This is a genomic window from Agromyces bauzanensis (assembly GCF_014645655.1).
GTDB classification, from domain to species: domain Bacteria; phylum Actinomycetota; class Actinomycetes; order Actinomycetales; family Microbacteriaceae; genus Agromyces; species Agromyces bauzanensis.
Map to the genome: position 1 here is coordinate 1 of NZ_BMMD01000003.1, position 222,699 is coordinate 222,699.

A 222,699-nucleotide genomic window follows, 5' to 3' on the forward strand; every position below is an offset into this window, starting at 1 on the left:
TCTGCCACCACCGAATCCACCGCGAGGGATGGGACATCCACGCAACCCGAACCGAAGTCTGGTTCACCCCACCACCGCACATCGATCCCGTACGAACACCCCGACTCGGCGGACGGGCGCGATTCGCGCTGCCCGCATCGCGGTCAGCGGCGTGAGGCCCACGATTGGGCGGGCCCCTGAACCCGGCAAGTCCGGGCAAGCCAGCGAGCCCGGCGAACCCGGCGAACCCGGACTTGCCGGGGTAGGCCCAGCGAGCCCGGCGTAGCCCGGGTTAGCCCGGTGTGCCCCGGCGAGCTCGGCGCCTGCTCACGGGATCGGTACGTCGAAGAGCTCGGGCAGCGCGGCGAACAGTAGATGTCACGACCCGCGCCCGCCCGCTTCGGAGCCGAGCGCGAGCCGCGACATCCGTCACCCCGGCCGCCCGGCCGCCCCTACGACCATGAAACTTCGTGCCGCCGCGTGACCTTTGCGCATTTCCAGACATCTCTACAGTGAGGAGGTGCGCGTGGACGAGAGCGGGAGGACCGACGCCGATCTGCTGCAACGGCTGGCCGTCGGCGATCAACGAGCGCTGTCGGTCGTGTTCGATCGGCATGCGCGGGCGGTGACGAGATATGCGTGGGCGATCGCGGCGAGCCGGATGGACGTCGAGGAGCTCGTGCAGGACACGTTCGTGACGATGTGGCGCAGGTCGTCCGAGATCACGATCGCCGAGGCATCCCTCCTGCCCTGGCTGCTGGTGACCTGCCGCAACCTCGGACGCAACGCCGCACGCAAGGCGGCACGGCACCAGGCCGACGAGCTCGACGAGACCTCGACGAACCGCGGCGACGCGCTGCGTGACTACCACGAGGCCGAGTCCGCATGAGACGACCTGCGCTGGGTGCTCGACGAGATCGAGCGTCTCGATCCGATCGATCGACGCATCTGCGAGTTGTGTCTGGTCGACGGCGCGCCCTACGCGGAGGCGGCGAAGCAGCTCGGCCTCAGTGTCGGCGCGGTGAAGCAACGCTTGTCCCGAAGCCGGGCCCGATTGAAGAAGGCGGTGACCCTCGATGAGATCTGAACCTCCCACAGGAGACGAACTGACACGCATGCTCGTGTCGATGAAGCGCAGCGTGCTCGAGCAGGTCGCGAACGAGCCGGCACCTGCCAAGCGCACCTCGCGCGCCGACCGGATCGTCGGCGGCGTGCTCGCGGCAGCTCTTGCCGCCGGCGTCGCCGCCGGAGCCGCGTTCGTCTTCGGTGTCGCGCCCCTCGGGCAGTACTCGATGGATCCCGCCTCGACGACGACGCCGCATCCGGTCACCACCCCGTCGCCGACTCCGATCCCGACGCCGACCCCGCCTCCGCCTCCGCCTCCGCCTCCGCCTCCGCCTCCGCCTCCGCCTCCGCCTCCGACCGAGGATCCGGTGGTGCCCGGCACGCCCGAATCGCGCTACGGACTCACGTGCGAGACGCTGGTCGACCCCGCGCTGGTGTCGGACCTCTTCACCACGGATGTCGCGCCGGCCGATCCGATCGTCACCGCATCTGGTGTGGGCATCGCGATCCCGCGGATCACCTCGATCCTCTCGGTCGGCGGCACCGTGTGCCAGTGGTCGAACGGCGAGGCGTACAACAGCCAGTATGGCCTCGCTCCGGAGTACACCGGCGTCACCATCGCGGTCGTGCCCCGGCCCTCCGCGGGATGGAGCAAGCGCGCCGTGCGCTACGGGATGCCGGGTGACTGGATCGGATGCGCCGAATCCGACATGTGCTCGAGCACCGGCGAGGTCGGCGACGCCTGGGTCGCCATCGAGGCGATCGGTGGGCCGAATGACGTGAACGTCTCCGCCTGGCAGCAGTTCCACGACGCGGTCATCGAAGCCGTGAGCGCGGCGAGCCCCGCCGCGGCCCCCACCGCCCCCGAGCAGGTGGGCACGCCGCAGGCGGAGGGGTGCGAGGACGTGCTTCCGCTCGACACCGTTCGGTCCATCACCGCCGCGCCCGGCGCTGAACCCCGGCGCGCCGGTGGCGGCGGCTGGAGCTCATGGGCAGAGGCCAGCCAGACCGCCGGCAACGTCGGATGCGCATGGACCGCCGGGGATTCCGACAACTACCTCGCGTGGGTGGACTGGGTGAACGACGGCCGCTGGGCATTCGAGCGGATGCGGCAGGCCGGCGCCGCATCACCGGTCGAGCTGGCCGGGCTGGATGCTGACGACGCAGCGGTCATCCGATGCAATGTGGACCCGTACGGCGACGACTGTGCGATCGACCTCGGGGTCGGCAACGACTGGTACAACGTCTCGGGCACCGACCGCGACACCGCGATCACGCTCGCCGAGGCGGTACTGGCGCAGCTCGCACGCCAGGGCTGATCACGATTCGGTCAACGAGACCCGGCGGCGCGCCGGCTCTGTCACCATCGAACTATGAGCGACCCGACGAGGGCGCCCGCAGGGTGGTACGAAGACGGGTCCGGCGCTCGGTGGTACTGGGACGGCGACGCCTGGACCCAGTACGAGGCGCCCGCGTCCGAGACGATCCCCTTGACGCCGGTCGATCCCGATTCGACGGCGACCGCGGTGCTGGTGACCGGGGACGAGCATCCGACGATTCCGTTCGTGTGGGGATCACGGGGGTCGGATGCCGCGGGCTACCGTTACGGCGGCGCGCCGAGGGCGTCGGGCTGGAACGAATCGTCTGCGGCCCACGCGCCGACGGCTCCGACGGCTCCGACCGTGCCGTACGCGGCATCCGCCCCGACCGCGCCGAAGAGGCCGTACGCGGCCGTCGGTGCGAACCCCTACGCGTCGCCTGGGAGTCACCCTGCACCCTCGACCACGGCGCTGCCGGGGCATCCGTTCACCGAGCCCTCGAACCCCGGGCCGAACGTGGTGGGCATCATCGCACTCTTGGTCGCGATCGCGGGGCTCGTGGTCGCGTTCATCCCCGCCATGAGCGGCTTCGCGTGGATCCTGGTGCCCGTCGCGTTCGTGCTCTCGCTCGTCGGCCTGTTCCTGCGCGGCGCGAAGTGGCCGGCGGTCATGGGGCTTGTGGTTTCGATCATCGCCGTGGTGGTCGGGATCGTGATGCTCGTCACGTCGCTCATCGGTTCGATCGGCACCATGGTCGACGAGATCGACGATGCGATTCCGGATGTCCCGGGGTTCCCGCTGCCGGGCGAGGATGCTCCGGGCGGCGACCCCGATGCGCAGCCCGAGGCGCCCGGGGCGCCCGAGGCCCCCGTCGCGGGCGACCTCGCCTTCGGCGAGACGACGACGTGGGGCGACGGCGTCGCGCTGACGGTGTCAGCACCCGAGCCGTACACCCCGAGCGACGTCGCGGTCGGCGCAACGCGGGCGAACCATGTCGTGTTCACGCTGACGATCACCAACAACTCAGCGGAGGACCTGCAGCCGCTCCCGCTGCCGTCGCTCTCGTCGGGCGATCAGGAGGTGAGCCAGATCTTCGACATCGGCAGCGATGTCCTCGGGGCCGGCGACGACGTCGGCTTTCCGCCGACCGCCGTGGTCGAGCCGGGTGGGTCGGTCAGCTGGAGGGCGGCCTGGTCGCTCGACGACCCGAGCGCCCTTACGCTGCAGGTGGCGCCCGGCTTCCTGTATCCGAGCGCGACCTTCACGAACGCGCCGTAGCGGACGGCGGGCACCGATCCTGTCGCGCTCACCGACGCCGGCGCTGGCGCACACGACAGAGTCGTGATTTCCGAACGCCAGCGGGCGCGCTTGTCAACACAACGCGCCCGCTGCCGATTGCAGGTCCGAGTTCGGGATCAACGGGTGTCGTCCGCTTGGGAGGAAGTGCCCTTCAGCTCGCGCATGACCTCGGCGCTGAACGGCCGCTCGAGCGTCCGGGGCACCGTGCCCTTCAGCTCGCGCATGACCTCGGCGCTGAACGGCCGCTCGGCCGCCGTTGGAGGCCGAGCGCTGCTCAGCTCGCGCCGTGCCTCTGATGTCCAGACCGTCACCGAGGCAGGCTCGGACAACCGCTGGCCATGGAACTCGCGGAGCGCCTCACTGCTCCATGCTCGAGCCTCTGACGGGAGACCGACCGACTGCTGCGAAGTGCGGGTCAGCTCATCCAACTCGACGACATGTCCGCGTGCTATTCCGAGCGCCGGAGCTTCGGACGTGCCGGCCGCTGCTCCCCCGCAGCCGGTCAGTAGGACAGCGAGCGATGCGGTAAGAGCCACCCTCGCCGCCATTCGTGTGTTCATGGTGCCATTCCCTTCGTTCACGGGGTGAGTTGCAGTGGTTTCCTCACCTCCGATCGATATCCAATTGGTAAATTGGTATTGCTTCAAGAGACCATTTAGATATAGTGGTCTTCATGGCGCCGTGGCGTGTCGGCAAGACGCATCTGCTCGAGCTGCTGGGCGGTTGGGAGCAGACCGATGGGACGGCCTATGCAGCACTCGCGGCCCGAATCCGGCTGCTGATCATCGACGGACGGATCACCCCGGGAGCCCGTCTTCCGTCGGAACGCGACCTCGCCGCGAGTCTCGCTCTCAGTCGCACGACGGTGAACGCGGCCTACACGATGCTTCGATCCGAGGGATATCTGCAGAGCAGGCAGGGATCCGGGAGCGTCGCCCAGATTCCGGGACGCCCGCCCGAGCTCCCGCTTCCTCGCCCGGGCGACATCATCGACCTCAGCCGGGCGACCTGTACGGCTGCGCCCGGTACGCACGCGGCGGCGGTGCGGGCGCTCGACCGTCTGCCACCCCGACTGACCACTGACGGTTACGAGCTGGCCGGGTTGCCTGAGCTCCGTGTCAAGCTGGCAGAGCGTTACTCCCGCCAAGGGTTGCCGACGAACCCCGAGGAGATCTTTGTCACGAGTGGGAGCCAGAGCGCCATCTCACTCGTCGCCCGCACGTTCGTCGCGCCGGGCGACCGGGTCGTCGTCGAGTCGCCGGGATACCCTCACGCATTCAGCGCACTCCGTGCGGCAGGCGCGCGGCTCTTGCCCTTCCGCATGGATGCGTCAGCCGGCTGGGATGTTGATGGCTTCGACCTCGCGGTACGTAGGTCGGTTCCGACGCTCGCCTTCCTCATGCCCGACTTCCATAATCCGACCAGTCGGAGCATGACCATCGACGAACGGCGGAGGGTGGTCGCGACTGCCGAGGCCCACGGCATGGTGGTGGTCTCCGATGAGGCGACGGCCGAGTTGGCCCTCGACGGTCAGGATGCGCTCCCGCCGATCGCCTCATTCGCGCATCGACCTGGCAGCGTGATCGTCATTGGCTCCGCGAGTAAGACGGTGTGGGGCGGCCTCCGGGTCGGTTGGGTTCGCACCAGCGTCGAGAACGTCGACCGTCTGATCGCGGCGCGGATGGCCAACGACCTCGGCGCCGCGGTCATCGACCAACTGGTCTACTCGGAAATGTTGACCGATTTCGAGCCGGTGCTCGAGTTCCGACGCGATGCCCTGCGTGCCTCTCGGGACGCGCTGCAGTCGGCGCTGAGTACTCTGCTCCCCTCCTGGACGATGAGCCCGACGCGTGGCGGCATCGCCTCATGGGTGAAACTCGACGAACCCGTGAGTTCGGCCATGACGATAGCAGCGCGAGCCCGTGGTCTGCTGATCGGGGCCGGCCCGTGGTTCGGCCTCGACGGAGAATTCGAGCAGTTCATCCGGGTGCCGATCACCGTCGGAACCGAGGCGATTGAACGTGCAGTCGAAATCCTCGCCGATGCCGAGGACGACGTTCATTTGGGGAGTCACGCCGGCACGTATCCGGTGGGCGCCCGGCGACTATAAGCGTCATCGCCGGATGCGGTAAGCCGCCGTCAGCGTCACGGGACTCCGAACCGGTATCGAGTTCGCCTCCCCGAGCATCGTCAACGACGGAGCGAGTCCTTGGTCGCATCGTGCTCACGACCGACCGGGCAGCGCGATTCTGCGACCTGCCCGGCGTCGAGTTCATCGAGTTGTGAGCAGCACCCGTCCGCGACATCCGCGGCCTGAGCCTGACGGTCCCTGAGCTTGTCGAAGGGCGGCCCCTGAGCTTGCCTACATATCAGTCGAAGATGCCGTCGAGGATGCTGCCGATGACGAGGCCGCCGAGGATGCCGCCCATGACGTCGGACCCGCCGCCGCGACGCCCGCCGCCCCAGCCCTGGCCGCCCCACTGCCCAGGATCCTGCGGTCGCGATGCGTTGATGTCGCGCTGTGCCAGCTGCAGGGCCTCGCCCGCGAGGTACGCGGCGCGGCGGGCCATCGCCATCGCCTGTTCTCGGTGGTCCTCGTCGATGACGGTGACGGCCGCCGCGGACATGCCGAGGTAGCGGTCGAGGTCGAGCCGGATGCGCTCGGACTCGGCCAACCGGGTGCGGGCGTCGGCGCCGATCCAGCCACGGTGGCCGGCGATGACGTCGCGGGCGACGGCGAGCTGTCGGTCGGCGTCGTCGATCGCGTGGCGCACGTGCTCCAGCGGCGGGATCGGGCGGGCCGCGCGCTCGCGGGCCGCCGCGATCGCGGCATCCAGCCCCGCGTTCGCCTCGCGCAACCGGTCCAATTGCGTGAACGGGTCGGTGTTGACGCCGGCCGGCGGGAGGACGGCGAGAGCCGCCTGCAGGTCCGCGATCGCGGCCGTGACGGCGGGCGAGTGGGGCTCCCTGAGCGCGACCGCGACGTCGTCGCGGGAGTCCTCGACGATCGCCGCCAGCGTGGACTCCGCCCGCAGCGCCTCGACCTCGAAGGTCTCCACCGCATCGAGGAGCTTCGACGCTCGGCGCACCGATTCGGTGGATGCCTCGAGCGCGAGGTTGGCCTGCTCGCGCTGCCCGGCCTCGCGCCGCCGCTCGGCCACGCCGGCGCTGTGCTCGGCGAATCCGAGCAGCTGCTCGGCCTCCGCGGGGTTGGACTCCACCTGGGCGAGCGCCTCTCGCGCATAGCGGGCGGCGAGCCGTTCGACGGTGTCGTGGGCGTGAGGAATGCGGACGCGGAGGCGCGCGGCATCCGCCCTGACGCCGGCGATGATCTCGGGAGCCCGCCGCGCTCGCGCGATCTTCTCGGCGAGCGCTGACGTGCGCTCGTCCAGCACGTCTTCCGCCCAATCGCACAGCTGCACGATGCGCCCGTTGCGGGAACGCAACTCTTCGGCGGTGTCCGGAATCTCATCGTGATTGAGCTGGTTCAACCGGAACGCCTCGCCCAGGTGCTGCCGAACCGTGGCGAGCGCCACGCTCAGCTCCGCGGTCGCGTCGGACCCCAGCTCGGCCTGAGCGAAGACGAGCTCGTCGGCGGTGACACGGATGCGCTCGTCGGCGGCGACCAGGGCCGTGCCGGCCCGCTTCGCCAGGTCGGCGTCCTGGGCTTGCAGTTCGTGATCGTCGCGCTTTCGCTTGCCCCAGAACCCGGCCATGCCTTCGATCCTATGGGTGCCGCTGGAAGGCCGCTGTGGAGTCGGCGGGACGCGGTTCCGACACTCGGCGGCCGTGGCCGCGCGTCGGCTCTCGACGACGTCGGCCGTCGGAGTCTCGGCCCGACAGGGGCGAAGCATCCCCCATCGATCACCTCGAAGACGATCGGGGCGGACCACACCGGCACGTCCGCCACCACGGCGGGCAGTGGCGACACCCGGCGACGGCGGACTGCTCGCTGCAGCGGCTCGGCAGGTCGCGCGAAGGCATCCGTCCTCAACAGCCCGCCGACGCGGTGAACGCCGCACAGATCCGCCGAGGGCTGCGGATCGAGGACTCCCCGCGGCAAGGATGTCCCCATGTCCTGGCGAACGAGCGCGACGCGCGCGCACCTCACCCTCCGCATCGATCTCGACGGCATCGATGATCCCATCTGGCGCTCGCTGATCCTCGATCCGACGCTCGGCCTGTCGGCCCTCGCCGAAGCGATCATGGTCGCCTTCGGCTGGACGGGCACCGGAACATGGCGCTTCGGCACTTCGCACACGCCCTGGTGGGGGCGAGACGCCGACGCGTGGGGTTGCGGTGCGCTCACGCCGGCACGCTCACGGCATGACCACCGGTACGGATACGACGACGAGTGGTTGGAGCCCGAGTCGGAGCCGGCCTGTCGTCGCGAGTGGACCATAGGCCAGGTCACCGACCGGTTCGACGGGCACCTCGAGTTCGAGTACCGGCAGCTCGGACTCGACGGCGAGCGCGGCGAGCGCGGCGAGACCGGCGAGACCGGCCCAATCTGGCGGCATCGCATCGCGGTAACCGGACGGGATGCCGCATCGTCGCGATCATCCGTGCCGCGGGCGGCCATCCTCGGCGGTGCCGGCACCGTACCGCGCGTCGGCACAGAGGGCGCGTATGGCGAGCTGGGCGATCCGGCGTGGCACGAGGCCATGGCCCAGGAGTTCGAGTTGGCCTTCGGCGCGTCGTCGAACGGCATCCCGGGCTCGACCGACCGCCGCTGGACAGCACTCGACGCCGCCACCACCGGTGCGAGCGACGCCGCTCGGCGCGCCCTGCGCATCGATCTCATCGAGCTTGGCGCCCTCGCACCCGCGCAGGCCGATCCCGCGCACATGGCGACGGCGACGGCGCCCATCCGCGAGCTCCTCCGCTCCGCCGCCTCACCCGAGGGGATCGACCTGGCATCGTGCGGGCCTCTGGGCGACGACCTCAGGGTCCTCCACCTCGCCCGCGTGCAGAAGGGCCGGCTGTACACCCTCGCAGTCGTCCGCAACCGACTGCTCGACGATCCCGCCGCCCTCTGGGCCGTTCTGGCCGAGCGCCTCATCAGCCCGGGTTACTCATCCTCCTACCATCGGCAGCCGGATGTCGCGGAGCTCGCGATCGATCTCGTGTGCGGCGATCGCGACGTGCGCGACGTGCGACGCTTCGCGTTCGATGAGGCTCGCCACCGCGGCGGTCGGGGCCGACTCGGCGACGCCGACGTGAACCGGGTCAAGCGGATGCTCTCGACCATGGGCCTCACCGACGACGACGGCCGCGGCATCCATCCGGCCGCCCGCGCGTTCGGCCTCGCGATGCTTCGGAGTTGACGCACTCGCGCGGCACGTGGGGCGTGACGCCCCCGGTCGCGCCGCGCCTCAGCCCCGAGCTCGATGTGGAAGTGGTTCACGAACGGACCGTGCCCGACGACGTTCGGATGCCCTCGCCCGCCCCGCCGACCGACCGGCTCGCGAGCACCCGCGCCGACTCGCGCACCGCAGCGTCGTTGCGCCGCCCGGCCCGCGACCCCGCGAGCTTCGCCGCGATGTGCTCGCCGATCGTCGTGGGCTCGTAGAGATCAGGATGCCGCGGATCGACACACGTCGGCAGCGTCGTGATGAGCGCGTCGACGTTGCCGTCGTGGAAGAACGCCGCCGACCGGCGTCGCTCGATCATGCCGTCGATGACGGGCGGCTTCACACGGTGCAGCGTCGACATCCAGCGCTCGTTCGTCCAGCGCGCGGTGACGTCGCCGAGATTGATCAGCAACGCGCCATCCGCCGGTTGCACGTCGTTCCACGAGCCGTCGCTGCCGAGCACCTGCAGGCCGCGCACCTGATCGGCCCACAGCACCGTGACGATGCCGTAGTCGGTGTGCTCGCCCATGCCGGTGAGGTCGCCGTCGAGCCGCACGTCGGTGCCCGGCGGAAGCGCGTAGTAGTTCATGCGCATCACGTCGAGCGAGTGGTCGGTGACGCGATCGAAGAATCCCGGCTCGAGGCCGAGCGCGTCGGCGAAGATGCGGGTCATCGTGCGGGCGACACGGCCGGCCTCGGCGAAGTAGGCGCTCACGTGCGCCTCGAAGCCGTCGATGTCGGGCCAGACGTTGTCGGCGTAGTCGGGCTGCGGCAGGTCGGCGACGTGCGGGTAGTCGTCCGCGCCCGCGCCCACGTTGAACGCCTCGAAGAAGTCGTTCATGCGGTTCGCCGGCTCGACCCCGAGCGACAGGCTCAGCGACTCCGACTTCGGCGGGGTGTACCCGCGGTTCACCGCAGGCGGCGTGCGGTATGCCTTCTTCGCGCGGAGGTCGAGCGCGAAGAACGCGTCCATCGCATCGGTCAGCCCTTGGATCACGGATGCCGCGATCCCGTGCCCGACGACCTGGATGAAACCGACCTCGCGACACGCCGCATCGACCTGCTGCGCCACGGCGGCACGTTCGACGGATGAACCGTCGCGCACGTACGCCGAGATGTCGACGAGCGGGACGTGGAACGAAATGGCGACTCCTTCCTTCACTCCGCGCGGGCCATCGAGCCCGGCAGATGACACGTGTGAATGCTTGTGTCGAGCATGCCGGGCGGGTGTTTCAGAAGCGTTCCGAGCGGATTTCGCGAGCACGCGCGAGTCCGCTCAGTACCCGCGATGCCGCCTCACGCCGAGCCGAGCGCCCGGCGCGCCAATCGGTACTTCTCGATGAGTCGCAACTGCACCTCGTAGTCGAGGCGGCGCAGGCGCCAGCGCGCGGTGTTGTCGTCGATGTCGGCGAGCTTCACGCGGCGCGCGATCGGGTTGACGCGAATCCGCGCGTAGTACTCGTCGGACGCGACATCCGGCGTGCGCGTGAGCAGCTGCACGACGTCGATGATCTCGGGGAGCACACCTGCCTCGAACAGCTCCTGCGCGGTGATCGGCGTGTCCTCCAGCACGTCGTGCAGCCACGCGGACGCGGCTTCGATGGGCTCAGTCGCCGGATCGAATCGCTCGGCGATGCGTCCCGGATGGTCGACGTACGGCGCACCGTTCCGGTCGAGCTGGCCGCGGTGCGCGATGAACGCGATCCCCCGGGCCAGCGCCACCTGCTCGATGGCGTCGCTCGCCGGCAGCGCCGCGGGCGGCGAGGCGGGCGTGGCATCCGGCTCGGTCGCGCCGGCGACGTCTGGGGTGGATGTCGCGCCGGCGGCGTCTGGGGCGGCTGTCGCGACGCGCGGCACTTCGAAGGTCGACCGCCTCGCCGCCAGCACGATCTCCTCGAATTCCTCGGTCACCCGGTCCACCTCCTCGGCCTCGGTCGGAGCCTCCGCCGATTCGCCTGCTCCGGCATCCGTCGCCATCTGGTTCTCCTCGGAATCCGTCTCATCATCGGTCTCGGGCTGGACGGGGGCGTCCTCGGCGGTGGCATGCGCCGGAACGGGATGCGCCGCGTCATCCGGGCCCGGCTCCGCCGCAGCGTCCGCCTCCGGGCGCGGCTCCGCCTCGACCTCCTGCGCCTCGGCCCCGGCTCCCGTCGCCTCGGCCGCCGCCTCCGCGATCGGATCCCGTCCCCGCACCGGGCGCACGAACCGCAGCTCCGCCTCCAGCTCACCCAGCTCGCGTTCGTCGAGCTCGAGCAACGACCGGGCCCCGCCTTCGCTTCGCCGCTCGAAGGCGCCCTCGTCGAGCTCCACCAACCTGACGCCATCGCGCGTCGTGAAGTAGCGCCGTCGAGCGCCATCCGTGACCGCCACGATGACGGCGTCGAACTCACCGCTCGGCTCCAGGCTGCTCAGGAAGTACTTGGGACGATCGGCGATCGGATTCCGCGGCCCCTCGACGGGCGGGATCTCGACCGGCTGGGCGTGGGCTCCGCCGTGCGTGCCCTCGTCACGGCCGTCCCCATCGTCGAGCTCATGGAGCTCGTCGATGCCTGCCACCTCGTCGGGCCAGGCCGCGGGCAGGACGAACCCGGACTCGGGCTCATCGTCGAATGGGGCGGTCAACCGAACTCCAGGAGGCTGCCGGTCCGTCGTGTCGGCGGACCGGGGTCGGACGGTCGTCGGATTCTGATTCGGATGCGGCGGGAGGGCCCCCACGCACCATCGATGGTACGGGGTGCACCCCGGCCGACAGGTCCGCCGCCGCGGCACGGCGGAACTTCGCGGGCCACCGGGCCGCGCCGCGCCGCCACCGCGCGCTGAGCGGGTACTGCTCGGGCCACGCCGCACCGCGCCGACTCAGTCCGGCCGCTCCCACGTCACCCCGGGAAACCGTCCGAAGTCGCTGTGGAACGTGACCACGCTCGCCCGGTGCGCCAGCGCGAGTGCCGCGAGGTGGGCGTCGTTCACGAGGTTGCCGCCGCGACCGGTGGCGTCCAGCAGCTCGCGCAGCCGCGCGGCATGCCGCGCGTCGGGTTCGGGAGCCACGACGGCCGCGGCTGCGAGCCATCCGTCGACCACATCGAGCGCCTGTCCGACCTGCAGTGGGTGCTCGTACACCGACGGATGCGTCACCAGCCGCACGAAGGCGAGCAGGCTCACCCACGGCATCAGCACCGTCTCGGGTCCGGCGATGGCGGCGTCGAGCCACGCCTTCGCCACCCGATGATGCTCCGCTCCGCGGTCGACCGCGTAGAGCAGCACGTTCGCGTCGACGAGCTTCATCGGGCGCCGCGCACCGGACGGAGCGGCCGAGCGCCGCGACTCACTTGCCCTGCTCCCGCTTGCGCAACAGCTGCTCGTCCTCGAGCTCGGCCGCCAGCGCCGTCGCACGGTCGAGCGGCAGCCGCGCGTGGCCGAGGTCGAACGTGGGCGTCTCGACCGGTGCCCCACGCTCGGCCGGGGCGAGGCCGGCGACGATCGCGAAGTTCACCGCGTCCTTGAACGACAGCCCGCGCTCGCGCATGACCCGGCGCACGAGTGCGTCGGCGTCGGGCGTCAGCGTGATGGTCGTGCGCACGGATGCATCCTAACATCACGAGCGCTGCATCACTGCATCAGGGTTGAGGCCCCGGGCGGTCGTCGGTTCGCCGCGAGGTCGGCGCGGAACCGACTCGACGATGTCGGCGGCATCCCGCAAGATGGTCTGGGGTCGTGGCCCCATCACCCTTCGAGACCGACCACACGAGGCATCCGTCATGTCCACCCTCAGCCAGGCGCTCACGCTCACGAGCCTGCTCGAGTCGGATGCCACGTGGCGCCTGCTGCGGGCCGACAACGCGCCCATCATCGTCGCGATCCTCCACACGCACCTGGGCGGTGAGGAGCGCCGACTTCCGAGCGAGGAGTTCTACGATCGCATCGAGCACGACCTCGAGGAGTTGCGCGCCCACGGCTTCGACCTGCCGCTCTCGGCGCAGGGGTACTGCGGCGAGTGGCGTCGGGCCGGCTTCCTCACCCGCCGACCCGACGAGGAGTCGCGGGGCGAGACGTTCGAGCTCTCGCCAGCCGCGCACGGCGCCCTCCGCATGCTCGACCAGTTGTCCGCCCCGCGACAGACCGTCACCGAGTCGCGGCTCGCGAGCATCGCCGGACAGCTCGCGCAGCTCGCCGTCGACTCCGATCCCGACACGGTGCGACGGCTCGAGCAGCTGTATGCGCAGCGCGATCGCCTCGACGCGCGCATCGAGGCCATCAACGCCGGCGAAGCCGACACGATCGACCCCGACCGTGCGATCGAGCGCGTGCGCGACATCCTCTCGCAGGCGGCCGACATCCCCACCGAGTTCGCCCGGGTCCGCGCCGAGTTCGAGGCGCTGAACGCCGACCTCCGGTCTCGCATCGTCGAGTCCGATGACTCGCAGCGCGCCGTGCTTGACGAGGTGTTCCGCGGCGTCGACCTCATCGCCGACTCCGACGCCGGCCGCAGCTTCGCGGCGTTCTCGACGCTCGTGCTCGACCCCGAGGTCGGCGAGGCGTTCGACGACGACATCCGCCACGTGCTCGACCGCGACTTCGCCGACGGGCTCTCCAGCGCGGATCGCCGATTCCTGCGTCGCTTCATCGGCACGCTGAAGGAGGGCAGCGGCGAGATCCACCAAGTGATCACGGCCTTCGCGCGAGGCCTCCGCCGGTACGTGCAGTCGCAGGACTACCAGCGCGACCGCGTGCTGCGCCGACACATCCGCGACGCGCTGGCGGCCGGCATCCCGGCCGCCGCCCGTACCAAGCCGTACCACCCGACCGAGCTCGACCTCGAGCTCTCCGCGGTCGCCCTGGGCAGCGGCGGCGCCATCCGGCTGCACGACCCGGCCGAGCTCGACGCCGCGCGCCCGATCCGCCGCCACCTCGCCGCCGTCGCAGACCTCGACCGGCTCCGCGCCCTCGCACGCGACACCGAGATCGACTTCGCGGAGCTCACCGCCAACGTCAACGCCGCACTGGACGACCGCGGGTCGTGCACCGTCGCCGAGGTGCTCGAACGCTTCCCCGCGACCCAAGGCGTCGCGAGCGTGGTGGGCCTCATCTCGCTCGCCGCCTCGCAGGGCGTGCGCACCGACGACGTCGAGATCGTACGATGGCCCGGACCCGACGGCGCCGGCCGCCTGGCCGAGGTTCCCGCGTATCGATTCTCCGGGAGGGTCGCATGAACGACGAGCTCGAGTCGCCGGATGCCGCGAGCCCCGCGCCGCCCGACCGAGTGCCCGCGTCGAGCGATGCGGATGCCGCATCCGCCGCCCTGTGGCCGGGCGACGCCGGCGAGCTCCGCGAACCGTCACGCCGAGCGCTGCTCGAACTGGTCAAGGGCCCGTACCTGTCTGGCACGAAGTCGCCGGCGCTCTGGTCGGCGCTGCTCGCCGATGAACCCTCGATCCGGTCGCGACTGCACGAACTCTTCCTCGACCTCGTTGTCGACCGCATCGGCGAGTTCGCGTTCGTGCGCAACGTCGACGCGGGCGAGCTGGCGACGCCGACCACCGTCCGCACCGAGTCGCTCACCTTCCTCGACACGGCGATGCTGCTCGTGCTCCGGCAGATGCTGCTCACCGCCGAGGGCGAGGGCCGGGTCATCGTCGGGCAGGACGAGGTGTTCGAGCAGCTGCACGTCTACCGCACGGCCGACCGCGACGAACACGACTTCGCGAAGCGCCTGAACGCCTCGTGGGGCAAGATGCAGAACAAGCTCCGGGTCATCCACAACGCCGGCGACGACCGCGTCGAGATCTCGCCGGTGCTGCGCCTCATCGTCGACGCCGAGCAGGTGAACGCGATCGCCGCCGAGTACCGGCGCATCGCCGGGCTCGCGCCTGGAGCCGAGACAGCAACGGTAGCGGATGCCACGAACGACGCCGACCGCGAGGAGATCGCATGACGCTGCTCGAGCTGCCGCAGTGGGCGGAGGGCCCCGACGAGACCGCCGAGTCCACCGACGCCGCGGCGGGACCGGTTGCCGTCATCCACCCCGGACAATGGCGCCTCGCGAGGATCGAGGTGCTGAACTGGGGCACGTTCGACGGACTGCACCGCATCGACGTGGCGCGCCTGGGTCACCTCGTCACCGGCGCATCTGGGTCGGGCAAGTCGTCGCTGCTCGACGCCGTCGCCACCGTGCTCACGCCCGACCGTTGGCTTCGCTTCAACGCGGCCGCGCAGGACGCGTCGGCACGCGGCGACGACCGCACCCTCGTCAGCTACGTGCGCGGCGCCTGGAGCAAGGAGGCCGACGAGACGCTCGACCGGGCGATCAGCACCTACCTTCGCCGGGGCGCGACGTGGAGCGGCATCCTGCTTCGCTTCGAGAACCAGCGCGACGTCCCGGTCACGCTCGCGCGGCTCTTCCACCTGAAGGGCACGAGCGTCGACCGCGCCGACCTGAAGGACGCCTGCGTCGTCGATCGCGGCGACCTCGAGATCACTGACTTCGAGGAGTTCGTGGCGCACGGCATCGAGGCGCGGCGCATCAAGGCCGCCTGGCCCGACGCGGTCGTCACGACGAGCGGTTCGCACGGCGCGTTCTACGCGCGGGCGCGACGCCTGCTCGGCATCGGCAGCGAGCACGCCCTGCACCTGCTCCACAAGACCCAGTCGGCGAAGAACCTCGGCAGCCTCGACCACCTGTTCCGCACGTTCATGCTCGACCGGCCGACGACCTTCGAGCGCGCCGACAACGCGGTCGAGCAGTTCGGCGAGCTGAACGAGGCGCACCGGCACGTCGTCGACCTGCGGCACCAGGCCGAGCACCTCCGCGGGGTCGCCGCATCGATCTCGGAGTACGATCGCGAGGCCCGCACGGTCACCGAGCTCGAGCGACTCACCGCCCTCATCGACGTGTTCCAGCGCAGGTTCGCGCTTCGCCTCGCCGAGGACGCCCGCGGCGAACTGGTCGCCGAGCACGCGCGTGCCGACGATGCGGCCCGGCGCGCCGAGGCCGAACGCGACGCCGCCGACGAAGCCAGGCGCGAGGCCGAGCGCCGCGAACTCCAGCTCGGGGGCTCCGACGCGCACCTGCTGCAGGCGCGCGTCGAAGACGCGGCGGCCGCTGCCGCCGCGACGGCGTCCCGGTGGGCCGGCTTCGCCGAGGAGCTCGCCTCGGTCGGCATCGACACTCCGCCGACGGATGCCACGGAGTTCGCCGAGTTGGGCGACACCGCGCGCCGCGCGCTCGCCGAAGCCGGCCCCGCCTCGGTGCACGAACGTCCCGAGCTCACCCCCTACTTCGAGGCGAAGCAGGAACTCCGCCGGATCGACGCCGAACTCGAAGCGCTCAAGCAGCGCAAGAGCAACCTGCCGGCGCCGCTCCTGCTCGCCCGGCGCGAGCTCGCGAACGCGCTCGGGCTCCCCGAGTCGGCGCTCCCCTTCGGCGGCGAGCTCATCGAGGTGCTGCCCGAGTTCGCGGGTTGGACCGGCGCGATCGAACGCGTGCTGCACCCGATCGCGACGGCGCTCCTCGTGCGCGACGAGCACCTGCCCGAGGTGCGCCGCCGGGTGGAGTCGCGGAATCTCGGCGCGCGCCTGGTGTTCGAGGCGGTGCCGCCCACCGCCGATCGGCCGCGTCCGACGCGCACGCCGAAGCCGCTGTTGCACCGCATCAGGGTCTCAGACGGACCGTTCGGCGACTGGCTGCGCTGGCGGCTGTCGAGCGAGTTCGACGTGTCCTGCGTCGACCACCCCGACGAGTTCGACTCGGTAGAACGGGGTGTGACGATCGGCGGCCAGCTCAAGCGTTCGGCGCGCCGATACGTCAAGGATGACCGCCACGCCGTCGACGACCGCCGGCACTGGGTGCTCGGCGCCGACAACTCCGCGAAGGTCGAGCTGCTGATCGCCCAGCGCCGCGACGCCGAGCGCCGGCACGGTGCGGCCGAGGCCCGGCTCGAGCACGCCCAGCGCGAGGCGAATGCCGCCGCCGCACGACGCGGGGTCTTCGAGCGCGTGCTGCGCCAGGCGTGGCCCGAACTCGATCGTGCGGCCGCCGACGCGCTCCTCGCCGAGCGGCGGCGGCAACTCGAGGCGTTCACCGCCCGCAGTGTGGAGCTGCAAGACGCCGTCGCCGCCGCCGACGCCGCGCGATCCGAGCTCCGTCGACGCGCCGGCGAAGCACAGTCGACCGGCGCTCGGCTGCAGATCGCCGCGGAACGGTTGCGCGAGGTCGAGTCGCAGATCGCCGAGCTCACCGACCTCGTCGCGGCATCCGCGCTCGATGATACGGATGCCGCGGACCTCGAGGCCCGCTACCGCTCCGTGCAGCGCAAGATCGACCGCGCGAATGTGGGCGATGTCGGACGGAAGGTGTCGAACGCTCTCCACCAGGAGGTGTCCGCGGCATCCAGCCGCCGGGCACGCGCGCAGGCCGCGTTCACCGAGGGCGCCGTCGCGTTCGCGACCCGGTGGCCCGCCGCCGCCGCCGACCTGACGACCTCGATCGACGACCGCGCCGGCTACCGGGCGGTGCTCGACGGCATCGAGTCCCGCGGGCTGCCCGAGCACGAGGAGAACTTCCTGCGGCTGCTGCGCGAGAAGTCCCGCGACCTGATCGGCTACCTGCTCGCCGACATCCGCGATGCTCCCAAGCAGATCGCCGAGCGCATCGTGCCCGTGAACGCCTCGCTCGGTCGTTCGCAGTTCGACGTCGACCGGTACCTGCGCATCGACGCGAAGACGAGGCGCACGCCCGAGGTCGACGCGTTCATCGCCGATCTCAAGGCCGTCGTCGACGGCAACTGGTCGGATGACGACGTGTCGAATGCCGAGCGACGATTCGCGGTGCTCGAGCGGATCATGCGCCGGCTCGGCTCGAGCGAGCACGCCGACCGGCTCTGGCGCCAACGATGCCTCGACACGCGCGAACACGTGACGTTCATGGCCAAGGAGGTCGACCGCGGCGGACGCGTCGTGAACGTGCACGACTCCAGCGCCGGTCTCTCGGGCGGCCAGCGCCAGAAGCTCGTCATCTTCTGCCTGGCGGCGGCGCTGCGCTACCAGCTCACCATCGACGAGGAGGCGTTGCCGACCTACGCCACCATCGTGCTCGACGAGGCGTTCGACAAGGCCGACAGCCGGTACACGCGCATGGCCATGGACGTGTTCACCGAGTTCGGGTTCCACATGATCCTCGCCACCCCCGAGAAGCTCCTCCAGACGATCGAGCCGTACGTCGGCGCGGTCACGTCGATCACCAACCCGTCGCGCAAGGACTCCCAGATCGCCAACCTCGTGTTCCACCGGGAGAACTGATCGATGGCGGCTTCCGCCGGACCGGTGCTCGTCGCCGAAGCCCGCGCTCGTGCGGCGCGTCGCGTCGAGCGCGATCAGCGCGGCTGGGCGGCGATCGGCGACGACGGCGCGACGCTCGACATCGCGCTGCACCCGCCGACCGAACGAGACGCCCTCGCCGATCAGGCCGCAGCCATCGCGTGGGTCGAGACCTGGCGCGACGTGCACGACGCGGCGTTCGACGGCATCACGATCACGTGGGCTGAGCGCGCCTGGGCGAGCCTCGGCCGGCAGCGCGTTCCCGTGCGCTGCACGGTCGTGGGCGCCGACGCGATCGCCGCGTTCGCGGGCCCGCGCGTCGCCCGCGAGTGGCGCCGCCTCCGCGACCGAGCGTCGCTCATCGTCGAACGATTCGCACCATCGCCGCCGCTCAGCCTCGCCCTCCGCGCCCACGGCGGCACGCTGCAACGCCTCGATGAGACGGACTTCGACATCCTGATCGGCGTGCTCGAGTGGCTCGTGCAACACCCGGCATCCGGCTACCGCGTGCGGCAGCTGCCCATCGAGGGTGTGCACTCCAAATGGCTGGGCGCCCATCGGAGCCTCATCGAATCGCTGCACGCGGCGATCACCGGCCGCGGATCGCTCGGCCTGTTGCCGCCGCCGGGGCTCATGCGCATGCGCGTGCTCGACCCGACGCTCCGGCCCGGAGGCCTGTGCGACATCACCGCGCCGATCGAGGAGCTCGCGCGGCTCCCCCTGCGGCCGCGTATCGTCTACGTCTTCGAGAACCTCGAATCCGTGGTGGCCATGCCCGAGATCGTCGGCGCCGTGGTGGTGCACGGCAGCGGGTACGCGGTGGGGCGGCTTCGCGAGATCCCGTGGCTACGCACCGCCGCGGTCGTCTACTGGGGCGACCTCGATGCCGACGGCTTCGCCATCCTCAACGCGCTGCGATCCCACGTCGACGGAGTCGTCAGCGTGCTCATGGACGAGGCGACCCTGCTCGCGTATCGGCGCCTCTGGGTCGCGGACCCGGGGAGCGCCGCGGGAATCTCGGCGACGCGCGAGCTCCCGCATCTCACGGCGAGCGAACGAGCGGCGCTCACGCGTATCGCCGCCGAGGGCGGCGTGCGGCTCGAACAGGAGCGCATCCCATGGCCGGCCGCGCTGGTGGCGCTGCTCGCGACTGTTCCAGCCTGATCAGCACAACGGACTCGCCTTCCGGCGAGGCATCCGGCCACAATCGAACACATGCGCATGACACCCCGCCGACTCGCGATCGGCATGAGCCTGTGGATCCCGAACCTGTTCAGCGGCATCCGAGTCAAGGAGTTCTCCGACGACTGGACGCGCGCGACCGTCGAGCTTCACGTCAACGTCTTCACCCGCAACTACGTGAAGACCGCGTTCGGCGGATCGATGTCGGCCATGACCGACCCCTACTTCTTCATGCTCGTGAGGCACCAGTTGGGGCGCGACCACGTGGTGTGGGACACCCGCGGCGAGATCGAGTTCCTCAAGCCCGGCCGCGGCATCCTCACGGCCCACTTCGAGGTGCCGTCTGCGAAGGTCGCCGAACTGCGCGAGCGCGCCCGCGGCGGCGCGAAGGTGCTCGAGTGGTTCGAGACCGAGATCACCGACCGCCGCGGCGACGTCGTCGCGCGGGTTCGGCGCGAAGTGTACGTGCGCGAGAAGAAGCACGTCACCGAGGCTGGGTCGACACGCGCGACGAGCTGAGCGGATGCCGCGTCGCCGCGAATCGACGCAGGTCGCGCCCTGTCGAGGCGGGCCGCGCCGTCACCAGATGGTGCCGGCTCCCAGGAAGATCGAGAAGAACGCCAGGCCACCGAGCACGAGGCCGACGACCGACATGGCGAGCCCGCGCGCTCGTGCTCGGTGTCTGGGGCTTCCTGACCACGTGGATCCCGCTGTTCATCGGGCTGGTCGTCGGCGGGATCCCCGGCATCCTCGCCATCGTGTTCGGCATCCTCGGCATCGTCCGGGCGAATGCGACCGGCGGCCGGCGGGCACGGCGGGGTGGTAGAGGGGTTCGACCGATAGGTCATGGAAGCCTCTCGGGGAGAGCGGTGCGCGAGGGATGGCGAGGGATGGCAGCGGCGGCACGTGACGGGAGGAGAAGCCAGGACGCGCACAGGCTATCGCTGTGGATGCCGCGGCCGCAGGTCCATCCGCTCGGCCACCACTGCCGCCGAACACGCGTTCGAGCTGGCCTGCTTCATGATCGCCGCCCGCACCGGTAGCGTTCTTGATCGCGGGAGGAGCAACGATGTGGACCGATGAAGACGGCGAGCTGCACGAGGGGCCTGTCGCCTGGCGCGAGACCGTCGTCGCCGATCACGTGCAGGCGATGTTCGAGCGGCTCGCGAAGGACTCCCGCGACCGGTACTCCGACTGGATGGACGAAGAACTGACGGTGCTCGCCTACGCGCGCGAGCTCGTCGCCGGCGGACTCTTCGAGGAGGCCGCGTACCGCCATCGCGCGGCACCGTCGGTCGAGCTGCAGCGCGTGTCGTGGGCGTCGACTCGACCGACGCCCACGAGATGACGATCACGAGGTCGCCGGCGGCGGCCAGTCGTGCATCGTGCGGTGGAAGTTGACCATCCTTCGATCGTCGCGGATCCGGTCGCTGCGATCGCGGTCACGCCGTAACACACTGGCGATCAGGGTGACGCACCGGCGGTGGGGCGCGTCCCGCGCGACATCCATCGCCCTTGTGGGATGACACAACCGACGCCGCGGGAGGGCGGATCACGTCGTGGAACCCGCACAGTTCCCCGCTGTCCGGGAGGTGCCCGGAGTTACGCTACGGACATGAGCGAATTCCGTCCGCCTGTTGCTGACCTCACCTACGCGCTGAAGCACGTCGTGGGCTACGACGATGTCGCCCAGCTTCCGGGCTTCGAGCATGCCGACTTCGACACGGTCGCCGAGATCCTCGACGAGGTCGGCACGTTCATGGCCGAACTGGTGGCGCCGACGAACCGCGCCGGCGACCTCGAGGGTGCGCGCCTCAACCCCGATGGAACCGTGACCACGCCCACGGGCTTCAAGGAGGCGTACGCCGCCTACGTCGACGCGGGCTGGGGCTCGGTTCCGCTGCCCGAAGAATACGGCGGCGGCGGGTTCCCGCGCTCGATCGGCCTCGCCATCCAGGAGCTCACCACGACCGCCAACATGGCGTTCGCGCTCGCTCCCCTGCTCACGCAGGGCGCGATCGAGGCGCTCCTCAACTACGGCAGCGACGAGCAGAAGCAGGCCTGGCTGCCGAAGATGGTGACCGGCGAGTGGGCCGGCACGATGAACCTCACCGAGCCGCACGCCGGCTCCGACGTGGGCGCGCTCACCACGAAGGCCGTGAAGCGCGCCGACGGCACCTACGGCATCACCGGCCAGAAGATCTTCATCACCTTCGGCGACCACGACCTGAGCGAGCAGATCGTGCACCTCGTGCTCGCCCGCACCCCCGATGCGCCGGCCGGCACGAAGGGCATCTCGTGCTTCATCGTGCCGAAGTACCTCGTGAACGAGGACGGCTCGCTCGGCGAGCGCAACGGCGTGCACACCGTCGGCGTCGAGCACAAGATGGGCATCCACGGGTCGCCCACGTGCGTGCTGTCGTACGAGGACGCCACCGGATACCTCATCGGCGACGAGAACATCGGCATGCGCATCATGTTCGTCATGATGAACAGCGCCCGGCTCTCGGTCGGGATGCAGGGCCTCGCAGTTTCCGAGCGTGCCTACCAGCAGTCGCTCGACTACGCGCGCGAGCGCATCCAGGGCCGCACGATCGGCGCGACCGAGGACTCGCCCATCATCGACTTCCCCGACGTGCGGCGCATGCTCATGACGCAGAAGTCGTACATCGCCGCGCTGCGCCGCATGATGCTGCTGAACGCGGCGCATGTCGACCGCTCGACTCATCACCCGGATGCCGCGACCCGCGCGCGCGCGGACGAGATCGTCGGCCTGCTCACTCCCATCTGCAAGGCCTTCGGCACCGACCTCGGCAACGAGCTCACGTCGCTCGCGCTGCAGATCCACGGCGGCATGGGCTTCATCGAGGAGACCGGTGCGGCGCAGCACTACCGCGACGTGCGCATCGCCGCAATCTACGAGGGCACCAACGGCATTCAGGCCGCCGACCTCGTGGGCCGCAAGCTGCCGGTGCGCGACGGGGCGTCGGCCCTCGAGTTCATCGCGTCGATGCGGGAACTCGACGGCGAGCTGGCTGCCGCCGGCGAGGAGTTCGCGTCGATCCGGGCGCAGCTGAGGGCGCAGCTCGACACGCTCGAGCAGACCACGGCATGGATGCTCCGCACGGGCGCTTCCGACCCGAACGCGGTGCTCGCGGGGTCGTCCCCGTACCTGCGCATCTGGGGCCTCGTGGTCGGCGGCTGGCTGATGGCGAAGTCGGCGCTCGCCGCGCGCGGACTCGAGGACGACGGCATCGCTGAGGCGCAGCTGCCGCTGGCCCGGTTCTACGCCGAGCAGCTGCTGCCGCAGGCCGCCGGACTGATCGGTGCCGCGACGGCCGGATCGCGAGACCTGTTCGCGCTCGACGCCGACGCGCTCGCCGACGCCGCGCGCCGCGAGGCCCGCGTCTGACGCCCGACCGCCCACTGTTTCCGTTCCCGCGCGAGGTGCCCGTTCCACCGGGCGCCTCGCGCGGGAACGGCGACAACGAATGAAGTGGCCCCGACACTCGTTCAGCGAACCACGTCGTAGACCTGCTTCATGACGCCATTCGAGTACGTCTCGTGCTCGACGAGCTGAAGCCTGCCGGCCTCGCGCCCATTGAAGATCGACATCGGTCGGGGAGATTCCTCGGGAGATTCCGCCCGCGGCCGACGCATCGGCGCACGGATGCCGCAATCGCCGGGTGAACCGTCCGGTGCAGCGGGCAGCCCGTGTCAGTCCCGCTTCGGCGGGCCTGTCGACTACCGGCGCTGCCCGATCGGCGCCTCATCGGGCGTCGGCGGCGCGATCGCCTCGACCGGCTCCCGCGACCTCCGTCGGGTGACGAGGTAGGAGCCCAGGAGCACCAGCACGAACCCGACGACGGTCCACACGGTGAGCCGCTCGCCGAGCACCACGACACCGGCGACCACGGCGACGGCGGGATTGACATAGGTGATCGTCGTCGCCTTCACGGGGCCGATCTCGCCGATGAGGCCCACCATGAACAGGAACGCGAGCGCGCTGCAGACCACTCCGAGCACGATGATCGACCAGATGACCGCCGCCGACGGCCACGCGGCGGGCCAGGCGCCGGTCAGCAGCACGAATGGCACGTAGATGACGGCGGTGGCCGCCAGCGACACGGCGACCACGCCGACACCCGGCAGGTCGGACATCCAGCGCGAGAGGATCGCCGGACCCAGCGCGTACCCGACGACCACGATCGCGACCTCGCCGACCGCCACGAGATCGGACCCCGCGACATCCAGGCCCACGAGCGCGGCGACGCCGAGCATGCCGGCGGCGATGCCGAGCCAGTTCACGCCCGTGAGCCGTTCGGGCCGACCCATCGCGAACGCGATGGCGACACCCGCAAGCGGCACGGTGGCCAGCAGCAGCCCCGCGGTCGAGCTGGGCAGGCGCTACTCCGCCGAGCTCAGGAAGTACCACGGGATGACGATCTCGACGATCGTGTAGGCGAGCATCGGCCGCCACCGGCGCACGACCTGCACCACCTCGCGCCGGAAGAACGCGAGGGGCAACAGCAGGATCGCCGCGAGTGCCGAGCGGCCGAGCACCACCATGGCGGGCTCCAGCTCGCTCACAGCGACTTTGATGAACAGATATGGGATGCCCCATGCGATGCCCAGTGCGATGAAGAGGAACAGTCCACGACGAGTCACCGACCCATTCTCGCGGGACCGGCCGACATCGGCACGGCACGGACCTGCCGACGCCCGGCGATTTCCTGCCGAAGGCGGACGCCGGCCCGCGTCATCCACCGGCTCGCGACATCCACCGCCTCGAGGGCGTCGAGGGTCGCCACGTCGGTCCAGTCGCCCGCGTGGATCACGACGTCGGCCTCGTCGACGGCGCGCCACACCGCATCGAGGAGCCGCATCGCCCGCGCGGGGATGTGCGTGTCGGAGATGAGGAGAAGACGCGTGCCCGTGGTCCATCGATGCTCCGGCAGAATCGGGGCATGATTCCGTTCGAGCACACCCGCGGCCTCGGCTGGGCGCGGTTCTTCGCGTGGACGTCGGTGGGCCTCGGCCTCACCGCTCTCGTCGTGTCGGTGACCGTGCCGCTCGCCCTGCAGCTGGGCCGCGTCGTGTGGGTCGTGCTCTTCGCGACGTTCGCCATCTGGGCGGCGTTCATGGCGGTGCCGCGCTATCGCGAGGCTCGCCGCCGGGGGTCGTGGCTGGTCGTCGTCGGTGCGGCGCTCGGCATCGCCACGTTCGGGCTCATGGTGTATGCGGCGGTCGCGTTCATCCTCGCGGGATACTACGACACGGTCATCCCGATGCTGCCGAACTGGGCCGCGGGCGGCGGCCCGGGCCCGGCCCCCGCCGTGGGCGTATTCGCCCGCTGAGCGGCATCCGCTCCCCGCTTTCTCCTCCCGCATGTTTCCATTCCCACGGAATGTCGCCGCTACAGCGGGCACGCTGCGCGGGAACGGGAACATGAGAGGCAGATGACGCGACGGGGTTCGCGAAGGCCGACGCGCGGGGTAGCATCCGTCACGGGGAGACGCTCGTGAACGATGAACTGGTGCTCGTCACCGGCGGCACGGGTTTCGTGGGGTCGCACTGCATCGTGCGGCTGCTCGACGCGGGCTACCAGGTGCGCACGACGCTGCGCTCGCTCGCCCGAGCCGACGACGTGCGAGCCCTCGTGCGCGCCGGCGGTGCCGACCCCGCGGGGCTCGAGTACGCCCAGGCGGACCTGCTGCACGACGACGGATGGCACGCGGCCGCCGCGGGCGCCATATACGTGTTGCACGTGGCCTCCCCGTTCCCGGTGCGCCAGCCGAAGGACGCGAGCGAACTCATCGCGCCAGCTCGCGACGGCTCGCTGCGGGTGCTGCGGGCGGCGCGCGACGCGCGCGTGCGACGCGTCGTGCTCACCTCGTCGTTCGCCGCGGTCGGTTACTCGAGCCGGCCCGATCGACCCTTCACCGAGGAGGACTGGACCGACCCCGACGACCCCGGCCTGTCGCCGTATGTGCGGTCGAAGGCGATCGCCGAGCGCGCCGCGTGGGACTTCGTCGATTATGAAGGGGGCGACCTCGAGCTCTCGGTGGTGAACCCGGTCGGCATCTTCGGGCCGGCCCTCGGCGCCGACCTCTCGAGCTCGGTCGCGCTGCTGCGCGCGCTGCTCACGGGACGGGTGCCGGCCGTGCCGCACGGCCAGACCTCGGGCGTCGACGTGCGCGACGTCGCCGACCTGCACGTGCGGGCGATGATGCATCCGGATGCCTCGGGCGAGCGCTTCCTCGCGGTGTCGGGCGAGCCGATCACCTACCCCGACCTCGCGAGGCTCCTGCGCGAGCGGCTCGGTGACGACGCGCGCCGTGTGCCGAGGATCGTGATACCCGACTGGGTCGTTCGCATCGGGGCGAACCTCGACGCCGACCTACGCGCCATGCTCCCCGAGCTGAACCGCTCCCGGCGCGCGTCGAGCGAGAAGGCGCAGAGCGTGCTCGGATGGCGGCCGCGACCGCGCGACGAGGCCATCATCGCGTCGGCCGAGAGCCTGCTCCGGCTCGGACTCGTGTAGCGTGACAGTACCCCTTAGGGGTATCATTGGATCTCATCGTCACGAAAGGACGGCCATGACCGGCTTCCAGCGCATCGACCTCGGACTCACCGACGCGAACGCAGCGTGCAGCTGTTGCGCGACCGGTGACGCGCACGCGTCGGCCGCCACCGAGGCTGCCGCCACCGGGGCTGCCGCCACCGGGGCTGCCGCCACCGAGGGCGCACTCAGTGCCGACTTCCTCGTCGAGGGCATGACGTGCTCGCACTGCGTGTCGAGCGTGACCGAGGAGCTCACCGCCGTCGACGGCGTGCAGCAGGTGGCCGTCGACCTGCGGCCGGGCGCGGCATCCGTCGTCACCGTGACGAGCTCGGGGCCGATCAGCGACGACGCCGTGCGCGCCGCGGTCGAGGAGGCCGGCTACACGCTGACCGCGCCGGGCGCGTGAGCACCGAAGCCCTGGGCGCCGGGATCGTGGGCACCGCAGCGCCGGTCGAGCTCGAGATCGAGGGCATGACATGCGCGTCGTGCGCCACGCGCATCGAGCGCAAGCTCAACAAGCTGCCGGGCGTCGAGGCATCCGTCAACTACGCCACCGAGAAGGCGCACGTGCGCGCGGCGTCGGCCGAGGCGCTCGACCCGGCCGAGCTCATCGCCGCGGTCGAGGCGGCCGGCTACCGGGCGGCGCTCCCCCCGCCGCCCACGCCGTCAGCGGGTCGCGATGCCGCGACCACGACCGCGCCCGAGCGCGACGAGGTGCGGGAGCTCCGTCGCCGCGTGCTCGTCTCGACGGCGCTCACCGTGCCGGTGCTCCTCATGTCGATGATCCCGGCGCTGCAGTTCACGAACTGGCAGTGGCTCGCGCTCACCCTCGCCGCCCCCGTCGCGGTGTGGGGCGCATATCCGTTCCACCGGGCTGCGGCGATCAACGCCCGGCACGGCGCCGCGACCATGGACACGCTCATCAGCGTGGGCGTCGCCGCCGCGTTCGGCTGGTCGCTCTACGCGCTCTTCTTCGGCATGGCGGGCATGCCCGGTATGACCATGACGCTCACCCTCTTCGGCTCCCCCGAGGCCGGTACGGGCGAGATCTACCTCGAGGTCGCTGCCGCGGTCACGGTCTTCGTGCTCGCGGGGCGGTACGCCGAGGCGCGCGCCAAGCAGGAGTCGGGCGCCGCGCTGCGCGCCCTCCTCGCGCTCGGAGCGAAGGATGCCGCGCTCCTCCGTGACGGCCGCGAGACGCGCGTGCCCGTCGACTCGCTGGTGCCCGGCGACCACGTGGTCGTGCGGCCGGGCGAGACGATTCCCTCCGACGGACTCGTCGTCGACGGGGCCTCCGCCGTGGATGCGAGCATGCTCACGGGAGAGTCGGTGCCCGTCGAGGTCGCCGCGGGCTCGCGCGTCGCGGGCGCGACCGTGAACGTCGGCGGACGGCTCATCGTGGAGATCACCCGCGTCGGCGCCGACACCGAGCTCGCGCGGCTGGGCCGGCTCGTCGAGGAGGCCCAGACCGGCAAGGCGCCCGTGCAGCGGCTCGCCGATCGCGTCTCGGCGGTCTTCGTGCCGATCGTGATCGGGCTGTCGATCGTCGCGTTCGCCGGATGGCTGTTGACGGGCGCGTCGCTCGAGGTCGCCTTCACCGCCGCGGTCGCGACGCTCATCATCGCGTGCCCGTGCGCGCTCGGCCTCGCGACGCCGACCGCCCTGCTCGTCGGCACGGGTCGCGGCTCGCAACTCGGCATCCTCATCCGCGGGCCGCAGGTGCTCGAGCAGACGCGTCGCATCGACACGGTCGTGCTCGACAAGACGGGCACGGTCACGACGGGCCGCATGCGCGTGGCGCTGGTCCATGCGGTCGACGGATGCCCCGAGCCCGAGCTGCTCCGCGTCGCCGCCGCCGCCGAGGATGGCTCGGAGCATCCCGTGGCCCGGGCGATCGTGGCCGCGGCCGTGACGGCGACGGCGACCGCGACCGCGTCTGCTGCGCCCGGCGATACGGTGCTTCCGGCCGCGGAGCAGTTCGCGGCGCACGCCGGGCTCGGCGTGCAGGCCGTCGTCGACGGGCGCCTGGTCGTCGCGGGCAAGCCCGAGTGGCTCGCGTCCGCGTGGTCGCTCGAGTTGCCGGGCGAGTTGCGCGCCGCACGCGACGATGCCGAGGCGCGCGGCATCACCACGGTCGTCGTGGCGTGGGATGGCGCCGTGCGCGGGCTCATCGGCGTCGCCGATACGGTGAAGCCCACGAGCGCCGAGGCCGTCGCGCGGCTGCGCCGGCTGGGCCTTCGGCCCGTGCTCCTCACTGGCGACCACGACGGCGCCGCACGCGCGGTCGCCGCGGCGGTCGGCATCGACGACGTGCGCTCGGGCGTCACGCCCGCGGGCAAGCTCGAGGCGATCCGTGAGCTGCAGGCGGGCGGGCACGTCGTCGCGATGGTCGGCGACGGCGTCAACGACTCGGCGGCCCTCGCGGCATCCGACCTCGGCATCGCCATGGGCGGCGGCACCGACGCGGCCATCGCGGCCAGCGACCTCACGGTCGTGTCGGGCGACCTGCTGCTCGTGCCCGACGCGATCCGCTTGGCGCGGCACACGCTCGGTACCATCAAGGTCAACCTGTTCTGGGCGTTCGCCTACAACGTGGCCGCGATCCCCGTCGCGATGCTCGGGCTGTTGAATCCGCTCGTCGCGGGAGCGGCCATGGCGTTCTCGTCGGTCTTCGTGGTGACGAACAGCCTGCGGCTGAGGGGCTTCCGACCCGAGCGGTGACGCACGGACCCACGCAAGGTCGTGCGGGTTCGGAGTCCGAGAGTGCACTCCCCGCCCATCGCAGGGCGGGGAGTGCGCTCTCGGCGTCGTCGTGCCGCACGCACCGGGGGCGCGCGCCGCGTCACTCGTAGCGCAGCGACTCCACCGGATCGGCCCGCGCGGCCCGCACGGCAGGGAGCGTGCCGGCGAGGAACGCCACGCCCATGACCACGATGATGATCGCGGCGATGGACACCGGGTCGAAGGCGATGAGGGTCAGCCCCGGCAGATCGGCGAGCAGCGCTCCCCCGAGCGCCGAGCTGATCGCACTTCCCGCGATCATGCCGAGGCCCGCGCCGATCGCGCTGCCGAGGAATCCGATGAACACGGCCTCCAGGCTGAACAGCCCGAACACCTTGCCACTGCCCATGCCCATCGCCTTCATGAGGCCGATCTCACGCGTACGCTCCTGCACCGACATGAGCAGCGTGTTCACGATGCCGAAGCTCGCGGCGAGCAGGGCGATGATCGCGAAGGCGTTGAGCACGAGCACGATGCCGTCGATGACGCTCTTGAAGGCCCCGAGCTGCTGGGCGACGGTGGTCGAGTCGTAGCCGGCGTCGGCGAGGTCGGCCTCGAGGGCGGCCACCTCGTCGGCGGACGACGCCGGATCGAACCAGACGGTCGCCTGGCTGTAGGCGTCGAGCTCGCTCGCATCGAGCCCCGTGGACTGGGCGGCGAAGAGCGCGTCGTTCAACGCGTCGTTCGGCACCGCGGAGCTGGTCGTGCCGAGGCTCGCCTCGGCGACGCCGACGACCGTGGCCTCGACCTCGTGCCGCGTGCGCTCCGCGTCGGTCACGGCGAGCGTGACCGGTTCGCCGATCGCGGCATCGGCATCGTCGAAGCCGAGCACGTCGAGATAGGAATCGGGGATGACGACCTGGAAATCGGATGCCTCGATGTCGGGCTGCTCGCCCGCGGCGAGCTGGAGGCGCATCCCGCTCACGAAGCCACCGACGCCGATCTCGTACTCGGTGCCGCCGTCATGGGCGATGGAGTCGACGTCGACGCGCTTCGCGGGCTGCACCCGCACCACGCCGTCGATCCCGGCGAGCTCGTCGAGCTCCGCCGATCCGATCGGCGCGACGACGTTCGTGGTGCCCGGAGGGCCGTTCTGCTCGCCGACGATCGCGTCGGGGTCGTACTCACGCGGGCCGTCGGAGGCATCCGTCGCGTTCTCGGCGACCTTGGTGACCGTCATGACGTCTTCGGCGCCCATGGCGGCGACCGTGTCGTCGATGTACCGGTTGATGCCCGTGCCGAGCCCGTTCGTGATGGTGAGGGTGAACGCGCCGACGAAGATCGCGAGGATCGTGAGGATGGTCCGCGTCTTGGAGCGGAACGTGTTGCCGACGGCCGAGCCGACGAGGTCGACGGGGTTCATGCGGCACGCTCCTCGGCTGTCGCCGCGCGCTCGGCGTCTGGTGCGCGCTCCACGATGTCGACGATGAGCCCGTCGCGGATGTGGACGCGGCGATCGCAACGGGACGCGAGCTCCTCGTCGTGGGTGACGATGATGAGGGTGATGCCGTGCTCGCGGTTCAGGTCGAAGAGGATGTCCTCGACGACCGCGCCCGTGGCGGTGTCGAGGTTGCCGGTGGGCTCGTCGGCGAAGATCACGCGCGGCCGGTTCACGAGCGCGCGGGCGATGACCGAGCGCTGCTTCTGCCCTCCCGAGAGGCTCACGGCCTTGTTCTTCGCCTTGTCGGCGAGCTCGAGCTGCTCGAGCACCGCGAGGGCGCGCCGCCTGCGCTCGGCCCGGCCGACCCCGGCGATCTTCAGCGGCAGCATGACGTTCTCGAGCACGGACGCGTTCGGCGTGAGGAAGAACTGCTGGAAGACGAACCCGAAGGTCTGGTTGCGGGCGCGGTTCAACGCCGCGCCGCTGAGCGATCGCGTGTCTTCGCCGGCGAGCTCGATCGTGCCGTCGGTGGGCTGGTCGAGCAGGGCCAGCACGTGCATGAGCGTCGACTTGCCCGAGCCGCTCTTTCCGATGATGGCGATGCTCTCGCCCTCGAGGACGTCGAGGCTCACCCCCTTCAGCGCGTCGAATCGGTTGGCGCCGCGGCCGTACGACTTGCGTACGTCTCGCGCCGAGAGGATCGGGGTGGTCATCGCGTGGTGTGCTCCTGTCATGGCGGGGTATCCTTCCAGCCTCGCGGGGAGCCACGCCCGGCACATCCATCCAACGGAGGCACCTCGGCTACTGCGGTCGAGGTACGCGGCAGTGCGGACGGGGCGACCCGACGCCCACCGACGGAGCACGAACGGGCCCACCGACGGACGCCCCGACAGGAGCGCCGACAGACGACGGATGCCGCGGGCCCCCGCCCGCGGCATCCGCTCACCGCCGTCTGGTCAGCTCGACGCGGTCGAACTGCTCGACGCGGTCGAACTGCTCGACGCGGGCGCCCCCGCCGTCACTTCCTTCTCGACGTTCGGCGCACTCTGCACCGCGACCTTCCGTGGCTTCGCCCGCTCGCTCACCGGGATCACGACGCTCAGCACGCCGTTGTCGTAGTGCGCGCTGATCGCGGCGGTGTCGAGGCCGTCGCCCAGGGTGAGCTGGCGCAGGAACGAGCCGCTCGGACGCTCGTGCGCGAGCCACTTCACCTCGGCGTCTGAGCGCAGCGTGCGCTCGGCGCGGATCGTGAGCAGCTGGCCATCGACGTCCACGTCGATCGAGCCGGGGTCCACGCCCGGCAGGTCGGCCGAGAGCACGTAGTGGTCGCCGTCGCGATGCAGGTCGATCGGCATCATGCGCGGCGACTGTCGGCTGTCGAGCACGCCCGCGGCGAAGCGGTCGAGGTCCCGGAACGGATCCCAGTACATGGCCATGGCTTCTCCTCCTTCATCTGCCGCCCTCGCGGCATGTGTCAAAGAGTTGAGTCCAATCGACTCAAGTACCCTCAGGTTAGCACTCCCGCATGGAGAGTGCCAAGTCCCTCGCCCCGGATTCCGCGGCCGAACCTTGCGTCCGCCTTCCGGGCCGCGTTGACTGGGGCGATGCGCGTCGTCATCGCCGGAGGCCACGGCCAGATCGCCCTCATCCTCGAGCGCCTGCTCGCCGACGCCGGGCACGACCCGATCGCCGTCATCCGCAATCCGGACCACCGCGCCGACGTCGACGCCACCGGCGCCGCCGCCGTCGTGCTCGATCTGGAGGCGGCATCCGTCGAGGAGGTCGCCCAGGTGCTGAAGAATGCGGATGCCGCGGTGTTCGCGGCGGGCGCGGGCCCCGGGAGCACGGCCGAACGCAAGTTCACGGTCGACCGCGACGCCGCGATCCTCCTCGCCGACGCCGCCGAGGCCGCCGGGGTGCCCCGCTTCGTGGTGATCTCGGCCATGAGCGCCGACCGGTTCGACCCGGTGTCCGACGACGTCTTCCAGCTCTACCTGCGAGCCAAGAGCGAGGCGGATGCCTCGGTGCGCTCGCGCGACCTCGACTGGACGATCGTCCGTCCCGGCGGACTCACGAGCGATGCCGGCACCGGCCTGGTGCGGGCGGGCTCCGCCCTCGAGCCCGGCAGGATCCCCCGAGCGGATGTCGCGGAGACGATCGCGACCCTGCTCGAGACCGGCGCGGCATCCCGCACCCAGTTCGACCTCGTCTCGGGCGACGACCCGATCGCGGACGCGCTCGCCGCGCTCGCCTGACGCGATGTCCGGCCGTCGCGCGAGGCCGGCGGGATCCCGCGGCACTCGGGGTCGCTCCCGTCGGTGAGAATCGAGGGATGACCACGAGCACGCCGCGGCACACGAGCCCCCTGCACCCGGCTTGGATCGTCGCCGCGGTCGCGTTCCTCGCCCTCGTCGAGCAGCAGGGCTGGCGCCAGGCGTCGCTCCTCGTCGCCGTCGGGGCGTTCGCGGTCGTGCCGCTCGTGGCCCTGTTCCTCCGCAATCGCCCGCAGACCTCGGCACGACGCCGTTCGGCGCCCCCGACGGCTGGGAGCAGCCCGCGCCCGTGCGCGGCAACGCCGCGCGCCTCGCGCTCGCGACCCTGGTGCGCGCGAGCGGGAAGCGCACGTTCTGGGCGCTCGTGGCCGGCTTCGCGATCTGCGGCGCCACGACGAACGGCCTCGTCGGCACCCACTTCATCCCCAGCGCGCACGACCACGGCATGCAGGAGACGACCGCTGCGGGCCTGCTCGCACTCGTCGGCATCTTCGACATCGTCGGCACCGTGGCATCCAGCTGGCTCACCGACCGGGTGAACCCGCGCATCCTGCTCGCGGTCTACTACGCCGGCCGCAGCATCGGGCTCGCCGGCCTGCCGTTCCTCCTCGACGCGACGGTACAGCCGCCGATCATCGTCTTCGTCGTCATCTACGGCCTCGACTGGGTGGCGACCGTGCCGCCGACCGTCGCGCTCTGCCGTGAGGTGTTCGGTGCCGACGGCCCCATCGTCTTCGGCTGGGTGTTCGCGTCGCACCAGGTGGGCGCCGCGTTGGCGGCCACCGCCGCGGGTCTCGTGCGCGACCAGACCGGCGAGTACACGATCGCCTGGTTCGGCGCGGCCGGCCTGTGCGTCGTGGCCGCCGTCGTCAGCGGCTCGGTCCGGCGGGGCAAGTCGGACGGGGGGCCGCCCGCGGCCGGGCCGCCTGCCGGCACGTCGGGCGACGCGCAGGCCGCGGAGGCCGCGGAGACCGCACGCGGCTAGCCTTGGCGCATGCGCTTCACGGCCACGTTCCGGGCGACCAGGCGGATGCCGCTGCTGCAGGTGCTGAAGTCAGCGGTCGCGACCGTCGCCGCGTGGCTCGTGGCGGGCTGGCTGGTGCAGGGCGAGCTGCCGGTGTTCGCCGCCATCGCGGCGCTGCTCGTGGTGCAGCCGAGCGTGAACCAGTCGTTCGGCAAGGCCGTCGAACGCTCGATCGGCGTAATCCTCGGCGTGATCGTGGCGAGCGGGCTCTCGCTGGCGTTCGGGCAGAGCACGTGGATCATCCTCGTCGCCATCGTGGTGGCGATGCTCGTGGCGTGGGCGCTGAAGATGACGCCCGCCACGTCGAACCAGGTCGCGATCAGCGCCATGCTCGTGCTCGCGCTCGGCGCGTCCTCCCCCGAGTACGCGCTCGACCGGGTGCTCGAGACGCTCATCGGCGCGGCGATCGGCATCATCGTGAACGCGCTCATCGTGCCGCCCGTGGCGGTGACCCCGGCCCGGGAGCAGCTCGCCCGGCTCGGCGGCGAGCTCGCGGCATCCGTCGACCGTCTCGCCGACGCGCTCGGTCGGTCGCGGTCGCGGGCCGACCTCGACGCGCTCATGATCGAGGCGCGGCTGATGCGCCCGATGCGGGATGGCGCGGACGCCGCGATCGTCGCGGGCGAGGAGTCGCTCACGCTCAACCCCCGCCGGTCGGCGCACCGCGACGAGCTCGTGCAGTTGCGCGAGCTCCTCACCCGATTGAGCCCCATCGTCACGCAGGTGATCGGGATGACGCGGGCGTTCGCCGACCACTACGACGAGACGTTGCACGACGAGGCCACCGTGCGGGCGATCGCCGAACAGCTTCGCCGCGTCGCGCACGACGTGCGGCTCGCCGCTCGCGTCGCCGAACCCGAGCACGAGCCGCGCACGTCGGAGACCCCGGCCCTCACGTCGGCGCTCGTCGTCTCGCCACCGAGGTCTGGGCACTGGATCCTCGTGGGGTCGCTGATGGAGGATCTGCGGCGCATCCGCGAGGAGCTCGGCGCGGAGTGACCGGCGCGGGGCATCCGTTCCCTAGGCTGGCACTGCGACGAGACCGGGATCCACGAGACGACGGCAGGAGCGGATGATGACGACGACGTCGGCGGCAGGACCCACGACGGGCAGCGACCTCGCCCGGCAGCTCACGGTGGCCGCGAGCGCCGTGGTGGCGGTGGTCGGCGCGTTCATCGGGTCGGGCGCTGCCGGCGGCACGCCGATCCAGGATGCCGCGGGCGGCGCGCTCGCCGCCGATGCGACGCTCATCGCGCCCGGGGGGAGCGCATTCGGCATCTGGTCGGTCATCTACGCCGGGTTGCTGGCCTACGCGGTGTGGCAGTTCCTGCCCGCGCAGCGCTCGGAGCTGCGGCACCGCCGGGTCGGCTACCCGATCGCCGCGTCGCTCGTGCTCAACGCGGCGTGGATCCTCAGCATCCAGTTCGACCTGCTGTGGCTCAGCGTCCCCGTCATCATCGTGCTGCTCCTCGTCCTCGTGTACGCCTTCGGCCAGTGCCTCGGACACCCGCCTCCCAAGGTCGTCGACGCGCTCGTGACCGACGGCACCGTGGGGCTGTACCTGGGCTGGGTGATCGTCGCGACGGCCGCGAACGTGACGGCGGCGCTCGTCGCGGCGGGGTTCGACGGGTGGGGGATCCCGCCCGAGACGTGGGCGGTCGGCGTCGTCTCCGTGGCGGGTCTCGTAGGCGTGGCGCTCGCCGTCTGGGATCGCGGCCGGGTCGCGCCGACGCTGTCGCTCTGCTGGGGACTCGCATGGATCGCGAGCGCGCGGCTGACGGATGCCCCGGGGTCGGCCGTCACGGGCGTCGCCGCGATCATCGCCGTGGTTGCCGTGGTCGTGGCGACGGTCACCGCACGCGTGGCGGCCGAGTTGCGGCTTCGGCGCCGACCAGCCTGACACTGAGATCGCGTGCCGCCGCGATGCTGTCGGCGTCGCCCGCTGTCTTCGCGGCCACCATCGCCCACGGCGCCGCAGACTCCACCGAACGCGCTGCAGCGACACCCGGCTCCCTCGAAGCCGCACGGCTGCTGGCCGCCGCGGCCGGCGACGTAGCCTCATTGCCGTAGCCCGCGTCGGCGAATCAGCCGAACGATGGAGGCAGGAGCACTACCCGCCGGTTATGCTGAGCCAACGATCCTGACGGATCCTCGAGGATCTGCGGGTCCGTGGAGGGTGAGCCCACAGCCTCCACGGACCCGCTCCGACACCGTCGCGCGCCGGGGGGCGTGACGGGAACCCGTCGCCGAGTTCTGGGCGGCGGATGCTGCGTGGGGGCGCAGCGAGCGGGGCCGGGCACCTTCGGGCGCCCGGCCCCGTCTTCGGGACGCGTCCCGCAGCCTGGGAGCGCCACCCCGAACCCTGCCGCTCCTAGACTGGGCCCGTGCTCACCGCCGTCATCCTGGTCGCGATCGTCCCGGCGTTCCTCATCCTCGGGCTCGGGATCGTGGCGCGTGCCGTCGCCGGCCAACGCGTGACCGGGCTCGTCGTGCAATACGCACCCGAGCGCGGATCCACGGTGCTGCGCGACGCGCTGCTCGCGAATGCCGACCGGCGGGCGGCATCCGCTGCGCTCATCGATCTCGCGGTGAAGCGCAAGATCCGGCTCCTCGCAGGCGGCAGATCGAAGCGCGAGCCCATCGTCGTCGAACTCGTGCACGGCGCGACGTTCAGCCCCGAGGAGCTCGACCTGCTCGATGCCCTCTTCGGGCCCGAGCACACGCACGGCCGGGTGCGGCGGTTCACGTCCGACCGGCGCGCGCTCGCGGGGCGGCTGCGCAGCGTGGTCGCCGACGCCGAGCACGCGCTCGCGCGCGACGGCCTCATCGACGAGCGCCGCACCACCTGGCCCGGCATGACGCTCACGGTGCTCGCCTACCTCGGCATCCTCGTCGAGGCCCTCCTCACCGTCCTGGCCCTCGTCAACGCCGACCGGCCAGCGCTCAGCGCCACGACCCTCGCCCTGGCCGCGACGGTCGCGACGATCATCGTCACGCCGTCGTCGTGGCGACGCTTCCTGCCCGCCGCCCGCCCGAGGCGCGAGCACCTCGACGGACTGCGCCAGTACCTCGCACTGGCCGAGGCCGACCGGATGCGCGTGCTCCAGTCGCCGAGCGGCGCCGACCTGCGCGAGCCGGATGCCTCTATCGGGCGCCAGGGCGCCGACCTCGCGTCGGAGCGGCTCGCCCGATTCCACCTGCACGAACGACTCCTGCCGTACGCGGTGCTCTTCCGGCTCGAACGCGAGTGGATGACACGGCTCCGACTCGAGCACGACGCACTCGACCGCAACAACCTCGACACGCTCGCCGACGCCATCGACGTCGCGGCCGACGTCGCGCTCGCCCTCAAGGCCGCGGGCAGTGCGGTCGAGCTCGTCGCAGCGGTCGGCGACCTGGTCGACGCGCGTGGCACCGTGCTCGAGGGCGTCGGCAACCTGTTCGAGGCGCTCAGCCCATGACCGACGAGCAGCGCATCACGATCGACGTCGACGGCACGCCCGTCTCGGGCGTCGCCACGAGGCCGACGGATGCCCCTGCCACGATCGTCGTCGCGCACGGCGCGGGCGCCGGCATGGAGCATCCGTTCATCTCGGGATTCACCCGCGCGATGGACGCGCTCGGGTTCGCGACGCTGCGCTTCAACTTCCCATACCGCGAGGCCGGGCGCCGGTTCCCCGACCGCCCGCCCGTCGCCATCGCGACCTGGCGTGCCGTGGTGGATGCCGCCCGAGCCCGCGCGGTCGCGGCCGGCTCCCCCGGCGAGCCCATCTGGGCGTCGGGCAAGTCCTTCGGTGGACGCATGGCGTCGATGGCGGTGGCCGATGGGATGCCGGCGGCGGGTCTCGTCTACCTCGGGTATCCGCTGCACCCGCCCGGCCGGCCCGAGAAGACTCGCGACGAGCACCTCGTGGGGCTCACCGTGCCGATGCTGTTCCTGCAGGGACGGAACGACCCGTTCGCAACGCCCAACGAGCAGCTTGACGAGCTCGTGGCGCGCATCGGGCCGACGGCGACGCTCCACTGGGTCGAGAACGCGAACCACTCGTTCGAGGTGAAGGGCACGAAGCGTCCGGCCGCCGAGATCGGCGCGTCGCTCGCCGACTCCGTCGCCGCGTTCCTCCCGGCGCACACGCCCGCGGGCTGAGAGGGCCGTGGGCGCGTCGCCAGGAACGATCGCACCCTGCGGCGGCTTGTCGCGGCGGCGGCTCGAACTCGCGCCGCCGCCGCGAGGAACGGCGACCGACGGCGGGCCTCGGGGCGAAGATTACGGTCCGAGGAACTCCACGGCGTCAGCCCGTGCGCGCGTGGAGCCGGCGCGTAGCCTGAACACATGACCAGCGGGAACGAGCGCGCGCAACATTGGCTGCTGCCCGCCGCGGCGGGCGTGGCATCCGTCGCCTTGGGAACCGGCGTCGGCGAACTCACGGCCGCCATGCTGGCGCCCGCGTCGAGTCCGTTCGTCGTCGTCGGGTCGCTGCTCATCGACCTCGCGCCGCCGTGGGCGAAGGATGCCGCGATCGCCCTGTTCGGCACCGCCGACAAGGCCGCCCTGCTCGTGGGCATCGGCATCGTGCTCCTCGCGGTCGCGGGTGCCGCGGGGGTGCTCGAGGTGCCTCGCCCGCCGTTGGGACGCCTACTCATCGGGCTCCTCGGCGTGGTCGGCGTGGTCGCCGCCGCGACGCGCGCGAACGCGACCATGCTCGCGTTCGCCCCGTCGGCGGTCGCGGCGATCTCGGCCGTGCTGGCCCTGCAGTTCCTCGTGCGTCGGCTGCCCGTCGCGCCCGCGACGAGTCCGGCGCCCGCCAGGAGTCTCGCGCCCGCGACGAGTCGAAGGACGGATGCCGCGACACGCGGGGCGGGCGCCGGCGCGTCGCCCGAAGCATCCTTCGACCCGGGAAGCGGAGCCGCGGACGCAGCCACGGTTTCGCCCGCGACCGTCGACCGGCGCCGCTTCCTCGGCTGGGCGGGCGGAGCCGTCGCGGTCGGCGCCGTCGCCGCCCTGGGTGGGTACCTGCTGCAGGCGGGCTCCCGCGCCGTCACCGCGATTCGCGACACGATCACCCTCCCCCGTCCGACGGCCACCGCGCCCGTGCCCGCCGCGGCCGAACTCGGCATCGACGGCCTCGCCCCGGTGATCACGCCCAACGCGCAGTTCTACCGCATCGACACGGCGCTGGCCGTGCCCGCCGTCGACCCCTCGGACTGGAGCCTCCGCATCCACGGCATGGTCGAGCGCGAGGTCACCCTCACGTGGGACGAGCTCCTCGCCCTCCCCCTCGATGAGAGCGTCACGACGCTCGCGTGCGTCTCGAACGAGGTCGGCGGCGGCCTCATCGGCAACGCGGTGTGGCTCGGATATCCCATCCGCGAACTCATCGCCCGCGCGGCGCCGAGTGCCGACGCCGACATGGTGCTCTCGCGGAGCGTCGACGGCTTCACGGCGTCGACGCCGCTCGCCGTGCTCGAGGACGACCGCGACGCGATCCTCGCGGTCGGCATGAACGGCGAGCCGCTGCCCCCCGAGCACGGATTCCCGGTGCGGATGGTGGTGCCCGGGCTGTACGGGTACGTCTCGGCGACGAAGTGGGTGGTCGACCTCGAGGTCACGCGCTTCGACCGGGCGACGGCCTACTGGACCGATCGCGGCTGGAGCGAGCGCGGGCCGATCAAGCTGTCGTCGCGCATCGACGTGCCCCGCGGCGGCCAGTCGCTCACGGCGGGCCCGGTCACGGTGGCGGGCGTGGCATGGCGCCAGCACGTCGGAATCGACCGCGTCGAGGTGCAGGTCGACGACGGCGCGTGGCAGCCGGCCACGCTCGCCACGGCGATCTCGATCGACACCTGGGTGCAGTGGCACTACGAGTGGGACGCGCCCGCCGGCACCCACACCCTGCGGGTACGCGCCACGGGCGCCGACGGCGAGGTGCAGACCTCCCGGGTGCAGGGCGTCGTCCCCGACGGCGCCACGGGCCTGCACGAGCGCTCCGTCGAGGTGCGCTGAACCTGCGCTGAACGGATGCCCCGGCGGGACCTTCGACCCACCGCCCCCGATCGCCCGACGAGCACACTGGGGCGGATCGAGGAGGTAACCGTCATGACCGCATACCCACCTTCAGACCCGAACCAGCCGCCGCCCGCCTACCAACCGCCCGCCGCCCCACCCGGCTCGGCGGCGCCGTCCACAGCCCCGTCGCCCCGGTCCTTCATCGCCACGTGGATGTTCGCGTGGCTCCTGGGATTCCTCGGCGTCGACCGCTTCTACCTGGGCAAGATCGGCACCGGCATCCTGAAGCTCATCACGATCGGCGGCTTCGGCATCTGGTGGCTGATCGACCTCATCCTCACGCTCGCCGGCGTGCAGCGCGACAAGGAGGGCCGCCTGCTGCCCGACTACGAGCAGCACAAGATGATCGCCTGGATCATCACGGCGGCCATCTTCGGGCTCTCGCTCATCACCTCCGCGATCTCGAACGCCTTCGCCGGCCTCTGGGACGGCGTCGGGCCCATGATGCCCTGGTGGGACTTGCAGGACTGGCAGGACTGGCGGACCGACTGACCCGGCGTCAGCCGAGCCGCGGCGTGCGCGGCGGCTCCGTCCGGCGCGCGCCGGTCGCCTCGAAGGCGGCCGCGAGCGTCAGCAGGGCCGTGTCGTCGTAGGCGCGTCCGGCGAACGTGAGGCCCACGGGCATCCCGATGTCCTGCATGGTGCCCATGGGCACCGTCACCGTCGGGATGCCGAGATGGCGCGGCACGAGGTTGCCGTTCGCGACCCAGACGCCGTTGCGCCAGCCGAGCTCGGCGGATGCCGGGTTCACGTCCATGTCGGCCGGCCCGACATCCGCGACCGCGGGGAAGACGACCGCGTCGAGGCCGAGCGCGTCCATCCACTCCTCGAGGTCGAGTCGGCGGGTCTCCTCCAGCCCCCGTAGCCCCGACTCGAGCTCGGGCATGCCGGCCCACGTCGCGCCGGGGTGCGACCGCACCCACTCCGGGTACCTCGCGATATCGTCGTCGAAGCCCGTGTACCGGTCGGGCAGCGCGCCCTCCGGTTGCTGGAAGATGCGCGACCCGTCGACGCCGGCGAGCGTCGACAGGACCGGGTCGTCGTTCGCCTGGAGGAAGTCCTCCCAGGCCCACGCCGAGAGGTCGATGATCTCGCGCTTCAGGTACTCGGGGCTCACGAGCCCGCGCGTCGCGATCGTGGGCGCGCCGGGCCGGTCGCCCTCGTAGTTCGTCACGGCCGGGAAGTCGACCTCGATCACCTCGGCGCCCGCGGCCTCGAGGTCGCGCCGCGCGGCCTCCCAGAGCTCGATGACGGATGCCCGTGTGTCGATGCGCTGCCCGGTCGATCCGCCGATGCCCCCGCTGCGTCCGGGCTGGGCGGTGCCCGCGTCGGGATCCGCGTTGACGTACATGCGCGGGACGCCGAACCGCCGGCCCGCGAGGGTGGCCCGGGCGGCCCGGGCGGCCCTGGCGCCGCCCGTCGCGCTCGCGGGGTCGGATCCGCCGGGGAGCAGTGCGACGTACGACGGCGGGCGCACGGCCGACGCGGCCGGAATCTCGACCCACGGTTGCACGCGCCAGAAGTCGCCGCGGGTGTCTGCGTCGTCGGCGACGATGACGTCGAGCACCTCGAGGAGGTCGGCCATGGTGCGGGTCTGCGGCACGACCACGTCCATGGTCGGCACGAGCGGCCAGTTGCCGCGCACCGAGATGACACCCCTCGAGGGGGTGTACGCGCAGAGCGCGTTGTTCGAGGCGGGCGCCCGGCCGCTCGACCAGGTCTCCTCGCCGAGTCCGAAGGCGGCGAACGACGCGGCGGTCGCCGTGCCCGAGCCGTTCGACGAGCCGGAGCCGAAGGCGGCGGTGAGGAAGTCGGCGTCGTACGGGCTCTCGGCGCGGCCGTAGACGCCGCGCTGCATGCCGCCGTTCGCCATGGGCGGCATGTTCGTGAGGCCGATGAGCACTGCGCCGGCGCCGCGGAGTCGCTCGATCGTGAACGCGTCCTGCTGGGCGACGAGGTGCTCGAATGCGGGGGAGCCCGCCGCCGCGGTCAGCCCGCGAGCAAGGTAACTGTCCTTGGCGGTGTACGGGATCCCGTCGAGCGGGCCGAGGGCCTCGCCGCGGGCGCGGCGCTCGTCGGAGGCTCGCGCGTCGGCGAGCGCGCCGGGGTTGCGCACGACCACGGCGTTGAGCGCGGTGGGCGTTCCAGGCGCATCGTACGCGTCGATCCGCGCGAGGTACGCCTCGAGCAGTCCGACCGCGGTGGCACGGCCGTCCTCGAGCGCCGCGCGCAGGTCGCCGATGGATGCCTCGACGACGTCGAACGCCTCGCTCGCCGAGCCCGTCGAAGCGAACCCGCTCATGCCCTGCTCCCTTCGACAAGCTCCGGGACCTCCGGCTGCTGCTGCGTGATGCAGTGGATGCCGCCGCCCCGCGCGAGGATCGGCCGGGCGTCGACGGTCACGACCTCGCGCCCGGGATAGGCGGCCGCGAGCAGCTCGCGCGCCGCGGCATCCGCTCGCTCGTCGCCGTAGCCGCACGCGATGACGCCGCCGTTCACGACGAGGTGGTTCACGTAGTTCCAGTCGACGAAGCCCTCGTCGTCGCGCAGCTGCGACGGGGCGGGCAGGTCGACGATCTCGAAGCGGCGGCCCGCAGCATCCGTCGCCTCCGAGAGGAACGCACGCAGCTCACGCATGACGTCGTGGTCGGGGTGCTCGGGACTCGGCTGCTCGTGCAGGAGCAGCGTGCCGGGCGACGCGATCGTCGCGACCATGTCGACGTGTCCGCGCGTTCCGAAGTCCTCGTAGTCGCGGGTGAGGCCGCGCGGCAGCCAGATCACCGTCGTCGCGCCGATCGTGCGCGCGAGCTCGGCCTCTACGCGGGCCTTGTCGGCGTACGGGTTGCGTCCCGGGTCGAGCTGCACCGTCTCGGTGACCAGCGCGGTGCCCTCGCCGTCGACGTGGATCGCGCCGCCCTCGTTCACGAGCATCGAGGAGACGAGCTCGGCGCCCGCGGCATCCGTCACGAACCGTCCGATCTCGCGGTCCTCGGCCCACGTCGCCCACTTCGGCGCACCCCAGCCGTTGAAGACCCAGTCGACGCCGGCGAGCACGCCCGGGCGATCGTCGTCGACGACGAACGTGGGGCCCATGTCGCGCATCCAGCAGTCGTCGAGCGGTGCCTCGAGCTGCGCGATGTCGGCCGAGAGCATGCGGCGCGCGCGGTCGCGCTCGACCGGGTCGACGACCATCGTCACGGGCTCGAATGCGGCGACGGCGTGCGCCACCGCCGTCCACGCGGCGTAGGCCTCCTCCGCCGACGCGGCATCATCGCCGAGCGTGAGTCCCGGGCGCGGGAACGCCAGCCACGTGCGCTCGTGCGGCGCGGTCTCTGCGGGCATGCGCCACGACATGGGCGACCTCCTCTGCGGGCTACGGATGCCGCGGCATCCGCTCGACTATTATTGATCATACGATCAACAAGAGGTGTCGATGTCAGGAGCCCCCCGCCGGTCGTCGGCCCGCAAGTCGCCGGCCGAACGAGCCGCCGAGATCGCGGAGGCCGCTCGCGACCTCGCCCTCGAGCAGGGACTCACCGCCGTGACGCTGCGCGGCGTCGCCGCCCGCACCGGCGTGACCCCGGCGCTCGTCGCCCACTACGAGCCGAGCATGGACGCGCTGGCGGCGACGACGTTCGCGTCGATCGTCTCGGCCGAGATCAGCGAGGTCGAGCGGCTGATCGCCGGGCTGCCGACCCCGACGGCCCGCCTCGCCGCGCTCATCGACACGCTCCTCGACGGCACGCGCGACGACGTCACCGTCGTCTGGGTCGAGGCGTGGGCGCTCGGGCGCAGCAATGAGCAGCTCGCGGCATCCGTGCGCGCACGGATGGACGCCTGGCAGGCGGTGGTGCAGGGCGTCGTGGAGGCGGGAATCGCGAGCGGCGAGTTCCAGGCGACGGATGCCGCATCCATCGCCTGGCAGCTCCTCGGCATGATCGACGGGCTCAACGCGCAGGCCCTCGTGCGCTGGGGCGACGCCGGGGCGCGCGGCTCGCTCACCGGGCACGCGGTCGAGGGGATGCTCGGGCTCGCGCGCGGCGCGCTCGGCGGAGCAGGGTGAGCCGCGGCATCCGACGGGTCCCTCGATGTCGGACGCTCGGGCTACGGTGAAGACCTGAGACGATGGGAGGAAGCCGATGTACCTGGTCGACGGCACCGTCGTCACGAGCGCGAGCGACCTGAAGAAGGCCGCCGAATGCGAGTTCGCGTTCCTGCGCGAGCTCGACGTGAAGCTCGGGCGCGACACGCTGTTCGAGCCCGTCGCCGATCCGATGCTCGAACGCGCGGGCCGCCTCGGCGACGCGCACGAGCGGCGCGTGCTCGAGTCGTACCGCGAGCGGTTCGGCGCGGGCGTGGTCGAGATCGACCGGCCCGACCTGCGCGACGCCGACCAGGTCGCCGCGGCCGTCGCCGCGACCCTCGCGGCGTTCGAGTCGGGCGCGCCCGTCGTGTTCCAGGCGACGTTCGTCGACGACGGGTTCGTCGGCTTCGCCGACTTCATCGTGCGCGAGCCCGACGGCCGCTACCTCGTGCAGGACTCGAAGCTCGCCCGCCGCGCCCGCGTCACGGCGCTGCTGCAGCTCGCCGCCTACGCGACGCAGCTCGCACGGCTGGGCATCCCCCGTGCGGACACCGTCGAACTCCTCCTCGGCGACGGCACCACGAGCTCGCACCGGCTCGACGACATCGAGCCCGTCTACCTGCTGCGCCGTGCCCGGCTCGAGCAGATCGTGGCCGACCGCATCGCCGACGACGGCCCCGCGGCGTGGGGCGACCCGCGCTACACGCTCGACGGCCGGTGCCCGACGTGCGACCTCGAGGTGCAGGCGCATCGCGACCCACTGCTCGTGGCCGGGCTCCGCACCACGCAACGCGCGCACCTCTTCGAGGCGGGCATCACCACGATCGACGCCTTCGCCGCATCGCAGGGGCCGATCGACGGCATCCTCGAGGCCACGCTCGAGGGCCTGCGACTGCAGGCGAAGCTGCAACTGGCGGCCGAGGCGGCCACGGCCGCAGCGGAAGCCGCCGGTCAGCGCGGCCCCGACGACCCGCCGCTGCCGCCGCCCGTCGTCGTGCGCGAGCCGGGGGCGCTCGCCGCGATTCCCACGCCCGACCCCGGCGATCTCTTCTTCGACTTCGAGGGCGATCCGCTCTACACCGAGGGGTCGGCCACCGAGTGGGGCCTCGACTACCTGTTCGGCATGATCGACAACGACGAGCAGTTCACCCCCCTCTGGGCGCACAGCTTCGCCGAGGAGCGCGAGGCGCTCGTGAAGTTCCTCGAGCTCGTGAAGCTGCGCCAGGCGGCCCATCCCGGCCTGCACATCTACCACTATGCGAGCTACGAGCGCACGCACCTCACCTCGATCGCGGCCCGCCACGGCGTGGGCGAAGCCGATGTCGACCAACTGCTCGCCGACGGAGTACTCGTCGACCTCTACCCCATCGTGAAGCGCGCGGTGCGGGTCGGCAGCCGCTCGTACTCGATCAAGAAGCTCGAGCCGCTCTACATGGGCGACCAGCTGCGTGAGGCCGACGTGAAGTCGGGCGGCGACTCGATCCTCGAGTACGTGCGCGCCCGCGAGCTCCTCGCCACCGGCGACGTGGATCCGGCGACCGGCTTGGCGGGTGCCGCCGCCGCGCAGCACGTGCTCGACGACCTCGCCGAGTACAACCGCTACGACTGCGTCTCCACGCTGCGGCTGCGCGATTGGCTCCTCGACCTCGCCCGGCGCGAGCACGTCGAGCCGGTGCCCGCGCTGCTCATCGCGGAGCCGACCGGCAAGTCCTACGAGGCGAGTCCACTCGCGGTACAGCTGCAGCGGCTCGCGGGCCCCGCCGACGACCCCGAGCGCGATGCCGACCACACGGCGCTCGCCCTCGCGGCGGCCGCGATCGACTACCACGACCGTGAACTGAAGACGTTCTGGTGGGGTCATTTCTTCCGCGTCGAACAGCCGCTCGAGGCCTGGGAGGACCACCGCGACGTGCTCGTCGTCGACCCTGCACGCACCGTCGTGCTGCACGACTGGTACCGCGAGGGGCGGCAGCAGCACGATCGCCGTGAGCTCCTGCTGCGCGGGCGCATCGCCCCCGGCTCCCGGTTCAGCCAGGGCGCCGACCTCTACGTGCTGTACGAGTGGCCGGCTCCGTTCCCGTCGACCTCGCGTCGGCCGGGCTCACGCGCGTGGACGAGCGCGACGGTCATCGAGGCGACCGCCGACGGCGTCCGCGTGGAAGAGCGCGGCGTCGCCGGCGAGACCTGGCGCGCGCTTCCCATGGCCCTGGTGCCGGGCAATCCCCCGCCGGCCGGGCGCCAGCGCGACGCGATCGCCGAATGGGCTGCGCCGATCGTCTCCCGTCACCCCGTGTGGCCGCGCGACCCCGCCGTCGACCTCTTGCGGCGCATCCCGCCGCGCACGCGCTCGGGGGCGCTCGCCGCGCTTCCCGACCACGAGTACGTCGGGGTGGTCGTGCGTTCCCTCGGCGACCTCGACGACTCGTACCTCGCAGTGCAGGGGCCGCCCGGCACCGGCAAGACGTACGTCGCCTCGCGCGTGATCGCGCGGCTCGTCGGCCACCACGGCTGGAAGGTCGGCGTGGTCGCGCAGTCGCACGCCGTGGTCGAACACCTGCTCGACGCCGTCCTCGCGGCAGGCCTCGACCCCCGTCTCGTCGCGAAGGCACCGAAGGACCGCGACGACGACACCGAACGCGGATGGACCGTCATCGAGAAGAACGGCGCCTCGTCGTTCATCGCCGCGAACCAGGCGACCGGATTCGTCTACGGCGGCACCGCCTGGGACTTCGCGAACGCAGACCGCGTGGGCCGCCGCGCGCTCGACCTGCTCGTCGTCGACGAGGCCGGCCAGTTCTCGCTCGCGTCGACCATCGCGGCGTCGGTCGCGGCACGGCGCCTCCTGCTCCTCGGCGACCCGCAGCAGCTCCCACAGGTGAGCCAGGGCACCCACCCCGAACCCGTCGACACCTCGGCGCTCGGCTGGATCGCCGACGGCCACGACGTGCTGCCCGCCGAATACGGATACTTCCTCGCGGAGAGCCGGCGGATGCATCCGGCCCTCGCCGCCCCCGTCTCGCGGCTCTCCTACGAAGGCGAACTCAGGTCGCACGACTGCGCCTCGCTGCGCGGCATCGACGGGATCCCGCCCGGCCTCACGCCCGTTGCCGTCGAGCACGACGGCAACACCACGGAGTCGGCCGAGGAGGCCGACGAGGTGGTGCGCATCGTCGGCGACCTGCTCGGTCGCGCGTACACCGGCACCCGTGACACGGCCGACGGCCCCGAGCAGGCCGACCCGCGTCCCCTGCAGCAGACCGACCTCATCGTGGTGACGCCGTACAACGCGCAGCTCGCCCTCGTTCGCGATCGGCTCGACCGCGCGGGATACACCGCGGTGCCCGTCGGCACGGTCGACAAGTTCCAGGGCCAGGAGGCGGCGGTCGCCATCGTCTCCCTCGCCGCGTCGTCGGCCACGGTCGCACCGCGCGGGGTCGAGTTCCTATTGCTGAAGAACCGGCTCAACGTCGCGATCTCCCGTGCGAAGGTCGCCGCCTACCTCGTCTACTCGCCGGGCCTGCTCGACGCGCTTCCCCGCACGCCGCTGGGCGTGGCGCAGCTCAGCGCGTTCGCCCGGCTCGTGGGAGTCGAGCTCCCGCGGGTCGGCGGGGCTGCGGCCGCGACGGATGCCCCGACGGCGACGGATGCCCCGAACTCCGGCTCCGCCGCGACGGACGTCTCGAACGCGCCCGTCGTCGCTACCCCGTGAGCTTGGCGATCGCCGCGGCGATGCGGCGCTGCCGGGTCTCCTCAGTCTTCGCCCCTTCGACGGCTGTCACGTGCGCCTTGCGGTGGCTCGGCGCGAGCCGGTCCCAGGCCTCACGGGCGCCGGGGGTCGCGTCGAGCGCGGCCGCGAGGTCGTCGGGAGCCTCGACGGTGCGCGGTGCCGTGTCGACGTCGAGGTCGACCACGATGCCGTCACCGCCCTGGATGCCCGTGGCCGCACGCTTGTCGGAGCTGAACGGAATCAGGTAGCGCCCACCCATCACGGCCACCGTGCTCCGGTACTCGAACCCGTTGACCGTGACGAGCACCGGCGGCCTGCGGCCGGCACCGAGACCCTCGATCACCTCGGGAGGCACCTCGATGCCGGTGTTGTTGCCCGACAGGAACATCGTCGTCTCGAACCGCATGCGCCCGAGTCTGCCACTGCCGCATGAAGCTGGGAATACCGCACAGGCTCGATGCGTAGGTTATCTACGTGACTTCCCCCACGACCGAACTCAGCCCTGACCGCATCACGATGTACGGCGCCGCCTGGTGCGGCGACTGCCGCCGATCGAAGGCGTTGCTCGACCGACGCGGCGTCGACTACGAGTACATCGACCTCGAGAAGGTCGTCGACGCCGCCGCACGCGCTCAGGCGATCTCGGGCCGCACGAACATCCCCGTGATCGTGTTCCCCGACGGCACGCACGTCACCGAGCCCACCGACGCCGAACTCGGCGCGAAGCTCGACGAGGCCGGGGCGGCGTAGCGTCCGGCCCTCCGACCCCGCGGCCACCCGACCCGTGCGCTTCGGGGCCCGAGCCCGCCTGACGGCGAGTCGCGGTGCCCTCGACATCCCTGTGACAGAAGTCGCAGTCGTGCGCGCGCCCGCGCCCGAAACCCGGCACGACTGCGACCTCGATCGGCGGCCAGGCCTCGAGTCAGGCGCTCTGCGCGCCCTCCGCGACCCGCGCATGCTCCTCGGTCCGCGATGGGGTCGCTCGTCGCAGCGGGTTTCGAGACGCTCCTGCGTCGCTCCTCAACCCGCGAGGGTCACGCGAGTGCCGGCATGACCTCCGCGGCGAAGAGGTCGATGCTCGACCGGTCGTACGCCGCCTCCGGGAAGTAGTGGATCGCGTACCCGAGCCCGAGCTCCCGACGCTCCGCGAGCTTCGCCGCCACCTGGGTCGGCGTGCCGACCATGCCGAGCGGCCCGCGGAGCTCCGCCATGTAGCCGGCGGTCTTCTCCGGGCCGAGGAACGGCGCGAGGCGCGCCTCGATCGCGTCGAGGCGGCGCGCGACATCCGCGTCATCCGAGCCGATCACGGTGTTGAAGTTCGACGAGCGCGTGATGGCGTCGAAATGGGTCCCGAGCCGCTCGCAGTGCCCGCGCAGCACCGCACTCTTGTGCGCGAACACGTCGAGGGTGCCCGAGAAGTTGGTGTACGACGCGTACTTCGCGGCGATCCGCAACGTCACCTTCTCGCCACCGCCGGCGACCCACATCGGGATCCCGCCCTCCTGCAACGGCAGTGGCCGAATGATCGCCCCGTCGACCTGATAGTGCTTCCCGTCGAGCGCGGCCGAACCCGTGGTCCACGCCTGCCGCATGATCTCGACGCCCTCGCGGAGCATCGCGAGCCGGTCGGGCACGGGCGGGAAGCCGTAGCCGTACGCCCGCCACTCGTGCTCGTACCATCCGCCGCCGATGCCCATCTCGACGCGTCCGCCCGAGATGACGTCGGCGGTCGCGGCGACCTTGGCGAGGTACGCCGGGTTGCGATAGCCCATGCACGTGCACATCTGGCCGAGGCGCACGCGCGAGGTCGACGCCGCGAAGGCCGACACGAGCGTCCACGCCTCGTGCGTCGCCTCGGTCTCGCTGGGCACCGGAGTGGTGTGGAAGTGGTCGTAGACCCAGATCGACTCCCATCCCGAGTCGGGCGCGTCGGCGTACTCGGCGAGCCCGCGCATGACCTCCCAGTGCCGGGCCGGCTCGATGCCGACGAGATCGTGACGCCAACCCTGGGGAACGAACATTCCGAATCGCATGGGCTCCATCCTAGGCCCGTGCCGCGATGCGGGAAAGCGCTTCCCGCGTCGCGGTGGAGACTCGCCGATCGGCGGGGAAATCAGCGCCTGCACTGAGGACGCGTCAGCAGCGCCTCCGTAGCGTCGGTTGAATGACGACCCCCATGCACTGCGATTTCTCGCCGCACGACTTTGCCGCGGTCGCGATCCGGACGTCCGACGGCCGACTCGTGCAGGTCACCGGTGCCGGCCTGTGCCCCACCGCCGGGTGGGAGCTCCGCCTGGTCGCAGGCGGGCCCGGATTCCGCTCCCAGCCCGAACGCCTGCTGCTCGAACTGCGCGAGTCGCCGCCGCGTCCCGCACCTCGCGTGCTCACCGAGACGACGGTGGACGTGACCGTCGAGGACACGCGTGCCGAGGAGGTCGAGATCCGGTTCGGCTGGCGCGAGGGCTTCGTCATCCCTGTGCGCGAGGCGGCGCTCCGGCGCGGGCCGCGGGGCGCCATGCGCCGACGAACGGATGCCGCACCCGACCGCATCGCGGCATCCGCCGTCTGATCTGGGCCGGTCGCGTCGCCGACGATCCGGCGGTCAGCCGCACCGGCCGTCACGCGAGCGCGAAACGCAACTCGGCCATCGCCGGGCCCGACCAGACCGACGCGTCGAGGTCCTCGCCGCGCACCGTGACGACCCTGCCGCCCTTCGCGATGACGAGGAGTGCCAGCTGCGGCAGCAGGTCGCCCGCGAGCGTACCGTCGGAGAGGTGCTCGCCGCTGCCGTTGCCGGTGGCGAACTCGACGGCTCCGGATTCGCGGTCGAGCATGCCGTTCACGCTCGTCGTGAAGTCGAACCAGAACGTCTCGACCGCACCGTCGGCCGCCTCACGCGCGATGGCGGCGAGGTCGCGTTCGACCCGGCCGGCCACGCCGTTCACGAGCCCCCGGAGGTCGCGTTTCGCCTCGGAGATGTTGAGCCTGGCCAGATGCTGGCGCAACGCCTCGTCGATCTCGGAGGCGCCGAGCCGGTCGGGCGCCCCCGATACGCCGACGACGCGCCGCGTGTTCCTCGACCGCTCCAGGTACAGGCTGAGCAGCGGCTCGGCGGCGAAGGCGAAGAGCGGCACGCGGTCATCGGGGTCGCGCTGCCCCAGTTCACGGCGAACGACGTCGCCGACGCGCTTCGCGTAGAGGTCGAGCAGGGTCTTGCGCCCCTCTCCGCCCATGAGTCGGCTCGCGCCGCCCTGACTCGCCACGCCGCCGATGCCGCGGTTGTACCCGCGCGGCCGATCCTCGCCCGGTTCGCGGTTCGTCGCCTCGTCGAGGTTCGCGGTGCCGGCCTTGTCGACGTCGAGCTGCGCGGCACGGTCGGTCGGTGTCGCGTGCCAGAGCGCCCACTCGTTGGCCGAGAGCGTGATCGCGTACGCCTCCTGGTCCTGGCTCGGTGCCCGCAGCAGCTGACCGAGCGTGAAGTGCGAGCCCACGTGCAACGCGTCGTCGAGCCGATTCGGCAACACGAACACCTCGTTGAATCCCGGTGCCACGAAGATCGCCAGCGAACGGGACAACCTGCCCCACAGCCGCTGCTCGGCGAGGATGCCGTCGCGCGCGCTTCGCAGTTCCTCGACGACCGGCCCCGGGGCATCCGTCGCCCGCACCTGCTCGATCGCCTCGTCGAACGCGCTCTTCACGGCGACCTCGGCGCGTTCGCGCTCGCTCACCACGGGCGATGTCGAGGCGTAGATCGTGATGGCCGGTTGATGCGGTCCCGCCAGTGCCGAGAAGTCGGCGGTCGTGGGCAGTTCGTAGTGGAGCGTCATTCAGTCCCTCTCCCTGGATCAGGCGACAGCGATGTCGCTCGCCCCCAGCCTATGAAGGCCGGAGCGCGAGCGACACCCCCAGTCAGCGAGCCACGGGATGGTTCGACCGGATGACGCCCGTCGGGTCGTACCGGCGCTTGACGCCGCGCAGCCGCTCGACCTGGTCACCAAACAGCCGCGCGGCGGGCCGGGCCTGCTCAGCGAAGTTCAGGTAGTCGAGCTCGGCCCGCCACGGCTCGATACGGGAGAGCAGCCGGCCCAGGGAGGTCACGAGCGAGTCGCCGACGCCGGGCATCGGGACGCCGCCGCCGAACACGACGTACTCCGCCTCGAGGCCGGTGACCGCGCCCGGCTCGGGGGTGCCGCGACCGATGGCCGACACGCGTGCGACCTCGGGCCGGAAGCCGCCGCCGACGTGGCGGATCTCGGCCGAGAGCAGCGCACAGCCTGAGTCGGGTCCTACGGCGTCGACGAAGGCGCGCACGGCTGCGGGCGGCAGCTCGGCGAGCATCATGCCGTCGCCGTACCCCGGGGTCGGGGCGGGCGGGTCCATGTGCAGCTGCAGCAGCTCGGCGATGGGCTGGGGATGCACCGAGTCCATCTCGGGGCCGAGCGCGCGCAGCGGCGCGAGCAACTCGTCGGCGCGCTCGGGCGATTCCTGGATCGCGGCCTCGACGACCACGAAGGACCGACCGGCGAGGAACGGCGGAAGCTCGGGCATCGGCGGGAAGCGCAGCACGCGACCGACGGAGGTGACGCTGTCGGGCACGGTCGCGGTCCACGCGGCCCACGTCTGCAGGACCTCCTCGACGCGCTCGAGCGGGAAGAACAGCGTGCCCGCCACGATCTCGGAGATCGGGTAGAGGCGGAACTCGAGCGCGGTGACCACGCCGAAATCGCCGCCGCCGCCGCGGATCGCCCAGAACAGGTCGGCGTCGTGCTCCACGTCGACGCGACGACGGACGCCGTCGGCCGTCACGAGTTCGGCGGCGAGCACCTGGTTGGCGGCGAGGCCGTGCGAACGGCCGAGCCAGCTCATGCCGCCGCCGAGCGTGTAGCCGACGACTCCGACGTCGTGCGACGAGCCGGCGAGCGCGGCGAGGCCGTGCGGCGCGACCGCGGCGACGACGTCGCCCCACTGCGCGCCCGCCTCAACCCGGGCGACGCGCTGCTCCACGTCGACCTCCACGCCGCGCAGTTCCGAGGTGCGCAGGAGCAGCGCGTCGGCCAGGCCGTCGCCCGCGGCGAGCGGGCCGGCGTTGTGGCCCGTCGCCTGCGGGGCGACCGCGAGGCCGAGTCGCCTCGCCGCACGCACGGTCTCGTCGATGTCCTCGACGCGCCATGCGACCACGACGGCCACGGGCTGCTGGTCGACGGCGAGGTTCCAGGCGGTCCGGGCGTCGTCCCAGCCGGGTTCGCCCGGAATGTGGACGCGGCCGGCGATGCGGTCGTCGAGAACGGCGAGTGCCTCACGCAGCGACAGGGCTTCGGCCTCGTCCTGGTGGATGCGGGCCGCTCCGGCGAGGTCGGTGACGGGGGCGAGGTCTCGGGTGGACGGGTGGGCAGCGTGGGCGGCGTCACGCGCGGCGGCGGCACCGGACACAGGAGTGTTCACGGATGGATCCTTTCGGGGTGTCGCGTCGTGGGCCCGGACCTTCGAACATGAGGCGGACGGCCGCGGGTGATCCGGCGGCGCACACGGACGCGATCTCCATCCAACGGCGCGGCGGACTCCGGGACGTCAGTGCGCACCCTGCGATCACGTCAGGGTTACCCCGCGCCGTCGTCGCCCCGCCGCGCACCCGGCGCCCGCGCGCGGAATGCCGCCGGCGGCGTGCCGGTTGCCATTGGGGATGGCCTCCTCACTCCGACTCTCCGTGCTCGACCTTGTTCCCGTGCGCAGCGCCCAGCCCAGCGCGGGCGCCGTCGCGGCATCCGTGCGCCTCGCGCAGCTCGCCGACCGGCTCGGGTACACGCGCTACTGGTTCGCCGAGCACCACAACATGCCGGCCGTCGCCTCGACGACCCCGCCGGTGCTCATCGCCGCGGCGGTCTCGCGGACGGAGCGGATCCGCGTCGGCTCCGGAGGCGTGATGCTGCCGAATCACGCACCGCTCGTGGTCGCCGAGCAGTTCGCCGCGCTCGAGGCGATCGCGCCGGGCCGCATCGACCTCGGCATCGGCCGGGCGCCGGGCAGCGACCCCGTGATCACCCAGCTCCTGCGGATCTCCGGGCCCACCGCCGACGTCGACCGGTTCCCCGACCATGTCGCCGACGTCCTGAGCCTGCTCTCACCCGCCGGCGCGACGCTGCGGCTCACGAGCGGGCGCGAGTACGCGATCACCGCCACGCCGGCGGCGACGGATGTCCCCACGCTGTGGCTCCTCGGTTCGAGCGACTACTCGGCGAAGCTCGCCGCCGAGCTCGGGCTGCCGTACGTGTTCGCGAACCACTTCTCGGGCGAGGGGCTCGAGCGGGCGCTCGAGCTGTACCGCACCGGATACCGGCCGAGTGAGCGGCACCCGACACCCGAGACGTTCCTGACGGTGAACGCGTCGGTGGCGCCCACCGTGGAGGAGGCTCGTGCTCGCGCGCTGCCGCAGCTGCGGTCGATGGCCCACCTGCGCACCAACCAGCCGATGCGGCCCCTCGAGACCGTCGAGGAAGCGCAGGCGGCGCCCGCCGACTCGATGGTCGACGAGCTCATCGCCGGCATGGAGCGGCGCTGGATCATCGCCGACGCCGCCGGTGCCTCATTCGAACTGCGGCGCCTCGCCGAACACCACGGCATCGACGAGGTGATGGTGTCGCCGATCGCGGGGTCGTTCGAGGGTGAGCCGACGGATGCCGCTCCCGGCCGTGAGCGGACGCTCGAGTTGCTGGCCGAGGAGCTGCTTCCGCCGGTCAGGTAGCTGTCGCCCCGGCACCCGCGCGTGGTGACCCGTCGGGCGTCGCCGACGCCGACAGCGCGCCGAGGAGCGACCGTCCGAGCCGCGCAGACACCTCGTCGAGATCCCACTCCAAGACCGCGGTGAGGTCGACGATCACACGCTCGTCGAAGAGCGTGATCCAGAGCAGCGTCGCGTACTCGTGATTCTGCTCAGGAATCACGCCGTCCGCGGCGAGCTGGTCGAGCACGCGCCCGAGCAGGCCGCGCAGTCGCAGGATGAGCTCGTTCCCGGCGCGCGCACGTTCGAGGAAGCCCTCCGAACTGCGGATGAGCGTGCCCGTGCGCGCCCACGGGGCCACGGCGTTCACCCAGCGACGGCACACCTCGACGTAGAGATCGAGTCCGTGAAGGTCGGCGCCGGCCCCTTCGAGTTGGACCATGAGCTGGTTGACGCTCCGCAGGTAGTACTCGTCGCGAAGCTCCCGCGCATCGTCGAAGTGGCGGTATACCGTGGCCGTCGCGACGCCGGATTCGCGAGCGAGGTCGGGCAGCGAGAAATCCACTCCCTCCCGCCTGATGAGATCGCCCAGCGCATCGAGGATGCGATTCCTGGTGCGCTGCGTGTCCTTCCGCAGCTTCCTGTCGACCACGGTTCCCTCCGTTCGCGCGGCGTTACCGTCATGTTAACCCAGGAAGAAGTTCTCTTTTCGCGCTGCTTCAAACGGTATGCGGAGCCGCACAATGGCTGCAACACAAGAAGAAATTCCCAACTCGATGAAGCCCGCGTGCCTGCGCACGTCGGCTTCACCGGTTTCGGGATGCCTTCCCGCCACGAGGACACCGGAGCAGCACATGACCACACACCAGATCGGGCGGCGCAGCCGGCTCCTTCTCATGGCCGCGGGAGCGACGCTCACGCTCGGACTCGCCGCCTGCAGCGCCAATTCGGGCGCGGCAGACAGCGAGTCCGAGGCGACGAAGGACAGCTACAGCATCGGCGTCCTCTCCCTCGCCCAGGCCAGCCTGCTCGACGACATCATCGAGGCCTTCGAGGCGGCGGTGGTCGAAGGCGTCGGCGACGCCGAGGTCTCGTTCGACGTGCAGAACGCGAACGGTGATCAGTCGCTCGTCAACAGCATCAGCCGCGACTTCGCCGGAAGCGACCACGACGCCTTCGCGGTGATCGGAACGCCCGCCGTCATCGCATTGGCGCAGCAGATCACCGACCGGCCGGTCTTCGCGCTTGCAATGGGCGACCCGGTGGGCGCCGGTGTGGCGGAGAGCCTCGAGGAGCCGGGAGGCAACGTCACCGGCAGCATCGACTACGTGGATCCGGCGAGCCTCGTCGACGACATCCTCGAGATCCACCCCGACGCCGCGTCGATCGGCACCGTCTACGACCCGTCGAACCAGAACCTGCAGGTCTGGGTCGCCGACTTGAAGAAGGCACTGGAGGGCACGGACGTCGAGCTCGTGGAATCCACGGTGGCGAGCACAGCCGAGGTGGCCCAGGCGTCCCGCAGCCTCGTCGGGCGTTCCGACGTTGTGCTCGTCGGGCCTGATGCCAACGTCATCGCAGGCCTCGATGCGCTTGGCGCGGCGATGGCGGGAGACGGCATCCCCACCTACCTGGCAGGGGGCGACCCGATGTTCCCCGGGATCCTCGCGAGCATCGGCCCCGACTACCCGTCGTTGGGAACCTCCGCCGGTGAGAACGCCGCGCTCGTCCTCCTGGGGCAGGATCCGGCGGTCACGCCGTTCACGACGCCCGACGCACTCGAGTTCGTCGTGAACCCCGAGACGGAGGAAGCGCTCGGGATCGAGTTCCCCGCCTCGATCGAAGAGCGGATCGTGCGCTGAGTTCGAATCCGATTCACCGAAGGGACCACTCATGATCGACAACGTCCTGATCGACACCCTGGTGACGGGCCTGCCACTGGTACCGCTCGTGCTGGGCATCTACCTGGTGCTGAACATCCGCGAGGACTTCGACATGACGGTGGAGGGCTCCTTCGCGCTCGGTGGCGCTGCCACCGCCGTCGGCCTCACGGGCGGGCTCAACCCATGGATGGCGCTGGCCATCGGTGCCGCGGCCGGCAGCATCGCGGGACTGGTCACGTCGCAACTCAACCTCATCCTGCGCATCCCACTGCTCATGGCGGGGCTCGTGATGAACATGGCGCTCTTCACCGTCACCCTGCGGATCATGGGCATGCCGACGATGAGCACGGCGGGGATGGAGACGATCTTCAGCCCCTTCGTGTCCAGCCCCGGGCGTGAGGCCGACGTGGCGATGTCGATCGTGCTGGCCGCCATCGTGTCGGTCGTGCTCATCGTGTTCGCCCTGTTCCTGCGCACCGAGATCGGCCTCTCGCTCCGAGCGAGCGGCAGGAATTCGCGAATGGTGCGGAGCAACGGCGTCAACGACAACGGCCTGCTGATCCTCTCGCTCATGGTCTCGAACGGCCTTTCGGCGTTCGGCGGCGGCCTGATGATCCAGATGCAGGGCTTCGCCGACGTCAACATGGGCACCGGCATGTTCATCGCCGGCGTCGGGGCCGTCCTGCTCGGCGTGCTGCTCCTCCGGCCCACCGGGTCCCGCGTCATCCGCATCGTGCTCGCCGTCGTAGTGGGCGCGCTCATCTACCGCCTGATCCTCGTGTCGGCGCTGCGGTTCGGGCTTCCCGCAGGTGACCTCAAGGGCATCACCGCACTCACGCTGGTGCTCGCTGTGGCGGCCCAGGGCTACCTCGCTCCCGCGCTCGCGCGCTACCGGGTCCGCCTCAGCAGGAAGCGCGAACCGGCACCTGCGCCCCCCACTCCCATTCCGACTCCCAGCAAGGAGACCGTCGATGCATGAACCGATGCTCGCACTCGAGAACATCCGACTCGTCTACAATCGCGGCCGCGCCGACGAGGTGACGGCGCTCGACCACCTCGATCTGGCGCTCGACCCCGGCGAGTTCGTCACCGTGGTCGGCTCGAACGGGGCCGGCAAGTCGAGCACGGTGCAGATCATCTCGGGCGCCCAGCGGCCCACGAAGGGCCGTGTCAGGGTCAAGGGCCGGGATGTGACCGCGTGGCCGGATTACCGGCGGGCCTCGATGGTGGCGCGTGTGTTCGACGACCCCAGGGTGGGCAGCGCGCCCGACCTCAGCATCGAAGACAACCTCGCCCTCGCGATGAGCCGAGGGCGGCGCCGCACGCTCCGCTTCTCGACCAACGCCACCCGGAGGAACCGCATGCGCGACGAGTTGTCGAGGCTGGGACTCGGGCTCGAGGATCGACTCCACGATCCCATGGGCCTGCTCTCGGCCGGCCAGCGCCAGAGCATCACCATGATCATGGCCGGCCTCGCAACGCCCGATGTGCTGCTGCTCGACGAGCACCTCGCGGCACTCGACCCGGCGACGGCTGCTCGCGTGCTGGAGCTCACCGCTGACCTCGTCGCCGAGATGGGCTGCACGACCCTCATGATCACCCACAACATGGAGCACGCCCTGAGGTTGGGCAGCCGGATGCTCGTGATGAGCCGGGGCCGCGTGATCGCAGACGTGCCGCAGGCACGAAAGCAGCACATGGAAGCGGCTCATGTGGTCGACCTCATGGTCGGCGCCGGCGATGAGCTCACCGACCGGATCCTCATCCCCGAACTGCAGACAGAAGGAGCAATGTGATGAACCCCGCCCTGAACGACGTGACGCTTGATTTCGCCACCCTCGACGAGATTCGAGAGGCGGCTGTAGCCAGCCTTGCACCTGAGGTCACCGACTTCCTCGAAGGGGGCGCCGGTGACGAGACCACCCTTCGCCGCAATCGAGCAGCATTTGCGAAGTGGGCGCTCAGACCGCGCGTCATGAACGGCCTCGTGGCACCGAGCACGACGACGACGTTCATGGGCTTGGAACTCGGTCTGCCGGTTCTGACCGCTCCCTTCGGGGTGGACAACCTCTTCGACGCCGAGGGCCACCTGGCCGTGGCGCGCGCAAATGAGCGGGCCGGCACGCTGAGCATCGTCCCGGAAGCAGGCTCGTTCTCGTTCGAGGCGGTGCGCGCCGCCTCCCCGGCAGCGGCGAAGATCGCCCAGTTCCACCCACTCGCGTCCGATGACAACTTCCTGCGCATCCTCAGTCGCGTGGAAGCGGCCGACTACGAGGCCATCTGCATCACCTGCGACTGCCCGACGGCGGGATGGCGGCAACGCAACCTCCGCAACCGCTACGTCCCGCCGCTCTCAGCAGCATCGGGCAACTATCCGCCGACACCCGACAGCGAGATCAACGACGTCTTCGGACAGCTCTTCGAACTCGACGCGCCGGTATGGTCGTGGGAGAAGCTCGGACGCCTCCTGTCGGGCACCAGCCTTCCCTGGATGGCAAAGGGCATCCTGACACCCGAGGACGGCGTCGCCGCGGTCAAAGCGGGTGCGAGTGCGCTCCTCGTCTCGAACCACGGCGGGCGGCAGCTCGACGGAGTGATCAGCTCGCTGGAAGCACTGCCGGCCATCCGTGCCGCAGTGGGCCCCTCGGTCGAAATCGCCCTCGACAGCGGAGTGCGGACCGGTAGCGATATCGTCAAGGCGCTCGCCCTGGGCGCCGACGTCGTGGTGCTCGGCCGGCTGGCCGCCTACGGGCTGGCGGCAGGTGGAGAAGCGGGCGTGGCACGGGTGCTCGAGTTGCTGAAGCAGGAGTTGCACTCGGTGCTCACGTTGCTCGGACGGGGCTCGATCGCCGACCTCGACGAGTCGGCCGTCATGCCGATCGAGGCGCCCTGATGGCGCTCGTGCGAACGCCCGGCCAATCGCCGATGCTCCCCGGCGCCGTCCGCTTCGGCGACCTCATCTTCACGTCGGGGTTGGTGGCGTCATCGGTGTTCGCGGGAATGGCGTCGGGGGCGAAGGTGCCCTTCGAGGAACAGGCCGCAGGTGCGCTCTCGGCGCTGCTCGCGGCCGTCGAGGAGGCGGGGGGCACCAAGGAGACCGTGGTCAAGCTCGAGGTCTTCCTCGCGAGCGCCGAGCACTTCGACGCATGGAACACGGAGTTCCTGAAGGCATGGCCGCACCCCGGGCCCGCCCGCACGACGGTCATCGTGGGATTCGCTGCCCCGAGCATCCTGATCGAACTCCAGGCGGTCGCCACCGCCGCTTGAGCCGGCCCACTCCGGCGATCACCGCGGTCTGCGGCGCCCACCTCGTCGTCCTGCCCATCGCCCTCGCAGGCGGTCGGGGTATGAGCGGAGCGCGCTGGGCATGGTCACGGGCTTCGCGGTGATCGCCGTCGGCGTCATGCTGCTGCTCGTCGTGACGGTGAGCGCGATGCGCCGGGCGACGTAGACAGGGCGACGCCCGCCCATCCGGCCGCCCTCCGCGGCTCGTCGCTCAGGCGGCGAGGCCGAGCCGGCGCAGGTCCTCGCTCGACGCACGGTACTCGTCGCCGTCGGCGACGGTGGTCTCCCGCGGCACGCGTGCGCCGTTCTGCACGCGCGCGTCGGTGCCGACGGTCGCGTAGGGGCCGATGACGGCGTTGCGGCCGACGACCGCGTGGCGGCCGACATGGGCGTTCACGCCGATGACGGCGCGCTCCGCGACGATGGCGTCGCGGTCGACCCACGCACGCGGGCCGATCTGGGCCCCGCGCTGCACTTCGGCGCCGGGGTCGACGTAGGCCGTCGGGTCGACGAAGGCGGTCGGGTCGACCTTGGCGGTCGTGGCGACGAGGCCTCGACCGTTCACGTGCTTGCGGTAGCGACGCAGGACTCCGGCTTCGTCTTCGAACTCGACGTAACTGATGCCCACGTTCTCCTCCTTCCGACGTGGTGGCTCCACGTCCGAACACTGATACAACACCCGGCGTGACCGGGGCATTCCCGCCGGCCGTGCCCGTCACGGACACCCAGCGGACACTCAGTTCGGGGGTGACCCTGAAACTCCGCGGCCACGACGTCACCGTGCTCACCGGGTCGCGCTCGGTCGAGGCCGCCATCGCCGACCTCGCACCGACGCCATCCTCGTCGACGCGGCCTTCGCGGGCATCCTCCCGACGCTCCTCGACGACCCCGCGAGCCGTCCGCCGGTGCTCGCCGCCGGTGTCATCCCGCTGAGCCAGTCGAGCACGGATGCCGCCCCGTACGGCCTCGGGCTCGCGCCGAGCGCCTCGGCGCTCGGGGCGCCTGCGGAACCGCGCGCTGAACTCGCTCGTGCAGAAGGTGCTGTTCGGCCGGACCCAGGAGCTAGCGAACCGCACCATGGTCGCGGGTGCGCTGCCCGAGTGGTGGCCGGAGCTCGACGGTGAACGCCCGGTCGTGCACGTCACCAGCTGCTGCCGAAGACCGACGTGTTCGTCACCAACGCGGGCTACGGCGGCACGCAATGCGCGCTGAGCCACGGCGTGCCGCTCGTGGCGGCGGGCGACACCGAGGACAAGCCGGAGGTGTCGATGCGCGCCGCGCGGGCGGGCGTCGGCGTGAACCTCAGGACGGGCACCCCGACCGCGGACGCCGTGCGCCGTGCCATCGACGCAGTGCTCGCCGACCGCGCCTACCGCAGCCGGGCGCAGGTGCTCGCGGCGCGGATCCGCCAGTACGACACGTTCGCCGACATCGAGGCGGAACTCGAGGCGGAGCTCGAGGCGGCGGCGGGCGCGAGAGTGCACGTCGCGTGACGCCGCACCCACGCCCCGCGACCGGACGGCGGTGCGGGTTAGGCTGGCCTGAGCCGGCTTCGCCGGCCTCGCTCCGTCGCCGGCTCCCGCGCCGGCCCGATCCGGGATCCGCCCATGCCAGCCGCCCCGCTGCTCGAGCTCGATGCCGTGCGCATCCGCCACGAGGGCGCGTCGCGTGCGACGCCCGACGGCGTCTCCCTCGACGTCCGCGCCGGCGAAGTGGTGCTGCTGCTCGGCCCGTCGGGCTGCGGCAAGTCGACCCTGACGCTCGCGCTCGACGGCCTCGTGCCGCACGCCGTCGCCGCCGAGCTGGCCGGCACGGTGCGCGTCGCCGGGCTCGACACGCGCGAGCACCCGGTCGCCGAGCTCAGCGAGCACGTGGCCATGGTGTTCCAGGATCCCGACGCGCAGGTCGTCACGGGAACCGTGCTCGACGAGGTCGCCTTCGGTCCCGAGAACCTGCTCCTCCCCGTCGAATGGGTGCTCGAACGGGCCGAACGGGCGCTGAAGCTCGTCGGCCTCTGGGATCGCCGGGGCGACAATCCCGACGTCCTCTCGGGCGGCGGGCGCCAGCGGCTCGCGATCGCGTGCGCACTCGCCCTCGCCTCCCCCGTGCTCGTGCTCGACGAGCCCACCGCCAACCTCGACCCGGCCGGCATCGACGAGGTGTACGCCGTGCTCCGCGAGCTCGCCAGCGAGCGCGACCACGCGATCGTGCTCGTCGAGCACAACCTCGACGCCGCCGTCGACATCGTCGATCGCGTGGTCGTGCTCGACGCGGCAGGTCGCGTGCTGGCCGACGGCCCGGTGGGGGAGGTGCTGCGGCGGCGCGCCGCCGAGCTCGCCGAGCTCGGCGTGTGGCTTCCCGTCTCGACGCTCGCCGGCATGCGGCTACGCGCCGCGGGCGCGCCGATCGACCCCTTGCCGCTCACGCCGTCGGAGCTCGCCGCCGCGCTCGAAGCGGTCGACGCGCTGCCGGCGCCGGTTCCCGAGGTCGTGGAGCGTGTCGACGGGACACCGGCCTCGAAGAGCCCAGCGAGCGAGGGCGCCGCGCCCCGGCCGGCCGCGATCACCGTGCGTGACTGCTCGGTGCGGCGCGGCGGGCGGCGCGGGCCGGTCGTCGTCGACGGGGTCGACCTCGACGTGGCATCCGGAGACTTCCTCGCCATCGTCGGCACCAACGGCGCCGGCAAGACCACGCTGGTGCAGGCCATCGCGGGCGTGATCCCGGCCCCGCGCGGCACGGTCGACGTGCTCGGCATGGACCCCTCGCGCGCCTCCGCCCGCGACCGGGCGCGCCGCATCGGCTTCGTCTTCCAGAATCCCGAGCACCAGTTCATCGCGCACACCGTCGCCGACGAACTCGACCTCGGGTTCCGGCTGCAGGGCGTTCCCGACGACGAGCGCCCGGCCGAGATCGAGCGGATGCTGCGTCGCTTCGGCCTCGAGCAGCTGCGCGGCCAGCACCCCTTCCTGCTCTCGGGCGGGCAGAAGCGACGGCTCTCGGTGGGCACCGCGCTCGTCGCCGGGGCTCCCGTGCTCGTGCTCGACGAGCCGACGTTCGGTCAGGACCGCGCCCGCGCGTCCGAGCTCCTCGGCATCCTCGGGCGACTCAACGCCGAGGGCACCACGGTCATCATCGTGAGCCACGACCTGCAGCTCGTCGCCGACCACGCGAATCGCGTCGCCGTGATGCAGGGCGGGCGGATCATCGGGGCCGGCCCGACCGGCGAGGTGCTCGAGGGCCCGCTCATCGAGGCGGCCGGCCTGCGCCATCCGCCGCTCGCGCGCGCGACCCGCAGCCTGGTGCGGCATCCGGAATGGCAGCATGTGACCCGGATGTCGCAGCTGCCGCGCCCCGGCCGGGCCGCCGCATGAGGGACACCGCATGAGAGCCGCCGCATGACCACCGCCGGGTCGACCGTGGCGGCGTCCCGCAACCCGTACGCGGAGCAGGCACCCGTGCCCACCGCACGGTTCCTGCACGGACTCAACCCGCTCGCGAAGCTCGCCGCGCCGCTGCCCGCGATGATCCTCATCCTCTTCACCCGCGACCTCGCCACGCCGCTCGGGTTCGTGGTGCTGGCGCTCGCGCTGCTGCTCGTCGGTGCGCGGCTGCGGGCGCCGGCGGTCGTGGCGCTCCTCATCGGCACGCCCCTGGGCGTGGCGGTTCTCGGGGTGACCTTCGGCGTGTGGGTCGACCCGGCGCGCCTCGACGACGCGTCGACCGCGGCATCCATCGTGCTCCTCGAGGTCGGCGAATGGCGGTTCACGCTCGCCGCCTACCTCGTCGGCCTCGCGACCGCGCTGCGCGTCGCGTCGATCGTGCTGCTCTCGCTCATCGCCGGGCTCACGACGACCGGCCCCGAGCTCGTGCGCGCGCTCGTGCAGAACCTGCGCGTGCCGTACCGGCTCGGCTATACGGCCCTCGCCGCCCTCCGGTTCGTGCCGCGGTTCCGGCACGAGCTCGACGTCATCCGCGCCGCGCACCGGGTGCGCGGCATCGACACCGGGCGCGGGCCGGTCGCGGCCGTGCGCCGCTCGATCTCGTACGCGATCCCGCTGCTCGCGAGCGCGATCCGCCACGCCGAGCGCGTCGCGCTCGCCATGGAGGCCCGCGCGTTCGGTGCGCATCACACCCGCACCGAGCGCACCGTCAGCGGCTGGCGCCTGCCCGACACGGTGTTCGTGGCCGCGTTCTGGCTCGTCACGGCCGCGATCGTCTGGTGGGGGCTGCTCGCCGCCTGACGTGCGGACGCACGGGCGCCCGCAAGCACGCCCGTACAACCGAGCACGCCGGCCGAGCCGTCGCGGTCGCTCCGGATGCCGACTATCCGGCGGCCGGTGCGGTGTCCTCGATCTCGACGAGGAAGACCAGCGTCTGGCCGCCGAGCGGGTTCTGCTCGCTCTGCTCCGTGCCGTACGCGTACTGCGGCGGGATGGACACGATCAGCTTCGTACCGACCTTCTGCCCGATGAGCGCCGACCCGAAGCCCTGGATCACCTGGTCGGTGGAGAACTGGGCGGGCTCGCCGCCGTAGGACTGGTCGAAGACCTCGCCGGTGTCCCAGCTCGTGCCCTGGTAGTGCAGGGTGACATTGTCGCCCTGCGCCACCTCGTCGCCGTCACCCTCCTCGAGCACCTTCAGCAGGTACTCGGCGGGCGGCGGTGTGGCGGGCAGCGTCACGGTGGGCGCCTCGCCGTCGGCGCCGAACTCCACCTCGGGCACGTTCTCGGTCCAGTCCCCGGGCTTCAGGGCCTCCTGCACCTCGACGACATCGACCACGATGACGACGGTCTCGCCGGGGGCCACGCCGATCGTCTCGTTGCCGGTCTCCCCGTAGAGCGTCGCGGCGGGCGCCACCGTGACGGTGCGCGACCCCGTCGGCACGCAGTCGATGCCGGCGAGGAACGCCTCGAACACCGTGCTGTCGCCGACGGTGATGGTGGCCGGCTGCGAGAAGAGCTCCTCGCCGCTCGTGCCCGAGAATGCGCTGACGATGGCGTTGACCGGGTCGCCGGTGGCCGTCTCGTCGCCGTCGCCCTCGATGGCGACTGTGCGCTCGAGCTCATCGGCCTCGAGCGGGGTCGTGAAGGTGGCGGTGGGGACGGCGCTGAACTCGCCCTCGACCGTCACGCCGTCGCTGAGCGACCCCGAGGAGAGGTCCATGCAGTCCGCCGCGGCGGTCGTCTCTGGGGCATCCGGCTCGGATCCGCCGGCGCACCCGGCGAGGACGAGGGCGGCGGTGGCGGCGAGTGCGACGGGCGCGGCGCGGCGCAGGGCACGATTCATGACGGGAGGACTCGTTTCGATCGGGAAGGCGGGACTCCAGTCTGCCCGCTCCGGCTCTCGATTGCCTGAGACTTCGCGTTCCGCCAGATCAGGGCGAGAATGGGCAGATGGGGGACACGCAAACGGTACCCGATTTCGCGGAGGAGTTCGGCCGGGGGGCCGCTTCGTTCGCGGAGTTGGACGAGCCGCTCTGGAATCCGATCTCGACCGCAGCGGTGGCGCGTTCACGACCGCAGTTCGACGAACACGTGCTCGACGCCTGCTGCGGCGACGGGGCATCCGCCCTGCCGACCGCGGAGCTCGTGGGGGTCGGCGGGCTCGTCGACGCCGTCGACCTCGCCGAACCGCTCATCGCCATCGCCCGAGAACGCGCGGACGATCGGATGCCACAGCTGCACCTCCATGTCGCCGACGTCACGACGTGGGAGCCGGCGGGGTACGACCTCGTGCAGTGCGTTCTGGGGATCTTGTTCCTTCCCGACGTCGCGGCGGGCACCCGGCACCTCATCGAACGTGCGCGGCCCGGCGGCCGTGTCGCCGTGACGGTGTGGGCGCGCGGCGCACTCGAACCGCTGCCCGATCTGCTCGTGCGGGCGCTGCCCGACGGCGCGGCATCCGACCTGGATCTCGAGGACCTGACGAAGCCGACGGTCGAGTCCGCCGAGACCCCGGGGACGCTGGCGCTCTGGCTCACGGAGCGCGGGCTCGTCGACGTGCGCGCCGAGCAGGTGCAGCGGCGCCTCGAACCCACGCCGGAGCTCGCCTGGCGGCTCGTGCGCGGCACGGGCCTGCAGGCGATCGTGTCGGGGCTTGACGACGGGGAGCTCGAGCGCGTCCGCGAGCGCTTCCTCGCGACACTCGCCGAGGATGGCGTGACGTCGGTCGACGTCTCGACGCTCATCGCGGTGGGCCGGCGGCCCGAGGTGGAGTGACCCGGGGCGGCCTCGCCCCTAGCCTGCGATGGTCGGGTCGGTCTCGGTTCCCCCGATCTCGACGAGGAAGACGAGCGTCTGGCCGCCGAGCGGGTTCCGGTCGCTCTGCTCGGTGCCGTAGGCGTACTCAGGCGGGATCGAGACGATGAGCTTCGTGCCGACCTTCTGGCCGACGATCGCCGCTGCCAAACCCGGGATGAGGCCGCCGTCGCCCTGCTCGAGCACGCTCAGCAGCTACTCGGTGGACGGCGCGGTGTCGGGGATCGTGACGGACGGCCGTGATCGTGAGCGGCCGCGAGAAGAGCTGCATGCCCGTCGAGCCGGAGAACATGCTCACCGTGGCATTCACGCGCGCCCGCCTCGGTGGCCCCGTCACCCTCGCGCACGACGGTGCGCTCGATCGCATCGGGTTGGAGGGGCAGGTCGAACGTGGCGGTCGGCGGCACGCGGAAGTCGCCGTCGACGGTCACACCGTCGCTGAGCGATCCCGACGGCAGTTCCATGCAGGCGGCCTCGGAGTCGGGGCCGGGGGTGCAGCCGACGAGGAGGAGGGCGGCAGCGGCGAGTGCGACGGGCGTTCCGCGGCGAAGCGCACGGGTCATGAGGGTCTCGTTTCGGTCGGAAGGTCGGGGACTCCCGGCGTCGCGTCCGCTGGATCGCGGGAGACGGCGTCGGGAACACGGCGAACCGTACCGATGCAGGGAAACGCGCGGTTGCGCCCGGATCAACCCGCGACGGCGCCGGTGGCGACCGGGCGACCGGGCTGGTTCGACCACTGGCTCCACGAGCCGGGGTACAGCGCCGCGTCGATGCCGGCGACGGCGAGCGCCGCGACCTCGTGCGCGGCGGTGACGCCCGATCCGCAGTAGGCCGCGACGGGCGTGCCGGCCACGGCGCCCATCGACCCGAACCGCGCCCGCAGGGCCTCGGCGGGCAGGAAGCGCCCCGCCGCGTCGAGGTTTCCGGCGCTCGGGGCGGAGCGAGCGCCCGGGATGTGCCCGGCCTTCGGGTCGACGGGCTCGACCTCGCCGCGGTACCGCTCGGCGGCGCGCGCGTCGAGGAGGACGCCGCGCTCGGGGAACGCAGCGGCGCCGTCGGCATCGATCACGGGCATGCCGCCGTAGTGCGCGGTCGCGTCGCCCGGTTCGGGTGCGGCGTCGCCGGTCTCGAGCGGATGCCCCGCGCCGGTCCATGCGGCGAGCGCGCCGTCGAGCATACGCACGTCCTCGACGCCCGCGTGCCGGAGCAGCCACCACGCCCGGGCCGACGATTGGATGCCGACGTCGTCGGTCACCACGACGGAGTCGCCGTCGCGGAGCCCCCAGGCGCGCATCGCGCGCGTGAAGGCCTCCTCCGACGGCAGCGGATGCCGCCCCTGGCCATGCGCGGCGTGGTCGGCGAGGTCACGGTCGAGGTCGACGTAGACGGCTCCCGGGATGTGACCGGTCCGGAACGCCGGCCTTCCGTCGGGTTCCGCGAGCGTCCACCGCACGTCCAGCACGACGGTGCGCGTGGCGGCCCGCCCGCAGTGCTCGTCGTCGAGTCGGCGGGCGAGTTCGTCGGCCGAGATCAGCAGCGGCATGACTCCATCCTCCCGCACCGATCCAAGCACGAGAATCGTATATCAGTTGCATCACGACGGCTTGCAACGTCCCTTCGCGCAACGTATCGTCGGAACAACCGAAATAGTGACCGAATGGTCGGTCATGAACTCGGCACCCTGCTCAGCGACGAGAACCCGATCTCGGGCTCAAAGGAGAGTTCACCCATGCACCGTGCGCAGCGCCGCCTGCTCGTTCCCGCCGCCGTCGCGGCATCCATCGCCCTCGCCTTCACCGGCTGCTCGTCGTCGAACTTCGGCGGCGGCGACGGCGGCGACGGCGCCTCGGAAGAGGGCCCCATCAAGATCGGCGCGGTGCTCGACATCACGGGCGTCGGCGCGAACCTCGGCGTTCCCGAGCAGAACACGCTCAACATGCTCTCCGAGCAGCTCAACGAGGACGGCGGCATCAACGGCCGCGAGGTCGAGCTCATCATCAAGGACAACCAGTCCACCGAGGACGGCGCCGCCAAGGCGACGACAGAGCTCATCGAGAACGAGCAGGTCGACCTCATCATCGGCGCGTCGCGCACCGGCCCCTCGCTGGCCATGCGTCCGCTCGTCGAGGCCGCGCAGCTGCCGACCATCTCGGTAGCGGCGAACGCCGCCATCGTCGACGGCTCGGAGTGGGTCTTCAAGACCGCGCAGAACGACGTCGTCGTGCTCGAGCGCATCCTCGACGACGCCGAGTCGAAGGGCTACACCAAGGTCGCCCTCGCCCGCGACGCCACCGGATTCGGCGAGGGCATCGCCGAGATCATCACCGAGCTGGGCGCCGAGCGGGGCATCACGCTCACCGCGACCGAGTCCTTCGAGCCGAACGCGACCGACTTCACGGCCCAGATGACGAACCTGCGCGCGGCCGACGCCGACTTCGTCATCATCTGGGGCATCACGCCGTCGGCCGGACTCGCGCAGGCCGCGTACGTGCAGATCGGCGTCGGCAAGCCCGTCTACCAGTCGCACGGCGTGGCGAACAACGCGTTCTTCGAGGCCGCAGGCGATGCCGCCGAAGGTGTCATCGCCCCGATGGGCCGCCTGCTCGTCGCCGACCAGCTCGACGCCGACGACCCGCAGAAGGAGGTCATCGACCAGTTCATCGCGGACTACACCGAGGCCTTCGACAGCGCTCCGTCGAGCTTCGCCGGCCACGCGTACGACGCATGGAAGATCGGTGTGGCTGCGATCGAGGAAGCCGGCACCGACCCCGAGGACCTGCGCGACGCGATCGAGGCGACGAGCGACTTCGTGGGCATCTCGGGTATCTTCACGGTGACGCCCGAGAACCACTCGGGCCTCACCGCCGACGCGCTCATCCTCGCGATCGCCGAGGGCGGCCGCTGGAACCTCTACGAAGAGTGAGCAGCATCCGTTGACTGATTTCCTCCAGCTGACGGCGGCAGGGTTGTCACAGGGTTCTGTGTACGCCCTGCTCGCCGTCGGCCTCATCGCCACCTACACGGTGCGGCACGTCGTGAACATCGCCCAGGGCGACTACGCGATGCTGGCCGGCCTGGGGAGCATCTCGCTCGTCAGCGCCGGCCTGCCGCTGCCGGTCGCCATCCTCATCGCGCTGATCTCGGTCACGCTCGCCTCGGTGCTCATCGAGCGCCTCGTCATCGCGCGCGTGAAGAACCTCACCACGCTCGTCTCGATCATCCTCACGCTCGGCGTCTCGACGCTGCTGCAGTCGATCATGCTGCTGGTGTGGGGCGCCGAGGCCCGTCGTCTGCCCGCCTTCCCCGGCGAGGACCTGCTCATCGGGGGTGTCAGCATCCGTTCGCAGGAGCTCTGGATGCTCGGCGCGCTCGTCGTCGTCGGCGGCGGCGTCCTGCTGTTCTACGAGAAGACCCGGTGGGGGAAGGCGCTTCGCGCGTCGGCCGAGCAGCCGGTCGCGGCGCGCATCGTCGGCATCTCGCCGGCCGTGGCATCCGTGATCGCCTTCGCCATCGCCGGTTTCGTGGGCGCGGTCGCCGGCGTCGTGTCGTCGCCCATCTACCTCTCGATCTGGTCGGGCGGCCTGCTGCTCGGCCTCAAGGGCTTCGTGGCGGCGGTGCTCGGCGGGCTCGTGTCGTTCCGCGCCGCGATCGTCGGTGCGCTGCTGCTCGGGGTGCTCGAGTCGTACGTCGCGGGCTACGTGGCATCCGGTTGGAAGGACGCCGTCGCGTTCTTCATCCTCATCATCGTGCTCATCATCCGACCGGCGGGCCTCGTGCTGCGCCCGAACGCGGTAAGGGTCTGACGTGACGCTCCTCCAGAAATCGCCAGGGGCCGTCCGGTCGAAGACCGGGTTCTGGCCGAACAACCGCGCGACCATCATCGGCGTGTCGATCCTCACCCTCGTGGTGATCATCCTGCCGTTCACGGCGACCTCCACGATGATGAACATCGCTGTGTTCTCGATGATCTTCGCGCTGCCCGCGATCGGCCTGTCGCTGCTCATGGGCCTCGCCGGCCAGGTGTCGCTCGGGCAGGCCGCGTTCTTCGCGATCGGCGCCTACACGCACGCGATCCTGCTCCAGAAGTTCGAGATGCCCGGCGTCGTCGCGGCCGTCGGCGGGGTCGTCGCGGCCATGCTCGCGGCGCTCCTCGTGGGCCTGCCGATGCTGCGCCTGCGCGGCCACTACCTCGCCCTCGCAACCCTCGGGCTCGGCTTCATCGTCATGATCGCCGTGCGCGAATGGGAGTTCACGGGCCGCACGACGGGCATCTACGGGTTCGGACGACCGGAGGTCTTCGGCATCCCGATCGACAACAACGGACTGTTCTTCTGGTACGTCGCGCCGTTCGTGATCGTCGGCCTCGTGCTCGCGCTGAACCTCACCCGCTCGCGCGCCGGCCGGGCGCTCTCGTCGGTCAACGACTCCGAGCTCGCGGCCGAGTCGCTCGGCGTGAACACCTACGCCCTGCGCGTGAAGGTGTTCACGCTCTCGGCGGGCTTGGCGGGCCTCGGCGGCGTGTTCTACGCCTACCAGGTGCAGATCGTCTCGCCGCAGATGGCGGAGTTCAACGTGTCGGTGGAGCTGCTGCTCATGGTCGTCCTCGGCGGCCTCGGTTCCGTGTGGGGCGCCATCGCCGGCGCCTTCATCGTGGAGCTGCTCTCCGAGGGACTGCGCGACCTGATCCCCGCGATCATCCCGGGCGCCACCGGCGAGGTGCAGCTCATCGGCTACGGCCTCGTGCTCATCCTCGTCATCCTGTTGCTGCCGGGCGGTCTCTACCAGGCGGTGCGGACGGTGTGGGCGGCGATCCGCCGTCGCACCGCGGCGCGGCGCGTGGCCGCGGCGGCACTGGTTCCCGACGGCACGGCCGACGCGGGCGCCGGCGACGCGCCGACGCGTGCGTTCGGCGGCGTCCCCGGCGAACCTGCCGCACCGCACGGCGCGGCCGCGGTCGACGAGGAGGGCGTGCCCAACGTGCCGGGCGTCTCGACTCCGCTCGCCGAGGGCGAGGCGATCCTCGAGGTGCGCGGGCTCACGAAGCGCTACGGCGGCGTGGTCGCCGTCGACGACGTGAGCTTCACGGTCCCCGCCGGGCGCATCATGGGCCTCATCGGCCCGAACGGCGCCGGCAAGACGACGTGCTTCAACATGATCACCGGCGCCATCACGCCGACGTCGGGCACGGTCACGTTCCTCGGCGAGGAGGTGCAGGGTCGCAAGCCGCATGTCGGCGCCGTGCGCGGCCTCACCCGAACGTTCCAGAACCTGCAGGTGTTCTCGTCGACCGACGTGGTGGGCAACGTCTACATGGGCCGGTACCGCGAGGGCCGCGCCGGCATCATCCGGGGCATGCTCGGGCTCCAGGGTCGCGAGCAGTACCGCAACGAGGAGATCGCACGCGACCTCCTCGACACCATGCGCCTCGGCGATGTCGCCGAACTCGCGGCCGGCGACCTGCCGTTCGGGCGGCAGCGCATGATGGAGGTCTGCCGGGCCCTCGCATCGGAGCCCGCGCTGCTGCTGCTCGACGAGCCGATGGCGGGCCTGTCGGGCAAGGAGCGCGAAATGCTCGCGAGCCTGCTCCGCGCGCTCCGCGACGCGGGCCTGACGATCGTGCTCGTCGAGCACGACGTCGCGCAGGTCCTGGCGCTCGCCGACACGGTCGCGGTGCTCGACGACGGCGTGCTCATCGCGTACGGCGAGCCGGAGGCGGTGCGCAACGACCCCGCCGTCATCGTGGCCTACCTCGGCACCGACGCCGACGAGGCCAAGCACGAACTCGAGGAACTGGAGGAGCACGCATGACCCTCGTCGTCGATTCGCTCGATGCGGGCTACGGCAAGCTCGCGATCCTCCACGACGTGAGCCTCGAGGTGCCCGCCGGCGAGATCGTCACGGTGGTCGGCTCGAACGGCGCCGGCAAGACGACCCTGCTCCGGGCGCTGAACGGCATCATCCGGCCGACGGCCGGAACGGTGAAGCTCGACGGCACCGACATCACCGGCCGGGCCACCGAGAAGATGGCGGCGCTCGGGCTCACGCACGTGCCCGAGAACCGGCTCTGCTTCCCGACGCTCACGGTGCGCGACAACCTCATGCTCGGCGCGTGGAGCCGCGGCGGCAAGGGCGACCTCGACGCCGTGCTCGAGCTCTTCCCGCGCCTGCAGCCGCGGCTCGGGCAGGCGGCCGGCACGCTCTCGGGCGGCGAGCAGCAGATGGTCGCCATCGGCCGGGGCCTCATGGCCTCGCCCAAGGCGATCATGCTCGACGAGCCGTCGACCGGCCTCGCGCCGAAGGTCGTCGCCGAGATCATGAAGGTGCTCACGCAGCTGCGCGAGCGCGGCCTCGCGGTGCTCCTCGTCGAGCAGAACGTGCGTGCCTCGTTCGGCATCGCCGACCGCGCGGTGGTCATGCAGCGCGGCCGCGTCGTGCTCGAGGGCACGCCCGCCGAGCTCGTGGAGTTGCCCGAGGTGCGCAACGCGTACCTCGGCGGCGCCGCTGCCTGACGCCGGTCCCGGTGGTCGAGTAGCGCCCGACGAAGGAGGGCGCGTATCGAGACCACGGCAACGGATGCCGCGGGAACGTCCCACTCGCGGCATCCGTCACCGTCTTCGATTCCGCTGTCGGAATACGATGCGCCGATTCCCCTCGAAACCGAGCCGGTAGACTTGCCGGACGGAGCGAGCGCGGGGAGGGTCGATGATCGCCAGCCTCGCCGCGTTCGCAGGGGTCGCACTCGTGACCCCATTCCTCGCGAGGTGGCTCGGCCGGCGGGTGTTCCCGCTCATCGCCCTCATGCCGGCGGCGGCGTTCGTGCTGCTCCTCACGTGGCTGCCCGGGGTGCTCGCCGGGAATCCGGTCGTCGAGGTCGTGCCCTGGATCCCGCAGCTCGGCGTCGCGATCTCGTTCCGCATCGACGCCCTCGCGCTGCTCCTCGCCCTCATCGTCACCGGCATCGGTGCCCTCGTACTGCTCTACTGCACGCAGTACTTCGGCGATGACGAGCCTGGGCTCGGCCGGTTCGCGGCGCTCCTCCTGGCCTTCGCAGGCGTCATGCTCGGGCTCGTCACCGCCGACGACGTGTTCCTGCTGTTCACGTTCTGGGAGGCCACGAGCGTGCTCTCGTACCTCCTCATCGGCCATTACACGGAGAGGAAGGAGAGCCGCGGTGCGGCACTCCAGGCACTCACCGTGACCACCTTCGGCGGACTCACGATGCTCGTCGGACTCGTGGTGCTCGTCGTCGCCGGCGGCACGACGTCACTGTCGGAACTCGTCGCCGAGCCCGTCGGCGGCACCGCCGGTGCCGTCGGGATCGGCCTCGTGCTCGTCGGAGCCATCTCGAAGAGCGCGCTCGTGCCGTTCCACTTCTGGCTCCCTGCGGCGATGGCCGCGCCGACGCCGGTCTCGGCCTACCTGCACGCCGCAGCGATGGTGAAGGCGGGCGTGTACCTCGTCGCCCGCCTCGCCCCCGGGTACGCCGACGTCTCGGTGTGGCATCCGCTCGTCGTCGTGATCGGCGGGGTCACGATGATCGTGGGCGGCTGGCGGGCGCTGCGACAGACCGACCTCAAGCTGCTCCTGGCATACGGCACGGTGAGCCAGCTCGGCTTCCTCGTACTCGTCACGGGATTCGGCACGCGCGACGCGGCGCTCGCGGGCGTGGCGCTGCTGCTCGCGCACGCGCTGTTCAAGGCGACGCTCTTCCTCGTCGTCGGCATCGTCGACCACGCCACGGGCACGCGCGACGTGCGCAGGCTCTCCGCCGTCGGCCGGCGCATGCCCGTGATCGCGACCATCGCGTTCATCGCCGCCGCGTCGATGGCCGGCGTGCCGCCGCTCATCGGCTTCGTGGCCAAGGAGGCCGTGTTCACCGCATTCCTCGACGCGACGGCCGCGGGCGAAGCCTGGGCGTGGGCGGCCCTCGTCGCCGCCATCCTCGGCTCGGTGCTCACCGTGGCGTACACGGCGCGGTTCCTGTGGGGCGCGTTCTTCACCAAGCCTGGCGCCGGGCCGACGACCCTGCAGCCCACGGGCACGCTGATCGGCATCGCGCCCGGGACCCTCGCCGTCGCGAGCCTCGCGTTCGCGTTCGCGCTCCCGCTCGTCGAGCCGCTCCTCGCCGCATCCGCCGACGAGCTTCCCGGCTCACGCGAGTACCACCTCGCGCTCTGGCATGGGCTCGAACCGGCACTCGCGCTCTCGGCGCTCGTCTTCGGCCTCGGCGCTCTGCTCGTGTGGCGGCGCGCCCCTGTCGCCCGCCTGCAGGCCGCGATGCCGCACACGATCGACTCGGGTCGCGGATACCTCGCGATCGTCGGCGCGCTCGACCGGCTCGCCGCCGGCCTCACGACGTTCATCCAGGCGCGCGGCGTGCCCGGCTACGTCGCCGTCATCGCCACCGTGTTCATCACGGGGCTCGGCGTCGCGGCCCTCCGCAACTCGACCTGGCCCGACACGGTGCGGCCGTGGGACCTGCCCGCGCAGCCGATCGTCGCGGCGTTGATCGCGACCGCGGCGATCGCGGCGGCCATCGTGCGACAGCGCATGACGGCCGTGCTGCTCGCGGGGACCACCGGCTACGGGCTCGTGCTGCTGTTCGGCATGTCGGGCGCGCCCGACCTCGCGCTCACCCAGGCGCTGGTCGAGACCCTCACGGTCGTCGTGTTCGTGCTCGTGGTGCGCCGACTGCCCCGCCAGGTCGCCGTTCGCAGGCAGGCGGTGCGCGCGCCGTTCCGCATCGCGATCGGCGTGCTCTCGGGCGCGGTCATGGCGGTCATCGGGCTCGTCGCCCTCGGAGCGCGCGTGCAGCCGACGATCGCAGAAGGGCTTCCCGCGCTCGCCGTCGAGGCGCACGGGCGGAACATCGTGAACGTCATGCTCGTCGACATCCGGGCCTGGGACACGCTCGGCGAGATCTCGGTGCTCGTCGCCGTGGCGACGGGCGTCGCGAGCCTCATCTTCATCACGGGGCGCACCGGCGTCGCGCCGCGGCTCGACGCGCCGTCGACGCGCCGCGAGCGGTTCCTCCCGCTGCCCGAGCAGGCCGACACCATGCGGGGCGCCCGGGCGAGCCTCGCCGACACCGAGCACGAGGCCGACGCCGCCGGCGAGGCCGCGGCCACGCGCCAGACGTGGCTGCTGGCGGGTCGTACCATCTCGCCGCGCAATCGCTCCATCCTCGTCGAGGTGCTCGTGCGGCTGCTCTTCCACCCGGCGATCGTGGTGTCCGTGTTCCTGCTGTTCGTGGGCCACAACGCTCCGGGCGGCGGGTTCGCGGGCGGGCTGGTGGCCGGGCTCGCCCTCGTCGCGCGCTACCTCGCGGGCGGTCGGTACGAGCTCGGCGAGGCCGCGCCGGTCGACGCCGGACGCCTCCTGGGCATCGGCCTGCTGCTCGCCGCAGGAACGGCGACGCTGCCGCTGTTCCTCGGGCGCACCGTGTTCCAGTCGTCGTGGCTCGAGGCTGACGTGCCGGTGCTCGGCACCATCTCCATCGGCACATCGACGCTCTTCGACATCGGCGTGTACCTCGTCGTCGTCGGGCTGGTGCTCGACATCCTGCGCTCGCTGGGCGCCGAGATCGACCGCCAGCGGGAGGACGCCGACGAGCACGGCCTGCCCGACGCGATCGCCCCCGCCGACGATGCGCTCCACCCCGACACGCCGCACGACGAGCGGCGCGCGGTGGCGTCATCCGGCACCGCGCCGGCCGACGGTGAGGCCCGAGCATGAGCGCCTCCCTCACCCTCGTGGTCGTCATGAGCGTGCTCTTCGGCGCGGGCATCGCGACCATGATGGAACGCAGCCTGACCCGCGTGCTCATCGGATTCCTGCTGGTCGGCAACGGCGTCAACCTGCTCATCTACCTGATGAGCGGCACGCCCGGGCTCGCGCCGATCCTCGGCGAGGACGTCGACGGGTCGGAGATCTCCGATCCGCTGCCGCAGGCGTTCATCCTCACCGCGATCGTCATCAACCTCGGCATCACGGCCTTCCTGCTCGCGCTCCTCTACCGCAGCTGGTGGCTGGCCCAGCTCGGCGCGCGCGGCGACCTCGTCGACGACGCGGCGGAGCACGTCGAGGATGCCGAGGAGACCGCCGACCTGATCCGCAGCTCCGCGGCCGACGACCGGGCCGTGCAGGAGCTCATCGACGCGAGCGACGAGGAGCCCGACGCGGGCGGCGACGCGGAGCCCGAGGCATCCGAGGCATCCGAAGCATCCGCTCGACGGGGCGGGAGGAGGCGACCGTGACCCCCGCCGCACTCGTCCCGCTCGTCGTGCTGCTGCCGCTCCTCGGCGCGGCGACCGCGCTCATCCTCGGCCGGCACCGGCGCGCGCAGATCGTCGTGAGCACCGCCGTGCTCGCCGCCGTCGCCGTGGTGGCGGCGGTCCTCCTCGCCGAAGTCGATCGCACCGGCACGGGCGTCACCGTCGCGGTGGGCGCCTGGCCCGCGCCGTACGGCATCGTGCTGGTCGTCGACCGGCTGAGCGCGATCATGATCGTCATCTCGGCGCTCGTGCTGCTCGGCGTCCTCCTCTACGCCGTCGGACAGGGCGTCGCCGACCGGCACCGCGAGACGCCGGTGTCGATCTTCCACCCGACATACCTCATCCTGTCGGCCGGCGTCTTCAACGCGTTCATCGCGGGCGACCTGTTCAACCTCTACGTCGGATTCGAGATCCTGCTGTCCGCGAGCTACGTGCTGTTGACCTTGGGCGGCACGGGCGAGCGCATCCGCGCGGGCGTCACGTACATCCTCGTCAGCCTCGTCTCGTCGCTGTTCTTCCTGAGCGCCATCGCGCTCATCTACGGCGCGACCGGCACCGCGAACATGGCGCAGCTCTCGGTGCGCCTCGCCGAACTGCCGCAGGACGTGCAGCTCATCCTGCACCTGCTGCTGCTCGTCGCGTTCGGCATCAAGGCCGCGGTGTTCCCGCTGTCGTTCTGGCTGCCCGACTCCTACCCCACCGCGCCCGCTCCGGTCACCGCGGTGTTCGCGGGCCTCCTCACCAAGGTCGGCGTCTACGCGATCATCCGCTCCGAGACGGTGATCTTCGCCGAGAACGACCTCACGCCGCTCCTCATGGTCGTGGGCGGACTCACGATGCTCATCGGCATCCTCGGCGCGCTCACCCAGGCCGACATCAAGCGGCTGCTGTCGTTCACGCTCGTCAGCCACATCGGCTACATGATCTTCGGCATCGCCCTGGCGAGCGTCGCCGGCCTCGCGGCGACGGTGTACTACGTCGTGCACCACATCACGGTGCAGACCACCCTCTTCCTCACCACCGGCCTCATCGAGCGGTTCGGCGGCGCCACGTCGATCAACCGGCTCGCAGGACTCCTCGCGGCGTCGCCGCCGCTCGCGATCCTGTTCTTCGTTCCGGCGCTCAACCTCGGCGGCATCCCGCCGTTCTCCGGCTTCCTCGGCAAGGTCGGGCTGTTCGTGGCCGGGGCGGATGCGGTCGGCGGTACGGATGCCGCGGGCGAGATCGGCCCCGGCACCTCCGCGCCTGCCTGGCTCATCTGGACGGTCATCGCGGTGGGTGCGCTCACCTCGCTCATCACGCTCTATGCGCTCGCCCGCTTCTGGAACATGGCGTTCTGGCGCGGCCGCGACGAGCTCACCGGCTACGAGTCGGTGCTGCTCTCGTCGGTGCAGGAGGCGCCCGACGGCGGCGTCGTCACGGCCACCCGCACGACGCCGTGGCTCATGGTGGGGGTCACCACCGGCATGGTCGTGCTGACGCTCCTGCTCACGGTGTTCGCGGGTCCGCTGTTCGACCTCGCGGGCCGGGCCGCCGAGAACCTGCGGGACCCGTCGGTGTACGTATCCCTGGTCTTCCCGGGAGGTGTCGGATGAGTGCAGCGGATGCCTCGGCCACTCCGCCCGAGCCGCGCGACGCTTCGCTCGGGCCCGCAGAGCCGCCCGCCGAGCCGACGCTCTCGCGCTGGCAGGCCGTCTGGCGCCAACTCCCCCTGCTCCTGATCCTCGTGGTGCTGTGGGTGTTCCTCTGGGATCACGTCGACGTGCTCACCATCACCACGGGCGTGCTGCTCGCGGTCCTCGTGACGCGATTCCTCTACCTGCCGCCCGTACTCCTCAGCGGCCGCTTCAACCCGTGGCGCGGGCTGCTCCTCGGCGTCCGGATGATCATCGACGTCGTGATCGCGTCGATCCAGGTCGCCGGTCGCGCGATCTGGCCGACCTGGCAGCCGGTGAACGCGATCATCGCCGTGCAGCTCCTCACCCGGTCGGATCTCATCACGACGCTCACGGCCGAGGCCATCACGGTCGTGCCGGGCACCGTCGTGGTCGACATCGACCGGGAACGCGGGCTGCTCTACGTGCACACGCTCGGCACGCGCACCCAAGCGGATCTCGACAAGGCGCGGGAGCACGTGCTCGTCGTCGAGGAACGCATCGTGCTGGCCATGGGAACGCGCGAGCAGGCGGCCGCCGTCCGACACGCGCACCGCGCCCGTCGCGCCCATGGCCTCGGTCGAGCCGACGGCGCGCCGCCGCTCGCCCCCGGCGCAGTGCGTGAGGTGGCGCCGCAGGAGACGGCGGAGCGGCATCCGCTCGACGGACCGGACGGCCGTCCCGGCGAACCCGATGCCCTGAAGGGAGGCGAGGCATGACCCCGCTCACGATCATCGGTCTCGTCGCCGGCGTGATGTTCGGCATCGGCGCGCTCGCTGCGGTCGTGCGCATCATCCGCGGCCCGTCGATCCTCGACCGCGCGCTCGCGACCGACGTGCTGCTCGCGATCGCGATGTGCGCCCTCGGCGCCGAGATGGCGATCAACCGGCACACCGACACGCTCGTGGTACTGCTCGTGCTCGCGGTGTTCGCGATCCTCGGCTCGATCGCGATCGCCCGGTTCATCGGACTGCAGGACGAATCATGACTCCGGTCGAGCTCGGCGTCGCCGCCCTCGTCCTGCTGAGCGGCTTCCTCTCGATGGCGGCGGGTATCGGCGTGCTGCGTTTCCCCGACGTGCTCACGCGCCTGCACGCCGCCACGAAGCCGCAGGTGCTGGGGCTCGCGGTTGTGCTCCTCGCGATCGTGCTGCGCGTGCCGACCTGGGGCGTGCTCTCGACCGTGGTGCTCATCATGACGTTCCAGCTGCTCACGCAGCCCATGACCGCGCACATGCTCGGCCGCTCGGCGTATCGCAGCGACCACGTGCGGTTCGACCTCCTGATCGAGGACGACCTCGGCCGCGACATCGCCGAGCACGATCGGAACCAGGGGCCTGCGGAATCCCCCGGCGCGCCGTGAGCGTCGCCTCCGATCGCGAGTGGGCGTGGGCCCACCGTGAGCGCGAACGACGGCGACGAGGGTGCGGATGCCGCCCGCGCTGCCTCGTCGGAGGCACTCGCATTCAGGGGTGACGCGGCGTGCGCGGCACGCGCCCCGGGTCAGTTGCGGCCGGTGAACGTCGGCGCGCGCTTCTCCTGGAACGCGGCGAAGCCCTCGCGATAGTCGTCGGTGTCGCAGAGCGCCGCCTGGGCGTGGTTCTCGTGCGCCATCGATCCCCAGAGGCCGAGGCGCTCGTCGCGCAGCTCCGCGACGAGCTGCTTCGACGCCGCGAACGCGAGAGTGGGGCCGGACGCCGCGGCACGGGCCGCCGCGCGGGTGGCATCCGTCACCTCATCGGCCGGGAAGACCCGCGAGAACAGGCCCGCGGCCACGGCCTCGGATCCCGACATGAGCCGGCCGGTCACGATGAGGTCCATGGTGCGGTGCGCGCCGAGCCGTTCGACGAAGAACGCGTGGCCGCCCGAGTCGAGGGTCGCGCCGAGGTTCTTGAACGGCGAGCCGATCTTCGCGGAGTCGGCGACGTACACGATGTCGCTCGCGATGAGGAGCCCGAGGCCGACGCCGAGGCACGCGCCATGCGCGACCGCGAAAGTCGGCACGGGGATGCGCGACATCCGCTTGAGCAGCGGCTCGACCTTGCCCCCGAGGTAGCGCAGCACGTCGTCGTCACGAGGGTCGACGCCCGAGATGTCGCGGCCGGCGCAGAAGGCGCGCCCCTCGCCGCGCAGCACCATCGCACGGACGCGCCCCTCGGATGCCGCGGCCTCGGCCTCCTCGTACACCCCGTCGAGTTCGGCCAGCGCCGCCCCGTCGAGCGCGTTGAGCTTGTCGGGCGCGTTCAACACCACTTCGGCGACGCCGTCGCGGATCTCCAGCTGGATCATCCGAATCCTCCATCTTCCCCGAGTGTTAACGTACGGTCAGGCGGGCTCCAACAGAACGACATCACTCGACGGCTGCCGTTAACACTCGGGGTAAGAACGTCGAGGGTCGAGGGTCGAGGGTCGAGACTGGGGTCAGACATCGTAGTCGACGACGACGCGGTCGGACTTCGGGTGCGACTGGCACGTGAGCACGTACCCGCGCTCGAGCTCCTCGGGCTCCAGCGCGTAGTTCTCGGTCATGTTCACGCTGCCCTCGACAAGGCGGGCCCGGCACGTGCCGCAGACGCCGCCGGCGCATGCGAACGGGACATCCGACCGCACGCGCAGCGCGGCGTTGAGGATCGACTCGTTCGCAGAGACCGGGCTCTCGACGCTCGAGGTCACGCCGTCGAGGTTGAACTCGATCGCGACGGTCGGCTCACCGCGCTGCACGACCACCGGTCGTCCGTGCTCGCCCTCGACGCGGTCGCCGGTGTCGGTCGTGAACAGCTCGTAGCGCACGTGCTTGGCGGGCACGGATGCCGCCGCGAGCGTGTCACGGGCCAGCTGCACGAGCTCGAACGGGCCGCACAGGAACCACTCGTCCACCGTCTCGGGATGGATGAGCATCTCGAGCATGCGCTGCAGCTTCTCGGCGTCGATACGCCCGGACAGGAGCGGCGCCGTGCGCTGCTCGCGGGAGAGCACGTGATGCAGCGCGAGCCGTGCCGGGTAGCGGTCCTTGAGCTCGGCGAGCTCCTCGAGGAACATCACATCGCGCGTCGAGCGGTTGGTGTAGACGAGCGAGAAGCGGGCCGTGTCCGACCGTGCGAGCACCGTGTGGGCGAGCGCCATGAGCGGCGTGATGCCCGAACCGGCGGCGATGCCGACGATGTGCTTGCCGTCGAGGGCCTCGAGCCCCGACGTGAACGTGCCCTCGGGACTCATCACGTCGAGCGCGTCGCCCGCCTTCAACTCGGAGTTCGCCCACGTCGAGAAGTGACCGCCGAGGTCGCGCTTGATGGCGACCGAGATGCTCCCCCGCGACGGCGGACGACAGAGCGAGTAGCTGCGGCGCAGCTCCCTGCCCTCGATCGTCGCCCGGATCGCGACGTACTGGCCAGGCAGGTACGCGTAGTCGGCGGCGAGCTCGTCGGGCACGTCGAACGTGACCTCGACGGCATCGTCGGTGAGCGAGCGCACCTCCGCGACCGTGAGCTCGTGGAACCGGGCGCGGCGGCGCTTCGGCACGTGCTCGCCGCCCACCGCGCTCTGCAGGAAGGCGGATGCCACCGCGGCATCCGCGGCGGCGCCGCTGGCGCTCGCCGGGGGACGTGCCGTGATCGACCCGAGGTTGCGTGCAGCCATCAGAGCACCTTGAAGTAGTCGAAGGGCTCGAGGCAGTCGAGGCACTCGTAGAGCGCCTTGCACGAGGTCGAGCCGAAGCGGGCGATCTCTCTCGTGTTGAGCGAGTTGCAGCGGGGGCACTTGACCGCCATCCGCACGCGCACGGGTCCGCCGCGCACGGCCGCGTGGCCGGTCGGCGCCTGGATGCCGTACTCGCGGAGCTTCTGCTTGCCGTCCTCGCTCATCCAGTCGGTGGTCCACGCCGGGGCGAGCACCAGCTTCACGTCGACGTCGGCGTAGCCGGCGTGCGTGAGGGCGAGCACCACGTCGTCGCGCATGGCGTCCATGGCGGGGCATCCGCTGTACGTCGGCGTCAGCTCCACGTGCACGGCGCCGCCGTCCTCGACCTCGACCGAACGCAGCACGCCGAGATCCTCGATCGTGAGCACGGGGATCTCGGGGTCGGTCACGGTCGCGGCGATGTCCCACGCCCGGCGGGCGGCCGGGTCGATGGGCAGCGGACGTGCCTGGGTCGCTGAGCTGGTCGAAGGGCGCGCGGTCACCACGACGCCCCCGGGTGTGCACGGGCCAGCACCTGCATCTCGGCCAGGAGCGGCCCGAGGTGCTCGGTGTGCTTGCCCTGACGGCCGCCGCCGGCCGCGATGTAGGCGTGCCGCCCGGTGGGCAGCTCGAGCTTCGCCTCGGCGAAGACGTCGGCGATCATGGCGTCGAAGCCCGCGCGAAGCGACGACGGCAGCACCGCGACGCCCTGTGCGGCGAGCCGCTCGACGAGCTCGTCGTCGCGGAACAGCTCCTCGACGTACGGCCACGTATCGCCGATGCCCACGATCATGCGGCGACGCGACTCTTCGGTGCCGCCGGCGAGCCGCACCGTCCACTGGATCGCGTGATCGCGGTGGTAGTCGACCTCCTTCGCCGACTTCGCGGCGATGGCGGCGAGCGTCAGGTCGGTCGACTCCGTCAGCGCGGCGTAGAGCTCGACGAGGTAGACGGATGCCACGAGCCCACGTGCGATCGTGTGCGCGAAGTCGCCGTTCGGCTGCTCGAAGAGCCACGCGTTGCGGAAGTCGGGCTCGTCGCGGAAGTACGCGAGGTCGTCTTCGCTGCGTCCCGTGTCGGTGCCCGCGTAGTGCAGGAGGGAGCGGGCGTGGCCGATCAGGTCGAGCGCGATGTTGCCGAGCGCGACGTCCTCCTCGAGCTCGGGTGCGCGGGAGATCCAGTCGCCGAGGTGCTGGGCGAGCACGAGCGCGTCGTCGCCGAGCCGCATGGCGTACTCCGCGACATCCGTCGACGCGACCGCACCGTGCCGCGCGCTCTCGCCCGCGTACTCGTCGGCGAGGCGAATGCGATCGACCGACACCTCGCCGTGCGGGTCGATGTCGTGCTCGTCGCTCACAGGTGCTTCACCCCTTCGGACTTCGTGTAGTACACGGCGTGCCGGTAGTTCTTGCCGGCCGGGCTCTCGAAGAACGCGCCCTTCGCGTCGGGGTCGCTCGTGGTGATCGCGTCGGCGGGGACCACCCAGATCGACACGCCCTCGTTGCGACGCGTGTACAGGTCGCGCGCGTTGCGCACGGCCATGTCGGCGTCGGGCGCGTGCAGCGATCCGACGTGCACGTGGCTGAGGCCGCGATTGGCCCGCACGAAGACCTCCCAGAGGGGCCAGGCCTCGGTGCCCGTCTCGCCGGGAGTCGACATCATGCCACCACCTTCTGCTACGCGGCCTGCTTGCGGGCGTAGGCCGCGGCGGCCTCCCGCACCCAGGCGCCGTTCTCGTGGGCCTCGCGACGGCGACGCATGCGCTCGGCGTTGGCGGGGCCGCGGCCGGCGATCACCTCGTGGAACTCGTCCCAGTCGATCTCGCTCATGTCGTAGGCCTGCTTCTCCTCGTTCCACTTGAGGTTGGGGTCGGGAAGCGTCACGCCGAGCACCTCGGCCTGCGGCACGAGCATGCCGACGAACCGCTGGCGCAGCTCGTCGTTCGAGAAGCGCTTGATCTTCCAGGCCATCGACTGCGTCGAGTTCGGAGATTCGTCGTCGGGCGGGCCGAACATCATGAGCGCGGGCCAGTACCAGCGGTTCACGGACTCCTGCGCCATCCGGCGCTGCTCCTCGGTGCCCTGCATGAGCTCGAGGAGGATCTCGAAGCCCTGGCGCTGGTGGAACGACTCCTCCTTGCAGATGCGCACCATCGCCCGGCCGTAGGGGCCGTACGAGGCACGGCACAGCGGCACCTGGTTGGCGATGGCCGCGCCGTCGACCAGCCAGCCGATGGAGCCCATGTCGGCCCAGGTCGGGGTCGTGTAGTTGAAGATCGAGGAGTACTTGGCCTTGCCCTCCAGCAGCTGGTCCGTCATCTCCTCGCGGGAGATGCCGAGCGTCTGGGCGGCCGAGTAGAGGTACAGCCCGTGGCCGGCCTCGTCCTGCACCTTGGCGATGAGGATCGCCTTGCGCTTGAGGCTCGGCGCACGCGAGATCCAGTTCGACTCGGGCTGCATGCCGATGATCTCGGAGTGCGCGTGCTGCGAGATCTGACGGATCAGCGTCTTGCGGTAGGCGTCGGGCATCCAGTCGCGGGGCTCGATGCGCGAGTCCTCGGCGATGAGGTCGTTGAACTGCGCCTCCTCAGGGGAGAACTCACGCCCGACCAGGCTGAGGTCTGCGGGAGAGGTCATCGTCGACTCCTGTAGTGTACGCGGCATCCGGGGCACCCGTGGCTCCGGCATTACTAACCGATCGTTCAGTTAGTATATAGTCGATTGCAGCGCCACTGCAACGGCGTGCGAACTCGATGAGGAGCTTCAAGATGACGGATGCCGAAACCTCGGCGACCACCACAGATGTCGCTGCTGCCCAGCCGGCCCCGCCGGTCCCCAACCGCGCGATGATGGACCGCGACCTCGCGTCGTCGGCCCTCGGCATGGTCGTGGAACGCGACGATCCCGGTCACGCCGTGGTCTCCATGCGCGTGCGCGACGACATGACCAACGGATTCCGCATCACCCACGGCGGCCTCGTGTTCACGCTGGCGGACACGGCGTTCGCGATCGCATGCAACGAGGACGACAACATCACCGTCGCGGCAGGCGCCGACATCACCTTCCTGAAGTCCACCGTCGCCGGGCAGACGCTCACCGCGACCGCGGTGCGCCGCACCCGCAGCGGGCGCACGGGCCTCTATGACGTGTCGGTCGTCGACGAACACGGCGACGCCGTCGCCGAGTTCCGCGGCCGCTCGATCACAACCAACCGTTCACTGCAGGCCGAGCAGCGGGGCGCGTAGCGCGCCGCATCCCGAGCCTCTTCTCACCTCCGGAGCACACCGTGTCGACGACGACGACCACCACCAGCACCGTCTCGGGCCTTCGCCCGCCAACCCTCGACGAGCTCGACCCCGAGGAGCGTATGACTCGCTCCGAACTCGAGGCCCTGCAGCTGGAGCGCCTCCAGTGGACCGTGCGCCACGCCTACGAGCACGTGCCGCTGTACACGAAGAAGTTCGACGATGCGGGCGTGCACCCCGACGACATCCGCTCGCTCGACGACGTCGTGAAGCTGCCGTTCACGACCAAGGAGGACCTGCGCCAGACCTACCCGTTCGGCATGTTCGCCGTGCCGATGGACCGGGTCGCCCGCATCCACGCCTCCTCTGGCACGACCGGGCGGCCGACCGTCGTCGGGTACACCAAGGAAGACCTCGAGCGCTGGGCCACGCTCGTCGCGCGCTCGCTGCGCGCCTCCGGCGTGCGCCCCGGCATGAAGGTGCACAACGCCTACGGCTACGGCCTGTTCACGGGCGGACTCGGCGCGCACGCGGGCGTCGAGAAGCTCGGCGCCACCGTCATCCCCATGTCCGGCGGGCAGACCGCGCGCCAGGTGCAGCTCATCCGCGACTTCGAGCCCGACGCCATCATGTGCACTCCCAGCTACCTGCTCACGATCGCGGACGCGATGGTCGACGCCGGCATCGACCCGCACTCGACGAGCCTCAAGACCGCGATCCTCGGCGCTGAGCCGTGGACCAACGAACTTCGCCGTGAGCTGCAGCAGCGACTCGGCCTCGACGCGGTCGACATCTACGGCCTCAGCGAGGTCATGGGGCCGGGCGTCGGCAACGAGTGCATCGAGACGAAGGACGGCCCCCACATCTGGGAGGACCACTTCCTCCCCGAGGTCATCGACGACTCGCTGCAGCGGGTGCCCGACGGCACGATGGGCGAACTCGTGCTCACGACGCTCACCAAGGAGGCGTTGCCCGTCATCCGGTACCGCACGCGCGACCTCACGCGCCTGCTCCCCGGCACAGCGCGCCCGGCGATGCGCCGCATCGAGAAGATCACGGGCCGCAACGACGACATGATCATCCTCCGCGGCGTGAACCTCTTCCCGACCCAGATCGAGGAGATCGTGCTCGGCCTCGAGGAGCTCACCCCGCACTTCATCCTGGAGCTCAGCCGCACGGGCACCATGGACGACCTGACGGTGCGCATCGAGCGCCACCCCGACCTGTCGGTCGAGGACAGCCAGGGCGCCACGGTCGTGCTCGCCGAGCGCATCAAGGAGTTCGTCGGCTCGTCGGTCGCGGTGCGTCTCGAGGAGCCCGGCACGCTGCCGCGCAGCGAAGGCAAGTACCAGCGCGTCTACGACCTGCGCAACCAGTAGCCGTCGGGCGGTCTCAACTCCTCCACCGAGGGTGCCGACTGCGCCCGCGAGACGATCGCGGGCCGAGGCGGACGCTGCTTTCGGGGCCGCTGGGGCGCAGGGGCGCAGCGCCCGTCTCGAACGCCGCCCCCCGAACGAGGTCGCAGTCGTGCAGGGTTTCGGGCGCCGAAGCGCGCACTGCTGCGAATTCTCTCGAGGCCGTTGTTGAGGCCGCCAGACCGGCGGATGCCACGGCAGGCGACGATCGTGCGCGTCGCGCCGAGTTGCTCGGCGACGCGCAGCCGGCCGGGCACCCGGTCCACCGCGATGACCCCGTCGGGGATCTTCGAGAGCACCGTGTCGGCGTGCGGCACCCGGAGGAACTCGGCCATGGCGCCGCCGAGACCGCCGAAGGTCGGGCCGCTGCCGAACACGCCGCCGCGCTGGCCAAGCTGGATCTGGCCGCGCCGGCACATCGCGCACGCAACGCACCACGGTGCGGCCGGGCCGACGACGCGGTCGCCTGGCGCGGCTGGGCCACGCGCAGGGAGCGTGCGAGACTGAGAACGATGCCTGAGAACGGAACCCTCCGGCGAGGCCGCCCCGGCTACGACCAGCAGGGGATCCTCGAGGTCGCCGTCGCCGCCTTCAACCAGTACGGCTACGACGCGACCTCCATGGGCGTGCTCGCCGACCGGCTGGGCTTGTCGAAGTCGGCGATCTACCACCACTTCGCCTCGAAGGACGAGATCCTCGAGCGCGCGCTCGACAACGCCCTGAGCGCGCTCGAGGGCGTGCTCCAGGGGCCCGAGTCCACCCACGGCCGGGCCGCCGACCGCCTCGAGTACGTGCTCCGCGGCGGCGTGCACGTGCTCATCGCGAGGCTCCCGTATGTGACGCTGCTGCTGCGCGTGCGCGGCAACACCGAGGTCGAACGCCGGGCGCTGGCGCGCCGACGTGCCTTCGACCGGGCGGTGACCGCGCTCGTCGAGGAGGCGCAGGCCGAGGGGTCGCTGCGCAGCGACATCGACGCGAGCGTCGTGTCGCGCCTCGTCTTCGGCATGATCAACTCGATCGTCGAGTGGTATCGCACCGGCGGCCGGGAGGACGCCGACCGCCTCGCCGACGACGTCATCGCGGTGGCCCTCGATGGCCTGCGCATGCCCACCTCGAACCGCGTCGAGGAACTGCTGGGCTGAGTCCGGGTTGAGGAGGCGCGCCAGCGCCGCCCCCGCGAACGCGCCTCAGCGGTCGAGCTGCAGCCCCCGCCATGCGAATGCGCACAGCGCGCCGAACCGGTCACGCCAGAATGTCGGTCGCTCACTTTCTGTTCGTCAACAGGTCGCGCAACGCGCTCGGGGGGCGGGGCGGCGATTCCGGCGCAGGAGCGCCCACCCCGTCGCGGCGGCCGACCTCGCCCCGGTGGTCGCTGCGCGGGCATCCACCTCCTCGGCGCGACGCTCGTCGACCACACGGCGCCGCTCGAGTTCGCGCGTCAGGCGCGCCTCGCGCTCCGCCTGCAGGTGCGGGAAGGTCACTTCCGAGATGAACATGCTGTACTCCGGTTCTTCGTGGATCTTCCCCTAAGCTCCTCCCTGAGGTGGCCGCGCGGCATCCGGAGAATCACCTATTTTCCGTTGTTGCCCTGCGCGAGGGGAATGGGTGGATGCCTGAGGCTGCTGTACCGCGTGTGAAGAAGCGCATCGGGTTCCTGTCCTTCGGCCATTGGCATCCCTCGCCGCAGTCGGCGACCCGCTCGGGCGGCGAGGCACTCGTGCAGTCGATCGAGCTTTCCGTGGCCGCCGAGGAACTCGGCATCGACGGCGCGTTCTTCCGCGTGCATCACTTCGCGCGTCAGCTCGCGAGCCCGTTCCCCCTGCTGGCCGCCATCGCGGCGCGCACGAGCCGCATCGAGATCGGCACGGGCGTCATCGACATGCGCTACGAGAATCCCCTGTACACGGCCGAGGAGGCCGCCGCCGCCGACCTCATCAGCGCGCACGCCGGCGGCGAGGGCCGCCTGCAGCTCGGCGTGAGCCGCGGGTCACCCGAGCCCGCGCTGAACGGCGCGCACAGCTTCGGTTTCGTGCCACCCGAAGGCGAAGACGATGCCGCGCTCGCGCGCGCCAAGACCGAGACCTTCCGCCGGGCCATCGCCGGCGCCGGCGTCGCACCCGCGAACCCCAAGATGACCGGCACCACCGGCCTTCTGCCCATCCAGCCGCAGTCTCCGGGCCTCGCCGACCGCATCTGGTGGGGCAGCGGCACGCGGGCCACCGCCACCTGGACCGCCGAACAGGGCATGAACCTCATGAGCTCGACGCTGCTCACCGAGGACACGGGCGTGCCGTTCGACGAGCTGCAGGCCGAGCAGATCGAGCTGTACCGCGACGCGTGGGCCGCGGCCGGATGGGAGCGCACGCCCCGGGTGTCGGTCTCGCGCAGCGTCATCCCGCTCATCACCGACGAGGACCGCCGGTACTTCGGCGGCCGCCTCGGCCAGGACACGCAGGACCAGGTGGGCTTCCTCGACGGCGGCCTCGCCCGGTTCGGCAGGAGCTACATCGGCGAGCCCGACGCGATCGCGGCCGACCTCGCGCAGGACGCCGCCGTGGCCGCGGCGGACACGGTGCTGCTCACCGTGCCGAACCAGCTCGGCGTCGAGTACAACACGCGGCTGCTCGCCGCGATCGCCGAGCACGTGGCGCCTTCGATCGGCTGGGAACCCGCCCGGTAGGCACGCCGCGTCAGTGCCGCCGGCGCAGGTCGGGGAGCAGCGCCTTCGGCGAGCGCGCTCGGATCGCGCTCCACCAGACCCCCGCTCCGTACGCGGCGTCGTCGAGGCGACGTGCGACGGCGAACCGCACCGGATCGAGCCTCGGCTTCGTGCGCGCATACTCGATCACGGTGTCGGCGAGGGTCGCCACGAGCACCGCTCGGCGAACGCGGCGCGACACGAGGCATCCGATCGCCGCGAGCGGCCACCAGTGCCGCAGCAGCAGCGCGAACCCCTGCGTCAGCGCGGCGATCGCGCCGTAGCCGGTGAGCCGACCGGCGAGGCGGTACGGATGCCGCACGCCCACCGCGCGGCGCCCGATGCGCACGATCGTCACGCCCGCGATGGCGGCCGCGACGGGCAGCGACCAGCGCCGCTGCGCCATCAGCGCCACGAGGAACCCGGCGCCCCACGGCGCGAGCACGACGGGCGCGATGTCGTCGGGATGCCGCACGGCGAGCGGGTGCGCGCCCGTGCCGTAGAACGCCTTGCGCCCCATCCACGCCAGGAGCGTCGACCGGTGCTCATGGCGCACGGATGCCGCGGGCTCGAACCGCACCCGCCGACCCTCGTCGACCAGCCGCCACACGAGGTCGACGTCCTCTCCAACGCGCATCGACTCGTCGAACCCGCGGCCGAGCGCGTCGACACGTGCGACGAGGCACGTGCTCGACACCCACGTGACGGGTGACCGCGGTCGCACGCTCGACGAGTCCTCGCCGAGGTCGAGCGACGAGCGGGCGTCCTCGTATCGGGTGATCCAGTTCGGCCGGCCCCTCTCGAGGCCGAGCACGCGGGGCGCCACCGTCACGAGCCCGGGGTCGGCGAAGTGCCGCAGCATCGTCTCGATCGCCGCGGGTTCGACGACCACGTCGGAGTCGATGAACACGACGAACGGCGTCGTGACGCGTGCGAGCCCGGCGTTGCGCGCGCCCGCCGGCCCGACGTTCTCGGCGAGGGGCAGGAGTTCGGCGCCGTGCCGCGCGGCGACGGCGGCGACGGCGGCCCGGTCGACCGAGTCGTCGTCGACGACGATCACGTGCAGCGCCCCGCCGAGCCCGTCGAGGAGGCGGTCGAGCTGGCGCGGCCGGTCGCGCACGGGGATCACGACGGTGGCGAGCGCGAGGTCGGCGGCAGGCAGCGCGTCGACCACGGGGTCGGCCATGCCCGTCGCGAGGAGGTGGTCGGCGAGCGCGCGGCTCGAGGCATCCGTCACCGTCATCGTGCGGCCCCGGATGGCGCGGCGTGCGAGCGGCTTCAGGCGCGAGATGCGGGTCGGCGAGCCGCCGACCAGCACGGCGCCGTCGTCGATGACGCGGGTGTGCCGGTTCAGGCGCACCACGAAGCCGTCGGGCAACCGCGCCGTCACGACGCCGCCCCCGACGGCGCGGAAACGAGGCATCCGCGATCGTCGACGACCCCTCCAGAGAACCGCGACCACGCATGCGCCACGATCGCGTCGAGCAGCCGCTCGCCCTCCTCGGCGGTCGCGCCCCGCGGATCACCGAGCACGCCGTTCGGCGAGACGCGGCGCACGCCACCAGCGCGCAGTTCCGCCATGAGCTCGGCGAGGGGCGCGTCATTCCCCGGCTCGACACGCTCGGCCAGCACCCGAGCCGGGTCCGTCGCCAGCATGAGCGAGGTCTCGGTGCGACCCGCGTGCGGATCGCCAGGGGCATCCGCCGCGCAGGGCAGCCACGACACCGCGCGGCCCTCGGCGATGAGCTTCGGCACCGCCGCGGCGAACGCCTCGACATTGCCGCCGTGCCCGTTCACGAACACGAGGCGCGCGGCCCATTCGCACGCCGAGCGTCCGTACTCGACGAGGAGCAGCGTGAGCGCCTCGGTGCCGATCGAGACGGTTCCTGGGAAGTCCTGGTGCTCGCCGCTCGCGCCGTAGGGGATCGCGGGCGCCACGGCGGCGTCGACGCCGTCGGCGGCGAGGCGTTCGGCGAGCGCATCGCAGACGACGGATGCCACGGCCGTGTCGGTGTCGAGCGGCAGGTGCGGCCCGTGCTGCTCGGTCGACCCGAGCGGCACCAGCAGCACGGGCCGACCGACCTCGGGCCAGGGTCGATCCGCGAGGTGACGCGCGTCACGCTCGGTCATGCGGCCGTCTCAGACGTTGCCGAGGGCCACCGCGTCGTCGGGCCGGGGTTCGGCCGGTTCGGGCTTGGTGCGCGTCGTCGCCGGCTTCGCCTTGCGCGGTTCGGGCTTCGCCGCGGGCTTCTCGGCCGCGGCCCCGGTGCCGAGCTCGCGCCGGAACGATGGCGGCATGTAGAAGTCGGCCGGGCTGAGCTCGTCGATCGAGGAGTGCCCCAGGCCGAGCACGGCCGAGTCCAGCCCACCGCGCAGCACGTCGAAGACGTTCTCGACCCCCGCCTGTCCGTTCGCCGCCAGCCCCCACAGGTATGCTCGACCGATCATCACCGCACGCGCACCGAGTGCGAGCGCCTTCGCGACATCCCCGCCACGACGGATGCCCCCGTCGAGGAGCACCTCGACCTGGTCGCCGACCGCCTCCGCGATGCCCGGAAGCATGCGAATCGGCGCAGGCGTCGTGTCAAGGTTGTTGCCGCCGTGGTTCGATACGGAGATCGCGGTGACCCCCGAATCGACGGCGCGCTTGGCGTCGTCGAGGCGGCTGATGCCCTTGAGCATGAACGGGCCGCCCCACTCCTCGCGCAGCCACGCGACGTCGTCCCAGGTCGCGGGCGGCGTCGACATCCACTCGCCGTACGCGCCGAAGAAGGTCGGAGGCGGGCCGCCGTCGGCGGGCGCGAGGTTCGGCGTGGAGAGATCGGGCACATGTCCGGTCTTCAGGAACTCGAGCAGCCACGCCGGCCGCGTCACCGCCTGCGGGGCGAACCGCATCGCCGCCTGCAGGGTGAGCTTCTCGGGGATCCACGGGCTCCCCCAGTCGCGGCCGTTGGAGAACGACCAGTCGAGGGTCAGGATGACGCCCTTGACGCCCGCGGCGCGCGCCCGTTCCAGCCGGTGGAGCATCGTGTCGCGCGTGCCGCTCCAATACAGCTGGAAGAGCGTGTTCGGGTTGGCCTGCACGACCTCCTCGACGGGCTTCGACGCGTACGACGAGAGGCCGATGATCGTGCCCCGGTTGGCTGCCGCCCGGGACACGGCCACCTCGCCCTCGGGATGCACCGCCTGCACGCCGGTCGGCGAGATGAGCACGGGCAGCGAGATCGGGATGCCCATCACCGTCGTGTCGAGACGGCGCTCAGCCGCGTGCCCCGCGACGTGCGGCGCCCACTGCAGCTCGCCGTACGCCTTCATGTTGTCCTGATACGTCAGGCCGCGCTCCGACCCCGCGATCAGCGCGCCGTACACCGACTTCGGCAGGCGCCGCTTGGCGCGGCGCTGTGCCACCGCCACGGTCTCGAACCAGTCGTTGCTCATCGTCTCTCTCCTTCTTCAAGTCCTCGTCTCATCCGCCGAAGATCTGACTCACGGCGGGCGCCACCCCGCGGTAGTCGTGCACCACGTGCAGGGTACCGCGTCCGATGCGGGCGAGGTCGCGGCCGAGCTCGACGTCGCGCTCCCCGCTCGCATCGAGCAGGACGTCGAGGCGCGGGAGCCGCCCGGCGAACGGCCGAGGATCCGGCCCGGCGTTGTGCACGCAGTCCGACAGGAGGATCACGCGCGCATCCCGCACCGGGGCACGGGCGAGCTGCTTGGCCGCGAGCTCGAGCGGGAACGCCATGTTCGTGAGCCCTCGCGCCGGGATCCGCATGATGGTGTCGAGCAGGTCCATGGGTTTCACGGGCTCGCCGAGGTTCAGCAGGATCGCGGCATCCGACCAGAACGCGATCACCGCGAGGTCGTCGTGCTGGAGCTCGCCCGCGAGCGCTCCGACGGTCGCCGCGGCCGTCGCCACCCGCTCGCCCTTCATCGAGCCCGACACGTCGACCGCGAGCACCACCGAGCGCTTCGTTCGGATGCGGTCGCGCACCACGATGTCCTCGTCCTCGGGCAACGGCCGCTCGGCGAGCACCTCGATCGTGCGATCGAGGTCGATCTCGTCGGAGCCGCCGCGGTACGGCATGCTGCCGAGGTCGCCGAGTCCGCGCCGGCTCGTCGCGTCGCGACGCGGCCGAGGCACCGCGAGGCGGGCCGCGATCTGGCGGGCGCGGGCGCGGACCGCCGGGTCGACCGCGGCATCCGTCTCGGGCACGACGACGGACGCCTCCTCGTCGGTGAACCCGGGCGCGGCACTGCCGGGCATCGGCTTCGCCGCCGCGCGCCCGCCCTCACCGCTCCGGCGCAGCAGCATGCCGCCGCCGGCACCGGCCGTGGCATCGAACACCGTCGGTTCCTCCTCGAGACGCTTCGGGGTGCGCCGCAGCGGCTTCCCGCTCGCACCGCGCCGGTCGGGCCGCTCGCGCTGGAGCGGGGAATCCGCCGGCACGGCTCTTCATCCGGGCGCCGCTGCGTGCGGCTCCAGGATGAACCGGTCCTCCCAGATCTCGCGCAGCACCCGCTCCGGCGTCGTCTCGATCGCCTCGTCGAGGTGGATCCGCCCCGAGAGCGACACGATCATCGCGTCGAACACGAGCTCGGGGTACCGCTCGTCGTCGGGTGAGCGGAGGTCGCGAAGCTCCGCGAGTTTCGTGGCCACGAGCACGCAGTCGATCGCGCCGCGCACGCTCGAGCCCTGCTTCAGGTCGGGATGCCGGCGGGTCGCCCGCGTCACGGCGACGGCGTCAGCGATGAGCCGCTCGCCGAGCTCTCCCTGCGCCGCAGTGCGCAGGGCGACGATGCGCTGCTCGCTCGGGGTGTCCTGGTAGTCGACGGAGAGTCGGTTCAGCCGGTCGTGCACGCTGGTCGACAACCGCGTCGTGCCGACGTTGTCGTACGGGTTCATCGACGCGATCACGCGGAACGTCGGTTTCGCATGGATGCGACCGACGCGTGGCACCGCGATCGACCGGTCCGCCATCGCGGTGAGCAGCGTGTTGAGCGTGTCCTCGGGCGCGCGGTTGAACTCCTCGATGTAGAGGAACCCGCCCTCCTTCATCGCCTCGACGAGCGGCCCGGCGACGAAGTTCTCGGCGCTGTAGTCCTCCTGCAGCACCCGGGCCGGATTGTGGTGGCCGACGAGCTTCGCGGGCGTGAGATCGGCATTGCCCTCGACGAAGAGCAGCGGGATGCCCCACTCCTCCGTGATCGCCGTGAGCATCGTCGTCTTGCTCGTGCCGGGCGGCCCCTCGAGCAGGATGTCGCGCCCGGCCGCCACGGCCGCGAGCGTGAGCTCGAGCTCACGCTCTCGGCCGACGATGCGGGACGCGATGCGCTCGCGGTTGGCGGCGAGGCGGCTCGCCCCGGTGTCGGCTCGTGCGAGATCGGTCACGTACGTCTCCTCCTACTTGGCGGTACTCCCGGCATCGACGGGCAGCATGATCCCGGTGACGTAGCGGGCCTCGTCCGAGGCGAGCCACAGTACGGCGTTCGAGATGTCGACCGGCTCGACCCACGGGATCGGGAGCGCGTTCATGGCGCCGAACCGCTCGCCCATGACCTCCCTCGTCCGCGCCGCCGCCTCCAGGTCCGGCGCGAACAGCGCGTACATCGCCTCGTTCTGGACCATGTCGGTGTCGACGCTGGTCGGGTGCACGGTGTTGACGCGGATCATGTCCGGCGCCAGCTCGAGTGCGAGTGTCCGCATGATCCCGATGACGCCGTGCTTGGCCGCCACGTAGTGGATGAAGTTCGGGAACGCCTTGATCCCGGCCGTCGAGCTCGTGATGATGATCGACCCGCCACCCGCGGCCCGGAGGTGAGGGATGGCGGCCTTCGTCGTCAGCCACACGCCTTTCAGATTGACGTCGATCATCTCGTCCCAGGCCTCCTCCGTCATCTCCTCGGCGGCCGCGCTGGAGAAGATGCCGGCGTTCGCACTGACGATGTCGAGCCGGCCGAGCTGGGCGACCCCCTCATCGAGCGCGCCCTTGAGCGCACCGTAGTCGCGGACGTCGGCCTCGCTCGCGACGATGCGCCGGTCGAGCGCCTCGACCTGGCGGACCGTCTCGGCGAGGTCTTCGCTCGTCGCTCCCTTGTAGGGCACCGTGGGTAGCTTGCGTGCGATGTCGATCGCGATGATGTCGGCGCCTTCCTTCGCCATGCGGATCGCGTGCGAGCGTCCCTGACCGCGCGCCGCGCCCGTGATGAACGCGACCTTTCCGTCCAGTCTTCCCATGATCTTCGACCTTTCCTTGTTGCTATCGCGTCTATTTCGCAATCGCGCCGGCGTCGACCGGCAGGGTGATCCCCGTGACATAGCGCGCCTCGTCGGAGGCGAGGAACAGCACGGCATTCGAGATGTCGACCGGCTCGACCCACGCGATCGGCAGGGCGTTGATCGAGACCGCCGCCGCCTTGAAGTCCTCGACCGTCGGGTTCTCCAGGTCGGGGCGGAACAGCCGGAAGGTCGCGTCGTTGTTGACCATCGGGGTGTTCACCACCGTCGGGTGCACGCTGTTGACCCGGATGAAGTCCGCCGCGAGCTCGAGCGCGAGGGTGCGCATGAGGCCCACGAGGCCGTGCTTGGCCGAGACGTAGTGCGCGAGGTTCGGGAACGCGAAGAGACCGGCGTCGGAGCTCGTGATGATGATCGACCCGCCGCCGGACGTCTTCAGGTGCGGGATGGCGACCTTGCAGGTGCGCCAGACGCCGCTGAGATTGATGTCGATCATGTTCGACCAGTCGTACTCGGGGATGTTCTCGCCCGTGTTGTACGTCCCGGCGATACCCGCGTTCGCGGCGACGATGTCCAATCTGCCCAGCTCTGCGACGCCCTCGTCGACCGCGGCCTTGAGCGCGTCGAAGTCCCGCACATCGGCCTTCCTCGCGACGATGCGCCGGTCGAGGGCTTCGACCTGGCGCACGGTCTCGGCCAGGTCCTCCTCGGTGGCCGGCGGATACGGGTTCTCGGGCAGCGCCTCGCAGATGTCGATCGCGATGATGTCGGCGCCCTCCTGCGCGAGGCGGATCGCGTGCGAGCGGCCCTGACCGCGCGCCGCGCCCGTGATGAAGGCGACCTTGCCTTCGACTCTTCCCGTCATGATCTTTCCCTTCCGGACGACGCGGAGCGCGACGTCACTTGTTGACCAGGAAGCCCGCGTCCACGGGCAGGGTGACGCCGGTGACGTAGCGAGCGGCATCCGAGACCAGCCAGAGGATCGCGTTCGAGATGTCGACCGGTTCGATCATCGGCACCGGCAGGGCATTGGCCATGGCGTTGCTCATCGCCGGATCGGCCTGCATGAGCTCCTGTATGGCATCGTTGACGACCATCGGCGTGTTGACACCGGTGGGGTGCACCGTGTTGACACGGATGCTGTGCTTGGCCAGCGAGTTGGCGTACGAGCGCATGAGCCCCACGACGCCGTGCTTGGCCGCCGTGTAGCCGCGCCCGCCCGGGTTGTCGCCGCCGATTCCGGCGAGGCCCGCGGTCGAGCTGGTGAGCACGATCGCGCCGCCCTGGCCGCGTTCGATCATCGACGGGATCGCCACCTCGACGGTGTGGTAGACGCCCGTGAGGTTGACATCCAGCACATCCTGCCACTCTCGCGGATCGGGATTCATGCTCAGGGGGAAGATCCCGGCGTTGGCGAGCACGATGTCGACCGGGCCGAGCTCGGCCACGCCCGCGTCGAGCGCTGCCTGCAGCGCCGACCGGTCGCGCACGTCGGCCTCGACGGCGTGGATGCGACGGTCCAGCGCCTCTACCTGCCGCACCGTCTCCTGCAGGTCGTCGGGCGTTGCCATCGGATAGGGGACGGTGTCGATCTGTGCGCAGATGTCGATCGCGATGATGTCGGCGCCCTCCTGGGCGAGCCTGATCGCGTGCGACCGGCCCTGTCCGCGTGCGGCTCCGGTGATGAAGGCGACCTTGCCTTCGAGCTGACCAGTCATGGATGACTCCTTCGTTCTCGTGTTCCTGATGGCGGTCGGGGTTGGTATGGAGTGGGCTCGGCTACTTCACCGGGTCGGCGTTGTAGCCGGGCATCAGCAGGTGACCGGCGTCGACGGGGATGGAGACGCCCGCGTCAGGATGGCCCCGGGATGGATCGAGTTCACGCGGATGCCGTACTGCGCGTACTCGAGCGCGAGCGTCTTCATGAGCCCGACGACGCCGAACTTCGAGGAGCAGTAGTGCGCGTAGCTGCGTGAGCGTGTCGATGAGGACGACCTTTCCGTCGAGCATTCCCATGACTCGTTCCTCCTGTCGCCGGGAACGCCGACCCTCCTCGTGCAAGCGACACCACCGACCGCGACCGCGCCATCGCGGTCGTCGAGGCGAGTCGGTCCTACGCGAGTCCGGTGCGGATGTCTCCCTGGTGGCGCCGGTCGGCGCCGGGTTCCTTCGTTGCGAAGTCGTCGTTCCGTACGAAGTCGTCGGCGGGGCGCGCCGTGAAGCCGGCGAGCGGATCCTCCGCGCACGCGCTCACGGGCGCCGCCTGGAGGTCCTCGCGGCGCGCGAGCGTGAGCCGCACCGGCCCCATGCCGGTGGGCGGACGCGGCGGCGACGTGCGGTGCGAATGGTCACTCGAGTGCACGGGCAGGCTCAGCTTGTCGGCGCGGTCCTTGAGCAGCTGCTCGCCGTAGCCCTGCACGCACTCGGGGTCGGGCCCGTCGAGCGGCAGGCCGGTGAAGAACTTCGCGGCCATGCACCCGCCCTTGCAGGTGTCGAAGAACTGGCACGACGTGCACGCGCCGCCCGACTGCGGTTCGCGCAGCCGGGCGAACAGCTCCGACTCGCGCCAGACCGACTGGAAGCCGCCCTCGCCGCGCACGTTCCCCGCGAGGAACTCGTCGTGGATCGCGAACGGGCACGCATACACGTCGCCGATCGGGTCGATGAGGCAGACCACCCGGCCGGCGCCGCACAGGTTCAGACCGGGCAGCGCCTGCCCGTAGGCGGAGAGGTGGAAGAACGAGTCCCCGGTGAGCACGTTGTCGCCGTGCGCGACGAGCCAGTCGTACAGCTCGCGCTGCTGCGCCTGGGTGGGGTGCAGCTCGTCCCAGACATCCGCCCCGCGACCCGACGGGCGCAGGCGGGTGAGCCGCAGCTGAGCACGGTACCGGTCGGCGATCGCCTTGAACTCGTCGAGCTGCGGGATGTTCTGCCGGGTGCAGACGACCGAGATCTTGAAGTTCTTCATGCCGGCGTCCGACAGGTTCTGCAGCGCACGCAGCGCGGTCTCGTACGAACGCGGCCCGCGGACGACGTCGTTGACCTCGGCGGTGGCGCCGTCGAGCGAGATCTGCACGTCGACGTAGTCGTTCGCCGCGAGCTTCGCTGCGACCTCGGGCGTGATCTTCACACCGTTCGTCGAGAACTTCACACCCACGTGGTGCGCGGTGGCGTAGTCGACGAGCTCCCAGAAATCGCTGCGCACCGTGGGCTCGCCGCCGCCGATGTTCACGTAGAACACCTGCATGCGCTCGAGCTCGTCGATGACGGTCTTGCACTCCTCGGTCGAGAGCTCACGGGGATCACGTCGACCCGAACTCGACAGGCAGTGCACGCACGACAGGTTGCACGCGTACGTGAGCTCCCAGGTGAGGCAGATCGGAGCATCGAGGCCGCGCTCGAAGTGGTCGACCAAGCGCATCGAGGCCGGCGGCGGCGCGGTCACCGTGGTGCCCCGAGCCTGTCGAAGGGCGGATTCCTGTACGAGGGTCATGCCGCACGCTCCACGAGCATCTTCGAATCGGCGAGCGTGCCCAGCGCCCGGAGGTAGGTGGGCAGGTGCTCGTCGGCGACACCGGCGGCTTCGCAGGCGGCACGTGCGGTCGCGGCATCCGACAACCCCTCGACCACCGTGAGCAGCGTGCGATCCTTCAGGAACGACAGCTTGCGGGTGCCGAAGTGGTAGAGCAGTGCGCCGAAGGGCTCTGGCCGCACCGAGACCTGCGGATGGAGCTGCCAAGCGGATTCGGGATCTACCCCGTGCACGGCCATGCGTCAGTACACGCCGCACATGCCGTCGATCGAGACCTCCTCGACGAGTGAATCCGTCTCGATCACGTCCTCGATCTCACTCTGCGGTTCGACGAGCTGGTCGGTACGAGTCATGGGATGCTCCTCATGTGCGATCGCCACCCTTGGCGATCTCGGTGATGAGTACGACACTAATGACACTCAGTGCCGTTGGGAAGGGGGTTGCGCCCATGACGCTCGGCAGCGAGGACGCAGTGGCCCGGCCGAGGCTCGGACGCGCGCCGTCGACGACCCACGCCGAGATCAGCCACGTGGCCCTCACGCTGTTCATGGAGCGAGGATTCGACCAGACCACGATCGACGACATCGCCCGCGAGGCCGGCATCGGCCGACGCACGCTGTTCCGCTACTTCCCCTCGAAGAACGACCTGCCGTGGGGCGACTTCGGCCCTCTCCTCGACCGCATGCGCGAACAACTGTCGGGGATGCCCGACGACATCCCGATGATGGAGCAGCTGCGCATCGCGGTCGTCGAGTTCAACCGGGTGCCCGAGGAGGAGTGGCCCTACCATCGCCGCCGCATGGAGCTGCTGCTGCACGTGCCCACGCTCCTCGCCCACTCGACGCTGCGCTACGCCTCGTGGCGGCGGGTCGTGGCCGAGCATGTCGCCCGCCGGCTCGAGCTGCCGGAGCAGGACCTCATTCCGCAGACGATGGCGTGGACCTGCCTCGGCGTCTGCCTCGCGGCGTACGAGAAATGGCTCGATGACGGCGCGGCGCCGCTGCTCGACCTCCTCGACGAGGCGTTCCGGCTCATCGACGAGCGCATCGACACCAAGGTGGTGCAGGCGCACCGGGGCGCACGGGGATGACCCGGTGACCGGTGCCGGGGCCGCCCGCACGACCGTCGTGGTCGGCGCCGGCGCCGCCGGCGCGGCGCTCGCGGCCCGGCTGAGCGAAGACCCCGATCACCGGGTGATCGTGCTCGAGGCAGGGCCGGTACCCCGCTCGCGGGGGCAGTTCCCGCCCGAGCTGCTCGACGCGTCGACGGTGCAGGGCGCGATGCCGGGGCATCCGGCGAACTGGTCGTACCTCGGCCACCTCACCCCCGACCTGCCGTACACGATCGCCCGCGGCCGCACCATCGGCGGCTCGTCGACCATCAACGGCGGCTACTTCGTGCGCGCCCGCCCCGAGGATTTCGCCAGGTGGGCGGATGCCGCGGGCCCCGACTGGAGCTTCGAGCGTGTGCTTCCCGTGCTGCGCGACCTCGAGCGCGACCTCGACTTCGGGGCGGGCGAGTTCCACGGCGACACCGGGCCGATGCCCGTGCGCCGCGCGGCGCAGTCGAACCCCGCCGCCCGCGCCTTCACGGCCGCGGCGCTCGAGCTCGGCTTCCGGGCCGAGCCCGACAAGAATGCGCCCGGACCGGCCGGCGTCGGCCCCGTGCCGCAGAACGTCGTCGACGGTGTGCGCATCAACACGGGCCTCGCCTACCTCGATCCCGTGCGCGACCGTCCCAACCTCGATGTGATCGGCGGATGCCGCGTGCGGCGTGTCGTGTTCGACGGCACGCGGGCGGTCGGGGTCGAGGTGGCTGGGGGCGGCGGCCCCGGGGCATCCGGTCGTGCCGATGCATCCGGCGCATCCGGTCGGGTGATCGAGGCCGACGAGGTCGTGCTGTGCGCGGGCGGCATCGGCACGCCGCACCTGCTGCTCGTCTCGGGCGTCGGACCGGCCGAGCAGCTGCACGCGCACGGCGTGCCCGTCGTTCGCGATGCGCCCGGTGTCGGCCACGCGTTCAGCGATCACCCCGACCTGTCGGTCGGCTGGCGCGCCCGGCGCGAGGTCATGGACCCGCGCACGCCCGAGACGTTCACGACCGCGCTGAACTTCGCATCGCCCGGCGGGGACCCGGCGGGCGACCTCGAGATCATGGTCGCGGTCAAGACGATGAACCACCTGCTCATGGGCTCGCGCGGCGTGGTGGCCGGCGGTGCCCGGGCGGCGCTGCGGCATCCGATCGCCACCGTGCGGGCCGTGCGCGGCGCGTCGCTCTCGCGACTGCGGGAGCAGGCGGCGCACGGACGCGACCTCGTGCTGCTCGTGGGGCTGCAGGGCGAGGAGGCGCGCGGCTCGATCACGCTCGAGTCGGCCGACCCCGCGGTGCATCCGCGCATCGACTACCGGTACCTGTCGACCGCGCACGACCGGGAGCGGATGCGGCTCGGCATCCGCACGGCCGTGGCGCTGCTGCGCACGCGCGCCTTCGCCGACCTGTTCGAGCGGCTCACCGAACTCGACGACCCGACCCTCGACGACGATGCCGCGCTCGATGCGTGGATGCTCGCGCATCTCGGCACCGCGATCCACCTGTGCGGCAGCACGCCCATGGGACCGGCCTCCGACCCGGGCGCCGTCGTCGACCCCCTCGGGCGCGTGCGCGGAGTGTCGGGGCTCCGCGTCGCCGACACGTCGATGCTGCGGGATGCCCCGTCGCGCGGACCGGCCGCGACCGCCGTGCTCATCGGGGAGCTCGTCGCGCGCTTCATGCGGCGCGGCGACTGAGTTGGCACGGGCAGGCGAATGTCAGCGGGATCGGCAAGAGTGGGGGCATGACGCTCGCCGCCCCATCCACCGACCTCCGCGCCTCCGCGCTGGCCGCGCTGCGCGAGCTCGTGGGCCGCGGCGACGGGGAGTTCCACGACGGTCAGTTCGAGGCGATCGAGGCACTCGTCGCCGGGCGGCGTCGGGCGCTCGTGGTGCAGCGCACTGGCTGGGGCAAGTCGGCGGTGTACTTCGTGGCGACGCTGCTGCTGCGACGGCAGGGCGCCGGACCCACGGTGCTCGTGTCGCCGCTCCTCGCGCTCATGCGCGACCAGATCGCGGCGGCCGAGCGCGCCGGGGTGCGCGCCGTCGCCATCAACTCCACGAACCCGCACGAGTGGGCCGACGTGCAGGCGCGGCTCGCCGCCGACGAGGTCGACGTGCTGCTCGTATCGCCCGAGCGGCTCAACAACCCGGCGTTCCGCGAGCAGCAGCTGCCGGCACTCGTGCGCCGCATCGGCATGCTCGTGGTCGACGAGGCGCACTGCATCAGCGACTGGGGTCACGACTTCCGGCCCGACTACCGGCGGCTGCGCGACCTCATCGCCGAGATCCCAGCGGGCGTGCCGGTGCTCGCCACCACGGCCACGGCGAACAGCCGGGTGGTGGCGGATGTCGCGGAGCAGCTCGGCTCGTCAGGCGACGTGCTCACCATTCGCGGGCCGCTCGCCCGTGCATCGCTGCGACTCGGTGTACTGCGGCTGCCCGATGCGCCGACGCGGCTCGCGTGGCTGCTGAGCCATCTCGACGACCTGCCGGGATCGGGCATCATCTACACGCTCACGGTCTCGGCGGCGAACGACACGGCGCGGCTCCTGCGCGAGCGAGGGCACAGCGTGCGCGCCTACACGGGCCAGACCGATCCCGACGAGCGCGAGGAATCCGAGGGCATGCTGAAGCGCAACGAGGTCAAGGCCCTCATCGCCACCAGTGCACTCGGCATGGGGTTCGACAAGCCCGACCTCGGCTTCGTGCTGCACCTCGGCGCTCCGTCGTCGCCGGTCGCGTACTACCAGCAGGTCGGCCGAGCCGGTCGCGCGAGCGAGAGCGCCGACGTGCTGCTGCTGCCGGGCACCGAGGACCGCGCGATCTGGCACTTCTTCGCGACCGCGTCGATGCCCGACGAGGAGCGCGCCCGCCGCGTCATCGACGAGCTCTCCGACGTGCCGCTCTCGACGCCCGCGCTCGAGGCTCGCGTCGATATCCGGCGCACGCCGCTCGAGCTGCTGCTCAAGGTGCTCGACGTCGACGGCGCCGTGCGACGCGTGCAGGGCGGATGGGTCGCAACCGGCACGCCGTGGACCTACGACGCAGAGCGCTACGAGCGCATCGCCGCCGAGCGCGAGGCCGAGCAGCAGCACATGATCGACTACGAGCAGGCCGACGGGTGCCGCATGGAGTTCCTCCAGCGCTCGCTCGACGACGACACGGCGGCGCCATGCGGTCGGTGCGACACCTGTGCGGGAGCGTGGTACCCGGGCGAGCTGGCCGAGGGCGCCGCGGCCGCGGCATCCGTGGCCCTCGACCGCGTCGGCGTGCCGATCGAACCGCGACGCGCATGGCCCACCGGAGCCGACCGGCTCGGCGTTCCCGTGAAGGGGCGCATCGCACCGGCCGAGCAGGCCGGCGAGGGTCGCGGGCTCGCCCGGCTCACCGACCTCGGCTGGGGCGGTACGCTGCGTGAGCTCTTCGCCGCGGGCGCGCCCGACGCGCCGGTGTCGCCGCAGGTGCTCGCGGCGTGCGTGCGCGTGCTCGCCGAGTGGGGCTGGGCCGAACGGCCGGTCGCGGTCGTGTCGGTGCCGTCGCGGTCGCGCCCGCTACTCGTGGACTCGCTCGCACGCGGGCTCGCCGAGGTCGGGCGGCTTCCGTACCTCGGCGCCCTCACCCCCGTGGGCGGCGGGCCCACGGGTCGGCCCGGCGGTAACAGCGCCTTCCGCTTGGCCGGCGTTTGGGAGCGGTTCGCCGCCGACGGGCTGGATGTGCCGCCTGGCGGCGTGCTGCTTGTCGATGAGCTGGCCGACAGCCGCTGGACGCTGACCGTGGCGGCTCGTGCCCTGCGCGCGGCGGGCGCCACCGAGGTGCTGCCGTTCGTGCTCGCGCTGCGCGGCTGAGTCGCTCGGTGGTCGAGGAGCGAGCGCCGGCGAGCGTATCGAGACCACGTCGAGTTCTCGATACGGCCCTGGCCGACCCGGTACCGTTTGGTACCATCGATCATGGCGGTGAACCTGAGACTGACACCTGAGATCGCGGATGCCCTTCGTGAGCGCTCCCGCGCGAGTGGCGTGAGCCAACAGGAGATCCTCCGCCGGGCGATCGAGCGCTATCTCGAAATCGAAGCCCGATCTGCGTCGTCGTATCGGGCGAGCCTCATCCCCCCGCGCAGGCCGTTCCAGGAGAGTGAAGAGCAGCTCGTCCTCCCCATCGGCGTCAGCTCCGAGACGCTCCTCGACCGCGACGACCGACTCTGATGTTGGTCTACGTCGACAGCAGCGCATTGCTCAAGCGCGTCGTGGCCGAGTCGGAATCCATCGCCATCGGCGCCGCCCTCGGCGCGGCCGCCCGAACCGGCACCGTGCTGGCCTCGTCGACGCTCGCATGGGTCGAAGTGACGCGCGCGCTTCGGAGCCGCCTCGACACCGTCGATCCCCGACTCATCGGCCGGCTGAGCGACAGTGCCCTCTCAGGCGTGCAGGAAGCCCAGATCACTCCAGAGGTGACCGCGGTGGCCCGCCGTATCGGCCCACCGACGCTTCGCTCGCTCGACGCGATCCACCTCGCCACCGCCACGCTCCTCGAGGCCGATGAGGTGTGGGCGTACGACCGGCGCCTCCTCGACGCCGCTGACGGGCTCGGGCTCGTCACTGCGTCACCCGTCTGACGGGTCTGCCGTTCTCGATGTTTCCGTAGCCGCCGCCGGGGTGGCCCGCCGGCTCGCACCGTGCGGGCCACCGCGGTGCTCGAGTCGACCACCTCCACCGCACCGCGGTATCGCCTGTACGCGCTCGCGACCGAGCCGCCGAAACCGGTCGAGTAGCGCCGCAGGCGCGTCTCGAGACCCTCGTGCACGGGTCTCGATCCGCCGCTTCGCGGCACCTCGACCACCGGGGCCGTCACACGGCCGCCGGCGCGAGCTCCTTCGCGACGAGCGTGAGCACGTCGTAGGTCGCCACGATGGCGTCGTCCTGGTTCTTCAGCACCGCGTCCCAGCGCACCTCGCCGTACTCGTCGGTCTCGCGCGGCGAGATCTCCTTCGCCGTGAGCTCCACGCGGATCGAGTCGCCGGGCGACACGGGCGTGATGAAGCGCAGGTTCTCGAGGCCGTAGTTGGCGAGCACCGGGCCGGGCGCCGCGTCGACGAACAGGCCCGCGGCCCACGACACGAGCAGGTACCCGTGCGCGACGCGGCCGGGGAAGAACGGGTTGGCGGCGGCCGCCTCCTCGTCCATGTGCGCGTAGAACGTGTCGCCGGTGAAGTTCGCGAATGTCTCGATGTCCTCGAGCGTCACCGTGCGCGACTTGCTCACCACCTGGTCGCCGATGCGCAGTTCGGCGAGCGACTTCCGGAACGGGTGCACGCCGCCCGGCTGCGAGGCCGCACCGGTGTGCCACACGCCCGTGAGTGCGGTGAGCATCTCGGGCGAGCCCTGCACGGCGGTGCGCTGCATGTGGTGCAGCACCGCGCGGATGCCGCCGAGCTCCTCACCACCGCCGGCGCGCCCGGGTCCGCCGTGCACGAGGCTCGGCAGCGGCGAGCCGTGGCCGGTCGACGAGCGCGCGTCGTCGCGGTCGAGGAAGAGCACGCGACCGTTGTACGCGGCGATCCCGCCGGCGAGGGCCACCGCCACCTCGGGATCGTGCGTCGCCACGCTCGTCACGAGCGAGCCGCCCCCGCGCGCCACGAGTCGCACGGCGTCGTCGACCGTGTCGTACCCGACGATCGACGCGACGGGCCCGAACGCTTCGACCTCGTGCAGCGCGGGGCTCGAGGCATCCGTGAATCTCAGCAGCATGGGGGCGACGAAGGCGCCGTCGGACACGTCGGCGGCCTCGCCGTCGGCACGCATGACGCTCGGGGCATCCATCGATCCGATCACGAGCTCGCCGCCCGCGGCCTCGAGCTTCCCGACCTGCCGCAGCACCTCGTCACGTTGCGCGACCGACGCGAGCGGACCCATCGTGACGCCCTCGACTCGCGGGTCGCCGAGCACGACGCGCTCCTGGATGCGCGCACGCACCGCGTCGATCACGGCGTCGACGGATGCCGCGGGCACGACCGCGCGGCGGATGGCCGTGCACTTCTGCCCCGCCTTGCTCGTCATCTCGACGACGAGCTGCTTGACGTACGCGTCGAACTCCGGCGTGCCGGGCACGGCATCAGCGCCGAGCACCGACGCGTTGATCGAGTCGGTCTCGCTCGTGAATCGCACGCCACCGGTCTGCACCGAGTCGTGCGCGCGCAGGCGCTCGGCGGTCGACGCCGACCCCGTGAATGCCACGAGGTCGCCGAGCCGCAGGTGGTCGAACAGGTCGGGCACGCTGCCCGACACGAGTTGCAGCGAGCCCTCGGGGAGCAGGCCCGACTCGACCAGGATGCGCACGAACGCCTCGGCGAGGTAGCCGGTGGGCGTCGCGGGCTTCACGAGCGTGGGCACGCCCGCCAGGAAGGCCGGTGCGAACTTCTCGAGCGAGCCCCACACGGGGAAGTTGAAGGCGTTGATCTGCACGGCGACACCGGGAAGCCGCGAGTAGATATGCCGACCGAGGAATGAGCCGTCCTTCGAGAGGCTCTCGACATTGCCGTCGACGTACACCTTCGCGTTCGGCAGCTCACGGCGGCCCTTGCCCGAATACGTGAAGAGCACGCCGAGGCCGCCGTCGATGTCGACCCAGGAGTCCTGCTTCGTCGCACCGGTACGGCTCGAGAGCTCGTAGAGCTCGGCCTTGCGCTCGGTGAGCGCGAGCGCCATCTGCTTGAGCAGCACGGCGCGCTGGTGGAAGGTCAGCTCGCCCAGCGAGCGCTGCCCCACCGTGCGCGCGTACTCGAGGGCCGCGCCGAGGTCGAGCCCCTCGGTCGAGACGCGCGCGACCACGTCGCCGGTCGACGCGTCGCGCACCTCGACGGCGGATGTCGCGGCCGCGGCATCGGGGGTCCACCACTCGCCGTTCACATAGCTCGGCAGGATCTCGGTCATCATGCTCCTTTCAATGGGGAGCCCGGTGCTCCCCTGCGCCACGTCGCCGCGCGGTGCGCCACTTCATGTGGCGCAGAGGTTGCGAAAGTGGCGCGGTCCGTGTGGGTCTTGGATGTGTCGAGGTGGTACGTGGGGGTGCCGCTCACGGGGCATCCCACAGGTAGAAGCCCTCGCCGGTCTTGCGGCCGAGCTTGCCCTCGGCGACCATGCGGCGCAGCAGGTTGGGCGGGTCGAACCGTTCGCCGAGCGTCGACGAGAGGTACTCGGCGATGCCGAGCCGCACGTCGAGTCCGACGATGTCGGTGAGGCGCAGCGGGCCGAGCGGATGCTTGTATCCGAGAGTCATGGCGTTGTCGATGTCCTCGGCCGACGCGACGCCGTCTTCGAGCATGCGGATGGCCTCGAGCCCGAGGGCGACGCCGAGTCGCGACGACGCGAAGCCCGGGGCATCCGTGACGACGATCGGCGTCTTGCCGATGGCCTCGACCCACTCACGGGCCTTGGCCACGAGCACGCCGTCGGTCGCGTCGCCGCGGACGATCTCGACGAGCTGCGACGCCGGCACGGGGTTGAAGAAGTGCATGCCGAGGAAGCGCGACGGCCGCTCCAGGAGCGCGGCAAGCTGGTCGATCGAGATCGACGACGTATTCGACGCGAGCGCCGCGTCGGCCGCGAGCACCGCCTCGACGCGGGTGAGGGCGTCGATCTTCAGCTCCAGGTCCTCGGGCACGGCCTCGACGACGAGGCCGCAGCGGGCGAAGTCGGCGAGGTCGGTGCTCGTCGCGAAGCGGGCGCCGATGACGCCCGCGTTCTCGTCGGCGGTGCCGCGGGCGACGGATGCCTCGACGGACTCGAGCACCCGCTTCGAGGCCGCCGCCGCGGCATCCGCATCGCGTTCGACGACCGTGACCCGGGAGCCGACGAGCAGGAACGCGTGCGCGATGCCCGCGCCCATGCGCCCGCCGCCGAGCACGCCGACGTCGGACGGGGCTCCGGCCGCTGGTGGTCGAGTAGGCGCGCCAGCGCCGTATCGAGACTCGCTCACTTCGTTCGCCTCTCGAGGAACTCGGTCATGCGTCGGTGCTTCTCGGGGCTCTCGAAGAGCACGGCCTGCTCCTCGAGGTCGACCGTGGGGTGCGCCTCGCGCGGCGCCCGGAACACGCGCTTCGTCGCGATCGTCGCGGCGCGGTCGTTGCGCGCGATGCGATCGGTGATGGCGTGCGCGGCGGGCAGCAGCTCGTCGGCGGGATGGAGCTCTGTCACGAGGCCGATCCCGAGCGCCTCCTCGGCGCCGATCGTGCGGCCGGTGAGCAGCAGCTCGATGGCGCGCGCGTCGCCCACGATCTCCTTGAGGCGCCAGGTCGCGCCAGCGGCGGCGATGATGCCGAGGCCCGTCTCGGGGTTGCCGAGCTTCAGCGCGGGGGTCGCGATCCGGATGTCGGCCGCATATGCGAGCTCGGCGCCGCCGCCGAGGGCGTACCCGTCGAGCGCGGCGATCACGGGCATCGGCAGCTCTGCCACGCGCACGAACGCGTTGGCGTTGATGCCGGCGCGGGCATCCTCCGCGCGCCGCTCCCGCAGCTGGGCGATGTCGGCGCCCGACGCGAACACGCCGGCCGCGCCCGTGAGGATGAGGATGCGCGGATCGGCCTCGAGTTCCGCGCACAGCGCGTGCAGGGCGTCGACCGTGGCCTGGTCGATCGCGTTGCGCACGTCGGGGCGGTTGAGGGTCGCGACGACGCGGTCGTCGCGACGCTCGACGAGGAGCGGGAGGGTCGCACGCCCTCCGCTGGTCGAGGAGGAGCGCAGCGACGTCTCGAGACCATCCGCCGACATCACACGCGTTCCACGACGAGCGCCGTGCCCTGGCCGACGCCCACGCACATGGTGGCGAGGCCGTAGCGCGAGTCCTCGCGCTCCATGCGACCGAGGAGCGTCACGACGAGGCGCGAGCCCGACGAGCCAAGCGGATGTCCCAGCGCGATCGCCCCACCGTCGGCGTTGACGCGCGTGGCGTCGAGGCCGAGTCGGCGCATCGACGCGATCGACTGGGTGGCGAATGCCTCGTTGAGCTCGATCGAGCCGAGGTCGCCGATCGACAGGCCCGACCGGGCGAGCGCCTTCTGCGTGGCGGGCACGGGGCCGAGGCCCATGATCTCGGGGGCGAGGCCGGCCGCCGAGCCCACGACCACGCGGGCGCGGGGCGTGAGCCCGTATCGTTCGACCGCCTCGGCGCTCGCGACCACGATGGCGGATGCCCCGTCGTTCAGTGCGCTCGAATTGCCCGCCGTCACGACCGAGCCGCCCGGCACGACCGCGCGCAGTCCCGAGAGCACGTCGAGCGTGGTCTCGGGGCGAGGCCCCTCGTCGACGAGCACCTCGCCGTGCGCGGTGGGCACGCCCACGATCTCGGCCTCGAAGCGCCCGGCCTCGATCGCCGCGACGGCGCGCTGCTGCGAGAGCAGGGCGAACGCGTCGGCCTCCTCACGGGTGATGCCGTCGACGCGGGCAACCTCCTCGGCCGTCTCGGGCATCGAGAACGTCGCCTTGTCGCGGGCGAGGAGCTTCGGGTTCGGGAAGCGCCACCCGATGGAGGTGTCGTACGCCGCGCCGGGCTTGGCCCACGCCTTCTCGGGCTTGGCCTGCACCCAGGGAGCGCGCGTCATCGACTCGACGCCGCCCGCGACGATGAGGTCGGCGTCGCCCGCGCGGATCGCCCGCGCGGCCATGGTGATGGCCGACATGCCCGAGGCGCAGAGGCGGTTCACGGTGATGCCGGGAACCGAGTCGGGGAGCCCGGCGAGCAGCACCGACATCCGGCCGACGTTTCGGTTGTCCTCACCCGCCTGGTTGGCGGCGCCGAGGATGACCTCGTCGACCGCGCCCGATCCGATCGCGTCGGTGTCGAGGCCCGCGCGGCGCAGGGCCTCGCCGACCACGAGCGCCGCGAGGTCGTCGGGCCGCACGCTCGCGAGCACTCCGCCGTAGCGACCGACCGGTGTGCGCACTCCACCGACGAGGTAGGCCTCCGCCATTTCTCACTCCTGACCGCGTTGTCTGTGATGGATCGCTCTCGCCCAGCGTAGGCGTCCGCCCGCCGTATGGGGCAGGAATAAGTGACCGACCGTTCAGGAAGTAATTATGGCAAACGGATGCCCCGACCGCCACTCGGCGCCCTGGCATCCGCACCTGCCGACACCGTCTGGCTGACTCGCCACCGGACGGCGTCGCTCTTCGGCCGCGACGTGAAGACGATCGGCAAGCACATCGCCAACGCCCGACGTGCGGAACTGGACGGGATTCCAACTGTCGCAGAATTTGCGACAGTTCAGCGTGAGGGCGACCGCCTCGTCGAACGCACGGTCGAGCACTACAACCTCGACGCGGTCCTCTCGGTCGGCTTCCGCGTGAAGTCACCCGAGGGCATCCACTTCCGACGGTGGGCCAACGGTGTACTCAAGAGCTACATGATGGAGGGCGCCGCCCTCAACGAGCGGCGCCTCGAGCAACTCGGGTCGATCGTGCGTGTGCTCTCTCCGAGGAGTGACCGACGAAGGCACGCCGCTGGCGGGGGCGAGCCTTCGCACGACAGCTGACGATACGACCCTCCTTGCCCGGCACGACCGGTGCGGCCCGCGTGATGCAGGTTCGGCTTGTACTCGTCGGGCGCGGGCGCCTGGATCCGATCGGTTCAGCCGGCGTCGGGTTCCTCGGTCGGCGCGTCCGCGGGCTCGGACGGAGGTATCGCCTCATCGGTCGGGCCGAAGAGCGTCCACTCACCCTCGGCGCACTCGTAGAAGGCCACGACCTCCGTGTCGATGTAGACGTCGCCGTCGGTGGTGCACTTCTCGTTCTCGGGTGCGCCGAGGCCGAGCGTGAGCTGGGTGCCCGGCTCGCCCGGTGCGCCGGCCTCGCCCTGCTCACCCTGCTCTCCGGTCGCGCCCGTTTCACCGGTCGCACCGGTCGCGCCGGTGAGGTTCTCGGCCGCCGACGTGCGGATGTTCCCGACGAGCGTCCAGTCGTCCTGGAACAGATAGACGTCGGACGTGGAGATGTCGATGTAGACGTCGCCCTCGTAGCCCTTGCCCGATTCAGGCGCGCCGGTGCCGGCGCGGACCGCCGATCCCGCCGGAAGGATCTCCTTGATCGCTTCCTCGTACGCGGCTTCGTCGAGCTCGTCCACCGTCGGCGCCGATGTCGCGACCGGCTCGGTCGAATCAGCGGATCGTGCCAGCGACGCACCGAGGAACGACGCCACGAACGACAGCAGGACCACACCCACGCCGACCCAGATGAGCATCGCCCGGCTCACGCCGCGGTTCGGCCCGGGGGCGCCGGGCTCCGGGGGCTGCGCCGACTCGAGCTGCGCCGATCCGGGCTGCGCCGACCCGGGCGTCGCGGACTCCGGCGACGCCGACTCGGGCGTCGGAGACCCCGACGTGGCGGACCCCGGCGTCGTCGGGTCGGGCGCTGGCGTGCCCTGCGGATTCCGGTCGTCGGCCATGTCGCGCCCCCGTGTCCCGCGCTCCCGTGCGGCCGGCGGCCGCACCCCGTGGGGCGCGTCGGGTTCAAGCGTACCGACCCGCATCCCGCCGGACACCACGGGTTCGACGCCATCGGCACCGGACGGATGTCGCACCTGGCGCCGCGCCCGCGGACGACGAAGGCGCGCATCCGGTTGGATGCGCGCCTTCGCGGTACGGACGGCCTCCTAGGAGGCGCGCTCCTCGGACTGCTCGTCGACGTCGATCTCGATCTCGATCTCGATCTCCTCGAGCTCGACCGCCACGACGGACTCATCGGTCGCCTGGGCGAGGTCGACCTGGCCGATGTCGAACAGCATCTGGTCGCCGAGGGCGACCCGCTCGAACGCCACGTCGATCTCGGCACGACCGAGCAGGTCGGTCATTCGGCGCTGGCGGTTGCCCGGGATCAGCGTGACGACTCGACCCTCCTTTCCGGCACGACCGGTGCGGCCCGCGCGATGCAGGTACGTCTTGTACTCGTCGGGCGCGTCGGCCTGGATCACGAGGTCGATGTCGTCGACGTGGATGCCTCTGGCCGCGACATCCGTCGCCACCAGCACGTTCACCCGGCCGCTCGTGAGCTGCTGCAGGTTGCGAGTGCGGCGCGACTGGTTGAGGTCGCCGTGCAGCGCGACCGCGCGGATGCCGAAGTCCTCGAGGTGCTCGGTCAGGTCCTCGGCGAACGCGCGCGTGCGGCTGAACACGAGGGTCTTGCCCTCGCGGTTCGCGAGCTGCGCCACGATGTCGCGCTTCTCCCGGTTCTCGATGATGAACACGCGGTGCTCGATGGTCGACGACGCCTGATCCTCGCCCGCGACCTCGTGCACCGCCGGCTCGACGAGGAACTCCTCGACGAGCTCGGCCACGCCGGAGTCGAGCGTCGCGGAGAAGAGCAGCTTCTGGCCGCCCTCGGCGGTGCGGCGGAGGATGCGCTGCACCGGCACGAGGAAGCCGAGGTCGCACATGTGGTCGGCCTCGTCGACCACGGTCACGACGACCTCGGAGAGGTCGAGCCGGCGCTGCTCGATGAGGTCCTCGATGCGGCCGGGCGTGCCGATCACGATGTCGACGCCGCGCTGCAGCGCGCCGACCTGGCGACCCTGGGGCACGCCGCCGTAGATCTGGGTGGTGAAGAGGCCGACGCTCTGCGCGATGGGCTGCACCGTGCGATCGATCTGCAGGGCGAGCTCGCGCGTCGGGGCGAGGATGAGCGCGCGGGGCTTGCGCCCCATCTGGCGCTTGCCGCCCGACTTGCCCGACTCCGTCCAGAGCTGCATCAGCCGCTCCACGGTGGGAGCGCCGAACGCGATGGTCTTGCCCGAGCCGGTCTTGCCGCGGCCGAGCACGTCGCGACCCTCGAGCACCGCGGGGATCGTCGCGGCCTGGATCGGGAACGGCGACTCGGCGCCGAGCTCCCCGAGCGCACGCACGACGTTGCCGCCGAGCCCGAGATCGGCGAACGTCACGCCCTCGACGTCATCGGCCTGGATGGCCTCGGCCTCGAGACGCTCGAGCACGACGTCGTCGGCCGCGGTGAACCGCTGCGCCTGGTCCTTGGCCGGGTAGAAGCTCGACGGGCGACGGTCGGACTCGCGGAATCCGGCACGGTCGCCGTCGTGACGCGGTGCACGGGTGCGGTCGTCGCGGTCGAACGAACGAGCCGGACGGTCGGTGCGGTCATGCGAACGCGCCGGACGGTCACTGCGGTCGTACGAACGCGCCGGCCGCTCATCGCGCTCGGAACGACGCGGAGCACGGTCGTCCCGGTCGTACGACCGCGGGGCGCGGTCGTCGCGGCGCGCGGGACGCTCCTCGGCGCGACGGGCATCGCGGCCGTCGCGGTCGGCGCGGTGCGGCGTGCGGTCGGCGGCGACGCGCTCATCGCGTGACCAGCGCTCCTTGCGCGGGGCTTCCGCCTCCTCGGGGCGGTAGCCGCGGTGGCCGGCACTGCGCGAGCCCGGCTTGGCGCGACTGCTCTTCGCGTACTTCGGATCGAAGTTCTTCGCCGGTCGTCCGCCGGCGGGCTTCTTGTTCTTGGGCATGGGTGACACTTCCTGGGTTGTACTGGAGTACATGGCAGGCCTGCCGGGCGCGCGAAGCGCACAGCAGGTCTGAGAACCCGGAACATCGTCGACCGGGGCCGTTCACATACGGTGACTATCCGAGAGCGGATGCCTCGGAACCGGCCCTTTGGACTCACAAACCCATCCGCGCACAGCGCGGTGTCCAGAACCGACTCGGCAACGATACCGGATCGCGGCTGGGAAAGCGCCCCGCACCACCTCTCGCGAGCCAAGGCCCGCGCCCACCGCAGAAATTCGCATGAGAATCGGCGCCACGGATCTGGTGAGCCCTCTTCTGACGATTCTCATGCAAACGTGACCCGCGACAGCGCGCCGAGGAGTGCGGGGCGAATCCGCCGAACCTGAGGTAGCATCACTCCACCCCTGAACCCGGAGCCGGCGTGACCTCGATCCGAACCACAGGCGGCCCCGGCATCCGCGCCAGGCGGATCGCATTGGCTGCGCTGGCCGCCATCGCGGCGGTCGTCGGCGTGGGCGCGCTCTCGGGCTTCCACCTGCCGTTACGCGAGATCGACCCGCAGGGCCCGGATGTCGCGAGCGAGGTCGCGAGCGCCGAGATCATCGGCATCCGCACGTTCACGGCGCCGGCCGGCCTCGACGTGCACGCCGACCTCGAGTACGGCACCCGCGAGGACGGCACGCTGCTCACCCTCGACGTGTGCACGCCAGCGGCCGAGGCCCTCGTGCCGTCGCGGCCGGCGGTGGTGTCGATCCACGGCGGCAGCTGGGCCCGCGGCGACAAGGCGAACGTCGACTGGCGCAACGTGTGCCTGTGGCTCGCGAGCGAGGGCTTCGTCGCGGCATCCGTCAACTACCGGCTGGTGCCCGACGTGCGGTTCCCGGCCGCGATCGAGGATGTCGCGCTCGCGGTCGAGTGGCTGCGCGTGCCCGAGCAGGTCGAGCGCTTCGGCATCGACCCCGCACGCATCGGCGCGTTCGGCGGGTCGGCCGGCGGCAACCTCGCGGCGCTCCTCGGCACCACGGGCGACGGGCCGCTCGACGAGGGTTCGCGGGTCGCGGCCGTCGCCGAGCTGTCGGGTCCCGTCGGGCTCACCCCGGTCGACCTCGACGCCGACGGCGCCACGCCGTGGCTGCGCGGCATCGTGGCCGATTACCTCGACTGCGAACCCGGCGCGACCCTCGACGCATGCCCCCACGCCGCGGATGCCTCGCCGGCGACGCATGCCGACCCGAGCGACGCGCCCGTCTTCATCGGCCATGCCGAGTCGGAGGTCGTGCCCGTCGGGCAGTCGCAGCGGTTCGCGTCCGCGCTCGCCGCGGCGGGCGTCCCCGTCGAGATCGCGATCGTGCCGGGCGGCGAGCACTCGATCGGCATCCTCGACGCGGCGCTCAGGGCAAGGGTCGCGGCCTTCCTGCACGCGCACCTGGCCTGAGGCGGCCGCAGCTCAGGCGTCGCGCTCGACGGGCACCTCGTCCTCGCGATGGTCGTCCTCGCCACCCGGAGCACGAGCACGCTCATGAGCACGGCGGACGCCACGATGCCGACGTTGTTCGCCCACCGGTCGGCGACGTCAAGGGCGAGGAGCCCCGTCGTGGTGGAGAACAGGAGGATCGAGAGGATCGCGGCGACGCCGCCCACCCGCACCGCCGCCTGCCGTGCCACGTCGAACGAGAACACGAAGTAGCTGAGCGCGCACGCGATGACGACCGTGTAGTCGAGCGCGATGACGAAGCTGATCATCACCTGGAAGAAGCCGAGGCTCTCGAGCGCCCGACCGCCGAGCCGACGGAACGAGGTCGGCGCCGAGCCGCGGAACCGGTGCCTGGCCAGTGAAGAGTTCACGCGGACGTGCTGCCCGACTTCCGACCTGTGCTTCCGACACGGGACCCCCTCGGATCTCCGCCCGTGACTCCACGGGCGCGCCATCGACCGTCACCGGGCACGTTGGCAGAGGCCCCGTACCGTCGTAGGGCCCCGGCATGGCTCCGCGGGGGGATGCATCGACGTGGGGCGCGTGACAGGCTGCTGCCACCATGAACGACGACCACCAGCGAAACGTGCCGCCACCCGTTCCGCCGGCCGCGCCTCGGCCCGCAGCCGCGCCTGCGCGCGCCGGCACCGCGGCGCAGGCCGGCTTTCCCGTCGACGAACGGCTGTTCCGCGCCTGGATGTGGGTCGCGACCTCGCTCGCCGCCGTCCTGCTCCTGTGGGTGTCGATTCCGCTGGCGGCAACGGTGTACGGCGTACACCTGCTGGCCGCCTTCGCCACGAGCCTCCTGCTCGCCGGCGCACTCCCGCTCGCGGTGCGCTGGCCGTGGGCCGCGGCCGTGGTCGCGACGGCGGGCGTGCTCTGGTTCGCCTTCCTGTCGGCCGGCTCCGAGGGAGCACCGTGGCCGTGGCCCGTCACGACGATCATCTCGCAGGGCGTGCTGCTCATCGTGCTCGGGCTGATGCACACCTGGTGGGTGGGCCTGTCCGCCTGGCTCGCGGGCATCGTGGTGACCACGCCGTTCGCGTTCGTCGACCTCGGTGCCGCCGCGAACCTCGTGACGGCAGCGGCCGTGACCGCCCTGGCGTTCGCGGTGGCGCTGCTCGTGGCCCAGCGCCGGCTCATCGGCGAGGAGCTGTTCCGCGAGCGCGCGAACACCGCGTCCGAGCAGCAACGCCGCGTGCTCGTGGAGGAGCGGAACCGCATCGCACGCGAGCTCCACGACGTCGTCGCGCACGGACTGTCGATCATCCACGTGCAGGCGACGAGCGCCCCCTACCGGATCACGGGGCTGAGCGACGCGGCGAAGGCCGAGTTCGACGAGATCGCGGTATCCGCTCGCGCCGCCATGACCGAGATGCGGCAGCTGCTCGGGGTGCTCCGCAGCGCCGAGACGTCGGCCGACACCGCCCCGCAGCCCGGGATCCGCGAACTGCCGGCACTCGCGGTGGCCGTGGAACGCGCCGGCGTGCCCGTGACGCTCGAGCTCGGCGTCGGGCTTCCCGAGACCGGGCTCGCCGCGACCTCGGCCTACCGCATCGTGCAGGAGGCCCTCTCGAACGTGGTTCGCCACGCGCCGGGCGCGGCGACGTACGTGTCGGTCGAGGCGCTCGCGGGCGACCTCATCGTCACGGTCGAGAACGAGCCGGCGACGGATGTCCCTGGACTCGACGCGAACGGCGGCGGCCACGGCCTCGTCAGCATCGGCGAGCGCGCGGCGCTCCTCGGCGGGCATGCCGAGCACGGCGAGCGACCCGGCGGGGGTTACCGTGTCCTCGCGACCCTGCCGCTCGGGTCGGACGGAGGAACGACGTGACGATCTCGGTGCTCGTCGCCGACGACCAGGCGATGGTGCGTGCCGGGTTCGCGGCGGTGCTCGCCGCGCAGCCCGGCATCGACGTCGTCGGGCAGGCCGCCGACGGCGCCGAGGCGGTCGCGCTCGCCCGCGAGCTGCGGCCCGACGTCGTGGTCATGGACGTGCGGATGCCGCAGCTGAACGGCATCGAGGCGACCCGCGCCCTGCAGACGCCGTCGCGAAGCTCCGACTACGTGCCGCGCGTGCTCATGCTGACGACGTTCGACATCGACGAGTACGTCTACGAGGCGCTCCGCGCGGGCGCGAGCGGATTCCTGCTGAAGGACGCCACGCCCGACGAGCTCGTGGCCGCGGTTCGCATCGTCGCGGCGGGCGACGCCCTGCTCGCGCCGAGCGTGACTCGCCGGCTCATCGAGGACTTCGCCCGCTCGGCCCCGGCTCCGCTTCCGTCGACCTCCCGGCTCAACGACCTGACCGAGCGCGAACGCGAGGTGCTCACGCTCGTGGGCCGAGGCATGTCGAACAGCGAGATCGCCGCGGCGCTCTTCATCGCCGAGCAGACCGTGAAGACGCACGTCTCGAAGATCCTGCAGAAGCTCGGGCTCCGCGACCGCGTGCACGCCGTCGTGCTCGCGTACGACACCGGCCTCGTGCGGCCCGGCGGCTGAACCGCGGCCCCGGTGGCCGAGGAGGGAGGTCTCGAGACCCCCTACCCCGGTACGGGGGCGGAACGGTTCCGCCGGGTGATGCGGCGGCCGGTACCGCGTCCCTAACCTGCCACTCGTGGGCGGAGGGACCGCCAGGTTGGGGCACGATCATGACCGACACCCTGGCACGTCCGGCAGGGGCATCCGTTCGCGGCGGGGCATCCGCTCGGCCACGCTCGGGAGTCGCGCGCGACTCGAGCGTCGACGCGATCCGCATCGCCTTGCTCGTCGTCGTATTCGCGCTGCACGCCATGATGTTCGGCGTCACCATGGGCCCCGACGGCCTGGTGCTCGAGAACGCCCTCGAGAACCAGGCCTGGTTCGGCCCCGTCAGCTGGGTCGTGCAGGTCATGCCGATGTTCTTCATCGCGGGCGGCTTCTCGAGCTTCCACCACTGGCGGTCGATGCAGGCGCGAGGGACGTCGCCGGTCGACTACGTGCGCACGCGCCTCGGCCGGTTGGTGCGCCCGGCGATCGTCCTCGTGGTCGTCGTGGCGACCGGCCTGGTCGCACTGTCGCTCGCCGGCGTCCCGGCCGACGTCGTGGCGACCGCGGGATTCCGCATCGGCCAGCCGCTGTGGTTCCTCGGCGTGTACCTCGCGATCTCGGCGCTCGTGCCGCTCATGGTGCGCGCCCACGAACGGGCGCGGGCGCTCACTCCGCTCGCACTGCTCGCGGCGGTCGTCGCCGTCGACGTCGTGCGCCTCTCGACGGGTATCGAGGCGATCGGACTGGCGAACCTCCTGCTGGTCTGGCTGCTCGTGCAGCAGCTCGGGTTCCATCTCGCCGACGGCGGGCTCGACCGGCTCTCGCGCGGCACCCTGTGGGGCATGGCCGGCGGCGCGCTCGCGCTCCTCGCGGTGCTCACGGTGGTGGGCCCCTACCCCGTCGACATGTACGACAACCTCAACCCGCCGACCGTGGGCCTCGTCGTGCTCGGCGTCGCGCAGCTCGCGCTCTTCCAGCTGGCCCGCCCGCGCATCCGGGCGTGGGTGGAGCGAGCGGATGCCTCGCGCGCGATCGCCACCGTCGGAGAGCGTGCCATGACCATCTACCTCTGGCACATGCCCGTGCTCGTCGCCTTCGCCGGCGCACTCCTCGTCGCGAGCGCGACGCTCGGGGTCTCGTTGCCCGAACCGCTGAGCTTCGCCTGGTGGGCGTCGCGCCCGCTGTGGCTCGGCGTGGGCGCCGCCGCAGTGGTGCCGGTCGTGCTCGTGTTCTCGCGGTTCGAGCGGGGGCGCCGGATGTCGCGCACGGGGTCGCCCGCGGCATCCGCATCTCCGTCGACCCGGCCGACCGTGCCGACGGCGTGGTCGGCGGCATTCGACGCCGCATGCGGGGTGGCCGGGGTCGCGGTCGTGCTCGTGACCGGGTTCGGCCCGCTGCAGGCCGTCGTGGCACTCGCCCTGCTCACGATCGCCCTGCAGGGCAGCGGGTCGATGCTCCAGCACAGCCGGACCCTGCTCGCGGCGCTTCACCGGGGGCCGCGCCGAGGCAGGATCCCGATGGCGGCCCACGCCGCGGCAACCCGCGTAGGCGAGCAGCACGAGGGCTCCGGGCGGCCGTGCGGTCGCCGCTCCGCTACCAGACCACTTCGCAGTATGCCGCCGCAGCCTTGGCGAGACGCTCGTCGGCCGTGAAAAGGGCGATGCCCAAGGCCTCGGCGAGCGACACGTATGCGGCGTCGTAGGTCGTGATCGTGTGTCGCATCGCCCATATGCGAGCACGCATGAGGCCGGGAGCATGGCGATCGATCTCCATCTCGCCGAAGAGTCCCAGCGCTTCGGTCGCATCGCTCACCCCGATCGCCCCGGATACGGCAAGACGACGGAGCGCCGACATGACCTCGTAGTCGAGCAGCGCCGGGGCGGCGAGGGGTCGCTCGCCGAGCAGGGCGCGGGACCTGACATCCGCATCGCCGATCAGGGCGTCGATGATCACCGAGCAGTCGACGACCAGCGCGGCCGACGATGACCCGGCGAGATCGAGATCGCTCATCACGCGTCGCGGTCTGCGCGAACGGTCGCCGTGATCTCGTCACGCGACACCCGTCCCGCAAGCGGCCGGGCGGCCTCGAGGATCTCGGCATTGCTGCGATACGCCACCATGCGGGTGAGTTCGCGCGCGACGTAGTCGGACAGGGACATCCGTTCGGCGGCGGCCCGCTCCTTCAGTCGCGCGTGAACATCATTCGGAAGATTCCTCACCTGCAGCATGCGGGCCATACTTCACCGTACATGCGCAGCACATGCATGAGAAGCCCAGATTGTGGATAACTTCCTACGCGAGGCCCGGGTTCAGATCCCACCCGCGAATCCGGCTCAGGGGATCAGCACGATCTTTCCCCGCACGTGCCCGGCTTCGCTCTCGCGCTGTGCGTCGGCCGCCTCGGCGAGCGGGTAGCGCGCGCTGACCTCGACGTGGAACCGGCCCTCGGCCGCGAGTCGGGCCGCCTCGGCGACGCCCTCGGCGCGCAGCCGCAGCTCCTCCGGGCCCATGGTCGACGGGATGGCGCTCGACCACGTGCGGATGCCGAGGTCCGCGGCGTCCATCATGCGCACGATCGTCGCGATGCGCGACCGATCGGCGACGAGCTCGAGACAGGCTTCGATGGCCTCGTCGGTGCCGGCCGCGTCGAGCGCGACGTCGTACCCGCGCGGCGACGCCGCGCGCAGCCGGTCGACGAGACCCGGGCCGTATGCCACCGGTACCGCCCCCAACTCGTGCAGCCGGTCATGCTTGCCGGGCGACGACGTGGCGACGACGTTGGCGCCCCACGCCCGGGCGAACTGGATCGCCGCCTGGCCGACCCCGCCCGACCCGGCATGCAGGAGCAGCGTCTCGGCCTCGCGCAGGCCGAGCGAACGCAGCACCTGATGGGCCGTGCCCGCCGGGATCCCGAGTGCGGCGCCCTGCTCGAAACTCAGCGCCGCGGGCTTGGGCACAAGCTGAGAGGGCTTCGCCACGACGTGGCTCGCGTACGCGCCGGATGCGCCGTGCACGATCACCTCGTCGCCGGCCCGCACCCCGTCGACGCCCTCGCCGACGGCGACGACGACGCCCGAGGCATCCGCCCCCAGGCCCTGCGGTTCGCTGAAGTCGCGCGTGCCGCGCCGGCCGCTGCGGATCTTCGCGTCGACGGGATTCACGCCCGCCGCACGCACCTCGACGACGACGCTGCGGGAGGGCGCCTCGGGCACGGGCCCTTCGACGATGGTGAGCACCTCGGGACCGCCGTGCTCGCTGTACCGGATGAACTGGGCCATGTGCCATCTCCTCGTCGTCGGCTCTCCGTCCACGCTAGCCGTCCCCCCGGTGCTACGGGACGCCGAGGATGCGCTTCGAGAGGGTCGCGGTCGCCTCCCGCACGGCCGGCACGACGAGCGGCTGGAGCTCGCGCGCCGAGTCCTCGGGGTACGTGATCGCGATGGCCGCGGCCGGCCAGCCGAGGTGGTCGAGCACGGCGGCGCCGACCGAGGCGAGCCCGCCCGTCACCTCCCCGTGTTCGCCCGCCCAGCCCTGCTCGCGGACGGTCGCGAGCACGCGCTTCAACCGGCCGTGACTCCAGTCGTCGTCGGCATCCCCCTCGCCCCGGGGATGCCGCGTCGCGAACGCGGCCCGGTCGGGATACAGGGCGCGCAACTGCGCTGGCGGCAGCTCGGCGAGCATCGCGCGACCCGTCGCGGTGAGGTGGGCGGGCAGGCGCACGCCCACGTCGGTCACGAGCGAGGGACGGCGCGGGGCGCGCTCCTCGACGAGGTAGAGCACGTCGCGCCCGTGCAGCACGGCGAGGTGCCCCGACTCGCCGAGCCGGTCGACCAGCCTGGCCACGAGCGGACGCCCGAGTCGCGCGAGCGGCTGCTGGCGGCTGAACCCGCTGGAGAGCTCGAACGCGGCGATGCCGAGGCCGTAGCGCCGTTCTTCCGGCAGGTGCACCACGAAGCCGCGATGCTGCAGCACCGCGAGCAGGTGGTACGCCGTGGAGCGCGGCAGCCCGAGCGCCTGCGCGATGGTGGCGGCGGGCACGGGTCCGCGCTGCGCCGCGAGGTGCGCGAGGATCGCGAGCGCCTGGTCGGCGGCGGGCACCTTCGATTCGGCCACCGGATGCCTCCCACGCGAGTCTACGCACGTCTGGTATCACAGACAACGGCCGCCTCGCGCGCGTTCCCGCACGCGCGGGCGGGGTGTGGAATCGGGAGTATGAGCACCATTGCGCCCACGCCCGCCCGCGCCGATGCGGCATCCGTCAACGTCGGCGCCGCCCCGCTCACCGTCGACGACGTCGTCGCGGTGGCCAGGCACGGGGCATCCGTCACCCTCGACCCGGCCGCGCTCGACGAGGTCGCCGCGAGCCGCGCCATCATCGAGGGGCTCGCCGCAGACCCCGAGCCGCACTACGGCATCTCGACCGGGTTCGGCGCGCTCGCCACCACCTTCATCGCCGAGGACCGCCGTGCCCAGCTGCAGGCGAGCCTCGTGCGCTCGCACGCCGCGGGCTCGGGCGCCGAGGTCGAGACCGAGGTCGTGCGCGCCCTCATGCTGCTGCGCCTGTCGACGCTCATGACCGGCCGCACCGGCGTGCGCCGCGAGACCGCCGAGACGTACGCGGCGATCCTCAACGCCGGCATCACGCCCGTCGTGGGTGAGTACGGCTCGCTCGGCTGCTCGGGCGACCTGGCGCCGCTCGCGCACTGCGCGCTCGTGGCGATGGGCGAGGGCGAGGTGCGGGTCTCGACGGGCTCGGCGGATCTGACGACGGATGCCGTGTCCGCGCTCGCCGCCGCCGGCATCACGCCGCTGCGGCTCGGTGCCAAGGAGGGCCTCGCCCTCATCAACGGCACGGACGGCATGCTCGGCATGCTCACGCTCGCGATCCACGACCTCCGCATGCTCCTCACCACCGCCGACGTCGCCGCGGCCATGAGCGTCGAGGGCCTCCTCGGCACCGACGCCGTGTTCGCCGAGGACCTGCACGGCCTGCGCCCGCAGCGCGGGCAGGCGGCATCCGCGTCGAACCTGCGACGCCTGCTCGCCGGGTCGCCGATCGTCGCGAGCCACAAGGGCCCCGAGTGCACGCGCGTGCAGGACGCGTACTCGCTGCGCTGCGCCCCCCAGGTGCACGGCGCCGCCCGCGACACGCTCGACCACGCGGCATCCGTCGCCGACGCGGAGCTCGCCAGCGCGATCGACAACCCCGTGCTCACCCTCGACGGCCGCGTCGAGTCGAACGGCAACTTCCACGGAGCGCCGGTGGCCTACGTGCTCGATTTCCTGGCGATCGCGGTGGCGGATGTCGCGTCGATGAGCGAGCGGCGCACCGACCGGTTCCTCGACCGCGCGCGCAACCAGGGGCTGCCGCCGTTCCTCGCGCACGAGGTCGGCGTCGACTCCGGCCTCATGATCGCGCAGTACACCGCCGCGGGCATCGTGTCGGAGCTGAAGCGGCTCGCCGTGCCGGCGTCGGTCGACTCGATCCCGTCGTCGGCGATGCAGGAGGACCACGTGTCGATGGGCTGGGCGGCTGCGCGCAAGCTGCGCCGCGCGATCGATGGGCTGAGCCGGGTGCTCGCGATCGAGGTCATGACGGCTGCGCGGGGACTGGCGCTGCGAGCGCCGCTCTCGCCCGGTGCGGCGACCGGCGCCGTGGTGTCGCTCGTCGCGGCGGTGGGCGCGGTGCCAGGGCCCGACCGCTTCCTCTCCCCCGAGATCGAGGCGATCACCGGGCTCGTCACGGCAGGCTCGGTAGCCGCGCGAGCCGCTACGGCCGCGGGAGCCGCGCTCGCCTGACGCAGCCGCACGCGTCAGCTCGACACGCAGACGTTCGACCGCGAATCCAAGGAGATCCCGGAGCGCGCAGGGGCGTCGAGCCGACGCCCCTGCGCACGCCGGTGCATCACGCCCTACTCCGCCGGCTCTACCGACTCGACCTCGATGAGGTACACGAGTGTCTGGCCGCCGAGCGGATTCAGCTCGCTGTGCTCCGTACCGTACGCGGACTGTGGCGGGATGGTCACGATCAGCTTCGCTCCCGGTTTCTGGCCGATCACCGCTGCGGCGAGGCCCGGGACAAGCCCGTCGGTCGAGAGGATCGGCGCCTGACCACCGTAGCTCTGCTCGAACACCTCACCGGAATCCCAGCTGGTGCCCTGGTAGTGCATGGTCACGGTGTCGCCGGCCTGCACCTCCTCGCCTTCGCCCGGCTCGAGCACTTTCAGGAGCAGGTCTACGGGCGGCTCGGCCTCGGGAAGGGTCACAACGGGCGCGGCGCCCGCGGCGGCTCCGAACGCGACCTCCGGCACGTCCTCCGTCCACGGCCGTGGCTCCAGGGGCTCCTGCACGTCGGCCACGATCACCACGGTGTCGCCGGGCGCGAGACCGATCGCCCCGTTGCCCTGCCCATCGTAGAGGGCGGTCGAGGGCGCGACCGTGACGGTACGCGAGCCCGTCGGAACGCAGTCGACGGCAGCGCGGAATGCGTCGTAGTCTCCGCCCGTGACGGTCACCGGATGCGTGAGGAGTTGCTGGCCGGTCGCGCCCGAGTACAGGCTCACCACGGCGCTCACGTGGGTTCCGGGGACGGTGGTCTCGCCGTCGCCCTCGCGAACCACGGTCCTCTCGAGTTCCTCGGCCTGAACGGGCAGGTCGAAGGCCGCGGTGGGCGCAACGCCGAAATCGCCGTCGACCTTCACGTCGTCGCTGAGCGATCCCGGCAGGACTTCCATGCATTCCGGGGTGTCGGGACCGGGGCCGGCGACGCAGCCGGCGAGAAGAAGGGCAGCGATCATGGCGAGCGTGAGGCAGGTTCCGTGGCGGAGGGCGCGTTTCATGGGAGAGTCTCCTTCGGATCGGATCGACGGTTCGTGCGAGGAGCGGAGCGTCTGCAGGCCCCGCATCACCCGAACCGCCCGCTCACGTAGTCGTGGGTGCGCGGGTCGATGGGGTCGGCGAACATCGCCTCGGTGTCGCCGTGCTCGATGATCGTGCCCGGCGTACCCTGCGCGGCGAGGAAGAAGGCGCACTGCTGCGACACCCGCTGGGCCTGCTGCATGTTATGGGTGACGATGACGATGGTGACCTCGTGCGCAAGCTCGAGCATGGTCTCCTCGATGACACGCGTCGACGTCGGATCGAGCGCCGAGCACGGTTCATCCATGAGCAGCACTCGCGGCCGCACCGCGAGCGACCGAGCGATGCAGAGCCGCTGCTGCTGGCCGCCCGAGAGTCCCGCGCCGGGTGCGCGCAGTCGGTCCTTCACCTCGTTCCACAGGCCGGCCTTGACGAGGCACGATTCGACGAGCTCGTCCTTCTCGCCGTGCGAGACCCGCACGCCGGTCAGCTTGAGGCCGGCGATGACGTTGTCGTAGATCGACATCGCCGGGAACGGGTTCGGCTTCTGGAACACCATCCCGATCTGCTTTCTCGCGTCGACGAGCTTCCGCGCCGGGTCGTAGATATCGTCCCCGTCGAGCAGGACCTCTCCGGCGAGGCTCGCCGATGGCACGAGCTCATGCATGCGATTGAGGATGCGGAGGAAGGTCGACTTGCCGCAGCCCGAGGGGCCGATCAGCGACGTGATCACTCCCGCCTCCATGGTGAGCGAGACCCGGTCGAGCACCTGGTGGTCGCCGAACCACGCGGTGATGTTGCGGCCCTCGAGGGTTGCGGGGGTCGCGGGCTCGGGTTCGGCCGCCTGAAACGGCTGCTGCTGGATGCCGCGGCCGAATCGGGGCGGGCGGATGCCTTCCTGCCCGTCAGGGCTCTCGGGAATCACCTCGACGGTGGTGATGTCGTCGGTCATGGCCTCGTCTTCCTTCGGGTTGCGCGGTTCAGGATGCATGGATCAGGGGGCGCGGGGTCAGAGCAGGTTCGGCAGGAGCCGCACGACCTCGCCGGTCACCCAGAGCGCGGCGAGCACGGTGAGCGGCACGAACACGATCCAGGTGCGGCGCGGCCCCACGTTGCGGTAGGCCCAGACCGCGACGAACTCGACGACCACGAGGAACTGCAGCGCGAACACGAGCGCCCACGCCATCGACGTGTCGCCGCGAAGCTCGCGGTCGGACTCGGGCAGCGTGGCGAAGTTCGTCAGCCGCACCCCCCTCGGCTGCACCTCGCTCGCCAGACGGGCATCCACTCGGGCCACTCCCGTCGGCGAGAAGGGCACGCCGCGGGCGGTGGTGAGGATGACGCGGCTCTCGCCCGGCGTCAACCGTGGCGGGGCCGGGTCGCCCGCGTAGCGCAGGCCGATCACCTCGAACGTGTGCTCCCCCTGCCCCGTGATGATCGTGAATTCGTCACCGGGCGCGAGTTCTTGGATGCGGGCGAACGGCCCGCCGAAGGCCGCCGCCCGCCCGAGGATCACGCTCACGCCGACCTGGCCGGGCAGCGAGGTGTCGCGACGATGTCCGGGGCCCAGCTGCGTGGTTCCCGAATCGGTGCCCTCGACCACGATCTCGCGGATGCCGAGCTTCGGGATCTCCATCAGCGCGACGGGCGCCCCGTCGGGCAGCAGCACGTCGTTCACGTCGCCTTCGCTCACCGGGCCGACGCCCTGCTCGAGCTGGGCGCGGAAGGAGTCGCTCAGCTGCTGCTGCGTGACGAAGTGGCGGATCTGGCCGATGACCATCACGTTCAGCACGAACGCAAGCAGCAACGCCGAGCAGACGATCAGCGTGCCGCGGATGAACTGCATGCGGGGCGAGAGCACCACCGGTGGGCGTTCCGGTCGCGGCATCCGTCGGGGTGGCTTCGGCGGCCGGGGCGGCTTCGGAGGCCGGATCTTCCGCGGCGGAGTGGCCGAGACGTCGCCGTACGTGTCGGTGCTGTCGTATCCGTACGTGTCGAGCTCCATGAGCGTCATGCAGGTTCTCCCACCCGCACCGGCTGCGCGAGCCGCCGCAGGAAGTAGCGCACCGCCGCGAACCCGAGCCCGACGACGATCAGCACGGCGATGAGCCACGGCGGCGCGAACACATTGGCGTCGCGCGTGAACGACGAGAGCTCGGCGTTGTCGACGACTGGGGGCGGAGTGAGGCGCGCGTGCACCGTCACGAACGTCCACTGTCCCACCCCTTGGAGGGTGGCGCTGATGGTGCGCTTCTCGCCGGGCACCATGCCGGTCACCGTCACGTCGTCGACCTCGCTGATGCGGTGGCCGAACGGACCCGCGAGCCAGAAGTCCGCGGTCGCGTCGATCGTCGACGTCGAGACGTTGCGCACGGTGAACCACACCTGCAGCTGACCGGCGAGCGGGTTGAGCGATGGCGAGAAGCCCCCCGCGAGCCCGCCGACCAGGAGCACACCACCGAGGCTCACCTCGTCCGGTTCGGGCGCGGGCGGCGTGGGCGGGGTCTGGTCCACGGCCGACGAGGGCGGGTCGGCGGTGTCGATGAACGAGCCGGATGTCTGCCCGTTGACGTTGAGCCTGCCGGGCGGCGTGATCGGTGGCCCCGCCGGCGGCGTGATTTGGCGACCGGTCGGGCGTCCGCTGGGCGGCACGGTGGGCGGCGGCGTGGGCACGAGGCCGTCGCTGATGTCCACGGTCAGGTTTCCGTCGCCCTCGCCCTCATCGGCGAGCGCCGTCTGGCCGGATGCCGCGGTGCCGGTCACGATGAGCAGAGCCACGATCAGCGCCCCGCGCAGCGCTATCCGCCGGGCGAAGGTGCGGCGGATGCCGGTCACGCACCGCTCCCGCCCGGTGTCGGGCCGGTGCCCACGGCGTCCTTGTCCCGGTCGTCATCGTGCTCGCCCTGCGCGGGTTCGCCCTGCGCGCGCTCGGCCTCGATCTTGCGGCGGGTCTCCTGCTCGGTGTACGCCATCCATGCGGCGGCGCGCTTCGCCTCGGCACGTCGCCGCCACTTGCCGAACAGCACGTACAGCAGCACGAGCCCTGCGACCACCACCACCGGCCACGGCGGCGCGATGAGCACGGTGTCGCGCGAGGTCTGGGCGACCGCGATGCGCTTGGTCTCGTCGTCGCCCTGGACGAAGGGGTTGAGGGTCACCCAGGGGTTGAGGTATCCCCAGCTCGCGACCCCGGGCACCTCGGTCTCGAAGGTGCGGGTGAACCCGGGCAGCAGTTCGGGCGCGCCATCGCCCTGTTTGCCCGATGCCGGGGCGCTGAACCAGGTGCGCACCCCGAGGGTGACGTTCGAGGCGAGCGCGATGTTGCCGGTGTTCTGCACCGTGTAGAGCACGCGCACGGCCCCGTCGAACGGGTTCCACCAGTCGCCCACGTATTGACTGTCGACGCTCGAGATCGTGAGTGCGGCCTGGATGTCGCCTGAGACGCGAAGGTAGAGGCGGGTGCCGAGGCGGCGGTCGAGGTTCACCTGCTGCCCGGGCGTGACGACCGAGGCGACGATCCCGCCGGGATGGTCGCCGGGCCCCGCCTGCGCGGGCACGTCGACGGTGAACGGGATGACGCGCGACTCGCCGGGCTGCAGGTCGAACTGCAGGCGGTTGGCGCCGCCCTCGAAGTGCACCCAGGTGCCGACATCCACCGGCTCGGCGGCGGTCTCGAGCAGGCCGAATTCGCCGGCGTCGTCGTTGAACGCATCGGTTGCGAGCACCGTGAACGACTGCACCACGGTGCCGGCGTTCTGCACGAGGTACTGGTCGGCGATCTGCTGGCCGGGGTCCGCACTGTAGCTGAAGCGGGTGCGGCCGTCTGGCTTGCCGTCGGCGCCCGCCGGCTGCCCCGAGATGCCGATGGTGTCCTCGGCGTGGGCGGCGGCGGGGTCGCCCACGATCATGCCCAGGAGCGCGGCGCAGCCGAGCAGGGCGACGACGAGGGCCCGGTGGATGCCGCGGGAGGCACGACGCGGGGCGGAGGATGCGGGGAGGATGACTGCAGTCACGGGCTGTGCATTTCGCTCGGGTCGCCTCCTGGGAGGCGGTGGTGATGTGGGGGTGGACACGCACATGCCGTGTGGGAAAGACGCGAGGCGCGCCTTTCCCACACGGGGATCACGTGGTGACGATCGCTCGAAGGACTACTTCGAGACGAGGGTCAGGGTGACGGTGGAGTTGTAGACACCCTTCTTCGCGTCGATCGGAGCCTTGAAGGTCAGGTCGGCGTCGAAGTTGGCACCCGCCTCGGTGGTGGAGGAGTTCGGTGCACCCGAGACGAGCGAGCCGAAGACACCCTCACCGGCGACCTTGGCGAGCGGGTTCACCGTGACGCCGTCCTGGATGCCACCGGCGGCGAGACCGGCGTAGCCCAGCTGAACGGCCGGAATCACGTGGCCGGCGTTCGTGGCCTCCTGACCCGTGAAGTCCGAGGCGCTGACGTTGACGTCCCAGCCCGAGAGCACGTCGCGGTCGTCGATCACCGAGAACTGGCCGAGCTTCACCGGCGCGGTCGTCTGGTTACGGCGAACCGGGCCGAGGTCGACGTTCGGGTTGGCCGGGGCCACGATCTTGAAGATGTTCGAAGCGGTGACCGTGGTGGTCAGGTTGCTCGTGAACGACTTCGCCTGAGTCTCGGTGAGCGTGAAGGAACCCCAGGCCGAGAGCGTCTCGTCGACGATCGTCGAGGGGGCCGGGCGAGCGACCTTCTCGTAGGCGAAGAGCTTCGCGGCGGAACCGGCCGTGACCTTGCCCGCCACGTCGACCGAGCCGACGCCGGCGGCGTCGAACACGACCGTGCCGAGCTCGACGCGAGCGCCGCCCTGGAAGGCAGCCACGTCGAGGGTCTTGTTCGCGTTCGCCGCACCGGCGTCGATCCCGACGACGGTGCTGTCGGGCGTCGTGGTGAGCGTCGCGGTCTCGGGAGCGACGAGCTCCGACTCGACCACGAGGTCGGCCGCGGGCTCGACGGGGCCGGTCTCGAGCACCAGCGGCTGGTACGTGTAGGTGTCCGTCGCCGCATCGATGGTGACGGTGCGGTAGACCGAAGCGACCGGGGTCACACCGTTGTTCGTCGTGAAGGCGAAGCCGACGTTCCACTCGCCACCCTCGGTGAACACCGAGTCGATGCCGCCGTTGTTGGCGAGAGCAAGGTCGCCCAAGGTCAGTGCAGGCGTGAGGAGGTTGCCGGTTGCCGGGTTGAATCCGCTGTCGTTGTAAGCGCGCCAGCTGCCCGTGCCGCCGTTCATCTCGCTCGGCTTCGCGATGAAGACGTAGGCGTGGTCATACGTGCCGGCGGCGGTGTAGTCGGTCGGCTTGACCTCGGCGAGGTAGTCCACGGGGTCCATGGCACCGAAGATGTACTGGGTCCGGTCAAACACCCGGCCTTCCTGCTCGGCGAGCTGGGCGTTCTCATCGAAGATGAAGAACGCGCCCGGGGATCCGTTGGGCTGCGGGTTGACCGGGAAGCCGGGGCCGCTCGGGATGGCGGCGTTCGCCGCCGACGCGCCGCCGCCCACGAGGGCGAGGGCCAGGGCACCGGCAGCTGCCGCGCGCCACTTCTTGCTGATGTTCATTGCATTCCTTTTCGTGAGGATTGGAAATTGCTGGAGAGGTGGTGGAGAACTAGCCGGCGAGCGCGGCGCGGAACGGCGTGGTGGTCGACGGCGCGAGGAAGCCGAACTTCTTCTTCACCGAACCGGCCTGACCCGGAAGGGCGCTCTGCGTGTTGCCGAGCTTCTGGGCGGCGTTGCTCACGACGCTGGCGAGGTTGGGGTCGTACTTCGCGTTGCCGACGGTCACGCGGGCGTTCTCCACGACGATGTAGGTGTCGCGGCCCCACGTGGTGTTGGCGTAGAACGCGGCGTTCGGCACCATCGAGGTGCCGGTGCCCGTCACCGCGGAGGTGCCGGCGACCGGCGAGCCGATCTTGACGCCCGCGCCGCGGCGGTCGATGCCGGCGCCTGTGTTCTGCGCCACCCACTGCGCCGCCGACATCGCGGTCACGGCGTTGGCCGGGAAGACCGAGCCGTCGGCGAGGTGCGACGTGTCGTGCTCCTGGCCGACCACGACGCAGCCGCCCTCGGAGACCTCGAGCACGCTCGCCTCGGTGGCGCCGATCTTCGCGATGAAGTCCTTGCGCGTGCCCGAGCCCGACTGCGGGATCACGGGAACGACCGTGACGCCGCCGACCTGCGTGATGGTGCACTCGAACAGGCCCTTGAGCGTCGCCTGGTCGATGTTGTCGAACGCCGCGTTGTCGCCGCCCGAGTGCGCGTACGAGAGCGCGTCGCGCCCGAACGGGATGTAGAGCAGCTCGCCGCTCGCGTTGACCGCCGCGCCCGACGACGAGCGTGCGATGTCGACCTGGCCGGTGATGGTCACGTTCGCGGGTGAACCCGGCGTGGCCGAGGTATAGGGCGCGCCGTCGATCGAGCGGCTGAGCGCCTTCACGCCGTCGCTCGAGCCGTTGGGTCGGCCGAAGCGCGGGCCGTTCGACTTCGCCTGAATAGTGACGGAACCGGTTGCGTCGAACGACGCCGCGAAGAGGCTGTTGGCCTGGGAGCGGACGGACGCGCCGGAGATGGTGGTGCCGTTGGCGAGGGCGTTCAGGACGTCCTGCAGTGTGTCGGAACCCACGACGACCGGACCATTCGCGACCGGCTCGGCGCTCGCCGGGGAGGCGACTGCGATCAGCGAGACGGCCACGCCGAAGGCGGCGGCCGCTGCTACAATCTTCTTCTTGTTCACAACTTTCCTTTTCTCGAGGGATCTGGTGTGACCAACGCTCGCTCTGGAAAGCGGGCGTCTTGGCGGCTCCCCGAGGGGGGCCGCCAAGTCTGTGGGGCGTCGATGTCCCACACCGAGGCTGGCTCGGCGAGGTGAACACTCGGCCGTCGTCTTGCGAAGGAACGCTGTACGGGGGCTGTGCAACAGGCATTCACGCGCGCCTCCTGATGCGTGTCATCACCGGCACGGCCAGCGCGGTCACGAGGCCGGCGGCCAGCCCGATCGGCACGGCGGCGGCGGCCGGGCCGATCTCGGGGTCCTCGGGGGTCGGTGCACCCGCCAGCGCCCCCGAGGCGTCACCGGTGGCCGCCGGGTCGGTGACGGCCGACGTAGTGCCCGCCGGCGCCGGCGCCGGTTGCTGCGCCGAAGGCGCCGGCGGGGTGAGACTGCCGCCACTGCCCACGTACGCGCCCGACGACGGGGACGACGGAGACGACGGAGACGACGGGGACGACGGGGACGTCGGGAACGTCCCCTGCTCGATCGCATCCGCCGCAGCGAGGGCCTGGTCCACCCACGACTGCGGCAGCGGCGCGTACCCGGGCGGGAGTTCGCCGACGTCGGTGCCCGGCGTCTGGCCGTCGCGGGCGGCGTACCGGATGAGGTCGGCGTACACGGCGCGCAGCTCGGCGTCGGTCTGCTTCGGGTTCAGCGCGGCGTACACCGGCATGGTGAGCGGATAGGCGGTGGGTGCCGCTTCGGCCGCCTTGCCGCCGAAGTCGTACTGGAGCACCTTCGGCTGCGCCGCCGTGGGCGTCATGGCCGCGGCCGCCGCCGCGAGGCTCTCGCGAGTGGGGGTCACGTACTCGCCCGCCGGGTTGCGCAGCGACGCGGTCACCGTCTGGTAGAGGGCGGCGGCCGGCGCGGTGGTCACGCCGATCACCTTCTGGCTGCCGAACAGCTCGCGCGGCGTCTTTCCGAACTTCGGGGGCACCGCGAACTTGTCCCAGCCGCCGAGCAGCAGGCCGTCGCCGCGCAGCACGCGATAGGCGCCATCGGCGAAGCTGTTGGTGAACGGCCGGTTGGTGACGAGGCTGATCGGGCCGGTGCCGTTGGCCGGGTCGCTCACGGTCGTGTCGGGCTTCTCGATGGGGTCGGCCTTGGGAAAGCTCTCGGTCGGCAGCGCCAAGCCGTGCCCGGTCGGATTCACCTCGGGGTTGGTCGAATACCAGGGATTCACGATCATCCCCCACTCGTCGGGCGTGCCGTCGAGCCAGGCCCGGGCGTCGGGGTCGGCGAGCACGTACTCCCACAGGCGCATGGCGAGGTCGGAGCGACCCGAGGGCATGAGCATGTCGGCCGCCGACGCCCCCGAGATGATCTGGGCCGACCATTCCGGGTCGTTGATCTCGCGGAACTCCGGGTCCTGCACGATCGTGCGCGCGTTCTTCCCCGGCTTCGAGAAACTCTCGAAGCCGATGTGCGACCTGTCGGCGCCCCCCGGCAGCGATTCCCAGTACGACGCGGTCAGCAGCTTCGCCACGAGTCGCGGCGTGAGCTTCATCTCGGTCATCGGCAGCGCCGCGCGGGCCTTGTACTCCTCGGAAGCCTCAGTCGGATGCGGCTGCCGGTCGATCGCGAACGAGATCGCGATGCCCGACAAGGCGACGGGCGCGTAGGCCACCGGGTCGGCGGCGTCGGCCACGCGGCTCAGGTCGAGAGGGCGCGACGTGAATGCCAGCGGGCTCGGCGCCGTGCCCGCGGCGCGCGCCAGCGCATCGGTCTCGTTGCCCTGGCTGAGCACGAACGGGGAGCCGTTCTCGCCGAGGCAGAGCCGCGGCTGCCACGACGCCACCGCCCCGGCGACGAGCTCGCTCCCCGCCAGCTGTCGCTCTGCTGCGCCGATCTCGCAGCGCACGCCGAGCGGCTTGAACTCGAGCTTCACCGCCAGGTGGTGCTCCCAGGCATCCCACCACAGCCCCGACCGGTCGATCTGCACAGATCCCGAGTCGTGCGTGCCGCGCGGGATGATCACGAGCCAGCACGACTGACCCACCACGGTGTCGTCGGGCTGCGTGACCGGCGTCCCGCAACCCAGACCGGTGGACTGCAGGGCCGTCTGCACCTCGAACGGCACCGAACCCGAACCGTCGGCCCCGGCGCCCGCCCACGGGACCTCGTTCGTGGTGAACGCGGAGAAGAACGGATTCGTGTTCAGGTTCACGTACTCGGTGCCGGTCTTCTGCTTGATGTTGCCCGCGTCGTCGGTCGTGAGGTTGTTCACCACGCGATCCGGCGGAGCCAGCTTCTCGTCGACGATGCCCTCGGGATTGGCGGCGACGAACGGGATGCCGGTGTACGTCGGCACGAAGAAGTTGTCAGCAGGATCGGTGTACGGCACGTCCCGTTCAGCGACCGCCTCATCCGCCACGGCGTAGCCGTCGCGCGCCGCGCCCCAGCCGAGCGTGCCGCCGTACTGGCACGTACGACGATCGGGGTGCCCCGGGTGCTCGGGATCCTCGCCCCAGCACTGCGCGACCTGCAGGAAGTTCGCTCCGCCATAGTTGCCCGAGGGGCGCACCGACGACTTGCCGCCCTTCCAGCGCACCTCGATGCCCTGCGACACGAGGTCACGGGTCTGCGAGACCGTGACCTCGAGATCGGGGAACGGCGCCCCCTCGGGGTTCAGCGCGTCGTGCGCGTTAGTGAGGCTCACCGCGCTCGAGGTGATCGTCTCGTCGGCCGCGGCCGCGGGTTCGGCCGGCACCACGGCCCCGCCGAACCCCACGGCGCCGGCCACCAGCAGGCCGACGACCAGCCCCGAGAAGCCGGCTCCGAGCCAGACCGCGCCGGCCGGGGCATCCGTCGACCTCGTGCTCATCGTTTCACCCCGCTCGACGACGACCCGGCGGTGGCTTCGGCACGTCGCAGCCGTTGCGACAGATACGGGGGCAGCGCCACCGCGGCGAGCAGCAGCAGCACGGCGCCGAGCATCACCGACTCCTCCCAGCCCCAGCCGTTGTCGCCCACCGTGAACGGCGAGGCGATCGCTGCGCCGGCCACCGTGGAGCCGCCGTCGGAGATCAGGTTGCCGTTCTCGTCGTACACCGCCCCCCCGGCCCCGCCCGCCGCCGCCTCGGCAGCCGCGGCCGCCGGATCACCGGTGGCGGCACCGCCGGCCGCGCTCCCGTCTGCGGCTGCGCCCGCCCCGCCGGTCGCGGCACCCCCGCCGCCCTTCCCCGACACCGGAGTCTCTTCGCGAGCACCGGCCGTGCCCGTCGTGCACTGGGCCGGTCCGCGCTTGTCGCACGCGGCCGGCTGGTGGGCGGTCAGGGCGAGCTGGTTCTTGTCGGGTGAGTCACCCGGCTTGAACGTGGGGTTGTTGCACGAGTTCGGGTCGACGTTCGCCGAGCCGGCGCCCGGGATGCGCCTGATCTGGTCGAAGCCCGCGAGCACGAGATTCATCGGCAGCGGCGAATACCCGAGATCGGGGGCCTGCTGCTGGCCCTCGCAGAGGAAGTAGCTCGCGAACGCACCGAGCGTCGCGCCCTTCGCCGTGGTGAACACGGGGGCGACATCCGGTCTCACCTCGGTCGGCACGATCACGTAGGAGTAGCTCGAGAGCGGGTACGTGCGAGGGTCGGCGTTGTTGTACACGCCGTCGAGGATCTGCGTCAGGTAGTCGGCCGAGGCGGGATCGGTGTTGATCCGGGCTTTCAGGAGCGCGACGGCCACCGAACTGGCCGTCGGCTCGATGTAGTAGTCGGCGGCGTTCAGCACCTTCGCGACCGGGAAGCCCGCTTCCAGCGCGTAGGAGTACTCGACGTACGTGATCGCGCCCTCGCCGTAGCCCTGGGCCACGTACCCTGCGACCTGCGCCGAGCCGCTCTGCGCCTTGCCGTTCGGCGGTGTCGGGAACTGCGAGGTCATGCCGGTGGTCCACAGATTGGGGTACTGCTTCGACATCCACAGCGTGAACTGCGCGGTCGTTCCCGAACCGTCGGAGCGCACGATCGGCACGATCGCCTTGTCGGGCATCGCCAGCCCGGGGTTGTCGGCCTGGATCGCCCTGTCGTTCCAGTTCCTGATCGCGCCGGAGAAGATCTTCGTGATCACCTCGCCCGACAGCCGCAGGTTCGTGACCCGCTTGCCGCCGATGACGAGGTGGTACATGAACGCCGTGCCACCGGCGACGATCGGCATGTACGCGTACCCGCGAGGCGACACCTCGGGCGCGGAGCCGTCTTCTGGTCTCGCCTGGAACGGGATCTCGCTCACCGCGAAGTCGACCGTGCCCTGGATGAAGTCGCGGCGACCGGCCGACGAGCCGACGCCGGTGTAGTTCACCTGCATGCCGTAGTTCGTCGCCACGTTCGACTTCCATTGGTCGATCGCGTTCTGGGACCAGGTCGACCCGGTGCCGGTGATCGGCTCATAGGTGGTGGCGGCGCTCGCGGGCAGCGCGATGCCCACGGTGAGCAGCAGGGTGCCGAGCACGGCGACCAGCCGCGTCCGGCGGTGCTTCAGCGGGTTCATTGCGGTTCCTCCAGCGGTTCGGCGGATGCCGCGAGGCGGCGTGCTGCGGCGGCATCCATGCGTTCGACGTCTCGTTCCGACGCGGCGCGCGCGGCGCGCTGCTGGCGGGGCGACAGGTCTCCGGGGCCCCGGCCGCCGATGACGCGGGCGATCGCGAACAGCGCCAGCACGAGCAGCAGCAGCACGGCGGCCGCGCCGAAGCCGCGCGCGATGATGTTCGGCTCGGGCGAACGCACGAAGTCGAACACCTGCAGCGGCAGCGAGATCATAGGGCCCTCGAAGGGATTCGTGTTCATCACGCTCGTGACGCCCGACGTGAGCAGCACGGGCGACGTCTCGCCGATGCCGCGGGCGGTGCCGAGGATCACGGCGGTGACGAGCCCCGAGCGCGCCGTCGGCAGCACCACCTGCCACACCGTGCGCCACTTCGACGCGCCGAGCGCGTACGACGCCTCGCGCAGGCTCCCCGCGACGAGGCGCAGCACCACGTCGGACGCGCGCACGATGATCGGCAGCATCATCACCGTGATGGCGAGCGCTGCCGCGAACCCTGATCGCTGGTGCGTGAAGACCAGGATGACCGCCGAGTAGATGAACAGGCCGGCCACGATCGAGGGCAACGCGGTCATGGCGTCGACGACGGTACGCACGAACCGCGCGAAGCGCCCGCCCACCTCGTTGAGGAACAACGCCGTGACGATGCCGAGCGGAATCGAGATCGCGAGCGCGATGCCGATCTGGATCAGCGTGCCGACGATCGCGTGCGCGACCCCGCCGACGTCGAGGCCGTCGAGCGGGCCTGCGAACTCCATGTCCTGGAAGAAGAAGTTCAGGTGCAGCAGGGCGGGGAATCCGCGCACCAGCGCGTACGCCACCACGAAGATCAGTGCGGTGCCCAGGATGACCCCGGCGCTCGCGAGCACGACCGTCATCACGCGATCGATCACCTCGCGCCCGTCGGAGGTCGTGCTCACCAGCAACGCGTAGATGCCGATGAAGCACAGGAACGCCACGACGACGAACCCGACGAAGCCGCTCAGGGGCGCGATCCAGCCGAACAGCAGGATCGCGATCGCGAGGGCGCCGGCGACGGCGCCCAGCAGGGCGTACCGGTCGTCGAGCCGCGCCGAGCGCAGCCGGAGGCGAGGGCCGACCTCGATGCCGTCCTTGACCGGCACGGCCGTGCGCGCCTCAGCCTCGCTCGTCGCCTCGTCGGGCTCGAGCTGCTCGAGGGTGGTCAGCGACATCACACCTCGCTCTCAGCGCCGGAGCGGGAGCGTGCGACGACCGACGCGGCGGTGAAGTTGATGACGAGCGTGACCAGGAACAGCACGAGGCCCGCCGCCATCAGCGCCGAGAGCGCGAACTCGCTCGCCTCTCCGTACCGTAGGGCGATGAGCGCGGAGACCGAGTTGCTGCCGGTCTTCAGCACCTGCCAGTTGATGGAGAAGATCGGCGAGATGATCATGTAGACCGCGATCGTCTCGCCGAGTGCCCGGCCGAGGCCGAGCATGGTGCCGCCGATGATGCCGCCGCGGCCGAACGGCAGCACGACCGCGGTGATCATGCCCCAGCGCGTCGCGCCGAGTGCGTAGGCCGCCTCGCGTTCGCCCGCCGGAGCCTGCATGAAGGCCTCGCGCATGATCGAGGTCTGCGTCGGCACGACCATGAGGGCGACCACGACACCGGCGATGAAGGCCGACGAGGTGAACGCACTGGCATCCGTCAGCGGTTCGCCGGTCTGGTCGGTGACCGCGAAGAAGGGGATCCAGCCGAAGTAGGTCGAGATCCAGCGCGACACGGGAATGATGTTCTCCTGCAGGAAGAAGACCCCCCACAGGCCGAACACCACGCTGGGCACCGCAGCCATCAGGTCGACCACGGTGATCGACCACTGCTTGAGCTTTCCCGTCAGCACCTCGGAGATGAGCATCGAGGTGCCGAGCGCGAGCGGCACCGACACGCACATGGCGATGACCGCGATGGTGATCGTGCCGAACAGCACCGCCGCGATGCCGAACTCGCCGGTCTCGGGCGACCACTGCTGCTCGACGAGGAACCCGAATCCGGTCACCTGCAGCGCCGAGCCCGCACGCAGCGAGAGGAACAGGCCGACGGCGAGCATGATGGCGACGGTCGCACCGCCCGCCGCGAAGGCGACCGAACGGAAGATCGAGTCGGACCGCGAGGGCCTGGGCGTCAGCGATCGCGGCTCCTGCGGCGGCTGTGCCGACGGGCCCTCCTCGGCGAGGATCACCGTGGTGGTGACCTCGCCGGCGCTGCGATCGTCGCTCACGACCGCTCCGATCGACATGTCATCGTGTGGAACCTCGGACCTCGAACTCGGACGCTGGAGTGGTGGCGCGTACGAGCGCCGACACGACCTCACGGTGATTGCGGAAGGTGAACGCTGGATTTCGCCCACACGAAGGACGACTGGACGGCACGTTGCGAACCGAGCGACTCAGTCGGCTTCGGCCCCAGGAGTGGGAGTGGGAGTGGGCGTTGGCGTTGGCGTGGAGGGCGGCGGGATCTCGGCCTCGAGCAGCGTGACGGTGGTGCGCAGCTCCACCGATGCGCCCTCACCCGGGTCGGTGCCCACGATCGTGCCCACGGCGACCCCCGCGGTGAGCCGTGAGCCGATCGCGACCGTGAATCCCGCCCGCTGCAGCGCTGCCAGGGCTTCGGCGCGTGAGAGGCCGACCACGTGCGGCACCCGATTGAACCCCGAGGCGACCGTGAGCGAGACGGCTGTTCCTTCGTCGAGGGTCGTACCCGCCTCGGGCGATGAACCGAGCACCGTGTCACTGGGACGCTCGGACTCGACGACGGTGAGCTCGCCGACGACCAGGCCGGCATGGGCGAGTGTGCGCGTCGCGTCGGCGAGGGTCGAGAGCGCCAGATCCGGCACGACGACGCGAGCGACTGCGGGGATCGTCTCCACGGGCGCGCTCGGCGGCGGGACGGCCGGCGGCGGCGCGGCGGCCGGCGGCGGCGCGGCCTGCTCCCCGGACGGCGCCGGAGTCGGCACCGGAACGGCCGGGGAGCTCGCTGCGACGACACCGAGGATGGTCGCGACCGTGAGGAGCAGAACGACACCCGACGCCCATGCACCGGCAGTGCTGCGCCCGCGCCCGGCGACGAGACGCCGTTTCCCGCTCCGCTTCGGAGCGCCTCGACGGCGCACTGCGCCCGCCCGCTGCACGGCGGTGACTTCGGTGGTCGGCGACCGCGTCGGCACCGTCGTGCTCCCGAGCACGCGCGTCACGGCCTCACGCTGGGGCCTGCCGACCGCCGAGGTAGCCGACGTCGCCCGCGTGCTCCCGGGCTCGGTCTTCGGCTTCGCGCCGGAGGCCCCGGCGGCGGTCTCGAGTTCGGCCCGCATCTCGGTGGCCGAGGCGAACCGGTCCGCCGCATCCTTCAGGAGCGCCCGTACCACGATCCGGTCGATCCGGCGCGGAATGCGCGAGTCCATCACCGACGGCACCGGCGGCGGGGCCTCGAGGTGGGCGCGCATCGTCTCGGCCGGAGTGGCGCGCGGGAACGGCGCGTGTCCGGTGAGGGCGAAGTAGAGCACCGCACCCGTCTGGTAGAGATCGCCGCGCTCGTCGACGGCGCCCCCGCGAACCTGTTCGGGAGACATGTAGTTCACATTGCCGATCACCCCGGCGCGGGCCGAAACGTCGGTCACCGACTCGCTGCGCAGGATATCGGTGCCGAGGGCGGCGCGGCCCGCGGCATCCGCAAGTCCGAAGTCCAGCAGTCGCACGCCGTCGGTCGTCAGGCGACCCGATGGATCGAGGGAGACCATGACGTTGGCCGGCGACACGTCGCGATGCACGAGACCCGCGCCGTGCGCCGCCTCGAGCGCGCGCAGCACGCCGTCGATCACGTCGATCGCCTCGTCGACGCTCAACTGTCCGTGCCGCTCGACCTGCTCCGAGAGACTCCGCCCCTGAGCACGCTCGAGGGCGATCCACGCCACCGGCTCCCCGGTTGCCTCATGGGTGCCGACCCCGAGCACGCCGGCGATGTTCGGATGCCGGAGTCCCTGGGCACGTCGTGCCTCCTCGAAGAACGCCTCACGCGCAGCCGGCCGGTTCGACAAGTGCGGGTGCAGGAGCTTCAGGGCGACGGATGAACCGTCCGTCGTATCGAGCGCCGCGAAGACCGAGGCCGAACCGCCTGTGCCGAGCAACTCGCCGAGGCGGAACCGCCCGGAGATGAGGCCGGACGGTTGGGTCATCCCCGGGCTCGCTCGGCGTAGTCGCTCGCCGCGGCGGCCACGGCGTCGACGTACGCGTCCACGTGGTTGTAGGCGAAGACCGCGCTGCGCCAGGCGGCCGGATCGGACAGGTCGCCGGAGTTGCACAGGTATCGTGCGGCGGCGAGCGATACGTCATCGATCTGCTGGGGATCTGCGATCCCGTCGGCGTTTCCGTCCGCGCGCCACTCCTGCCATGTCGACGGGATGAACTGCATCGGTCCGACGGCACGGTCGGTCGCCGGGGAACCGTCGAGCACGCCGCCGTCGGTGTCATCGATGCGGTCGAATTGCTCGCCGTCGAGGTCGGGGCCGAGGATCGCCGGTCGCGCAACCCCGTCGTCGCCGAGCGACGACCTGCCATGGGTGCCATGCCCGGACTCCAGCCGACCGATGGCGGCGAGGGTGCTCCAGCCGATGCGGCAGCCCGGCGCCTCGCTCCGCATCGCAAGCTCGGCTCCCGCGTAGCCGAGCAGCGCTCGGAGGGGGATCCCGGTGCGGGCCGCCTGCTCGCTCGCCCAGGCGGGGTCGACGTGTGCCGCGTTCCCGCGCGTCCCCGCACGGGCGACCGCCGCGGCATCCGGAGTCGTGTCGGACACTGTGTCGGATGCCGCGGGCCGCACGACATCGGCCGGCACCGCGGCATCCTCGCCCTCGGGCGTTTCCGCGGCGACGAGCTCTCCCGGGTCCACGGACTCCCCCGAGCCGGCGGCCTGCCGCGAGCCGCCGACACCGGCGGAGGAGTGCGGCTCAGCGGACGTGATGGCGCCGCCGAACATCCAGACCGCGAGTGCGAGGAACGCCGCGAGCATCACCATCGGCCACGCATGCCCTCGTCGCCCACCGTCAGGCATCCGCAGACGCTCCCAGGATGCGGGGACGGCCGGCGCCTGATGACGGACCGTGGTCGACGACCGGCGAGATGAGAGCGCGCACGAAGGCCGCGAGCGCGCCGACTGCCGCCTCTGAACCCGTTGACGAGGAGGCGTACCAGCGGCTCGAGGTCATCACCGGCGACCCCTCGTGCGTGATCATCCAGCCACGTGACGAGGTCAGTGGCCCGGGAACGATGTCGATCTCGAGGCGTGCCTCGTCGCCCTGCAGCCGCTCCACGTGCATGCGGGCGGCCTCGACGCTGCTGTAGAGGTGGAAGCTACGTCCGAGTTCGCGATTGTTCGTCGCGAACAGGCGCCAGAGCCCCGGAGACCCCTCCTCCGGCCTGCCGGGGGTTGGTCGGTGCGACGTGCGGGTCGACACAGCTCGCGACATGGAGCGAGCCGGCCGAGGCGAGGCTTCTGCCGAGCGGACGACGAACGGGTGCCGGAACCGCGCCCACGCGATGAGCATCTGGTCGTCCATGGAGTGGAAGACGGTGAAAGTCACACGCCCTCGCGGCAGCGTCGCGTCGCTGCCCGAAGCTCGGGGACCGGTCACGATATCCTCATTCGCTCTCGCGCCGGCGCGGGTCTCCGACGACCGAGTGACCCGCGGCGCCCGAATTTGGGCGGCGGTGCGGCACGGGCATCTTGCGATGCCGAGGCCAGCATTCGGTCGCTCGGTGAGCAGACGGAATGGCGGTGTGGAACAAGGGGTGTCCACGAGGTGACGGCTCGGGAGCCGGCCGGTGTGATCCAGGCGGCGGACAGCGGAGTTCCGGAGGAAGCGCCGCATCGTGTCCCTCGAACTGGGTGCGCGCCGGGCGCCGGGGAGGTGTCTCCCCCGGGCGAGGGAGTTGTCTCCCCCGGGCGGCGGTGCGACACTGGACGGGATCGCTCTGGGTCTACGCCCGAACGGAACTTCATGACGCCGAATCGTTTCTCCTTCACCGCAGAACGCCCGCGGTATGCGCGCAGCAATGCCGAACGCCCGTGGTATGTGCGGAGCCGCGGTCGCGCCGGCGTCGTCCTGACCACCGTTACGGCCGTCGCGCTGTTCGGCCTCGGCAGCGGCGCCGCGGTTGCCGAAGAGGTCGTGCCGACCGATACCGCAATGCCGACGGACACGTCGACGACCGCGGAGCCGACATCCGAGCCGGCGCCGATCGAGGAACCCGCGGCGGACCCGGAACCCACAGACCCGCCCGCCACCGAAGAACCCACGCCGACCGACCCCCCGGCCACCGAAGAACCCACGCCCACTGACCCGCCCGCCACCGAAGAACCCACGCCGACCGACCCCCCGGCCACCAAAGAACCCACGGCACCGCCCACCACCGCACCGCCGACGACGGCACCGCCCACCACGGCACCGCCCACCACCGCGCCGCCGACGTCCGCCCCGCCGGCATCGAGCACCCCGCTGCCGAGCGCACCGCTGAGCTTCTTCGGCGAGGGGCCCGTCGTGCGCTTCAGCTCCTCGACCACCGCCACGAGCGCCCAGTCCGCGGCGCTCCTCGCCGCCCGCGCGAAGATCGACAGCGCGATGGCCGCGCTGAGGGAGGCCGAGGCGGCGCTCGCCGACGCCAGATCGATGCGCGGGGAGGCCCGCGCGGTCGCCGAGCTCTTGCAGGAGTCCGCCGATGCGGCGCAGCTCGATGCCGATGCGGCCGGCCGCGTCTACTTCGCGGCCGCGCACGGTGATGGCACGACGATCTCGTCGATGGACGCCGTGTTCGGGGCGGGCAACGACCTGCTCGCCGGCCTCGGCGGCGTCGCACGAGTCACGCAGATCCACGGTGACGCCGAGGCGCTGCTCGCAATCGCCGAGGAGCGTGCCGACGAGGCCGAGGCCGCCCAGGAGCGCGCCGACGCCGCATGGGCCGCCGTCGACGCGGTCCCGGTCGAGGATCGCGAACGCGACGTCGCCGCCGCGGAGCGGGCATTGACCGACGCGCGTGCCGCACTCGCCGCGCTGCAGCAGCGCGCCGACGACGAGAGCCGGCTCGCCGCGAGCAGCATCGCTCTCATCGCCTCGCTGCCGGCCGACACCGGACAGCTCAGCGAACAGGGCTGGGCACTGCCCGTGGCCGGTCGCCTCACGGACGGCTTCGGGCCACGCCCGAACAAGCCGCTGCCGAGCGTGAACGACTTCCACCGCGGCACCGACGTCTCGACCTCGTGCGGGTCGCCGATCTTCGCCGCAACGAGCGGTGTGGTCGTCGAGGCCCGCCGCAACGGGACGTACGGGAACTGGATCCTGATCGACCACGGCTCCGGAATCTCGACCGGGTACGCGCACCTCGCCGACGGGGGGTATGCCGTGAGCGCCGGACAGACCGTCGCCGCCGGCCAGCTCATCGGCGCCGTGGGCTCGACGGGCGCGTCCACCGGATGCCACCTGCACTTCGAGGTGCGCCTCGGCGGCATCGCGGTCGACGCCATCCCGTTCATGGCGGGCCGCGGCATCACGCTCGGCTGACGCGATCGGCGGGTTGAGGAGGTGCGCCAGCGCCTCGAAACCCGCCGCCCGTGCCACCCCGCCGCCGCCGTCTGGGATCCCGGACGCACACCCTGCGGCATCCGTTGTCGCCGGATGCCTCGTGCGGTGTGATCGAGGCATGACCGACGCACCCATCGCACCCGCGCGCACCGTCCGCGCCGCCCGCGGCTCGCAGCTGACCGCGAAGAGCTGGCAGACCGAGGCACCGCTGCGCATGCTCATGAACAACCTCGACCCCGAGGTCGCCGAACGCCCCGAGGAGCTCATCGTCTACGGCGGCACGGGCAAGGCCGCCCGCAACTGGGAGGCGTTCGACGCGATCGTGCGCACGCTCGAGGGCCTCCAGGCCGATGAGACGCTGCTCGTGCAGTCGGGCAAACCCGTGGGGGTCTTCCGCACGCACGAGTGGGCGCCGCGCGTGCTCATCGCGAACTCCAACCTCGTCGGCGACTGGGCGACGTGGCCCGAGTTCCGCCGGCTCGAGGCGCTCGGGCTCACAATGTACGGCCAGATGACCGCCGGCTCGTGGATCTACATCGGCACGCAGGGCATCCTGCAGGGCACGTACGAGACGTTCGGTGCGGTCGCGCGCTCGCTCGCCGTCAGGCGGGGGGAGGGTGCGGCGGATGTCGCGGCAGCGACGCTCGCCGGCACGCTCACCCTCACCGCCGGCTGCGGCGGCATGGGCGGCGCGCAGCCGCTCGCGGTGACCATGAACGGCGGCGCGGTGCTCATCGTCGACGTCGACGAGACCCGGCTCGCGCGACGCGTCGACCACGGCTACCTCGACGAGCTCGCCGACGGCCTCGACGATGCGGTCGCGCGGGTGCTCGCCGCGAAGGAGGCGCGCACCCCGCTCAGCGTCGGGCTGGTCGGGAACGCGGCGACGGTGTTTCCCGAGCTCCTCGCGCGTGGCGTCGCCATCGACGTCGTCACCGATCAGACGAGCGCGCACGACCCGCTCTCGTACCTGCCTGAGGGGGTTACCGTGGCCGAGTGGCACGAGCTCGCGGCATCCGACCCCGATGGGTTCACGACGCGGGCCCGCGCGAGCATGGCCAAGCACGTCGAGGCCATGGTGGGCTTCATGGACGCGGGCGCCGAGGTCTTCGACTACGGCAACTCGATCCGGCGCGAGGCAGAGCTCGGCGGGCTCGCGCACGAGCGCGCGTTCGCGTTCCCCGGCTTCGTGCCCGCCTACATCCGGCCGCTCTTCGCCGAGGGCAAGGGCCCGTTCCGCTGGGCAGCGCTCTCGGGCGACCCGGCCGACATCGCCGCGACCGACCGGGCGATCCTCGAGCTCTTCCCGCATGACGAGCACCTTCGCCGCTGGATCACCCAGGCCGGCGAGAAGGTGCACTTCGAGGGCCTGCCCGCCCGCATCTGCTGGCTCGGGTACGGCGAACGGCACCTCGCGGGGCTGAAGTTCAACGAGATGGTGGCCTCGGGCGAGCTGAGCGCGCCGGTGGTCATCGGCCGCGACCACCTCGACTCGGGCTCGGTGGCCTCGCCATACCGCGAGACCGAGGCCATGGCCGACGGCTCCGACGCGATCGCCGACTGGCCGCTCCTGAACGCCCTGCTCAACACGGCTTCGGGCGCCACGTGGGTGTCGATCCACCACGGCGGCGGCGTCGGCATCGGCCGTTCCATCCACGCCGGACAGGTGATCGTCGCCGACGGCACCGATCTCGCCGCCGAGAAGATCGCACGCGTGCTCCTGAACGACCCGGGCTCGGGCGTCATGCGACACGTGGACGCGGGCTACGAGCGCGCCATCGAGGTCGCCCGCGAGCGGGGCCTGCGCGTGCCCATGATGGAGGGGTGACGGATGTCGCGCCAGCGCGCCCAGAGTGCAGTTGCCGCCCGCCAACCGGCGCCGACTGCACTCTCGAGGGGGCGCACCCCGTGAGCACGCTCATCGCAAACATCGGCGAGCTCGTCACGAACGAACCGGCGCCCGGCCGCGACGGCGGGCCGCTCGGCATCGTGCGCGACGCCGCGGTGCTCATCGAGCACGGGCGCGTGGCCTGGGTCTGTCGCGCCGCCGATGCCCCGGCCGCGACCGCGGCCGCTCCTCATCGAACCGTCGCAACCGGTGGGTCAGCCCACGGAGCACCCGCAGTTCGCGACGGTTCGATGAACTCGGACGCGACGCGCGGCACGTCGGAGGTCGAGGTGGTCGACGCGGGGGGCCGCGCCGTCATCCCCGGCTTCGTCGACAGCCACACGCACCTCGTGTTCGGCGGCGACCGCGCCGACGAGTTCTCCGCACGCATGGCGGGGCGACGGTACGAGGCGGGCGGCATCCGCTCGACCGTCGCGGCGACGCGGGCCGCGTCCGACGACGAGCTGGGCGCCCGGCTGGCGGGCTTCGTCGGCGAGTTGCACGCCCAAGGCACGACGACCTTCGAGGTGAAGAGCGGCTACGGCCTTTCCGTCGCCGACGAGGCACGGCTGGTGCGTCTCGCCGGCGAGGTCACCGACGAGGTGACCTTCCTCGGCGCGCACGTCGTGCCGGCCGAGTATGCCGACGCTCCCGACGCCTACGTCGACCTCGTGGTCGGCGAGATGCTCACGGCCTGCGCGCCGCACGCCCGCTGGGTCGACGCGTTCTGCGAGCGCGGCGCGTTCACGCCCGAGCAGTCGCGGCGCGTGCTCGAGGCGGGCGCGGCGGCCGGTCTCGGGATCCGGTTGCACGGCAATCAACTCGGTGAGGGTGACGGAGTTCGCTTGGCGGTCGAGCTGAGCGCGGCATCCGTCGACCACTGCACCTACCTGAGTGCGGCGGATATCGCGGCGCTCGCGACATCCGCCACGGTGGCCACCCTGCTCCCGGGCGTCGAGTTCTCGACGCGCCAGCCCTACCCCGATGCGCGTCGGCTCCTCGACGCGGGCGTGACCGTCGCGCTCGCGAGCGACTGCAACCCGGGCTCGAGCTTCACGAGCTCGATGCCGTTCTGCATCGCCGTCGCCGTGCGCGACATGGGCATGACCCCGGCTGAGGCGGTATGGGCGTCGACGGCGGGCGGGGCTGCGGCGCTTCGTCGAACGGATGTCGGCGCCATCCGACCCGGCGCACGTGCCGACCTCGCGCTCCTCGACGCGCCGAGTCACGTGCACCTCGCCTACCGGCCGGGCGTGCCGCTCGTCGCGCGGGTGTGGAAGGAGGGGGAGGTCATCGCCGAGCGGTGAGCCGGCGGCATCCCGTCAATCGTCGTCGCTGCGCCGGATGCGCCGCCCGGCCGAGAGCAGGGTGACGTCGGGTCGAGAGGCCATGAGCCGCTCGGCACGATCGAGCACCTCGGTCACCCGCTCGGCCCCCGCCGCCACCACGCCGACGCCGATCGCCGCGCGCCGGTGCAGGTCCTGGTCGCCTACCTCGGCGACGGATGCTTCTGTGGTCTTCCGCAGCTCCGCGAGGATGGGGCGGAGCACCGCACGCTTCTCCTTGAGCGAGTGCACGTCGCCGAGCAGCAGGTCGAACTCGATCCAGCCGATCCACATGGCCTCAGCCTTCCAGATGCCGGCGAGATCTTCCCTCTCGCTCACGTCAGTTCACCTCACATGAGGCGCGGTCGACATGACGGATTCGGAATGTCGAAGAGATTCGGCGCGCGGAGTCCGGAAGAACGTCCGTTTCGCTACGCGGGCTCCCGCCGCACCTCGATCGCGCTCACGCCGCTGAACCCGATCCACGCACGATCCTCCGACTCCACGAGGGTCGCGAGCACGTGCCCGCACGAACCGCACCGCACGACCGTGCCCGCGCCGCTCCGGTAGACCATCGCGCGTGCGAGCTCCGCCACGGTGCCGCACCCGCTGCACCGGGCGGTGGCCATCGTGACGTCGAAGCTGAAGAACTCGGCCAGCGGGCCGGCGAGCCAGTTGCCGTCGACGTGCTCCATCACGTGCCTCCGTATCGCTCGGTGCGGATCGATCGCGTGTCGTGCCCGAGCCCCACCAGCCAGTCGGCGACGCGCTCGACGAAACCGGTGGACCCGCAGACGTACACGAGCGGCCGGTCGGCTGCGGGGATCACCGCGGCCTCGAGCGCCTCACGCGTGATGCGGCCGGCCGGCGCCGGCCAGCCGTCGGGCGTGCGTCGCGAGTACACGAGGTCGAGCCGGAAGGGGGCGGATGCCTCGGCGAGCGCGCGCAGCTCGTCGGCGAAGTACACGTCGTCGGGCGTGCGCGCCGAGTACAGGAGCCGGAACGGCGCCGGGTCGTCGGCGTCGGCGTGGGCCTGCGCGATCGCGTAGAGCGGCACGACGCCCGAGCCGCCGGCGATGAGCTGCACCGGGCGGGCGTCGACCCGGTCGGAGCCGGCCGCGCCCGCGGAGCCGGCGGAGCCGGAGCCGGCGCCGCCCGGCCGCCACACGAAGAACGCGCCGAGCGGACCGTGCACCTCGAGCATGTCGCCCGCTCGCACCTCGTCGACGAGGAACGGCGACACCTCGCCGTCGGGCAGCTTGTCGACGGCGAGCACGACCCTCATCGTCGGCCCCGACGAGGCGATCGAGTACGACCGCGTGGCCGAGTAGCCGTCGGGCGCCGTGAGCCGCACGTCGAGGTGCTGCCCCGCGGCGTTGCCCGGCCAGCCGTCGACGTCCAGGTCGAGGCGTGCGGCGTTGGGCGTCTCGCGATGCGTCGCGGCGACGGTGGCGACGTGCCAGCCCGGCCTCACCAGTACCGTTCCTCCTTCCACGGATCCCCGTGGAGGTGGTAGCCGTTCTGCTCCCAGAAGCCGGGATCGTCCTGATCCATCATCTCGAGCCCGCGCACCCACTTCGCGCTCTTCCAGAAGTAGAGGTGCGGCACGAGCAGCCGCGCGGGTCCGCCGTGTTCGGGGTCGAGCGGTTCACCGTCGAACTCGAACGCCACCCACGCCTTGCCGTCGAGCAGCTCGTCGAGTGGCACGTTGGTGGTGTAACCCCCATAGCTGTGCGCCATGACGTACTCCTGCTCGGTCTCGACGTCGGCGAAGAGCGTGTCGAGCGAGACGCCGCGCCAGCTCGTGCCGAGCTTCGACCAGTGCGTGACGCAGTGGATGTCGGTCGACACGTCGTCGATGTCGAGTGCCATGAACTCGTCCCAGTTCCAGCGGTGTTCGCCCGACTCGGTGCGGATCGTGAACTCCCACTCGGCCGTGTCGATGTCGGGCGTCGGGCCGGCCGATAACACGGGGAAGTCGCTGACGAGTGTCTGCCCGGGCGGCAGGCGTTCATCGCGATCGCGACTGCGGCCGCTGAACCCTCTGGTGATGAACGACATGTGGTCTCCTCCCGCTCGGGCTGGACTCCGTCGGCTTCACACTAGTGACGAGAGAGCCCCGTGTCACCGATCGGCGACTAGCGTCGAGCACATGTCGACGTTCCAGTCGGTGCCCGACGGAATGGCGCCCCTCGTATCGGTGTCGGCGCACCTCGAGGGCATCCTCGCCAGCGTCGCGCCGCTTCGCACCGTCGAGGTGGTGCGACTGGCGGATGCCGCGGGCCGAACCCTCGCGGCATCCGTCGACGCCCTCGTGGACCTGCACTCGTTCGACAATTCTGCCATGGACGGTTACGCCGCTCGGCGGGCGGATGCCGCCCCGGGTAGGCGGCGCGCATCATGACGGCGGCGCCTGTTCCCGCGGGCGCCGACGCGGTGGTGCCCGTCGAGCACACGGATGCCGGCACCACCCGGGTCGCCATCCATGCCGTCCCCCGGCCGGGCCACCACATCCGCCTCCGAGGCGAGGACCTCCGCGCCGGCGACCGCGTGCTCACGGCCGGCATGGAGCTCGGCGCTCGCCGGCGTGCGACGCCGTGGTCTTCTCCGGCGGCGTGAGCGTCGGCGCGTACGACGTCGTCCGGCACGTGCTCGGCGAGCTCGGCACGGTCGACTTCCCGCGCGTCGCCATGGAGCCCGGCAGGCCGCAGGCCTTCGGCGCGCTGCCCGGCCGCAGCCCGGCGTTCGGCCTGCCCGGCAACCCCGTGAGCGTGGCCGTGTCGTTCGAGGCGTTCGTGCGCCCGGCGCTGCTGCGCCTCTCCGGCCGCAGCGACGTGCGGCGGCCGACCTGGCGCGCCACGGCCGAGGTGGGCTGGCGCTCGTCGGCCGGCCGTCGCCAGTACATGCCCGTCGCGCTCGGCACGGGCGACAGCGGTCCGTCCGTGCGCCCGCGACGTCGGGTGGCGCAGGCTCGAACCTCGTCGGCGGACTCGCTGCCGCCGACGGGTTCGCGATCATCCCCGAAAACGTCGAGGAGGTCGCGGCGGGCGACCTCGTCGAGGTGGCGGTCACGCGATGACCGGCATGGACGCGATCATCCTCGCGGGCGGCCGCGCCGGCCGGCTCGGGGCGCGTCGAAGCCCGACCTCGTGGTCGGCGGTCACCGGCTGCTCACGACCGCGATCGACGCGGCGCGGTCGGCCGGGTTCGAGCACGTCGTCGTCGTCGGTCCGCCGTCGCTCGAGGCACCGGGATGCCTCGTGGTGCGCGAGGACCCGTCGCTGCATCTGCGCCCCGCCCGCTCGGCCGACGACTCGAGGCATCCGCACACTGGAAACGCGGGGACTCGCCTGCGCGTGCGGCACGTAGGGTGGATGCATGACGACGCTCGCGCTCGGCATGCCGACGATCAGGCGGTCGCCCACCGTGGCACCGTCGGTCGAGGGTCGCCCCGACGTGCCCGGCCTCGTCGACCGCTTCGGCCGGGTCGCCCACGACCTGCGCGTGTCGATCACGACCGCGTGCTCCCTGCGGTGCACCTACTGCATGCCCGCCGAGGGGCTCCCGCTCGTCCCGCGCGACGAGCTGCTCTCGGCGCGTGAGATCGGTCGTCTCGTCGGCATCGCCGTGCGCGACCTCGGCGTGCGCGAAGTGCGGTTCACGGGAGGCGAGCCGCTCACCCGCGCCGACCTCGTCGACATCATCGCGCTGAGTGCGGCCGCGGCACCCGGCACGCCGCTCGCACTCACGACGAACGGCATCGGGCTCGACGCCAAGGCCGACGCCCTCGCCGCCGCCGGTCTCACGCGCGTGAACGTGTCGCTCGACACGCTCGACCGCGAGCACTTCGCCCGGCTCACTCGCCGCGACCGCCTGCCGCGCGTGCTCGACGGCATCGCCGCGGCGCACCGCGCCGGGCTCGGGCCGCTCAAGATCAACGCCGTCGCGATGCGTGAGACGCTCCACGACGCGCCGACCCTGCTCGCGTGGGCGATCGAGCACGGATGCCGCCTCCGCTTCATCGAGCAGATGCCGCTCGATGCCGACAAGACGTGGGTGCGCGAGAACATGGTCGACGCGGAAGAACTCCTCGCCGTCCTCGGCGAGCGCTTCGCGCTCGAACCGATCGGTCGCGACGACCCCGCGGCGCCCGCAGAGGAATGGCTCGTCGACGGCGGCCCCGCGACCGTCGGCATCATCGCCTCGGTGACGCGTTCGTTCTGCGGCGCGTGCGATCGCACGCGCCTCACCGCCGAGGGCTCGGTGCGCTCGTGCCTCTTCGGTGACGACGAGACCGACCTGCGCGGGCTGCTGCGCGGCGGGGCCGACGACGCCGAGATCGCCGATCGCTGGCGTGCCGCCATGTGGGGCAAGAAGGCCGGGCACGGCATCGACCACGAGGACTTCGTGCGCCCGCTGCGCTCGATGGGCGGGATCGGTGGCTGACATGGAATCGCTGACCGTGCGCTACTTCGCCGCGGCCGCCGACGCCACGGGCGTCGAAGAGGAGACGCTGGCGCTCGACGCCGTCGGGAGCACGGTCGGGGAGCTCCGCGACCTGCTGGTCGACCGGTATGGCGCCGCGATGGCCCGGGTCGTAGCGAACGGCTCGTTCCTCGTCGACGGTGTCGTGCAGCGCGACGCGTCGGCGCCCCTCGGCTCGAGCGTCGACGTGCTGCCACCGTTCTCCGGCGGCTGACGCGAGCGGCCTCGGGGCGCTCGCCGCCTTGGGTGCGGCTCGGGTGCGGCTCCTCCTGCACCCCGAGGAGCCTTCCCAACGGCCGTTTCCTCGATCTGAAGCGACCTTCTCTCGCGCCATCCCGGTGCCGAAGCGCCCAAAGCTCAGAGGTTCACCCATTCCGTGGCGCCGCCCTCGAGGTACTGGCGCTTCCAGATCGGGGTGCGCTCCTTGACTCGGTCGACCAGCAGGGCGCACGCGGCGAACGCCTCGGCGCGGTGCGGCGCCGCCACGCAGGCCACGAGTGCGACATCGCCGATGGCGAGCGCTCCCACCCGGTGCGCGGCCCCGACGCGGAGCCCCGTCTCGCGCGCGACCTCGACGCATGTCTCGCGCAGGAAACGCTGCGCGTCGGGATGCGCCTCGTAGTCGAGGGCGGTCACGGACGCCCCGTGGTCGTGATCTCGGATCACGCCCTCGAACGACACGACCGCACCGTCCCGACGCGTGGTGACGAACGACTCGATCGCCACCCGGTCGAGCGGCTCGGTCGTGACGAGGGCGAAGACGTCGTGCTCAGGCATTCGAGACCTCCGTGTGCGCGGGGCGGGGCGCGTGGTCGCCGCCCGCGAGCTGGTCGACGACGTGCGGCAGCAGGTCCGCGAGCACGCCGAGCCCGTCGGCGACGCCGCCCCCTGAGCCGGGCAGGTTCACGACGACCGTGCGCCCCGCGATCCCGGCACGAGCCCGGCTGAGCGCGGCGGTGGGCGTCGCCGCGCGTCCCGCCGTGCGGATGGCCTCGGCCACGCCGGGCAGCTCCTGGTCGAGCACCGCGAGCGTCGCCTCGGGCGTGCGGTCGGTCGGGTTCACGCCCGTACCGCCGGTCGTGATGAGCACCGACGGCGACGCGGCGACGGCTCCGCGCACGGCATCGGCGACGTCCGCGTCGGCGACCACGACCGGCTCCGCGGTCTCGAAGCCGCGCTCGCGCAGCCACCCGACGATGACGGGCCCGGTGGTGTCGTCGGCCGCACCCGCGGCCGCGCGAGTCGAGACCACGAGCACGAGCGCGGTGCGACCTGCCGGCGACGTGTCTGCCGAGGCATCCGTCGGGCCTTCGACGGCCGCCGAGTCCGCGGCATCCGCTCTCCAGACGCCACGCTTGCCGCCGCGCTTCTCGACGAGTCGGATGCCGCCGAGCCGTGCCGCCGGGTCGACGGCTTTCACCATGTCATGCAGCGTGAGCCCGGCGATGGCGACGGCCGTGAGCGCCTCCATCTCGATGCCGGTGCGCGCGGTGGTCGAGACCGTGGCCCGAATCGTCACCGCGGCGTCCTCGAAGCCGAAGTCGATCGACACCGCGTCGAGCGGCACGATATGCGCGAGCGGGATGAGCTCGCTCGCTCGCTTCGCGCCCGAGATGCCCGCGATGCGCGCCGTCGGCAGCACGTCGGCCTTCTTCAACCCGTCGCTGCGCACGAGCCCGACGACCTCGGGAGTCGTGTCGAGCCGTCCCTCGGCGATCGCGACGCGACGGGTGACGGGCTTCGCGCCCACGTCGACCATGCGTGCGCGGCCGTCGTCGTCGAGATGCGTGAGCGATGTCATAAGAGCACGGTATCGACCACGGCGCCCGCGTCGAGTTCGGTGACGTCCTCGGGCACCACGATGAGCAGGTCGGATGCCGCGAGCGCGGCCACGAGGTGCGACCCGGGCCCGCCCACCACGCCCGCCCGCCCGTCGTCGGTACGGCGCCCGCGGAGGAACTGCCTCCTGCCCGCCACCGACGTGAGCGGCTCGGCGAGCTCGAGGCGTTCGGTCGCCGCGGGCGGTAGTCCCGCGATCGCCCGCAGCGACGGCGCGACGAACAGCTCGAACGACAGCTGCGCGCTCACGGGATTGCCCGGGAAGCCGATCACGGGCACGCCGCGATACGCGCCCGTCGCCTGCGGGCCGCCGGGCTGCATCGCGACACTGCCGACCCAGCCCCCGGCGGGTTCGAGGAGCTCGCGCACGACCTCGAACGCACCCTTCGAGACGCCGCCACTCGTGATCACGAGCTCAGCCCCCGCCTCGCGTGCGGTGTCGAGCTCGGCGCGCAGCCGATCGACATCGTCGCGAACGCGACCCCCGTGCACCACGACCGCGCCGGCAGCGCGAACCGCTGCGGCGAGCGCGACCCCGTTCGCGTCGGGGATCTCCCCCTGCCCGAGGGGGGTGCCCAGTGGAACGAGCTCGCTCCCCGTGCTTACGACCGCGACGCGCACGCGTTCGCGTACGAGCACTTCGGCGAGGCCGGATGCCGCAGCCGCCGCCAGGTGCCGGGAGGCGAGCCTGAGTCCGGCGGGCAGCACGTCGGAGCCGGCCTCGAGGTCGGATCCGGCCTCGCGCACGTATTCGCCGACGGCCCTCGGGTGGAGGATCAGCACGCCGGTCACGTCGCCGCCGACCTCTTCGGTGTCCTCCACCGGCACCACGGCATCGGCGCCGTCGGGCACGGGCGCGCCCGTCATGATCCGCACGGCCGTTCCCGGCTCGAGCGGGGCGGGGACCCCGGGTGCCGCAGCAATCTCGCCGACGACCGGCAGCGACACCGGGGCATCCATCACGTCGGCGGAACGCACGGCGAAGCCGTCCATCTGCGAGTTGCGGAAGGGCGGCAGCGCGATGGGCGATTCGACGGGCGACGCCGTGATGCGGCCGAGCGCGTCGGCGAGCGCGACCCGCTCGGTGGGGCGGGCGCCGAGTCCGGCGAGCAGCGACCGCACGAACGCGGCGTGCTCATCGACCGGGATACGTGCGCCCATCAGTACCTCGCCACGGCCGGATCGACCGTGCGCGACCAGGCGTCGATGCCGCCGGCGAGATTGCGCACGACCTCGAAGCCGCTGATCGCGAGTTGCTGCGCCGCCCGCTGCGAGCGCACCCCGAGGTGGCAGTAGACGACGACGGATGCCGCGGGGTCGAGCTCACCGACCCGCTCGCCGAGCTCACCGAGCGGGATCAGCACCGATCCGGGCAACGCCGCGATCTCCGCCTCCCACGGCTCGCGCACATCGACGAGGAGCGGTGGGGCGGCCGACGCGAGCTCGTCGGCGAGCTCCGCCGCCTCCACCGCCGTGGGTATCGCTGGCCGAGTAGCAGACGAAGGAGGCGAATCGAGACTCGCCGGCGGACCTGCTGGTCTCGATACGGCCGCTTCGCGGCCCACTCGACCACCGGAGGATGCGGCCGCTTCGCGGCCCACTCGACCACCGGAGGCATCCGTCGCCCGCCGGTACCTGATCTCCCGGGTGCGGCCGCTGAGTGCGTCGTAGACGAGGACCCGTCCGATCAGCGGCTCCCCGATGCCGGTGAGGAGCTTCAGCGCCTCGCCCGCCATCATGCCGCCGGTGACCGTGCAGACCGTCGGGAGGATGCCGTCGATCTCGCAGCTGAGGCCTCCGTCGGCGGCCGGCTCGGGGAACAGGTCGCGATAGGAGATGCCGCGTTCCTCCCACGAGACGCCCACCTGCCCCGAGAACCTCGCGGCGGAGCCCCACACGAGCGGGATGCCGGCACGTGCCGCGGCGTCGTCGGCGACGTAGAGGGTCGGCAGGTCGTCGGTGCCGTCGATCACGAGGTCGGCGTCGGCGAGCAACGCGTCGGCGTTCTCCGCGGTGAAGCGGTGCGGCACGGGATGCACGGCGGTCTCGGGGGAGAGCGCCGCCGCGGCATCCTTCGCCGAGTCCACCTTGGTGCGCCCGACGTCGGCGTGCCCGTGCAGGAGTTGGCGGTGCAGGTTGGTGACGTCGATGACGTCGTCGTCGACGATGGTGAGGCGGCCGACGCCCGCGGCGACGAGCGCGGGCACGACCGCGCTGCCGAGTCCGCCGGCGCCGAGCACCACGATGTGCGCGTCGGCGAGCCGGCGCTGGCCGGCCGCCCCGAAGCCCGGCAGCACACGCTGGCGCGCGTACCGCGCGGAGGCGGGATCGATCACGTCGTCCATCCTTCGATTCTCGCAGGCGGCGGCACCGTGGCCTATCCGGCGGAAGGGGAGCTGGTCGACCGGTCGCGGGCTGCGGGCCGCGCGGTGCGCTCCGCGCGATCGCGGATGCCGCGCAGCATCCGCTCGGTCATCAGGAAGCTCACCATCTCGACCGGCTCGACCAGCGCCGCCGCCCACCCGGTGAGGTACGCGTATCGCTCGCGGACGACGAGTCGCGTGGAGCCGTCGGACCGCGGCATGAGGACGAACGCCCAGGTGAAGTCGTACGGCGCGCCGGCGCCGGTGCCGGCACCGCCCGTGCCTGCGCCGGCACCCGTGCCGTCGATCGCGACGGCCCCGCGCAGCACGAGATGCCGCTCCGCTTCGAGCGCGGCGACCGTCAGCGCCACCCCTGGGGCGAGGTCGACGGCGTCGCCCACGGCCTGCATCTGCAGATCGGGGACGATGCGGTCTGCGGTGCTGATCTCGACGCCGACGAGGTTCTCGAGCCAGTCGTAGCTGTAGAAGCCGCCCCGATTCTGGCCGAGCTGCGCGATCCACGGCCACACGTCGGCCGGCCCCGCATCGATGGAGATGGCCCGAGTGGCCACGAGGTCGGGATCGGAGAGCAGGTCGTCGCCCGGCAGCGCCATGCGCAGCTCGTCATCGCTCGCACCCCAACGCAACGACGCCCGACGAAGCAGCACGACCGCCCCGACGGCCGCCGCGACGACGGCCACGCCCGTTGCCATCCCACGAATCCACCCCATCCGCCCAGTATTCCAACCCGATCGCACCAGGACAACGGATGTCGCGAGCGGCCTGCTGGCTATCCTTGCCGGGAGCACGAGCGTGCGACATCCGCCCGCACCCGTGACGCAGCGCGAAGGGAGCCGACCATGGCCGCAGCGCCGTCGACCTACTCGGTCCACGCCATGAGCACGAACGGCGGGAGCGCCGCCGTGACAGCCGGGAACGAGACGATCCCGTTCGACGCGAGCTGGGGCCGCGACGAGCCGTCGGGCCTCCCCGGGCCGGCCGAGCTGCTCGCCGGCGCGTTCACGGCATGCCTGCTGAAGAACCTCGAACGCGCCGGCGCCCTGCTCGGCTTCTCGTACGAGTCGGCGGAAGTCGACGTCGTCGCCCGGCGTCAGGACGCGCCGCCGAAGTTCGTCGAGCTCCGGTACGAGCTGCGTATCGTCACCTCCGAGACGCAGCACCGCGTCGACCTCGTGCACCAGAACCTGCGGAAGTTCGGCACCGTCTACAACACCCTCGCTGCGGTCTGCGACGTCGACGGCACCGTGGTTCCCGTGGCGCCGACCGACGCTTGAGGCGGCGACGGCCGACTCCCGCGCAAAGCCCGCCTTCCGCGATCGCGGGTAGAATACCGCCATGCATGCGCATCTGCAGATGAGATCGTGACACAGTTCCGCATCAGCGAAGCGGCCGCGCTGCTCGGCGTGAGCGACGACACCGTGCGGCGCTGGGCCGAGCAGGGCCGGCTCGCCGTCACCCGCGGCGCGAACGGCATGCGGGTCGTCGAGGGCGCCGACCTCGTGCCGCTCATGGAGGAGCTCGGCTCCGGCGGCGCACTCGCCGAAGCGTTCCCCCTCGCGCGGGCGTCGGCGCGAAACCGCTTCGTCGGCCTCGTCACGCGCGTGCAGCGCGACGGCGTCATGGCACAGGTCGACCTGCAGGCCGGCCCGTTCCGGATCGTCTCGCTCATGAGCGCCGAAGCCGCCGACGAGCTCGGCCTCGAGCCCGGCGTGCTCGCCGCGGCGAGCGCGAAGGCCACGACCGTGTCGATCGAGCTGCCGCCGGGGCCCGACTCGTGAGGCGCCACGGCGCGCCCGCGCCGGTGCTCGTGGTCGCCGTCGCCACTGTCCTGGCCGGGTGCGCGACCGGCGAGGCACCCGAGGCCCCGTCGTCGGATGCCGTACCGTCGACGGTGACCGTCTTCGCCGCCGCCTCCCTCACGCAGGTGTTCGACACGCTCGCCGAGCGGTTCGAGTCGACGCATCCGGGCGTCGGCGTCGTGCTGACCTCGGGCGGGAGCGGCGCGCTCGCCCAGCAGATCGTGGCGGGCGCGCCGGCCGACGTGTTCGCGTCGGCCGCCGAGGCCCCCATGCAGACGGTCGTCGACGCCGGGCTCGCCGAGGCTCCCGTGGTGTTCGCGACGAACACGCTCGAGCTCGTGGTGCCGGCGGGCAACCCCGTCGGCGTCTCCGGTCTCGACGACCTCGCTCGGGCGGAACTCCGGATCGCCCTCTGCGACGCCTCCGTGCCGTGCGGTGCGGCCTCCGTCGAGCTGCTCGCGCGACGGGGGGTGACCGCCGCGCCCGACACGCTCGAGACCGATGTCACGAGCGTGCTCACGAAGGTCGTGCTCGGCGACGTCGATGCCGCCCTCGTGTACCGCACCGACGTGATCGCCGCGGGCGGCGCGATCGAGGGGATCGACGCGCCGGGCGCGGCATCCGTCGTCAATCGCTACCCGATCGCGGTGCTGGCGGATGCCGCGAGCCCCGCCGCGGCCGAGTTCGTCGCGTTCGTGACGGGCGTCGAGGGGCGCGCCGCACTCGACGCGGCGGGGTTCGGCGCACCGTGACTGCACCCACCCGCCGGCTTGCCTCCGGCCCCGGCGGCCGGCTCGCCTGGCCGATCGCCGCCCTGGCCGCCGTCGCACTGGCCCTGCTCGTGCTGCCGCTCCTGTCGCTCGTGCTGCGCGCGCCGTGGGCCGACCTGCCCCGTCTCCTGGCGCGCGAGTCCGTGCTGCAGGCCCTGGTGCTGTCGTTCGGCACGGCGCTCGCGGCGACCGCCGTGTGCCTCGTGCTCGGGGTGCCGCTTGCGACCGCGCTCGCACGCGCGAGCGGCTGGCCGACGCTGGCGAGACGACTCCTGCGGGCCGCGGTCACGGTGCCGCTCGTGCTGCCGCCCGTGGTCGGCGGCATCGCGCTCCTGCAGCTCCTCGGGCGGCGGGGCGTCGTCGGCGGCCTCCTGGACGACTGGTTCGGCATCGCGGTGCCGTTCACCACGGGGGCGGTCGTCATAGCGCAGGTCTTCGTGGCGATGCCGTTCCTCGTGTTCGCGGTGGAGGGCGCGCTGCGCACGGCCGACCGTCGCACCGAGCTCGCCGCCGCGACGCTCGGCGCCTCGCGGTGGCAGGTCTTCCGGCACGTGACGCTGCCGCTCGTCGCCCCCGGAGTGGCCGCGGGCGCCGTGCTCTGCTTCAGCCGCGCGCTCGGGGAGTTCGGCGCCACGATCACGTTCGCCGGGTCGCTGCCCGGCGTCACGCGCACCCTGCCGATCGCGAGCTACCTCGCGATGCAGTCCGATCCCGACGAGGCGATCGCGCTCGCGCTGCTCCTCCTCGCGGTGTCGATCACGGTGCTCGTCGGACTCCGCGACCGGTGGCTGCCCGGAGTGCGCGGATGACGCGGACGCCGCGACCCGCCCTCCACGTCGACGTGCACGTCGCGCGCGGGAGCCTGCACGTCGAGGCCGCGTTCGACGCGGCGCCGGGGCATCCGCTCGCCATCATCGGACCCAACGGCGCAGGAAAGTCGACCGTGCTCGCCGCGATCGCGGGGCTCGTGCCGCTCGAGTCGGGCGCTGTGTCGATCGGCGACCGCGCCGTCGGCGCCCTGCCGCCCGAGGCCCGGCGCATCGGCGTCGTGTTCCAGGACTACGTGCTGTTCCCCCACCTCGACGTACGCGACAACATCGCGTTCGCAGCCCGCATGCGCGGCGGTTCGCGAGTGGCCGCCCGCGCAGCCGCCGAGCCCTGGCTCGAGCGTTACGGGCTGACTCCGCTCGCCGAGCGGTTCCCCGCCGAGCTCTCGGGTGGGCAGGCGCAGCGCGTGGCCCTCGCCCGGGCGCTCGCCGCCGAGCCGGAGGTGCTGCTCCTCGACGAGCCGATGTCGGCGCTCGACGTGGAGGTGCGCGCGGAGATGCGCTCCGAGCTGGCGACGCACGTGCGCGAGTTCGGCGGCGCCACGGTGCTCGTCACCCACAGCACGGCGGATGCCGCAGCGCTCGCCGACTCGGTCCTCGTGCTCGAGGCGGGCGGGGTGACGCAGCGCGGCGCGCTCGCGGACCTGCGCGCCGCGCCGGCGACGCCCTACGTGCAGCGGATGCTCGCGGCCGCAGCCGAGTGAGACGGCGGCGCCTACGACCGCGGCGTGTCGAACCGCACCGCGCGCACGAGTCCTTCGTCCAGTTCGTTCCACGCGTCGGCTTCGAACCGGAACTCGGCGACCGCGCAGGTCGGCATGTGCCCGATCTCGTCGGTGAACCGGTGCACGAGCGACGTCATCTCGGGATTGTGGCCGACGACGAACGCCGTGCCCACCGAGGACTCGACTTCTCCGATGACGCCGAGCAGGCCCGACGCCGACGTCGCGTAGAGCCGCTCGTCGGCGACGATCCCGTCGCGGTCGATTCCCAGCGCTTGGGCGATGAGTTCCGCCGTCGTCAGTGCCCGCACCGCCGTGCTCGACAGGATGAGGTCGGGCGCGAGGCCTCGCGAGGCGAGCCGCCGGCCCATCCTCGGCGCATCGCGGCGCCCGCGGTCGTTGAGCGGCCGCTCGTGGTCGGCGAGGCCGGGGTGGTCCCAGCTCGACTTCGCATGGCGCACCAGCACGAGCGTCTTCATCAGCGCAGCCCGACCCCCGTCGCCACCTCGAGCACGCACAGCGCGGCGAGCCGCACGGTGCGGCCGTCGGGGGCGTCGGCGGTGGCATCCACCTCGGCGAGGTCGACCGACTCCACCGCCGGCGCGGCACCGGCCGCACGCGACGCCGCCCGCAGCTCCCACGCCGAGATGCCGCCGGGCACCGAGGCCGGGCAGCCGGGAGCCACCGACCGGTCGCACACGTCCACGTCGAGGTCGACGTGGACGGGCCCGCCCGCCGCCCCGGCGATCTCGAGCGCCTCGGCGAACACGTCCGTGATCGGGCGGCGGTGCAGTTCGTCGCGGTGCACGACGGTGATGCCGAGCTCCTCGGCCCGGTCGGCGTAGTGCCGCGAGTTCGCGAAGTCGGCGATGCCGAGCTGCACCACCCGCCTGCCGTCGAGGCCGGCCTCGATGAGCCGGCGCACGGGCGAACCGTTGCTGACCCCGTCGCGCAGGTCGTAGTGGGCGTCGAGCGTGATGAGCCCGGCGGTGCCGAGCCGGTCGCCCCACACGCCGAGCGCCACCGGCATCGTGAGCGAGTTGTCGCCGCCGAGCGCCATGACGACCGTCGAACGCTCGCTCGCCGTGGCCGCAGCCGCGCGCACGCGTGCCTCGCCATCTGGCCCGTCGGGCTCCTCGACATCGCCCGCGTCGACGAGCGTCAGGACATCGACGTCCTCCGCCTCCTCACGTGAGGGCGAACCGCGGTCGGGCATGAGTGCCGGGCTGTACCGTCGCAGCGCCTCGCGGATCGCCGCGGGGGTCGCGTGCGCCCCCGTGGGCGACAGCGAGGTGCGCCACGTCGGCGCGCCGAGCAGCACGAGGTCGGCGGTCTCCCCGGCTTCGAGGTCGGCGAGCGCCGGCCAGTCGCCCGCACGGGGCCACAGCGGATCGTGCGAGAGCGTCACCATCTCACGACGCTGGCAATGGCGGATACCGCCGGCCGAGGCATCCGTCGACCGCCGTGTCTGCGATTCCGGACGCACACCGACGCGCCCCGATACGCCTCAGCCACCCGCCGGCGGCGAGGTCTCGTCGAGCGCGCGCCGGATCTCGCGGTACTCGTCGGGTGTGACCTCTCCACGCGCGAGCCGCTCCTCCAGGATGGCCCGGGCGTTGCTCCGGGGCGGCTGTCCGTGCGTCGGCGGCTGCCCCGGCGGTGGCCCTGAGGAACCGGACGTGAACGATCGCACCACCAGCACGACGAGCGCGGCGATCGCGAGCAGCCCGAACAGGATCAGGATCCAGCCCCAGCCCATGCCGTAGCCGTAGTCCCACATCATGCACCATCACCTCCGATACCGACGGGAGCGGAGCCGCCCCCTTGGGCTCATGCTACGCCCGGCGTCCGGTCGGGCGTCAGGCTCGTGGCACTGCGATGGTCAGCCTCGAAGCGCCGCGAGCAGTTCGCGCTCGCGCTCCGCGCTGAGGCCCGCGCCGCGCGGGCGGTCGAGCCCTTGGGCGAGTTCCCACTCGAGCACGTCGCTGAGCAGGTCGTCGAGCGGCCGCAGCCGGAGTCCAGCGGCGCGGGCGGCGGCGTTCGACCGGTCGAGGAACGCGTTCCACTCGGGGTCGGCGATCCACAGCGGGAGCGAGTCCTGACCGGACCACTCGGCGACCCCCTGCGCTCCGAGCCATTCGGGCGAGACCGCGACGACCTCGCCTCGGTGCCCACCGATCGCCCGGGAGCGCTCGAGCCAATCGGCGAACGTGACCCGGTCGCCGACCGCGTTGAACCGGCCCGTCAGCCCCCGCTCCACCGAATCGAGCGAGAAGCGCACGAGGTCGCCGACGTGGATCGCCTGCACTGGTGCATCGAGGATGTCGGGCACGAGCATCGGCTCATCGTCGCGGGCGGCGCGCGCGACCCAGTACCCGCTGCGTCCCGAGGCATCGCCGGGCCCTGCGATGAGGCCGGGCCGGATGACGAGCAGCCGGTCGCCGAGCGCTTCGCGGTAGGCGAGCTCGATCGCCGACTTCGCCTCGCCGTACGTCTCGGGCGTCGACACGTCGGACTCGAGCGGTGGCAGCAGTTCGGCGGACTCATCGGCACCCGGCTCGTCGTGCCGAGCGTAGACGCTCCCCGATGAGATGAACGTCCAGTGCCGGGCGTGCGGCGCGAGGCCGGCGGCCGCACGCCGGGCGAACCCGGGCTGGCGGGTCACGTCGATCACGGCGTCCCATTCCTGACGCGCGACCTCGTCGTACGCGCCGGACTCCGACCGGTCGGCCCGCACCAGCCGCGCACCGTCGGCGACGTCGCCCGCTTCGCCTCGCGCGAGGCACGTCACGCGATGCCCCCGGCCGATGGCCTCCCTCGCGAGTTCCCGTCCGAGCCATTGCGTGCCACCGAGGATGAGCAGGTCCATGGGTTCATCCCAGCATGAGACGGATGCCCCGCGCCCGCCTGTTCTCGCAGCGCGAACCCGCTCAGCCCGCGGGGACCGCCTGGGCCGAGGCATCCGCGCGCCGACCCTCGATCATGCGGATGCCGAGCTTGCGCAACTCCTCGACCCAGACGACCACCGAGGCCATGCCTGCACACACGAGCCAGTGCTCGAGGCTGAGGCTCTGCGTGCTGAACGCCACCTGCAGCGGCGGCAGCGACACCACCGCGATCTGCAGCAGCACGGCGAGCACGACCGCACCCCAGAGCCACCGGTTCGCGAAGAGCGCTCGGAACGCGCTCGAGGTGGCCGAACGCGCGTTGAACGCCGTGAGCAGCCCTGCGAACACGAGCGTCGTGAAGCCCGCGGTGCGCGCGGTGTCGAAAGAGTTCGTGCCGCCGGGGATGAGGCCGCCCGGCAGGAAGATGTCCATCGTGAGCAGCGTGATGACTGATATCACGAGGCCCGTGGTGCCGATGCCGATCCACATGCCCGAATCGATCGCCCGGTCATGGATGCCGCGTGGCGGCCGCGTCATGACGTCGTCGATCTCGGGGTCGACGCCCATCGCGAGCGCCGGACCCGAGTCGGTGACGAGGTTCATCCAGAGGATCTGCGTGGCGAGCAGCGGCAGCACGAGCCCGTCGCCGCCCGCCTCGGTGAATCCGAGCACCCCCGCGAACACGACGCCGAAGAAGACCGTGAGCACCTCGCCCATGTTCGAGTAGAGCAGGTAGCGCAGGAACTTGCGGATGTTGTCGAAGATCACCCGGCCCTCGCGCACGGCGTGCACGATGGTCGCGAAGTCGTCGTCGGCGAGCACCATCTTGGCCGCCTCCTTGGTGACCTCGGTGCCCGCGATGCCCATGGCGATGCCGATGTCGGCGGATTTCAACGCGGGGGCGTCGTTGACGCCGTCGCCTGTCATGGCGACGATCTGGCCCTCCGCCTGCAGGGCATCGACGATGCGCAGCTTGTGTTCGGGCGCCACGCGCGCGAACACCGACACGGTGCGCACGGCGTCGCGCAGCTGGTGCTCGTCCATGCCGTCGATGCGGGCGCCGGGCAACGCGATGCCCTCCTCGTCGATGATGCCGAGGTCGCGCGCGATGCGGGAGGCGGTCGCCGGATGGTCGCCCGTGATCATGATGATCCGGATGCCGGCGGCGTGCGCCTCGGCGATCGCCGGTCGCACCTCGGGGCGCGGCGGGTCGATGATGCCCACGACACCGGCGTAGACGAGTCCCTCCTCCGAGGACTCGTCGAACGATGCCGCGTCCGGGGCCCCGCCCGTGGCCGCGAGTTCGGGCGCCAGGCGGTACGCGACCCCGAGGGTGCGGAACGCCTCCTCCGACAGCGCCTCCATGTCGGCGAGGCAACGGGCCCGCCGCACGGGGTCGAGCGGCACGATCTCGGTGCCGACCTGCAGCCTGGTGCAGTGCCGCAGCAGCACGTCGGGCGCACCCTTGCTCAGCACGACGAGGTCGCCGTTCTCGTGGCGATGCGCCGTCGACATCATCTTGCGCTCGGAACTGAACGGCACCTCGCCCACGCGGCCGTAGTGCGCCGCCTCCTCCGCGGTGCCGGCGAGCTTGCCGGCCGCGACGAGGAACGCCGCCTCGGTCGGGTCCCCCTCGATCTCCCACATGCCGTCGCGTTCGGCGAGCTGCGCGTCGTTCGCGAGCGAGCCGACGCCGATCACGATCTGCGCCTCGGCGAGCAGGGGCCCCTCGCCGAGCTCCAAGCCCTTCGACGTGGCGCGGCCCATCGGCGCGTAGCCGACGCCGCCGAGGTCGACGGTGCCCGATGCGGTGACGATCCGCTGGATGGTCATCTGGTTCGTCGTGAGCGTGCCGGTCTTGTCGGTGCAGATGACGGATGCCGATCCGAGCGTCTCGACGCTCGAGAGCTTCTTCACCACCGCGTTCCGCTTCGCCATGCGCTGCACGCCGAGGGCGAGCACCAGCGACAGGATCGCCGGAAGGCCCTCGGGCACGGCGGCCACGGCGAGCGAGACGCCGAGCAGCAGCACGGTCACGAGGTCGGCGGGCGAGCCGATCCCCTGCACGAGCGCGACGGTGATCATCACGACGATCGCGATGATCACGACGATGCGGCCGAGCATGCGACCGAGATGGGCGACCTCGTCCTGCAGGGGCGTCGGCTCCTCCACCGTCTCGTCGAGCATGGTGGCGATCGCACCCATCTCGGTGGACATGCCGGTGGTCGTCACGATCGCCCGGCCCGTTCCGCGGCTCACCGCCGTGCCCTTGTGGACCATGTCGAATCGGTCGCCGAGCGGCACCTTCGCGTCGATCGTGTCGACGCGCTTCTCGACGGCCTCGCTCTCGCCGGTCAGCGACGCCTCGGCGACTCGGAGGGAGTTCGCGCGGAACAGGCGCGCGTCGGCACCGACCTGGTCGCCCTCGGCGAGCACGAGGACGTCGCCCGGCACGAGGTCGCTGCTCGGCACGGTGTGCAACTCACCGTCGCGGAGCACGGCCGAGTGCGCCTGCGTCATCACGGCGAGCGCCGCCACGGCGCGTTCGGCCCGTGATTCCTGCACAAGACTGAGCGCCGCGTTCAGCAGGATGATCGCGACGATCACGATCGCGTCGATCGGCCAGCCCTCGGCGCCCTCGATGATCCACGCGATGAGCGAGATCACGACCGCCGCGACCAGCAGCAGGATGAGCGGGTCGGTGAACTGCGCCACCACCCGTCGCCAGAGCGGACTGCGCACGGCGCTGCGCAGTTCGTTCGGTCCATGCTCGGCGAGCCGCGCGGATGCCTCGTCCGACGTCAGCCCGCGTTCGGGATCGACACCCATGACGCGGGCGACGTCGGCGGCATCCGTTCGCACCGGGTCGAACGTGTCGGCGGACGCTTCCCGAGGACTCGTCATGCCTCCATCCTCGCAAGCCGCGACCGGAGTTGCCGGAAATCTCTCGCGAAGGCGGGAACAGATCGCGGGGGCGGTGCGTTCTTGGTGGTGAGCAATACCCACTGGGGGTATTCGCGAACCGGGTGGCAACGGAGGAAGATCGATGAGCATGACCCGAGATGACATGCACGAGCACCACGCCGGGCACGAGGGACACGACATGCCCGGCCACGACATGGCGGAACACGGCGGCCACGACATGGCGGAACACGGCGGCCACGAGATGGCGGGACACGGCGCTCATGGCGGCGGGCATGGCGGTCACGGCGACCATGTCGCCCAGTTCCGCCGCCTGTTCTGGATCATGCTCGTCGTCGCGATCCCGACGATCGCGTTCAGCCCCATGTTCGCCGGCATCATCGGCTACGCGCTGCCCGATTCTCCGCTGATCCCGTGGATCTCACCGGTCCTCGGCACCGTGATGTACTTCTGGGGCGGGCGCCCGTTCCTGACCGGCGCCTGGTCGGAGCTCAAGGCGCGCAAGCCCGGAATGATGCTCCTCATCGGCCTCGCCATCACCGTCGGGTACTTCGCGTCGCTCGGGGCGACGCTCGGCATCCTGCCCCACCACCTCGACTTCTGGTGGGAGCTCGCCCTCCTCATCGTGATCATGCTGCTCGGCCACTGGATCGAGATGCGCTCGATCGCGGCCACGTCGTCGGCGCTCGACGCCCTCGCTGCGCTGCTGCCCGACGAGGCCGAGCGAGTGGTCCCGTCGGACTCGGCCACCGGCGAGACGACCACCGAGACCGTCTCCCCGTCCGACCTCGTCGTCGGCGACATCGTGATCGTGCGTCCCGGCGGCCGCGTGCCGGCCGACGGCGACGTGATCGACGGCACGGCCGCCATGGACGAGTCCATGATCACGGGGGAGTCGAGCACCGTGAGCCGCGGGCCCGGCGACCACGTCGTCGCCGGCACCGTGGCCACCGACACGGCGATCCGCGTGCGCGTCGACGCGATCGGCGACGACACCGCGCTCGCCGGCATCCAGCGACTCGTCGCCGAGGCGCAGGCCTCGAGCTCTCGCGCCCAGCGCATCGCCGACCGGGCTGCCGGGTGGCTGTTCTGGTTCGCTCTCGGCGCCGCCGCGATCACCGCGGCCGTCTGGTGGGCCATCGGGCTGCCCGAGGAGGGCGTCATCCACACGGTCACCGTGCTCGTGATCGCGTGCCCCCACGCACTCGGCCTCGCCATCCCGCTCGTGGTGTCGATCGCGACCGAGCGGGCAGCCCGCGGCGGCGTGCTCGTCACCGACCGACTCGCGCTCGAGACCATGCGCACGGTCGATGCAGTGCTGTTCGACAAGACCGGCACGCTCACCAAGGGCGAGCCGGCGGTCACGGATGCCGCGGCCGTCCCGGGGCACGACCTCGACGACGTGCTCGCGCTCGCGGCATCCGCCGAGCACGACTCCGAGCACCCGCTCGCGAAGGCCATCGTCGCGCACGCCGGCCACCGGCAGCTCGCGACGGTCGCGGCATCGGGCTTCGAGGCATCCGCCGCCATCGGCGTGCGCGCCGAGGTCGGAGGTCGCACCGTGCACGTCGGTGGACCGGGCATGCTCGCTCGCGAGGGCCTCGATGCGGTCCCCGAGTCGCGGGAGTGGGCCGAGCGCGGATCGACCGTGCTGCACGTCGTCGTCGACGGCGAGGTCGCCGGCGCGATCGCCCTGGCCGACGAGGTGCGTCCGGAGTCGAAGGAGGCGGTCGACGCGCTGCACGCCCTGGGCCTGCGCGTCGTGATGATCACCGGCGACGCAGAGCCCGTGGCGCAGACCGTGGCGGGGCAGCTCGGCATCGACCGCGTCTTCGCGGGCGTGCGCCCCGAGGACAAGGCCGCCAAGGTGCAGGAGCTCCAGCACGAGGGCCTCAGCGTCGCGATGGTCGGCGACGGCGTGAACGACGCCCCGGCGCTCGCACAGGCCGACGTCGGCATCGCAATCGGCGCGGGCACGGACGTCGCGATCGCGTCGGCCGGCGTCATCCTCGCGTCATCCGACCCTCGCTCGGTGGTCTCGGTCATCGAGCTGTCGCGCGCGAGCTACCGCAAGATGACGCAGAACCTGTGGTGGGCCGCCGGTTACAACCTGATCTCGGTGCCGCTCGCCGCCGGTGTGCTGGCCCCGATCGGGTTCGTGCTGCCGATGTCGGTCGGCGCGATCCTGATGTCGCTGTCGACCGTGATCGTCGCGGCGAACGCGCAGCTGCTGCGCCGCCTCGACCTGCGTCCCGAGGCATCGGCTCGTGCGGTGCTCGAGCGCGTCGGCTGACGGGAGCGCCGTTCACGACGCAGGAGAACGGGCCCCATCCCGCCGCCACGGCGGGGATGGGGCCCGGATTCCTGCGTTGTCGGGCATCCGCTCGCTCCAAGGGGCTACGCAGCCGACCCGGCTCTGGGCACGAGCCGCGCGGACGGGTAGCGTGCTGGGCATGGACGACTCGATCGCGGTGCTCGTCGCGGGCGCCGAACGCAGGCTGCTGGAACCCGAGGTGCGCCGCGACCCCGAATCACTCGGCGAGCTGCTGCACGACTCGTTCCGCGAGATCGGCAAGAGCGGCCGGCTGTGGACGCACGACGAGCTCATCGACGTGATGACTGGCTCCGACGCGGTCGAGCTGCAGTCGGCCGTCGTCACGGGTGAGCACGTCGAACTCGTGGCGCCCGACCTGGCCCTGCTCACCTACACGCTCGACGCGAATGGCGAGCGCAGTCGCCGCAGCTCGCTGTGGCGCATCTCGGGTGGTCGTCCGCGACTGGTGTTCCACCAGGGCACGCCGCTCGGCCCCGGCGTGGCCTGAGGCGACCGCAGGTCGGCGCCATCCGTCACTCGACCGACCGAAGCTGAAGTTCGCGCCGATGTCGATCCGGCCCCCTGCCCGTTCGACGACAGAGTGAGGCGGGCGCTTCGGCCCGCACCGACCGAGGAGGACGACGATGAAGTACATGCTGATCATGCGGGCGAACGAGCAGGGCATCGAGGCGTACCAGGAGATGGATCTCAACGAGGTCATCGCCGCGATGGGCCGCTACAACGAGTCCCTCATCAAGGCCGGCGTGCTGCTCGCCGGTGAGGGCCTGGCCGATGCCACGGAGGGGTTCGTGGTCGACTTCGACTCGACGCCGCCCGTGGTCACCGACGGCCCGTACGCCGAGGCGAAGGAGCTCTTCAACGGCTTCTGGATCATCCAGGTGTCGAGCAAGGAGGAGGCCGCGGAGTGGGCCAAGCGCTGCCCGCTCGGCCCCGGGGCGCGGCTCGAGGTGCGCCGCGTCACCGAGCTCGAGGACTTCCCGCAGGACAACGAGTGGATCCGGAAGGAAGCAGAGTGGCGCGACGAGGCCGAGGCCGGCCGACTGGCACGACCGGCTGAGTGATGCGCGCGGATGCCTCGGGCTCGGTCGAGTCGGCGTCCGACGCCGACGCCGACCAGGCCCGGCGCGCCCTCGCCGCCGTCTGGCGCATCGAATCGGCCCGCATCGTCGCCACGCTGACGCGCTTCACCGACGACGTCGGGCAGGCCGAGGACCTCGCCCAGGAGGCGATGCTCGAGGCCCTCCGGCAGTGGACCGAGGAGGGCGTGCCGAACAACGCCGGGGCGTGGCTCACGACCGTCGCGAAGCGGCGCGCCATCGACGGCTGGCGTCGCCGTGAACGGCTCGACGAGCGATATGCCGCAATGGCGCGCGATCTCGAGCAGCAGGGCGGCGAGGCATCCCGCGACTTCTTCGACCCCGACACCATCGACGACGACGTGCTGCGGCTCGTCTTCGTGGCGTGCCACCCGGTGCTGTCGCGGGAGGCGCAGATCGCGCTGACGCTCCGGATCGTGGGCGGCCTGTCGAGCGAGGAGATCGCACGCGCGTTCCTCGTGCCCGTCGCCACGGTGCAGCAGCGCATCGTGCGGGCGAAGAAGACCCTCGCGGCGGCGAACGTCCCATTCGCCGTGCCCGAGCCGCAGGACTACGCCGAGCGCCTGGGTTCGGTGCTGAGCGTGCTCTACCTGATCTTCAACGAGGGGTACCTCCCGGCTTCCGGCGAGGAATGGGTGCGGCCGGATGTCTCGGCAGAGGCCCTGCGCCTGGCCCGCATGGTCGCGAACCTCATGCCCCGCGAGCCCGAGGCGTGGTCGCTCGTGGCCCTCATGGAGTTCCACGCGTCGCGCTTCGCCGCGCGGGTCGCGCGCGACGGGACCCCCATCCCGCTCGACGAGCAGGATCGTAGCTGCTGGGATCGAGCGCAGATCGAACGCGGACGCATCGCCCTCGCCAGGGCTGACCGCATCGGCCGGGGCCGCGCCTCGTACGGGCTGCAGGCGGCGATCGCCGAATGCCACGCCGTCGCGCCCACGGCCGCCGACACCGACTGGGGGCGGATCGTGGTGCTCTACGAGGCGCTCGGACGCGTCGCGCCGTCTCCGGTGGTCGAGCTGAACCGCGCCGTCGCCGTGGCGATGGCCACCGGCCCCGCGAGCGCGCTGCGTCTCGTCGACGAGCTCGAGCGGAGCGGCAGGCTCGCGGGCTACCCCGGACTCCGCGCCGTGCGCGGCGAGCTGCTCGCCCGGCTCGGGCGAACGCAGGAGGCGCGCGGCGAACTCGAGACCGCCGCCCGGCTCACGGGCAACACGCGGGAGCGCGCCGCGCTTCTCGCGAAGGCGGCGGCCCTGCGCCCGACCGCCGGTTGAGGAGGCCGCTCGCGGTCGTCTCGAAACCCGCCTCCGCACGGGCCGGGTTTCGAGACGCGTCGCCTCCGGCGGCGCTCCTCAACCCGCGATCGGAGCCGCGCGCCGCAGCGCACGGCGCTCGCGCGCGCCCTCGACGAGGTTGTAGAGCACGGGCAGCACGATGAGCGTGAGCGCGGTCGACGAAACGAGGCCCCCGATCACCACGAGCGCGAGCGGCTGCGAGATGAAGCCGCTGTGGCCGGTGACCCCGAGTGCCATCGGCAGCAGGGCGAAGATCGTCGCGAGCGCCGTCATGAGGATCGGCCGCAGTCGTCGTGACGAGCCGTGCAGCAGGGCGTCGCGCACGTTCATGCCCCGGTGCCGGTACTGGTTCACGAGGTCGACGAGCACGATGGCGTTCGTCACCACGATGCCGACGAGCATGAGCACGCCGACGAGCGACGCGACACCGAGCGGGACGCCGGTGATCACCTGCAGCGCGATGGCGCCGGTGGCCGCGAACGGCACCGACACGAGCAGCAGCAGGGGCTGCAGGAGCGATCGGAATGTCGCCACCATGACGATGTACACGATGAGGATCGCCGCGAGCAGCGCGAGTCCGAGCTGCGCGAACGACTCGGCCTGGTCGGCCGCGACGCCGCCGATCGAGGCGGTCGCACCGGCCGGGAGGTCGGCGCGCTCGATGGCGGCCGTCACCTGTGCGGTGGCCGTGCCGAGGTCCTCGTCCTTCGGTGTCGCCGAAACGGTCGCGCTGCGCAGGCCCTGCACGGTCGTGACCGACGACGGCCCGTCGACCTCGCCGACGGTCGCAAGCGAGTCGAGCGGTACGAGGCCCGCAGGGGTCGGTACGTCGAGCGCCGAGAGCTCGCCTATCGTCGCGGGCGGGTTCTCGGTCGCCAGGTAGATCGTGAGCGTCTTCTCATCGATCACGACCGAGCCGGCGGACTGCGGCTGCGTGGCGGCCGAGACGTAGCCGCCCAGGGCGACCTCCGAGTAGCCCGCGGCCGCGGCATCCGTTCGGTCCACCTCGACGGCGATGTACCGGCGCGATTCCGACAGGTTCGACGTGGTCTGAGCGAGCGAGTCGAGCCCGTCGAGCTCCTCCAGCACCGACTCGGTCGCCGCGGCCAGGTCCTCGGCGTTCGATGCGGTGACGTCGACCTCGATGTCGGTGGAGGCGCCGAAACCGCTCGAAGCGGCGAGGGTGACCTCGCCGACGTCCTCGAGCTCGTCGAGTTCCGACCGCACCGATGCCTGCAGGGCATCCTGATCGGCGCCCTCGTCGGTGGTCACCGAGTACGTCACGGTCGCGCCGCCTCCGCCGCCGAGCACCGCCGCGAGACCGCGCCCGCCCGAGCCGATCGACGTCTGCACGGTCTCGACGCCCTCGGTGTCGCGGATCACCTTCTCGACGGGCTGCGACGCCTCGTCCATGGCCTCGAGGCTCGAGCCGACGGGGAGCTCCTGGGTGACCTGGAAGGTGTTCTGACCCGAGGAACCGAGGAAGTTCGTCTTCATGAACGGCGTGAGTGCGATCGTACCGCCGAGGATGAGCACGGCGATGATGATCGTGACCACGCTGTGCCGCAGCGTCCACTCGATGATCGGCAGGTAGCCGCGCTGCAGGCGCGACGGGTGCTCGAGTTCGTCGACGGTGCGCGCTGAGCCCGTCGGAGCGGCCGCGGGGCTCGTCTCCTCGACGAACGCGGCCGCCGCGATCTCCGCCTCGTCCTCGTGCCTGTGGACCCTGGCCGGCTTCAGGAACCAGTACGCGAGCACCGGCACGATCGTGAGCGAGACGAGCAGCGACGCGAGGAGCGCGATCGTGACCGTGAGCGAGAAGGGACGGAACAGCTCCCCCGTCACGCCCTCGACGAGCGCGATGGGCAGGAACACGGCGACGGTCGTGATGGTCGACGCCGTGATGGCGCCGGCGACCTCGCGCACGGCGCGGATGATCGTCGACGCCTTGTCGGCGCCCTCGACGAGGTGCCGCTTGATGTTCTCGATGACCACGATCGAGTCGTCGACGACGCGGCCGATCGCGATGGTGAGCGCGCCGAGCGTGAGGATGTTGAGCGTGTAGTCGGCGGCCTGCAGCCCGATGAACGTGATGAGCACCGACGTCGGGATGGAGATCGCGGTGACGAGCGTCGCCCGGATCGACATCAGGAACACGAGGATGACGAGGACGGCGAACGTGAGGCCGAGCAGGCCCTCGGTCGCGAGCGACTCGATCGACTGCTGGATGTAGGGTGCCTGGTCGAACACCACCGTGAACGTCGCGCCGGGGTTCGTCGTGTCGAGCGACGACTCGAGGTCGGGCAGCAGCGCCCGCACGGCGTTCGACACCTCGACGGTGTTGGCGGCGGGGAGCTTCGTCACCGAGATCGTGAGCGCGGGCTCGCCGTTCACGCGCGAGATGCTCGTCACCGGGTTGTCGGTGAGTTCGACGGATGCCACGTCGTCGATGGTCGTGGCGACGGTCCCTGAGCCCGTCGAGGGACCCGAATCCGCCGCAGCACCCGCGCCGAGCACCGGCAGGCCGGCGATGTCGTCGACGCTGCCGAGGCGAACGCCGGCCTGCACCGCGAATGTCGAGTCGCCCTCGGTGATCGTGCCGGCGGGGACGAGCAGGCCGTTCTGCTGCAGCGCATCGCGGATCGCCTGCTGCGTGAGGCCGCGCGCGGCGAGCTCTGCGGGCTCGGGGGTGATGGTGACGCGCTGGCCGACATCGCCGACGAGCGTCGACTCGCGCACGCCGTCGACGTCGTTGATCTCGCCGAGCGTGGTACGCGTGATCTCGTCGGACAACGCGCTCACGTCGTCGACGCCCGTCACGGCGACCGCGATGACGGGGAAGTCGTCGAGGCTCAGTGCGAGCACCTGCGGCTCGACGTCCTCGGGAAGGTCCGCGGCGATGCGATTGACCGCCGAGAGCAGCTTCTGCTCGGCGAAGGCGAGGTCGGTGCCGTAGGTGAAGCTCGCCGTGACCCGTGAGAGCCCGGTCGAGCTGGTGGTCGATGCGGTCTCGAGGCCGGTGATGCCCTGGATGGCCGTCTCGATCGGCGTGGAGACATCCGTGTTCACGACGTCGGGCGACGCGCCGGGATAGGCGGTGACGATCGACAGCTGCGGGAACGCGATCGACGGCGCGAGCTCCTGCTTGAGGTTCGTGAGCGAGATGCCGCCGAAGATCGCGACGACGACGGTGACGAGTGCGATGAGCGCCCGGTTCTTCATGCTGAGCGCGGCAAGCAGGTGCATACCCACGATTCTCGCAGGGGCATGATGGCCGGCATGTCACGGCCGGCTGTGAATCCACTCGGCGAGGATGCTGGACTCCGGCCTGCCGCCGCCGCTGACGTCGGACGAGCGTGGGGATGAGCAGATGACGTCGGCGGTCGCCGTGCGGCAGACGCCGTGGCCTCGTCCCGGCACCGGACCCGGCGCCTTTCGCAAGTCAGACGACCGAGGACAGCAACTCGGGTTCGGACTCCGCGACGGGCGCGTTGGCGAGCGACCGCCATGTGCGGGCGAGCGCCTGCACCGCGGCATCCGTGAGCTCGGGTGAGTAGCAGATGGGCAGGCGGATGAACCGCTCGAACGCCCCGTCGATGCCGAAGCGCGGCCCGGCCGCCACGAGGAGGCCTTCGCGGCGAGCTGCGAGCGCGAGCTGCGAGCTCACGGGCGCGCCGAGTCCGACCCACGTCACGATGCCGCCATCGACGTGCGGCACGTCCCACTCGGGGATCGCGTAGGCGAGCAACGCCTCGAGTCGGTCGCGTCCGGCGCGCAGCTGTTCCCGGCGGAGGTCGAGGATCTCGTCCATGCGTGCGAGCGCCCGCGTGATCATGAGCTGCTCGAGGATGGGCGTGCCGAGATCGCCCGGCGATCGCACGGCGAGGAGCCGCCGGATCAGCGGGCGCTCGGCGCGGATCCAGCCCACGCGCACGCCGCCCCAGATCGTCTTGCCGACCGAACCGATCATCACTGCCTGCCCGTCGGCTGCCATGGGCGGGAACTCGCCGACCCGGTCGATCGAGAGTTCGGCCGTGGTCTCGTCGGCCACCACGACGGTGCCCTGGCTCGCGGCCGCATCGAGCACCTGCTGCCGGGCGGTGCGACTGAGGGTGCGGCCCGTGGGGTTCTGGAAGTCGGGCATGAGGTACGCCATGGCGGGATTGGAGTGCCGGATCGCCTGCACGAGCGCCGCCGTCTCCTCGCGCTCGTCGGCGCCCGAAGCGCACGGCGAGGCGGGCACCGGCACGAGCCGCGCGCCGGCGGCCCGCAGCGCCTCGTACGCGTGCGGGTACGTGGGCACCTCGATGAGCGCTCGGTCGCCGCGGCCGATGATGGCGCGGGAGAGGAGCGCGATGGCGTGCTGGGCGCCGATCGTCACCATGATCTGCTCGGGCGTGGTCGGCAGCCCCCGCACCGTGTACCGGTCGGCGATCGCCGCGCGGAGCCCGGGCGTTCCGATCGGGTCGTAGCCGGCATCCGACAGGTGTGCGGGAAGGTCGTCGGCCGCCTGCCGAGCGAGCTCCGGCAGCCGGGGCAGCGCGGGCGGCGCGGCCTTGGAGAAGTCGAGGTATTCCGTCTCGAGGGGTGCGGGGAGCACCGCCGGAGCGCCCGGCAGGCGCGCGACACTGCCGGAGCCCCGCACGCTCTGCAGGAGGCCCTGCTCGCGGAGGTGCCGGTAGGCGGCCGTGACCGTCGTGCGGCTGCACCCGAGTCGATGGGCGAGATCGCGCTCGGCCGGAAGCCGGGTGCCGACCGCGATGCGCCCGTCGAGGATGAGGAGGCGGATGCGTTCGGCGAGTTCCTCGTAGGCGCTGCCCGCGCCGCGCCAGTCGCCGAGGAGCAACTCGAGCGAGCGAGCCGTGAGCGTGAGATCCGCCATCAGGCCACTCTAGGCGAATTGGCTTCTTGCGAGAAGGCCAATTTGAGAATTGGATTGCTGTCATGCCCCGCCCCTTCGTACGTCCCTCCGATTCCGCCCCGTTGCTCGCGCGTCGCCTCGTGCAGCTCTTCACCGGGCTGTTCCTCTACGGCATCGGCATTGCGCTCATCGTGCGCGGCGAGCTCGGCGTCGCCCCGTGGGACGTGCTCACGCAGGGCATCGCCAAGCAGACGGGCTGGACCTTCGGCGTCATCACCATCGTGACGAGCGCCGTCGTGCTGCTGCTCTGGATCCCGATCCGCCAGAAGCCCGGCTTCGGCACCGTGATGAACGCGCTCCTCGTCGGACCCTTCGCCGACGTCGGGCTCTGGCTCATCCCGCCGGGCCTCGACCTCTGGGTGCGCGTGCTGCTGCTTCCGGCCGGCATCGTCGTGGTCGCGATCGCCACGGGCCTCTACATCGGCGCCCACTTCGGTCCCGGTCCGCGCGACGGACTCATGACGGGCCTGCACCGCGTGACCGGCTGGAAGATCTGGATCGTGCGCACCGGCATCGAGGTCGTCGTTCTCGCCGCCGGCTGGCTCCTCGGCGGCAACGTCGGCATCGGCACGCTGGCCTTCGCCCTCCTCATCGGCCCCCTGTGCGGGTACACGATCCCGCTCTTCGCGATCAAGCGATCGAACCGGATGCCGCAGCCGGCCGCCGGAACCGCAGGCGTCGCCACTCCGGGCGAAGCGGATGCACCGACGCCGACCGGCCCCGTGGCATCCGTCACCGCCGCATCCTGACGTCGATCCTGCGCAGCCGCTGCAGCGTGCGCTCGGCGTGGACGGTCACCGCGTCACGCACGACTCGGCACCGGCCCGGCCGCCGTAGTTCGCAGCGAAGCGCTCGTCGGCCAGGTACATGTCGGCGAGTCCGAGGAAGTACTCCTTCGTCGGCTGGCCCCCGCCGGGGGGTCGATGCCCCGCTCGCACGCCGCCGTCCAGTCGCTGCCGAGCTGCACGTGCCCGCTGCTACCACGCCGTCTTGTCGGCGGCGCTCAGCCATCCCCCTCTGCGGATAGTTGCGTCCGGCCTACACGCGATATATCGTGAGTGCAAGGACGGACGCGATATATCGCGACTGGAGAGGGGAAGTACCATGACCATCGAGAAGTGGGTCATCGCACCCGGAGAGTCCCGGGTCATCGACCTCGAACTCGTACGCAAGCTCAAGGTGAGCCTCATCGGCGGGAAGGTCGACGTCATCGCCCACGATGAGCCAGGCGCCCGCATCGAGATCAGGGGCGTCACCGGCAAGGACCTCAAGGTCGAGATCGACGGCGACGTGCTCGAGATCGACCACCCCCAACTGCGCTGGGACAACTTCATCGAGGCGTTCAAGGGCTTCGTCGGCAGCGCCAAGGCCGAGGTGTCGATCCTGGCGCCGCGCACGGTCGCGCTGAAGCTCGGCGTCGTCTCGGGCGACGCGCTCGTCTCGGGCTTCGCCGGCGATGCGAAGCTCAACACCGTCTCGGGCGACATCGTGCTCGACAGCCACGAGGGCGATGTCGAGCTCTCGAGCGTCTCGGGCGAGGTCTCGGCGGGCAACCACACAGGTCGCATCACGGCGCACTCCGTCTCGGGTGACGTCGTCGCGACGGGCGACATCGTCGCGTTCAACGCCGACACCGTCGCGGGCAACATGATCATCGACACCGAGGGAACGCCCGACCGCATCGACACCAACACGGTCTCGGGCGACCTCACGGTGCGCTTCGAGCCCGGCACGGGTGCGCGGTACCGCATCAACACCGTGGGCGGCACGGTGCTGCTCGACGACATGACCGTCAAGGGCATGCTCGGCAAGGGCTTCGAGCGCGTCGTCGGCGAACTGTCCGGCCGCTGGCTCGACCTCGGCGCGAACAGCGTCTCGGGCAACATCTCCATCATGCGACGCGACGGCGGCAAGACCGGAACGACGGATGCCGCGGCCGGAGCCCGGGCGCAGGCCGGCGCGTCTCAGTCCGACCCGAGCGAGGGCGAGGCGTCGGCATGACTCCCCCCGTCTTCGCCCACGGCAACCTGCGCCTGTACCTGCTGGCGCTCCTGGAGGAGCGGCCGCGGCACGGGTACGAGCTCATCCAGGCGCTGTCCGAACGGTTCGGCGGCACCTACAGCCCGAGTGCCGGCACGATCTACCCGCGGCTCTCGAAGCTCGAGGAGGAAGGCCTCGTGACGAAGTCGACCGACGGGCGAAAGACCGTCTACGAGATCACGGATGCCGGCCGCGCCGAACTCGACGCCCGGCGCCACGAGCTCGACGCCATCGAGGACGACCTCACCGATTCGGTTCGACGCCTCGCCGACGGCGTGCGCGCCGAGGTGAACGACGCGATGCGATCGCTTCGCGCCGAGCTCGCGTCGGCCGCCCGCGAGGCGAAGCGCCAGGCCACGAGCGCCTCGGCGAGTGCCACGGCCGCCGCCAACGCCACCCACCTCGAGTCCGCCCGTGCGGTGCACGAGGCCGACCTCGCGATCAACGAGTTCCGGCAGCAGCTCCGCACCGACCTGCGCACGCACGCGCACCGGGGCAGCCTCGGGCCCGAGTCGGTGGCACTGCTGAAGTCGCGACTCGCTGAGGTGCGCGCCGACGTGCTCGCCACGCTCGCCGAGCGCTGAGCTGCGCCCGCAGGTCCTGGAACGGGTGGAGCGTGTCGGCGGGGCGTGATCCAATCGGTCCATGGCCGACATCACGCTCCACCCCTGGTCGCCGGACGACCTCGACCTGCTGCGTCGGGCGAACACGCCCGAGCTCATGGACCAGCTCGGCGGCGTCGAGACCGACGAGCAGGTGATCGCGCGGCACGAGCGCTACCTCCGCATGCAGCACGAGGGCACGGCCTTCCAGTTCCGCATCGAGATCCCGGGCCACACCGAGGGGGTCGGCGTCATCGGGTACTGGCAGCGCGAGCATCACGGTGAGCCGGTGCTCGAGGCCGGCTGGTCGGTCGAGGAGGCGTACCGCGGACAGGGCATCGCGCCGGCCGCAGTGGCCGCCATGCTCGAGCGCGCGCGGGCCGCGGGCGAGACGCTACCGGTGTACGCCTACCCGCGCGTCGACAATCCCGCGTCGAACGCGGTGTGCCGCAAGGCCGGCTTCACGCTCGTCGGCGAGGAGGACTTCGAGGTGAAGCCGGGGCTCGTGCTGCACGCCAGCGTCTGGGTCGCCCAACTGGCCGAGACGCCTCGGGGGTAGTCTCGCAGGGTGCGCGCGTACCTCGCCGTCGCCCTCGGCGGCCTCATCGGCACCGGCCTGCGGCTCGCGAGCGATCTCGCGTTCCCCCACGCCGACGGGGAGCTCCCCGTCGAGACCTTCATCGTGAACCTCGTCGGGGCGTTCGCACTCGGCTGGCTCGTCGGCGGCCTGTGGACCAAGCCGTCCACGCCGATGTGGCTGAAGGCCGGCCTCGGGTCGGGCGTGCTCGGCTCGTTCACGACCCTCTCGGCCGTGCTCGCCTCGGTGCTCGTGCTCGCGCGCGTGGGCGAGCCGGGCCTCGCCGCCCTGTACCTGGGCGTCTCGGTGGTGGGCGGCCTCGCACTCGCCGCCGCCGGCCTCAGGCTCGGCTCGCTCGTCGCGCACCGGCCGATGCCGACCGAGGTCACGGACGCCGGGGAGACCCTGTGACCGGCGGCCTGACCCCGCTCATCGCGGCGGCCGTGCTCGGGGCCGGCGCGGTCGGTGCGGTACTGCGCTACGCGTTGTCGCGCGCGTTCCCCGTACGGCCCGGGCACCTGCCCGGCGGCATCCTCATCGTCAACGTGCTCGGGTCCGGCCTCGCCGGCGCGCTCATCGGGTTCGCCGAGCGGGCCGAACTGGCCGGCGACGTGCGCCTCATCCTCGTCACCGGGTTCTGCGGGGGCCTCACGACGTTCAGCACGTGGAGCGTGGAGACCATCGAGCTCTTCGACGGTGGACGGTGGCGCGCGGCGATCCTCAACGTGGTCATGACCCTCGTGCTCGGTCTCGCCGCCGCCGCCGCGGCCTACCTCGCCGCGCGCTGAGCGAACGGACGCGCCGAGCGGACGCAGCGAACGGATGCCGCGAACGGATGCCGCGAACGGATGCCGCGGCGCACCGCCGCGGCATCCGCCCGCCTCCGACTCACACGAGCGTCTCTCCGATGTAGCCGCCCTCGTCGCACCCGGGCGGGATAGCGAAGACGGCGGAGCCGATGGGCGCCGTCCACTGGTTGAGCAGGTCGACCTCGTCGAGCCGGCGCTGGATGGGCACGAACTGGCGATCCACGTCGGCCTGGTACGAGACGAAGATCAGCCCCGCGTCCGAAACCGACGCCCCGGCCGGCGCGTCGTCGTAGTTGTAGCCACGCCGGAGGATCCGCTCGCGCGGGTCGTCGCTGCGCGCTCGCCGCAGGTGCGACACCTCCGAGATCACCGGGAAGCCGAGTTCCGTGACGGCCTCGAAGTCGGGGTCGTCACGCTCGGCCTCGCCCGTGAGCGGCGCGCCGGTGTCGAGTCGGCGCCCGATGGCGAACTCGCGGCCGGGGCGGTCGACCCGGTCCCATCCGTCGAGGTCCATCGCGACGCGGCGCAGCACCATGCCGGTGCCGCCATCGAGCCACCTCGGGCCGTCGCCGACCCAGACCACGTCCGCGAAGTCGGCGCTCCCCGGTTCGGGGTTGACGGTGCCGTCGACCTGGCCGAAGAGGTTCCGCATGGTGGTTCCGGATGCCTCGGTGCCGGCCGCCCGCCGGAAGCCGCGCTGTGACCACCGCACGGAGCCGAAGGCGCGGGCGTCCTTCAGGAGCATCCGTGCTGCATGCGCCACGGTCACTGGGTCGTCGGCACCGAGCTGGATGAGCAGGTCGCCGTCGCTCCACGCGGGTTGCAGCCGGTCGACGGTGAACGCGGGCAGCGGCCGCAACCACGTCGGCGACGCGGTGGCGCCGGCCCGTGCGACGAACGCCGACCCGAACCCGAACGTCACCGTGAGCCGGGCCGGCACGAGCGCCAGCTCGGGCTCGCTGTCGGCGAGCGCGGGCTCGCCGCGCGTGAGACGGGCCGCGTCGTCACTGACGATGCGCATCAGGCGGCGCAACGCCGCGACATCGACAGCCTCGTGCAGGTCGAGCGCGACGAAGAGCGCATGCGCCTGCGCCGGGGTCTCGATGCCGGCCTGGTGCTCGCCGTGGAACGGCACGACCGCATCGCCGACGGTCGTCGCCGACGACCCCTCGCTTCCCGTCGCCGCCCGCCACGCCGCCTCGGCGCCGAGGGCCGTCGCAGCGCCCGCGCCCGCGGCGGCTGCTCCCCCGATGAGGAGCTGCCGTCGCGAGAACCCGCCGCCTGCGGATCCACGGGTCATCAGTGCGCTCCGTGCTCGCCGCCGTCGTAGCTCTCGTTCGCGCCCTCGTAGTCCTTGACGGGCACGGTGACCTCGATGGTCGAGCCGTCGTCGAAGGAGATCTCGAGGGCGACCTCGTCACCCGCCAGAAGCGGGGCGGTGAGGCCGAGCAGCATGATGTGGTTCCCGCCCGGCTCGAGATGCAGGTGATCGCCCGCGGCGATCGGGAACCCGCCGTCCTTCTCGCGCATGGACATGGTGCCGCTGCCGTCGCCGACCATCTCGTGGAGCTCTGCCGACTCGGCGGCATCCGACTCGACGGCGACGACGACCAGGTCCTCCGACCCGGCGTTCTCGAGCGAGCCGAACACGGCGGTCATTCCGGTCTCGGCGGCCTTCGCCCAGCCGTCGGTGAGGATGACGGATGCCTCGGCCACCGAGCCTGCGCCCGAATCGGCCGCGCTCGTGGCGGAGGCCCCCGCACCCGCGCACCCCGCGAGGGAGAGCGCAGCCGCGACGGTGAGGGCGGAGGTGAGGAGGGATCGCTTCATCGTTCGCATGGTCACTCTCCGCTCAGGACGCGTCGCCACGACGGCGGTTGCGGACGAAGAGGGCGACGATGAGCGCGATCACGGCGAGCGCCGCGGCTGCGCCGGCGATGATGCCCACGGTCGGCCCGGTATCGGAGGCCGCCGCAGTCTCGTCGGCATGCTCGCCGTCGTCGGCCTGCGCCGCGTACTCGCCCGTCGCACCGGCGCCGACGCCGAAGTCGATGGTCCCCTCGATGGGGTGGCCGTCGGCGGAGACGGCGCGCCAACGCGCCTGGTACTCCCCGTCGGCGACGTCGGCCGGCAGGGTCGCGGTCACCGTGCGGCCCGCGATGACGGGCTCGCCGGTCTCGAGCTCCTCGCCCGCAGCGTCGACGACGACGATCGCCGTGCCCATCTCGATGATGTCGTTCGAGTACTCGAGCTCGATGGCGGCGGGGGCCGCATCGAGCACCTGCCCGTCCTCGGGGCTCGAGCCGAGCAGGTCATCGTGGGCGGAGGCCGGCGCGGTATCGGCGAGCCCGATGGCTGCGGCGGCCAGCACGGCGCCGGCGAGCAGTGTGGCACGGAGCCGGTCGGCGCGTGCGGGGGTCGGGTCGACGGCGATGGCGTCGACGGCGGTCTGGTCGGTCATGTGGTGAGGTTCCTCGTCTTCGTGACGGACGCACGGGCGGGCGCGGGGGCGCTCGCGCCGGGGCATCCGGAATGCAGTGGATCGCCGCAGTCGCGGCAGGGGTCAGGCGAAGGCGAGGAGTGCGGGCGGGCCGCGGTAGCGCAGCCCGGCGTACCGGAGACGGGACCGCAGCAGCAGCGGCCGGCCGACGACCGCGGGACGCGGCACCGGGACCTCGACGGGGACGACCGTGGTCGCGCCCGTGAGCCGGCCGACGAGCCGGCGAGCCGTGCCGGTGAGCGAGCGCCACGCGGCGGCCTCGACGGCGAGGAGGTAGAGGATGGTGAGCCCCGCGGCGAGCGCGTGCGCGACGAGCATGGCGACGTCGGCATGCGCGGCGTGGGTCACGGCGGGCGCCGCGCCCTCGACGACGGTGACGACCTGGTGGTGGCCGGTGCCGTTCACGACGAGCCGGTCGCCGCCGGCAGCGCCGACGCCGAAGAGCAGGTGGAACGCACCCTGGCTCACGATGACGGCGAGCGCGAGGCGCACCGGGCTGGTGCGCCGCCCGACGAAGGCGACGGATGCCGCGAGCGCGACGAGTGCGGCGAACACGAGCCCGACGCCGCCGGGCGCCTCGCCTGCGGCGACGCCGTGCGAGAAGGCCGCGAGGAACACGGCGACCGCAGCCGTGGCCGCGCCACGCGCAAGCTGCGTCGCACGGTTCACGTCGGGGGCCCCTCGCTCGGTCGGGATTCGTGTCAACTCTACCAACCGCCCGGGGAGCCGCGCGTTGACAGGTAACCATTTGGTTGCCTATGCTGCTGTCGTGGACGACGTGTTCCGGGCACTGGCCGATCGGACGAGGCGCATCCTCATCGATGAGCTCGCCGAGCGCGACGACCAGACCCTGTTCGAGCTGTGTACGCGACTGATCATGCGCCACGGCCTTGAGGTGTCGCGCCAGGCCGTGGCGAAGCACCTCGACGTGCTCGAACGCGCGGGCCTCGTCGAGACCCGTCGCGACGGGCGCTTCCGCCGCCACACCCTGAACCGTGCGCCGCTCCGGGCCGCGTGGCAGGAGTGGCTCCGAGCGCATGTCGACCACCCCGACCATCCCGACCAGGCGAAGGAATGAGACAACCATGCGCATCAACGTGACGAGCGTCCTCGTGGACGACCAGGAGAAGGCCCTCGACTTCTACACCCGCGTGCTCGGGTTCGAGAAGAAGGTCGACGTGCCCGCCGGCGAGTTCCGCTGGCTCACCGTCGTCTCACCCGAGGCGCCCGACGGAGTCGAGCTGCTGCTCGAACCCGACCAGCACCCCGCGGCCGGCCCCTACAAGCGGGCGCTCGTCGCCGACGGCATCCCGTTCACCTCCTTCGCGGTCGACGACGTGAACGCCGAACATGCCCGGCTCGTGGGCGAGGGCGTCGAGTTCACGCAGCCGCCGACCGCGATGGGCCCGGTCACCACGGCGATCTTCGACGACACCTGCGGCAACCTCATCCAGATCGCGAGCATGGCCGGGTAGCGGCATCCGCCCGACTTGACAACGGCGGCGGCAGGCGTAATGTCGTCCGCCGTGACGAATGAGGCGGGTGCGCCGGCTGAGTTGAAGTCGCCGAAGAACTGGATCATCGGCGTCCCGCTTCCGACCGAGAGGCTCGAAGGGCAGCTGCTGCCCAAGTACCTCGCGCTGCCAATCTTCGCGAGCGACCCGCTCTCGTCGGTGGCGTATGCGCCCCAAGAGCTTCTCATGATCCTCATGATCGGCGGCCTCGCCTTCCTGAGCTTCACGCCCTGGGTCGCCGTGGCGGTCGTGGTGCTGCTCGCGACGGTCGTGCTGTCGTATCGGCAGCTCATCCGGGCCTACCCGTCGGGAGGCGGCGACTACGAGGTCGCGCATCGCAACCTGGGCGAGAAGGCCGGACTGGTCGTGGCATCCGCCCTGCTCGTCGACTACGTCATGACGGTCGTCGTCTCGGTCGCGTCGGGCGTCGACAACATCATCTCCGCCGTTCCGGAGCTGAACCCGTGGCGGGTCGAGATCGCCGTGCTCTTCGTGGTCGTCCTCGCCGCCGTGAACCTGCGAGGCGTCAGCGAATCGTCGAAGGCGTTCGCCGTGCCGACCTACCTCTTCATCGGCAGCGTCTTCGTGATGGTCGTGGTCGGCCTCACCCGCACCGTCCTCGGCGATGCGCCCGTCGCCGAGTCGGCAGGGTTCGAGGTGCAGGCCGAATCGCTCACCCAGGCCGGCGTGGTCCTCCTGCTCCTGCGGTCGTTCGCGAGCGGATGCTCCGCGCTCACCGGCGTCGAGGCGATCTCGAACGGCGTGCCCGCCTTCCGCCGACCGAAGATCCGCAACGCGCGGACGACGCTCAGCCTGATGGGCGGCATCGCGATCATCCTCTTCGCCGGCCTCACGGCCCTCGCCCTCATCGCGAACGTGCATTACGCCGAGGTGCCGTGCCACCTGATCGGCTGGGACGACTGCGCCACGGAGCCCCAGCGCAGCCTCATCGCGCAGGTCGCCGCCGCGACGTTCGGCGACGACACCGTGCCCTTCTACGTGATCCAGGCCGCGACAGCGCTCGTGCTGCTGCTCGCCGCGAACACCGCGTTCAACGGGTTCCCGCTGCTCGGGTCCGTGCTCGCGCGCGACGGCTACGCGCCGAAGTCGCTGTCGACCCGGGGCGACCGGCTGATCTACTCGAACGGCGTCGTGATCCTCGCACTCGCGGCGTCCCTGATCCTCGTTGTCTTCCGGGCCAATCTCACGGTGCTCATCCAGCTCTACATCATCGGCGTGTTCGTCTCGTTCACCGTCGGGCAGACGGGCATGGTGCGCCACTGGCTGCGCGAGCTGCGCCGGCATCCGTCGACCGCTGCGAAGCGGCCGAAGCGGCCGGCGGACGCCGATGAGCGGCCGCTCTCGAAAGCCGCCATGCTGCGCGCCCTCGCGATCAACGCCGTCGGCGCGGCCATGACCGCGGTGGTGCTCGTCGTCGTGACGGTGACGAAATTCACGCACGGCGCCTGGATCGTGTTCGTGCTCATGCCCGTGCTGTACGCGCTCATGCTCGGCGTGCACCGGTACTACCGCGACGTCGAGAAGGAGATCGAGGTCGATCCCGTCACCACGTTCGGCTCCGCCGGCGACCACGCGATCGTCCTCGTGGGCCGGATGCAGAAGCCGACACTGAAGGCGCTCGACTACGCCATCGCCGCCCGGCACGACACCCTCGAGGCCGTGCACGTGTCGATCGACGACGAGCAGACGAAGCAGCTGAAGAAGGACTGGGTGAAGCAGAACATCCACGTGAGGCTGCGCATCCTCTCGTCGCCGTACCGCGACCTCAGCCACCCCCTCATCCAGTACATCAAGGGTCGCCGCGAACGGCACGGGTCCGAGGTCGTCACGGTCTACATGCCGCAGTACGTGGTGGGCCACTGGTGGGAGAATCTCCTGCACAACCACAAGGCCAGGCGCATCCGCCAGAAGCTCATGCTCGTGCACGGGGTGACCGTCGCGCTCGTGCCCTGGCTGCTCGATTCGTCGGACCTCCTCTACGGTCGCCGCTCGCATCCGCTACCCGGACAGGACCGCCGCGGCGAGCCGGTGCGGCCCGTGCCGCGACGGCCCGTGGCCGGGAGGACAGCCGGCCGATAGGCTGCAGCTCATGGCGACGGATGCCGCGGTGCGGGAGTTCCTCGACCGGGTCGAGCACCCGGTCCGACGGCGCGACGCCGAGACGATGCTCGAGCTCATGACGCGCGTCACCGGGCAGCCGGCCAAGATGTGGGGCCCGTCGATCGTGGGCTTCGGGTCGTACCACTACCGGTACGCGAGCGGGCGCGAGGGCGACGCCCCGGCCGCGGGGTTCTCGCCGCGAAAGCCCGCGACGACGATCTACCTCAACGACGGCATCGCCGCGCACGCCGCACTGATCGAGCGGCTCGGTCCGCACACCACGGGCGTCGGATGCCTCTACCTCAAGAGCCTCGACGCCATCGACCTCGCGGCGCTCGAGGAGATCGTCGCAGCGTCGTACCGCACGCTCACGTCGGGGACGTTCGGGCAGCGCGCCCGCGACGGCGGCGCCGGCTGAGGCATCCGCTCACCGGCTGAACGGGTGAGGCTAGATCATCGCCATGATCTGGCGCGCGATCATGCGGCCCGCACGGCTCGCGCCGATGGTCGATGCCTGGGGTCCGTAGCCGGCGAGGAAGATGCGCGGATCGTTCCACGCGGCGCCCTGCCCCACCTGCACGCCGCCCGCCTTCTCGCGCAGCTTCAGCGGGGCGAGGTGGCGCAACTCTGGGCGGAATCCCGTCGCCCAGATGATGACGTCGGCGCGGGCCATGCCGCCGTCGGGGCCGTCCCACACCACGCGATCGGCCTCGATGCGGTCGAACATCGGCCTCGCCGCGAGCAGGCCCCGCTCGATACCGGCGGCGATGCGGCGGCTCTTCGGCACACCGGTGCCGCTCACGATCGACGGGAGCGCCCGACCCGAGCGCGCCGCCTCGTCCTGGATCGCGACGGCAGCGGATGCTCCCTCGAGATCGAGCTCCTGCCGGTCGAGCCAGTCGATCGGACGGCGCGAGACCCAAGTGAGTCCCGCCGCCACCGGCTCGAGCTCGAGCATGAAGCCGATCGCCGACGTGCCGCCGCCGACCACCACGACGTGCTTGTCGCGGAAGTCCTCGGCACTGGTGTAGTCGGAGGTGTGCACGTGGCGACCCGCGAAGTCGGCCATGCCCGGGTAGTAGGGAACGAACGGCGACCCCCATGTTCCCGTGGCGTTCACGAGGAACTGCGACGTGATCTCGTATCGCGGCGGCGGGGGCGGCCCGGGCTCCTCGAACGAGCGACGCCGACGGAACAGGCCGCGGGCCTTCTGCTCCTCGATGGGCTGGGGCGTCAGGTCCTCATAGTGCACGCGAAGGTCGACGCCGTCGTTCTCGACGCTGCGCACATTCATCGGCCGACGCACCCTCAGGTCGAAGTGCTCCTCGTAGCGGCCGTAGTAGTCGGCGACGACCTCCTTCGCCGGCAGCGTGCGGTCGGCGGTGTCGAAGCTGAGCCCGAGATCGGACATACCGGGCAGGTCGTTGACCCGGTGGGCCGTGCCCAGGCGCAGCGACGACCAGCGGTGCTGCCACGCACCACCCGGTCCGGGCGCCCGATCGAGCATGACGAAGTCCTCGTCGGCGACGAGCTCGAATCGCCGAAGATAGTAGGCGACGGAGAGGCCGGCCTGCCCGGCGCCGATCACCACGACCTTCACGCGCTCAGGGCTCGACATCACCACATCATCTCAGCACGTCATGCTGTATGCGCGCACACGGAGATGGTGCGGACTCCGTCGCTCGCTCCGATGTGGATGACGCCGGACTGCATGATCGGCGGTGCTAAACTGGCCGTCGGACGAATTTCATTTATCAGATGAGCGCCGGGTGAAGACCATCCCACCCGGCCAGATGTCGTAAGGGGGTCACGCATGGGGCGCGGCCGTCAGAAAGCCAAGCACACCAAGGTCGCACGGGAGCTGAAGTACTTCAGCCCGAACACCGACTACACGGCGCTTGAGCGCGAGCTCACCGGCTCGCAGCATGACGAATTCAGCGACGAGACGGCGAAGTGGGCGGAGTATGCCGCCGACGACGACGACACCTACGTCACGGGCGACGAGCAGCGCGCGTAAGCGCCGCTCCCCCCTGCGCATCCCCGTATCGATCTCTCGCGAGGCGCGTCCTAGGCTGAGCGGATGACCGAGACACTGCGCGCCCTCACGGCCCGTCTGGCTTGCGCCAACCCGTGGATGCGCGTGCGCGAGGACCTCGTGCGGTGGCCCGGGGGGCACGAGGCCGTGTATGGCGTCGTCGAGAAACCCGACTTCGCGGTCATCCTCCCCCGCGACGGCGGCGGCTGGTGGATGGTCGAGCAGTACCGGTACACCATCGGTCGACGCGTGCTGGAGTTCCCGCAGGGATCCTGGCCGGCGGGACACGATGGCGACACGCTCGCCCTCGCCCCGGCCGAGCTCCGCGAGGAGACCGGCTTCACCGCCGGCACGATGCGGCCGATCGGCCGCATGCAGGAGGCCTACGGCTTCGTCGACCAGGCCTGCGACGTCTACCTCGCGACCGACCTCCGCGCGGGCGAGCCCGATCGCGAGGCCACCGAGCAGCTCATGGAGCACCGGTTCGTGGGCGACGACGAGCTCGCCGACCTCATCCGCGCGGGCGACGTCGTCGACGCCGTGACGATCGCGGCGCTCACGCTGCACCGGCTCGACGAGGCCGCGACATCCGTCTGAGTCCCAAGCCGGTGATCACCGCCACGGTCGTCGCCATGAGCACGCCGCCGACGGCGAACAGCAGGAACGTGAGCCAGCCCGGCGTGGACTCGTCGACGAACGGCGACGGCAGGAACGTGAACACCAGCCCGACGAGCCATGCCGCCATGTTGAGCGGGATCCAACGCCACGCCCGCGGCACGCTGCGTGCGAGCACCGGCCACTGCGCCACCGGGATGGTCGCGAGCAGCACGAGCCCGGCGAGCCCGGCCACGACCCAGGTGACCGGCGAACCCCAGTCGATCTCCACGCCGACATCGGCGAGCGTGGGCGGCAGCATTCCGATGGACCAGGCGACGGATGCCGCGCCCGCCGTCGCCGCCACCCAGCGGCCCACGGGCACCGCCGCACTCGAGCCGCGGAGCGCGAGGGACTGGCCCAGCCCCAGGAGCGCACCCTCGCCCGCGCCCATCACGACGAGCAGGGCCCAGGCCCACCACCCCTGGAGCCCAAGGGCCGCGGCGAGCGCGAATCCGGTGACCGGCACGAGGAACCCGATGCTCTCGCCTGCGACGACGAACCCGATCCATCGGCCGAGCCGCGGCGCAGGGGCGGCCTCATGGTCCACGCGATCAGCTGTCATGGGCACACGATAGCGGTCCGTCACCTCGCAGACGCCCGTGCGGCGGCTCGGTCATTCGAGCCGGGAGAGCCGTCGCCGTGCTCACCGCCGTGCTCGGACTCGAGCCCGACGGCGACGCGCTTCGCACGGCTCCGATGGCGCGGTTCACGCCCATGTCGGTACGGGGCCTGCGTGTGGGAGGGCGCACCGTGGACCTCACGGAAGCGGGCTGATCGCGAATCCTGTGCCGGGCCAGCTCAGCCGACGAGCCAGCGCGCAGCCTCCTCGACGAAGTGCTCGAGCTCGGCGAGCGATCCCGCCGGCGTGACGGCGCGCAGCACGACCTCGTCGACGACGTCGAAGGCGGCGAGGCCGGCGGCGGCCATGATCGTGGTGTCGATCGGCCGCACGCCGAGGCGCTCGAAGTTCGCGGCGTACGACGGCACCGCCGCGTAGCGGTCGGCCTCGCGCTCGAGCGCGGCGCGTGCGTCGGGGTCCGCGATCGTGCGCACGTACAGCACGCCGCGCACGGCGCGGCCGGCGGCCGCGTCGCGGAGTTCCGTCACCGCCTCGGTCGCCGCCGCGGGCGTGAGCCAGTTGTACAGCACGCCGTCGGCCTGCTCGGCGGCCAGCCGCCGCATGCGCGGACCGAGCGCACCCACGACGATCGCGGCATCCGTCGCCTGACGCAGCGTGGCGATGCCGTCGCGGACGAGGGCGAGCGGATGCGGGGCGCCGCCCGAGCCGATGCCGACCGTGAGGCGGTCGACGGGAAGGCCTGCCAGGTCGAGCGTGTCGGCCGGGCGACGATCGAGCGGGATCACGCCCGTCGCGAGGCGCAACCTCTCGGTCGCCGCCGCCGCGGTGCGGAGCGCGGCGAGGGAGTCGCCGCCCGGCACGTCGTTCACCCACAGCGCCGCGAAGCCGAGACGCTCGACTCGCGGTGCGAGTGCGCGGATGGTGTCGGCGTCGGTGGTGCCGGTGAGTCCGATCGAGAGGTCGGCGCGCATGCCGGTCAGCTCCCGTAGGAGCCGACGAGCCGCACGGCGCCGCCGTCCACGCCCTTGGCGCCCTGTTCCCAGCCGTCGGCCGAGCCGGTCGCAGCCGGTTCGCCGCCGATGGCCACGCTGCCCACCTGCCACGCGGGCAGCCCCAGCCCGCCGAGCTCGGCGACGACGTCGGCTGCGGCATCCTGGGCCACGACCGCGAAGAAGCCGATGCCGAGGTTCCAGGTGCCCTCGGTCGACTCGAGCGTCGTGCCGGCGAGGTCGTTCAGCACCCGGAAGACGGGTGCGGGCGACCAGGTGGAGCGGTCCACCTCGACGCGTGAGTCGGGCGGCAGCACGCGGGCGAGGTTCGCCGCGATGCCGCCACCGGTGACGTGCGAGAGCGAGTGCACGGATGCCGCGAGCCGCTCGTGCTCGAGGAGACGCACGAGCGGGCCCGAGTACAGCCGCGTGGGCTCGAGCAGCGCCTCGCCCCAGGTCATGCCGAGGTCGGTCGCGGCGTCCGTGTAGGAGATCCCGGCGATGTGCAGGATGCTGCGCACGAGCGAGAACCCGTTGGAGTGCAGCCCGCTTGAAGCGATGGCGAGCACGGCGTCGCCGTCGGCCACGCGGTCGGCCCCGAGGAGCCGATCGGCCTCGACGACCCCGACGGCGGCACCCGCCACGTCGTAGTCGTCGACGCCCATGAGGCCGGGATGCTCGGCGGTCTCGCCGCCGACGAGCGCGGTGCCGGTCTCGGCGCACGCGCGCGCGATGCCGGTGACGATCGCGGCGATGCGCTCGGGCACGACCTTGCCGCAGGCGATGTAGTCGGTCATGAACAGCGGCTTGGCGCCAACGACGACGATGTCGTCGACGACCATGCCGACGAGGTCCTGGCCCACGGTGTCGTGGACGTCGAGCGCCTGTGCGATGGCGATCTTGGTGCCGACGCCGTCGGTCGAGGTCGCGAGCAGTGGTCGCTCGTACGCCTTGGCGAAGGAGAGGTCGAAGAGGCCGGCGAAGCCGCCGACGCCGCCGAGCACATTCGGCCCGTGGGTCTTCGCGATCGCCTCCTTCATGAGCTCGACGGCGAGATCGCCGGCCGCGGTGTCGACTCCGGCGGCGGCGTAGGACGAGTTCGCGGTCACGTGTCAAGGGTACCCGGGCACCGTGAGCCGAAGCGGCCGTCCCGGCGGCATCGGCGGGACTAAAATGACGGCATGTCGGGGGCCACGCCGTCGTGGGTGATTCGCGAGAACGCGAGTCGCTCGGTTCTCCTCGCCCTCTACCTGCGCGAGGTGCTCGGCATCGCGTCGCCCGTCGAGCTTCCTCGACTCCGGGATGTCGGCCCCGTCGGCGCGCGGCTCGAGATGGACGAGCACGACCTGCTCGAGCGCCAGTGGCGCGCCTGGTGGGCGATGACCGTCGAGCCCGAGGCGCATCCCTCGCCCGTGCCGCTCGAGCTCGTAGAGGCATACGAGACGGATGTCGCGCTCCCCACGTCCGAGGCCGAGGTGCTCGCGGCGGCGATCGTGCCCCATGCCGAAGCGGCTCGGGCCTGGGCCGAATGGGCGCACCAGGAGTACCGGTCGGCGTCCGCTGCGCGACGCGGCGACTCGTATCGCGCCTACGCCGGAACCATCGCCGAGCACGAGCGCGAGGTGGGCCGGCGAGCGCACTCGTTCGAGCTCAACGTGGAGGTGCTGCCGTTCGCGGCGCCGGGCGTCTGGTGGATCGGCGCGATGACGGTCGGGGTCACCGACTCGCTGCGGTCGGATGCCTCGGCGTTCGACGACGCCATCCACCCGATCATCGCCGAACTGGCGTAGGAGCCGCGGCGCTGGGGCCCAGTTCGATCCAGCTCTTGCGCCTTTCTGTTCTTGCTGCAGTCTTGATCGGTATCCGCCGGCCGGACCTGTCACGGCCTACTGGGTCTTCGTCCATGGTGGTGCAGGAGCGGGCCCGCCTGGCGCGGGGGGCCGCCTGGGAGCAGCGACTGGCGCGTGTGGACCTCTCAGGACGTGAGGTTCGGCGCCGGACACGCAAAGCCCGATGCCGCATGGGGCGACCGCCGACACCGTAATCCACTGCGGTCGTGGGCCTGGCCCACGCCCCATCTGGGTCACGGCCAGTAGCCCCACAACGAGTGCGCCCAATCTGGGCGCTGTGACGCTGCTCCATAGTGGGCGAGGTGACGCTGGCGCGCGTCCCATCCGACCTATGCTGGCCTGCGGTCCTACTGCGCCATCCTTGCGCTGGCATCTCGCGATCTGACCAGCGAGTCGGCGTGGAGCTCGAGTACGGAGCGACCGTGCTGGTTTCGGAGTCCGCCGAAGATGGTCACGAGGCATCGCCCGGCCGCTTGCGGTTCGACGGATTGGACGGTGATGGAGCACGTCAGCACGTCACCGGCGCGCACGGGGCGTAGGAAGCGCATGCCGTGGATCTCCTTGCCGGCGACGACGTCGTACCTCTGGTAGACGCCGGTCGCTGCGAGCCTCTGGAAGATCGAGGCCGTGTGCAGGCCGCTGGCGATGAGTCCGCCGAAGTCGCTGTGCGCGGCGAGATCGCGGTCGACGTGGAAGTACTGTGGGTCCCAGGTAGAGGCGAACCGCACGATCTCGTCCTCGGTGACCTGGTGGAAGCCGCAGTCGATCTCCTGCCCGATGGGCATGTCCTCAGCGGGCAGGAGCACGGGTGCGATGGGCTCGACGTGGGGGCGGGTCATAGGGCTCGTGCCACCAGTTCCTTCATGATCTCGTTCGTTCCTCCGTAGATCCTCTGGACCCGGGCAGCGGCGAACATTCGGGCGATCGGGTATTCCATCATGTAGCCGTAGCCGCCGAAGACCTGCAGGCAGCGGTCGACCACCTTGTTCTGGATATCGGTGCACCAGAACTTGGCGAGGGAGGCGGCGGCGGCGTCGAGCTCGCCGTCGACGTGCCGGGTGATGCAGCTGTCGACGAGGGTGCGTGCGGCGAGGGCGTCAGCGGCGCACTCGGCAAGGACGAACCGGGTGTTCTGGAAGGACAGGAGGTTCTCCCCGAAGGCCTCTCGCTCCTTCGCGTAGGCGATCGCATGCCGCACGGCCGCCTCGGCCGTGGCTGCCGCCGCGACGGCAATGATGAGCCGCTCCTGCGGCAGCTGCTCCATGAGCTGCTGGAAGCCGCGGCCTTCGACGCCCCCGAGTAGATTGGCGGCGGGGACACGCATGTCGACGAAGGACAGCTCTCTGGTGTCCTGGCCGTGCATGCCGATCTTCTCGAGCACCCGGCCGCGCTCGAAGCCCGGCAGGTCAGCCGTCTCGGCGACGATGAGGGACAGCCCTCTGGCCCCCGGTTCGTCGCTGGTGCGAGCCACGATGATCAGCACGTCGCAGTGGGTTCCGTTGGTGATGAACGTCTTGGAGCCGTTGATGACGTAGTCGTCACCGTCGCGAACGGCCCGGGTGCGGACCCGTTGCAGGTCCGAGCCGGTGGTCGGTTCGGTCATCGCGATGGCCCCGACGAGGTCACCCGAAGCCATCCCGGGCAGCCAGCGCCGCTTCTGCTCCTGCGTGCCGAAGGCGTTGAGGTAGTGCGCCACGATGGTGCTGTGGACGCTGTTGGCCCAGGCATCGTCGGCGACGCGTGCCTGCTCGGCAGCGATGACCGCTTCGTGGGCGAAGGTGCCTCCGCCGCCGCCGTACTCCTCTGGGATGCTGATACACAGCAGACCGGCCTGCCCGGCGGCCCGCCAGAAGTCGCGGTCGACCTGATGCTGCTCGGCCCACCGGGCCTGGTTCGGCACGACCTCCCTGTCGAGGAAGGTGCGGGCGAGCTGGCGCAGGTCGTCGAGGTCCTCGCTCAACCACGGTGACCGGTAGTCGTCCAGGATCATCTGAGTCGTCCCTATCTGCCCGTGAAGGCGGGTGCGCGTCGGTGGGTGAAGGCGTCGATTCCCTCACTGGCGTCAGCTGTGCCGAGCGCGAGGAGGAAGTTGCGCCGTTCGTGGGCGAGCCCTTGGTGAAGCGGCATGTCGTTCACCCGGCGTGCCGAGTCAGCAGCATACGCAACGGCTCGCGGGGCGTTGCCTGCGATCTGCGTGGCGAGCTCGAGAGCGCGGCCGAGTACCTGCGCGTCGTCGACGAGGTCAGCGACCAGGCCGGCGTCGTAAGCCCATTCGGCGTCGACGGGCGCGCCGGTCAGGAGCATCCGCATGGCCTTGGCCTTGCCGATGGCGTGGACGAGCCGCTGGGTGCCCCCGCCGCCGGGGATCACCCCAAGCTTGACCTCGGGGACGGCGAAGCTGGCCGAGCGGCCTGCGATGGCGGTGTCGCAGGCGAGGACGAGCTCGCAGCCGCCGCCGAAGGCGATGCCGCGGACCGCGGCGATCGTCGGGACGGACAGGCGGGCCATGGTCTCGAAGAGCCGGTCGAGCGGGAGCGGGTCGAGCGGGGAGGCGCCGACCATGTTCGGGATCTCGCCGATGTCCGCGCCGGCACAGAAGGCCTTCTCGGACCCCGTCAGGACGACGGCGCGTACGGCGTCGTCGGCGGCAGCCTCCTCGAGTCGGTCGGCGAGCCGGTCGACGAGCGCGCGGCTCAACGCGTTGAGGGCTACCGGTCGATCCAGGGTGAGGACCAAGGTCGTGCCCCGGGTCTCGGCGGCCACGAGCTGCTCAGGCATCGACCTGCTCTCCTCGGTAGGCGCCGGCGTATGCCTCGCGGATCGCCTTCTTGTCGAACTTGCCGACGCTCGTGCGGGGGATATCGGTCACGATCTCGATCGCGTCGGGCAGCTGCCATGAGGCGAACGCGATCGACAGGTGGACGTGGACGTGCTCGAGGGTGACCTCCTGGCCGGGCTTTGGGACGATGAGCACGAAGGGCCGCTCCTGCCACTTCGGGTGTGCCAGTCCGACGACGGCGGCCTCGGCGATGGCCGGGTGGCTGAGGAGCAGGTTCTCCATGTCGATCGACGAAATCCACTCCCCGCCGCTCTTGATGACGTCCTTGACGCGGTCGGTCACCTTCAGGTAGCCATCCGCGTCGATGGTGCCGACGTCACCGCTGCGCCAGTAGCCGTCGTGGAACCGGTCGGCTTGATCGTCCTCCGGCATGTTGTGGTAGGTCCTGGTGACCCACGGGCCCCGCACGCAGATCTCGCCCTGCGTGACGCCGTCCCAGGGGACGTCGTTGCCGCTGCCGTCGATGAGCCGAATGTCGATGCCGCTGACGGGCAACCCCTGCTTGCGCTTGAGCTCGAAGAGCTCGTCCTCGCCCAGGCGTTCGCGCACGCTCGGCTTGTAGCGGTTCATGGTCACGAGCGGCGTGGTCTCGGTCGCGCCGTAGGCGTGGACGACCTCGGCGCCGGTCAGGTCGTGGAAGCCGCGCATCATGGTCAGCGGCGGCTCGGTGGCGCCGGACATCATCCGCAGCCGGGACAGGTCTGGTTTCTCGTCGAGGGTCTCGATGTACCGGAGCATCGGCAGGAAGATCGCGGGTGCGCCATTGGCGACGGTGACGCCTTCGGCGATGATCGCATCGGTCAGCGGTTTGGTGTCCTCGGCCATGTAGCGGCCGGGTAGGACGATCTTGTTGGCCATCAGGGTCGCTGCCTGAGGCAGGCCCCACGCCTGGCCGTGGAACATCGGGGTGATGAGCATGGTGCAGTCGTCGAGGACCATCCCGATGTTCGTGGCGATGGCGTACGAGTGCAGGTAGATCGCCCGGTGAGAGTAGTAGACGCCCTTGGGCCGGCCGGTCGTGCCGGTCGTGTAGCACGCGGCGTACGCGGAGCGCTCCTCGATCTCGGGCCAGGCGATGTGCGGGCTGGCCGCGGCGACGAGGTCCTCGTAGTGGTGCACGTTGGGCAAGCTGGTCTCGACCTGAGAGAGCGGCTTGTCCGTCATGACGACCCAGGCGCGCACTCCGGGCAGCAGGGGGGCGACAGCCTCGGCGACCGGCAGGAGGGTCTCGTCGACGCAGATGACCGACGTGCCGCTGTCGTCGATGACGAAGGACAGGTCCTCTGGGCCCAGACGGAGGTTGAGCTGAACCATCACAGCGGCGAGGCCCGGGATGGCCCAGTAGAGCTCGTAGTGGCGGCGGCTGTTCCAGTCGAGGATGCCGACCCGGTCCCCGGGCTCGACGCCGAGAGAGCGCAGCGCATTGGCGCCCCGGATCACGCGCTCGTATGCCGCCGCGTACGTGTAGCGGTCCCAGCCCCCTTCCGGGGTGCGGTAGACGATCTCCCGTTCGGGATGCGTGCGGGCGGCGTGCCGGATGAGCGTGGTCGTGTTGAGCTGGACGTCGTCCCCCATGGTCGATGGGTAGCCGGTGACGATGGGGCGGGTGGTGAAGGTGGAAGGCATGATGAATCTCCTGTTCAGCGGGCGGCCATGCGCAGTGCTCCGTCGAGACGGATCACCTCGCCATTGATCATTTGGTTCTCGATGATGTGGAGGGCGAGGCCGGCGTACTCGGACGGGTCGCCGAGGCGTGCCGGGAAGGGCACCTGTTGGCCCAGCGACTCCCTCGCGGCCTCGGGCAGGTCGCCCATCATTGGCGTGAGGAACAGTCCCGGTGCGATCGTGGCCACCCGGATCCCATACCTGGCCAGCTCGCGGGCGATCGGAAGGGTCATGGCCACGACTCCACCCTTGGAGGCGGAGTAGGCGGCCTGACCGATCTGGCCGTCGAAGGCGGCGGCCGAGGCAGTATTGATGATCACGCCACGCTCGCCGCCCGGGCCCGGCTCGGCGTCGCTCATCGCGGCGGCGGCGAGCCTGATCACGTTGAAGGTGCCGGCGAGGTTCACTTCGAGGACCTTCATGAAGTCCTCCAGTGCGTGCGGGCCGGACTTGCCGAGCACTTTCTGGGCGATGCCGATGCCGGCGCAGTTGACCACCCCGGACAGCGGTCCCGGCTGCCGGGTGGCCACCTCGACCGCGTGGGCCACCGCGCCGGAGTCGGTGACGTCGGTCTCGACGAAGACGGCCCCGGCCGGTGCTGTCCCGGCGCGGTCTGCGACGACGACGTGCGCGCCACGCTCCAGCAGCGCGGCCGTGGTCGCGCCACCGAGCCCGGATGCGCCGCCGGTCACGAGAAAGGTGCGACTGCTGAGTTGCATGATGTGGCTCCTTCAGGCGATGCGTTCGACGATGGTGGCGTTGGCCATGCCGCCGCCTTCACAGATGGTGAGCAGGCCGTATCGGGCTTGCCGGCGCTCGAGCTCGTTGACGAGCTGGGTCAGCAGCCGGGCTCCGGTCGAGCCGAGCGGGTGGCCGATGGCGATGGATCCGCCGTTGACGTTGAGCTGGTCCTCGGGATAGCCGAACTCCTCGCGCCACAGCAGCGGGACCGGCGAGAACGCCTCGTTGACCTCGACGAGGTCGATGTCGCCGACGGTCATGCCGACTTGGTCCAGGGCCTTCCGGCTGGCAGGGATGACGGCGGTGAACTGAAGCACCGGGTCGTCCGCGGCGACGGCCATGGACACGATCCTGGCCCGCGGCCGTAGCCCGGCCGCCTCGGTGGCGGCGCGGTCTGCGACGAGGAGCGCGGCGGCGCCGTCGCTCGTCTGCGAGGCGTTGCCGGCGGTGATGACGCCGTCCGGGGAGAACACCGGCTGGAGCGCGGCAACGCGCGCGGGGTCGACGTCGGGCCGCATGCCCTCGTCCCGGGTCATCGGCGCGACCGAGCCATCCTTGTCGGTGCCGTCGAGGGGCACGAGGGCGGACGCGAAGTGTCCGGCATCTGTCGCGGCGGCGGCGCGGCGGTGGCTCTGGACGCTGAAGGCGTCGAGCTGCTCGCGGGTGAAGCCCCACTTGGCGGCGACGAGCTCGGCTGACGGGCCCTGGGCGGGAAGGTTGCCGTCGAAGCGGGCCAGGACCCGCTCGCCGTACCAGTCGCCCTGGCCGCCGCCGGGCACGAAGAGCGGGCCGAGGTCGACCCGGCTCATGGACTCGACGCCGGCGCCGATGGCGAAGTCGTACTCGCCGGACTTGATCGCCTGGGCGGCGAAGTGGACCGCCTGCTGGCCGGAGCCGCACTGCCTGTCCAGGGTCGTGCCGGGCAGGGTGATGGGCAGGCCCGCACCGAGCAGGGCGTTGCGGGCGACATTGCCGGTCTGCTCGCCGCGCTGGATGGCACAGCCGACGATGACGTCGGAGAGGCGGTCCGGGTCGAGGCCGGTGCGCTGAACGAGATGGGACAGGGTGTGCGCGAGCAGGTCGACGGGATGCCAGGTGCGCAGCTGGCCGCCGCGCTTGCCGACCGGTGTGCGGACGGCGTCGACGATGACTGCTTCACGTGTCATGGTTGGGCTCCTTGGTGGGGGTACGGGGGTTACGGGTACGGAAGGTGTTCAGGACGTGCAGGAACTCGGGCGCGGAGACATCGGCGACCGGGGTGCCGCCTCGCGGTCCAGCGCTTCGGGCAGGGCTGCGGCCCATGTTTCGTCGAGCAGGTGCCTGGTGCGTGCCTGGGCAGCCCGGGAGAAGCCGGCTGGGTGAACCGCGCGGTCTGGTCGGCGACGACGAAGTCGCAGGCGAGGGCCAGGTTGCGGCCGGCGCCGACGGCGGCGCCGCGAACCTTGGCGATGACCGGCTGGGGCAGATCACCCAAGGCTGGAATGACCGCGTCGAACTCGACCACGGCATCGCCGAGTCGGTCGGGATTGAGGTCGAGGGTGGCGACGGGTCCCTGGACGCTGACGCGCACTGTCTGCGAGGTCCTCGGCGTACCGGCGGTGGGCCGGGCGCCGAGCCGGCTCGGGGTGTCAGCCACTGAGCTCCGCCCGGATCTGGTGCCGAGGATCGTGCCCGCCGGTATCGCGTAGCCGGCGGGCAGTCCGTGGGTTCCGTCCGCACCGGGCTTCAGCATCCCAGCGTCGGCGGTGCTGCAGTCGAAGGCGTCGCTGTTGCCCGACAGCAGGAGCAGACGGTCGCCCTTGGCCAGGCCCCGGCTGGACAGCTCGCGCGCGAGCTGGTTGACGCGGGCGTCGAGCACGGCATACGTCATCGAACTCGACCCAACTGGACGGCGGTCGGCTCGGGAGCGCGGCTGGCCGTTCGGGCAAGGACTTGGGCGAGGCTGGGCATGAAGGACTCCTGGGTGCGGGGGCGATCAGTCGAGGCCGCGGGAATGGACCGGAGTCCCGACACCAGCGGCAGGCAGGCTCAGTACGGCAGCGATGGGGATGTCGAGCGAACGGCCCAAGGACACCCAATGGGCGGCGGACTCGGTGGCGAAGCGGGCGACCAGCTCGTCACGCGTGCCCCCGACGGCGTCAGCGAGGCGCTCGGCAAAGTGCGGCTCGATCGCCGCGACGGCGACGTGCCCGTCGTTCGTCGCGTAGATGCCGTAGGTGGGCAGGCCCCCACCGAGGACGTCACCGGGACCTGTCAGGCCGTGGCGCACCGCGGCCGATGCGTGGAAGGCCACGTCGTCGAGCACGACCCGCTCGCGGATGGCCGTCTGCCCGGACGTCCGCCGCCGCAGCCCGGCAAGCGTCGCGGTCACCGCCCGCTCCGCTCCCAGGACGTCAACCACCGGCACGAGCGGCATCGTGGGCGGCACGAGCGTACCCCGTGCCGCCTGATAGGTCAGATCATGGCCAGCCTCGTCCGAGCGCTCCTCGTCGTAGCCGACGATCTCGACCAGGACGAGACCATGACGCTCGACGCTCTCCAAGAGCCCGAGCCGCGCCAGCGCCGAGGGCCGCGTCGCCGTCACCAGCACGTCGGCGCCGGCAAGCTGCCCCTCCAGCGCCGATCGGCCGACTGGTTCCTTCAGGTCGAGCGTGACGACCTCCTGGCCGACAACGAGCTCGGCGTACCAGCTTGGCGCCGCTCCTTGGAGCGGGTCTCCTGACGGTGGCTCGACCTTGGTCACCGACGCGCCCATCGAGGCAAGTCGGGCGGCTGCCAAGGGCCCCGGAAGGTTCACGGCCAAGGAAACGACCTTTACCCCCGCGAGCGCCTCTGCAACCGACGTCCTTGACACGTGCTGCTCCTTTGCGATCACCAAGTCTGTACAACTGTACAGTAACTGATACGAATCGTGCAATAGCTAGGATCGAAGGAATCACGCAGCGGAACACAGACAGGGACCGAGGGGACATGGCCCGACGACTGCCCGGAGCGGGACCGCCCGCCAACGACCTCACCGGCAAGGCCCGGATCCGGAACGCCGCGCTGGACCTGTTCGCCGAGCAGGGAGTCGACGCCACCTCGTTGCGCGCGATCGCCTCAGCGGCAGGCGTGACGGTCGGACTGATCGTCCACCACTACGGGACAAAGGAGGTGCTGCGCGAAGCCGTCGAACTCGCGATCGTCGATCGGTTCTCCGAGACGATCGCGTCCGTTCCGCTAGGCAGCCGTCCGGTCGACCAGATCGCAGCCGCGCGGGATGAGGCTGTCGCCGAAATGCTGTCCACGAATCGGGCGATCGTCGACTACCTGCGGCGAGCCCTGCTTGATGGCAGCGCCGAGCGAGGCGACCTGGTGAGCCGGCTCAGCCAGCTTTCGGCACAGCAGGTCCACGACCTCCGGGCGGCCGGCGTCGCCTCGACGAAGCACACCGTCGGCGATCAGGTCGTCACCATCATGGTGCGCCAACTCGGACGCCTCTTCCTGCAGCCGCTTGTCGACCGAATCTCCAGGGAATTCGACGACGACATGGGCCCATCGAGGACGCCCCCCCAACTCATTGTGGACGTGAGCCACTGATCCCTCACGCCGGCACGTGCGGTCGAACGTGACCCAGCGCGAGATGCGGGTCGTCGCCAGCCAGGCCCGAGTCGGTGATGTGCGACGGGATTCATCGAGGAGCTCGCACGATCGTCGCGTCCACGCTCGCAGCCCAGTCCACATCACCGGCGGCGTCGGCTCCGGCGATCAGCTGCGCCGGCGCACGATCCCAGGTCCCATCGCCGGCCCGGCATACGGCGATGTCGCTTCCACACCGTCTGCCACGGCCCGAACAGCTCCCGCGGCAGATCACGCCACGCGATCCTGGTCCGGGACCGGTAGATGATGCCGTCCACGACCCGACGGTCCTCCCGGAACGGATGCCCACGACGCCCAGCGTTCGAGGGCAGCAACGGCTCCAACCGAGCCCACTGCTCGTCAGCCTTGAGGATCATCGTGTCCGGCGCGACGCCGGAGGAAATCACCTCCCGGTCGTGCCAGACTCGATGGCATGAGTATCTGGTTCGGCGAGCCCTCCGTCGAGTGGGCGAACTCCCGCTGCGACGGCACCGCGATCCGCGCGCTCGGCATCGAGATGACCGAGTTGACGGATGATTCACTCAGGGGCCGCATGCCCGTCGACGAGCGCACGCGCCAGCCCGGCGGCTTGCTGCACGGCGGGGCATCCGTGCTCCTCGCCGAGACCCTCGCGAGCTGGGGGGCGAGCTTCACCGTCGACCCCGAAGCCAATTACTGCGTGGGCATGGAGATCAACGCCAACCACCTGCGGCCGGTGGCCGAGGGCTGGGTCTACGGCGAGGCGCGCCCGATCACCCGCGGGCGCACGACGCAGGTGTGGGACGTCCGCATCACCGACGAACAGGGCCGGCTCGTGTGCGTCTCGCGTTGCACCATGGCCGTGCTCGCAAAGCCGTCGGAGTACTGACGACACCTGCCGCGCGCGTATCGTGGGGCCGTGAAGCCGTTCGTCCTCCTCGCCACACGTGCCGAGGAGGTACCCGCGGAAGAAGAGTACGCCCTCTTCCTGCGGCATACCGGGCTCGACGAGCGCGACCTCGTCCGGGTGCGGCTCGAGGCGGGACCCATGCCGCGGCTCGACCTCGACGCGTTGTCGGGCATCTTCGTCGGCGGCGGCCCGTTCAACGCCTCCGACCCGGCCGAGCGGAAGTCGCCCGTCCAGCACCGGGTCGAGGCTGAATTCGCGGCACTCCTCGATGAGGTCGTCGCCCGGGACTTCCCGTTCCTCGGCGCCTGCTACGGCGTCGGGACCCTCGGCGTGCACCAGGGCGCGACGATCGATCACACCTATGCGGAGCCGATCGGCGTCGTACCGGTCACCCTGACCGACGCTGGGGTATCCGATCCCCTGCTCGCAGGGATGCCGCCGACCTTCGAGACGTTCGTCGGGCACAAGGAGGCCATCCATTCCCTGCCCTCTTCGGCGACCCTGCTCGGATCGTCGCCGACATGCCCGGTGCAGATGTTCCGGGTGCGGTCGAACGTCTACGCGACGCAGTTCCACCCCGAGCTCGACCTCGACCTCGACGGCATCGTCGTGCGCATCCATGCGTACGCCGGCCACGGCTACTTCGCCGCCGACGAGCTCGAGCTCACCCTCGCATCGGTGCGGCGCGCGGAGGTGTCACACCCGAGCCGCATGCTCCGCACCTTCGTGGAGTTGCACGCCCGGTAAGGCCCGCGGTCATGGCGTGAAGACCTCGGCGAGCCGCGGCCACGCCTCGGCGCGCACGTAGACCGGCACGCGGTCGAGCATCCACTGCAACGGATGCGTCCACGCCGTCTCGAGGCCCGGGTGATCGAAGTGCACCGGCCGCATGAGCGGCGCCGACGTGCGGACGCTCTCGGAGGCCTCCTCGGCGAGGTAGGGCACCAGCCGCTCGCGCAGCTTCGCGAAGTCGCGGAACACGGGCACCACACGATCGTCGCCGGTCTGCTCGGCGATGTTCCAAGGCGTGCGGTCGCGCGATGGCCTGCGGTGATGGTCGAACTCGGAGTGGTACTGCATGATCGGCACGAAGGTCGATGCCGCGGTCGCACGGAGGTACAGCTCCGCGGTCGGATTCGCCGTCCTCGGCGTCGCCCTGCTGGCCGCCTTCGTCGTGGTCGAGCGCCGCTCGGCGCAACCGCTCGTTCGACTCGGGCTCGTGCGCTCGCGACCGGTCGCGACCGGCTCCCTGCTCATGCTCGTCGCGACGGGTCTCCTCGTCGGCGGCCTGTTCATGGTTCTCCTTCGAGCTGCAGGGCGTTGCCGGGTGGTCGCCGATCACGGCCGGCTCGTCGGAGGCGATCGCGATCATCGGCATGACGGTGGGCGCGCTCGGACTCGGCGGCGCCTTCGTGTGCGCGAGCACCACGGCACTGGGCGGCGTCGACCACGCCGAGGCGGGCGCGGCATCTGGCCTGCTGAACTCGTTCCATGAGCTCGGCAGCGCCGTCGGCGTCGCCGGTCTCGGCGGGCGTCGCTGCCGTCGCGGCGGTCCTCGCCGTGGCGCTCATCGCGCCCGGCGTGCCGCGCACGACCGGCCAGTTCGTGCACTGAATCCGGCATCGGGTGGCCGTCGGCCACGGGGCATCCGCTCACGTGCGCATCGACGGCCACTGAGGCGGCTCACACGCGCGCATGTGGGAGGATGGATCGTCCAGCTCGGACGCATCACCCACACCCGAGGAGCCATTGCTCGCATGTGCGGCATCGTCGGCATCGTCTCCACCGAGCCCGTCAATCAGCAGATCTACGACAGCCTGCTCCTCCTGCAGCACCGAGGCCAGGACTCCACGGGCATCGCGACCGCCGACGGACCCGTGTTCCACATGGCCAAGGCGCGCGGGCAGGTGCGCGAGGCGTTCCGCACGCGCGACATGCGATCGCTCCTCGGCAACCTGGGGCTCGGCCACGTGCGCTACACCACGAAGGGCGCGGCCGAGCGCGAGGAGGAGGCGCAGCCGTTCTACGTGAACGCGCCGTACGGCATCATCCTCGTGCACAACGGCAACCTCACGAACACGCGCGAGCTCTCGGGCGACCTGTTCTCGATCGACCGTCGCCACGTGAACTCCACGAGCGACACCGAGATGCTCCTCAACGTGCTCGCCACCGAGCTGCAGGGGCAGATCAAGGGCCTCGAGCTCGACCCCGACCAGGTGTTCCGCGCCGTCGAGCTGGTGCACGAGCGCGTCGAAGGCTCGTATGCGGTCATCGCGATGATCGCCGGCTACGGCCTGCTCGCGTTCCGCGACCCGTTCGGCATCCGTCCGCTGATCCTCGGTCGCCGCGCCACCGAGGCCGGCAAGGACGAGTGGATCGTGGCATCCGAATCGCTCGTGCTCGAGAACGGCGACTACGAGGTCGTGCGCGACGTCGAACCCGGCGAGGCGATCTTCATCTCGCTCGACGGCGAGATGGTGTCGAGGCAGTGCGCGCCGAACCCTCGTCTCGTGCCGTGCTCGTTCGAGTACGTCTACCTCGCCCGGCCCGACTCGATCATGAACGGCATCTCGGTGTACGAGGCGCGCCTGCGCATGGGGAACCGCCTCGCGACGACGATCGAGACGCACATGGACAAGGGCGACATCGACGTCGTCATGCCCATTCCCGACTCGTCGCGGCCCGCCGCGATGCAGGTGGCGCAGAAGCTCGGCATCGAGTACCGCGAGGGCTTCTACAAGAACCGCTACGTCGGCCGCACGTTCATCATGCCCGGGCAGGCGCAGCGGCGCCGCTCGGTGCGCCAGAAGCTCAACGCCATGGGCATGGAGTTCAAGGGCAAGAACGTCCTCATCGTCGACGACTCGATCGTGCGCGGCACGACCTCGAAGGAGATCGTCGAGATGGCGCGCGCCGCCGGCGCCAACGAGGTCACCTTCACGTCGGCCGCTCCCCCGGTGCGCTACCCGCACGTGTACGGCATCAACATGCCGAGCCGCCAGGAGCTCATCGCGCACGGACGCAGGATCCCCGAGATCGCCCGCGAGCTCGACGCCGACCACATGATCTACCAGGAGGTCGCCGACCTGCAGGCGGCGATCACGCAGGGCACGTCGATCGAGCAGCTCGACATGTCGTGCTTCACGGGCGACTACGTCACGGGCACCGTCACCGAGGAGTACCTCGAGTGGGTGGAGCAGACGCAGCTGAGCTGAGCGGATGCCGCGGCCCGGCGTTCGCGGCGGCTGTTCCTCGCCGTGGTGCAACGAGTTCGAGCCGCCGTCGCGACGACCGGCCGCCATCGCCAGGCGGATGCCGCGCGGCCGCCGCATCGTCGGCGGCCTGCGCCAGACTGGCGTGATGGGATTCACACGCCGCGGCACCGTCCGCACGCCCGTGCTCGAGATCGCGTACGAGGAGGCGGGTCCGGCCGGCGCACCCGTGGCCGTGCTCTCGCACGGGTTCCCCTACGACGTGCGCGCGTTCGACGAGGTCGCGGGGTTCCTCGCGGCATCCGGTGTGCGCGTGATTGCGCCTTACCTGCGCGGCTACGGCCCGACACGGTTCGCGGATGCCGCGACCCCGCGCTCGGGCGAGCAGGGCGCGCTCACGCAGGATCTCCTCGACCTCCTCGACGCGCTCGACATCGACCGCGCCGTCGTCGGCGGCTACGACTGGGGCGGACGCGCGGCGTGCATCGTCGCGGCCCTGCATCCCGAACGGGTCGCCGGTCTCGTCACGGTCGGCGGCTACAACATCTTCGATCCGGCGCTCGCGCAGGAGCCGACGCGTCCCGAGTGGGAGCGCACGTACTGGTACAAGTACTACTTCCACTCCGAGGCCGGACGGCGAGGCCTCGAGCGCTACCGCCACGAGCTCTGCGAACTGCTGTGGACCACGTGGTCTCCCGAGTGGACGGATGCCGCGACCGCCTACCGTGCGAGCGCGCCGAGCCTCGAGAACCCCGACTTCGTCGACGTCGTCATCCACTCGTACCGGCACCGCTCGGGGCTCGTCGCCGGCGATCCGCGGTATGCCGCGATCGAGGCGGCCATGTACGCCCAGCCGCCCATCACGGTGCCCACCGTGGTGCTCGAATCGGGCGCCGACGGTCTCGGCGGCCCGAGTGCCGCGGAGGATCGCGAGCACTTCACCGGGCCCTACACGTTCCGGGAGCTCCCGGGCATCGGGCATGACCCGCCGCAGGAGGCGCCGCGTGAGTTCGCCGACGCGGTGCTGAGCCTCATCTGACGGGCGGATGCCGCGGTGCCGCCGTCGCGGCGGCCGTTCCTCGCCGGGGCGCACCGAGTTCGGGCCGCCACGATCGGCCGCCCGCGGCGGGTGACGTGACGCCGGCTCAGTCGTCGATGAAGTGGGTGGACTCGTGCTCGGCGATGGCGGCGGTCGAGCGCCGCGCCAATGCCCGGTCGATGATGAGTGCCACGATGGCGCCCAGCCCAGCACCGATGACACCGCAGAAGAGCAGCAGGAAGCCGAAGACCTGGCCCTTGTCGAATTGGACGAGCTGCCCCTCGATGGGCTGTCCTGAGAACGCGAACGTCAGGATCAGCGCGACGACGGCGCCCACGAGCGCACCGAGGGTGATGAACCGGCCGTAGCGCGGGGAGCGCCGCACCATGACCGTGTCGCTGGTGACCTCGGATGCCACGGGATCCGCGGCGTCTCCACCGACTCCGGCCGGGAAGATCGGCTCGGGCGTCTCGGGGGAGTTCTGCATGTCGCTCACCCCTCCATTGTCCCGCACCGGCGAGGCGACGGCGTGCGCCCTCAGGGAATGCGCAGCACCGGCAGTTGCCCACCGAGGTCGGCACGCTGACCCGAGGCGTGCACGCGTCCGGATGCCCGCGCATCGGCCCACGACAGGTCGCCCACCGCCAGGGCGAGCCACGTCGCGGTATCCGTCTCGACGACGTTCGGCGGTGTGCCGCGCGTGTGCTTCGGGCCCTCGATGCACTGCACCGCCCCGTGCGGCGGCACGCGCACCTCGACGGTGCCGCCCGGGGCCTGCTCGGCGAGGAGCTGCAGCGTGTACCGCACCGCGAGGGCGAGGGTCGAACGGTCGACGGATGCCCCGAGTGCAGCGCCTGCGCCCTCGCCGCGGCGCGCGGCGATCGCCTGCACCGTGCTCACCGCTGCCCGCCCCAACGCGTCGTCGATCCGCACCCGTGCCATGCCTCCATCCTGCACCCACCGCGGCGGCCCGCACTGGCATCGGAATTCAGGAGGTCGGCGGTGGTCCCGGGTGGTCAGGAGTCGTTTCCGCGCCGAGACGACCACACTCGCTCGCGCTGATCCTGAATTCTGAACGGATGCGACGGGGTAGCCTGAACCGGTGAGAATCCTCGTCCTCGGCTCGGGCGCGCGCGAGCATGCCATCGTCCTCGCGCTCCTCGACGAGGAGGCCGGTCACGAGATCATCGCCGCCCCCGGCAACGCCGGCATCGCGGCATCCGCGACCTCGTCGGCGCGCGGCAGCGTGACCACGATCGCACTCGACCCGACCGACCCCGTGCTCGTCGCCGACTACGCGTTCGACAACGACATCGAGCTCGTCGTGATCGGCCCCGAGGCCCCGCTCGTGGCCGGCGTCGCCGATGCGCTGCGTCCCCGCGGCATCGCCGTGTTCGGGCCGGGCCGGGCCGCGGCCGCCCTCGAGGGCTCGAAGACCTTCGCCAAGCGCGTCATGGAGGCCGCGGGCGTGCCGACCGGCCGCGCGACGCTCGCCGACACCCTCGCCGAGGTCGAGGCGACGCTCGACGACTTCGGTGCGCCCTACGTCGTGAAGGCCGACGGGCTCGCCGCCGGCAAGGGCGTGCTCGTCACCAGCGACCGCGACGCCGCGCTCGCGCACGCCACCCACTACCTGCAGCAGGGGCCGGTGCTCGTCGAGGAGTTCCTCGACGGCCAGGAGGTCTCGCTGTTCCTGCTGTCCGACGGCACGCACGTGGTGCCGCTCTCGCCCGCGCAGGACTACAAGCGCCTGCTCGACGGCGACCGGGGGCCGAACACGGGCGGCATGGGGGCCTACTCGCCCCTGCCGTGGCTCGCCGACCGCTTCGGCAGCGAGGAGGCCTTCGACGATGAGGTCGTCGAGACCATCGCAAAGCCGACCGTGAAGCAGCTCGCCGAGGAGCAGACGCCGTTCATCGGGCTGCTCTACGCGGGCCTCATCCTGACCTCTCGCGGCATCCGCGTCATCGAGTTCAACGCGCGGTTCGGCGACCCTGAGACGCAGGTCGTGCTGCCCCGCCTCGAGACGCCGCTGTCGGGCCTGCTGTTCGCCGCGGCAACGGGCGGGCTCGGGCAGGTGCCGCGCCCGGTGTTCCGACCGGATGCCGCGGTCACGGTCGTGCTGGCGAGCGAGGGGTATCCCGAGGCCCCCGAGACGGGACGCGTGATCGAGGGCGTCGACGCCGCGGCATCCGTGCCCGGAGTGCACCTCGCGCACGCCGCGACCGCCATCGGCGCCGCGTCGGGGCCCGGCGGGACCGCGCCGCTCGTCGCGACCGGCGGACGCGTGCTCAACGTCGTCGCGCTCGGCTCCGACTTCGCCGAGGCCCGGCGACGCGCGTACGAGGCCATCGGCCGCATTCGCCTCGAGGGCGGGCAGTACCGAACCGACATCGCCGCGCGCGTCGCGGAGTGAGGGGAACCCGCGCATGAGCGACGCGAGAGAGCTGTCCGGCTGGACGCACGTGTACTCGGGCAAGGTGCGCGACCTGTACGTGCCCGCGACGACGCCCGACGATGACGACGACTGGACCGGCGATCCGCTGCGCCGCTCACGCGTCGTGCTGGTGGTCGCGAGCGATCGGGTGAGCGCGTTCGACCGCGTGCTCGAGCCGGCGATCCCCGGCAAGGGCGCCGTGCTCACGAAGCTCACGCGGTGGTGGCTCGACCAGCTGCCCGAGGTGCCCAACCATCTCGCCTACGCCGAGGACGACCGGCTGGCCGGCCTACCCGACGTCCCGGCCGGCGTGGTCGAACGCGCGATGCTGTGCCGAACGCTCGACATGTTCCCCATCGAGTGCGTCGTGCGCGGCTACCTCGCGGGCGGGGGTTGGAAGGAGTACCAGGCCACGGGCGCCATCGGCGGCATCCCGCTGCCCGAGGGCCTCTCGAACGGCGACCGGCTGCCCGAGCCCGTGTACACGCCCGCGTGGAAGGCGCCGCTCGGCGAGCACGACGAGAACATCTCGTACGAGCGCACCATCGAGCTCGTCGGCGAGACCGTCGCGGAGCAGCTGCGGGCGTTGTCGCTCGACATCTTCACGCACGCCTCCGAGGTCGCCGAGAGCCGCGGCGTGATCCTCGCCGACACGAAGTTCGAGTTCGGCGCCGACCGTGACACGGGCATCGTCACGCTCGCCGACGAGGTGCTCACGAGCGACTCGAGCCGGTACTGGGACGCCGAGGCGTACCTCACGGGCGCCACTCCCGAGCTGCGCATGGCGAGCTTCGACAAGCAGATCGTGCGCGACTGGCTGGCCGCGAACTGGGATCAGGACGAGGTCGAGGAGCCGCCGACGCTGCCTCACGAGATCGTCGAGCGCACCGCCGAGCGGTACCGCGCCCTGTTCGAGCGGTTGACCCTCGGCCTCTGAGCGGCGCGGCGAGCTCAGCCGGCCGCTCGGATGGCCTCCGCGTAGGCCACGTACCCGGCCGGGTTCGGGTGGTACGCCTCATCGTTCCCCGGCGCGATGATCCACGGGTCGACCCGGCACCGATGCCGTGGCCGGCGAACACCGTCTCCACGGCGACATGGACGAATCCCGATCCGGCCGCGGCGACGGATGCCTCGATCGTGTCGTTCAGCAGCTGGACGCCCTGGTTGGCCGCCGCCAGCCTCGGATCGGTCGACGGCTCGAAGAGCAGCGGATGCGGCGGACCATACTCTCCGATTGGCCATGCCACCACCCCTTTCGGAATGCCCGGTGGGATCGATGGGTTATCATTAGTTGTGACTACAACCAATGGTGTGCCGTCGACCGGCCTCCTCGCCGCCGACACCGGCATGGGCGCCGTGACGCTGAAGGTCGGCGACCTCGACGCGATGATCCGTTACTACCGCGACGGCGTGACCCTCGAGCTGCTCGGCCACGACGGCCCGGTCGCCGTGCTCGGACGCGGCACGACGCCCATCGTCATCCTCGAGTTCGCCCCCGAGCTGAGGCACGCCGGTCCCCGCAGCGCGGGCCTGTTCCATACCGCGATCCTCTTCGACTCGCGCGAGGCGCTCGCCGCCGCCGTCTACTCGGTGGCGCTCAAGTACCCGGGCACCTTCACGGGCAGCTCCGACCACCTCGTGAGCGAGGCGTTCTACTTCAGCGACCCCGAGGGCAACGGCGTCGAGCTCTACGTCGACCGCGACCGCTCGCAGTGGAGCTGGACGCACGGCCAGATCGAGATGGCCACGATGTTCCTCGACCCGAATCGCTACCTCACCGAGCACCTGACACAGCTCGCAGCGGATGCCGCGACGGCGGGCACGGGGCTCGGTGACGCGATCGTCGGCCACGTGCACCTGTCCGTGGGCGACATCCCGAGCGCCCGCGAGTTCTACGTGGACCGCCTCGGCTTCGAGACGACCACGATGTACGGCAGCCAGGCGCTCTTCGTGTCGGCCGGCGGCTACCACCACCACATGGCCATGAACACGTGGAACAGCGCCGGCGCGGGTCGGCGCGGCCCGGCGCTCGGCCTCGGCAAGGTCGAGATCGTCGTGCCCGGCGCCGACGACCTCGGCGACCTCGGCGAGCGGATGTCGCACTACGGCGTCGCGACGCGGGACGACGGGCGCACCCTCGCGTTCGACGACCCGTGGGCGAACCTCATCGAGGTGCGCGCGGCCGACTGATCGCAGCGCCCCCCGGCGACGCCGGTCGTCAGTCGCCGGCGGTGCGGGGTCCCTTGCGGTGCGACATGTCGTGGAACGTCTCGAAATCGAGCCCGACGCCGGGCAGCGGCGTCAGGTCGGGACGCGCGCGCAGCCCGTCGAGCACGACCGCGAGCTGGCGTCGCCAGTACGGCAGGTAGGTGCCGCCGTACTGGCCGAGCGAGCCCAGCATGTCGACGAGCACGCTGAGGTCCACCGCCGTCACGTCGGCGCGAAGCGATCCCTCGGCCTGGGCGCGTGCGACGAGCCCGTCGACCGGCTCGGCGAACTCGGCGCCGGGCCGGTAGCCGGGATCGATCTCGGCCATGCGACGCATGACCGCGGGCACGTAGGGCGCGTTCGCGAGCCACGCCGCAAGCCGTTCCACGTAGAGTTCGACGGATCGCCAGGCGGTCTCGGCGGCGAGGATCCCGTCCGCGAGCTCGCGCAGCTCGCCGACCCCGATGTCGTAGAGTTCGCGGACCAGCGCGTCGCGGTTCGGGAAGTGTCGGTACACGGTGCCAGCGCCGACACCGGCCCGCGTCGCCAGCTCATCGAGCGGAGCGTCGATTCCGCGCTCGGCGAACAGCACCCTCGCCTCGGCGAGGAGTCGCTCGTGGTTCCGCCGAGCATCACGCCGCGGCGAAGCGGCCGGGTTCACGTGTTCACCATAGCCGGTTCGTCGGGTATCATTCGGAGTGTTGCCTCCGTTTCCTCGGAGCGGCAGGTGACCGACCCCCTCGGGGGAGGGGTTTCAGTGCGGCAGGCGGCGACCGGTCCGACCGGCGGGGGACCCGCCCGCCGCGCCTGCATCAAGGCGAGGCATCCGCCGCACCCACGGTGCGTGATCGCGGCGCGCGGCTAGGCTGAACGCGTGGCCGACACCGATGAGCACGAGCGCCCCGTCGCCGAGAACACGCGCCGGATCGAGGCATCCGTCGTCACCGACTTCAGCAACCGGATGAGCTACGGCGGCTACCTCGACCTCGACACGCTGCTCTCGGCGCAACGGCCCATCTCGCGGCCCGAGCATCACGACGAGCTGCTGTTCATCATCCAGCACCAGACCACCGAGCTGTGGCTGAAGCTCGTGCTGCACGAGCTCGAGACGGCGCGCGACCTCCTGCGTGCCGACGAACTCGCACCGGCGCTGAAGTGCATCGCGCGGGTGAAGCACATCCAGAAGACGCTCACCGAGCAGTGGTCGGTGCTGGCGACCCTCACCCCCACCGAGTACGCGCAGTTCCGCGGCGTGCTCGGCAACGCGAGCGGGTTCCAGTCGTACCAGTACCGCGCCGTCGAGTTCGTGCTCGGCAACAAGAACGCGAAGATGATGCGGATCTTCGAGTCGGATGCCGCAGCCACCGCCATCCTCCGGCACGCGCTCGAATCGCCGAGCGTCTACGACGAGTTCCTCCGGCTCCTCGCTCGAGCCGGCTACCCGATCCCGAGCGAGGTGCTCGAACGCGACGTGACCCTGGCCTGGACGTTCCGGCCCGAGCTCGTGCCCGTGTTCACCAAGATCTACCAGCACACCGACGAGCACTGGGCCGCCTACGAGACCTGCGAGGAGCTCGTCGACCTCGAGGACAACTTCCAGCTCTGGCGCTTCCGGCACCTGAAGACCGTCGAGCGCATCATCGGCATGAAGACCGGCACGGGCGGGTCGAGCGGAGCGACGTTCCTGAAGCGAGCACTCGAGCTCACCTTCTTCCCCGAGCTCTACGCCGTGCGCACCGAGATCCCGGGATGACGGATGCGGCACGCTGACGAACCCGCCGCCCGCCACCGCGCCACGCTCGACCTCGGCCCGCTCGCCGAACCCGTGCGCCGGTCGATGAACGGCGAGCACGCCGGTGACGCCGGCACGATGCTGCCGCCGCTCGTCGACCACCACGTGCACCTCATGATCACCGGCATCCACGCGCTGGCCGACTCCGCGCTCGCCGGCGCCGTGGACCTCGGGGCACCGCTCGACCTCCTCACGGAACGGCGCTCCCACGACGGGCTGCCGCACGTGGAGTTCGCGGGTACCTTCCTCACGGCGCCCGGCGGGTACCCGGTCGGACGACCATGGGCTGCGCCCGGCTGCGCTCGCGAGGTTCCCGCAGCCACGGGCGACGGTCGCGGGTCGCTGCCCGGCCCCGCGGAGACGGCCGTGTCGGAGCAGCAGGCGTTCGGGGCATCCCTCATCAAGGTCGCGCTGGACGCCGCCGCCGGACCGGTGTTCGACCGGTCGACGCTCGACGCCGTGGTCGCCGCGGCGCACGGGCGCGGCCTGCCCGTCGTCGCGCATGTCGAAGGCGACGGGATGACGCGGCTCGCGATCGAGGCCGGTGTCGACGCGCTCGCGCACACGCCGTTCACCGAACGCGTCGACGACGACCTCGTCGCGCGTGCCGCGGTCGACGGGCAACGCTGGATCTCGACGCTCTTCGTCGCGGGCCATGGCGAGCCGACGCCCGAACGCGACCTCGCGATCGACAACCTGCGCCGGTTCCGCGCCGCCGGCGGCCGAGTGCTCTACGGCACCGACCTCGGCAACGGCGACCAGCCGCTCGGGGTCAACCCCGCCGAGGTCGGCCTGCTCACGGAGGCCGGCCTCGGGGCATCCCACGTCCTCGCCGCGATCTGCGACCCGTGGCCGCTCGACGAGCGCGACGACGCCGTCGCGACGTTCGTGCCCGGCCCACCGCCCACGACCCTCGACGGACTCCCCGACTGGCTCGCCTCGGCGTGCCTCGTGCCGGCCGAAGAACTGGAGGCCCTGTGACCCTCGACCCGCACCTCGCCTACGCCCGCCGGATGGACCGCGCCGACGGGCTCGCGCATTACCGCAAGCGATTCGCGGGCGCAGACACCGACCTCGTCTACTTCGACGGGAACTCGCTCGGCCGCCCGCCCCTGTCGGCGATCGAGCGCATGGAACGGTTCCTGCGCGAGGAGTGGGGAGGACGCCTCATCCGCGGCTGGCACGAGTCGTGGATGCAGCTGCCGTTCGAGATCGGCGACCTCATCGGCCGGGCCGTCATCGAAGCCAAGCCCGGACAGACGGTGGTCGGCGACTCCACCACCGTGCTCCTGTACAAGCTCGCTCGCGCGGCGGTCGATGCGCAGCTGGTGCGAGACCCGGGGCGTCGTGAGATCGTCGTCGACAGCGACAACTTCCCGACCGACCGCTACGTGCTCGAGGGAATCGCCCGGGAGCGCGACCTGCGCCTGCGGTGGATCCAGGTCGACACCGCCTCGGGCGTGACGAGCGAGCACCTCGCCGAGGCGGCCGGGCCCGAGACGGCGCTCGTCGTCATCAGCCACGTCGCCTACCGTTCCGGCTACCTCGCCGAGGCGCAGGAGCTCACCCGCATCGCCCACGACGCGGGTGCCCTGATCCTCTGGGACCTCTGCCACTCTGCGGGCTCGGTGCCCGTGAAGGCCGACCTCTGGGGCTTCGACCTGGCCGTCGGGTGCACCTACAAGTACCTCAACGGCGGCCCGGGGTCACCAGCATTCGCGTACGTGCGCGACGACCTGCAGGAGGTGCTCGCGCAGCCGATCCAGGGCTGGATGGGTGTGGCGGACGTGTTCGCGATGGGGCCCGAGTACGTTCCCGCCCGCGGCATCCGTCGCTTCCTCAGCGGCACGCCGCCCATCGTCGGCATGCTGGCGATGCACGAGACGCTCGCGATGATCGAGGAGGTCGGCATGCCCGCCATCCGCGATAAGTCCGTGGCCCTCACGGAGTTCGCGATCTCGGTCGCCGAGGAGTGGCTCGCGCCGCTCGGCGTGTCGCTCGGGTCGCCGCTCGACCCCGCCGACCGCGGCGGTCACGTGACGCTCCGGCACCCGGCCATGCGCGAGGTCACGGCGCGGCTCTGGCAGCAGGACGTGATTCCCGACTACCGCGACCCGGGCGGCCTGCGCATCGGGCTCTCGCCGCTCTCGACGAGCTTCGAGGAGGTCCACCGCGGACTCGCGGCCGCGCGGGACACCCTGCGGACCGTGCTGACCGAGCGGGCCGGGCTGGCGTAGGTGCAGTGCCCCCATCCGAGAATCGAGACGATGCCATCCGCACCGTTCGAGCCGGCGCTCGGTGCGGATGGCCTCAACTCGCGCCCCCGCGCCAGCATCGTCGGAAACTACCAGCCCGAGGGCCCACTGGCAATCCGGCCGTCGGTTCGGGCGGCATCCGGGCTGCGCGCGTACGATGACCGAATCGTACGAGGAAGGGTGGAACCATGACCGACACGGACCGCACCATCGAGGACGCGACCCGAGCCGCACGCGAGGCCGCCGACCGGGTCACCAGCGCGACCACTGAGACGGCCGAGAACATCTCCGACATCGTGAGCGGCACCGCCGCCGAGACGGCCGACACCGTGACGGACGGCGCCGCCGAGGCGAAGGAAGCCGCGGCAGACGCCGTCGAGGACATGCGCGCCGCGGCCGCCGAAGCCATGGACAAGATGACGACCCAGGCCAAGGAGGCGTTCGAGAACGCCAGGGAGGCGGCGGATGACGGCGTCACGTATGTGAAGGCGAAGTACCGCGAGAACCCCACGCTCGTGATCGCGGTCGGCGCGGCCGCCCTCGTGGGCGTGGCCGCCGTCCTGAAGTCGCTCTTCGGGCGTCGCGGCTGACGCGGAGTTCGATGGTCGAGTAGCACCGAAGGCGCGTACCGACGCCTCGCCCTCCTCGGGGCCTGCCTGCACTACGCTGGCGTCCTGCCGTGATCGGCCGAACGGGAAGGGGCGCAGATGTCGGATGCCGCAGCCACGCGCCCAGCGGGCCTTCGGCCATGGTCGATGGTGCTCGGGCTCGGGTTCGTGAGCCTCGCGATCGACATGGTCTCCGACGGCGCGATCTCGGTCGGCGGCGCCCTGCTCGAGCAACTCGGAGCCTCCGCGGCGCTCGTCGGCGCCGTCACCGGCGCCGCCACCGCGATCGCCCTCGTGCTGCGCCTGGTGACCGGACCGTGGGCCGACCGCACCGGCGCATACTGGGGGTTCACGATCACGGGCTATGCGCTGAGTGCCGTGAGCGTGCCGCTCCTCGCGCTCACGCCGTTGCTCGGCGCGGCGTCGCTGGCCACCGCGAGCGGCCTGCTGCTCGCCGAGCGCACCGGGAAGGCCGTGCGGGGCCCCGCGAAGACCGTGCTGCTCGCCGATGCCGCCGGCGCGGTGGGCCGCGGCCGGGGCTTCGGCGTGCACAAGCTCCTCGACCAGGTCGGGGCGTTCGCCGGGCCGCTGCTGGTCGCCGCCATCGCCGCGGCGACCGGCGCGCTGTGGCCCGCGTTCCTCGCGCTCGCCGTTCCCGCGGCGATCGCCATGGTGCTGCTTTTCTGGCTCCGGGCGAGGGTCCCGGACCCGAGTGTGTATCGCGGGGCCGGATCCGCGGGGGCAGAGCCGGCCGCGGCAGCTCCCGCACCGACCGAGCCCGCGGCGGCGGCGACTCCTGCGCCGACACGGATGTCCCTCGCCGCCCGCCTCGCGGGGCTGTCCGCGATTCCCGCCCGCGTGCGCACCACGTTCCTGCTCTTCGCGACCTTCGCCGCACTCACGACCTTCGGGTTGCTGAGCTTCGGCGTGATGTCGTACCACCTCGTCGCCGCCGACCTCGCGCCGATCGCCGGCGTGCCGCTCGTGTACGCCGCCGGCATGGCGGCGGCCGCGATCGGGGCGCTCGCGACCGGGTGGACCTACGACCGTGTCGGACCGGGAGTGCTCCTGGCCGTGCCCCTCCTGACGGCGTTCGTGCCCGGCTTCACGCTCGGCGGCACGATCGCCATCGTCGTCGTCGGCGTCGTGATCTGGGGGCTGGCGACGGGCGTGCAGGACTCCACCGTCAAGGCACTCGTGGCCGACCTCGTCCCCGCCGAGCAGCGCGGCTCCGCCTACGGCTGGTTCGCCGTGTTCCAGGGTCTCGGAGCCCTCGCCGGGGCGACCATCGCCGGGGCCCTCTACGAGCAGGTGCCGACGCTCATCGTGCTCGTGGTCGTGCTGCAGGTCGCGGCATCCGTGCTCCTCATCGTGGTGCTGCGTCGGCACCGCAGCGAGCGGCCTGTGCCGGCCGCATAGCTCGACCTGGGCGTCACGCGAGCGCGGCGATGCGGCCGAACTCCTCGCCGAGGGCCCCGGCGAACACATCCGCCGACACGGCGTCGGCATCGCAGTGCACGGCGCAGCCGAGCACTCCGTCGTAGGAGAGCGCGGCGATCCCGAGACGCACGTTTCCCTGGATCGCGGCGAGCGGCCAGGCGCGCTCGAGCGGTGCTCCGGCCAGGGCGAGCGGATGCCGCGGCCCCGGCACGTTGGTCACGAACATGACGATCAGGCGCTGGTACCGCACCAACCGCTTGAACAGGCGGGTGCCGAACCGCGACCTGGTGAGTTCGTACGAGCCGCGCGCGCGGGCGTCGTCCTTGCGCAAGCGGGTCAGCTCCGCGACCCGGCGCAGTCGGCGTTCCGCGTCGGTCTCGCCCGTGGGCAGCGGCACGAGCATCACCCCGACCGCGTTGCCCGACCCGCCGCGTCGATTGATCGCGACCGGAACGCTCACAGGCAGCGCGGGCGGCACCGGCTCGCCGCAGGCCCGAAGGGTCGCCTCGGCGGCCGCGACCACCGCCGAGAGCAGCGCGTCATTGACGGTCGCGCCCACGGCGGCCGCACCCGCGGCGATCCCGTCGAGCGGCGCGTCGACGAATGCGACGCCCCGGCGCGGGCCGATCCTCCCGAGCAGCACCGTGCGTGGCACCTCCCGGCGGAATACGGCGACCGTCCGCTCCCAGCCGGAGGCGAGCGTCCGCGGGCGGGTCCGGAGGCCGCGTTGCGCCGGGGGCGTGGTCGGTTCGCGAACGGATGCCGCGGCGGCATCCGTCATCGTCGGCGCCTCGTCGCCGCGCAGCAGGTGCTCGACGAGCCGCACGGCGGCCAGCCCGTCGGCCACGGCGTGGTGGATGCGGAGCACGAAGCCCACGCGCGCGGGCGCCACGCCGGGCACGAGGAGCACCTCCCAGAGCGGCCGGTCGAGCGGGAGCGGCGTGACCGTCAGACGAGCGCACAGCGCCTCGAGCCCGGCGCGGCCGTCGACCGGCTCCAGGAGCCGCACGTGGTGGTCAAGGTCAGGCTCCGTCGCCTCCCATGCGAGCGCACGGCCGTCGCGCACGACGCGCTGCGAGAAGCGCGGCAGCGCCGCGAGTCGTTCGGCCAACGCCGAACGCAACGCGGCCAGGTCGACGCCACCGTGGGGGCCGACCGGTCCGCCGGGCGCGAGCACGCCGGCCATCAGGAACGCGTTCACCTGATCGGGCGCGTCGAGCACGATGTTCGACGCGTCGGCCGCCGAGAGCCGTTCGCGCTCACCCGCTGGGGCCGCCACGATCGGCAGTCTACGGCGGACGACGACCGGCCGACGGGTGCCCGATAGAATCGAGGCATCCACCCCCTCGTCACCGGACGGAGAACCTCGGTGCCCACCATCGTCGTCGACGTGATGCCCAAGGCCGAACTGCTCGACCCCCAGGGGAAGGCCGTCGCCGGCGCCCTCGCCCGCACGGGACACACCGGCTTCACCGGCGTGCGCATCGGCAAGCGCTTCGAGCTCACCGTCGACGGCCCGGTCGACGACGAGCTGCGCGCCGGCGTGAAGCAGATCGCCGAGGAGATCCTCTCCAACTCGGTCACCGAGGACATCGTCGGCATCCACTACGTGGAGTCGAACGTCGAGCTCGCCGAGGAATCGCTCGAAGCGGCCGCCGAGCATCCCGACGAGGGCTACGTCGCGCCAGCCGGCGAGACGCACTGAGGCGGGCCTACATGCGCATCGGCGTCATCACCTTCCCCGGCTCGCTCGACGACCGCGACGCACGGCGCGCGGTGCGGCTCGCGGGCGCAGAGCCGGTGGCCCTCTGGCACGGCTCGCACGACCTCGACGGCGTCGACGCGCTCATCCTGCCCGGCGGGTTCAGCTACGGCGACTACCTGCGCTGCGGCGCCATCGCGTCGCTCAGCCCCATCATGAGCGAGGTGACGGATGCCGCGAACAAGGGCATGCCCGTGCTCGGCATCTGCAACGGCTTCCAGATGCTCACCGAGGCGCACCTGCTCGAGGGCGGCCTCATCCGCAACGACCACGGCTCGTTCATCTGCCGCGACCAGGTGCTGCGCGTCGAGAACGCCTCGACCGACTGGACGAGCGGCTTCGAGCCCGGCCGGGAGATCACGATCCCGCTGAAGAACGGCGAGGGCGGGTTCATCGCGTCGGAGGAGACCCTCGACCGGCTCGAGGGCGAAGGGCGTGTTGTGTTCCGGTACGTCGACGTGAATCCCAATGGGTCGTTGCGCGACATCGCCGGCATCACGAACGAGCGCGGCAACGTCGTCGGCCTCATGCCGCATCCCGAGCACGCCGTCGAGCCCGGCTTCGGCCCCGACACCGCCGCGGCCATGCGCTCGGGCGTCGACGGACTCGGGTTCTTCACGAGCGTCGTGCGGCGCGGGCTCGTCGAGGCATAGCGCACCCTCGACTCCTCCTCCACACCGCAACGGATGCCACGACCGTCCGCGGCCCCGGATCCACCCGGTCCCGGCCCGGGGTCTCTGGCATTCTCATGCGCAGGCCGCGAAGACGGAGAGGTGTTCGAGGTGACCGAAGCCCGGGTGTGGACGACGATCGGCGTGTTCACGGCGCTCATGCTCGGCACGCTCACGATCATCGCGACGCTGTTCGTGCGAGTGCTCCGCGCCGAGCGTGCCAGGGCGGCACGGCTGCAACCTGGGGCGGGCGAGCACCCGACCCCTTCGAGGAGGCCGGGCGCCCGCGACATCCACCCGACTGCTACGCGGCGGATACCTCGGTGCCGACCTGCGCGCGAAGGGCCGCGCCGAGCTCGGCGTCGACGTTCGTCCAGTACCGGAAGAACCGCTCGCGGATCTCGTCGACCGTGATGGCGTTGCCCTGGCCGGTGAGCGTTGCGAGGAAGCGCGCCCTCGCCTCGGCCGTGAACACCTCGCGGTAGAGGGTGCCGGCCTGGCCGAAGTCGTCGTCCTCGGCATGCAGCGTGGCCGCGGCACGCGTGAGCGCACCGTCGGACTCCCAGCCGCCCTCGCCGGCGCGAGCCGGGTCGGCGACGGGCCCGCCGAACGAGTTCGGCGCGTACACCGGCACGTCGGGGTGGTTGAAGCCGTGCCGCTGGGCGCCGTCCTGGGAGTAATTGTGCACGGATGCCGCGTGCGGCGCGTTCACGGGGAGCTGGTTGTAGTTCGTGCCGACGCGGTAGCGCTGCGCGTCGGGGTAGCTGAACACGCGGGCCATGAGCATCTTGTCGGGGCTGATGTCGATGCCCGGCACGAGGTTCGCAGGCGAGAACGCGGCCTGCTCGATCTCGGCGAAGAAGTTCCGCGGGTTGCGGTTGAGTGTGTAGTGGCCGACCTTGATGCGGGGGTAGTCCTTCTTCGACCAGGTCTTGGTGAGGTCGAAGGGGTTGAAGCGGTAGGCCTTCGCCTCCTCGTACGGCATGACCTGCACGTACACGTCCCACGTCGGGAATTCGCCGCGCTCGATGGCCTCGTACAGGTCGCGGCGGTAGTGGTCGGCGTCGGCGCCGGCGATCGCCTCGGCCTGGTCGGCGCCGAGGTGCAGGTCGCCCTGGCGGGAGAGGAAGTGGTACTGCACCCAGAACCGTTCGCCGGGGGCGTTGATCCACTGGTACGTGTGCGAGCCGTAGCCGTTCATCGTGCGCCACGACTGCGGGAGGCCACGGTCACCCATGAGGTAGGTCACCTGGTGCGCCGACTCGGGCGAGAGCGTCCAGAAGTCCCACTGCATGTCGGCGTCGCGCAGGCCCGGACCGGGCAGGCGCTTCTGCGAGTGGATGAAGTCGGGGAACTTGATGGCGTCGCGGATGAAGAACACCGGGGTGTTGTTGCCGACGATGTCGTGGTTGCCCTCGGTCGTGTAGAACTTCAGCGCGTAGCCGCGCACGTCGCGCCAGGTGTCGGGCGACCCCTGCTCACCGGCGACCGATGAGAAGCGCAGCAGCATCTCGCTCGTCGCGCCCGGCTGGAACACCGCCGCACGCGTGCACCGCGACACGTCCTCGGTCACGACGAACTCGCCGAACGCGCCGCCGCCCTTGGCATGCACGATGCGCTCGGGAATGCGCTCGCGGTTGAACTGGGCGAGCTTCTCGACGAGGTAGCGGTCGTGCAGCACGGTGGCGCCGTCGACGCCCGCGGTGAGGGAGTGCGCGTCGCTGGCGACCGGTGCCCCGGTCTGCGTGGTCGTGTAGTCCGTCATGACTTCCTCTTCTCTCGTGGCCCGGGGTTTCCGGGCACGTCGGGGGCCCGGAGCGACGGTGATCCGGGTCGTGTCTTCAGGGGCGAGTGGATGCCGTGGCTAGGTCGGCTCGGCGACGGCCGCCGCTGCCGCTGCGCACGCGGGGCACCGCCCCCAGAACGTCACCTCAGCCTCGGCGACCTGGAAGCCGTGGGTGCTGCTCGGCGTCAGGCACGCGCTCTCGCCGACCACGCAGTCCACGTCCTCCACGCGCCCGCAATCGCGGCACACGAGGTGGTGGTGGTTGTCGCCGACGCGCCGCTCGTAGAGCGCCGGGGATCCGGCGGGTTCGATGCGGCGCACGAGGCCGGCGTCGGCGAACGCGCCGAGCACCCCGTAGACGGCCTGCAGCGACGTGGTAGGCAGTTCGGCCTGCACCGCGCGGAACACCGTGTCTGCGTCGGCGTGCGGATGCTCGGCGAGCGCCAGCAGCGCCGCGAGGCGTGGAGCGGTGACCTTCAGGCCGACGTCGCGGAGCGTGTGCGCAAGCACGCCGTCGCCGTGCGGCGCGGTCGCGCTCGCGGTGACATCCGAGGTGCTCATGTCCCAACCGTAGCGGTTGTTTTGAATCAGTCAAAACACCTGTGGATCCCTCGGTTCTGACACCCGTCGACCGACCGCTCGCACGGTGCCCGCGGGCATGATGGGACGATGACCTCGACCGAAGCACAGAACACCCTGCGCGCCATCTTCGACGCGCGCAACCGCGCGGACATGCAGCCGACCATCGACGCGTTCTTCGCCGTGCTCGCCGAGCACACAGACGACCCCGAGGTGCTTTACGAGGTCGGCGGCGCCTACTACACCGCCGGCGTCGAGGAACGAGCCTGCAGTACGGTTGGACGCTGCGCAACCTCGGGCGCCATGACGAGTCGCTCGCCGCGTTTCGAGCGGGCCCGCGCCGAGTTCCCGCGGTCGGAATCGCTGCGCGTATTCCACGCCCTGACGTTGCACGCGGCCGGGCGGAGCAGCGCCGCGGTCGCCACCCTGCTCGAGCTCGTCACCGACCGCATCGACACCCCCGAGCTGGCGCGGTACGAGGCCGCCATCCGCGGGAACGCCGCGTACCTGGCCTCACTCGACGCCTGATCAACCGTTCGTTCGATGCGGCGCCCCCTTGGCCGCCTGCGACGATGGAGGAACCCCCGACCCTGGAGCATCCGTGTCACCGAAGCGCCTCTTCCGCACCCTCGCCATCGCCGAGGCCGTCACTTGGACCGGCCTCGTCGTCGCGCTCGTCCTGAAGTACGCCGCCGGATTCGACGGCGCCCTCTTCCCGGCCGGATCGGTGCACGGGTTCGTGTTCCTCGGCTACGCGTTCACCGCCGTACTCGTGGGCGTCAACCAGCGCTGGGGCGTCGGACTCATGGCGTTCGCGGTGCTCACGGCGATCGTGCCCTACGCGACGATCCCGTTCGAACTGTGGCTCATCCGCCGCGGCCGCCTCGACGGTGAGTGGCGGCACGAACCCACCGAGCACCCGGCCGACGGCAACCGGGTGAACCGGATGCTCCGCTGGTTCCTCGCGCGTCCGGTGCTGCTCTCCGTGGTCGCGGTGCTCGGCATCGCCGCGGTGTTCACGGGGCTGCTCATCATCGGCCCGCCCGGGGGGCGCGAGGCGTAAGCCACAAATCGCGGCCCAAGCGGCGGGCGCTGCGGCGCCGCACACGTCATGGCCGTGTCCACCGCTTGAGATACGCGTCCGGTCGCGGGAACGCATCCCCTGCATTTCGCTATCTACCGGTCACACCGCTGCTGACCCGGCTCGCAATACCCAGCCTCCGAATGACACAAGCTGCAGTGAGCGAATCATCGTCAGCCGACATCAGTGATGCTACAGTGATCGATCAGTGAACTACAGTGATCCCGCGGCAGCGGAGGCGCGATGGAGACGAGCCGAGGAGAGCTGGCCGAGGTCGTCCAGCAGCTTCGAAGCGTCGGAACCGACCTCCGCCACATCGAAGCGAAGGCAGCGGTCGGCGGCCTACCGAAGAGCCTGTGGCCGACCATCAGCGCGTTCAGCAATCATGGGGGCGGCGTCGTTCTCTTGGGACTCGATGAGTCCGACGGTTTCTTGCCGGCCGAGGGCTTCGATGCGATCGCGATTCGGGATGCGGTCGCCGACGCCTTTCGGCCGCGCCGAGCCGCGGATGGCGCAGGTCCGATCACGCCCCGTCCCCTCGGGACCATCGATGTCGATGAAGTGGGCGGCTCACCGGTGGTGGTCATCGATGTGGCAGAACTCCCCCCAAGCCAGAAACCGTCCTTCGTTACTGCCCAAGGCAAGGAAGGGGGTACCTACGAACGGGTCGGCGACGGCGACCGACGAATGAGCACTTACGGCGTATTTCTCCTTTCCACCGATGGTGCGCAGCCGCACGAGGATTCCACGATGGTCGATGGTGCTTCCATCGACGACCTCGACCCGGGCCAGGTTTCACGATTCATCGCACGGGTCCGACGAACACGCCCCAGGTCTGTCGCGGATCTCAGTCACGACGCCGACATACTGCATCGGCACAATGTGCTCGCCGCAGATCGGAGCACCCCCACGCTGGCGGGCCTCTTGGCGCTCGGACGCTATCCCCAGCAGTTCTATCCGCAGGCCATCATCACCTTCGCGGTCTATCCCGGACGGACCAAGGCCGACGTGATCGGAGACGTACGCATGTTGGATCGGCGGATCATCGAAGGGTCCATTCCTGTGATGGTCGATGATGCCGTCCTCGCCATCTTGGAGAACCTGAAGACGCGGCGGATCTCGCGTGGTGCCGGTGCCGTCGACGAACCTGAAGTACCCGTCGATGCACTTCGTGAGGCTGTGACCAATGCACTGACCCATCGCGACTACAGCGCGTGGGCGCTCGGTGAGCAGGTCAGAGTCGAGATGTTTCCGGACCGTATCGAAGTGTCCAATCCCGGAGGAATCTGGGGAGGCCGACGAGTCGTGGATCTCTATGATGGCAGCTCGCGTTCCCGCAACCAGGTCCTCGCCGCGCTGTTGACCGAAGTCCCTCTGCCTGGGCGGGACGAATCGGTTTCCGAGAACGCGGGGTCAGGAATTCCGCGTATGACCGGGGTTCTCGGCAGGGCCGGGCTCCCAGCGCCGAAGTTCCTTCCCACCGTGACGAGCATGACGGTCGTACTCGACCGGCATGGCCTCTTGAATCCCGACAGCTCGGATTGGCTGCGGTCCATCGGCGCTGACAGCCTCGAGCCGGACCTTCAACGCGCGCTCGTACTCGTTCATCGCGGAAATGCCGTGGATGATCAGATTCTGCGCGCCGCGCTCGTCATGGACAGCGAAGACGCAAAGCA

Annotated in this window: 222 protein-coding genes and 4 pseudogenes (1 of these 226 only partly in view); 116 read left to right on the top strand and 110 right to left on the bottom strand. The window is 71.4% G+C overall.

From position 1 onward, the window contains the following. Positions 1-505 precede the first annotated feature (505 nt). Genes IEX31_RS18685 through IEX31_RS03835 form a run of 4 tightly spaced genes read left to right on the top strand, consistent with a single transcriptional unit; the run spans position 506 to position 3,641 of the window. Positions 506-868 (top strand): RNA polymerase sigma factor, encoded by a 363-nt coding sequence (locus IEX31_RS18685; protein WP_229662090.1) that lies wholly within the window; start codon positions 506-508, stop codon positions 866-868. 15 nt (positions 869-883) lie between these two features. Next, positions 884-1,066: an RNA polymerase sigma factor gene (locus IEX31_RS18690; protein ID WP_229662091.1), complete on the top strand. Its 183-nt coding sequence runs from the start codon at positions 884-886 to the stop codon at positions 1,064-1,066. A gap of 40 nt (positions 1,067-1,106) precedes the next feature. After that, positions 1,107-2,363 (top strand): hypothetical protein, encoded by a 1,257-nt coding sequence (locus IEX31_RS03830; RefSeq protein WP_188742131.1) that lies wholly within the window; start codon positions 1,107-1,109, stop codon positions 2,361-2,363. 54 nt (positions 2,364-2,417) lie between these two features. Next, positions 2,418-3,641, top strand: a complete 1,224-nt coding sequence (locus IEX31_RS03835; protein ID WP_188742132.1) for a threonine/serine exporter family protein — start codon at positions 2,418-2,420, stop codon at positions 3,639-3,641. 137 nt (positions 3,642-3,778) lie between these two features. Here the strand turns inward: IEX31_RS03835 and IEX31_RS03840 are convergent, their stop codons facing one another. Further along, positions 3,779-3,973: a hypothetical protein gene (locus IEX31_RS03840; RefSeq protein ID WP_188742133.1), complete on the bottom strand. Its 195-nt coding sequence runs from the start codon at positions 3,971-3,973 to the stop codon at positions 3,779-3,781. 362 nt (positions 3,974-4,335) lie between these two features. Between IEX31_RS03840 and yczR (IEX31_RS03845) the strand changes: the two genes are divergently transcribed. Beyond that, entirely contained in the window at positions 4,336-5,772 is a 1,437-nt protein-coding gene (gene yczR / locus IEX31_RS03845) for a MocR-like transcription factor YczR (protein ID WP_188742134.1), read from the top strand. Positions 5,773-6,031: 259 nt separating this feature from the next. On the opposite strand, the gene IEX31_RS03850 is transcribed toward yczR (IEX31_RS03845), so the two are convergent. Beyond that, positions 6,032-7,378: a coiled-coil domain-containing protein gene (locus tag IEX31_RS03850; protein WP_188742135.1), complete on the bottom strand. Its 1,347-nt coding sequence runs from the start codon at positions 7,376-7,378 to the stop codon at positions 6,032-6,034. 357 nt (positions 7,379-7,735) lie between these two features. Here IEX31_RS03850 and IEX31_RS03855 point away from each other — a divergent pair, with 357 nt between their 5' ends. Beyond that, the gene (locus IEX31_RS03855) at positions 7,736-8,989 is read left to right on the top strand and encodes an IS1096 element passenger TnpR family protein (protein ID WP_188742136.1); all 1,254 of its coding nucleotides are present in this window, start codon (positions 7,736-7,738) and stop codon (positions 8,987-8,989) included. A gap of 76 nt (positions 8,990-9,065) precedes the next feature. On the opposite strand, the gene IEX31_RS03860 is transcribed toward IEX31_RS03855, so the two are convergent. From IEX31_RS03860 to IEX31_RS03875, 4 genes are all read right to left on the bottom strand, one after another. Next, a complete protein-coding gene (locus IEX31_RS03860; protein WP_229662092.1) occupies positions 9,066-10,211 on the bottom strand; it encodes an isopenicillin N synthase family dioxygenase in 1,146 nt (381 codons plus the stop codon). A 101-nt stretch (positions 10,212-10,312) separates the two neighbouring features. Then, positions 10,313-11,638 (bottom strand): hypothetical protein, encoded by a 1,326-nt coding sequence (locus IEX31_RS18695; RefSeq protein WP_229662093.1) that lies wholly within the window; start codon positions 11,636-11,638, stop codon positions 10,313-10,315. 234 nt (positions 11,639-11,872) lie between these two features. Next, positions 11,873-12,298 (bottom strand): TA system VapC family ribonuclease toxin, encoded by a 426-nt coding sequence (locus tag IEX31_RS03870; protein WP_188742137.1) that lies wholly within the window; start codon positions 12,296-12,298, stop codon positions 11,873-11,875. A 40-nt stretch (positions 12,299-12,338) separates the two neighbouring features. Continuing rightward, positions 12,339-12,593 carry an antitoxin gene (locus IEX31_RS03875; protein ID WP_188742138.1) on the bottom strand — a complete coding sequence of 85 codons (255 nt, stop codon included), beginning with the start codon at positions 12,591-12,593 and terminating at the stop codon, positions 12,339-12,341. A 178-nt stretch (positions 12,594-12,771) separates the two neighbouring features. On the opposite strand from IEX31_RS03875, the gene IEX31_RS03880 reads away from it, so the two are divergent. From IEX31_RS03880 to IEX31_RS03910, 7 genes are all read left to right on the top strand, one after another. Continuing rightward, the gene (locus IEX31_RS03880; RefSeq protein WP_188742139.1) at positions 12,772-14,223 is read left to right on the top strand and encodes a DUF3375 domain-containing protein; all 1,452 of its coding nucleotides are present in this window, start codon (positions 12,772-12,774) and stop codon (positions 14,221-14,223) included. Beyond that, positions 14,220-14,945 carry a DUF4194 domain-containing protein gene (locus IEX31_RS03885; RefSeq protein WP_188742140.1) on the top strand — a complete coding sequence of 242 codons (726 nt, stop codon included), beginning with the start codon at positions 14,220-14,222 and terminating at the stop codon, positions 14,943-14,945. Before IEX31_RS03880 ends, IEX31_RS03885 begins: the two co-directional genes overlap by 4 nt. After that, complete coding sequence (locus tag IEX31_RS03890; protein ID WP_188742141.1) at positions 14,942-18,307, top strand: ATP-binding protein; 3,366 nt, start codon at positions 14,942-14,944, stop codon at positions 18,305-18,307. Before IEX31_RS03885 ends, IEX31_RS03890 begins: the two co-directional genes overlap by 4 nt. 3 nt (positions 18,308-18,310) lie before the next feature. Continuing rightward, positions 18,311-19,489, top strand: coding sequence for a Wadjet anti-phage system protein JetD domain-containing protein (locus IEX31_RS03895; protein WP_188742142.1), 1,179 nt, complete (start codon positions 18,311-18,313; stop codon positions 19,487-19,489). Positions 19,490-19,540: 51 nt separating this feature from the next. Further along, positions 19,541-20,026, top strand: a complete 486-nt coding sequence (locus IEX31_RS03900; protein ID WP_188742143.1) for a DUF4442 domain-containing protein — start codon at positions 19,541-19,543, stop codon at positions 20,024-20,026. A gap of 550 nt (positions 20,027-20,576) precedes the next feature. After that, entirely contained in the window at positions 20,577-20,855 is a 279-nt protein-coding gene (locus IEX31_RS03905) for a hypothetical protein (protein ID WP_188742144.1), read from the top strand. Positions 20,856-21,122: 267 nt separating this feature from the next. Beyond that, entirely contained in the window at positions 21,123-22,919 is a 1,797-nt protein-coding gene (locus tag IEX31_RS03910) for an acyl-CoA dehydrogenase C-terminal domain-containing protein (protein ID WP_188742145.1), read from the top strand. Positions 22,920-23,251: 332 nt separating this feature from the next. On the opposite strand, the gene IEX31_RS03915 is transcribed toward IEX31_RS03910, so the two are convergent. From IEX31_RS03915 to IEX31_RS19505, 3 genes are read right to left on the bottom strand one after another with little or no spacing between them, the layout of a single operon-like run. Next, on the bottom strand, positions 23,252-23,875 hold the full coding sequence (locus IEX31_RS03915; protein WP_188742146.1) for a DMT family transporter: 624 nt from the start codon (positions 23,873-23,875) through the stop codon (positions 23,252-23,254). 39 nt (positions 23,876-23,914) lie between these two features. Then, a complete protein-coding gene (locus IEX31_RS03920; protein WP_188742147.1) occupies positions 23,915-24,175 on the bottom strand; it encodes an EamA family transporter in 261 nt (86 codons plus the stop codon). Further along, the gene (locus IEX31_RS19505; RefSeq protein WP_373285494.1) at positions 24,172-24,492 is read right to left on the bottom strand and encodes a metallophosphoesterase family protein; all 321 of its coding nucleotides are present in this window, start codon (positions 24,490-24,492) and stop codon (positions 24,172-24,174) included. The genes IEX31_RS03920 and IEX31_RS19505 overlap by 4 nt, the downstream gene beginning before the upstream one ends. Here IEX31_RS19505 and IEX31_RS03930 point away from each other — a divergent pair. The 4 genes from IEX31_RS03930 to IEX31_RS03945 all read left to right on the top strand — a co-directional run bounded on the left by IEX31_RS03930 (position 24,475) and on the right by IEX31_RS03945 (position 28,793). Next, positions 24,475-24,864: a hypothetical protein gene (locus tag IEX31_RS03930; RefSeq protein ID WP_188742148.1), complete on the top strand. Its 390-nt coding sequence runs from the start codon at positions 24,475-24,477 to the stop codon at positions 24,862-24,864. The genes IEX31_RS19505 and IEX31_RS03930 overlap by 18 nt on opposite strands. A gap of 164 nt (positions 24,865-25,028) precedes the next feature. Then, positions 25,029-26,051, top strand: a complete 1,023-nt coding sequence (locus tag IEX31_RS03935; RefSeq protein ID WP_188742149.1) for an NAD-dependent epimerase/dehydratase family protein — start codon at positions 25,029-25,031, stop codon at positions 26,049-26,051. 55 nt (positions 26,052-26,106) lie between these two features. Continuing rightward, positions 26,107-26,478, top strand: a complete 372-nt coding sequence (locus IEX31_RS03940) for a heavy-metal-associated domain-containing protein (protein WP_188742150.1) — start codon at positions 26,107-26,109, stop codon at positions 26,476-26,478. Next, a complete protein-coding gene (locus IEX31_RS03945) occupies positions 26,475-28,793 on the top strand; it encodes a heavy metal translocating P-type ATPase (RefSeq protein ID WP_268236945.1) in 2,319 nt (772 codons plus the stop codon). The genes IEX31_RS03940 and IEX31_RS03945 overlap by 4 nt, the downstream gene beginning before the upstream one ends. Positions 28,794-28,914: 121 nt before the next feature. Here the strand turns inward: IEX31_RS03945 and IEX31_RS03950 are convergent, their stop codons facing one another. The 3 genes from IEX31_RS03950 to IEX31_RS03960 all read right to left on the bottom strand — a co-directional run bounded on the left by IEX31_RS03950 (position 28,915) and on the right by IEX31_RS03960 (position 31,670). Then, positions 28,915-30,216, bottom strand: coding sequence for an ABC transporter permease (locus IEX31_RS03950; protein WP_188742151.1), 1,302 nt, complete (start codon positions 30,214-30,216; stop codon positions 28,915-28,917). Beyond that, entirely contained in the window at positions 30,213-30,947 is a 735-nt protein-coding gene (locus tag IEX31_RS03955; RefSeq protein WP_188742152.1) for an ABC transporter ATP-binding protein, read from the bottom strand. The genes IEX31_RS03950 and IEX31_RS03955 overlap by 4 nt, the downstream gene beginning before the upstream one ends. Before the next feature lie 243 nt (positions 30,948-31,190). Continuing rightward, positions 31,191-31,670 (bottom strand): Hsp20/alpha crystallin family protein, encoded by a 480-nt coding sequence (locus IEX31_RS03960; protein WP_188742153.1) that lies wholly within the window; start codon positions 31,668-31,670, stop codon positions 31,191-31,193. 168 nt (positions 31,671-31,838) lie between these two features. On the opposite strand from IEX31_RS03960, the gene IEX31_RS03965 reads away from it, so the two are divergent. The 8 genes and pseudogenes from IEX31_RS03965 (at position 31,839) to IEX31_RS04000 (ending at position 40,090) form a co-directional block, all read left to right on the top strand. Then, positions 31,839-32,489 carry an NAD(P)H-binding protein gene (locus IEX31_RS03965; protein ID WP_188742154.1) on the top strand — a complete coding sequence of 217 codons (651 nt, stop codon included), beginning with the start codon at positions 31,839-31,841 and terminating at the stop codon, positions 32,487-32,489. Positions 32,490-32,638: 149 nt separating this feature from the next. Next, positions 32,639-33,492: pseudogene (locus tag IEX31_RS03970) on the top strand (MFS transporter); the annotation flags it as partial. 9 nt (positions 33,493-33,501) lie between these two features. Continuing rightward, positions 33,502-34,530, top strand: coding sequence for an FUSC family protein (locus tag IEX31_RS03975; protein WP_188742155.1), 1,029 nt, complete (start codon positions 33,502-33,504; stop codon positions 34,528-34,530). A gap of 76 nt (positions 34,531-34,606) precedes the next feature. Next, complete coding sequence (locus IEX31_RS03980; protein ID WP_188742156.1) at positions 34,607-35,431, top strand: TspO-related membrane protein; 825 nt, start codon at positions 34,607-34,609, stop codon at positions 35,429-35,431. A gap of 484 nt (positions 35,432-35,915) precedes the next feature. After that, entirely contained in the window at positions 35,916-36,992 is a 1,077-nt protein-coding gene (locus tag IEX31_RS03985; RefSeq protein ID WP_188742157.1) for a DUF2207 family protein, read from the top strand. Continuing rightward, positions 36,989-37,678: an alpha/beta hydrolase family protein gene (locus IEX31_RS03990; RefSeq protein ID WP_188742158.1), complete on the top strand. Its 690-nt coding sequence runs from the start codon at positions 36,989-36,991 to the stop codon at positions 37,676-37,678. The genes IEX31_RS03985 and IEX31_RS03990 overlap by 4 nt, the downstream gene beginning before the upstream one ends. Positions 37,679-37,864: 186 nt before the next feature. Next, entirely contained in the window at positions 37,865-39,535 is a 1,671-nt protein-coding gene (locus tag IEX31_RS03995; RefSeq protein WP_188742159.1) for a molybdopterin-dependent oxidoreductase, read from the top strand. A 93-nt stretch (positions 39,536-39,628) separates the two neighbouring features. Beyond that, the gene (locus tag IEX31_RS04000) at positions 39,629-40,090 is read left to right on the top strand and encodes a TM2 domain-containing protein (protein ID WP_188742160.1); all 462 of its coding nucleotides are present in this window, start codon (positions 39,629-39,631) and stop codon (positions 40,088-40,090) included. 7 nt (positions 40,091-40,097) lie between these two features. On the opposite strand, the gene IEX31_RS04005 is transcribed toward IEX31_RS04000, so the two are convergent. Further along, positions 40,098-41,900: an amidase gene (locus IEX31_RS04005; RefSeq protein ID WP_188742161.1), complete on the bottom strand. Its 1,803-nt coding sequence runs from the start codon at positions 41,898-41,900 to the stop codon at positions 40,098-40,100. Then, positions 41,897-42,952, bottom strand: a complete 1,056-nt coding sequence (locus tag IEX31_RS04010) for an agmatine deiminase family protein (RefSeq protein WP_188742162.1) — start codon at positions 42,950-42,952, stop codon at positions 41,897-41,899. The genes IEX31_RS04005 and IEX31_RS04010 overlap by 4 nt, the downstream gene beginning before the upstream one ends. A 79-nt stretch (positions 42,953-43,031) precedes the next feature. Here IEX31_RS04010 and IEX31_RS04015 point away from each other — a divergent pair, with 79 nt between their 5' ends. Together IEX31_RS04015 and IEX31_RS04020 are read left to right on the top strand one after the other, a co-directional pair. Beyond that, positions 43,032-43,661, top strand: a complete 630-nt coding sequence (locus tag IEX31_RS04015; protein ID WP_188742163.1) for a TetR/AcrR family transcriptional regulator — start codon at positions 43,032-43,034, stop codon at positions 43,659-43,661. Between the two features lie 76 nt (positions 43,662-43,737). Next, complete coding sequence (locus IEX31_RS04020) at positions 43,738-47,391, top strand: TM0106 family RecB-like putative nuclease (protein ID WP_188742164.1); 3,654 nt, start codon at positions 43,738-43,740, stop codon at positions 47,389-47,391. On the opposite strand, the gene IEX31_RS04025 is transcribed toward IEX31_RS04020, so the two are convergent. Then, on the bottom strand, positions 47,381-47,815 hold the full coding sequence (locus IEX31_RS04025) for a YdeI/OmpD-associated family protein (protein ID WP_188742165.1): 435 nt from the start codon (positions 47,813-47,815) through the stop codon (positions 47,381-47,383). The genes IEX31_RS04020 and IEX31_RS04025 overlap by 11 nt on opposite strands. 68 nt (positions 47,816-47,883) lie before the next feature. On the opposite strand from IEX31_RS04025, the gene IEX31_RS04030 reads away from it, so the two are divergent. Then, positions 47,884-48,159 carry a glutaredoxin family protein gene (locus IEX31_RS04030; protein ID WP_229662094.1) on the top strand — a complete coding sequence of 92 codons (276 nt, stop codon included), beginning with the start codon at positions 47,884-47,886 and terminating at the stop codon, positions 48,157-48,159. Between the two features lie 284 nt (positions 48,160-48,443). Here the strand turns inward: IEX31_RS04030 and IEX31_RS04035 are convergent, their stop codons facing one another. Next, positions 48,444-49,442, bottom strand: a complete 999-nt coding sequence (locus tag IEX31_RS04035) for an LLM class F420-dependent oxidoreductase (RefSeq protein ID WP_188742166.1) — start codon at positions 49,440-49,442, stop codon at positions 48,444-48,446. Between the two features lie 131 nt (positions 49,443-49,573). On the opposite strand from IEX31_RS04035, the gene IEX31_RS04040 reads away from it, so the two are divergent. Continuing rightward, positions 49,574-49,978 carry a hypothetical protein gene (locus IEX31_RS04040; RefSeq protein ID WP_188742167.1) on the top strand — a complete coding sequence of 135 codons (405 nt, stop codon included), beginning with the start codon at positions 49,574-49,576 and terminating at the stop codon, positions 49,976-49,978. 49 nt (positions 49,979-50,027) lie between these two features. Here IEX31_RS04040 and IEX31_RS04045 read toward each other — a convergent pair whose 3' ends face one another. Both IEX31_RS04045 and IEX31_RS04050 read right to left on the bottom strand, forming a co-directional pair. Beyond that, the gene (locus IEX31_RS04045; RefSeq protein ID WP_188742168.1) at positions 50,028-51,236 is read right to left on the bottom strand and encodes a baeRF11 domain-containing protein; all 1,209 of its coding nucleotides are present in this window, start codon (positions 51,234-51,236) and stop codon (positions 50,028-50,030) included. A gap of 82 nt (positions 51,237-51,318) precedes the next feature. Next, the gene (locus IEX31_RS04050; RefSeq protein ID WP_229662095.1) at positions 51,319-52,851 is read right to left on the bottom strand and encodes an FAD-binding oxidoreductase; all 1,533 of its coding nucleotides are present in this window, start codon (positions 52,849-52,851) and stop codon (positions 51,319-51,321) included. Between the two features lie 238 nt (positions 52,852-53,089). On the opposite strand from IEX31_RS04050, the gene IEX31_RS04055 reads away from it, so the two are divergent. Further along, positions 53,090-54,148, top strand: a complete 1,059-nt coding sequence (locus IEX31_RS04055) for an LLM class flavin-dependent oxidoreductase (RefSeq protein ID WP_188742169.1) — start codon at positions 53,090-53,092, stop codon at positions 54,146-54,148. Here the strand turns inward: IEX31_RS04055 and IEX31_RS04060 are convergent. Beyond that, positions 54,141-54,776, bottom strand: a complete 636-nt coding sequence (locus tag IEX31_RS04060; protein WP_188742170.1) for a TetR/AcrR family transcriptional regulator — start codon at positions 54,774-54,776, stop codon at positions 54,141-54,143. The two genes, IEX31_RS04055 and IEX31_RS04060, sit on opposite strands and share 8 nt — an antisense overlap. A gap of 202 nt (positions 54,777-54,978) precedes the next feature. Between IEX31_RS04060 and IEX31_RS04065 the strand changes: the two genes are divergently transcribed. The 5 genes from IEX31_RS04065 to IEX31_RS04085 are packed head-to-tail and all read left to right on the top strand — an operon-like array spanning position 54,979 to position 59,274. Further along, a complete protein-coding gene (locus tag IEX31_RS04065) occupies positions 54,979-55,986 on the top strand; it encodes an ABC transporter substrate-binding protein (protein ID WP_229662096.1) in 1,008 nt (335 codons plus the stop codon). A gap of 31 nt (positions 55,987-56,017) precedes the next feature. Then, positions 56,018-56,986: an ABC transporter permease gene (locus tag IEX31_RS04070; protein ID WP_188742171.1), complete on the top strand. Its 969-nt coding sequence runs from the start codon at positions 56,018-56,020 to the stop codon at positions 56,984-56,986. Then, on the top strand, positions 56,979-57,803 hold the full coding sequence (locus IEX31_RS04075) for an ABC transporter ATP-binding protein (protein WP_229662097.1): 825 nt from the start codon (positions 56,979-56,981) through the stop codon (positions 57,801-57,803). Before IEX31_RS04070 ends, IEX31_RS04075 begins: the two co-directional genes overlap by 8 nt. Then, positions 57,803-58,900, top strand: a complete 1,098-nt coding sequence (locus tag IEX31_RS04080) for an alpha-hydroxy acid oxidase (RefSeq protein WP_188742172.1) — start codon at positions 57,803-57,805, stop codon at positions 58,898-58,900. Before IEX31_RS04075 ends, IEX31_RS04080 begins: the two co-directional genes overlap by 1 nt. Next, positions 58,900-59,274: a RidA family protein gene (locus tag IEX31_RS04085; protein WP_188742173.1), complete on the top strand. Its 375-nt coding sequence runs from the start codon at positions 58,900-58,902 to the stop codon at positions 59,272-59,274. Before IEX31_RS04080 ends, IEX31_RS04085 begins: the two co-directional genes overlap by 1 nt. A gap of 229 nt (positions 59,275-59,503) precedes the next feature. Here IEX31_RS04085 and IEX31_RS04090 read toward each other — a convergent pair whose 3' ends face one another. Then, positions 59,504-59,920 (bottom strand): transferase, encoded by a 417-nt coding sequence (locus IEX31_RS04090; protein ID WP_188742174.1) that lies wholly within the window; start codon positions 59,918-59,920, stop codon positions 59,504-59,506. Positions 59,921-60,443: 523 nt separating this feature from the next. Between IEX31_RS04090 and IEX31_RS18700 the strand changes: the two genes are divergently transcribed. From IEX31_RS18700 to IEX31_RS04105, 3 genes are all read left to right on the top strand, one after another. Next, positions 60,444-60,785 carry a glycosyltransferase gene (locus tag IEX31_RS18700; protein ID WP_373285500.1) on the top strand — a complete coding sequence of 114 codons (342 nt, stop codon included), beginning with the start codon at positions 60,444-60,446 and terminating at the stop codon, positions 60,783-60,785. Positions 60,786-60,899: 114 nt separating this feature from the next. Then, positions 60,900-62,663 carry an ABC transporter ATP-binding protein gene (locus tag IEX31_RS04100; protein WP_188742175.1) on the top strand — a complete coding sequence of 588 codons (1,764 nt, stop codon included), beginning with the start codon at positions 60,900-60,902 and terminating at the stop codon, positions 62,661-62,663. Between the two features lie 24 nt (positions 62,664-62,687). Next, on the top strand, positions 62,688-63,533 hold the full coding sequence (locus IEX31_RS04105; protein WP_188742176.1) for an energy-coupling factor transporter transmembrane component T family protein: 846 nt from the start codon (positions 62,688-62,690) through the stop codon (positions 63,531-63,533). 82 nt (positions 63,534-63,615) lie between these two features. Here the strand turns inward: IEX31_RS04105 and IEX31_RS04110 are convergent, their stop codons facing one another. After that, a complete protein-coding gene (locus IEX31_RS04110) occupies positions 63,616-64,578 on the bottom strand; it encodes an FKBP-type peptidyl-prolyl cis-trans isomerase (RefSeq protein ID WP_188742177.1) in 963 nt (320 codons plus the stop codon). A gap of 107 nt (positions 64,579-64,685) precedes the next feature. On the opposite strand from IEX31_RS04110, the gene IEX31_RS04115 reads away from it, so the two are divergent. Next, entirely contained in the window at positions 64,686-65,510 is an 825-nt protein-coding gene (locus IEX31_RS04115) for a class I SAM-dependent methyltransferase (protein ID WP_188742178.1), read from the top strand. Positions 65,511-65,528: 18 nt separating this feature from the next. Here IEX31_RS04115 and IEX31_RS04120 read toward each other — a convergent pair whose 3' ends face one another. From IEX31_RS04120 to IEX31_RS04130, 3 genes are all read right to left on the bottom strand, one after another. Then, positions 65,529-65,735, bottom strand: coding sequence for an FKBP-type peptidyl-prolyl cis-trans isomerase (locus IEX31_RS04120; protein WP_188742179.1), 207 nt, complete (start codon positions 65,733-65,735; stop codon positions 65,529-65,531). Positions 65,736-65,737: 2 nt separating this feature from the next. Then, positions 65,738-66,112: a hypothetical protein gene (locus IEX31_RS04125; RefSeq protein WP_188742180.1), complete on the bottom strand. Its 375-nt coding sequence runs from the start codon at positions 66,110-66,112 to the stop codon at positions 65,738-65,740. A gap of 122 nt (positions 66,113-66,234) precedes the next feature. Beyond that, positions 66,235-67,092: a sulfurtransferase gene (locus IEX31_RS04130; protein ID WP_188742181.1), complete on the bottom strand. Its 858-nt coding sequence runs from the start codon at positions 67,090-67,092 to the stop codon at positions 66,235-66,237. Positions 67,093-67,206: 114 nt separating this feature from the next. Between IEX31_RS04130 and IEX31_RS04135 the strand changes: the two genes are divergently transcribed. The 10 genes from IEX31_RS04135 to mnhG all read left to right on the top strand — a co-directional run bounded on the left by IEX31_RS04135 (position 67,207) and on the right by mnhG (position 78,840). Further along, positions 67,207-68,472, top strand: coding sequence for an ABC transporter substrate-binding protein (locus tag IEX31_RS04135; protein WP_188742182.1), 1,266 nt, complete (start codon positions 67,207-67,209; stop codon positions 68,470-68,472). A gap of 10 nt (positions 68,473-68,482) precedes the next feature. Next, positions 68,483-69,352 carry a branched-chain amino acid ABC transporter permease gene (locus IEX31_RS04140; protein ID WP_188742183.1) on the top strand — a complete coding sequence of 290 codons (870 nt, stop codon included), beginning with the start codon at positions 68,483-68,485 and terminating at the stop codon, positions 69,350-69,352. Between the two features lies 1 nt (position 69,353). Further along, positions 69,354-71,357 carry a branched-chain amino acid ABC transporter ATP-binding protein/permease gene (locus IEX31_RS04145; protein WP_188742184.1) on the top strand — a complete coding sequence of 668 codons (2,004 nt, stop codon included), beginning with the start codon at positions 69,354-69,356 and terminating at the stop codon, positions 71,355-71,357. Continuing rightward, positions 71,354-72,058 carry an ABC transporter ATP-binding protein gene (locus tag IEX31_RS04150; protein ID WP_188742185.1) on the top strand — a complete coding sequence of 235 codons (705 nt, stop codon included), beginning with the start codon at positions 71,354-71,356 and terminating at the stop codon, positions 72,056-72,058. Before IEX31_RS04145 ends, IEX31_RS04150 begins: the two co-directional genes overlap by 4 nt. 193 nt (positions 72,059-72,251) lie before the next feature. Further along, positions 72,252-75,284: a Na+/H+ antiporter subunit A gene (locus IEX31_RS04155; RefSeq protein ID WP_188742186.1), complete on the top strand. Its 3,033-nt coding sequence runs from the start codon at positions 72,252-72,254 to the stop codon at positions 75,282-75,284. After that, entirely contained in the window at positions 75,281-75,805 is a 525-nt protein-coding gene (locus IEX31_RS18705) for an NADH-quinone oxidoreductase subunit K (protein ID WP_229662099.1), read from the top strand. Before IEX31_RS04155 ends, IEX31_RS18705 begins: the two co-directional genes overlap by 4 nt. Next, the gene (locus tag IEX31_RS04160; protein ID WP_229662100.1) at positions 75,802-77,418 is read left to right on the top strand and encodes a Na+/H+ antiporter subunit D; all 1,617 of its coding nucleotides are present in this window, start codon (positions 75,802-75,804) and stop codon (positions 77,416-77,418) included. The genes IEX31_RS18705 and IEX31_RS04160 overlap by 4 nt, the downstream gene beginning before the upstream one ends. Next, entirely contained in the window at positions 77,415-78,197 is a 783-nt protein-coding gene (locus IEX31_RS04165; protein ID WP_188742188.1) for a Na+/H+ antiporter subunit E, read from the top strand. Before IEX31_RS04160 ends, IEX31_RS04165 begins: the two co-directional genes overlap by 4 nt. Then, the gene (locus IEX31_RS04170; RefSeq protein ID WP_188742189.1) at positions 78,194-78,466 is read left to right on the top strand and encodes an MrpF/PhaF family protein; all 273 of its coding nucleotides are present in this window, start codon (positions 78,194-78,196) and stop codon (positions 78,464-78,466) included. The genes IEX31_RS04165 and IEX31_RS04170 overlap by 4 nt, the downstream gene beginning before the upstream one ends. Further along, positions 78,463-78,840 carry a monovalent cation/H(+) antiporter subunit G gene (gene mnhG, locus IEX31_RS04175; RefSeq protein WP_188742190.1) on the top strand — a complete coding sequence of 126 codons (378 nt, stop codon included), beginning with the start codon at positions 78,463-78,465 and terminating at the stop codon, positions 78,838-78,840. Before IEX31_RS04170 ends, mnhG begins: the two co-directional genes overlap by 4 nt. A 140-nt stretch (positions 78,841-78,980) precedes the next feature. On the opposite strand, the gene IEX31_RS04180 is transcribed toward mnhG, so the two are convergent. The 6 genes from IEX31_RS04180 to paaA all read right to left on the bottom strand — a co-directional run bounded on the left by IEX31_RS04180 (position 78,981) and on the right by paaA (position 83,788). Then, the gene (locus IEX31_RS04180) at positions 78,981-79,766 is read right to left on the bottom strand and encodes an enoyl-CoA hydratase/isomerase family protein (RefSeq protein WP_188742191.1); all 786 of its coding nucleotides are present in this window, start codon (positions 79,764-79,766) and stop codon (positions 78,981-78,983) included. Between the two features lie 132 nt (positions 79,767-79,898). Then, complete coding sequence (gene paaE, locus IEX31_RS04185; RefSeq protein WP_188742192.1) at positions 79,899-81,113, bottom strand: 1,2-phenylacetyl-CoA epoxidase subunit PaaE; 1,215 nt, start codon at positions 81,111-81,113, stop codon at positions 79,899-79,901. Beyond that, positions 81,113-81,610, bottom strand: coding sequence for a 1,2-phenylacetyl-CoA epoxidase subunit PaaD (paaD, locus tag IEX31_RS18710; RefSeq protein WP_229662116.1), 498 nt, complete (start codon positions 81,608-81,610; stop codon positions 81,113-81,115). Before paaD ends, paaE begins: the two co-directional genes overlap by 1 nt. Before the next feature lie 41 nt (positions 81,611-81,651). After that, positions 81,652-82,458 carry a 1,2-phenylacetyl-CoA epoxidase subunit PaaC gene (paaC, locus tag IEX31_RS18715; RefSeq protein ID WP_229662117.1) on the bottom strand — a complete coding sequence of 269 codons (807 nt, stop codon included), beginning with the start codon at positions 82,456-82,458 and terminating at the stop codon, positions 81,652-81,654. A gap of 47 nt (positions 82,459-82,505) precedes the next feature. Then, the gene (gene paaB / locus IEX31_RS04195) at positions 82,506-82,811 is read right to left on the bottom strand and encodes a 1,2-phenylacetyl-CoA epoxidase subunit PaaB (RefSeq protein ID WP_136707718.1); all 306 of its coding nucleotides are present in this window, start codon (positions 82,809-82,811) and stop codon (positions 82,506-82,508) included. A 17-nt stretch (positions 82,812-82,828) separates the two neighbouring features. Then, positions 82,829-83,788, bottom strand: a complete 960-nt coding sequence (paaA, locus tag IEX31_RS04200; protein WP_188742193.1) for a 1,2-phenylacetyl-CoA epoxidase subunit PaaA — start codon at positions 83,786-83,788, stop codon at positions 82,829-82,831. A 131-nt stretch (positions 83,789-83,919) separates the two neighbouring features. Between paaA and paaI the strand changes: the two genes are divergently transcribed. Both paaI and paaK read left to right on the top strand, forming a co-directional pair. Further along, positions 83,920-84,396, top strand: a complete 477-nt coding sequence (paaI, locus tag IEX31_RS04205; protein WP_188742194.1) for a hydroxyphenylacetyl-CoA thioesterase PaaI — start codon at positions 83,920-83,922, stop codon at positions 84,394-84,396. A 41-nt stretch (positions 84,397-84,437) separates the two neighbouring features. Further along, positions 84,438-85,775: a phenylacetate--CoA ligase PaaK gene (paaK, locus tag IEX31_RS04210; protein ID WP_373285497.1), complete on the top strand. Its 1,338-nt coding sequence runs from the start codon at positions 84,438-84,440 to the stop codon at positions 85,773-85,775. On the opposite strand, the gene IEX31_RS04215 is transcribed toward paaK, so the two are convergent. Beyond that, positions 85,754-86,410, bottom strand: coding sequence for an alcohol dehydrogenase catalytic domain-containing protein (locus tag IEX31_RS04215; RefSeq protein ID WP_268236948.1), 657 nt, complete (start codon positions 86,408-86,410; stop codon positions 85,754-85,756). The genes paaK and IEX31_RS04215 overlap by 22 nt on opposite strands. On the opposite strand from IEX31_RS04215, the gene IEX31_RS04220 reads away from it, so the two are divergent. Then, positions 86,324-86,953: a TetR/AcrR family transcriptional regulator gene (locus IEX31_RS04220; protein WP_188742195.1), complete on the top strand. Its 630-nt coding sequence runs from the start codon at positions 86,324-86,326 to the stop codon at positions 86,951-86,953. The genes IEX31_RS04215 and IEX31_RS04220 overlap by 87 nt on opposite strands. A gap of 135 nt (positions 86,954-87,088) precedes the next feature. Here the strand turns inward: IEX31_RS04220 and IEX31_RS04225 are convergent, their stop codons facing one another. Beyond that, a complete protein-coding gene (locus IEX31_RS04225) occupies positions 87,089-87,307 on the bottom strand; it encodes a hypothetical protein (protein ID WP_188742196.1) in 219 nt (72 codons plus the stop codon). Positions 87,308-87,420: 113 nt separating this feature from the next. On the opposite strand from IEX31_RS04225, the gene IEX31_RS04230 reads away from it, so the two are divergent. Beyond that, a complete protein-coding gene (locus tag IEX31_RS04230) occupies positions 87,421-88,491 on the top strand; it encodes an LLM class flavin-dependent oxidoreductase (RefSeq protein WP_188742197.1) in 1,071 nt (356 codons plus the stop codon). Between the two features lie 10 nt (positions 88,492-88,501). Here IEX31_RS04230 and mftF read toward each other — a convergent pair whose 3' ends face one another. The 12 genes from mftF to mftA form a co-directional block, all read right to left on the bottom strand. After that, a complete protein-coding gene (gene mftF, locus IEX31_RS04235; protein WP_188742198.1) occupies positions 88,502-89,932 on the bottom strand; it encodes a mycofactocin biosynthesis glycosyltransferase MftF in 1,431 nt (476 codons plus the stop codon). Beyond that, a complete protein-coding gene (gene mftE, locus IEX31_RS04240; RefSeq protein WP_188742199.1) occupies positions 89,896-90,639 on the bottom strand; it encodes a mycofactocin biosynthesis peptidyl-dipeptidase MftE in 744 nt (247 codons plus the stop codon). Before mftE ends, mftF begins: the two co-directional genes overlap by 37 nt. Positions 90,640-90,648: 9 nt before the next feature. Then, complete coding sequence (mftD, locus tag IEX31_RS04245) at positions 90,649-91,947, bottom strand: pre-mycofactocin synthase MftD (protein WP_188742200.1); 1,299 nt, start codon at positions 91,945-91,947, stop codon at positions 90,649-90,651. A 28-nt stretch (positions 91,948-91,975) separates the two neighbouring features. Then, positions 91,976-92,956, bottom strand: coding sequence for a vWA domain-containing protein (locus tag IEX31_RS04250; RefSeq protein ID WP_229662101.1), 981 nt, complete (start codon positions 92,954-92,956; stop codon positions 91,976-91,978). Between the two features lie 6 nt (positions 92,957-92,962). Continuing rightward, the gene (locus IEX31_RS04255; RefSeq protein WP_188742201.1) at positions 92,963-93,898 is read right to left on the bottom strand and encodes an AAA family ATPase; all 936 of its coding nucleotides are present in this window, start codon (positions 93,896-93,898) and stop codon (positions 92,963-92,965) included. A 12-nt stretch (positions 93,899-93,910) separates the two neighbouring features. After that, entirely contained in the window at positions 93,911-94,744 is an 834-nt protein-coding gene (locus tag IEX31_RS04260; protein ID WP_188742202.1) for a mycofactocin-coupled SDR family oxidoreductase, read from the bottom strand. 31 nt (positions 94,745-94,775) lie between these two features. Then, positions 94,776-95,609 (bottom strand): mycofactocin-coupled SDR family oxidoreductase, encoded by an 834-nt coding sequence (locus IEX31_RS04265; RefSeq protein ID WP_188742203.1) that lies wholly within the window; start codon positions 95,607-95,609, stop codon positions 94,776-94,778. Positions 95,610-95,643: 34 nt separating this feature from the next. Beyond that, on the bottom strand, positions 95,644-96,462 hold the full coding sequence (locus IEX31_RS04270; RefSeq protein ID WP_188742204.1) for a mycofactocin-coupled SDR family oxidoreductase: 819 nt from the start codon (positions 96,460-96,462) through the stop codon (positions 95,644-95,646). A gap of 93 nt (positions 96,463-96,555) precedes the next feature. Beyond that, positions 96,556-96,669, bottom strand: coding sequence for an SDR family oxidoreductase (locus tag IEX31_RS19395; RefSeq protein WP_308423469.1), 114 nt, complete (start codon positions 96,667-96,669; stop codon positions 96,556-96,558). A 188-nt stretch (positions 96,670-96,857) separates the two neighbouring features. Next, entirely contained in the window at positions 96,858-98,237 is a 1,380-nt protein-coding gene (mftC, locus tag IEX31_RS04280; RefSeq protein ID WP_188742205.1) for a mycofactocin radical SAM maturase, read from the bottom strand. Next, the gene (gene mftB / locus IEX31_RS04285; protein WP_188742206.1) at positions 98,234-98,515 is read right to left on the bottom strand and encodes a mycofactocin biosynthesis chaperone MftB; all 282 of its coding nucleotides are present in this window, start codon (positions 98,513-98,515) and stop codon (positions 98,234-98,236) included. The genes mftC and mftB overlap by 4 nt, the downstream gene beginning before the upstream one ends. A 3-nt stretch (positions 98,516-98,518) precedes the next feature. Continuing rightward, complete coding sequence (mftA, locus tag IEX31_RS04290) at positions 98,519-98,629, bottom strand: mycofactocin precursor MftA (protein ID WP_188742207.1); 111 nt, start codon at positions 98,627-98,629, stop codon at positions 98,519-98,521. Between the two features lie 95 nt (positions 98,630-98,724). Between mftA and mftR the strand changes: the two genes are divergently transcribed. The 5 genes from mftR (at position 98,725) to IEX31_RS04315 (ending at position 103,979) form a co-directional block, all read left to right on the top strand. After that, positions 98,725-99,366, top strand: coding sequence for a mycofactocin system transcriptional regulator MftR (mftR, locus tag IEX31_RS04295; RefSeq protein ID WP_188742208.1), 642 nt, complete (start codon positions 98,725-98,727; stop codon positions 99,364-99,366). 4 nt (positions 99,367-99,370) lie between these two features. Beyond that, positions 99,371-101,062 carry a GMC family oxidoreductase N-terminal domain-containing protein gene (locus tag IEX31_RS04300; protein WP_229662102.1) on the top strand — a complete coding sequence of 564 codons (1,692 nt, stop codon included), beginning with the start codon at positions 99,371-99,373 and terminating at the stop codon, positions 101,060-101,062. A 47-nt stretch (positions 101,063-101,109) separates the two neighbouring features. Beyond that, positions 101,110-103,212: a RecQ family ATP-dependent DNA helicase gene (locus IEX31_RS04305; RefSeq protein WP_188742210.1), complete on the top strand. Its 2,103-nt coding sequence runs from the start codon at positions 101,110-101,112 to the stop codon at positions 103,210-103,212. Between the two features lie 102 nt (positions 103,213-103,314). Then, positions 103,315-103,569: a ribbon-helix-helix domain-containing protein gene (locus tag IEX31_RS04310; RefSeq protein ID WP_188742211.1), complete on the top strand. Its 255-nt coding sequence runs from the start codon at positions 103,315-103,317 to the stop codon at positions 103,567-103,569. Further along, entirely contained in the window at positions 103,569-103,979 is a 411-nt protein-coding gene (locus IEX31_RS04315) for a type II toxin-antitoxin system VapC family toxin (RefSeq protein WP_188742212.1), read from the top strand. The genes IEX31_RS04310 and IEX31_RS04315 overlap by 1 nt, the downstream gene beginning before the upstream one ends. Positions 103,980-104,211: 232 nt before the next feature. Here the strand turns inward: IEX31_RS04315 and paaZ are convergent, their stop codons facing one another. From paaZ to IEX31_RS04335, 4 genes are all read right to left on the bottom strand, one after another. Continuing rightward, entirely contained in the window at positions 104,212-106,293 is a 2,082-nt protein-coding gene (gene paaZ, locus IEX31_RS04320; RefSeq protein ID WP_188742213.1) for a phenylacetic acid degradation bifunctional protein PaaZ, read from the bottom strand. Positions 106,294-106,435: 142 nt separating this feature from the next. Continuing rightward, positions 106,436-107,338 (bottom strand): 3-hydroxyacyl-CoA dehydrogenase family protein, encoded by a 903-nt coding sequence (locus tag IEX31_RS04325; protein ID WP_188742214.1) that lies wholly within the window; start codon positions 107,336-107,338, stop codon positions 106,436-106,438. After that, positions 107,335-108,129 (bottom strand): enoyl-CoA hydratase/isomerase family protein, encoded by a 795-nt coding sequence (locus tag IEX31_RS04330; protein ID WP_188742215.1) that lies wholly within the window; start codon positions 108,127-108,129, stop codon positions 107,335-107,337. The genes IEX31_RS04325 and IEX31_RS04330 overlap by 4 nt, the downstream gene beginning before the upstream one ends. Further along, the gene (locus IEX31_RS04335; RefSeq protein WP_188742216.1) at positions 108,129-109,328 is read right to left on the bottom strand and encodes an acetyl-CoA C-acyltransferase; all 1,200 of its coding nucleotides are present in this window, start codon (positions 109,326-109,328) and stop codon (positions 108,129-108,131) included. Before IEX31_RS04335 ends, IEX31_RS04330 begins: the two co-directional genes overlap by 1 nt. Before the next feature lie 117 nt (positions 109,329-109,445). Here IEX31_RS04335 and rhuM point away from each other — a divergent pair, with 117 nt between their 5' ends. Continuing rightward, the gene (rhuM, locus tag IEX31_RS04340) at positions 109,446-109,889 is read left to right on the top strand and encodes a RhuM family protein (RefSeq protein WP_188742217.1); all 444 of its coding nucleotides are present in this window, start codon (positions 109,446-109,448) and stop codon (positions 109,887-109,889) included. 95 nt (positions 109,890-109,984) lie between these two features. Here rhuM and IEX31_RS04345 read toward each other — a convergent pair whose 3' ends face one another. Both IEX31_RS04345 and IEX31_RS04350 read right to left on the bottom strand, forming a co-directional pair. Continuing rightward, complete coding sequence (locus tag IEX31_RS04345; RefSeq protein WP_188742218.1) at positions 109,985-110,797, bottom strand: hypothetical protein; 813 nt, start codon at positions 110,795-110,797, stop codon at positions 109,985-109,987. Positions 110,798-111,004: 207 nt separating this feature from the next. Next, positions 111,005-112,861 carry a DEAD/DEAH box helicase gene (locus IEX31_RS04350; protein ID WP_188742219.1) on the bottom strand — a complete coding sequence of 619 codons (1,857 nt, stop codon included), beginning with the start codon at positions 112,859-112,861 and terminating at the stop codon, positions 111,005-111,007. Positions 112,862-113,283: 422 nt separating this feature from the next. Between IEX31_RS04350 and IEX31_RS04355 the strand changes: the two genes are divergently transcribed. The 5 genes from IEX31_RS04355 to IEX31_RS04380 all read left to right on the top strand — a co-directional run bounded on the left by IEX31_RS04355 (position 113,284) and on the right by IEX31_RS04380 (position 118,517). Beyond that, positions 113,284-114,297, top strand: a complete 1,014-nt coding sequence (locus tag IEX31_RS04355; protein WP_188742220.1) for an alpha/beta hydrolase — start codon at positions 113,284-113,286, stop codon at positions 114,295-114,297. 48 nt (positions 114,298-114,345) lie between these two features. After that, entirely contained in the window at positions 114,346-114,549 is a 204-nt protein-coding gene (locus IEX31_RS19400; RefSeq protein ID WP_188742344.1) for a hypothetical protein, read from the top strand. Between the two features lie 349 nt (positions 114,550-114,898). Further along, on the top strand, positions 114,899-116,170 hold the full coding sequence (locus IEX31_RS04370) for a sensor histidine kinase (RefSeq protein WP_188742221.1): 1,272 nt from the start codon (positions 114,899-114,901) through the stop codon (positions 116,168-116,170). Further along, positions 116,167-116,838 carry a response regulator gene (locus tag IEX31_RS04375; RefSeq protein ID WP_188742222.1) on the top strand — a complete coding sequence of 224 codons (672 nt, stop codon included), beginning with the start codon at positions 116,167-116,169 and terminating at the stop codon, positions 116,836-116,838. Before IEX31_RS04370 ends, IEX31_RS04375 begins: the two co-directional genes overlap by 4 nt. A gap of 149 nt (positions 116,839-116,987) precedes the next feature. Then, positions 116,988-118,517 (top strand): acyltransferase family protein, encoded by a 1,530-nt coding sequence (locus IEX31_RS04380; RefSeq protein WP_188742223.1) that lies wholly within the window; start codon positions 116,988-116,990, stop codon positions 118,515-118,517. On the opposite strand, the gene IEX31_RS04385 is transcribed toward IEX31_RS04380, so the two are convergent. From IEX31_RS04385 to IEX31_RS04400, 4 genes are all read right to left on the bottom strand, one after another. Then, a complete protein-coding gene (locus IEX31_RS04385) occupies positions 118,459-118,875 on the bottom strand; it encodes a type II toxin-antitoxin system VapC family toxin (protein WP_188742224.1) in 417 nt (138 codons plus the stop codon). The two genes, IEX31_RS04380 and IEX31_RS04385, sit on opposite strands and share 59 nt — an antisense overlap. Next, positions 118,875-119,102, bottom strand: coding sequence for a FitA-like ribbon-helix-helix domain-containing protein (locus tag IEX31_RS04390; RefSeq protein WP_188742225.1), 228 nt, complete (start codon positions 119,100-119,102; stop codon positions 118,875-118,877). Before IEX31_RS04390 ends, IEX31_RS04385 begins: the two co-directional genes overlap by 1 nt. Before the next feature lie 96 nt (positions 119,103-119,198). Continuing rightward, positions 119,199-120,143: a quinone oxidoreductase family protein gene (locus IEX31_RS04395; protein WP_188742226.1), complete on the bottom strand. Its 945-nt coding sequence runs from the start codon at positions 120,141-120,143 to the stop codon at positions 119,199-119,201. 52 nt (positions 120,144-120,195) lie between these two features. Then, entirely contained in the window at positions 120,196-120,978 is a 783-nt protein-coding gene (locus IEX31_RS04400; protein ID WP_229662103.1) for an IclR family transcriptional regulator, read from the bottom strand. 99 nt (positions 120,979-121,077) lie between these two features. Here IEX31_RS04400 and hutH point away from each other — a divergent pair, with 99 nt between their 5' ends. Further along, positions 121,078-122,664 carry a histidine ammonia-lyase gene (gene hutH, locus IEX31_RS04405; protein ID WP_188742227.1) on the top strand — a complete coding sequence of 529 codons (1,587 nt, stop codon included), beginning with the start codon at positions 121,078-121,080 and terminating at the stop codon, positions 122,662-122,664. A 113-nt stretch (positions 122,665-122,777) separates the two neighbouring features. Here the strand turns inward: hutH and IEX31_RS04410 are convergent, their stop codons facing one another. The 14 genes from IEX31_RS04410 to IEX31_RS04475 all read right to left on the bottom strand — a co-directional run bounded on the left by IEX31_RS04410 (position 122,778) and on the right by IEX31_RS04475 (position 140,689). Then, on the bottom strand, positions 122,778-123,704 hold the full coding sequence (locus IEX31_RS04410; RefSeq protein ID WP_188742228.1) for an FKBP-type peptidyl-prolyl cis-trans isomerase: 927 nt from the start codon (positions 123,702-123,704) through the stop codon (positions 122,778-122,780). A gap of 65 nt (positions 123,705-123,769) precedes the next feature. Beyond that, positions 123,770-124,675 carry a phosphate ABC transporter ATP-binding protein gene (locus IEX31_RS04415; protein WP_188742229.1) on the bottom strand — a complete coding sequence of 302 codons (906 nt, stop codon included), beginning with the start codon at positions 124,673-124,675 and terminating at the stop codon, positions 123,770-123,772. Positions 124,676-124,732: 57 nt separating this feature from the next. Next, complete coding sequence (locus IEX31_RS04420) at positions 124,733-125,737, bottom strand: sortase domain-containing protein (protein WP_229662104.1); 1,005 nt, start codon at positions 125,735-125,737, stop codon at positions 124,733-124,735. Further along, positions 125,734-126,558, bottom strand: a complete 825-nt coding sequence (locus IEX31_RS04425; protein ID WP_188742230.1) for a hypothetical protein — start codon at positions 126,556-126,558, stop codon at positions 125,734-125,736. The genes IEX31_RS04420 and IEX31_RS04425 overlap by 4 nt, the downstream gene beginning before the upstream one ends. Next, on the bottom strand, positions 126,555-127,736 hold the full coding sequence (locus IEX31_RS04430; protein WP_188742231.1) for a COG1470 family protein: 1,182 nt from the start codon (positions 127,734-127,736) through the stop codon (positions 126,555-126,557). The genes IEX31_RS04425 and IEX31_RS04430 overlap by 4 nt, the downstream gene beginning before the upstream one ends. Before the next feature lie 135 nt (positions 127,737-127,871). Next, the gene (locus tag IEX31_RS04435; RefSeq protein WP_188742232.1) at positions 127,872-129,302 is read right to left on the bottom strand and encodes a hypothetical protein; all 1,431 of its coding nucleotides are present in this window, start codon (positions 129,300-129,302) and stop codon (positions 127,872-127,874) included. Positions 129,303-129,351: 49 nt separating this feature from the next. Further along, positions 129,352-130,476 carry a hypothetical protein gene (locus IEX31_RS04440; RefSeq protein WP_188742233.1) on the bottom strand — a complete coding sequence of 375 codons (1,125 nt, stop codon included), beginning with the start codon at positions 130,474-130,476 and terminating at the stop codon, positions 129,352-129,354. 190 nt (positions 130,477-130,666) lie between these two features. Further along, a complete protein-coding gene (locus IEX31_RS04445) occupies positions 130,667-133,336 on the bottom strand; it encodes a hypothetical protein (RefSeq protein WP_188742234.1) in 2,670 nt (889 codons plus the stop codon). Then, complete coding sequence (locus IEX31_RS04450) at positions 133,333-134,991, bottom strand: phosphate ABC transporter substrate-binding protein PstS (RefSeq protein WP_188742235.1); 1,659 nt, start codon at positions 134,989-134,991, stop codon at positions 133,333-133,335. The genes IEX31_RS04445 and IEX31_RS04450 overlap by 4 nt, the downstream gene beginning before the upstream one ends. Further along, positions 134,988-136,238: a phosphate ABC transporter permease PstA gene (gene pstA / locus IEX31_RS04455; protein ID WP_188742236.1), complete on the bottom strand. Its 1,251-nt coding sequence runs from the start codon at positions 136,236-136,238 to the stop codon at positions 134,988-134,990. The genes IEX31_RS04450 and pstA overlap by 4 nt, the downstream gene beginning before the upstream one ends. Continuing rightward, positions 136,238-137,305: a phosphate ABC transporter permease subunit PstC gene (gene pstC, locus IEX31_RS04460; protein ID WP_188742237.1), complete on the bottom strand. Its 1,068-nt coding sequence runs from the start codon at positions 137,303-137,305 to the stop codon at positions 136,238-136,240. The genes pstA and pstC overlap by 1 nt, the downstream gene beginning before the upstream one ends. Before the next feature lie 150 nt (positions 137,306-137,455). Further along, positions 137,456-139,237, bottom strand: a complete 1,782-nt coding sequence (locus IEX31_RS04465) for a protein kinase domain-containing protein (RefSeq protein ID WP_188742238.1) — start codon at positions 139,235-139,237, stop codon at positions 137,456-137,458. Then, positions 139,234-140,109, bottom strand: coding sequence for a lysozyme family protein (locus IEX31_RS04470; protein ID WP_188742239.1), 876 nt, complete (start codon positions 140,107-140,109; stop codon positions 139,234-139,236). Before IEX31_RS04470 ends, IEX31_RS04465 begins: the two co-directional genes overlap by 4 nt. Next, positions 140,102-140,689: a hypothetical protein gene (locus IEX31_RS04475; RefSeq protein WP_188742240.1), complete on the bottom strand. Its 588-nt coding sequence runs from the start codon at positions 140,687-140,689 to the stop codon at positions 140,102-140,104. The genes IEX31_RS04470 and IEX31_RS04475 overlap by 8 nt, the downstream gene beginning before the upstream one ends. 366 nt (positions 140,690-141,055) lie before the next feature. Between IEX31_RS04475 and IEX31_RS04480 the strand changes: the two genes are divergently transcribed. The 3 genes from IEX31_RS04480 to hutI all read left to right on the top strand — a co-directional run bounded on the left by IEX31_RS04480 (position 141,056) and on the right by hutI (position 145,828). Further along, positions 141,056-142,612 carry a M23 family metallopeptidase gene (locus tag IEX31_RS04480; RefSeq protein WP_188742241.1) on the top strand — a complete coding sequence of 519 codons (1,557 nt, stop codon included), beginning with the start codon at positions 141,056-141,058 and terminating at the stop codon, positions 142,610-142,612. A 139-nt stretch (positions 142,613-142,751) separates the two neighbouring features. Continuing rightward, on the top strand, positions 142,752-144,461 hold the full coding sequence (gene hutU / locus IEX31_RS04485) for a urocanate hydratase (protein ID WP_188742242.1): 1,710 nt from the start codon (positions 142,752-142,754) through the stop codon (positions 144,459-144,461). 80 nt (positions 144,462-144,541) lie between these two features. After that, a complete protein-coding gene (gene hutI / locus IEX31_RS04490) occupies positions 144,542-145,828 on the top strand; it encodes an imidazolonepropionase (RefSeq protein WP_229662105.1) in 1,287 nt (428 codons plus the stop codon). Between the two features lie 15 nt (positions 145,829-145,843). Here the strand turns inward: hutI and IEX31_RS04495 are convergent, their stop codons facing one another. The 4 genes from IEX31_RS04495 to IEX31_RS04510 all read right to left on the bottom strand — a co-directional run bounded on the left by IEX31_RS04495 (position 145,844) and on the right by IEX31_RS04510 (position 147,907). Further along, entirely contained in the window at positions 145,844-146,140 is a 297-nt protein-coding gene (locus tag IEX31_RS04495) for a DUF503 domain-containing protein (RefSeq protein ID WP_188742331.1), read from the bottom strand. A 137-nt stretch (positions 146,141-146,277) separates the two neighbouring features. After that, positions 146,278-146,541 carry a DUF6510 family protein gene (locus IEX31_RS04500; protein ID WP_229662106.1) on the bottom strand — a complete coding sequence of 88 codons (264 nt, stop codon included), beginning with the start codon at positions 146,539-146,541 and terminating at the stop codon, positions 146,278-146,280. Further along, positions 146,541-147,320, bottom strand: a complete 780-nt coding sequence (locus IEX31_RS04505) for an FAD-binding oxidoreductase (RefSeq protein WP_229662107.1) — start codon at positions 147,318-147,320, stop codon at positions 146,541-146,543. Before IEX31_RS04505 ends, IEX31_RS04500 begins: the two co-directional genes overlap by 1 nt. Next, positions 147,317-147,907, bottom strand: coding sequence for a sulfite oxidase-like oxidoreductase (locus IEX31_RS04510; RefSeq protein ID WP_188742245.1), 591 nt, complete (start codon positions 147,905-147,907; stop codon positions 147,317-147,319). Before IEX31_RS04510 ends, IEX31_RS04505 begins: the two co-directional genes overlap by 4 nt. 91 nt (positions 147,908-147,998) lie before the next feature. On the opposite strand from IEX31_RS04510, the gene IEX31_RS19405 reads away from it, so the two are divergent. From IEX31_RS19405 to IEX31_RS19420, 4 genes and pseudogenes are all read left to right on the top strand, one after another. Continuing rightward, entirely contained in the window at positions 147,999-148,250 is a 252-nt protein-coding gene (locus IEX31_RS19405; protein WP_308423470.1) for a hypothetical protein, read from the top strand. Next, positions 148,247-148,465: a hypothetical protein gene (locus tag IEX31_RS19410; protein WP_308423471.1), complete on the top strand. Its 219-nt coding sequence runs from the start codon at positions 148,247-148,249 to the stop codon at positions 148,463-148,465. Before IEX31_RS19405 ends, IEX31_RS19410 begins: the two co-directional genes overlap by 4 nt. Then, positions 148,462-148,599: pseudogene (locus tag IEX31_RS19415) on the top strand (gephyrin-like molybdotransferase Glp); the annotation flags it as partial. The gene IEX31_RS19410 and the pseudogene IEX31_RS19415, both read left to right, overlap by 4 nt. 119 nt (positions 148,600-148,718) lie before the next feature. Next, the gene (locus IEX31_RS19420) at positions 148,719-148,925 is read left to right on the top strand and encodes a hypothetical protein (RefSeq protein WP_308423474.1); all 207 of its coding nucleotides are present in this window, start codon (positions 148,719-148,721) and stop codon (positions 148,923-148,925) included. On the opposite strand, the gene IEX31_RS04525 is transcribed toward IEX31_RS19420, so the two are convergent. Continuing rightward, a complete protein-coding gene (locus IEX31_RS04525; protein WP_188742345.1) occupies positions 148,915-149,169 on the bottom strand; it encodes a hypothetical protein in 255 nt (84 codons plus the stop codon). The two genes, IEX31_RS19420 and IEX31_RS04525, sit on opposite strands and share 11 nt — an antisense overlap. A gap of 55 nt (positions 149,170-149,224) precedes the next feature. Between IEX31_RS04525 and moaA the strand changes: the two genes are divergently transcribed. Both moaA and IEX31_RS04535 read left to right on the top strand, forming a co-directional pair. Beyond that, a complete protein-coding gene (gene moaA, locus IEX31_RS04530) occupies positions 149,225-150,292 on the top strand; it encodes a GTP 3',8-cyclase MoaA (RefSeq protein WP_188742246.1) in 1,068 nt (355 codons plus the stop codon). A gap of 1 nt (position 150,293) precedes the next feature. Beyond that, the gene (locus IEX31_RS04535; RefSeq protein ID WP_188742333.1) at positions 150,294-150,545 is read left to right on the top strand and encodes a MoaD/ThiS family protein; all 252 of its coding nucleotides are present in this window, start codon (positions 150,294-150,296) and stop codon (positions 150,543-150,545) included. Between the two features lie 143 nt (positions 150,546-150,688). Here IEX31_RS04535 and IEX31_RS04540 read toward each other — a convergent pair whose 3' ends face one another. From IEX31_RS04540 to IEX31_RS04560, 5 genes are read right to left on the bottom strand one after another with little or no spacing between them, the layout of a single operon-like run. Then, positions 150,689-151,108 (bottom strand): molybdenum cofactor biosynthesis protein MoaE, encoded by a 420-nt coding sequence (locus IEX31_RS04540; RefSeq protein ID WP_188742247.1) that lies wholly within the window; start codon positions 151,106-151,108, stop codon positions 150,689-150,691. Further along, positions 151,101-152,132 (bottom strand): bifunctional molybdenum cofactor biosynthesis protein MoaC/MoaB, encoded by a 1,032-nt coding sequence (gene moaCB / locus IEX31_RS04545; RefSeq protein WP_188742248.1) that lies wholly within the window; start codon positions 152,130-152,132, stop codon positions 151,101-151,103. The genes IEX31_RS04540 and moaCB overlap by 8 nt, the downstream gene beginning before the upstream one ends. Beyond that, the gene (locus IEX31_RS04550) at positions 152,129-153,331 is read right to left on the bottom strand and encodes a molybdopterin molybdotransferase MoeA (protein WP_188742249.1); all 1,203 of its coding nucleotides are present in this window, start codon (positions 153,329-153,331) and stop codon (positions 152,129-152,131) included. Before IEX31_RS04550 ends, moaCB begins: the two co-directional genes overlap by 4 nt. Next, on the bottom strand, positions 153,331-154,515 hold the full coding sequence (locus IEX31_RS04555; RefSeq protein ID WP_188742250.1) for a HesA/MoeB/ThiF family protein: 1,185 nt from the start codon (positions 154,513-154,515) through the stop codon (positions 153,331-153,333). The genes IEX31_RS04550 and IEX31_RS04555 overlap by 1 nt, the downstream gene beginning before the upstream one ends. A gap of 32 nt (positions 154,516-154,547) precedes the next feature. Further along, positions 154,548-155,246 (bottom strand): SRPBCC family protein, encoded by a 699-nt coding sequence (locus tag IEX31_RS04560; protein ID WP_188742251.1) that lies wholly within the window; start codon positions 155,244-155,246, stop codon positions 154,548-154,550. A 147-nt stretch (positions 155,247-155,393) separates the two neighbouring features. On the opposite strand from IEX31_RS04560, the gene IEX31_RS04565 reads away from it, so the two are divergent. From IEX31_RS04565 to IEX31_RS04585, 5 genes are all read left to right on the top strand, one after another. Next, positions 155,394-155,828, top strand: a complete 435-nt coding sequence (locus IEX31_RS04565; RefSeq protein ID WP_188742252.1) for an OsmC family protein — start codon at positions 155,394-155,396, stop codon at positions 155,826-155,828. Positions 155,829-155,915: 87 nt separating this feature from the next. Beyond that, the gene (locus tag IEX31_RS04570; protein ID WP_188742253.1) at positions 155,916-156,332 is read left to right on the top strand and encodes a TOBE domain-containing protein; all 417 of its coding nucleotides are present in this window, start codon (positions 155,916-155,918) and stop codon (positions 156,330-156,332) included. Then, positions 156,329-157,105: a molybdate ABC transporter substrate-binding protein gene (gene modA / locus IEX31_RS04575; RefSeq protein WP_188742254.1), complete on the top strand. Its 777-nt coding sequence runs from the start codon at positions 156,329-156,331 to the stop codon at positions 157,103-157,105. The genes IEX31_RS04570 and modA overlap by 4 nt, the downstream gene beginning before the upstream one ends. After that, positions 157,102-157,932, top strand: coding sequence for an ABC transporter permease (locus IEX31_RS04580; RefSeq protein WP_188742255.1), 831 nt, complete (start codon positions 157,102-157,104; stop codon positions 157,930-157,932). Before modA ends, IEX31_RS04580 begins: the two co-directional genes overlap by 4 nt. Then, positions 157,929-158,654, top strand: coding sequence for an ABC transporter ATP-binding protein (locus IEX31_RS04585; protein WP_188742256.1), 726 nt, complete (start codon positions 157,929-157,931; stop codon positions 158,652-158,654). The genes IEX31_RS04580 and IEX31_RS04585 overlap by 4 nt, the downstream gene beginning before the upstream one ends. Positions 158,655-158,665: 11 nt before the next feature. On the opposite strand, the gene IEX31_RS04590 is transcribed toward IEX31_RS04585, so the two are convergent. From IEX31_RS04590 to IEX31_RS04610, 5 genes are all read right to left on the bottom strand, one after another. Beyond that, positions 158,666-159,151: a SixA phosphatase family protein gene (locus IEX31_RS04590; protein ID WP_188742257.1), complete on the bottom strand. Its 486-nt coding sequence runs from the start codon at positions 159,149-159,151 to the stop codon at positions 158,666-158,668. After that, entirely contained in the window at positions 159,151-160,083 is a 933-nt protein-coding gene (locus IEX31_RS04595) for an arginase family protein (protein WP_188742258.1), read from the bottom strand. Before IEX31_RS04595 ends, IEX31_RS04590 begins: the two co-directional genes overlap by 1 nt. Before the next feature lie 96 nt (positions 160,084-160,179). Further along, the gene (locus IEX31_RS04600; RefSeq protein WP_188742259.1) at positions 160,180-160,455 is read right to left on the bottom strand and encodes an SHOCT domain-containing protein; all 276 of its coding nucleotides are present in this window, start codon (positions 160,453-160,455) and stop codon (positions 160,180-160,182) included. Positions 160,456-160,554: 99 nt separating this feature from the next. Next, positions 160,555-161,541 carry an NAD-dependent epimerase/dehydratase family protein gene (locus tag IEX31_RS04605; protein WP_188742260.1) on the bottom strand — a complete coding sequence of 329 codons (987 nt, stop codon included), beginning with the start codon at positions 161,539-161,541 and terminating at the stop codon, positions 160,555-160,557. 61 nt (positions 161,542-161,602) lie between these two features. Then, positions 161,603-164,464, bottom strand: coding sequence for a cation-translocating P-type ATPase (locus IEX31_RS04610; RefSeq protein WP_188742261.1), 2,862 nt, complete (start codon positions 164,462-164,464; stop codon positions 161,603-161,605). A gap of 142 nt (positions 164,465-164,606) precedes the next feature. On the opposite strand from IEX31_RS04610, the gene IEX31_RS04615 reads away from it, so the two are divergent. The 4 genes from IEX31_RS04615 to IEX31_RS04630 all read left to right on the top strand — a co-directional run bounded on the left by IEX31_RS04615 (position 164,607) and on the right by IEX31_RS04630 (position 169,185). Next, on the top strand, positions 164,607-166,775 hold the full coding sequence (locus IEX31_RS04615; RefSeq protein ID WP_373285498.1) for a heavy metal translocating P-type ATPase: 2,169 nt from the start codon (positions 164,607-164,609) through the stop codon (positions 166,773-166,775). A 160-nt stretch (positions 166,776-166,935) separates the two neighbouring features. Further along, complete coding sequence (locus IEX31_RS04620) at positions 166,936-167,304, top strand: nuclear transport factor 2 family protein (protein ID WP_188742262.1); 369 nt, start codon at positions 166,936-166,938, stop codon at positions 167,302-167,304. Between the two features lie 136 nt (positions 167,305-167,440). Next, positions 167,441-167,878, top strand: a complete 438-nt coding sequence (locus tag IEX31_RS04625; protein ID WP_188742263.1) for a YciI family protein — start codon at positions 167,441-167,443, stop codon at positions 167,876-167,878. Then, positions 167,878-169,185, top strand: a complete 1,308-nt coding sequence (locus IEX31_RS04630; RefSeq protein ID WP_188742264.1) for an RNA polymerase sigma factor — start codon at positions 167,878-167,880, stop codon at positions 169,183-169,185. Before IEX31_RS04625 ends, IEX31_RS04630 begins: the two co-directional genes overlap by 1 nt. A 78-nt stretch (positions 169,186-169,263) precedes the next feature. Here the strand turns inward: IEX31_RS04630 and IEX31_RS04635 are convergent, their stop codons facing one another. Together IEX31_RS04635 and yczR (IEX31_RS04640) are read right to left on the bottom strand one after the other, a co-directional pair. Further along, positions 169,264-172,452, bottom strand: coding sequence for an efflux RND transporter permease subunit (locus IEX31_RS04635; protein WP_188742265.1), 3,189 nt, complete (start codon positions 172,450-172,452; stop codon positions 169,264-169,266). Between the two features lie 196 nt (positions 172,453-172,648). Continuing rightward, the gene (gene yczR, locus IEX31_RS04640) at positions 172,649-174,088 is read right to left on the bottom strand and encodes a MocR-like transcription factor YczR (protein WP_188742266.1); all 1,440 of its coding nucleotides are present in this window, start codon (positions 174,086-174,088) and stop codon (positions 172,649-172,651) included. A 62-nt stretch (positions 174,089-174,150) separates the two neighbouring features. On the opposite strand from yczR (IEX31_RS04640), the gene yczE reads away from it, so the two are divergent. Continuing rightward, positions 174,151-174,876, top strand: coding sequence for a membrane protein YczE (yczE, locus tag IEX31_RS04645; RefSeq protein ID WP_188742267.1), 726 nt, complete (start codon positions 174,151-174,153; stop codon positions 174,874-174,876). Between the two features lie 45 nt (positions 174,877-174,921). Here yczE and IEX31_RS19425 read toward each other — a convergent pair whose 3' ends face one another. After that, complete coding sequence (locus tag IEX31_RS19425; RefSeq protein ID WP_308423472.1) at positions 174,922-175,065, bottom strand: TipAS antibiotic-recognition domain-containing protein; 144 nt, start codon at positions 175,063-175,065, stop codon at positions 174,922-174,924. A gap of 166 nt (positions 175,066-175,231) precedes the next feature. On the opposite strand from IEX31_RS19425, the gene IEX31_RS04655 reads away from it, so the two are divergent. From IEX31_RS04655 to crcB, 5 genes are all read left to right on the top strand, one after another. After that, a complete protein-coding gene (locus IEX31_RS04655) occupies positions 175,232-176,128 on the top strand; it encodes a DUF4097 family beta strand repeat-containing protein (RefSeq protein WP_188742268.1) in 897 nt (298 codons plus the stop codon). After that, positions 176,125-176,751, top strand: coding sequence for a PadR family transcriptional regulator (locus IEX31_RS04660; RefSeq protein WP_188742269.1), 627 nt, complete (start codon positions 176,125-176,127; stop codon positions 176,749-176,751). The genes IEX31_RS04655 and IEX31_RS04660 overlap by 4 nt, the downstream gene beginning before the upstream one ends. 61 nt (positions 176,752-176,812) lie before the next feature. Beyond that, positions 176,813-177,328 (top strand): GNAT family N-acetyltransferase, encoded by a 516-nt coding sequence (locus IEX31_RS04665; RefSeq protein WP_188742270.1) that lies wholly within the window; start codon positions 176,813-176,815, stop codon positions 177,326-177,328. 9 nt (positions 177,329-177,337) lie between these two features. Then, positions 177,338-177,757, top strand: a complete 420-nt coding sequence (locus IEX31_RS04670) for a fluoride efflux transporter FluC (RefSeq protein ID WP_188742271.1) — start codon at positions 177,338-177,340, stop codon at positions 177,755-177,757. Next, entirely contained in the window at positions 177,754-178,134 is a 381-nt protein-coding gene (gene crcB, locus IEX31_RS04675) for a fluoride efflux transporter CrcB (RefSeq protein ID WP_229662108.1), read from the top strand. The genes IEX31_RS04670 and crcB overlap by 4 nt, the downstream gene beginning before the upstream one ends. Before the next feature lie 100 nt (positions 178,135-178,234). On the opposite strand, the gene IEX31_RS04680 is transcribed toward crcB, so the two are convergent. The 4 genes from IEX31_RS04680 to IEX31_RS04695 form a co-directional block, all read right to left on the bottom strand. Beyond that, positions 178,235-179,455, bottom strand: a complete 1,221-nt coding sequence (locus IEX31_RS04680; protein ID WP_188742272.1) for a Dyp-type peroxidase — start codon at positions 179,453-179,455, stop codon at positions 178,235-178,237. Beyond that, positions 179,455-179,985 (bottom strand): copper chaperone PCu(A)C, encoded by a 531-nt coding sequence (locus IEX31_RS04685; RefSeq protein ID WP_229662109.1) that lies wholly within the window; start codon positions 179,983-179,985, stop codon positions 179,455-179,457. The genes IEX31_RS04680 and IEX31_RS04685 overlap by 1 nt, the downstream gene beginning before the upstream one ends. 22 nt (positions 179,986-180,007) lie before the next feature. Next, complete coding sequence (locus IEX31_RS04690; protein ID WP_188742274.1) at positions 180,008-180,616, bottom strand: copper resistance CopC family protein; 609 nt, start codon at positions 180,614-180,616, stop codon at positions 180,008-180,010. 102 nt (positions 180,617-180,718) lie between these two features. Then, positions 180,719-181,324, bottom strand: a complete 606-nt coding sequence (locus tag IEX31_RS04695; RefSeq protein ID WP_188742275.1) for a hypothetical protein — start codon at positions 181,322-181,324, stop codon at positions 180,719-180,721. Between the two features lie 100 nt (positions 181,325-181,424). Between IEX31_RS04695 and IEX31_RS04700 the strand changes: the two genes are divergently transcribed. Genes IEX31_RS04700 through IEX31_RS04715 form a run of 4 tightly spaced genes read left to right on the top strand, consistent with a single transcriptional unit; the run spans position 181,425 to position 184,708 of the window. After that, positions 181,425-181,733 carry an ArsR/SmtB family transcription factor gene (locus IEX31_RS04700; RefSeq protein ID WP_229662110.1) on the top strand — a complete coding sequence of 103 codons (309 nt, stop codon included), beginning with the start codon at positions 181,425-181,427 and terminating at the stop codon, positions 181,731-181,733. A gap of 7 nt (positions 181,734-181,740) precedes the next feature. Next, complete coding sequence (locus IEX31_RS04705; RefSeq protein ID WP_188742277.1) at positions 181,741-182,130, top strand: VOC family protein; 390 nt, start codon at positions 181,741-181,743, stop codon at positions 182,128-182,130. 39 nt (positions 182,131-182,169) lie between these two features. Further along, positions 182,170-184,269, top strand: coding sequence for an APC family permease (locus tag IEX31_RS04710; RefSeq protein ID WP_188742278.1), 2,100 nt, complete (start codon positions 182,170-182,172; stop codon positions 184,267-184,269). A gap of 10 nt (positions 184,270-184,279) precedes the next feature. After that, positions 184,280-184,708: a DUF1801 domain-containing protein gene (locus IEX31_RS04715; RefSeq protein ID WP_188742279.1), complete on the top strand. Its 429-nt coding sequence runs from the start codon at positions 184,280-184,282 to the stop codon at positions 184,706-184,708. 30 nt (positions 184,709-184,738) lie between these two features. Here the strand turns inward: IEX31_RS04715 and IEX31_RS04720 are convergent, their stop codons facing one another. Continuing rightward, positions 184,739-185,908, bottom strand: coding sequence for an NAD(P)-binding domain-containing protein (locus IEX31_RS04720; protein WP_188742280.1), 1,170 nt, complete (start codon positions 185,906-185,908; stop codon positions 184,739-184,741). A gap of 195 nt (positions 185,909-186,103) precedes the next feature. On the opposite strand from IEX31_RS04720, the gene IEX31_RS04725 reads away from it, so the two are divergent. Together IEX31_RS04725 and IEX31_RS04730 are read left to right on the top strand one after the other, a co-directional pair. Beyond that, on the top strand, positions 186,104-186,307 hold the full coding sequence (locus IEX31_RS04725; protein WP_188742281.1) for a DUF3073 domain-containing protein: 204 nt from the start codon (positions 186,104-186,106) through the stop codon (positions 186,305-186,307). Positions 186,308-186,370: 63 nt separating this feature from the next. Beyond that, on the top strand, positions 186,371-186,922 hold the full coding sequence (locus tag IEX31_RS04730; protein ID WP_188742282.1) for an NUDIX hydrolase: 552 nt from the start codon (positions 186,371-186,373) through the stop codon (positions 186,920-186,922). Here the strand turns inward: IEX31_RS04730 and IEX31_RS04735 are convergent. Next, a complete protein-coding gene (locus IEX31_RS04735; RefSeq protein WP_188742283.1) occupies positions 186,882-187,544 on the bottom strand; it encodes a hypothetical protein in 663 nt (220 codons plus the stop codon). The two genes, IEX31_RS04730 and IEX31_RS04735, sit on opposite strands and share 41 nt — an antisense overlap. Positions 187,545-187,621: 77 nt before the next feature. Here IEX31_RS04735 and IEX31_RS19225 point away from each other — a divergent pair, with 77 nt between their 5' ends. Then, the gene (locus IEX31_RS19225) at positions 187,622-187,756 is read left to right on the top strand and encodes a hypothetical protein (RefSeq protein ID WP_268236946.1); all 135 of its coding nucleotides are present in this window, start codon (positions 187,622-187,624) and stop codon (positions 187,754-187,756) included. Positions 187,757-187,780: 24 nt separating this feature from the next. Here the strand turns inward: IEX31_RS19225 and IEX31_RS04740 are convergent, their stop codons facing one another. Together IEX31_RS04740 and purM are read right to left on the bottom strand one after the other, a co-directional pair. Further along, positions 187,781-188,533, bottom strand: coding sequence for an LLM class flavin-dependent oxidoreductase (locus tag IEX31_RS04740; protein ID WP_188742284.1), 753 nt, complete (start codon positions 188,531-188,533; stop codon positions 187,781-187,783). A 5-nt stretch (positions 188,534-188,538) separates the two neighbouring features. Beyond that, entirely contained in the window at positions 188,539-189,660 is a 1,122-nt protein-coding gene (gene purM / locus IEX31_RS04745) for a phosphoribosylformylglycinamidine cyclo-ligase (RefSeq protein WP_188742285.1), read from the bottom strand. A gap of 72 nt (positions 189,661-189,732) precedes the next feature. On the opposite strand from purM, the gene IEX31_RS04750 reads away from it, so the two are divergent. After that, positions 189,733-190,341, top strand: a complete 609-nt coding sequence (locus IEX31_RS04750) for a zinc-binding alcohol dehydrogenase (protein ID WP_188742286.1) — start codon at positions 189,733-189,735, stop codon at positions 190,339-190,341. Positions 190,342-190,748: 407 nt separating this feature from the next. Here IEX31_RS04750 and IEX31_RS04755 read toward each other — a convergent pair whose 3' ends face one another. The 8 genes from IEX31_RS04755 to IEX31_RS04790 all read right to left on the bottom strand — a co-directional run bounded on the left by IEX31_RS04755 (position 190,749) and on the right by IEX31_RS04790 (position 198,521). Further along, positions 190,749-191,240, bottom strand: coding sequence for a MaoC/PaaZ C-terminal domain-containing protein (locus IEX31_RS04755; protein ID WP_188742287.1), 492 nt, complete (start codon positions 191,238-191,240; stop codon positions 190,749-190,751). Then, the gene (locus tag IEX31_RS04760) at positions 191,237-192,391 is read right to left on the bottom strand and encodes an acyl-CoA dehydrogenase family protein (RefSeq protein ID WP_188742288.1); all 1,155 of its coding nucleotides are present in this window, start codon (positions 192,389-192,391) and stop codon (positions 191,237-191,239) included. Before IEX31_RS04760 ends, IEX31_RS04755 begins: the two co-directional genes overlap by 4 nt. 11 nt (positions 192,392-192,402) lie before the next feature. Beyond that, entirely contained in the window at positions 192,403-193,179 is a 777-nt protein-coding gene (locus IEX31_RS04765) for an enoyl-CoA hydratase/isomerase family protein (protein WP_188742289.1), read from the bottom strand. Continuing rightward, on the bottom strand, positions 193,172-194,866 hold the full coding sequence (locus IEX31_RS04770; RefSeq protein ID WP_188742290.1) for a long-chain-fatty-acid--CoA ligase: 1,695 nt from the start codon (positions 194,864-194,866) through the stop codon (positions 193,172-193,174). Before IEX31_RS04770 ends, IEX31_RS04765 begins: the two co-directional genes overlap by 8 nt. 14 nt (positions 194,867-194,880) lie before the next feature. Continuing rightward, the gene (locus IEX31_RS04775; protein WP_188742291.1) at positions 194,881-195,624 is read right to left on the bottom strand and encodes an SDR family NAD(P)-dependent oxidoreductase; all 744 of its coding nucleotides are present in this window, start codon (positions 195,622-195,624) and stop codon (positions 194,881-194,883) included. 12 nt (positions 195,625-195,636) lie between these two features. Further along, positions 195,637-196,812 carry a thiolase family protein gene (locus tag IEX31_RS04780; RefSeq protein ID WP_188742292.1) on the bottom strand — a complete coding sequence of 392 codons (1,176 nt, stop codon included), beginning with the start codon at positions 196,810-196,812 and terminating at the stop codon, positions 195,637-195,639. Positions 196,813-196,841: 29 nt separating this feature from the next. Continuing rightward, positions 196,842-197,516, bottom strand: a complete 675-nt coding sequence (locus IEX31_RS04785) for an enoyl-CoA hydratase/isomerase family protein (RefSeq protein WP_229662111.1) — start codon at positions 197,514-197,516, stop codon at positions 196,842-196,844. A 105-nt stretch (positions 197,517-197,621) separates the two neighbouring features. Continuing rightward, positions 197,622-198,521, bottom strand: coding sequence for a CoA transferase (locus tag IEX31_RS04790; protein ID WP_308423475.1), 900 nt, complete (start codon positions 198,519-198,521; stop codon positions 197,622-197,624). Positions 198,522-198,616: 95 nt separating this feature from the next. Here IEX31_RS04790 and IEX31_RS04795 point away from each other — a divergent pair, with 95 nt between their 5' ends. Beyond that, positions 198,617-199,225 carry a TetR/AcrR family transcriptional regulator gene (locus tag IEX31_RS04795; protein ID WP_188742294.1) on the top strand — a complete coding sequence of 203 codons (609 nt, stop codon included), beginning with the start codon at positions 198,617-198,619 and terminating at the stop codon, positions 199,223-199,225. A gap of 100 nt (positions 199,226-199,325) precedes the next feature. On the opposite strand, the pseudogene IEX31_RS04800 reads toward IEX31_RS04795, so the two are convergent. Then, positions 199,326-199,641, bottom strand: a pseudogene (locus IEX31_RS04800) (transposase); the annotation flags it as partial. A 56-nt stretch (positions 199,642-199,697) separates the two neighbouring features. Between IEX31_RS04800 and IEX31_RS04805 the strand changes: the two are divergent. Beyond that, complete coding sequence (locus tag IEX31_RS04805; RefSeq protein WP_188742296.1) at positions 199,698-200,132, top strand: hotdog fold thioesterase; 435 nt, start codon at positions 199,698-199,700, stop codon at positions 200,130-200,132. A gap of 30 nt (positions 200,133-200,162) precedes the next feature. Continuing rightward, entirely contained in the window at positions 200,163-200,900 is a 738-nt protein-coding gene (locus IEX31_RS04810; RefSeq protein WP_188742297.1) for a glutamine amidotransferase, read from the top strand. A gap of 9 nt (positions 200,901-200,909) precedes the next feature. Here IEX31_RS04810 and IEX31_RS04815 read toward each other — a convergent pair whose 3' ends face one another. Next, positions 200,910-201,449 carry a TIM-barrel domain-containing protein gene (locus IEX31_RS04815; RefSeq protein ID WP_229662113.1) on the bottom strand — a complete coding sequence of 180 codons (540 nt, stop codon included), beginning with the start codon at positions 201,447-201,449 and terminating at the stop codon, positions 200,910-200,912. A 195-nt stretch (positions 201,450-201,644) separates the two neighbouring features. Here IEX31_RS04815 and IEX31_RS19230 point away from each other — a divergent pair, with 195 nt between their 5' ends. The 3 genes from IEX31_RS19230 (at position 201,645) to IEX31_RS04825 (ending at position 204,404) form a co-directional block, all read left to right on the top strand. Continuing rightward, complete coding sequence (locus tag IEX31_RS19230) at positions 201,645-201,767, top strand: hypothetical protein (RefSeq protein ID WP_268236947.1); 123 nt, start codon at positions 201,645-201,647, stop codon at positions 201,765-201,767. Positions 201,768-201,910: 143 nt separating this feature from the next. After that, positions 201,911-203,368 (top strand): amidophosphoribosyltransferase, encoded by a 1,458-nt coding sequence (gene purF / locus IEX31_RS04820; protein WP_188742298.1) that lies wholly within the window; start codon positions 201,911-201,913, stop codon positions 203,366-203,368. 145 nt (positions 203,369-203,513) lie between these two features. Then, on the top strand, positions 203,514-204,404 hold the full coding sequence (locus IEX31_RS04825) for an alpha/beta fold hydrolase (protein WP_188742299.1): 891 nt from the start codon (positions 203,514-203,516) through the stop codon (positions 204,402-204,404). A 106-nt stretch (positions 204,405-204,510) separates the two neighbouring features. On the opposite strand, the gene IEX31_RS04830 is transcribed toward IEX31_RS04825, so the two are convergent. Together IEX31_RS04830 and IEX31_RS04835 are read right to left on the bottom strand one after the other, a co-directional pair. Next, positions 204,511-204,900 carry a potassium transporter Trk gene (locus IEX31_RS04830; protein ID WP_373285499.1) on the bottom strand — a complete coding sequence of 130 codons (390 nt, stop codon included), beginning with the start codon at positions 204,898-204,900 and terminating at the stop codon, positions 204,511-204,513. Between the two features lie 41 nt (positions 204,901-204,941). Next, positions 204,942-205,346 carry a sterol carrier family protein gene (locus IEX31_RS04835; RefSeq protein ID WP_188742300.1) on the bottom strand — a complete coding sequence of 135 codons (405 nt, stop codon included), beginning with the start codon at positions 205,344-205,346 and terminating at the stop codon, positions 204,942-204,944. Positions 205,347-205,506: 160 nt separating this feature from the next. On the opposite strand from IEX31_RS04835, the gene purD reads away from it, so the two are divergent. The 3 genes from purD to IEX31_RS04850 all read left to right on the top strand — a co-directional run bounded on the left by purD (position 205,507) and on the right by IEX31_RS04850 (position 209,031). Then, on the top strand, positions 205,507-206,820 hold the full coding sequence (purD, locus tag IEX31_RS04840; RefSeq protein WP_188742301.1) for a phosphoribosylamine--glycine ligase: 1,314 nt from the start codon (positions 205,507-205,509) through the stop codon (positions 206,818-206,820). Between the two features lie 13 nt (positions 206,821-206,833). Then, entirely contained in the window at positions 206,834-207,778 is a 945-nt protein-coding gene (locus IEX31_RS04845; protein ID WP_188742302.1) for a phosphoribosylaminoimidazolesuccinocarboxamide synthase, read from the top strand. Between the two features lie 410 nt (positions 207,779-208,188). After that, on the top strand, positions 208,189-209,031 hold the full coding sequence (locus IEX31_RS04850; RefSeq protein ID WP_188742339.1) for a VOC family protein: 843 nt from the start codon (positions 208,189-208,191) through the stop codon (positions 209,029-209,031). Between the two features lie 28 nt (positions 209,032-209,059). On the opposite strand, the gene IEX31_RS04855 is transcribed toward IEX31_RS04850, so the two are convergent. Then, positions 209,060-209,710 carry a TetR/AcrR family transcriptional regulator gene (locus IEX31_RS04855; RefSeq protein ID WP_188742303.1) on the bottom strand — a complete coding sequence of 217 codons (651 nt, stop codon included), beginning with the start codon at positions 209,708-209,710 and terminating at the stop codon, positions 209,060-209,062. A gap of 213 nt (positions 209,711-209,923) precedes the next feature. Here IEX31_RS04855 and kynA point away from each other — a divergent pair, with 213 nt between their 5' ends. From kynA to IEX31_RS04880, 5 genes are all read left to right on the top strand, one after another. Next, the gene (gene kynA / locus IEX31_RS04860) at positions 209,924-210,802 is read left to right on the top strand and encodes a tryptophan 2,3-dioxygenase (RefSeq protein WP_229662114.1); all 879 of its coding nucleotides are present in this window, start codon (positions 209,924-209,926) and stop codon (positions 210,800-210,802) included. A 3-nt stretch (positions 210,803-210,805) separates the two neighbouring features. Next, on the top strand, positions 210,806-211,822 hold the full coding sequence (locus tag IEX31_RS04865; RefSeq protein WP_188742304.1) for an amidohydrolase family protein: 1,017 nt from the start codon (positions 210,806-210,808) through the stop codon (positions 211,820-211,822). 32 nt (positions 211,823-211,854) lie between these two features. Then, on the top strand, positions 211,855-213,078 hold the full coding sequence (locus IEX31_RS04870) for a kynureninase (RefSeq protein ID WP_188742341.1): 1,224 nt from the start codon (positions 211,855-211,857) through the stop codon (positions 213,076-213,078). A gap of 206 nt (positions 213,079-213,284) precedes the next feature. Further along, positions 213,285-213,686, top strand: a complete 402-nt coding sequence (locus tag IEX31_RS04875; protein ID WP_188742305.1) for a hypothetical protein — start codon at positions 213,285-213,287, stop codon at positions 213,684-213,686. A gap of 117 nt (positions 213,687-213,803) precedes the next feature. Then, positions 213,804-215,123, top strand: a complete 1,320-nt coding sequence (locus tag IEX31_RS04880; protein ID WP_188742306.1) for an MFS transporter — start codon at positions 213,804-213,806, stop codon at positions 215,121-215,123. 13 nt (positions 215,124-215,136) lie between these two features. Here the strand turns inward: IEX31_RS04880 and IEX31_RS04885 are convergent, their stop codons facing one another. Further along, the gene (locus tag IEX31_RS04885; protein ID WP_188742307.1) at positions 215,137-216,423 is read right to left on the bottom strand and encodes a wax ester/triacylglycerol synthase domain-containing protein; all 1,287 of its coding nucleotides are present in this window, start codon (positions 216,421-216,423) and stop codon (positions 215,137-215,139) included. A gap of 90 nt (positions 216,424-216,513) precedes the next feature. Here IEX31_RS04885 and purS point away from each other — a divergent pair. Then, a pseudogene (purS, locus tag IEX31_RS04890) lies at positions 216,514-216,759 on the top strand (phosphoribosylformylglycinamidine synthase subunit PurS); the annotation flags it as partial. A gap of 101 nt (positions 216,760-216,860) precedes the next feature. Further along, positions 216,861-217,559: a phosphoribosylformylglycinamidine synthase subunit PurQ gene (purQ, locus tag IEX31_RS04895; RefSeq protein WP_188742309.1), complete on the top strand. Its 699-nt coding sequence runs from the start codon at positions 216,861-216,863 to the stop codon at positions 217,557-217,559. A 322-nt stretch (positions 217,560-217,881) separates the two neighbouring features. On the opposite strand, the gene IEX31_RS04900 is transcribed toward purQ, so the two are convergent. Beyond that, positions 217,882-219,342 carry a catalase gene (locus tag IEX31_RS04900; RefSeq protein WP_188742310.1) on the bottom strand — a complete coding sequence of 487 codons (1,461 nt, stop codon included), beginning with the start codon at positions 219,340-219,342 and terminating at the stop codon, positions 217,882-217,884. A gap of 99 nt (positions 219,343-219,441) precedes the next feature. After that, positions 219,442-219,924, bottom strand: coding sequence for a Fur family transcriptional regulator (locus IEX31_RS04905; protein ID WP_188742311.1), 483 nt, complete (start codon positions 219,922-219,924; stop codon positions 219,442-219,444). Positions 219,925-220,032: 108 nt separating this feature from the next. Between IEX31_RS04905 and IEX31_RS04910 the strand changes: the two genes are divergently transcribed. From IEX31_RS04910 to IEX31_RS04920, 3 genes are all read left to right on the top strand, one after another. Continuing rightward, entirely contained in the window at positions 220,033-220,470 is a 438-nt protein-coding gene (locus IEX31_RS04910) for a hypothetical protein (protein ID WP_229662115.1), read from the top strand. Between the two features lie 73 nt (positions 220,471-220,543). Continuing rightward, positions 220,544-221,005, top strand: a complete 462-nt coding sequence (locus IEX31_RS04915; RefSeq protein WP_188742312.1) for a DUF3817 domain-containing protein — start codon at positions 220,544-220,546, stop codon at positions 221,003-221,005. A gap of 261 nt (positions 221,006-221,266) precedes the next feature. After that, positions 221,267-222,699: the 5' portion of an ATP-binding protein gene (locus IEX31_RS04920; RefSeq protein WP_188742313.1), read on the top strand. It continues 358 nt past the right edge of the window; the window shows 1,433 of its 1,791 coding nt (coding positions 1-1,433); it begins with the start codon at positions 221,267-221,269; the stop codon falls past the right edge of the window.

Excerpts from the sequence above, each read along its gene's own strand:
- IEX31_RS03830 (WP_188742131.1), top strand. The coding sequence starts at position 1,107 with ATGAAGCGCAGCGTGCTCGAGCAGGTCGCGAACGAGCCGGCACCTGCC.
- IEX31_RS03835 (WP_188742132.1), top strand. The coding sequence starts at position 2,418 with ATGAGCGACCCGACGAGGGCGCCCGCAGGGTGGTACGAAGACGGGTCC.
- yczR (WP_188742134.1), top strand. The coding sequence starts at position 4,336 with ATGGCGCCGTGGCGTGTCGGCAAGACGCATCTGCTCGAGCTGCTGGGC.
- IEX31_RS03850 (WP_188742135.1), bottom strand. The coding sequence starts at position 7,378 with ATGGCCGGGTTCTGGGGCAAGCGAAAGCGCGACGATCACGAACTGCAA.
- IEX31_RS03855 (WP_188742136.1), top strand. The coding sequence starts at position 7,736 with ATGTCCTGGCGAACGAGCGCGACGCGCGCGCACCTCACCCTCCGCATC.
- IEX31_RS03870 (WP_188742137.1), bottom strand. The coding sequence starts at position 12,298 with ATGAAGCTCGTCGACGCGAACGTGCTGCTCTACGCGGTCGACCGCGGA.
- IEX31_RS03880 (WP_188742139.1), top strand. The coding sequence starts at position 12,772 with ATGTCCACCCTCAGCCAGGCGCTCACGCTCACGAGCCTGCTCGAGTCG.
- IEX31_RS03885 (WP_188742140.1), top strand. The coding sequence starts at position 14,220 with ATGAACGACGAGCTCGAGTCGCCGGATGCCGCGAGCCCCGCGCCGCCC.
- IEX31_RS03890 (WP_188742141.1), top strand. The coding sequence starts at position 14,942 with ATGACGCTGCTCGAGCTGCCGCAGTGGGCGGAGGGCCCCGACGAGACC.
- IEX31_RS03895 (WP_188742142.1), top strand. The coding sequence starts at position 18,311 with ATGGCGGCTTCCGCCGGACCGGTGCTCGTCGCCGAAGCCCGCGCTCGT.
- IEX31_RS03900 (WP_188742143.1), top strand. The coding sequence starts at position 19,541 with ATGCGCATGACACCCCGCCGACTCGCGATCGGCATGAGCCTGTGGATC.
- IEX31_RS03905 (WP_188742144.1), top strand. The coding sequence starts at position 20,577 with ATGTGGACCGATGAAGACGGCGAGCTGCACGAGGGGCCTGTCGCCTGG.
- IEX31_RS03910 (WP_188742145.1), top strand. The coding sequence starts at position 21,123 with ATGAGCGAATTCCGTCCGCCTGTTGCTGACCTCACCTACGCGCTGAAG.
- IEX31_RS03930 (WP_188742148.1), top strand. The coding sequence starts at position 24,475 with ATGATTCCGTTCGAGCACACCCGCGGCCTCGGCTGGGCGCGGTTCTTC.
- IEX31_RS03940 (WP_188742150.1), top strand. The coding sequence starts at position 26,107 with ATGACCGGCTTCCAGCGCATCGACCTCGGACTCACCGACGCGAACGCA.
- IEX31_RS03950 (WP_188742151.1), bottom strand. The coding sequence starts at position 30,216 with ATGAACCCCGTCGACCTCGTCGGCTCGGCCGTCGGCAACACGTTCCGC.
- IEX31_RS03955 (WP_188742152.1), bottom strand. The coding sequence starts at position 30,947 with ATGACCACCCCGATCCTCTCGGCGCGAGACGTACGCAAGTCGTACGGC.
- IEX31_RS03960 (WP_188742153.1), bottom strand. The coding sequence starts at position 31,670 with ATGGCCATGTACTGGGATCCGTTCCGGGACCTCGACCGCTTCGCCGCG.
- IEX31_RS03965 (WP_188742154.1), top strand. The coding sequence starts at position 31,839 with ATGCGCGTCGTCATCGCCGGAGGCCACGGCCAGATCGCCCTCATCCTC.
- IEX31_RS03975 (WP_188742155.1), top strand. The coding sequence starts at position 33,502 with ATGCGCTTCACGGCCACGTTCCGGGCGACCAGGCGGATGCCGCTGCTG.
- IEX31_RS03980 (WP_188742156.1), top strand. The coding sequence starts at position 34,607 with ATGACGACGACGTCGGCGGCAGGACCCACGACGGGCAGCGACCTCGCC.
- IEX31_RS03990 (WP_188742158.1), top strand. The coding sequence starts at position 36,989 with ATGACCGACGAGCAGCGCATCACGATCGACGTCGACGGCACGCCCGTC.
- IEX31_RS03995 (WP_188742159.1), top strand. The coding sequence starts at position 37,865 with ATGACCAGCGGGAACGAGCGCGCGCAACATTGGCTGCTGCCCGCCGCG.
- IEX31_RS04000 (WP_188742160.1), top strand. The coding sequence starts at position 39,629 with ATGACCGCATACCCACCTTCAGACCCGAACCAGCCGCCGCCCGCCTAC.
- IEX31_RS04005 (WP_188742161.1), bottom strand. The coding sequence starts at position 41,900 with ATGAGCGGGTTCGCTTCGACGGGCTCGGCGAGCGAGGCGTTCGACGTC.
- IEX31_RS04010 (WP_188742162.1), bottom strand. The coding sequence starts at position 42,952 with ATGTCGTGGCGCATGCCCGCAGAGACCGCGCCGCACGAGCGCACGTGG.
- IEX31_RS04015 (WP_188742163.1), top strand. The coding sequence starts at position 43,032 with ATGTCAGGAGCCCCCCGCCGGTCGTCGGCCCGCAAGTCGCCGGCCGAA.
- IEX31_RS04020 (WP_188742164.1), top strand. The coding sequence starts at position 43,738 with ATGTACCTGGTCGACGGCACCGTCGTCACGAGCGCGAGCGACCTGAAG.
- IEX31_RS04025 (WP_188742165.1), bottom strand. The coding sequence starts at position 47,815 with ATGCGGTTCGAGACGACGATGTTCCTGTCGGGCAACAACACCGGCATC.
- IEX31_RS04035 (WP_188742166.1), bottom strand. The coding sequence starts at position 49,442 with ATGCGATTCGGAATGTTCGTTCCCCAGGGTTGGCGTCACGATCTCGTC.
- IEX31_RS04040 (WP_188742167.1), top strand. The coding sequence starts at position 49,574 with ATGACGACCCCCATGCACTGCGATTTCTCGCCGCACGACTTTGCCGCG.
- IEX31_RS04045 (WP_188742168.1), bottom strand. The coding sequence starts at position 51,236 with ATGACGCTCCACTACGAACTGCCCACGACCGCCGACTTCTCGGCACTG.
- IEX31_RS04055 (WP_188742169.1), top strand. The coding sequence starts at position 53,090 with ATGGCCTCCTCACTCCGACTCTCCGTGCTCGACCTTGTTCCCGTGCGC.
- IEX31_RS04065 (WP_229662096.1), top strand. The coding sequence starts at position 54,979 with ATGACCACACACCAGATCGGGCGGCGCAGCCGGCTCCTTCTCATGGCC.
- IEX31_RS04070 (WP_188742171.1), top strand. The coding sequence starts at position 56,018 with ATGATCGACAACGTCCTGATCGACACCCTGGTGACGGGCCTGCCACTG.
- IEX31_RS04075 (WP_229662097.1), top strand. The coding sequence starts at position 56,979 with ATGCATGAACCGATGCTCGCACTCGAGAACATCCGACTCGTCTACAAT.
- IEX31_RS04080 (WP_188742172.1), top strand. The coding sequence starts at position 57,803 with ATGAACCCCGCCCTGAACGACGTGACGCTTGATTTCGCCACCCTCGAC.
- IEX31_RS04085 (WP_188742173.1), top strand. The coding sequence starts at position 58,900 with ATGGCGCTCGTGCGAACGCCCGGCCAATCGCCGATGCTCCCCGGCGCC.
- IEX31_RS04100 (WP_188742175.1), top strand. The coding sequence starts at position 60,900 with ATGCCAGCCGCCCCGCTGCTCGAGCTCGATGCCGTGCGCATCCGCCAC.
- IEX31_RS04105 (WP_188742176.1), top strand. The coding sequence starts at position 62,688 with ATGACCACCGCCGGGTCGACCGTGGCGGCGTCCCGCAACCCGTACGCG.
- IEX31_RS04110 (WP_188742177.1), bottom strand. The coding sequence starts at position 64,578 with ATGAATCGTGCCCTGCGCCGCGCCGCGCCCGTCGCACTCGCCGCCACC.
- IEX31_RS04115 (WP_188742178.1), top strand. The coding sequence starts at position 64,686 with ATGGGGGACACGCAAACGGTACCCGATTTCGCGGAGGAGTTCGGCCGG.
- IEX31_RS04125 (WP_188742180.1), bottom strand. The coding sequence starts at position 66,112 with ATGACCCGTGCGCTTCGCCGCGGAACGCCCGTCGCACTCGCCGCTGCC.
- IEX31_RS04130 (WP_188742181.1), bottom strand. The coding sequence starts at position 67,092 with ATGCCGCTGCTGATCTCGGCCGACGAACTCGCCCGCCGACTCGACGAC.
- IEX31_RS04135 (WP_188742182.1), top strand. The coding sequence starts at position 67,207 with ATGGTCGGTCATGAACTCGGCACCCTGCTCAGCGACGAGAACCCGATC.
- IEX31_RS04150 (WP_188742185.1), top strand. The coding sequence starts at position 71,354 with ATGACCCTCGTCGTCGATTCGCTCGATGCGGGCTACGGCAAGCTCGCG.
- IEX31_RS04155 (WP_188742186.1), top strand. The coding sequence starts at position 72,252 with ATGATCGCCAGCCTCGCCGCGTTCGCAGGGGTCGCACTCGTGACCCCA.
- IEX31_RS18705 (WP_229662099.1), top strand. The coding sequence starts at position 75,281 with ATGAGCGCCTCCCTCACCCTCGTGGTCGTCATGAGCGTGCTCTTCGGC.
- IEX31_RS04165 (WP_188742188.1), top strand. The coding sequence starts at position 77,415 with ATGAGTGCAGCGGATGCCTCGGCCACTCCGCCCGAGCCGCGCGACGCT.
- IEX31_RS04170 (WP_188742189.1), top strand. The coding sequence starts at position 78,194 with ATGACCCCGCTCACGATCATCGGTCTCGTCGCCGGCGTGATGTTCGGC.
- mnhG (WP_188742190.1), top strand. The coding sequence starts at position 78,463 with ATGACTCCGGTCGAGCTCGGCGTCGCCGCCCTCGTCCTGCTGAGCGGC.
- IEX31_RS04180 (WP_188742191.1), bottom strand. The coding sequence starts at position 79,766 with ATGATCCAGCTGGAGATCCGCGACGGCGTCGCCGAAGTGGTGTTGAAC.
- paaE (WP_188742192.1), bottom strand. The coding sequence starts at position 81,113 with ATGGCTGCACGCAACCTCGGGTCGATCACGGCACGTCCCCCGGCGAGC.
- paaB (WP_136707718.1), bottom strand. The coding sequence starts at position 82,811 with ATGTCGACTCCCGGCGAGACGGGCACCGAGGCCTGGCCCCTCTGGGAG.
- paaA (WP_188742193.1), bottom strand. The coding sequence starts at position 83,788 with ATGACCTCTCCCGCAGACCTCAGCCTGGTCGGGCGTGAGTTCTCCCCT.
- paaI (WP_188742194.1), top strand. The coding sequence starts at position 83,920 with ATGACGGATGCCGAAACCTCGGCGACCACCACAGATGTCGCTGCTGCC.
- IEX31_RS04220 (WP_188742195.1), top strand. The coding sequence starts at position 86,324 with ATGCCTGAGAACGGAACCCTCCGGCGAGGCCGCCCCGGCTACGACCAG.
- IEX31_RS04225 (WP_188742196.1), bottom strand. The coding sequence starts at position 87,307 with ATGTTCATCTCGGAAGTGACCTTCCCGCACCTGCAGGCGGAGCGCGAG.
- IEX31_RS04230 (WP_188742197.1), top strand. The coding sequence starts at position 87,421 with ATGCCTGAGGCTGCTGTACCGCGTGTGAAGAAGCGCATCGGGTTCCTG.
- mftF (WP_188742198.1), bottom strand. The coding sequence starts at position 89,932 with ATGCCTCGTTTCCGCGCCGTCGGGGGCGGCGTCGTGACGGCGCGGTTG.
- mftE (WP_188742199.1), bottom strand. The coding sequence starts at position 90,639 with ATGACCGAGCGTGACGCGCGTCACCTCGCGGATCGACCCTGGCCCGAG.
- mftD (WP_188742200.1), bottom strand. The coding sequence starts at position 91,947 with ATGAGCAACGACTGGTTCGAGACCGTGGCGGTGGCACAGCGCCGCGCC.
- IEX31_RS04260 (WP_188742202.1), bottom strand. The coding sequence starts at position 94,744 with ATGGGAAGACTGGACGGAAAGGTCGCGTTCATCACGGGCGCGGCGCGC.
- IEX31_RS04265 (WP_188742203.1), bottom strand. The coding sequence starts at position 95,609 with ATGACGGGAAGAGTCGAAGGCAAGGTCGCCTTCATCACGGGCGCGGCG.
- IEX31_RS04270 (WP_188742204.1), bottom strand. The coding sequence starts at position 96,462 with ATGACTGGTCAGCTCGAAGGCAAGGTCGCCTTCATCACCGGAGCCGCA.
- IEX31_RS19395 (WP_308423469.1), bottom strand. The coding sequence starts at position 96,669 with ATGAAGACGCTCGCGCTCGAGTACGCGCAGTACGGCATCCGCGTGAAC.
- mftC (WP_188742205.1), bottom strand. The coding sequence starts at position 98,237 with ATGACCCTCGTACAGGAATCCGCCCTTCGACAGGCTCGGGGCACCACG.
- mftB (WP_188742206.1), bottom strand. The coding sequence starts at position 98,515 with ATGGCCGTGCACGGGGTAGATCCCGAATCCGCTTGGCAGCTCCATCCG.
- mftA (WP_188742207.1), bottom strand. The coding sequence starts at position 98,629 with ATGACTCGTACCGACCAGCTCGTCGAACCGCAGAGTGAGATCGAGGAC.
- mftR (WP_188742208.1), top strand. The coding sequence starts at position 98,725 with ATGACGCTCGGCAGCGAGGACGCAGTGGCCCGGCCGAGGCTCGGACGC.
- IEX31_RS04305 (WP_188742210.1), top strand. The coding sequence starts at position 101,110 with ATGACGCTCGCCGCCCCATCCACCGACCTCCGCGCCTCCGCGCTGGCC.
- IEX31_RS04310 (WP_188742211.1), top strand. The coding sequence starts at position 103,315 with ATGGCGGTGAACCTGAGACTGACACCTGAGATCGCGGATGCCCTTCGT.
- IEX31_RS04315 (WP_188742212.1), top strand. The coding sequence starts at position 103,569 with ATGTTGGTCTACGTCGACAGCAGCGCATTGCTCAAGCGCGTCGTGGCC.
- paaZ (WP_188742213.1), bottom strand. The coding sequence starts at position 106,293 with ATGACCGAGATCCTGCCGAGCTATGTGAACGGCGAGTGGTGGACCCCC.
- IEX31_RS04330 (WP_188742215.1), bottom strand. The coding sequence starts at position 108,129 with ATGTCGGCGGATGGTCTCGAGACGTCGCTGCGCTCCTCCTCGACCAGC.
- IEX31_RS04335 (WP_188742216.1), bottom strand. The coding sequence starts at position 109,328 with ATGGCGGAGGCCTACCTCGTCGGTGGAGTGCGCACACCGGTCGGTCGC.
- rhuM (WP_188742217.1), top strand. The coding sequence starts at position 109,446 with ATGCCCCGACCGCCACTCGGCGCCCTGGCATCCGCACCTGCCGACACC.
- IEX31_RS04345 (WP_188742218.1), bottom strand. The coding sequence starts at position 110,797 with ATGGCCGACGACCGGAATCCGCAGGGCACGCCAGCGCCCGACCCGACG.
- IEX31_RS04350 (WP_188742219.1), bottom strand. The coding sequence starts at position 112,861 with ATGCCCAAGAACAAGAAGCCCGCCGGCGGACGACCGGCGAAGAACTTC.
- IEX31_RS19400 (WP_188742344.1), top strand. The coding sequence starts at position 114,346 with ATGGTCGTCCTCGCCACCCGGAGCACGAGCACGCTCATGAGCACGGCG.
- IEX31_RS04370 (WP_188742221.1), top strand. The coding sequence starts at position 114,899 with ATGAACGACGACCACCAGCGAAACGTGCCGCCACCCGTTCCGCCGGCC.
- IEX31_RS04380 (WP_188742223.1), top strand. The coding sequence starts at position 116,988 with ATGACCGACACCCTGGCACGTCCGGCAGGGGCATCCGTTCGCGGCGGG.
- IEX31_RS04385 (WP_188742224.1), bottom strand. The coding sequence starts at position 118,875 with ATGAGCGATCTCGATCTCGCCGGGTCATCGTCGGCCGCGCTGGTCGTC.
- IEX31_RS04390 (WP_188742225.1), bottom strand. The coding sequence starts at position 119,102 with ATGGCCCGCATGCTGCAGGTGAGGAATCTTCCGAATGATGTTCACGCG.
- IEX31_RS04395 (WP_188742226.1), bottom strand. The coding sequence starts at position 120,143 with ATGGCCCAGTTCATCCGGTACAGCGAGCACGGCGGTCCCGAGGTGCTC.
- hutH (WP_188742227.1), top strand. The coding sequence starts at position 121,078 with ATGAGCACCATTGCGCCCACGCCCGCCCGCGCCGATGCGGCATCCGTC.
- IEX31_RS04410 (WP_188742228.1), bottom strand. The coding sequence starts at position 123,704 with ATGAAACGCGCCCTCCGCCACGGAACCTGCCTCACGCTCGCCATGATC.
- IEX31_RS04415 (WP_188742229.1), bottom strand. The coding sequence starts at position 124,675 with ATGACCGACGACATCACCACCGTCGAGGTGATTCCCGAGAGCCCTGAC.
- IEX31_RS04420 (WP_229662104.1), bottom strand. The coding sequence starts at position 125,737 with ATGACGCTCATGGAGCTCGACACGTACGGATACGACAGCACCGACACG.
- IEX31_RS04435 (WP_188742232.1), bottom strand. The coding sequence starts at position 129,302 with ATGAACATCAGCAAGAAGTGGCGCGCGGCAGCTGCCGGTGCCCTGGCC.
- IEX31_RS04445 (WP_188742234.1), bottom strand. The coding sequence starts at position 133,336 with ATGAGCACGAGGTCGACGGATGCCCCGGCCGGCGCGGTCTGGCTCGGA.
- IEX31_RS04450 (WP_188742235.1), bottom strand. The coding sequence starts at position 134,991 with ATGAACCCGCTGAAGCACCGCCGGACGCGGCTGGTCGCCGTGCTCGGC.
- pstA (WP_188742236.1), bottom strand. The coding sequence starts at position 136,238 with ATGTCGCTGACCACCCTCGAGCAGCTCGAGCCCGACGAGGCGACGAGC.
- pstC (WP_188742237.1), bottom strand. The coding sequence starts at position 137,305 with ATGTCGATCGGAGCGGTCGTGAGCGACGATCGCAGCGCCGGCGAGGTC.
- IEX31_RS04465 (WP_188742238.1), bottom strand. The coding sequence starts at position 139,237 with ATGACCCAACCGTCCGGCCTCATCTCCGGGCGGTTCCGCCTCGGCGAG.
- IEX31_RS04470 (WP_188742239.1), bottom strand. The coding sequence starts at position 140,109 with ATGCCTGACGGTGGGCGACGAGGGCATGCGTGGCCGATGGTGATGCTC.
- IEX31_RS04480 (WP_188742241.1), top strand. The coding sequence starts at position 141,056 with ATGACGCCGAATCGTTTCTCCTTCACCGCAGAACGCCCGCGGTATGCG.
- hutU (WP_188742242.1), top strand. The coding sequence starts at position 142,752 with ATGACCGACGCACCCATCGCACCCGCGCGCACCGTCCGCGCCGCCCGC.
- IEX31_RS04495 (WP_188742331.1), bottom strand. The coding sequence starts at position 146,140 with ATGTGGATCGGCTGGATCGAGTTCGACCTGCTGCTCGGCGACGTGCAC.
- IEX31_RS04500 (WP_229662106.1), bottom strand. The coding sequence starts at position 146,541 with ATGGAGCACGTCGACGGCAACTGGCTCGCCGGCCCGCTGGCCGAGTTC.
- IEX31_RS04510 (WP_188742245.1), bottom strand. The coding sequence starts at position 147,907 with ATGTCGTTCATCACCAGAGGGTTCAGCGGCCGCAGTCGCGATCGCGAT.
- IEX31_RS19405 (WP_308423470.1), top strand. The coding sequence starts at position 147,999 with ATGTCGACGTTCCAGTCGGTGCCCGACGGAATGGCGCCCCTCGTATCG.
- IEX31_RS19410 (WP_308423471.1), top strand. The coding sequence starts at position 148,247 with ATGACGGCGGCGCCTGTTCCCGCGGGCGCCGACGCGGTGGTGCCCGTC.
- IEX31_RS04525 (WP_188742345.1), bottom strand. The coding sequence starts at position 149,169 with ATGCCTCGAGTCGTCGGCCGAGCGGGCGGGGCGCAGATGCAGCGACGG.
- moaA (WP_188742246.1), top strand. The coding sequence starts at position 149,225 with ATGACGACGCTCGCGCTCGGCATGCCGACGATCAGGCGGTCGCCCACC.
- IEX31_RS04535 (WP_188742333.1), top strand. The coding sequence starts at position 150,294 with ATGGAATCGCTGACCGTGCGCTACTTCGCCGCGGCCGCCGACGCCACG.
- IEX31_RS04540 (WP_188742247.1), bottom strand. The coding sequence starts at position 151,108 with ATGCCTGAGCACGACGTCTTCGCCCTCGTCACGACCGAGCCGCTCGAC.
- moaCB (WP_188742248.1), bottom strand. The coding sequence starts at position 152,132 with ATGACATCGCTCACGCATCTCGACGACGACGGCCGCGCACGCATGGTC.
- IEX31_RS04550 (WP_188742249.1), bottom strand. The coding sequence starts at position 153,331 with ATGGGCGCACGTATCCCGGTCGATGAGCACGCCGCGTTCGTGCGGTCG.
- IEX31_RS04555 (WP_188742250.1), bottom strand. The coding sequence starts at position 154,515 with ATGGACGACGTGATCGATCCCGCCTCCGCGCGGTACGCGCGCCAGCGT.
- IEX31_RS04560 (WP_188742251.1), bottom strand. The coding sequence starts at position 155,246 with ATGGCAACGGGCGTGGCCGTCGTCGCGGCGGCCGTCGGGGCGGTCGTG.
- IEX31_RS04565 (WP_188742252.1), top strand. The coding sequence starts at position 155,394 with ATGGCCGCAGCGCCGTCGACCTACTCGGTCCACGCCATGAGCACGAAC.
- IEX31_RS04585 (WP_188742256.1), top strand. The coding sequence starts at position 157,929 with ATGACGCGGACGCCGCGACCCGCCCTCCACGTCGACGTGCACGTCGCG.
- IEX31_RS04590 (WP_188742257.1), bottom strand. The coding sequence starts at position 159,151 with ATGAAGACGCTCGTGCTGGTGCGCCATGCGAAGTCGAGCTGGGACCAC.
- IEX31_RS04595 (WP_188742258.1), bottom strand. The coding sequence starts at position 160,083 with ATGGTGACGCTCTCGCACGATCCGCTGTGGCCCCGTGCGGGCGACTGG.
- IEX31_RS04600 (WP_188742259.1), bottom strand. The coding sequence starts at position 160,455 with ATGATGTGGGACTACGGCTACGGCATGGGCTGGGGCTGGATCCTGATC.
- IEX31_RS04605 (WP_188742260.1), bottom strand. The coding sequence starts at position 161,541 with ATGGACCTGCTCATCCTCGGTGGCACGCAATGGCTCGGACGGGAACTC.
- IEX31_RS04610 (WP_188742261.1), bottom strand. The coding sequence starts at position 164,464 with ATGACGAGTCCTCGGGAAGCGTCCGCCGACACGTTCGACCCGGTGCGA.
- IEX31_RS04615 (WP_373285498.1), top strand. The coding sequence starts at position 164,607 with ATGAGCATGACCCGAGATGACATGCACGAGCACCACGCCGGGCACGAG.
- IEX31_RS04620 (WP_188742262.1), top strand. The coding sequence starts at position 166,936 with ATGGACGACTCGATCGCGGTGCTCGTCGCGGGCGCCGAACGCAGGCTG.
- IEX31_RS04625 (WP_188742263.1), top strand. The coding sequence starts at position 167,441 with ATGAAGTACATGCTGATCATGCGGGCGAACGAGCAGGGCATCGAGGCG.
- IEX31_RS04630 (WP_188742264.1), top strand. The coding sequence starts at position 167,878 with ATGCGCGCGGATGCCTCGGGCTCGGTCGAGTCGGCGTCCGACGCCGAC.
- IEX31_RS04635 (WP_188742265.1), bottom strand. The coding sequence starts at position 172,452 with ATGCACCTGCTTGCCGCGCTCAGCATGAAGAACCGGGCGCTCATCGCA.
- yczR (WP_188742266.1), bottom strand. The coding sequence starts at position 174,088 with ATGGCGGATCTCACGCTCACGGCTCGCTCGCTCGAGTTGCTCCTCGGC.
- yczE (WP_188742267.1), top strand. The coding sequence starts at position 174,151 with ATGCCCCGCCCCTTCGTACGTCCCTCCGATTCCGCCCCGTTGCTCGCG.
- IEX31_RS04655 (WP_188742268.1), top strand. The coding sequence starts at position 175,232 with ATGACCATCGAGAAGTGGGTCATCGCACCCGGAGAGTCCCGGGTCATC.
- IEX31_RS04660 (WP_188742269.1), top strand. The coding sequence starts at position 176,125 with ATGACTCCCCCCGTCTTCGCCCACGGCAACCTGCGCCTGTACCTGCTG.
- IEX31_RS04665 (WP_188742270.1), top strand. The coding sequence starts at position 176,813 with ATGGCCGACATCACGCTCCACCCCTGGTCGCCGGACGACCTCGACCTG.
- IEX31_RS04680 (WP_188742272.1), bottom strand. The coding sequence starts at position 179,455 with ATGACCCGTGGATCCGCAGGCGGCGGGTTCTCGCGACGGCAGCTCCTC.
- IEX31_RS04685 (WP_229662109.1), bottom strand. The coding sequence starts at position 179,985 with ATGAAGCGATCCCTCCTCACCTCCGCCCTCACCGTCGCGGCTGCGCTC.
- IEX31_RS04690 (WP_188742274.1), bottom strand. The coding sequence starts at position 180,616 with ATGACCGACCAGACCGCCGTCGACGCCATCGCCGTCGACCCGACCCCC.
- IEX31_RS04705 (WP_188742277.1), top strand. The coding sequence starts at position 181,741 with ATGCGCATCAACGTGACGAGCGTCCTCGTGGACGACCAGGAGAAGGCC.
- IEX31_RS04710 (WP_188742278.1), top strand. The coding sequence starts at position 182,170 with ATGTCGTCCGCCGTGACGAATGAGGCGGGTGCGCCGGCTGAGTTGAAG.
- IEX31_RS04715 (WP_188742279.1), top strand. The coding sequence starts at position 184,280 with ATGGCGACGGATGCCGCGGTGCGGGAGTTCCTCGACCGGGTCGAGCAC.
- IEX31_RS04720 (WP_188742280.1), bottom strand. The coding sequence starts at position 185,908 with ATGTCGAGCCCTGAGCGCGTGAAGGTCGTGGTGATCGGCGCCGGGCAG.
- IEX31_RS04725 (WP_188742281.1), top strand. The coding sequence starts at position 186,104 with ATGGGGCGCGGCCGTCAGAAAGCCAAGCACACCAAGGTCGCACGGGAG.
- IEX31_RS04730 (WP_188742282.1), top strand. The coding sequence starts at position 186,371 with ATGACCGAGACACTGCGCGCCCTCACGGCCCGTCTGGCTTGCGCCAAC.
- IEX31_RS04735 (WP_188742283.1), bottom strand. The coding sequence starts at position 187,544 with ATGACAGCTGATCGCGTGGACCATGAGGCCGCCCCTGCGCCGCGGCTC.
- IEX31_RS04740 (WP_188742284.1), bottom strand. The coding sequence starts at position 188,533 with ATGCGCGCCGACCTCTCGATCGGACTCACCGGCACCACCGACGCCGAC.
- IEX31_RS04750 (WP_188742286.1), top strand. The coding sequence starts at position 189,733 with ATGTCGGGGGCCACGCCGTCGTGGGTGATTCGCGAGAACGCGAGTCGC.
- IEX31_RS04755 (WP_188742287.1), bottom strand. The coding sequence starts at position 191,240 with ATGACCCGCCCCCACGTCGAGCCCATCGCACCCGTGCTCCTGCCCGCT.
- IEX31_RS04760 (WP_188742288.1), bottom strand. The coding sequence starts at position 192,391 with ATGATCCTGGACGACTACCGGTCACCGTGGTTGAGCGAGGACCTCGAC.
- IEX31_RS04765 (WP_188742289.1), bottom strand. The coding sequence starts at position 193,179 with ATGCCTGAGCAGCTCGTGGCCGCCGAGACCCGGGGCACGACCTTGGTC.
- IEX31_RS04770 (WP_188742290.1), bottom strand. The coding sequence starts at position 194,866 with ATGCCTTCCACCTTCACCACCCGCCCCATCGTCACCGGCTACCCATCG.
- IEX31_RS04775 (WP_188742291.1), bottom strand. The coding sequence starts at position 195,624 with ATGCAACTCAGCAGTCGCACCTTTCTCGTGACCGGCGGCGCATCCGGG.
- IEX31_RS04780 (WP_188742292.1), bottom strand. The coding sequence starts at position 196,812 with ATGACACGTGAAGCAGTCATCGTCGACGCCGTCCGCACACCGGTCGGC.
- IEX31_RS04785 (WP_229662111.1), bottom strand. The coding sequence starts at position 197,516 with ATGACGTATGCCGTGCTCGACGCCCGCGTCAACCAGCTCGCGCGCGAG.
- IEX31_RS04795 (WP_188742294.1), top strand. The coding sequence starts at position 198,617 with ATGGCCCGACGACTGCCCGGAGCGGGACCGCCCGCCAACGACCTCACC.
- IEX31_RS04805 (WP_188742296.1), top strand. The coding sequence starts at position 199,698 with ATGAGTATCTGGTTCGGCGAGCCCTCCGTCGAGTGGGCGAACTCCCGC.
- IEX31_RS04815 (WP_229662113.1), bottom strand. The coding sequence starts at position 201,449 with ATGAACAGGCCGCCGACGAGGAGACCCGTCGCGACGAGCATGAGCAGG.
- IEX31_RS19230 (WP_268236947.1), top strand. The coding sequence starts at position 201,645 with ATGAGCTCGGCAGCGCCGTCGGCGTCGCCGGTCTCGGCGGGCGTCGCT.
- purF (WP_188742298.1), top strand. The coding sequence starts at position 201,911 with ATGTGCGGCATCGTCGGCATCGTCTCCACCGAGCCCGTCAATCAGCAG.
- IEX31_RS04825 (WP_188742299.1), top strand. The coding sequence starts at position 203,514 with ATGGGATTCACACGCCGCGGCACCGTCCGCACGCCCGTGCTCGAGATC.
- IEX31_RS04835 (WP_188742300.1), bottom strand. The coding sequence starts at position 205,346 with ATGGCACGGGTGCGGATCGACGACGCGTTGGGGCGGGCAGCGGTGAGC.
- IEX31_RS04845 (WP_188742302.1), top strand. The coding sequence starts at position 206,834 with ATGAGCGACGCGAGAGAGCTGTCCGGCTGGACGCACGTGTACTCGGGC.
- IEX31_RS04850 (WP_188742339.1), top strand. The coding sequence starts at position 208,189 with ATGGGCGCCGTGACGCTGAAGGTCGGCGACCTCGACGCGATGATCCGT.
- IEX31_RS04865 (WP_188742304.1), top strand. The coding sequence starts at position 210,806 with ATGCGGCACGCTGACGAACCCGCCGCCCGCCACCGCGCCACGCTCGAC.
- IEX31_RS04870 (WP_188742341.1), top strand. The coding sequence starts at position 211,855 with ATGGACCGCGCCGACGGGCTCGCGCATTACCGCAAGCGATTCGCGGGC.
- IEX31_RS04875 (WP_188742305.1), top strand. The coding sequence starts at position 213,285 with ATGACCGACACGGACCGCACCATCGAGGACGCGACCCGAGCCGCACGC.
- IEX31_RS04880 (WP_188742306.1), top strand. The coding sequence starts at position 213,804 with ATGTCGGATGCCGCAGCCACGCGCCCAGCGGGCCTTCGGCCATGGTCG.
- purQ (WP_188742309.1), top strand. The coding sequence starts at position 216,861 with ATGCGCATCGGCGTCATCACCTTCCCCGGCTCGCTCGACGACCGCGAC.
- IEX31_RS04900 (WP_188742310.1), bottom strand. The coding sequence starts at position 219,342 with ATGACGGACTACACGACCACGCAGACCGGGGCACCGGTCGCCAGCGAC.
- IEX31_RS04905 (WP_188742311.1), bottom strand. The coding sequence starts at position 219,924 with ATGAGCACCTCGGATGTCACCGCGAGCGCGACCGCGCCGCACGGCGAC.
- IEX31_RS04910 (WP_229662115.1), top strand. The coding sequence starts at position 220,033 with ATGACCTCGACCGAAGCACAGAACACCCTGCGCGCCATCTTCGACGCG.